Source organism: Amycolatopsis lurida (genome assembly GCF_900105055.1).
Taxonomy (GTDB): Bacteria; Actinomycetota; Actinomycetes; order Mycobacteriales; family Pseudonocardiaceae; genus Amycolatopsis; species Amycolatopsis lurida.
On record NZ_FNTA01000004.1, the window covers coordinates 1 to 228,425 of the forward strand.

Genomic DNA, 228,425 nt, shown 5'->3' on the forward strand with positions numbered 1-228,425 from the left:
GGAAGACCGGATGCGTCAGGTAGTCGCTGGTGCGGCGCAGATCCGGCGGGAAGCCGTCCGCGGTGTCCGCGTCGAGCGAGTCCACATCGGACACCGAGACCCCGAACGCCTTCCACACCAGGGAAAGGTGTTCACGGGTCGTCGTCTCGTCGCAGGCGACGGCGACGTGGTCCGCGTCCACGAGCCGCAGGTTGACCCCGAGTTCCCTCGCGGTGGCGACGACTCCCGTCGCGCGGCCGGGGACGGCGACCATGACGGTGTCGAAGAATTCGCAGTGCACGACGTCGACACCGCTCTCGGCGAGCCCCGCCGCGAGCACCGTGGCCATCCGGTGGGCGCGGTTGGCGATGGCGCGCAGGCCTTCGGGACCGTGGTAGACCGCGTACATCGACGCGATCACCGCCAGCAGCACCTGGGCGGTGCAGATGTTGCTCGTCGCCTTCTCGCGGCGGATGTGCTGCTCGCGGGTCTGGAGCGCGAGCCGGTACGCGGGCGCGCCGTCGGCGTCCTTCGACACCCCGACCAGCCTTCCGGGCAGCTGCCGTTCGAGCCCCTGCCGGACGGCGAGGTACGCCGCGTGCGGTCCGCCGAAGCCCATCGGAACGCCGAAGCGCTGTGTGGATCCGATCGCGACGTCGGCGCCGAGCTCACCGGGCGACCGCAGGAGGGTCAGCGCCAGCGGATCCGCGGCCATCACCACCGCCGCGTCCAGCGCCTTGGCCTCGGCGATGGTGTGGTCCCATTCTCGGACGACGCCCGATGCGCCGGGATACGACAACAGCACTCCGAAGAAGTCGCCGCCGAGCCCGAGCCCGGTGATGCCCTGGGACAGATCCGCGGTCACCAGCTCGATGCCGAGCGGTTCGGCGCGGGTGCGCAGGACCTCGATCGTCTGCGGAAGGGTGTCCTCGTCGACCACGAACCGGTTCGACTTCGCCTTGCCCGCCCGGCGGACCAGCATCATCGCCTCCGCCGCGGCGGTCGCCTCGTCCAGCATGGAGGCTCCTGCGATCGGCAGGCCGGTCAGGTCGGAGACCATGGTCTGGAAGTTCAGCAGCGCTTCGAGCCGGCCCTGCGAGATCTCCGGCTGATACGGCGTGTACGCGGTGTACCAGGCCGGGCTCTCCAGCACGTTCCGGCGGATCACCGGCGGGGTCACGGTGTCGTGGTAGCCGAGGCCGATCATCTGGACCATCGGGCGGTTGCGCGCGGCCAGCGCGCGGAGTTCGGCGAGCGCTCCGGTCTCGGTGGCGGGCGGCGGCAGATCGGGCGGTGCCGCGGACTCCCGCAGCGACGCGGGGACGGCCCGCTCGGCGAGTTCATCGAGGGAGGCGACACCGACGACGTCGAGGATGCGCGCGAGTTCTTCGGTGCCGGGACCGATGTGCCGGTCCGCGAAGGGGGCTCCGGATTCGAGAGCGGCCAGTGAAACGGGCTCCATCGGGGACCTCCCAAGACGCGGGGGTGGGGCCGGGACGATTGTCCTGGCCCTCCCCACTCTGTCCGTACCCCCGTGGGGGCGCCTGAGAGTTTCACCCGAGTGTTGAGCCGGGCTTGCACCGTCGGCGGGGCCGCCAGGCTGTGACCTGGCGAACCGCTTTCCAGAGGCGTCTCTTCCGCGCGGTCCAGGGTGCCTGAGAGGTTCCGGGGAGGACTTGCTCCTTCGGCGCCGAGCTCAACGGTTATCGGCTCGGTCTCTCCCGCGCGGATTCGTCGACCGCGGAAGTGAGCCTACCCTGCCGCCCGCGTGGCTTCATGATCAGCCGGTGCGACGTGCGTTACGGCGCTGCGTGAGCTCGTCCGGCGTGACCGTTTCGATCACGCCGCCGTCGGCCCGCTCGGCCGGGAACTCGTGGATGGTGCCGCTGATCTCCTGCATCGCGCCGCTGACCGCGATCCCGAAGACACCCTGCCCGCCCTGGAGTAAATCGACGATCTCTTCGGGCGAAGTGCACTCATAGACGGTGGTGCCGTCGGAGAACAGGGTGACCTTGGCGAGGTCGCGGACGCCGCGCAGGCGCAGGTGGTCGACGGCGACGCGGATGTTCTGCAGGGAGACGCCGGTGTCCAGCAGCCGCTTGACGACCTTCAGGACCAGGATGTCCTTGAACGAGTAGAGCCGCTGCGAACCGGAGCCGTGCGCCGTGCGGATACTCGGCGCGACCAGCTTCGTGCGGGCCCAGTAGTCGAGCTGCCGGTAGGTGATCCCGGCGATCTGGCAGGCGGCGGGGCCGCGGTAACCGACGAGTTCGTCCGGGAGGGAAGAGTCGGGGAACAGCTCGCCCTGCTCGCCGTCAGCGACCGGAACGAGCGGCTCTTGAGGGCTACCAGCCTCGACCACGCCATGCCTCCCCTCGCCCGGCCTGGCGGCCGGCGAACAAAGCCGCGCGGACCCACGTGAGCCCGCACCGGAGTTCCTCGTCAAGACGAATGCCCCAGACATCCGAATCACACCTTGGCGATTCACCTTCATTGACGGTAAGCGCGTCCGGCAAAGCGGTCAACGCGACGCGCGGTCGGCCTCAAGCTCTTCTTGAGGCTTGTCGAGCACAGTCCCCCATTCGGCGGCAAGGTTGCCACTTTTACTCAGCCGTGTTATTTTTTACTCATGCAAGTAAATGCCTCCACTCAGAGTGCCATGCAAGAGGTCCAGGCGGAGCTGGGGCTCTCGGTCACCGAGGCGGCCCGGCGGGCCCAGATCATCGGCGCCACGATCGCGACGATCTCCGACCTCGGCTACCACAAGACGTCGTTCGCGAAGATCAAGGAGCGGGCCGGGCTGTCCAGCACCCGGATCATCTCGTACCACTTCACCAACAAGGCGGGCCTGATGCAGGCCGTGGTCACCACCGCGACCGGGATGAAGGACAAGTTCCTCGAAGAGCGGATCCAGGGCACGACCGACCGGGCCGGGCTGCTGCGCGGTTACATCGAGTCGGAGATCGCGTTCCTCGGCTCGTACCCGGAACTGGTGCGGGTCATGGTCGAGATGGCTTCGAGCGGCTCGGACGCCGAAGGCTGGTTCATGTCGGCGCCGATCGTCGAGGAGTTCCGGACCGGCCGGCTCGAACGTCAGCTCCGGCAGGGACAGCAGGAAGGCGCCTTCGGTGGCTTCGCGCCGGACGTGATGGCGCTGTCGATCGCGCAGGCCATCGACGGCGTCGCGGCGAAGTTCGCGGCGGATCCGAAGCTGGACCTGGAGCGGTACGGGCGGGAGCTGGCGGACCTGTTCGTCAAGGCGACCGCGGCCTGAGACACGTTCAGAGGACTGAATACGCATGAAAGAAGGGGCGGCACCCTCCGGCGCCGCCCCTTCGGTCAAGTCTCAGGATCAGGTGTCCGCGCCGCGGAAGTCCTCCGGCGAGACCGAGTCGAGGAACTCGCGGAACTTCTCGACCTCGTCCTCCTGCTCGTCGGGGATGATGAGGCCCGCCTCCTCCAGCACCGCGTCCACGGCGTGGATGGGCACCCCCACCCGCAGCGCCAGCGCCACCGAATCGCTCGGCCGCGCCGAAACCCGGATGTTCCCGTCGAAGACCAGTTCCGCGAAGAACGTGCCTTCCTTCAGATCGGTGATGACGACCTGTTCCAGCTCACGACCCAACGCTCCGATGACCTCCTTGAGCAGGTCATGGGTGAGCGGGCGGGCCGGGCGGACTCCCTGCTGCTCCAAGGCGATGGCGGTGGCCTCGACCGAGCCGATCCAGATCGGCAGGTAACGCTCGCCTTCGGTTTCCCGCAGCAACAAGATCGGCTGATTCGCGGGTAGCTCCACCCGCACGCCGACGACGCGCATCTCGCTCATCGGGCTTCGCCTCCCTCTCGTGCGCACGGGCTGCAACGCTTGTCTCGACGACCAAGCGACGGTAGTCCCGACGCTACCCGTCTTCCGAGCGCTGTGCTCGCTGTCTCCGACATTCTCGGTTCGCCCGTGGCAAACCCGACTCTCACGGTACGGCATAGGGTGCCCAAGATTCAGGCATTGACAAGTGGCCGCACAACGGCTCCCGGCCGCCCGAACCCGTTCAACCGCCTGTGACAGCCCGTATTCCCGCCTTCACCAAGAGCGTGTGCAACGCCACGGTCAAGGCGGCCAGCTCCCGGACGACCTCGTCGCCCCTCGCCTGGGCGTCCTCGTCACGATGCCGATACACCGGGGTCACGATCTGCTCCAGCAGGCCGACCTCGCGATCCGCCGCGGCCCGGAAGGCACGCAGATGTCTCGGCTCGATACCGAATTCGGTCATCGCCTTCACGGTCTTCGCGACGAGGACCGCGTCCGGGTCGAAGAACCCCGCCGCGCCTGGGCGAACAAGACCGTATTGCCGCAGCTCAGCCAGGGTGGCGGCATCGATTCCGGCCTGGCGGAGGAGATCTTCCTCGGTCAGCCTGATCTCGCGGTCGGTCTCGAAGTCCCCCGGGGACGGCAGTCCGCCGTTCTCCCCGGGGGCGTCGAGTGACACGAGTTTCCGCGGCAGGCGGGGCATCGCCGCGCTGTGCTCAGCGGGCGCGGCGCCCTGATCCGCCGCGTCCAGCTGTTCCTTGATGACCTTCAGCGGAAGGTAGTGATCCCGCTGGGCGGACAGGACGAATCGCAACCGCTCCACGTCCGCCGGAGCGAACTGCCGGTACCCCGACGGGGTCCGGCCCGGCTGGACCAGACCCTCCGCCTCGAGGAACCGGATCTTGGAGATGGTGACATCGGGAAAGTCGCCGCGCAGCTGTGCCAGCACGGCCCCGATGCTCAACCCATCGCGCTGCGACGCATCCCGATCAGGCCGCCCGGCCGCCGTCACCGTGCCCCCTGGCCCCCGGATCCCGGGCCGGTCAGGAAGACCAGGCGGAACTTGCCGATCTGAACCTCGTCGCCACCGGCGAGGACGGCCTGGTCGACCGGCTCGCGGTTGACGTAGGTGCCGTTGAGGCTGCCGACGTCGATGACGACGAACTCGCCACCCTCACGGCGGAACTCGGCGTGCCGCCGGGAGACCGTGACGTCGTCGAGGAAGATGTCACTGTCCGGGTGCCGTCCCGCGCTGGTGGTGTCGCGGTCCAGCAGGAAGCGCGAACCCGCGTTCGGGCCCCGCTTGACGACCAGCAGCGCCGAACCCGCGGGCAGCGCGTCCACACCCTGGACGGGGGCCTCGGCAGCCGGAGGAGCCTCAGTGCCTTCGACGTCGGCCAGGAAGTCGGCCCGGAAGACAGAAGTCCGCTCCGGAGACTGCTCCGGGGGAACGCCGGGCCCGTCGTTCGTGCTCACCTGAGCTCTCCTAACGCATGTGTGTTGCCACTACTCAAGAACGTGTGGAGTCAAACGTACCGTGCCTGATCGAATCTCCGGCCCGCGGCTCCCCCTACTCTTCCCGAAGGGCCGCGGCCTGCGGCTATTCCTTGATCAGGGCCTGGTACGCCTCGGCCTCCAGCAGGGGTTCCACCGAGCTCGCGTCGTCGAGACGGAGTTCGATCAGCCAGCCCTCGCCGTAGGGGTCGCTGTTGATCAGCTCGGGTGACTCGGTCACCGCGTCGTTGACCGCGACCACCTCGCCGTCGAGCGGGGCGAACAGCTCCGAAACGCTCTTGGTCGACTCGACCTCGCCGAACGCGTCGCCCGAGCCGACCTGCTTGCCGACCTCGGGAAGTTCGACGAACACCACGTCACCGAGCTGATCCTGGGCGTACTCCGTGATGCCCACGCGCACGAGCCCGCCATCGCGCACGGAGACCCACTCGTGCTCCTCGGTGTACCGCAGTTCTTCTGGAGTGGACAACGCCGCTCCCCTTTCTCAGCCCTCACTCGAAACCGACGCGCGCAGTTTCCCATCCCGCCGGGTCACGCGCCCGCCGCCTCCCGCAACTCGCCGGGTCCGGCCGTTCGCAGCGCCCGCGCCGTCTGGACGACGTACAACACGCCTGAATAGACGTACAGGACCGCACCCCACGCCGTGAAGGCGTATCCGATCGGCCTGGCGATCGCGGCGATGTCGGATCCGCCCTGGGTGAGCAGCAAGAACGGGAAGGCGTACATCAGGACGAAGGTGGCGCCCTTGCCGATGTAGGTGACCTCCGGCGGGGCGAATCCGCGATGCCGCAGCAGCAGCACGCAGACCCCGAGAACGGCCTCGCGGACGACCAGCGGGACCACCAGCCACCACGGGATGATGTCGCGGATCAAGAAGGCGATGAGGGTCGCGAGGATGTAGAGCCGGTCGGCGGCGGGGTCGAGCAGCCGGCCTAGCCGGGACATCTGGTTGAGCCAGCGGGCGAGTTTGCCGTCGAGCCAGTCGGTGAGCGCGCTGAACACGAGCAGCGCGAGCGCCCAGCCGTCCTCCTTCGGACCGAGGAGCAGCCACAGGAAGACCGGCACCCCGGCGAGCCGGAGGATCGAAAGCATGTTGGGAACGTTCAGGGCCTGCCGCAGCAAGGAGGCTTCTTCGCTGGTCACGCTCGGTTCGGGGGGCGTACTCACCCGCTCAGCCTATCCAGCGGCGGCAGGTCCTCCCCCGTCAGCTGGCCCGGGTGTGGGTCCAGCCTCGGCGTTGCAGGTCCGCGCTGGTCAGCGCCACGGGCCTGCCCCGGTGGTCGGTGCCCACCCAGCGGTTGTGGCCGGCGGAGGTCTCGAGGACGTACGGGCGGCCGCCACACCAGACGACGGTGCACGGTGCCGTCGGCGGCAGCTCCGTGCTCGCCGGTGCGGTGGCCTGGGGTGACGCGGGGTCGGTCTGTTCGTCGGTCTTCATCACTCTCACGGTTTCGTGACGGGGACTGGGACACGCCGGAGCGCTACCTTTGTTTTCGGCAGAACGGGGCCTCGTGTTAACGGATCCGGCGCGGATTCGTCCGATCGGTTCGCAACGACAGCAGGGTGTTGTCGCGCTGTGAACGGCATGTTAATTGTCCACAATGGACAGTGATTCGGCGGTCCTCGCGGACCGCCCGCCCGTCGGCGCGATAGCCTCCCGCGAATCGAACGTGGCTCAATGCCACGGGTTCGGGCCCGGCCGGGTCAGAATGGGCCGGCCACGACCGGCCGACGAAAGGATCGCCTTGCCCGTCTCCACGACCACGGGAACGTGGCGGCGCCTGTTCGCGGCCTGCGCCGCCACCGGAACGCTCGCCGCCTGTTCGGGCGAAGACCCGCCACCGCCTGTCACCTCGATGTCGGTCTCTCCGTCGTCCACGCTCTCCTCGGCCGTGTCCAGCGCGCCGGTGCCGCCGATCCCCTCGCAAACCGCGCCGAGTCCGTCCACCGCCCCGAATCCCGCCCCCGAACCGAAACCCGCTGAACCGGTACAGGGATCGTGCGGAACGGTGACCGCGGCGAGCGGACTGACCCTGCAGGTGCTCAACGGCCCCGGGGTGTCCTGCGCGGACGCGACCGGGATCGTCGCCTCGTTCCACAAGACGATCGCCGGACGCCAGTCCGCGGGCTCGGACGAACCGGTCAGCGAGACCGTGGAGGGCTGGCTGTGCGTCTCCGGCGCTCCCGCCGCGCAAGGCGGCACCAGTTGCAGCAAGGGCGAACAGAACGTGTTCGCCGCCGTCGTCCCCGTCGAATGAACCATCCCCGAGAAGAAGGGCCCATGAAGAGCCTCGCCGTACTTCCCGCCGCGCTCGCCGTCGTCCTGCTGAGCGGTTGCGGCGCCGATCCCGCTCCCGCGACCGCGCCGCCGCCGTCTCCCGCCCCCACGGCCGACCAGGTCCTGGCCGGTACGCCCTGCGGCGAGGTCACCGGCTTCCAGGGTGCGAAGAACAAGGTCGTCGTGCGCGGGAAGGCCGAGTGCGCGGAAGCGACACAGGTGCTCACGGACTATTTCGCCAAGCTGACGCCCGCCGAGGCGGCGTCACCGCAGGGACCCGGTCCCGTGGTGGTCGGGGCCTGGACATGCGGGAGCGGGCCGAACGATCCGGTGACGAGCTGCTCGACCGAGGACGAGCGCCAGATCGAAGCGACCCGCTACTGAGCGACATGGGGGGGTCCGCGCTTTTTCCGGCACTGGGCCCCTTCAGTCGTTCACTGGAGCCTCAGCAGGACTTCGCGTTCGAGTTCGCCGACGAGAAGGTACTCGGGCCGATACCCGGGCGGGACCACGAAACAGACGAGACCCGTGGTGCCGTCGAAAGCGCCGGGTGCGCCCGCGCAATCCTTGACCCGCTCCGGCTCACCGTGTTCGTCGGCCGACAGCTCCAGTGCCGTGTCGCCGAGGCGGGACGCCTCGATCCGCAAAGTGAGGACGTGGAATCCGCTCAGCCAGGCCTCGGCTCCCTCCGGCGGCCCAGGCCTGCTGTCGAGCACACGCACCGCCGCCTCCCCGGACACGGCGGTCTGTCCACGGGCGAACACCGGCGGCGGCCCCCATAAGTCGCGACGGAGTTCCCAGAAATTCGGGACCGGGTCGGCCGCCTCACGGTAAGCCGTCCCGCCGAACCCGACCGGCGTCAGCACGACGAACGCGGCGAAGGCCAGCCCGGCCAGGAACGGCGGCGACTTCCGCGCGGCCCCCGGTCTCGCCACTTTGACCAGTACGACGGCCGCGAGCACCAGGAGCGCCAAGCCGAGGGACATCGCCGCGATCTTTTCCCACGGATGGTGGGCTTCCACGACCTTGTCCGCCCCTCGCACGGACAACACCCTGTCCGTCACCGACGAAAGCCGGGCGACCACCGGATCAGCGAGGCCGAACGCGTCTCGCGTCGGCACTTCGATCGCGCGGCCGTCTTCGGTGATCGCCAGGACGTCGTAGGTGGTATGCGGGCCGTCCTGTCCTTCAGTGGTCTTGGAGTTCCACTCCGAGACCACCGCGCGCACGTCGTAAGTGCCGGCCAGCCCTTCGACGGCCCATCGTCCGGCGAAGGCCGCGACAGCCCCCCAGACGACCCCGATCACGAACGCGAGGATCATCGCGTTCGTTCGCCGCTCGTCTTTCCGATCCAGTTCCGGGAAGACCACCAACACCCCCTGTCCGGCTCGGCCAGCTTATTGGCCGACGCCGCCGCACGGCACGGGATTTGTACCCACCCCCTTGCGATCCCCAGTAAGAGTCGTCTAGACTCAAACTATGCTCACCAGGGAAGACGCCGTGACGCTGATCGAGAACACGGTCGACGCGGCCGCTCTGTTCGCCCGCCATCGCTACCGCGAACTGGCGGCCGTGCTCCACCCCGACCGCAACCCCGGCGACGAGCGCGCCCACCGCGCCGCCGCGATCCTCAACCGCCTCCACGACGACTGGAAACGCGCCCGGCGCCAGACGGTCACCACGGCGACGTCCGCCTACACCCTCACCTCGCCGCACGCGGTGGGCAGCGTCGCGACGACCTACCTGACCACCGGGCCGTATCTGGTGAAACTCGTCCGCGAACCGGCGCTCAACCCGCTGATCCACGCGGAATGGGCGGCGCTGCGCACGCTCGACGGCTTCACCGAACGGCACCGGTGGCTGCGCCCCTACTACCCGCGACTGCTGGACACCTCGGGTCCGGTGGCCAGGGGTGACCGCGCGTTCAGCGTCCTCGATCCGCTCGTCGACGGGTTCGTCACCCTCGCCGATATCGGGAAGGCCTTTCCCGGCGGGCTCGACGGCCGCGACTACGCGTGGATGCACCGTCGCCTCCTGCGTGCCGTGGCGGGCGCGCATCGCGCGGGCGTCGTTCACGGGCACCTCACCGCGGACAACGTGCTCGTCCATCCGGAGCGGCACGGCATCGTCGTCGTCGGCTGGTCCTTCGCGGTCGAGGACGGTGTGCTCCCGCTGGCGGCGGACAAGTCCGTCCAGTACCCACCGGAAGTCCACAAAGGACTACCGGTGACCGCGGCGACCGACGTCCACATGCTTCACCGCATGATGCTGGAACTCCTGGCACCGGACGAAACCCGCCAACGTGAGTTCGCGACTTGGTGCACACAGGAGGCCCCGGCACAACGCCCCGACGCCGCCGATCTGCTCGACGAATACGACGCGCTGCTCGACGACCTCTACGGCCCCCGCACCTTCCGACCCTTCACCATCCCCGAGACAGGAGCCTGACCATGGGACACGGACACTGGGACGACAACGCCTACGCCGCCGCGAAGACCTTCCGGAAGGCCAAGGGCGAGGACGACTTCGGCTACACCGCCGATCTCCGCTCCAAGCCCGCCAAAGACTGGAAGGTCGCACCGGCGCTCGACCCGCTGAACGCGGTCCGGGAATGCCGGGATTCGGCCGACCACGCCGATTCGACGCCGATCGCGGTGCTGTTCGACGTCACCGGCTCGATGCGCCGGGTGCCGCGGGTCATGCAGGGCAAGCTCGGCAAACTGCACGGCCTGCTGAAGCGCCGGGGGTACCTGGCCGACCCGCAGGTGATGTTCGGCGCGATCGGCGACGCCGACAGCGACCGGGTTCCCTTGCAGGTCGGGCAGTTCGAATCGGACAACCGGATGGACGAGCAGCTGCGCACGATCTTCCTCGAAGGCGGTGGCGGCGGGCAGAAGAGCGAGTCCTACGAACTGGCCGCCTACTTCATGGCCCGGCACGTCGTGACCGACGCGTGGCAGAACCGGGGCCGCAAGGGCTACCTGTTCATCATCGGCGACGAGCTGAACAAACCCGCGCTGGAGGCACGCCACATCCGCCGCGTGATCGGGGACGACGTGCGCGAGGACATCGACCCGGCCTCGGTGTACCGGGAGCTGGCCCGCAAGTGGCACGTCTACTTCGTGCTGCCGAACCAGTCGTCGTACTACAACGACCCGGAGATCGGCGAACACTGGAGCGGTCTGCTGGGTCAGAACTTCCTGAAGCTCGACGATCCCGGCGCGGTGTGCGAACTGATCGCGGCCACCATCGGGCTGGAAGAGCGGGTCGTCGACGTCGACCGGGCGCTCGCCGATCTCGCGGACGTCGGCTCGGTCGCCGAAAGCAAGGCGGTCGGCAAGGCGCTGGCGAAGCTGGGTACCAAATCGGTCGTCACCTCGGCGGTGCCGGAGCCGGGCGGGCCGAGCGACGTGGTGTTGCGATGAATCTCCTGGACGGACACGTGGTGGTGGTCGGGCTCGGCTTCGGCGACGAAGGCAAGGGCGCGGTGGTCGACGCGCTCTGCGCCGCCCGGCCCACCACCGCCGTGGTCCGTTTCAACGGCGGCGCGCAGGCCGCGCACAACGTCGTCGTGGACGGGCGGCACCACACGTTCAGCCAGTTCGGGGCCGGCACGTTCGCCGGCGTGCCCACCCATCTGTCGCGATTCGTGCTGGTCGAGCCGTTCGCGCTGGCCGCCGAAGCTCGGCGGCTCGAAGCGGTCGGCGTCCGGAATCCGCTCGCGTTGCTGAGCGTGGACGGCCGGGCCCTGCTCACGACCCCGTTCCACATCCACGCCAACCGGGCACGGGAGGAAGCCCGGGGCGCGAACCGGCACGGCTCGTGCGGGAAGGGCATCGGCGAGACCGTCTGGTACTCGCTGTTGCCCGGGGCCGCGCCGGGTGACGTGGTGGAGAGCCAGGAGGTGATCGGGACGCCGGGGGAAGCGCCCACGGTCGCCGACTGTGCCCGGCCGTCGGTGTTGCGGCGCAAGCTGGACGCGCTCGCACGGTTCTACGCCCCCCTCGCCACGCCACCGCACAGTGTGGACGAACTGGTGGCGCTGTACCGCGATTTCGCGGACGCGGTGCGGATCACCGACGGGGACGAAACGGGGCGGCTGGCGGATTCCGGACGGCTGGTCTTCGAGGGAGCGCAGGGGGCTCTCCTCGACCAGCACCACGGATTCCATCCGCATACGACCTGGTCCACCACCACGCCGCACAACGCCCGCGCACTGCTGGGCGCGCGCCCGCACGCCGTCCTGGGTGTCACGCGGACGTATCTCACCCGGCATGGCGCGGGACCGCTGCCGACCGAGTCCGCCGCCGTGCTCGCCCGCTTTCCGGAGGCGCACAACGAAACCGGCGAATTCCAAGGCGCGTGGCGGGCGGGCCATCTCGACGCGGCCCTGCTGGAGTACGCGGTCGCGGCCTGCGACGGCGTGGACGCGCTCGCGGTGACCCATCTCGACGCGACCGGGCTGAAGGTCGTACCCGCGGACGGCTCCCCCGCCGTCGACCTGCCGGATCCGCTGGCGTGGTTCGGCGAGCGGCTGCCGGTGGCCGTCGCCGGGTACGGCCCGGACAGGGCCGGTTACCGGGTCACCGAGGCAAGGTCGACAATCAACGCGTGATCGAGTCGACGCCGGTGTCCGTTGACGTGCTCGTGGTGCGGTTCGCGCCCGGCACCAGGAAAGTGCTGCTGGGAATCGCGCCGCGAGCCGCCGAGCCCTTCGCGGGGGAACTCGCCTTGCCCGGGGTACTGCTCGGACTCGGGGAACGGCTGAGGGAGGCGGCGCACCGGGCGGTGGTCGGCAAACTCGGCCTGCCGTCAGACGCGCTTTCGGCGACGGGACAGCTCGCCACCTTCGACGAGCCGAACCGTGACCCCCGCGGTCCCACGCTCTCCATCGCCTTGTGGGCCACGGTGGATCCCGCCCTCGACGAGCCGGGGAACGTGGTGTGGGCTCCGCTGGACGAGGTCCCGCCGCTGGCGTTCGACCACGACCGGATCGTGGCGGACTGCCGTCCGATGCTGGCCGAACGGCTGTGGCGGGACGTCGCCTTCACCGCCGGGCTGCTGGGGCGGATCTTCACGACGGCACAGGCGCTGGACGTCACCGAAGCGCTGACCGGGGACCGCCCCTATCCGGCCAACCTCGGCCGGACCATGGAGCGGGTCCCCGGCTTGCGGCGCACCACCGAACACGCGGCCGCCCTCCCCAAGGGAGGACGGCCGCCGTCGTTGTGGCGCTGGGAGTGACGAGGTCAGATCCCGCAGGAGGACGCCGACCAGAACCGGGTGGACCGGTGCGCCACATGCGTGTGGTCGTTGTGTCCGGGGTAGCCCGGGCCGAGGATCTCACTGAACCCGTGGTTGCGGGCCTGCTTGGCCAGCCCGCAGAAGCCCTGCGAGCCCGCCCCGAGGTCGACCGCGTCGCCGTAGAGGTGACGGCTGTTGGTCGCCCCGCCGACGGCGTTGTTGCACGCGACGCTGCGGAAACCACCGTTGACGTCGATCGGCCGGTCGCCCATGGCGTGCCGCATCGCCTGCAGCTTCCACATCGAGACCAGTGCGTTGGCCTTCGCCGTCGCCGCTGAGACGTTGCCGCCCGACCAGTCGGAGTTGCACCGGTTCAGTTCGGCGTAGGTGAAGTTGATCGGCGTGCAGTCGTCGTCCTGCAACGCGTAGAGCTTCGTGAACGTCGCCGATCCGGCGATGCCGTCCGCGGCCAGGCCGTACGCCTGCTGGAAACGGGTGACCGCGGCCTTGGTGCCCGCGCCGAACTGGCCGTCGATGGCGAGCACACCCCCGTAACCGGGGTAGCCGGCGACCCGGATCTGCAGTTGCCGGACGTCCTCACCGGACGCGCCCTCGGACAACGTGCGTCCCCAGGAGTAACAGGCGTCGGCGACGGAGACTTCGCCCGCCGTCACCGGGCCTGGATCGGCGGCGGCCGGGGTGGCCACCGCGGTACCGAGCCCGGCCACCAGGGCGAGCATCGGCAGGAGGAAACGAATGCGCATGACAGGAACACCTTTCAAGGCAGGGAAGGTGAGACCCGTGACCCCCACGGGTTGTCAACGATTCACTGCACGGGATGCTAACGCGGTTCCTGCTACCGCGCTGTGGGTCGTTCGACCCACACAGTGAGCCTGCTTGGTCTCGTGAGTGGTAAGGACGGTTCTAACCGTCCTTACCACTCACGAGGCCACGCGCGGTCAACCCTTCAGCTGCGGGAAGTCCTCCTCGCGGAACTCCCCCGCCGGCCGCCCGTCGGCCTCGTTCTCGCGGCCGCGCAGTTCGACGCGCCGGATCTTGCCGGAGATCGTCTTCGGCAGGTCGGTGAACTCCAGCCGGCGGATTCGCTTGTACGGAGCCAGATGTTCACGGCAGAAAGCCAGGATGGACACCGCGGTGTCGGCCGTCGGTTCGTGGCCGTTCGTCAGGACGACATACGCCTTCGGCACCGCGAGCCGGATCGGGTCCGGCGCGGGGACGACGGCCGCTTCGGCGACCGCTTCGTGTTCCAGCAGGACACTTTCCAGCTCGAACGGCGAGATCCGGTAGTCCGAGGCCTTGAAGACGTCGTCCGTGCGGCCCACGTAGGTGATGTAGCCGCGTTCGTCGATCGATCCGACGTCCCCGGTGTGGTAGAAGCCGTTCGCGAAGGCCGCGGCGGAACGTTCCTCGTCGTCGGCGTACCCGGCCATCAGACCGACCGGTCGCTTTTCGAGGTCGAGGCAGATCTCGCCCTCCTGCGCCCGTTCGCCGGTGACCGGGTCCACGAGCGCCACGGTGAAGCCCGGCATCGGGCGGCCCATCGAGCCCGGCACGACGTCCTGCCCGGGCGTGTTGGCGATCTGGACACTGCTCTCCGTCTGCCCGAAACCGTCGCGAATCGTGACGCCCCAAGCCTTTTCGACCTGGTCGATCACTTCGGGGTTGAGCGGTTCGCCCGCGCCGACCACCTTGCGCGGCGGCGTCTTCAGCACGGTCAGATCCGCTTGGATGAGCATCCGCCACACCGTCGGCGGGGCGCAGAAGCTGGTGATACCGCACCGGTCCATCTGCGCCATCAAGGAAACCGCGTCGAACCGCGCATAGTTGTAGAGGAACACGGTCGCCTCGGCGTTCCACGGCGCGAAAACGTTGCTCCACGCGTGTTTCGCCCAGCCGGGCGACGAGATGTTGAGGTGGACGTCACCGGGCTCGAGGCCGATCCAGTACATGGTGGACAGATGGCCGACCGGGTACGAGACCTGGGTGTGCTGCACCAGTTTCGGCTTCGCGGTGGTTCCCGAGGTGAAGTACAGCAGGAGCGGGTCGCCCGCCGCCGTCGGGCCGTCGGGTGTGAAGGTGTCCGCTTCCTCGTAGGCGTCCACGAAGGACCGCCAGCCCTCGACGGGCTCACCGACGGCGATGCGCGTGTAGTCACCTTCGACGTTCTCGAACTTGTGCGCGTCGACGGAACGGATCACCACGTGCTTCGCCGCGCCCCGCTCGACCCGGTCGGTGAGGTCCGCCGGGCCGAGCAGGGTCGAGGCCGGGATGATGACGGCGCCCAGTTTGATCGCGGCGAGGATCGTCTGCCACAGCTCGCCCTGGTTGCCGAGCATCAGGATCAGCCGGTCGCCCCTCGCCACGCCGAGTGAGCGCAGCCAGTTCGCGACCTGGTCGGACCGGCGCGCCATCTCCGGATAGGTCCAGCGGTTCTCGATGCCGTCCTCTTCGACGATCCACAGCGCGTACCGGTCCTGATTGGCCGGATCGGCTGCGACGACGTCGAACCAGTCGAGCGCCCAGTTGAACTCGGCGGGCCGGGGCCAGGTGAAGTCGCGATAGGCGGTTTCGTAGTCCTCGCGATGAGCTAACAGGTAGTCCCGTGCCTCGCGGAACGTGCGGTATGCCTCCGAAGCGCTCACGATCGTCCTCCTGGTCCGCTGGTGGGCCGCCGGTTCTTTCTACTCTCCCTTGAACTCGGGCGCGCGGCGCTCGAGGAAGGCCTGCACGGCCTCGCCGAGGTCCTTGCTGGGCAGGAACGCCGCGTTCCAGGCCGAGACGTAGCGCAGGCCGTCCGCGACCTGGCGTTCGGTGTTGGCCGACAGGACGTTCTTGGTGCCCTGCACGACCAGCGGCGGGTTCGTGGCGATCTCGGCCGCCAGCTTGCGGGCTTCGGCCAGCAGGGTGTCCTGATCCGCGTGGACGTCGTTGACCAGGCCGATCTTCTCCGCGCGGGCGGCGTCGATGTCCTTGCCGGTCAGGGCCAGTTCGCGCAGGTGCCCCTCGCCGATGATCGGCGCGAGCCGCTGCAGGCTGCCGAGGTCGGCCACGATCGCGACCTTGACCTCACGCACGCTGAACTTCGCGTCGGCGCTCGCCAGGCGGATGTCCGCGGCCGCGATCACATCCACACCGCCGCCGATGCACCAGCCGGAAATGGCCGCGATGACCGGTTTGCGGCATTCCGCGATCGAGGACACACTCGCCTGGAGCGTCTTGACCTCGTCGAGGAACTTCGTCCGCGGGCCGGCCAGCGCGTCGCCGCCGAGCATTTCGCCCCAGCCGGGCATCATGGCGGGCAGGTCGAGCCCGTAAGAGAAGTGCTTGCCGCTCCCGGTCAGCACGACCGCCCTGACCTGCGGGTCCGCATCCAGCGCACGGAAGACGATCGGCAGCTCTCGCCAGAAATCGGGGCCCATCGCGTTGCCCTTGGACGGACCGAGCAGCGTCACTTCGGCGACGTGCCCGTCGATGTCCACCTTGAGCGAAACGAGATCGGGAAGACTGTCAGCTGTAGCGGTCATGAGGTCATCTTGACTCATGTGATTGACAGGCTGCCAACGGCCACTGTGCCGAGGTGGTCACGAGATGCTTTCCTGATACCGACGAGTACTACCGGTGAGTACCCGACGATCGACGAAGGACGGTGGGACCATGAGCCCGGCCAGCAGCGCCACCGCGGTCGCCGACCTGCCCGCTCCGAGCACCGCGCGCGGGCGCGAACGATCTTCCCGGCCGATCGAACTGTCGGGATCCTTCACCCATGAGGGTCACCGGCTCGCCTACACCGAGTTCGGCTCCGGTGACCGGGTGGTCGTCCTCACCCACGGCATCATGCTGACGAGGCGGATGCACGCCCCGCTCGCCCGCAGGCTGGCGCGCGCCGGTTTCCGGGTGGTGACCCTCGACCTGCTCGGGCACGGCGATTCGGACCGGCCGACCGAATCCTGGCTGTATTCGATGCCCGCGTTCGCCGAGCAGACCGTCGCGCTGCTCGACCACCTGGAGATCGACGCGGCCGTCGTCGGCGGGACGTCCCTGGGCGCCAACGTCGCGCTCGAAGTGGGCGTCGCCGCCCCCGAACGCGCGCTGGGCCTGGTCGTCGAGATGCCCGTGCTGGACAACGCGATCGTCGCGGGGCTGATCACGTTCGCGCCGCTGCTCATGGCCGCCCGGTTCCTGCCGGTGACCGTGCAGGGCGTGGCGCTGGCGGCAAAGCTCGTGCCGCACGGCAACCAGTGGGTCGACGTCGTCACCGACACGCTGTCCCAGGAGCCCGCGCCGATGGCCGCACTCCTGCACGGCGTGCTCTTCGGGCGGATCGCGCCGCCCAAGTCCATCCGGCGCAAGATCGAGACACCGGCGTTGGTCATCGGGCACGAGCGCGATCCGATCCACCCCTTCGGCGACGCCGACACGCTGGCCGCGGACATGCCGGCGGCGGAGTTCGTCCAGGCCCGCAGCCCGGTCGAGTTGCGCTTCGACCCGACCCGCCTGACCGAAGCCATCGCGGACTTCTCCGCGCGCTGTCATGACCGCTGACCCGGCGCCGGTCCGCGACGCGGAGGAACTGCGGACCGGGCGGCTGCTGCTGCGCCGCCCGGGCCCCGCAGACCTCGACGCGATCTTCGCGCTCCACACCGACCCCAAGGCCTGCGCGCACAACCCCTCGGACCTGGTGGAGACGCGTAAAGAGGCGGAGTTGCTACTGCTCCGCTGGTCGCACCAATGGAACCGGTACGGCTTCGGGTACTGGACGGTCCGGCGCCACGACTCGGCGGACCCGCTGGGATTCTGCGGGGTGAAGATCGTCGGCTTCCGGCGACGCCCGGTGCTGAACCTCTTCTATCGCTTCTTTCCCTCGTCCTGGGGCGCCGGATATGCCAGTGAGGCCGCCACCGCGGCGGTGGACTGGGCCCGCGTCCACCGGCCGGACGATCTCGTGATCGCCCGCGTCCGGCCGGAGAACGTCGCGTCGCAACGGGTCGCGCTGCGGGCAGGGCTGATCCGGGCGGAGCAGTTCGACTCCTCCGGAGACGACGGGACCGACTGGTTCTACGTCTCGGATCCCGGCTACGAGGGCTGAGCCAGCCCCGCCACCGGTCCGAACACGATCACCGCGGGCGGCCGGACCCCGGCCGTGGCGGCGTCTTCGACCACCTTGTCCAAAGTGGAGCGGAGCACCCGCTGCGTGCGCATGGTGCCATCCTCGACGATCGCCACCGGCGTGTCCCCCGGCCGCCCCGCCTGGAGCGCCTTGGCGAACAGCGGGAGCCGCTCGACGCCCATCATCAACACGATCGTGCCGCGCATCTTCGCCAGCAGATCCCAGTCCACCAGTGACTTCTCGTCGTCCGGTGCGACGTGCCCGGACACCACCACGACCTCGTGCGCGACGCCGCGATGGGTCACCGGGACGTCCGCCGCGGCGGGCACGGAGAACGCGCTCGTGATCCCGGGGACCATCGTCACCGGGATACCCGCTTCGGCGCAGGCCAGGACTTCTTCGAAGCCCCGGCCGAACAGGTACGGGTCACCGCCCTTGAGCCGCACGACGAACTTGCCGGCCTTGGCCCGCTCGATCAGGGTCGAGTTGATCACGTCCTGGCTGGCCGCGCGGCCGTACGGGATCTTCGCGGCGTCGACGATCTCGACGTGGGGCGCGAGTTCGTCGAGCAGTTCGCGCGGGGCCAGCCGGTCGGCGACGACGACGTCGGCCCTGGCGAGGAGACGGCGCCCGCGGACGGTGATCAGCTCCGGGTCGCCGGGGCCACCGCCCACGAGGGCGACACCCGGGAGGTCGCCGTGGGCCTCCGGGACGCGGCCGTCGGCGACGGTTCCGGCACGAAGCCCGTCGAGAATGCTGTCCCGGACGGTGGCCGACCGCAGCGGTTCACCGCCGGAGAGCACGCCGACCAGCAGTCCGCCGTGCCTGCCCGAGGCGGGGGTGACCGCGCTGCCGAGGTCGCCGTCGTCGGCGCGGACACAGAACACCCGCGCGCGTTCGGCTTCGGCGCAGACCGCGGCGTTGACCTCGGGATCGTTCGTGCACGCCAGCGCGTACCAGGCGTCGGTGAGGTCGCCTTCGGTGTAGCGGCGCTCGTGCCAGACGATCTCGCCTGCGTCGGCCATGGCGCTCACCGACGGCGTGGTGTGCGGCGAGACCAGTTCGACCCGCGCGCCGGCGCTGATCAACCGCGGCAGGCGGCGCTGGGCGACCGTCCCGCCACCGATCATCACGACACGACGGCCGGCCAGGTCGAGGCCGGAGAGGTAATGCGGGTCATCCATGCGGGGCAGTGTAAGGATTCAGCGCCCCGGACCGCGATCCGAGTGAGAACCGCCTCAGCTCTCCAGCAGCGCCAGCAGCTCGGTGTTGCCGAACATCCTGGCCGCGTCGAGCGCCGACGGCTCCCCCGCCGTCGCGTCCGCGCCGCCCTTCAGTAGCGCTTTCACGACCTCGGGCTCGTTCTTGAACACCGCGCCGGCCAGCGGGCTCTGTCCCCGATCGTTCTCGCGGTTCGGGTCGGCGCCGCGTTCGATCAGCGCGGCGACGGTCTCGGCGTGACCGTGGTAGGCGGCGAGCATGACCAGCGTGTCGCCCCGGTCGTTGGTCAGGTTCGCCGAAATGCCGGCGTCGACGTACGCGGCGATCTCGGCCGTCGCCCCCGAGCGGGCGAACCCGAACACCTTGGCCCACAACTCCAGCAGTTCGGGATCGAATTCCTCGGCCTGTCCGGGGTTCTCCGTCATGGGAGCGATTCTTCCACAGGCCGCGGGTCCGGGCGGCGTCTCGCACCGCCCGGACCCGCGGCGTCAGCGCCCCGCGTTGGGGTAGGGCAGCAACGCCATCTCGCGGGCGTTCTTGATCGCCGTGGCGACCTGCTTCTGCTGCTGGGGCGTCAGCCCGGTGACCCGGCGGGCGCGGATCTTGCCGCGGTCGGAGATGAACTTCCGCAGCAGGTCGGCGTCCTTCCAGTCGACCTCGGTGATCTTGTTGGCGTGCAAGATGTTCGTCTTGCGCTTGAAGGGACGGTCGCGGTTCGCCTTGCCCATCGCGCTCACCAGCTCGACTTCGTGACGCCGGGCAGTTCGCCGTTGTGCGCCATCTGCCGCATCCGGACCCGCGAAAGCCCGAACTTCCGCAGATAGCCACGCGGGCGGCCGTCGGCGGTGTCGCGGTTGCGGATCCGGGTCGCGCTGGCGTCGCGCGGCATCGCCTGCAGGGCCGACACGGCCGCGGCCTTCTCCTCGGGCGACGCGGAGGGCGACGCGATGGTGGCCTTCAGCTCACGCCGTCGTTCGACGTAGCGGGCGGCGATGACCTTGCGCTGCTCGTTCTTGGCGATCTTCGACTTCTTGGCCATCAGCGCTCCTCCTTGAACTCGACGTGCTTGCGCGCGATCGGGTCGTACTTGCGCAGCACCATCCGGTCCGGGTCGTTCCGCCGGTTCTTCTTGGTGACGTACGTATAGCCGGTGCCGGCGGTCGAGCGGAGCTTGATGATCGGCCGGATGTCGGTGCTCTTGGCCATCAGAGCTTCACCCCTTTCGCGCGAAGCTCGGCCACGACGGCCTCGATCCCCCGTTTGTCGATGGTCTTCATGCCCTTCACCGAGACCCGCAGCCGTACCCAGCGTCCTTCGCTCGGCACGAAGTACCGCTTGGCCTGCAGGTTCGGCTCCCAGCGCCGGGACGTGCGCCGATGCGAATGCGACACCTGCTTCCCGTAGCCCGGTTTGCGGCCCGTGACCTGGCACACGGCGGACATATACCCTCCCGAGTTGATATCGGTTGTCATTTTCATTTACTCTACACAGCCGAACCAGAACGCCCTCGACGCCCCGGAGCTTCAGTGACCGACAACCCCCGCGTGCCCCTCGTCCTGATCAGTGGCCTCGCACCGGGACCGAACGCCGACCTCGCCGAGCGGCTGCGCCTCGCCGAGGCGGGTACCGCCGTCGTGCACCACGACCTGAGGCAGATCCACTCCGGAGTGGTCAGGCGGCGGATCCGGCTCGGCGACCGCGACCAGCTGACCGTCCTGGAATTGGCGCACGGCTGCGTCTCGTGCACACTGCGAGAGGACCTGCTGCCGCTGCTGCGCAAGCTCTCGCAGATGCCGCAGGTGCGGCGCATCGTGGTGCGGCTCGACGAGGCGATGGAGCCTGAGCCGGTGAGCTGGGCGTTGCACAACGTCCTCGTCGGCGAGCGGCCGGTGATCGAGGACGTCGACCTGCGGGCCGTGCTGACGGTCGTCGACTGCGCGGGCTGGCTGGGCGACAGCACCGGTGACGACACCCTGGCCGAGCGGAACCTGCGGGCCAGCCCCGAGGACGAACGCACCGTCGCCCAGGTCGCGCTGTCCCAGGTCGAGTTCGCCGACCTGCTCGTCCTCGCCGGCGCGGCGACCGACGCCTGGTCCGCGGCGAAGGCTTCGGCCGTGCTCGACCGGGTCGCACCGTCGATCCCGCGCGTCGAGCTGTCCACTGTGGACGGAGAGACCGTGCTCGACGCCGTCCCGTCCGACGCCCGGCGTGGCGAGGTCACCGACATGCACGGGCCGCTGCTGCGCGGCCAGCCGCCGTTGCACACCGACTGCGGCATCGGGCTGCTCACCTTCACCTCGCAACGCCCGTTCCACCCGGAGCGCCTCCACGACGCGATCGACGTCCTGCTCGACGGCGTCGTCCGCACGAGGGGACGGCTCTGGGTGGCGAGCCAGCCCGACATGGCGCTGTGGATCGAGTCCGCGGGCGGCGGTCTCGGCGTCGGGCATGCCGGGCCGTGGCTCGCCGCCCCGGACGGTCCGGACTGGGCCGACGTCTCCCCCGAACGCCGCACCCTCGCCTCCCTGCGCTGGGACCCGCTGTTCGGCGACCGCGCGCAGGAACTGGTCGTCGTCACGGATCAGGCCACGCCGGACGAGATCGAAGCCGCACTGAACGGGGCGCTGCTGACCGAGGAGGAACTCGCCGCCGGCGAGCAGGAATGGCTCCGATACCCGGATCCGTTCGGCGAGTGGCACGAAGAACCGTGTGAGGACACGGAAACCGACCCTGAGAAGCACGACGTGAACGCGTCGAACCGAAAGGACGAAACGCAGTGAAACCGGGAATCCACCCCGACTACCACCCGGTGGTGTTCAAGGACCTCTCCACTGGGGACGCCTTCCTGACACGCTCCACCGCCACCTCGGAGCAGACCATCGAATGGAGCGACGGCAACACCTATCCGCTGGTGAACGTCGAGATCAGCTCGTGGTCGCACCCGTTCTGGACCGGCAACCAGCGGATCATGGACAGCGCGGGCCAGGTCGAGAAGTTCCACCGCCGCTACGGACGCCGCGGAGGGTCGAAGTAATGGCCGTCCCGAAGCGGAAGATGTCGCGCAGCAACACCCGGTCCCGGCGTTCGCAGTGGAAGGCGGCCGTACCGGATCTGGTGCCGATCAAGGTGAACGGCGAGACGAAACTCGTGCCACGCAAGCTGATGAAGCATTTTCACCAGGGTGGGGAATGACGACGCCCGTCACGGTGCTGTCCGGTTTCCTCGGGGCGGGTAAGACGACCGTGCTCAACCACGTCCTCGCCAACCGCGACGGGCTGCGCGTGGCGGTGATCGTGAACGACATGAGCGAGGTCAACATCGACGCCGCGCTGGTGCGGGACGGGAACAGCCTGTCCCGCACCGAGGAACGGCTCGTCGAGATGACCAACGGCTGTATCTGCTGCACCTTGCGCGACGATTTGCTGGAAGAGGTCTCGCGGCTGTGCGAGGACGGCCGGTTCGACTACCTGCTCATCGAATCGAGCGGGATCTCCGAACCGATGCCCGTGGCGGCGACGTTCTCGTTCCTGGACGCCGCACGGCTCGACACCATGGTGACCGTGGTCGACGCGGTGAACTTCGAGCGGGAACTGGCGGCCGGGGACGCGCTGACCGAACGCGGGCTCGACCAGTACGACGGGGACGAGCGGACGGTCAGCGACCTGCTGATGGACCAGATCGAGTTCGCGGACGTCCTCTTGCTCAACAAGGCGGACCTGGTCCCGGCCGTCTCCCTCGAACGGCTGACGGCGGTGCTGCGGCGGCTCAATCCGGCCGCCGACGTCGTCGTCTCGACGCACGGCCGGGTCCCGCTCGACCGGGTGCTCGGCACCGGGCGCTACGACGTCGAGCGGGCGCAGGAGGCACCCGGCTGGGTGGCGGAGCTCAACGGCGATCATGTTCCGGAGACGGAGGAGTACGGGATCTCCAGCGTGGTATTCCGTGCCTCGCTCGCTTTCGACGCCGAGCGGCTGTGGAACTTCATCGGGCGGCTCGATACCGGGGAGTTCGGGACGGTCCTGCGGTCGAAGGGGTTCTTCTCGCTGGCGTCGCGGCCCGGGGTGACCGGGCTGTGGTCTCAGGCGGGTTCGGTCGCCCGGTTCGAGCCGCAGGGTGTCGAGGAGGCGCCGCGGCAGGAGCTCGTGTTCATCGGCGTGGGGCTGGAGAAGGATGCTCTGCTGGACTCGCTGCGGTCCTGCCTCGCCGCCGGTCCGGCCGGAGCGGATCCGTTCCCGCAGTGGGAAGCGGTGCACGTCCACTGAGCAGTACTCCTCGTGGGTGGTAAGGACGGTTAGAGCCGAGGGTGTCTTAGGTACCTACTGGGCGTTGCCGTTGGTCGAGAGTCCGTGAAGGCCTCCTTCCCTCGGCTGAGCCGAGGAAACTCGACCTTCACACCTTCCCAACTACGTGAAGGCCCCCTTCACTGCGCTAGACGCAATGAAGGGGGCCTTCACGTACTTCAGGGACGTGCAAGGGCGGCGGTGGCCTGGTGGGTCAAGTCTCGTGAGTGGTAAGGACGGTTAGAACCGTCCTTACCACTCACGAGGACGAGGGTCAGTGGTCGTCGTAGTGGTCCCCGTGCGCGGCGTGGCGGTGGCCGTCGTGCAGGTAGTCGACGTGGTCTCCGTGCGGCACCGCGACATGACCGCAGCCCTCGCCGTGCGCGTGGTCGTGACCCTGGTGCGGGACGTGGCCGCTCGTTTCACACTCGTCGAAATGCCCGTCGTGAGCACGGTGCAGGTGCCCGTCGTGCACGTAGTCGACGTGGTCTCCGTGGGGTACGGCGACATGGCCGCATCCTTCGCCGTGAGCGTGCGTATGGCCGGCGTGTTCGGTGTGCGCGGCGGTCATGACCGGGTCCTTCCTGAGCGGAAATGCCTGATCAGGCGGACCGTAGCACCGGGATACCGGTCCAGCAGCGCTCTCACCCGACCGGGTGGCCGGTCAGGCGATGCGGCGGTCGTGCCCGGCCCAGAACGGCTCCCGGAGCGCCCGCTTGTCCACCTTGCCGATCGCCGTCAGCGGCAGCGCCTCGGCGAAGTCCACATCGGACGGTACGAAATGCTCACGCCCGAAGAACTCCCTGGCATGTGCCCGGACTTCTTCGGCCGACAGTGCCCCCGAGGCGACCACCACGGCGTGGACCCGCTCGCCCTCGCCATCCTCCCCCGGCACACCGAACACGGCCGCGGAACGGATCAGCGGATGCCGCGCGAGCGCGTTCTCGACCACGGTCGAGCACACCTTGGTGCCGTGCTCGCCGGTGATGATGACGTCGTTCGCCCGGTCCAGCAGGTAGAGGTACCCCTCGTGGTCGAACCGCCCGAGATCACCGGTCCGCAGCCAGCCGTCCCCGATCGGCGCCGACCCGTGGTACCCGACCATCATGGACAGTCCGCGCACCAGGACCTCCCCGTCGTCGATCCTGGCCTCCATACCCGGCACGATCCGGCCCACGGACTCGAGCCGCTCCGGCCTGCCGTCGAGTTCCGCCGCGGAGATGCTCGCGATCATCGGCGCCTCGGTGAGCCCGTAGCCCTGCCCGACCACGGGCCCGAACACCTCGAGCGCCTGAGCCAGCCGCCTCGGCGGTAGCGGAGCGGCACCCAGCGAAAGCTGCCGCACGCAGCTGACGTCGGTCGACGTCATGGCCGGATGGTCGAGCACTTCGGCCAGGCGCGCGGGCGTGAGGGACAACGCGGTGATCCGGTGTTCCGCGATCGCGTCCAGCACGGTGCCCGCGTCGAAACCCCGCAGCAGCACGACACTCTCCCGCCGCAGGATCGCTCCCAGCACGGTGGCGTTGCCGGTCATATGCGTCATCGGCGCGATCAGCAGCGTGCGGCCCGGGCCCGCCGGATCCGGCGCGAAGATATGCGCCATCCCGTCGTAGATCCCGCTGTGCCGGATGAGTTTCGGCGTCCCGGTGGTACCGCCGGTGGGGAAGATGACGGTGACCGACTCCGGCAGCCCGGCCGGGTCGGTCCCGTCGCGGACCGTCAGTTCGTCGAGCGTGATCACGCGCGCCGCGACGGCGGGCCAGTCCGACGGCCGCTCGGTCACCAGGGTCGTGACCCCGGCCGCCTCGACCGCGGCGACGCGATCCGGCGAACTCGCCGACGCGGCGATGAGCAGCACCGTCGAACCCCGCAGCTGTGCGGCGATCTGCAGGAGGACGGTCTCCGGCCGGTTGCCGGCGTCGATGGCGACCACCCCGCCCTCCGGCAGTCCCGCGTACAACCGGCGCACCAGGTCGAACGCCTGCGCGTAGGTGGTCTTCACGCCGTCCTGGACGAACAGCACCTGGTCGCCTCCGGAGCGCAGCGCGTCCAGCACCCGGGTCAAGAACAGACTCTCCACCGGCCGGACCCTAGCCCAGGGTCACGATCCCGAGCAGCACCCGCCGCCGGACGAAGGGGCACCCTCGTAGGCGTCGTGCCAGTCCCACCACTCGTACGGCGGTGTCTGCGGATAGCCCTCCGGCGAGTCCTCCCACTCCTCCTGCCGCCCCAGCGCGGTGATGTCGAGGTAGCTCCACGTGCTCCCCATCGCCTCGTCGCCGCGATCGTTGACGAAATAGGTCCGGAACACCTGGTCACCCTCGCGGATGAAGGCGTTCGTGCCGTGCCACTCGTCCACGCCGAAGTCGACGTCGAAGTCGCCGGCGATCGTGTACCACGGCATCGTCCAGCCCATCCGCGCCTTCATCCGCGCGATGTCCGATTGCCCGCCCCGGGACACGAAGGCCAGGGTGGTGTCACGGGCGTTCAGATGCGCGACGTGCGCGACCTGGTCGGCCACCAGTGAGCAGCCTTTGCAGGCGTGGTCGGGGAAACCTTCCACGCCGGGGTCGAAGAAGGCCCGGTAGACGATCAGCTGACGGCGTCCCTCGAACAGGTCGAGCAGGTTCACCCGGCCGGACGGCCCCTCGAACTCGTACGGCTTCTCGACGGCGAGCCACGGCATCCGGCGCCGCTCGGCGGCGAGCGCGTCGCGGGCTCGGGTCAGCTCCTTTTCCTTCACCAGCAACCGAAGGCGCGCTTCTTCCCATTCGGCCGCGGTCACCGTGTTCATCGCGCCAGCTCCGCGGGCAGGACGCTTCGCCGGTTCGGCTGTCCTTCGCCGGTGGTGATCAAATCGCGCAGACTGGTGCCGACGTAAAAGCTCCACGCCTTGTGACAGACGTCGAAGCATTCGTACTCCGGGACCAGCCCGTGATGGGTGAAGCGCGCTTCGGTCTTGCCGTCCTTCTCGGTGATCTCGAACGTGATCGTGGTGCCGACCCATTCGGTCTCGTCGCGGGTGAAGTCGAAGTGGTTTTCCAGCACCAGCCAGGAGACCTTGCGGCCGGGCACGGATTCGGTGATCCGGATCCGGCAGCGGTGCACCTCTTCGTAGTGGTACTCGAACTCGTCCCCGGTGAACTCGATCTCTTCCGACCACCACCGGCGGACGTCGGTGAAGGCGTCGAAGACCTGCTGCGGCGTCTGATCCACGGTGAAACTCGTCGTGAAGCTCATGATGAACCCTCCAGATGGTCTTTCAGAGCCGCGAGCGGCCCGTCCCAATCCCGGGCGAGCGCGGCGAGGAATTGCTGGGCGACCTGCATCGGGGCCGAGTGCAGCCGGTAGCGGACGCGGCGCCGCTCCCCCTGCTCCGGGATCACCAGCCCCGCGTCGGTGAGCAGCGCGAGGTGCTTGGCGATGGCCTGCCGCGTGATCGGCAGCCGGTCGGCCAGGTCGGTCGCCGTGGCCGGGCCGCCCGAGGCGAGGACGGCGAGAATGCTCCGCCTGCTCGGGTCGGCCAAGGCGACGAAGACCTGTTCGGCGATCGTTTCGTTGTCAGGCGGCATCGAGGTATTCGATCAGTTCGCCCAGCTCGGCCGCCCACCCCTTCGTGTTTCCTTCGAACGCGACCTGGTGTGCCTCGTCCGGCAGCTGGGAGAAGCCGGACTCGACGACGGTGAGCCGCGTACCTCCGTCGTTCGGCACCAGGGTGAATTCGACGTAGGTGCGACGGGGGTCCTCGTCGGGCAGACCGTAGATGTTCCAGGTGAAGCCGAAGATCTCCGGCTCTTCGACGCGCTCGACGCGCATGTTCGCCTTGTGCCCCTCGTCCCATTTCATCTCGGCCGTACCTCCAGGCCGCAGGTCGATATTCGCCTGGTTACCGAACCAGGTGCCCAGGCCTTCGGCCGTGGTCAGCGCGGCCCAGACCTTCGCGGGCGGGTGGGCGATTTCGACGGTGCGTTCGATCCGGTCGGGGAATCCCACGACAGCCTCCTCAAGTAGCAATCAATCGGTTGCTATAACTTTGTATAGCAACCGGCTGATTGCGTCAAGGGCGAGTCAGGAAGCCGTGTACAGCGCGCCGAGGAACTCCAGCAGCAGCCGCTCCCGCAACGGCCCGGGTGCCGTGGCCAGCAACGCGTTGATCTCCGCCATCCGGATGGGCAGCCCGGCCGCGCCGCCGAGTCCCGCGGCCGCCAGCAGCCCGGCGAACTGCTCCGGCGTCAACGTCGCCGGGTCCAGGGCGGCGACGAATTCGGCCACCTGTGGGTCGATGACGACCGGCCCCGCTTCACGGGCGGCCGCGACCGACGCGGCGAGATCGGCGAGGAACTCCTCCTCGCTCCCCCGGTTCGCGGCCGTCACGGTCAGATGCAGGTTCGCGGGCGACGACTCGTGGGCGAACTGCGGCTGGACGTACCAGCCGCGCTCGCGCATCTCGTCCGCGACGGTGAACAGGTCGAGCCCGGCGCCGTCCGCCACGGTGAACGCGAGCAGGGTCGACACCGGATCACCGAGGACACGCACTCCGTCCAGCGCCTCGATCCCGGCGCGGATCTCGACGGCCGCGTCCCGCGCCGCCGAAGCCAGCTTCGCGTAACCCTCGTCGCCGACGTGGCGCACGACCGCCCACGCCGCGGCGAGCGGGCCACCGGACCGCGTGCTCTGCAGCGTGGTGTTCAGCATCGTGTAGCCGGGCCAATCGGCGCTGGCGAAGTACTGCGGCCGGCGAAGGCCGGCGTTGGCGTGCAAGAGAACCGACACGCCTTTCGGGCAGTAGGCGTACTTGTGCAGATCGACCGAGACGCTGGTGACGCCGGGGACGTCGAAGCCGAACGGGCCGAGCCCCAAGTACGGCAGCACCCAGCCGCCGATGCAGGCGTCGACGTGGAACCGGACGCCGTCCAGCAGCGCGGCGATCTCGGGGATCGGGTCGAGGACGCCGTGGGCGTAGGACGGCGCGCTCGCGACGACGAGGACCGTGCTGTCGTCGACCGCGGCGGCCATCGCTTCGGGGACGGCGCGAAAGGTCACCGGATCGACCGGCACCGAAACCACGCGGACACCGAAGAAATGCGCCGCCTTGTGGAACGCCGCGTGCGCGGTCGTGGGCAGCACCATGTTCGGCGTGGCCACGTCGAGACGCGCGTCGCGGGCCGCCAGGACGGCGAGCATGCACGACTCCGTGCCGCCCGAGGTCACCGAACCGACCGTCTCCGCCGTACCGCCCAGCAGACGCGCGGCGGTACCGACGAGGTCGTTCTCCATCCGAAGCAGACTCGGGAACGCCGTCGGGTCGAGCCCGTTGGCCGACGACGCCAGCTTGTGCGCCGCCGCGCCGAGTTCGTCCACTTCGGACAGACCACTGTCGTAGACGTATGCGAGCGTCCGGCCTCCGTGCGTCGGCAAGTCCCCGGCGCGCAGCTCCCGCAATTCCCTCAGGACGTCCTCGGCGGTCACGCGCGGCGCTCCAGCACCGACCTGCGCAGCAACGGGATGCCCAGCACGATCAGCACGGCCGGGAGGATCGACGCGCCGAGCAGGATCGCCGTGAGCGCGCTGTCCGGCTGCGCGACCTTGGCGTCGAGGCTGGACTGATAGCCGCCGAACTGCAGCACCAGCCCCCAGAGACCCGGTCCGAGCGCGAGCCCCAGCGTCTCCGACGCCGTCCAGACGCCGGCCGCGACCCCGGCCCTGGTCTCGCCGGTCCGCTCCTCCTCGTCGCTGATCAGATCCGGCAGGATCGCCAGCGGAAACACCGAGATCCCCGCGTAGCCGACCCCGCAGAAGGCCACGAACACCATCGTGACGGCGAACGGGAACACCTCGGCGCCGAGAAGCCCCAGCAGGCCGACGCCGAACGCGGCGGTGGCGATCCGGAACCCGGCCAGCTTCCCGACGCTCGCCCCGAGGCGCGGCCACAGCGGCATGGTCAGCAGCGCCGGACCGACGAATCCGACGAACAGGACCGTCGAGTAGCCGGAGCTGCCGAGGATCCGCTCGGCGAAGAACGGGATCGCGGCCAGCACCGTGCCGATGCCGAGCGCCTGGATGAAGTAGACGCCGAGCAGCCAGCGGAACGGACGCCACTGCGCGAGTGTCCGGAGCAGTTCGCGCGGGCTGACCGTGTTCGGCCGCAGCGCGCCGACGGGAGCGCCCTTGAGCCCGAAGTACACGCCGAGCGTCGCGAGCAGGATGACCACCGCGATGAACAGACCCATGACCCGGTAGCCGGCGACACCGCCGATGAGGTCGGTGATCGCGGGCGCGCCACCGCCGGAGACCAGGATGGCGACCGCGAGGAAACCGATCCGGACGCTGGTCAGCTTCGTGCGCTCTTCGGCCGAGTCCGTCAGCTCGGCGGGCAGTGCGTTGAACGGCACCTGGAAGAACGCGTACGCGGTGGCGCACAACAGGAACACGACGACGACGTAGATCGCGTCGGGTACCGGGCCGCCGAAGCCGGGATGCGCGAACAGGGCCGCGAAGAGGATCGAAACGCCGATTCCGCCGTAGAGCAGGAATCGGCGGCGGCTGCCGGTGCGGACCATGTCCGCGTCCGACAGCCTTCCCGCGATCGGGTTGAACAGCACGTCCCACGCTTTGGGCACGAACACGATCAGGCCGGCCACGCCCGCCGCGACGCCCATCGTGTCGGTGAGGTACTTCAGGAGGAGCAGGCCGGGAACCGTGCCGAAGGCGCCGGTGACGAACGAGCCGAGCGAGTAGCGGTACCTCGTCCGTGCTGGCAGCGATGCCATGATCCTCCTCGAGGCGGTTCTCCCGATGAAGGCCTCAGTATTGGATCTTGGCCACCACCGGGTAGTGGTCGGAGGGAATCGTGCCACCGTCGTAATGCACGAGCTGTACCGGGCCGACAGCGGCGCGTGGACGCCCGCCCGCGTGCACGGCTCCGACGTAGTCCAGCGAGTCACGGTAGGTCGCCGGAACGGACTTCGCGGCGTTCGGGTTCGTGGCCGCGTCGAAGGTGTACGCGCCTTCGCCCGTCGTGCGCAGGATGCCACTGAGGAAGGCTTCGCCCTGCTGGACCTGGGTCCGGCCGAGGGAGTCCTTGCGCGTTTGCCCGGCCCAGTACTCGATGTTCAGGTCGCCCGCGATGACGACCGGCTCGCTCGCGGGGGCGTATTTCGTGACCAGGTCCCGGATCTCGCCGAGCTGCGCCATCCGGGTCTCGTGCGCCTTCGGCAGCGTCTCCGGCCCCTCGTCCGCCTGCATGTGCGTCCCCGCGATCCACACCGGCTTCCCGTTGACGACCAGCCGGGCGAGCGCGGCACCCTTGTTGGACAGGTAGTCCGCTGTGCCGGAGTAGGAATTGCGGAAGACCAGCTGGTGCTGCTCGGTCACCGGTGCCTTGCTGAGCACGGTGACCCCGCCATTGACCACGACGGGGGAATTCGAGCAGTTCCCGTTCACCGTGGTCCAGCCGGGCGAAGTGCCACAGTGCTGTCCGACGAGTGGGGTCTGATACGGCCAGACGTCCTTCAGCCGGGTCCGCAGTTCCTCCGCCTGGGCGCTGAAAGCCTCGTCCAGGACGACGACGTCGGCGTCGTTCGCGCGGATGACGTCCTCCGCCGCGCGAGCCCTGGCCTGTTTGTCCGAAGTGTTCGGGCTGGCGATCCAGGGCAGCTGCCAGATGTTGAAGGCCATGACCTTCACCGAGACCGCCGCCTGGGCGGGCGCGGCGGTTCCGGCGAACATCGCGGCGGCGATGGCGAGTACGGCGAGTTTCCGCACGAAAGCCCCTTCCGGTGTCAGGAGACGACGAACGTCCGCGAAGTCCCGCTGAACGCGGAGATCGCCCCGTTCCAGCCGTTCTTCCAGTTGCCGAAGTGGATCACGCGATATTTGCCGATCGGGGCGTTCGCGGGGATCTTCCAGTGGACGACGGCTTTCGATTCGGCGACGAACGTCCGTGCCCAGTGGTACTTCGTGTCCCAGTCGCCGTCGTCGGCGTGCCGGACCCACTTGCCGTCGACCAGCCGCTGGATCTCCAGGAAGGTACCGCCGCGCCGCAGGTCGTTCTTCGGATGTCCCGTCACGAACTCGACCGCGACCTGCTCACCGCGCGCGTAGGTGCTCTTCGCGTCGACAAGGACGTCACCGAAGTTCTTGAACGCGGGCGGGCTGTCGAAGACGACCCCGGGCTGGAAGTTGATCAGCTTGCCGCGCAGGTCCCGCGGCGTCGGCCCGTGCGGCACCGCCGTCCCCGCCTTCATCGCGGCCGCGAGTTTGGCGAACTCCTGCTGGTAGGCCGGAAGCGTGTACCGCCCGTACAGCGTCGACGCGCCTTCGTACTGCTGCGAGTCGTACTCCTCGGGCGTGGTGACGTACTGGCTGTACGCGTTGGCGTACCCCTGGACGAGCACGTTCTCCAGCGGGACACCGAGTTCGGCGGCGACGGTCCGGCGCAGGCGCAGCCCGGCGACGATGGTCAGCTCGGCGGGCACGGCCACGAGATGCAGCTGCCCGATCCGGACCAGCTGCAACGGCAGGACCTCCGGCGTCCACGGATACGGCTTCATCGCGCCGAACGGCACCGCGATCACCTTCGGCGCGTGCGCGTCCGCGAGTGCCTGCGGGATCGGCGCGTCGATGCCACCGAGCCAGTCGATGAACGGGTTCTTCACGCCTTCGGGGAGTGGCAGGCCGGGGCCGTCCTCGCGGCTGCCCGCCAGCATCGACACCCCGATAGCGGCCGTGCAGGTGCGCTGCGGCCGTCCGTTCGGGGTGTACTTCGCGTCGACGGCGACGTCGGACATGTCCACGTAGCACATCCGGTGGTCCACGCCGCCCGTCACAGCCTCCGCGGCGGCGTCGAAGGCGCTCTTCGCCGCGCGGAACTGGAGATCGCCGATGGTGCGGGTGTTCTCGAACTCGGTTTCGGGGGTGCCGGGTTCGAGGTTCAGGTTCGGGCTCATGTCGCCGGTGTTGGTCTGCGGGAAGGCGGCGACGAACCGCGGGTTCCCGTCGAGGTACCGCACGCCGGCGTGGTCGTGCTCCCACTCGTAGGCGGCGTAGCCCTTGTTGTCGCCGCTGATCAGGTGGTTGCCGTTGCTCATCGACGTCCCGTGCGTGGCGAACCAGCTGATCGCGCCGACGTCGACGCCGTTCTGGCTGAAGCGCAGGACCGTAACGGCCGGGTCGATGGCCTGCGGGAAGTGGTCCCTGTCCGCCTGCGGGTTCAGGTCGAAGGCCTTGCGTGAGCGGTTGACGCTGGCCTTGGTCAGTTCGGCGCGGCCGAGCCGGATGGAGCCGGGCGCGAGGTTCGCGTGTGCCCGGGCGATCGCCTCGAAGATCCCGTCGACGTGCGCGTCGTACACCTGCTGCTGGAAGCCCAGGATCGCCAGATCGTAGGCGGCGTAATGGGAATCCCCGCCGCACGCGGAGTGGGTGTGCGTGGCGTTGAGGAGGACGTTCTGCTCGGTGTAGAGGTCGCCGTACGCGGCCTGGAGCTTGCGCAGCACGCCCTGGTGGACGGACTGGAACAGCGCGCCGAGGTCGGCGGTGACGAAGGCGATCCGCTTGGCGCCGTCGTCGACCACGAAGGCGCGCGCCCGGGTGCGCAGGTGGATGCCGGCGGTCTGCTGCTGCGGCATCGAGTAGCCCATCATGCCGTTCTCGGCGGCCGGGCCGGTGACGTCGGAGAGCCCGGCGCCGACGCGGAACCCCCGTGCCGGACCCGCTTGCGCCTGCTGGGCGCCGAGCACGCCCGCCGCGACGGGCAACGCCGCCGCACCCGCGAGAACCCGCCTCCGGCTCACCGTCATGAGTCGCACCTCCCGGCCACGAACATGAACCGACTTCATGTTCGTGGCGGGGACGCTACGTGATGGGCCTCACTGCCGCAACCCACGAAAGGTGCGGGGGCTGAAGGGGCCTTTCCCCGCGTCTGATGCGGCGAAGGGCGCTTTCACCGCATGTGATGCAGGGAAAGCGTCCTTCAGCAGAAGGGGCGAGGACACTGACCTTCGCCGGCGGCGAGAGGGACCCGGCCACGACCGCGGCTTTCGCGGCATCACTTCCGACCGGATTCCTCGTGAGTGGCAAGGACGGTTCTAACCGTCCTTGCCACTCACGAGACCGGGGCGACTACGCGAGGGTTTCCGCGACCCTCGTGAGCGTCGCGGCATCGCCCCGCAAAAGCAGCGTGGTCACCACGGTCTCGTCCCACGCCGCGAGTTCGTCGCGGATCTTTTCCGCAGGTCCGATCAGCGAGGTGTCCTCGACCAGTGACGTCGGGATCGCGGCGGTCGCCTCGTCCTTGCGTCCGGCCAGATACAGCTCCTGCACCTTGTCGGCGACGTCCTCGTACCCCATCCGGGCGAAGACGTCGTGGTGGAAGTTGACCGATTTCGCGCCCATGCCGCCGATGTACAGCGCGAGCGACGGTTTGATCCAGCTCGCCGCCTCCTCGACGTCGTCGTGGACGAGCACGGGCACGGACGCGGCGACCTCGAAATCGTCGAAACCGTGCCGGGCCCCGGGACGAGAGAAGCCCTCCTGCAGCGCAGTCCGATAGAAGGCATCGCTCTTGGGCGAGAAGAACAACGGGAGCCAGCCGTCGCAGATCTCCGCCGACAGCGCGACGTTCTTCGGCCCCTCCGCGGCGAGGAAGATCGGGACCTCCTTGCGGAACGGGTGCACTGTGGACTTGAGCGGTTTGCCGAGCCCCGTTCCACCCTGCAGCGGCAGCTGGAAATGCTGCCCGTCGTGGGTCACCGGCGCCTCGCGCGCGATGACCTTCCGCACGATGTCGACGTACTCGCGCGTGCGGGCGAGCGGCTTCGGATACGGCTGCCCGTACCAGCCTTCGACCACCTGCGGCCCGGACGCGCCGAGCCCGAGCACGAACCGCCCACCGGACAGGTGATCCAGGGTCAGCGCGTGCATGGCCGTCGCGGTCGGGGTGCGCGCCGACATCTGGACGATGTTGGTGCCGAGTTTGATCCGGCTGGTCGACGCGCCCCACCAGGCGAGCGGCGTGAACGCGTCCGAGCCGTAGCCCTCGGCGGTCCACACGGAATCGAACCCGAGTTCTTCGGCCCGCAGCACCGCGTCCAGCGCGCCCTCCGGCGGACCGGACGACCAGTAACCGAGGTGGTAACCCAGCTTCATCGAGGCTCCTAGTCAGACGTTCGGTGAGTAGTGCTCGGGTTTGCCCCGCTCCGAAAGCGGCGGAAGGTTCCTCGCGGGAGTCTCGACCAACGGCGCGTCGGGGGCCAGTTCCCCACGCTCGCGGCGCCAGCCCGCCCTGGCCCGCGGGTGGTAGCGGCGGTCTCGCGGGACCAGCTTGAACGCCGCGTTGATCAGCTTGCCCACCCGGCGATGGCGTCGCTCGTCGCGGTCGGTCCAGGTGTAGCCGAGCCGCTCGCGGATCGGCGGGTCGTACAGGCCGACCGTCAGCCAGACGAAGTTCCGCGCCACGTGCCCGCGGACGAGGTTCCACGCGAAATCCGGCAGCCAGGGCAGGAAATGCGGTTTGGCGATGTCGTGGATTTCGAGGACGTCGCGCGTGGCCTTGTTGTCCTCCAGCACGTCCTCGCACATGCGCTTCCAGTAGAGCTGGAAGTCCTCCCACGATTCCGGCACCGGGCGCATGCTCATGCCGTACATCTCGTACCACTGGACGTGCTCGTCGAACAGCTTCCGCTTCTCGGCCTCGCCGATCCCGCCGCAGAAGTTGTCGGCAATGAGGATCGCGCTGACGAAGAACGTCGAATGCGCCCAGTAGAACGTGTCCGGGTTGAGCGCGTGATAGCGCCGCCCGTGCTTGTCGATGCCTTTGATCCGATCGTGGTAGCCGCGCACCTCCAGCGCGGTCTGCCGGGCGCGCGGACCGTCGTAGATCACTCCCCCGATCGGGTACAGCGAGCGGAACAACCGCTGCCAGCGCTCCTCGAAGAACCGCGAGTGTTCCTCGACGCCCGCGCCCAGCTCGGGGTGCATGTTCTGCATGGATCCGGCCCAGAGCGCGATGAGCAATCCGCGCCAGTCGCCGAAGTACTTCCAGGTCAGCGAATCCGGTCCCAGCGGCCGCGGCTGTGTCATCCCCGGTCTCCTCAATGAGCTGGTTAAATTGACCACAACTGTTGTCAGGTTAAGGTTGACAACGGCCGTAGTCAACAAGAGGAGCCGATCATGGCCGGCCGCAGCTGGGCAGGCACGACCCTGGACGACCGCAAGGCCGCGCGGCGGGGACAACTCGTCGACGCGGGCCTCGACCTGCTCGGGATCCAGGGCAGCGCCGGGGTGAGCGTCCGCGCGGTGTGCCGTCACGCCAAGCTCACGGAGCGGTATTTCTACGAGAGCTTCGCCGACCGCGAGGAACTCGTCGTCGCGGTCTACGAGCACATCGGCGAGCAGGCGCGGCAGGCTCTGGTCGACGCGGTCAGCGACACGGCCGAACCCGCCGAACGGGCGAAGGCCGCGGTCCGCGCCTTCGTCGAATTGATGCTCGACGATCCGCGCAAGGGCCGCGTGCTCCTGCTCGCGCCGATCACCGATCCCGCGCTGACCACGCGCGGGATCGCGCTCCTCCCTTCGTTCGCCGAGCTGGTCAGCGGGCAGTTGTCCCATGGTGACGCGGCCGAACGGCAGATGACCTCGATCGGACTGGTCGGCGCGCTGAGCAACGTGTTCATCGCCTACCTCGACGGCTCGCTCAAGGTGAGCCGCGAGCGCCTGATCGACCATTGCGTCCGCCTCGTACTCGGCGCCGACCGCGAACCTGTCGGCGGAGGTGACTTGCCTCCACGAAAGCGGTCCAACGCGTGAACCCGCCCCGGCCGGAGGCCCCGCCATCGCCGTGGCAGGGCGCCCTGCCGACGTCGATCGCGGTCGCGGGTTCACCTTCAGGCGCTCAGCCCTGACCGCGTTCGGCGACCAGCTGCAGGGCGATGTCGATGATCATGTCCTCCTGCCCGCCCACGTATTTCGCGGCGCCGACGCGATACAGGATTTCGTGCGCCGGGACGTCGTACCGCTCGGCGGCGCGCTCGGCGTGCAGGAGGAAACTCGAGTACACCCCGGCGAAGCCCTGCACGATCGACGACCGATCCATCACCGGCAGCCGGGTGATGTAGGGCTTCACGACGTTCTCGGCCGCGTCCATCAGCACGTCCTTGTCGACGCCGGTGCGGATCCCGAGCCGTTCGAACGTCGCCGCGAGGACCTCGGTCGGCGAGTTGCCCGCGCCCGCGCCGAGCGCCACGAGCGAACCGTCGATCTGCCGCGCGCCCGCCCGATAGGCGAGCACCGAGTTCGCGACGCCGAAGCTCAGGTTCTGGTGTCCGTGGTAGCCGACCTGCGCCTCGTCGCCGAATTCCGCCACCAGCGCGGCGACGCGTTCACCGGCGTCCTCCAGGATCAACGCCCCGGCGGAATCGACGACGTACACGCATTGGCAGCCGGCGTCGACCATGATCCGGCCCTGTTCCGCCAGCGCCTCGGGCGTGGACATATGGGACAGCATCAGGAAACCGACGGTCTCCAGCCCGAGTTCCCTCGCCGCGCCGAAATGCTGGACGGAGACGTCGGCCTCGGTGCAGTGGGTCGCGATCCGGACCGCGCCCGCGCCGAGGTCGGCCGCCACGCGCAGATCGCCGACCGTGCCGAGGCCGGGCAGCAGCAGTACCGCGATCTTCGCGTGCCGCGCCTCGTCGACCGCCGCCTCGATCAGCTTTCGTTCGTCCACAAGGGAAAAACCGTAGTTGAACGTCGAGCCGCCGAGCCCGTCGCCGTGGCTGACCTCGATCAACGAGACCCCGGCGTCGTCCAGCGCCCGGACGGTGTCGCGCACGTTCTTCTCGGTGAACTGATGCGCCATCGCGTGGCTGCCGTCGCGCAGGCTCGTGTCGACGAGCCGGACCTCCCGGCTCACGTCGTCCCAGCTCATGCCGCCACCTCCTGCGTGGCCAGCAGATCGCCGACGCGGGCGGCCGCGGCCGTCATGATGTCGAGGTTCCCGGCGTATTTCGGCAGGAAGTCCCCATTCCCGGCGACCTCCAGGAACACCGCGACCCGTGCTTGCCCGCTCCAGCCTGGCCGCGGTGGGTCGTATTGAGGGTCCGCCTTGAGCGTGTAACCCGGCACGTAACCCTGGACCGTTTCGACCATCCGGTGGATGGATTCGCTCACCGCGTCGAAGTCCGCGTCCGGGTCGATCGCGCAGAACACCGTGTCGCGCATGATCATCGGCGGTTCGACGGGATTGATGATGATGATCGCCTTGCCGCGGCTCGCTCCCCCGACGAGTTCGATCCCGCGCGCCGTCGTCGCGGTGAACTCGTCGATGTTCGCCCGGGTTCCCGGGCCGGCCGAGCGCGACGAGACGGACGCGACGATCTCCGCGTAGGGCACCGGCGTCACCCGGGACACCGCGTGCACGATCGGGATCGTGGCCTGGCCGCCGCAGGTGATGAGGTTGACGTTCGGCACGTCCAGCCGTTCGGGCAGACCCACGGCGGGGCAGGTGAACGGGCCGACCGCGGCCGGGGTCAGGTCGATCGCGCGGATCCCGGCGCTCGCGTACCGCGGCGCGTTCGCCAGATGCGCCTTCGCCGAGGTCGCTTCGAAGACCAGATCCGGCAGCTCGTCGCGCGACAGCAGCCAGTCGACGCCGCCGGCGGAGGTCTCCAGTCCCAATGCCGCGGCCTTGGCCAGCCCGTCCGAATCCGGGTCCACGCCGACCATGTACCGCACCTCGACGTGCTCGCTGCGCCTCAGCTTCGCGAGCAGGTCGGTGCCGATGTTCCCGGGACCGACGATCGCGGCCACCGCTTTCCGTTGCGCCATGCCAGGTGACGCTCCCCGCTCGGATAGGGCACACTCAACCCATGCGTGCCGCTGGGCGGAACGACGACCCGGAACGAACCGGAGCGGACGGCCTCGTCGCCGCCCGGATCTCCGCGCTGCTCTCGGCCTTCCGCCCCGGCGACGACGCGCTCGGTGTCTCCGAGCTGGCGCGGCGGACCGGCCTGGCGAAATCGACCGTCCACCGGCTCACCGGGCATCTGGTCGCGACCGGCCTGCTCGAACGCGAGGACGCGGCGGTGCGGCTCGGGCTGAAACTGTTCGAGATAGGCCAGCTGGCGGTCCGGCGCCGGGGACTCGTCGAGGCGGCGCGGCCGTATCTGGCCGATCTCCGCGAGGCGACCAGGAACACCGTGCACCTGGCGGTTCTGGAAGGCACCGAGGTCGTCTACCTCGACATCCTCCGGGGACCCGACGCGCCGTCGCTGCCGTCCCGGATCGGCGGCCGGTTCCCCGCACACGCCACCGGCGTCGGCAAGGCGATCCTCGCGTTCTCGCCGGAATCCGTGGTGACCCAAGTGATCGACGCCGGTCTGCCCCGCGTGAGCGTGCGGACGATCACCGCCGCGGGACTGCTGCGACGTCAACTCGCCAAGATCCACGGCGAGGGAATCGCGTTCGAACGGGAGGAATCCGGCGTCGGCGTCGTCTGCGCGGCGAGCCCGCTGCTCGACGCGCAAGGTGTCGCGGTGGCGGCGTTGTCGATCTCCGGCTGGGCGAATCGCATGCACACCAACCGGGTCGCGCCCGCGGTCCGGACAGCCGCTCTGGCGTTGTCGCGCACGCTCTGAGTTCTAGGCGACGAGCCCCCGCCGGATCAGTTCCGGGCGCACGCCCTCGCCGAACCAGTACGCCTCCTCCAGATGCGGGTATCCGGAGAGGACGAACTCCTCGATGCCGTGCGCGTGGTACTCCTCGATGAGATCGGCGACTTCGCCGTGACTGCCGACGAGGGCGGTGCCCGCGCCACCGCGCACGAGACCGATCCCGGCCCAGAGATTCGGGTACACCTCCAAGCCGCGGACGCCGCCGTCGGTCTTCCCGCCGTGCAGCGCGGCCATCCGCTGCTGGCCGACGGATTCGCTGGCGGACAACTGTTTCTGGGTGTGGGCGATCCGCTCCGGGTCGATCGCGTCGAGCAATTTGCCCGCCTCCGCCCAGGCTTCCGCCGACGTGTCCCGGGACAGGGTGTGCAGCCGGATGCCGAAGCGGAGCTTCCGTCCCTGCTCCTCCGCGAGTTCACGGACCTTGGTGATCTTCTCGGCGACCTGCGCGGGCGGCTCGCCCCACGTGAGGTAGACGTCGGCGTGCCTTGCCGCGATCGGGAGCGCGGCCGCGGACGAACCACCGAAATAGATCGGCGGAACCGGATCCGGCGCCGCGCGCGTGGTCGCGCCCTCGACCTTGAGGTGCTCACCGTCGAAGTCGAACGGCTTGCCGCTCCACACTCCGCGCACGATCTCGAGGAACTCGCCGGTGCGGGCGTAACGCTGATCGTGGTCGTGCCAATCGCCGAACCTGCGCTGCTCCACCGCGTCGCCGCCGGTGACGACGTTGAGCAGCACACGCCCCTGCGAGATCCGCTGGAACGTGCCTGCCATCTGCGCGGCCAGCGTCGGCGAGATCGTCCCTGGCCGGAACGCGACCAGGAATTTGAGGGTTCTCGTCTCGCGGATCAGGGCGGCCGTCGTCAGCCAGGCGTCCTCGCACCAGGTGCCGGTCGGGGTCAGCACGCCTTCGAAACCGTTGGCCTCGGCGGCGCGGGCGACCTGCGCGAGATAGTCGAGGCTCGGCTCGCGGGCGGCGGACGCCCCGGCGGCGCGGCTGGCGTGGAAGTGCTCCACGATCGTCCGGCCGTCACCGGTGGTGGGCAGGAACCAATGCAGCTTGAGCGTCACGGCACCGAGCTTCGGCTCCCGGGGCGAGCCGGGTCAATCCGCAGGCCTCGCGTCCCGCGATCTGGACGCCCTTCCACACATTTAGTCCTCTCGATGCGGAGAGGTCAGCCGCCGAACATCAGCCGCCATTCGTCCAGCGACTTCGGCCGGAACACGAAGTTCGTGTCCTTCACCCGCGACAGGTTCGCCGACGGCTCCGCCGAGTACTGGTGGCCCGGGTAGACGACCGGATCGCCGTCCAGCCCGGCCAGCCACTGCAGGCTCCGGTAGATCGCCTCCGCGTCACCGCCGGGAAAATCGGTCCGGCCACAGCCTTCCAGGAACAACGTGTCGCCGGAGACGAGCTTCCCGTCGACCAGGAAGCACTGGCTGCCCGGAGTGTGCCCGGGCGTGTGCAGCAGCCGGATCGGCACGGCGCCGACCTCGAGGACGTCGTCGTGTTCGTGCGACCGCAGATCGGTTCCGGAGACGCCGGTGATCCGGCGGACCCACTCGGCCTCCGCGCCGTTGACGTGGATCGGTACCTGGACGCGTTCGAGCAGTTCCGCGATCCCCGGCAGCGAGAAGCCCATCATCTCGCCGCCGACGTGGTCGGGGTGGTGGTGCGTGGCGAGGACGCCGGTCAGCCGCATGCCGTCGGCTTCGAGCAGGTCCAGCAGATCGCCGACGGCGTACGCCGGGTCGACGATGACGGCCTCGTTCGTCTCCCGGTCGCCGATCAGATAGGCGAAGTTGACCATCTGCGTCGCGACGGGATCCCCCACCGCGAAGTCACGGCCCGCGAGCAATTGCCGGAAGTACAGCCTGTCAGCCATGCGGACACCTTACGGCGCTACTCCCCCGTGGTTCCGTCGGCCAGCTCCCGCAGGATGTCCAGATGCCCGACGTGCCGGGCGGTCTCCTGGACGACGTGCGCGAGCACCCAGCGGACGGTGAACTTCCCCGACCTGCGCGCGCGATCGCCCGGCGAGACCCCGGCCAGCGCCGACTCCGACAGGGCCCACTCGGCGCGGTACGCCTCGACGACCGAACGCGGGTCGTCGTCCTCGGTCAGGTCCCAGCTCGGATCCGGTGAGCCTTCCCACAGCGAAGGCAGGTCCGCGCCGCCCGCCTCGATCGAGAGCCACCAGCGCTCCACCGCGGTCAGATGTTTGAGCAGCCCCAGCGCGCTCATCCTCGGGGAAGGCGGCAGCGGTGTCGCGGCCGCCTGCTCCCTGGTCAGCCCTGCGACCTTGTTCACCGCCGTCGCGCGGAGGAAACGCAGGAAGTCCCACTGGATCCCGGCTTCGTCCTCGGCGATCCCGTCCGGCCAGGCGCGTGCCACCGGCTCGGCCGCACTCGAACCCGTGTTCGACATGTCGGTCACCCTACACATACGGCGAACTCGCGTGATCGAAGGCGTAACTCGCGTGATTGGAGGCGTAACTCGTGAGTTACGCCTGCAATCACGCGAGTTACGTGCCCGATCACGCGAGATCTCCGGTGGTCACCGCAGGGCTAGGCTCACCGTTCATGTGGTGGGGTTTGATGTGCGCGTTCTTCGCGGCCTGTGCGTACGGCGTCGCTTCGGTGATGCAGGCGATCGCCGCGAAAGCGACCTCGGGCGCGGAAGATCGCGTCGATCCCCGTCTGCTCGTGCGGGTGCTGCGGCAGTGGAAGTTCGTCGCGGGTCTCGCGCTCGACGTCGTCGGGTTCGTCGCCCAGGTCGCCGCGCTGCGCGTACTACCACTGTTCGTGGTCCAGGCGGCGCTGGCGGGCAGCCTCGCCGTGACGGCGGTGGCCGCGCGGACGCTCGGAGTCCGGCTCGGCCGTCGCGAGTGGACGGCGGTCGCGGTCGTCTGCGCCGGGCTCGCGTTGCTCGGGATGTCGGCGGAGAGCGAAGGCTCGGCGTCGACCGGGCTGGGTTTCCGGCTCGTGCTGATCGGCGCGGTCGTGGTGCTCGGCACGGCCGGGATGTTCGCCGGGCGCGCGTCGCGCCGGATCCGGACACCGGCGCTCGGTTTGATCGCCGGCCTGTGCTTCGGCGTCGTCGCCCTCTCCGGGCGCGCGCTCACCAGCCTCGCCCCGCTGGATCTGCTGACCGACCCGGCCACGTACACGCTGTGTGTGGCGGGTGCGCTGGCGATGTTGTTCTACGCCACCGCGTTGCAGCGCGGCAGCGTCACGACCTCCACCGCGATGATGGTGATCGGCGAGACCGTGTTCCCCTCCCTGATCGGGGTGCTCGTGCTGGGCGACACCACGCGCCCGGGGTTCGCGGTCGTGGCGGCGGTCGGATTCGTGCTCGCGGTTTCGGCGGCGCTGGCGCTGGCCCGGTTCGGTGAGCCCGCGCCGATCGAGCCGGTCAGCGCGCAGCTCGGCTGACCCCGCGCCGCGACACCAGCAGCCAGGCCAGGTACAGCCCGCCGATCGCCCCGGTCACGAGGCCGACGGGCAGACCGGTCAAGAATTGCTGGGTGATCAGGTCACTGGTGACCAGCAGGAGCATGCCCATCAGCGCGGCCGCGGCGAGCCCTGGGCCTGAAGACCGCGTGAGCCGCTTGGCCAGCTGAGGCGCGGCGAGCGCCAGGAACGCGATCGGGCCGGCGGCCGCCGTCGCGATCGAACACAGCCCGACGCTGACCCCGAGGAGCACGACGCGGCTCCGCTGCACCGGCACGCCGAGCCCCTTGGCCGAGTCGTCCCCCATCTCCAGCAGGGAAAGCCTTCTGCCGTAGACGAGGGCGGGCGGCAGCAGGACGGCGATGGCGATGGCGACCGGGACGACGTGCTCCCAGCCGCGGCCGTTGAGCCCGCCGACCAGCCACGCCTGCGCCGCCAGGCCGTCCTGCCAGGAGGCCCTGGTGATCAGATACGAATTGAACGCGAGCAGCATCGCGTTCACCCCGATGCCGACGAGGACCAGCCGGAACGTGTGCACGCCGCCTTTCAGCGCGAGCAACGCGATCAAGCCCGCGGTCACGACACCGCCGACCAGCGCGCCCAAGGAAACCTGGAGCATGCCGCCGTGCACCACGATGATCGTCAGCAGGGCCCCGGCGGCCGCGCCTTCGGTGAAACCGATGAAGTCGGGGCTACCCAAGGGATTCCCGGACAGGCTCTGCAGGATCGCGCCACTGACCGCGAGCGCGCCGCCGACCAGCAGCGCGGTCAGCAGCCGGGGCAGCCGCAGGGTGGTCACGATGAACTCGGTGCTCCGGTCGCCGAAGCCGAACAGCGTCTGGATGACCTCACCGACGGACAACGGGTAGTCGCCGGTGGTCATGCTCACCGCGCCGAGGAAGAACACGGCTATGGCCAGCAACGCGACGACGATCGCGGCCCGCGGGGTGATACGAAGGGAAAGTCCGCCGCCCGGGGTGCGCAGGACGCGGGTGCTCATCCGTGGGTGCTCCTTGATCGCGGTCACAGCCGGGCCAGCTTCCTGCGTCGGCAGAGCGCGATGAACACCGGCGCGCCGAGGAACGCGACGACGATGCCCGCCTGCAGTTCCTCCGGCGGGTTCAGCACGCGGCCGACGACGTCGGCGCCGATCAGCGCGATCGGCGCGAGCAGCATCGAATACGGCAGGACCCAGCGCTGATCGGGGCCGACCAGCATCCGCGCGGCGTGCGGCACGGCGAGCCCGAGGAAGATGACCGGCCCGATGGCCGCGGTTCCCGCACCGCAGAGCAGGGTCACCACGATCGCGCCCAGCACCCGGGTGCGCCCGACGTGGGCGCCGAGCGCCTTGCCGGTCTGGTCGCCGAGCGCGAGGACGTTGAGCGGCCGGGCCAGCAGCAACGCGATGATCGCGCCGACCGCCACGAACGGCGAGATCTGCCAGAACACGTCCCATTTCCGGCCGCTGAGCGAACCGACGTTCCAGAAGCGGAACTGGTTGAACGTCTCGGGCATCAGCAGCAGGATCCCGACGATGTAGGCCTGGAGCACGGCCATGACGGCCGAACCGGCGAGCACGAGCCGGTCCGGCGTGGCACTGCGTCCCGCGGAGCCGAGGACGTAGACCACGACCGAAGCGATCGCCGCCCCGGCGAAGGCGAACCAGATGTAGCCGAGCACGCCGGTGACCCCGACGAACGCGATGCCGGAGACGACCGCGGCCGAGGCGCCGGTGTTGACCCCGAGCAGGCCGGGGTCGGCGAGCGGGTTCCGGGTGAGCGCCTGCATCACCGCGCCTGCCAGGCCGAGTGCCACGCCGACGACCACGCCCAGCAGGGTCCGCGGGATGCGGAGGTCGTGGATGATCACCGCCTCGGTCGAGCCGTCGTTATGCCACAGCACCGACCAGGTGGAGGTGAACGGGATGCTCTTCGACCCCACCCAGATGCTGAGCAGGAACACCAGCGCCAGCAGGGCGAGCCCGACCAACAGTCCGCCGGCGCGGAACGTCCGTGCCGCCGCGCTGGGCGAGGACGCCACAGCGGGCGGGCGTTCGGTGACGACCACGGAACCTCCTTCGAGTGAGGCGAGGCTAACCGAACGCCGGAGTTCACCTCAACGAGCTACCTACTTAGACTAGCCTTACCTTCCCCACCACGAACGGAGGCGCCGGTGACCGCAACGGCCACCACCAGCCGGAGTGTCCTGCGGCAGGCGATTTCCGGGCAACGACGGCGGGTCACGCTCGCCTCCGTGCTCGCCGCCGGGCACCAGGGCGGTGAAGCGCTCGTCCCGGTGATCATCGGCGTGGTGATCGATCAGGCGGTCGACGGCGGTTCGGTGGGCACGCTCGTGTTCTGGCTCGCCGTGCTCGGCGTGATCTTCGCGGGACTGTCCTACAGCTACCGGTTCGCCGCGCGCGCCGCGGAAGGCGCCTCGCTGCGGGCGGCGCACGACCTTCGCCTCGCGATCAGCCGACGGGTCCTGCATCCCGGTGGCGGCGCCGACAAGGGCAAGCTCGCGGGCGAACTGGTCAACATCGGCACCAGCGACGCGCAACGCGTCGGGGTGGTGAACGCGGCACTGCCGTTCGGGATCGCCGCGCTCGCCGGCGTACTGGTCAGCGCCATCGCGCTCCTGCGGATCTCACTTCCGCTGGGACTCCTCGTGCTCCTGGGCACACCGCCGCTGCTGTACCTCGCGCATCTCATCGGCAAACCGCTGGAGCGCCGCAGCGAAGCCGAACAGGAACGGTCCGCACACGCCTCGGGCGTCGCCACGGACCTGGTTTCCGGCCTGCGGGTACTCAAGGGCATCGGCGCCGAACCCGCCGCGGTCGCCCGCTACCGCGAAACGAGCCAGAACTCGCTCAAGGCGACCTTGCGCGCCGCACGGGCCAAGGCCTGGCACGACGGCGCGGTGCTCGCGCTGACCGGCGTCTTCATCGCGATCGTCGCCCTCGTCGGCGGGCATCTCGCGTCGTCGGGTTCGATCAGCGTCGGCGACCTCGTCGCCGCGGTGGGGCTCGCCCAGTTCCTGCTCACACCGTTCCTGATCTTCTCGTGGGTCAACGGCGAACTGGCACAGGGCCGCGCGTCGGCGGCCCGGGTCGCCGACCTGCTGACCACGCCGGTGGCGGTCGAACCGGGCGACGGCGAACTCCCGTCGCCCGCGACCGGGAACGTCCGGTTCACCGAGGTCACCTACGGCGCTCTCCGCGGCGTCGACCTCGACATCCCGGCCGGACAGCTGATCGGCGTCGTCGCCGCGGACCCGGCCGCCGCGACCGATCTGCTCGACTGTCTCGGCCGCGCGGGAGATCCGGCCGAGGGCACGGTCCACGTCGACGGCGTCGATCTGTCCACTGTGGACCCCGACCGGGTACGGGAGGTCGTCCTGGTCGCCGCGCACGACGCGGATCTGTTCGAAGGAACACTGGCGGAGAACGTCCACGCGGACGGCCGGTCCGCCGGCGAGGCGCTGGCCGCGTCGGCCGCGGACGAGGTCGCGGCGGCCCTGCCCGACGGCACCGCGACCGCGGTCACCGAACGCGGACGCTCCCTCTCCGGCGGCCAGCGGCAGCGGGTCGCGCTCGCCCGCGCGCTCGCCGCGGACGCGCCGGTGCTCGTCGTCCACGACCCCACGACGGCGGTCGACACGGTGACCGAGGCGAAGATCGCCACCGGGCTCGCCCGGCTACGACGAGGACGGACCACGATCTTGGTGACCACGAGCCCCGCCCTGCTCGCCGCGGCCGATCGCGTCGTCGTCCTCGACGGCGGGCGGATCACCGGCGAGGGCGGCCACGCCGAACTCGCCCGTGACCGCGCCGACTACCGCGCGGCGGTGCTGTCATGACCCGCGAACTCCTCCCCACCGCCGACGGCAAGCGGATCCGCGCGGTCCTCGGCGAACTGCTCCGCACCTCGAAGGCCCGGGCCGCCGGGGCGCTGGCGATGCTCGTCGGCGCGACCGCGATCGGGCTGCTCACCGCCCGGCTGCTCGGCCACATCGTCGACCTGGTCATCGAGAAACGGCCCGCGACCGAACTGACCACCCCCGTGGTGGCTCTGGTCCTGGTCGCCGTCGCACAGGCCATCGCGACGGCGCTGGGCGTCTCGCTCACCGCCAAGCTCGGCGAAACACTGCTCGCTGAACTCCGCGAACGGTTCGTCGACCGGGCGCTGGGACTCCCGCTGGAACAGGTCGAACGCGCGGGCTCCGGCGACCTGACCGCCCGCGTCACCAACGACGTCACGGTCGTCGCGAGGGCGGTCCGCGAAGCCCTGCCGGAACTGGGCCGCTCGGTGCTGACGATCGTGCTGACCCTCGGCGCGCTCGCCGTCCTCGACTGGCGGTTCCTCCTGGCGGCACTGCTCGCGACACCGATCCAGCTGCACACCGTGCGCTGGTATGTCCGCAACGCCGTGCCGTTGTACGCGAAGCAGCGGATCGCGACGGGTTCGCAGCAACAGCAACTGCTCGACACGATCGGCGGCGCGAAGACCGTCCGCGCGTTCCGGCTCGCCGACGCCCACGTGGAGCGCGTCCGGCAGCGGTCCGAGGGCGCGATGGACCTGATGCTGCGCGGCGTCCGGCTGATGACGAGGTTTTTCGCCCGGCTCAACCTGGCCGAGTTCGTCGGTCTCTCGGCGGTGCTCGCGGCCGGGTTCCTGTTGGTGGGAGCCGACGCCGTGACCGTCGGCGCGGCGACCGCGGCGGCGTTGTACTTCCACAGCCTCTTCGGTCCGATCAACAGCGCGCTGGCGCTCGTCGACGACGCGCAAGCCGCCGCGGCGAGCCTCGCCCGGCTGATCGGCGTCGCCGACCTGCCCGCGCCGCGCGAACCCGAGCGGCCGGCGAAACCCGTCGACGCCTCGGTGAAGGCGGCAGGGATCTCTCATTCCTATGTGGACGGTCATCCGGTGTTGCGAGACGTCGACCTCAGCCTCTCCCCCGGTGAGCGGGTGGCGCTGGTCGGCGCGAGCGGGGCGGGCAAGACGACGCTGGCCAAGCTGATCGCCGGGATCCACACCCCGGCCTCGGGGACCATTTCCGTGGGCGGGGTCCCGCTCGACGAACTCGGGCCGTCCGCCACGCGGCAGGCGGTCGCGCTGATCAGCCAGGAGGTGCACGTCTTCGCCGGTTCGCTGGCGGACGACCTCCGCCTCGCCCGTCCCGGTGCGACCGACGCGGAACTGTTGGCGGCACTGGAAAAGGTCGGCGCGCGCGGCTGGGCGGAGGCACTGAGCGACGGTCTCGCGACCGTGGTCGGCGAGGGCGGGCATCGGCTGACCGTCACCCAGTCCCAGCAGTTGGCGCTGGCGAGGCTGGTGCTCGCCGATCCGCCGATCGCGATCCTCGACGAGGCGACCGCCGAAGCCGGGAGCGCGGGCGCGAAGACCCTCGAAGCCGCAGCGGCCGCCGCACTGGAGGGCCGGACCGGTCTGGTCGTCGCGCACCGGCTGACGCAGGCGGCGGCGTCGGATCGCGTCGTCGTGCTCGACGCGGGCGTGATCGTCGAAAGCGGGACCCACGACGAACTCGTGGCTGCCGGCGGTCAGTACGCAACGCTTTGGGCGGCCTGGTCCGACAACCGTTCACAGACGTGACCCGGGACGCAGCGTCACTGGTTGCAATCGGGCGGTCGGCGTCTTAGGTTAGCCAAACCTGATCCTCGATTAATCCGGCATTACGCCGGACAGCCGATCACAAAGGACGGATGATGGCTCGAATCCCCACCCTCTCCGCTGCGCGCGGGCGCCTGAAGACCGCCGGCCTGCTGGCGTCCACCCTGGTGCTGGCCGCCTCGCTCACCGCGTGCGGAGGAGGCGGCGAGTCGGCCGCTCCGGCCGCGCAGAACTCCGCCGGCTCCGCGGTCGACGCGAACGCGTTCCCGACCACCATCGAGCACAAGTACGGCAGCACCACCATCACGCAGGAGCCCAAGCGCGTCGTCACGGTCGGCCTGACCGAGCAGGACGCGCTGCTCGCGCTCGGCGTGGTCCCGGTCGGCGTCACCGACTGGCTCGGCAAGTTCCCCGGCACCATCGGCCCGTGGGCGACCGACAAGCTCGGCGGCGCCGCGCTGCCCGAGGTCCTCAAGGACGTGGACGGGCCGCAGTACGAGAAGATCGCCGCGCTCAAGCCGGATCTGATCATCGCGCTGTACTCCGGGCTCACCAAGGAGCAGTACGACAAGCTGAGCCAGATCGGCGTCCCGGTCGTCGCGCAGCCGAAGGAGTACAACGACTACGGCATCCCGTGGAACGAGGCGACCAAGAAGGTCGGCCAGGCCGTCGGCCGCTCCACGAAGGCGAACGAGCTGGTCAAGGGCGTCGAGGACAAGTTCGCCCAGGCCCGCAAGGACCACCCCGAGTTCGCGGGCAAGTCGGCGCTGATGGCTTCGACCTACGAGGGCTACTTCGTCTACGGCAGCCAGGACGGGCGTTCACACATCCTCGAATCGCTCGGTTTCAAGCTGCCCGCGGACCTCGACGCCGCCATCGGTGACAAGTTCGGCAAGAGCCTCAGCGCCGAGCGGACCGACCTGCTCGACCGCGACGCCCTCGTGTGGCTCATCGACACCCCGGCCAAGGCGCAGGAGATCCTCGGCAAGGACGCGCTCTACAGCGGCCTGAAGGTGTCGAAGGAGAAGCGCGAGGTCTTCATCGAGAACGAAGGCACCTACGGCAGCGCGGTCTCCTTCGTGACCGTGCTGAGCCTGCCGTACGTGATCGACCGGATCGTCCCGCAGCTCGCCGCCGCGGTCGACGGTGACCCGAAGACCGAGGTCAAGCCGGCCAACTGAGCCCGCTTGCAGTGCGCGTGAAGGCCCCCTTCCCTCGGCTGAGCCGAGGGAAGGGGGCCTTCACGCATGGGCGGGCCAGTAGCCGTTCGGCCGGGAGTTCGCGAGCGGCGATTCGGGTCGTCGAGGGCAAGGCAGCGTGACGACGACTGTCCACAAGAGACCGAGGATCGGTCTCTTGTGGCCGGTTTGCACGCTTTGCGCGTTCTTACCCGGGGGTCGTGAGTGATAAAGAGGGTTAGAACGACCATTACCACTCACGACCCCCGCCCAAAGCGCCCAAATCGGACATGCGGAGCGGCCGCGCTGTCCTTCATGGACAAATGTGTCGTGATCGGCTTCGCGCCGCGAACTCCTACCTTGGCAGCCGACGGCTTACCCTCAAGAAACCCGACCCGCTGTACCGCCGTGCGCCTCAGTGCGGGAATCCCCAGGAGTTGTGCAGCGGAACGGTGATCTGCTTCAGCCACGTCTTGGTGGTGAAGTCCCGGGCCTTGATGACCACCGACCACGGTGACACCTCGACCTGCAGCCCCTGGTTGAACGCGCCGCCGAGGGACACTTCCCCGCCCTTGCCGTCATCCGTCCAGCCGGTCTGCACGGCGGCGGTGTTGACGACGGTGAACCCTTCGAGGTTGCCGGTACCCGGCACCACGCGGCGGACCACCCAGTCCGACAGGTTCAGATCCCAGTGCGTGTGCCCGGAGAAGAGGAACACGTCCCGGTGGCGGCCTAGGATCGACAACAGCCTGTCGGGCTGGAGGTAGTCGGACCGGTAGAGCTTGTTGTGCGTGCCGGAAACGGTGTTGGGCAACGGATGATGGGTCAGCACCATCACCGGGCTGCGCCGGTTCGACCAGTACCGGAGGCGTTGTTCGAGCCAGGTGAACTGACGGTCGCTCATCCAGACCTCGTCCCACAGCTTCGGGTCGTGGTACTTCGCGTACCGCTCGGTTCCCAGGCAGAGCACGGGAACACCGCCGAACGACGACTCGGAGTAGACGGTGTTGCGGCCCGCGAACCGGTAGAAGCTGCGGAAGAGGGAATCCTCGGTCGTCCCGTTGGGCCACGTCTCCTGCGCGAGGGTGTCGGGATCCCGCCACTTCGGGACGTAGAACTCGTGGTTGCCGATCGCCCACGCGACCTCGCGCGGATGCGGGTGCTTGTCGAAGGTCGCGCGAAGCTGGGCGTACTCGAAGTCGTAGCCGCGCGGGGTGAGGTCGCCCGCGATACCGAGCCCGGCGCTGCCCGGGTTGATCGCGTGCAGGTCGTCGAGCGCCTTGCCGAAGTCGGTGAGGTCGCCCTGGATGTCGCTGAGGACGTTGAACCGGACGACCGGCCCGTGCGGGCCCCACTTCCCTTGTGTCTGCGGTTGCGCCTCCGCCTGACCCGGCAGCATCGCTGCCCCTGCCGCCGCACCACCGGCGGTCACCATGAACGCTCTTCGATCCATAACCCGAACGCTACTCACGTTTTATGGCCGAATTCGGTCGCGCTTCTGAACAACGCAAGTCCGTGAAGGCCTCTCGAGGAGACCTTCACGGACTGGAACGCGTCAGGACTCCATGGCCTTGACGAGCGAAGCGGGCCGCAGGTCCGTCCAGTTGGTCTCGACGTACTCGAGGCACTCCGGACGCGAAGCGGGGCCGAACTTCGTGGTCCAGCCCGCCGGGACCTCGACGAACTCGGGCCACAGGCTGTGCTGACCCTCGTCGTTGACCAGCACCAGGTACGTGCCGTCGGGGTTCTCGAACGGGTTCGTCATTCCTTGTTCTCCTTCTTCGTGGCCGGTGAATCAGCCCGGCGGATGAGCGCGTCCAGTGCGAGGAACCAGCCTTCCGCGAGTTCCCGCACCGAGTCTTCGGTGAGCACGGCCTCCGGCCAGGACCAGTGTGCGCCCAGTTCGGGGCCGCCGGGGCGATCCTCGGCCAGGACGTTGACCGTCAGCGCGTGCGAGACCGGCATCCCGTCGTCGGGGCCGAGTTCGGCCGCTTCGGCCTCCTCGGCATACGACCAGTCGGTCGCCTCGGGGACACCGACCCTGCCCAGGTAGTTGAACTCGATCTGCGGCTTCGCCAACTTCGCGAGCTCAGGGCAGGTACGAGGGTCGAGATACCGGAGCAGACCGTGCCCGATGCCGCCGTCCGGCAGCCCGTCGAGATGGGCTCGGACCCGTTCGAGCGCCTCGACGGCGGCGGCTCCGCCGTCGAACGCGTCGTCCAGGTCGAGGTCGCCCAGGTCCAGGCACACCGGGACGACACTGGTGAACCAGCCGACCGTCCGCGACAAGTCCGCCCCACCAGCGAGTTCCTCCTCGCGGCCGTGTCCCTCGACGTCGACCAGCACCGCCTGTCCCCCGCCCCGGCGCCACCGGGCGACGGCCAGCGCGAGGCCGGTGAGCAGGACGTCGTTGATCGTCGCCCGGAACGCCGACGGAACCCGGGACAGCAGCGGGGCCGTCCGCTCGGCGGGCAACGTCAGCGACACCTTCTTCACGGTCGCCGCCACGTCCCGCGCGGGGTCGAGCGGCCGGTCCAGCGGGATCGGATCCCCGCCACCCAGTACTGATTTCCAGTGGTCCAGTTCGCCGGAACGATCCTGTGTGGACAGAGCGCGCGACCATCGCCGGAACGAAGTGTCCACAGGGGACAGTTCCGGCGCCCCGCCGAGCGCGACCGCGTCCCAAGCTGAAGCGAGGTCCGGCAACAGGATCCGCCACGAGACGCCGTCGACGGCGAGGTGATGGACCATCAGCAGTAACCGTCCGGGCGCCGAACGTCCCGCGTCGAACCATGTCGCGCTCAGCATCACGCCGGCGTCCGGGTCGAGCCGGGCACGGGTCGGTTCCGCGTGCCGCTCGATCAACGCGAACAGATCGCCACCCTCGGCATCGACGCGGTCGATGTGCACGTCGGCGGATTCGGCCACCCGAAGCGCCCAGCCGTCCACCGACCGGTCGAGCCGCGCGCGCAGCATGTCGTGCCGCGCGACGACCGCGCCGAGCACGGTCTTCAGCTGGTCACCGGTCATCCCGGACGGCGTCCGCAACAATGCCGCCTGGTGATAGCCGTCGATCGGCCCGCCGAGTTCGCGGAGCGCGTGCATGATCGGCGTGAGCGCGACCGTGTCGTCGTCCTCGATACTCTCGGCGACCTCGGCCAGCGCCTCGACCGTCCGGCGCGCGAACACGTCGTGCGGGGTGATCTTCAGTCCGGCCGCACGAGCCCGGCTGACCAGCCTCATCGCGACGATGCTGTCCCCGCCCAGGGCGAAGAAGTCGTCGTCGGCGCCGAGTTCCGGCACATCGAGCACTTCCGCGAAGAGCGCGCACAGCGCCTTCTCCCGCGCCGTCTCGGGTGCCCGCCCGCCAGCCAGCTCCGTGTAGTCCGGCGCGGGCAGCGCCTTGCGGTCCAGCTTGCCGTTGGACAGCACGGGAAGTGTGTCGAGCGAGACGAACGCCGCGGGCACCATGTAGTCCGGCAGCGCTTCGGCCGCGAACCGCCGCAGCTCCTCCCGGCCCGCAGTGGACACGACGTACGCCACCAGTTGCTTGACCCGTGGACGGTCTTCACGTACGAGAACGACCGCCTGCGTGACGTTCTCGTGCCGTTCGAGGACGGCCTCGACCTCGCCGGGTTCGACCCGGAACCCGCGGATCTTCGCCTGGTCGTCCGCGCGCCCGCCGAAGTCCAGCCGCCCGTCCGCGGTCCAGCGGGCGAGGTCGCCGGTCCGGTACATCCGGGCTCCCGCCGGGCCGAACGGATCCGCCACGAACCGCTCCGATGTCAGCGCCGCCCGCCCGAGGTATCCCCGGGCGAGCCCGGAACCGGCGAGGTACAGCTCACCGGTGATTCCGGGCGGCACCGGCCGCAGCATCGCGTCCAGCACGTAGGCGCGAGTGTTCGCGACCGGCCTGCCGACCAGCGGTTTCTCGCTGTCGCCGATCCTCGCGACGAGAGCGTCCACTGTGGACTCAGTGGGCCCGTACAGGTTGAAGGCCTCGGTCCCGTCCAAAGTGGCCAAACGGTGCCACAGGCTCTCGGGCACCGCCTCACCGCCGACACCGATCACGGCGAGCGGGCACCGGTCGCCGTCGAGCAGCCCCGCGTCCGCCATCTGCGCGAAGAACGACGGGGTGACCTCGATGAAGTCGAAGCCGTCCCGCTCGATCATCGCGGCCAGCAGTTCGGGGTCGCGCCGGGTCTCCTCGTCCACGATGTGCACGGCGTGCCCGTCGAGCAGCCACAGCTGCGGCTGCCAGGAGGCGTCGAAGGAGAACGACCACGCGTGCCCCACCCGCAGGTGCGGCTTCCCGGTGGCCTCGACCGCGGGCCGGTGCAGGGTGGCGCGGTGACTGTGGAACAGGTTCACCACGCCGCGATGCGGGACGACGACTCCCTTGGGTGTCCCGGTCGAGCCGGACGTGTAGATCACGTACGCCGGATGCTCCGGGTCGAGCGGCCGGACCCGGTCACGGTCGGTCAGGTCGTGCGCCTGCCGGTCCTCGGTGACGAGCGCGCACAGCGCCAGCGTCTCGATCTCGGTCCGGGGCAAAGACTCCAGCAGCTCGGGCTCGGTCAGGATCACCTTGGGCCGCGCGTCGGCGAGCATCGCGGCCAGGCGTTCGGCCGGGTAGTCCGGGTCGAGCGGCAGGTACGCCGCCCCCGCCTTGTGGACCGCGAGGATCGCCGGCAGCACGTCCGCCGAACGCGGCAACGCCAAGGCGACGAAGTCCTCGGGCCCCACACCGTGGGCGACCAAGGCCCTGGCGAGCCGGTTGGCGCGCTCGTTGAGTTCGGCGAAGGTCAGGGCGACCTCGCCCGACACCACCGCCGTCGCGTCGGGCGAACGCCGCACCTGCGCCTCGAACAGACTGGCCACAGTGGACGGTTCGACGGCGAGCGCCGTTCCGTTCCATTCCCGCACGATCAGGTCGAAATCGGCCTTCGCCAGAATGTCCACCCTGCCGACGGGAGCGTCCACATCGGACACCATCGCGGCGAGTACCCGTTCCATCGCGGGGAGAAGCCGTTCCGGCAGGCCGGCGTCGAACAGGTCGGCGCGGTACTCGGCGGTGAGCTTCAGCCGGGCGCCGGGTTCCACCGCCCAGGTGAGCGGATAGTGCGTGGAGTCCTCGTGGCGCACGATCTCCCCGCGCAACCCGGCACCGGTCTCGTCCTCGTCCGCGCCGGGATAGCTCTCGAACACCATCAGCGTGTCGAACAGCTCCCCCAGCCCGGCGACGCGCTGGATGTCGGCGAGCCCGAAGTGCTGGTGTGCCAGCAAACCGGACTGCTCGTCCTGGACCCGGTCGAGCAGATCGCCCAGCTTTTCGGCCGGGTCGAGCGCGATCCGCACCGGGATCGTGGTGATGAACAGGCCGATCATCCGCTCGACCCCGGCCAGTTCTGGCGGGCGCCCGGCGACCGTCGCGCCGAACACGACGTCCGACCGGCCGGTCAGCCTGCCGAGCACGATGCTCCACGCGGTCTGGACGAGCGTGTTCAGCGTCAGGCCGCGCGAGCGCGCCACCGCGGCCAAGGCCTCGGTTTCCCGCTCGGGCAGCTCCAGCGACAACCGCTCCGGCAGGGCCGGGACCCGCTGCGGGTCGTGGGGGACGAGATGCGTCGGCTCGGTCAGGCCGTCGAGCGCCTGCCGCCACGCGGCTTCGGCCGCCTCCCGATCCTGCTCCCCGAGCCAGCCGAGATGGTCGCGGAACTGACGGGCGGGCGCCGGCTCGGCCCCGGCGTACAGCTGGGACAGCTCGGCGAACAGCTGCGGCACCGACCAGCCGTCGAGCAGCACGTGCTGGTGGGTGAACACCAGCCGGTGCCGGCCGTCCGGCAAGGCCAGGAGCAGGAACCTCAGAAGCGGCGCGGCGGCCGGGTCGAAGCGGCGCCGGTCGTGGGCCAGCTCGGCCTCGGCGTCGTCGGCTGAGGCCATGAAACGCCACGGAACGGTGACCGAACGCGCCACCAGCGCCACAGGGCGGCCGGACGCGAGGTACCGGTACCCGGTGCGCAGGATGGCGTGCCGGTCCACGAGCGACTGCGCAGCGTCACGCAGTCGCGCCGGATCGAGCGGCCCTTCGAGATCGAACGACACCTGGACGGTGTAGACGTCGGGTCCGCCGCCGTCCATCGTCGCGTGGAAGAGCAGCCCGGCCTGCAACGGCGTCAGCGGCCACACCTCGGCCGTGTCCGGCGCGACGTCGAGGATCTCCTCGCGTTCACCCGCATCGAGCTCCACCAACGGCTTCCTGGTCGTCGGCGCGTCGAGCCGCACCGAGCTGACCTCGGCCAGTGCCGCGACGGTCCGGTGCCGGAAGACGTCACGCGGGCTCAGCAGCAGCCCGGCGCTCCGCACGCGGCCGACCAACTGCATCGCGACGATGCTGTCCCCGCCGAGGCGGAAGAAGTCGTCGTGGATACCCACCTTGTCCAGCCCGAGCACACCGGCGACGAGCGACGCGAGCAGTTCCTCGCGTGGGGTGCGCGGGGCATCGCCGGTCACCGCGTCGGCGAAGTCCGGCGCGGGCAGCGCCTTGCGGTCGAGTTTCCCGTTGGGCGTCAACGGGAACGCGTCCAGCACCACGAACGCGGACGGCACCATGTACTCCGGCAGAGTGGCCTCGGCCAGCCGCCGGACCTCTTCGACGTCCACCTCCCCCGCCAGGTAGGCGACGAGCCTGCCCTCCCGCAGGACCACCCGCGCGGAGAGCACGGACTCGATCTCGCCAAGCTCGATCCGGAAGCCGCGCAGCTTGACCTGGTCGTCTGCCCGGCCGAGGTAGTCGAGCGCGCCGTCGGCCCGCCACCGCGCGAGGTCGCCCGTGCGGTACATCCTCTCCCCGGCCGCGAACGGGTTCGCCACGAATCGCTCGGCGGTCAGCCCGGCCCGGCCGAGATAGCCGCGCGCGAGCTGCGCGCCCGCCAGGTACAGCTCCCCCGCCACGCCCGGCGGCACCGGCCGCAGCCGGGCGTCGAGCACGTGAACCTGAGTGTTCCAGACCGGACGTCCAATGGGGACGGTGTCATCGACGACCTCCCACGAGGTCACGTCCACCGAAGCCTCTGTCGGCCCGTAGAGGTTGTGCAGCGGGACGTCCACGCGAGCCGCCAGTTCCGGCGGCAGCGCCTCGCCACTGCACAGGACGCGGCGAACGCCATGCCACGACGGCTCTTCGGCGAGGAACGCCTCCAGCATCGACGGAACGAAGTGCAGCGTCGTGATCCGCTCGTCACGGATCAGCGCTTCGAGATACGCAGGATCGCGGTGGCCGTCCGGTTTGGCGACCACCAGGGTCGCACCGGTGATCAGCGGCCAGAAGAACTCCCACACCGACACGTCGAAACTCGACGGCGTCTTCTGCAACACGCGATCGTCGGCGGTGAGGCCGTACTCGTCCTGCATCCACAACAGGCGGTTCACGATGCCCTGGTGAGGCACCACGACGCCCTTGGGGCGACCGGTCGAACCCGACGTGTAGATCACGTACGCCGGAGATGACGGATCCCCGACTCGGCCCAGACTCTCACCGGAATATCCGTCCAGCGCAGGCAACTCGTCCAGGACGACCGCAGGCGCGGCGTCTTCGAGCATGAACGCCAGCCGGTCGGTCGGATAGTCCGTGTCGAGCGGAAGGTACGCCGCACCCGCCTTGTGCACGGCGTACAGGGCGATCACGAGGTCGAGCGACCTCGGTAGCGACACCGCCACCACCGACTCCGCACCCACACCCTGCTCGACCAGCCATCGTGCGAGCTGATTCGCCCGCGCGTCGAACTCCGCATACGACAGCTCGACGCCCTCGAACACCACAGCGGGAGCATCCGGCGTCCGCGCCACCTGCGCCTCGAACAACTCCGGCAGCGTGGTCGCCGGGACGTCATGCGCGGTGTCGTTCCAGCGCCCGAGCCGAGCGCGCTCGTCCTCGCCGAGGACGTCGATCTCGCCGACCGGGATCGCGGGATCGGCGGCGACCTGGTCCAGGACGGCGACCAGACGCCGAGCGAACGACTCGGCCGTGGCGTGGTCGAACAGATCGGCGCTGTACTCGATGGCTCCCGAGATCCCGCCAATGTCACTGCCGTTCTCCAGGAACCCGAACTCGAGGTCGAACTTGGCGACGCCCTGCGCGAACTCCTCCTGCTCCGCGCGGAGGCCGGGCAGCTTCAGCGAGCCCTCGGCTTCGGGCAGGTAGACCACCATCACCTGGAACAACGGGTGCCTGGCCAGCGAACGTTCCGGGTTGACCGCGTCGACCAGGCGCTCGAACGGCAGGTCCTGGTGTTCGAAGGCGGCGAGGTCGGTCGCGCGCACCCGGGAGAGCAGGTCGCCGAACGCCGGGTTCCCGGACAGGTCGGTGCGCAGCACGAGCGAGTTGACGAAGAAGCCGATCAGCGGCTCCAGCCGTTCGTCGACGCGGCCGGAACTCGGCGCGCCGAGCGGGATGTCTTCCCCGGCGCCGAGCCGGTGCAACAGTGCCGCGACGGTGGCCTGCGCCAGCATGAACATGCTGACGTCGTACTGCCGGGCGACGGCACGCAGCCGCTCGGTGAGCCCGCCGTCGATCGGGAAGGTGACGAGACCACCGCGGTGGCTCGACTCCGCCGGACGGGGACGGTCGGCGGGCAGGGCCAGCTCGTCCGGCAGGCCCGCCAGTGCTTCCCGCCAGTAGCCGAGATGCTGGGAAGCCGACGAGTCGAGCAGTTCGCGTTGCCACAGGGCGTAATCCGCGTACTGGACGGGCAGGTCGGTCCACTGTGGAGCGACGCCCGTCACACGAGCCTCGTACGCCGTGGCGAGGTCCGCCATCAGCGGTCCCTGTGACCACTCGTCCGTCGCCACGTGATGGATCACCAGCAGCAGGACGTGTTCCCGTGGCGAAACAGCGAAGACCGTAGCCCGGATCGGGAGTTCCTCGTCGAGGGCGAATCCGCGGCCGGCCTCGGCGGACAACTGCGCCGGAAGGTCTCCGGCTTCCTCGAAACGGACCTCCGGACGCACGTCGGCCAGGATCCGCTGCGCCGCGACGCCGTTCTCCTCGGCGAAAACGGTCCGGAGTGGTTCATGCCGCTCGACGAGGTCGCCGATCGCCGCGAGCAGCGCGTCCCTGTCCAGCTCGCCGTGCAGGCGCCAGGCGAGCGGGATGTTGTAGGTGGCCGTGGCCCCTTCGAGCCGGTACAGGAACCACAACCGTTGCTGCGCGGGCGAAAGCGGCAGCACGTCCGGCCGGTTCCCCGCGCTCAGGACCGGTTGTGCGGACGGGTCCGAGAGTCGTTCGGCCAGCGCGGCGACGGTGGGGGCATCGAAGACGTCACGGACCGACACCGTGGCGTCCAGGCTCGCCGAGATCCGGCTGACCAGGCGCATCACCAGCAGCGAGTGCCCGCCGAGGGCGAAGAACCCGTCATCGATCCCGACCTGTTCCACACCGAGGACGTCGGCGAACAGCGCGCACAGGGCCTCTTCCCGCGCGTTCCGCGGCTCGCGGCCGTCCGCGGTCGCGAACTCCGGCGCGGGCAGTGCCTTGCGGTCGAGTTTGCCGTTCGGGGTCAGCGGGATCTCGTCGAGCACGACGAACGCCGACGGCACCATGTGCTCCGGCAGTTTCGCCGCCAACGACTCCCGCAGGCCGTCGGCGGACCCGACGACATAGGCGACCAACCGGTCTTCGCGAGCGACGACCACAGCGCGCGTGACGGACTCGAACGCGGTCAGGGCGGCTTCGACCTCACCGAGTTCGACCCGGAAGCCGCGGATCTTGACCTGGTCGTCGACACGGCCCAAGAACTCCAGCACACCGTCATCCGACCAGCGCGCGAGGTCGCCCGTGCGGTACATACGCTCACCCGGGCCGTCGAACGGATCGGCGACGAACCGCTCGGCGGTCAGGCCCGGCCTGGCCAGATACCCGCGCGCGAGCTGCACGCCGGCGAGGTAGAGCTCACCCGGGACACCCGGCGGGACCGGGTTCAGGCGAGCGTCCAGCACGTACGTCCGCGTGTTCCACACCGGACGTCCGATCGGGACCGACGGCGTCGTCTCGGCACCGGCCTGCCAGGCCGTCACGTCGACGGACGCCTCGGTCGGGCCGTAGAGGTTGTACAGCGGGACGTCCACGCGGGCCGCCAGCTCCGACGGCAACGCTTCGCCACTGCAGATGACGCGCCGCAGACCCGCGCAGGTCGCGGTCTCCAGGAACAGCGCGAGCATCGACGGGACGAAGTGGACGGTGGTGATCCCGGCGGTGCGGATCAGCTCGGCGAGGTACGCCGGGTCCTTATGCCCCTCGGGTTTGGCGACCACCAGCGTCGCACCGGTGATCAGCGGCCAGAAGAACTCCCACACCGACACATCGAAACTCGACGGCGTCTTCTGCAACACCCGATCATCGGCCGTCAGACCGTACTCGTCCTGCATCCACAACAGGCGGTTCACGATGCCCTGGTGGGGCACCACGACGCCCTTGGGGCGACCGGTCGAACCCGACGTGTAGATCACGTACGCCGGAGACGACGGATCCCCGACTCGGCCCAGACTCTCACCGGAATACCCGTCCAAAACAGGCAACTCGTCGAGAACGACCGCAGGCGCGGCGTCTTCGAGCATGAACGCGATGCGATCGGCCGGATAGTCGCGGTCGACCGGGAGGTAAGCGCCACCGGCCTTGTGCACCGCGTAGAGAGCGACGACCAGGTCGAGCGACCGCGGCAGCGACACCGCCACCACCGACTCCGCACTTACACCCTGCTCGACCAGCCACCGCGCCAGCCGATTCGCCCGCGCGTCGAACTCCGCATACGACAGCTCGGCGCCTTCGAACACCACAGCGGTAGCGTCCGGCGTCCGCGCCACCTGGGCCTCGAACAACTCCGGCAACGTCGCGGCCGGGACTTCGCGAGCCGTGCGGTTCCACTCGGTCACCCGCGCGAGTTCGTCGCCGACGAGGATGTCGAGCGCCGCGACGGGCCGCTCCGGCTCGGCCGTGACCTGCTGCAGCAGCGACGTCAGCCGGGCCAGCAGACGATCGGCCGTCGTCGCGTCGGCGAGATCCTCGGCGTACTCCAGCATCAGCGTGGCGGTGGTGCCGTCGTCGACCATCGTGAAGTGCAGGTCGAACTTCGCCATGCCGGTGTCCATCTCGAACCACTCGGCGGGCAGCCCGAGCACGTCGTGCGCGTCGCTCTGCCGGTGGTAGCCCACCATCACCTGGAAGAGCGGGTTGCGCCCCGGTACCCGCGGCGGGTTCAGCTCCTCGACCACGCGCTCGAACGGCAGATCGCCGTGCGAGAACGCGGCGAGGTCGGCCTCACGCACCCGGTCGAGCAGGGCGGCGAACGTCGGCTCACCGGACAAATCGGTCCGCAGCACCAGCGTGTTCACGAAGAACCCGACGAGGTCGTCGAGTGCCGCGTCGGTCCGTCCGGCGATCGGCGCGCCCAGCGGGATGTCGTCCCCGGCGCCGGTCCGGTGCAGCAAGGCGGCCACCGCCGCCTGAAGCACCATGAACGGGCTGGCACCCGCCTTCGCCGCCAGGTCGCGCACAGCGGCCGACAGGTCCTGGGACAGCGGGGACTTGACCTTCCCACCCTTGCCCGTCGGCTGGAGCGGACGCGGGCGGTCCAGGGGCAAAGGCAGCTCGTCCGGCGCCCCGCGCAAGGACTCGGCCCAGTAGGCGACCTGAGCTGCTCCGCGCTGCTCGAGGAAGTCCTTCTGCCACAAAGCGAAGTCGGCGTACTGCACGGGGAGGTCCGTCCACACGGGAGCTTCACCCGCCTGCCGGGCTCGATAGGCCGAGGTCAGGTCGTCCAGGAACGGCCGGTCCGACCATTCGTCGGTCGCGCTGTGGTGCAGGACCAGCGAGATCACCTGGTCACCGTCGCCGAGGCGCAGCACCCTCAGCCGGACCGGGATCTCCGTCGCCAGGTCGAACGGCGTCCGCGAGAGTTCGGCGATCCGCGCGGTCAGGCGGTCCTCGTCGCACTCTTCGACGGCGAACGGGATCTCCGGCGCGTCAAGAACGCGCTGATAGGGCTCCCCGTCATGCTCGGCGAGGATGGTCCGCAGGACCTCGTGCCTGCCGAGCACATCGCCGAGCGCCGCCCGCAGCGCTTCGACGTCCAGGTCGCCGCGCAGCCGGAAGCTCAGCGGGAAGTTGTACGCGACCGCGTTCGCTTCCATCCGGTCCACGAGCCACAGGCTGCGCTGGGCCGCCGAAAGCGGGATCCGTTCGGAGCGTTCGGCACGGACCACCGCGGGCCGCGCCGGTTCGCCGCCGCCGGCGCGAGCGGCCAGCTCGGCCACCGTCGGCGCCTCGAACAGGTCACGGATGGCCAGTTCGGCGCCGAGTTCGGTCCTGGCCCGGCTGATGAGCCGGGTGGCGAGCAGGGAATGGCCGCCGAGATCGAAGAAGTTGTCCTCGACGCCGACCCCCTCCACACCAAGGACCTCTCCGAAGAGCGCGCACAGCGTCTCCTCCTCGGCGGTCTCGGCCGGGCGGCTTTCGGCGAGCCGCACCGTCTGTTCGGCGTCCGGGAGCGCCCGGGTGTTGAGCTTGCCGTTGTCGGTCAGGGGCAGGGCGCCCAGCGTGACGAAGGCGGCAGGGACCATGTAATCCGGCAGTTCCGTCTTGAGCCTGTCCCGCAGACGCTGCACCAGTTCACCGCCGCCGCGGGCCGCCGTCGGGCTCGTGGCGTACTTGGTCAGGTTCGTGCCGAGCGAGACCGGCTGATGCACCCCGGTGACCAGCGCTTCTGTCTGTCCCTTGTGGACGAACACGGTCTCGAACGCGCCCTCGGCCGACCAGGTGCAGTACACCCGGAACCCGAGCCGGTCGCCGAGTTCGTGCACGTCCTCGGGCTCCACACCACGGGAAGCGCGGAACAACGCGAGGACGTCGATCAGCGGCACACCGGCGTCCAGCGCACGCGTCGCCTCGACCTCCGGAGCCTGCCGCGCGTCCGGGATCCGGCTCACCCGCAGCGTTTCCACGCCGGTGAGGCGCTCCTCCAGCGTGGCGAGCGAACCGACCTCGTCCCAAGACAGTCGTGGCGCCTGCGCGACCGACACCGTGTCGGCAGGTTCCTTCACGAGGACCGCGTCGTAGCGGTACCGGCTCAGCTCGTTGTGCAGCCGGGCCCGTTTGATCCGGACCTGCGCGGCGACGTCCGGCAGCCGCCGCGCAAGCGCGGTGAAGTAGTCCGGGTCGATCAGCAGTTCCTTCTCCAGCGCGGCGCCGCGTTCGATCGCGCGCCGCACTTGGGCGACGTCGGACGTCGCGTCGGCGCGGGTGAGCTGGATCGCGGTGTGGAAGGCGCGGGCGAGCCGGAGGTTGCGGACGTCGCCGACGAACAGCGCGCCGCCGGGAGCGAGCAGCCCGATCGCCTTCGTGATCACGTCGGTCAGGTAGTCGACGCTCGGGAAGTACTGGATGACGGAGTTGATCACGATGGTGTCGAACCGGCCGGCGGGCAGGCCGTCGAACACGTGCGCCGGCTGGGCCCGCAGATTCACCTTGGCCGCCAGCGCGGGATCCTGTTCCAGCTCGCGGTTCAGCTTCGCGATCACCGGCGCGGCGAGGTCGGTGCCCCAGTACTCCTGGACCAGTGGCGCGATCTGCCCCATGAGCAGACCGGTGCCGACGCCGATCTCCAGCACCCGTTCCGGCTTCAGCTCGGCGATGCGGTCGACGGTCGCCCGCCGCCATTCCCGCATGTGCTCCAGCGGGATCGGTTCGCCGTCGTAGCTGGAGTCCCAGCCCGCGAAGTCCTCGGTGAACAACGCCGTCGGGATCTCGGTGTACTCGTCGGAGTAGATCTGCTGCCATTCCCCGACCTGGTCGGCTTCGGCCTCCGCGCGCGCGTCCCCGCTCAGCTCGGCCGGGACGACGTACCCGATGAGCCGTTGCAGACCGGGCGCCGACGGGTCCGGCCGCGCGATGACGGCGGCCTGCGCGACCTCCGGGTACCGGCTCAGCGCGGTCTCGATCTCGCCGAGTTCGACGCGGTAGCCCCGGATCTTGACCTGGTCGTCGGTACGGCCGAGGAAGTCGATGTTCCCGTCGGCGCGGCGGCGCACCAGGTCGCCGGTGCGGTACATCCGCCCGCCACCGGGCACGAACGGGTCGGCGACGAACCGTTCGGCGGTCAGCCCAGGGCGACCGAGGTAGCCGCGGGCCAAGCCCTCGCCCGCGATGTAGAGCTCACCCGCGACGCCGTCGCGGACCGGCCGGAGCCAGGCGTCGACGATGTAGGCGCGCGTGTTCCAGATCGGCTTGCCGACGGTCGGGGTGTCGCTGTCGGTCGTTCCGCCGCCGAGCGTGTTGATCGTGTACTCGGTGGGGCCGTACAGGTTGTAGCCGTAGGTCCCGTCGGTGTCCCGCAGCCGGTTCCACACCGACTCGGACACCGCTTCGCCGCCGAGCAGGACGAGCGCCGGCCGGTGTCCCTCCAGCAGTCCTTCCTCGATGAGCAGGTGCGCGTACGTCGGCGTCACGTTGACGACGTCGACCTCGTGCTGGTCGCAGTACGCCACGAGCGCCCGCGCGTCCCGCCGCAGTTCCTCGTCGCAGACGTGGACTTCGTGCCCTTCCACGAGCCACAGCAGTTCTTCCCACGACATGTCGAAGGCGAACGACACGGTGTGCGCGATCCGCAGCCGCCGTCCGCCCGCCGACGCGATCGCCGGGGCGAAAATGGCGCCCTGGTGGTTGAGCTGCATGTTCGTCAGGCCGCGGTACGGCGTGACGACACCCTTGGGTTTTCCGGTCGAGCCCGACGTGTAGATGACGTAAGCCGGGTGCTCCATGCGGTCCGCGCGGCCGCGCTCGAACAGCGGCCGTTCGGCGTCGGAGATCGGGCCGTCGCCGAACGCCCTGTCTTCGTGGTCGTCGACGAGCACACGAGGGACGTCATCAGGCAGTGTCGCCGAGACGTCCTTTGTGGACACCAGGCACAGCGGCCGGGCGTCCTCCAGCATCACCGTGAGCCGGTCGACCGGGTAGTCGAGTTCCAGCGGCAGGTACGCCGCGCCGGTCCGGAGCACGGCGAACAGCGCGACGACCATGTCGATCGACCGCGGCAGCCCGAGCGCGATCACCTGTTCCGGCGCCGCCCCCTTCGCCAGCAGCAGCCGGGCCATCCGGTTGATACGCGCGTCGAGCTCGGCGTAGGTCAGTTCTTCCGAACCGAACACCAGGGCCGTCGCGTCCGGAGTCCGCTCGGCCTGGACGGCCAGCAGGTCCGCGATCGTGTCCTCGACGACGGGATGCTCGGCCTCGGCCCAGCCCGCCTCCAGCGCGGCACGATCCTCGGCGGACACCGTCGCCAGCGCGGCGACCGGCTTCACCGGGTCGTCGACGATCTGGGCGACCAGTGACGTGAACCGGTCCAGCACCGACGCGGCCTCGGCGGCGTCGAACACGTCGTCCCGATAGGACACCGTGATCCGGATCTCCTCGCCCGGCGTGACCACCAGCGTCAGCGGATAGTGCGTGGCGTCGATGTTCAGCAGGCCGGTGATGCCGTGCCGGTGACGCAGGCCGTCGCGTCGTTCGTCGCCGTCGGCGTTGCGCAGCACGAAAAGCGTGTCGAAAAGGACTCGGTGCCCGGCCTCCCGCTGCAAGACGCCGAGGCTCATGAACTCGTACGGCGTCAGGTCCATGCGCTCCGACTGCAAGCGCCGCACCAGGTCCAGGACGGATTCGTTCGCGTCGAGCCGCACCCTGGTTGGCACGGTGTTGAGGAACAGGCCGATGGTGTTCTCGATCTCGGGCACGGCCGCGGGCCTGCCCGCTACCGCGGCGCCGAAGACGACGTCGGTCCGCCCGGTCATGGTCGACAGGACCAGCCCCCAGGCGGCGTTGAGCACGGAGTTGACGGTCAGGCCGTGCCTTCTGGCCTGCTCACGCAACGCGCGGCCCAGTTCGGGCGGGAGCACCGCGTCCAGGTTGACCGGGGTCGCCGGAACCAGGTCCCGGCCTTCCGGTCCGATGACCGTCGGCTCCGCGAGACCGGACAGCGCCTCACGCCACGCGTTCGTGGCCGCCTCGATGTCCTGCCGGTCCAGCCAACGCAGGAAGTCCACATAGGACCCGGCGGCGGGCAGAGCGCGGTCGTCGCCGCCGAGGTCGTACAGCGCGAACAACTGCTCGATGAACAGCCAGGCGGACCAGCCGTCCCAGAGCAGCAGGTGCCGGTTCAGCACCACACGGTCGCGTCCGTCGCCGAGCCGCACCAGCTTCAGCCGGAACAACGGCGGGGCACCGAGGTCGAACCGGGTCGCGCGGTCCTCGGCCATCAAAGCGTCGAGGCGTTCCTGCTGTTCGTCTTCGGGCAGCGCCGAAAGGTCCACTTCGGACACCGGGGGTTCGATCTCGGCCGCCACGAACTGCACCGGCCCGCGCAGCCCCTCGCTGGTGAACCCGGCGCCGAGACTCGGGATCCGCCGGAGCAACGCGGAGACCGCCGCCCGCAGCCGGTCGGCGTCCAGGCGGTGATCGAAGTCGATCGCCTCCTGGATCGTGTAGATGTCGACCCGGTCGGAGTTGTAGCTGGAGTGGAAGAACAGGCCTTCCTGCAGCGGCGACAGCGGCCAGACGTCGGCGACCGGCACCGGGCTGACCCGCTCGACGCGGGCGATCTCCTCTTGCGTCAGCGACACGAGTTCGAGGTCGGACGGCGTGAGGCCCACCGGTGCGCGCGTGTCCACGGCCGCGAGCTCGCGCAGGGCCGCGAGCCAGCGGTCGGCGAGCGCCGCGCCCGCACCCGCGAACGTCGCCGTCAGCCTCGGTCCGTCCGTGGTCTCCTCACAGACGACCCCGATGCGGAGGTCGTGGTCCCCGGACGGTGGCACGGCCGTGTGCCCGGCGACCTGCCACTCCCCCGGCCCGGCCGGGATCCGGCCGTCGTACCGCAGGGCGATCCGCGGCTTCGCGAGCCCGGCGAGCAACGGGCCGGCCTGGACGTTGAGGTACCGCAGCGGGCCATAGCCCTCGGGCGTCTTGCGGACGGTCTCCTTGACGGCTTTGAGCATCGCGAGCGGTTCACCGGTGGCGGTGATGCGCACCGGGCGGACCGACGTCAGTGCGCCGACCGTGTCCGAGGTGTCCACCCTGCCATGCAGGTCGACGAGGAGGTCGCCGTCCACGGCGGCTTTCAGCGCCGTCAGGAGGACGTCGGTCACGTCGCCGTGCACAGCCGACGGGAGCGCGCCGATGAGCGTCCGCGTGTCCTCAATGGACAGAGTGATGGGACGCTCGGCGATGTCGCCGCGAATCTCGGCGGAGCCGGGCGCCAAGATCTCGGCCCAGTGCTCGATCTCGCCGAGCAGCGCGGGATCCCGCGCTTCGTCGGTGATCCGTCGGGCGATCGTCCGCACCGACGTCCGCACCGGGGTGAACACCGGCGGGCGGCCGTCGGTCACGGCATGCCAGGCGATCGCGAGATCGGCCGCCAGCGTCGCCCAGCTCCGTGCGTCCAGCAGGACCGGATGGGCGATCAAGAGGAGCCTGCCCGGTTCGTCGAACCAGACGGCCTGCAGCAGGTTGTCCGTCAATCGGTCGGCGGCGTCCCGGTATTCGTCCTCCAGGGAGCCGGTCGCGTGACGAAGCAGGTCCGCCGCCTGAACCGTCCCTTGTGGACGGACTTCGAGCGACCACAGAACCGAAGCGACCCGCGACAGTTCGAGCCGCAGGCCGTCGTGGTGGTCGAGCACGAGTTGCAGGGCGGCGGCGAGCGTCTCGACGTCGGCGCTGTCGGGTGCGGTCAGCAGCACGGACTCCGGCTGGATCGCGTCGCCGAGCTCGCGAAGCCTGAGCACTTCGGGAAGGAGAGGCACGGTACCGACACCGTCGGCGACGACCACCGGCTCGGCAGGCACGGCGGAAGCGGCGAGCGCGGCCGGGGTCCGGAGCTCGAAGACGTCCTTGGGGCTCAGCTCGAACCCGGCCCGGCGGGCACGGCTCGACACGGCGATCGACGAGATGCTGTCGCCGCCGAGCAGGAAGAAGTCCCCGTCGGCGCCGACGGAGTCCAGGCCGAGGACGTCCGCGAAGATCCGTGCGAGGGTGCGTTCCTGATCACTCTCCGGGGCGGTGGCGGCTTTTCCGACCTCGGGCGCGGGCAGGGCGCGGACGTCGAGCTTTCCGCTGGGGGTCAAGGGGAATTCGTCGAGGATGACGAACGCCTGCGGGACCATCGGCGCCGGCAGCGCCTCGCTGACGGCGGCACGCAGCCGCTCCGGGTCCGCGTCGCCGACGACGTAACCGACGAGCGCGCCGTCCTTCGCGACGACCGTGGCGGCCGTGACCTCCGGCCGCGCGACGAGGACTGCCTCGATCTCGCCGAGTTCGATCCGGTTGCCGCGGATCTTCACCTGCCGGTCGGTGCGGCCGAGGTACTCGATCTCGCCGTCGGCGCGGCGCCGCACGAGGTCACCGGTCCGGTACAGGCGCTGTCCCGGCTCGCCGAACGGGTCGGCGACGAAGCGTTCGGCGGTCAGGCCGGGCCGTCCGTGGTAACCGCGAGCCAGCTGGACACCGGCGAGATACAGCTCGCCCGCCACCCCGTCGGGCACCGGGCGAAGGCAGCCGTCGAGGACGTGCACCCGCGTGTTCCACACCGGACGCCCGATGGGCACGGTGGCGCCCTCGGCCCCTGTGCTCGCGAAGAAGGTGACGTCCACGGCCGCCTCGGTGGGGCCGTAGAGGTTGTGCAGCGGGACACCGGTCAGCGAACGCCAGCGGGCGGCGATCTCGCCGGTCAGCGCCTCGCCGCTGGAGAACACCCTGCGCAACGACCCGAGCTCACCGGTGACCTCGTCGCTGCCGAGGAACGCGGCGAGCATGGACGGGACGAAGTGCAGGGTGGTGATCTGCCGTTCCCGGATCACCCGCGCGAGATACGCGGGGTCGCGGTGGCCGTCCGGCTCCGCCAGGACCACCGCGGCGCCCTCGCACAGCGCCCAGAAGAACTCCCACACCGACACGTCGAAACTCGACGGGGTCTTCTGCAGCACGCGATCCGAGGCCGTGAGCCGGTACTCGTGCTGCATCCACGCGAGTCGGTTGACGATCGCGCGATGCGTGACGGCCACGCCCTTCGGCCGCCCGGTCGATCCGGAGGTGTAGATCAGGTAGGCGGTGGTGTCCGGCCCGGCGGCCGCTCCTGGGACGTCGTCGACGGGTTCGCCGGTGACGGGGACCTGCGTGAGCCCGTCGAGGACCGGGATCCGCGCGGCCGTCCCGGATTCGGAGAGTACGAGACGCGCACCGGAATCGGCGAGCATGTATTCGAGCCGGTCCGCCGGGTAGTCGAGGTCGATCGGCAGGTAGGCGGCCCCGGCCTTGAGGACACCCAGCAAGGCGACCATCAGCTCGGCCGACCTCGGCACGGCGACGGCGACGACCTCTTCGGGACCGGCGCCCAGGGCACGCAGCCTGCGGGCCAGGTTCTCGGCGCGGGCGTCGAGGTCCGCATAGGACAGTTCGGTGTCCCTGAAGATCACCGCCGTCGCGGACGGCGTCCTCGCGACCTGCTCCGCGAAGGCCTCGGCCAGCGTTCGCTCGGGGACCGGATGCGAGGTGGCGTTGAGTTCGGCGAGACGGCCACGTTCGGCGGGCGACAGCAGGTCGAGGGCGGCGACCGGCAATTCGGGGTTCGCGGTCAACGTCTCCAGCAGGCGGGCGAACCGCTCGGCGAGCTGCCCGGCCGCGACCGCGTCGATCCGCGCGGCATCGAACTTGAGGCTGAACTCCAGGTCTTCACCCGGTGTCACGATCACCGCGACCGGGAAGTGCACCGCGTCGGTGACCTCGACACCGGTGAGGCGGACGGTTCCGGACGCGCGTTCGCCGTCACGCGGGAAATTCTCGACGACCACGAGGGTGTCGAACAGTTCTTCCTGCCCCGCACCGGCGATACGCTGCAGTTCGCCGAGGCCGAGATGCTGGTGGTCCAGCAACGCCGCCTGCTCGTCCCCCAGCCGCCGCAGCACGGCGGCGACGGTCTCGGCTCCCGACCAGCGCAGGCGCACCGGAACCGTGTTGATGTAGAGGCCGACCGCCGACTCGATACCGGCGGCACCGCTGTCACGGCCGGAGACCGTGCTGCCGAACAGCACGTCGTCCCGGCCGGTGAGCCCGCCGAGCAGGAGACCCCACGCGCCGTGCAGCACGGTGCCGAGGGTGAGCCCGTGCGCGCGAGCCAGGGCCGACAACGACTTCGTCGCCTGCTCACCGAGGTTCAGGTGCAGCCGCGACGGCTGTCTCGCCGCACCGGCCCGTCCATCGACCAGGCGGGTGGGTTCGTCCACTCCGGACAGTGCCGCGCGCCAGGCTTCACGCGAAGCCTCGTGATCACGTGACGCGAGCCGCCGCAGGTGGTCGGCGCGGGTGTCCTCCTCCGGGAGCGGGTTTTCCGGATTTCCGTATCCCGCCAGCAGTTCGCGAAGCAGCACCACGACCGACCAGCCGTCGGCGATGATGTGGTGGAACGTCAGCGCCAGCTTGGCGTGACGCTCGTCGAGCCGGGTGAAGGTGGCCCGCAGCAGCGGCGGCCGGGCGAAGTCGAACCGGCGCGCGCGATCGGCCTCGAAGGCTTCCGCTGCGTCTTCGGCGGCCACCTCGCGCCACGGCAGTTCGGCGTGCCGGGTCACCGTCTGGACGACCCGGCCGCCGTCGAGCTGCCGGAAACCCGATCGCAGCGACGAATATCGGTCGAGCAGCGCCTGTGCCGACCGGCGCAGGCGGTCAGCGTCGACGTCGCCTTCGAGGTCTAGCACCTCCTGGACCGTATAGATGTCCGCAGCCTGGCCGCCTTCGAACTCCGCGTGGAAGAAAAACCCTTCCTGCAACGGCGTCACGGGCAGGACGTCGGCGTACTCGGCGAGCGATGCGCGCTCCGCGCCGGTCAGCTCCAGCAACGGCCGCTCGTCCACAGTGGACTCGGAGGTCACCACGCCGGCACAGGAGGCCAGCGCTTCCGGCGTCCGGTGCTGGAACACCTGACGCGGGGTGATGGCGAGACCGTGTTCCGCAGCGCCCAGCACCAGCCGGATGGACAGGATGCTGTCGCCGCCGAGCGAGAAGAAGTCGTCGTCGGCACCGAACGAAGCCAGGCCGAGGGCTCGCGCGGCGACGTCGCACAAGACCCGCTCGCGTTCGGTGCGCGGCGCGCGTCCGGTGGCGGCCGCGCCGAAGTCCGGGAGGGGCAGCGCGGTGCGGTCGAGTTTGCCGTTCGGCATGATCGGCAGCCGGTCGAGGTCCACGAACGCGGACGGCACCATGTAGTGCGGCAGCGCCGATTCGGCGTGGGCGCGCAGGTCCTTGAGCAGCGTCGGCGATCCGTCCGCGGCCGGGACGACGTACGCCACCAGCCGCCGGTCGCCCGGCTTGACCTCGCGGGGCACGACGGCGATCCGCTCGACCCCGGTGAACGCGGCGAGCGCGGACTCGATCTCCCCGGGCTCGATCCGGAACCCGCGGATCTTGACCTGGTGGTCGGTGCGGCCGAGGAAGTCCAGGTTTCCGTCGGCGCGCCAGCGGACCCGGTCGCCGGTGCGGTACATCCGCGCGCCGCCACCGGCGAACGGGTCGGCGACGAAGCGTTCCGCCGACAGCCCCGGACGTCCCGCGTAGCCCCGCGCGAGACCGCGTCCGCCGACGTACAACTCGCCCTCGACACCGACCGGGACCGGCCGCAGCGCGGTGTCGAGGACATAGCAGCGGGTGTTCGGATCCGGGACGCCGATCGGGATCGGCCCGGTCCAACCGGGCTCGGCGGCCCACAGCGTCGAGTTCACCGTCGCCTCGGTCAGCCCGTACGCGGCGACGACCCGCAGGTCTTCGGCCCAGCGCGCGATCAGTTCCGGCGGGACCGTCTCGGTCCCGACGATCAGCACCGCGCCCTTCGGCAGTTCACAGTCCGAGGGCAGCGCCGCGACCAGCGACGGCGGCAGGATCATGTGCGTCGCAGCGTTGTCCGCGATGTAGCCGGTCAGTTCGACACCCGCGACGCGGCGATGCGACGGGACCACGATCAGCGTGCCGCCGACGCACAGCGACATGACCAGATCCCAGACCGTCACGTCGAAACCGGTGGACGCGAACTGCACAACCCGGCTGTCCTCGCCGATGCCGATCCGTTCGGTCGCCGTGCTGATCAGGCTGCCGATCCCGTCGTGGGACAGGACCACGCCCTTCGGCTTGCCCGTCGAACCCGAGGTGTAGATGACGTACGCGGCCTGGCTCAGCGCGATCCCGCTCACGTCCACAGTGGACGGATCGAGTGCAGCGAGTTCCGCGGTGGTCTCCGGATCGCCGAGAAGGATCCGCTCGGCGTCCACACCGGACGGCAGCTGCGCGGTTTCCTCCACAGTGGACACCACGAATCGCGCACCCGCGTGAGAGAGCATGTAGGCGAGGCGTTCTTCGGGGTGGTCGAGGTCGAGCGGGAGGTATGCGGCCCCGGCCTTCATCACGCCGAGCAACACGACGACGAGATCGGCCGAACGCGGCATCGCCACGCCGACGACGTCCTCGTCACCGACACCGCGCTGCCGCAGCAGCCGGGCGAGCCGGTTGGCTGCGGCGTCGACCTCGGCGTAGGTCATCCGGACGTCCTCGCAGACGACGGCCTCCGCGTCCGGCTTCCGCGCCACGACCCGGGCGAACGCCTCGGGCCAGGACACCTCCGGTGACGCCGCGACCGCCGTGCCGAGCGCCAGGACCCGGTCCCGTTCCTCGGCGGAGAGCAGATCGATCGCGGCCAGCGGTAAGTCCGGTCCCGCCACGAGGGCGTCCAGCACCGCGGCGAACCGGCGGCGATGGTCGGCGAGTTCGTCGTCGGAGGACACGGCCTGGTCGGCGTCGAAGTCGAACCGGAGCCCGCGGCCCTCGCCGGCGTCGTACACGGCGATGGCGACGTCGCTGATCGGCCCGAGTTCGAGGTTGTGCACCGTCGCACTCGCGTCGCCGAACGCGAGTTCGCCGTCCACGGCCATGTAGTTGACGCTCAGCCCGACGAGTTCGTGCACCCCGCCGCTCGCGCCGAGCTCGCGCGCGAGGTCCTCCCCGCGGTACCGGCTGTGCTCCAGCAGCGCGGAGACCTTCTCCGCGACCTGGGCGACGAGCTGCGCCGGCGTCGTCTCCGGGCGCACCGTGAGCCGCAACGGCAGGACGTTGGAGACCATGCCCGGCTGCTCACGCAGGGCGCGGGTGGTCCTCGCGGTGACCGGCAGGCCGAGGACGAGGTCTTCGGCGCCGGTCACCCGGTGGGCGTACGCCGCCACCGCGGCGATCGCGACACGGGACAGCTTCGTGCCCGCATCGAGCGCGAACTTCCGCAGGCGACCGGTCTTCGCCGCGGGCAGCTCCCACGAATGCCGCCGGAGCCGGACCCGGCCGGAGGACGCGCGGTCGAGCAGCCGCACCGGGTTGGGCCTGCCCGCGAGGTCGCCGAGCCAGTGGTCGCGATCGGCTTTCGCGTCGTAGTCCGCCTCGGCCAGCCCGGAGAGCGGCCACGAGACCTCCTCGGCGGTGCCCGAATAGTGGGCCGCCGCGCGTCGGGTGAGGACGGCCTGGCCGTGCGCGTCCATCACCAGATGGTGGTAGCGCTGGAACCAGCGGACCCGGTCCGCGGCCAGGACGAGCAGCGTGTGCGCGGTGAGCGGCCCTCGGGCAGGGTCGGTCACCACGGCGAGCTCGGCTCGCGCCCACTCGTCCGCGGCCAGCTCCGGATCCGGCTCACCGGTGAAGTCGAGGACCGTGACCTCACCGGGGCTGGCCGGACGCTGGACCGGAGTGTCGCCGTCCAGCTCGACCGTGACGTGAAGGCATTCCGCCTCCGCGACCGCCCGCCGGACGGCTTCACCCAGCCGGGCGATGTCGACGTCGCCGCGAAGCTCGGCGACCCAGCCGATCGTGTAGACCGGGTCGGCCGGGTCGAGCTGCTGCGCGAGCCAGATCCCCTGCTGTGCCGGGGTCAGGGGAAAGCCGCGGTTCATCGGGTCGCCTCCACCGTTCAGTGCTTTCGGGATCGTCCGTGCCTCAGGCGGGCCCGGTCCCGCTCACCGCGTACTCGGGCCGGGACACGCCCGCGGCCCGGCGATCCACAATGGACTGCAGGATCTCGCCGACCCGGACGGCGGTGTTGGACAGCAGCGACGACGTGATGCCGTGCGTGTGCTCGGTACCGCCCTGCAGGTAGATCCCGCCGTCCAGCGGCGGCTCGGTGACGATCCGGTAGTCGCGTTCGACGCGGAGCCTGCCCTCGTCGTCACGCGCGCAGGCCGACGCCAGCTCACCGAGCAACGGCGTCGGATCCGCCGGGCTGTACCCGGTGGCGTACACGACGAAGTCGGCGTCGAGCCGGGTCCGCTCCCCGGTCTCCAGCGCTTCGACGGTGACCCGCACTTCGGTGCCGGTGTCGGTGACCTCGGTGGGGCGGGAGACGTTGATGAGCTTCAGCCGCTCGATCCCCTGCACCTTCTCGCGGTAGACACGCCGGTACAGCTCGTCGATGAGTTCGATGTCCACGGCCGAATAGTTGGTCGCGCCGTGGTAGCGCATCAGCCGATCCTTGACCGCTTCCGGCGCATCGTAGAACCGTCCGACCGCCTCGGGGTCGAAGATCCGGTTCGCGAACGCGCTGTCGTCGGCCGGGCTGTAGCCGTACCGCGCGAACACCGCGCACACCTCGGCCCGGGGGAAGCGGTCGTGCAGTAGCGCGCTCACTTCGGCCGCACTCTGGCCGGCGCCGACGACGACGAACCGGCGTGGCTCCTCGGCGGCCATCCCCTCCAGCCGGTGCAGGAGTTCGCTGTTGTGCCAGATCCGTGTGCCCGGCGTCACACCCTCGGGGAGGTTCGGCCGCAGACCGGTGCCCATCACCAGATTGCGGGCGCGCAGGTTCACCAGTTCGCCGTCGGTGCGGGCGTGCACGTCGAAGAACACGATCTCGTCGCCATCGAACACCGGCGTGACGGAGAGCACTTCGGTGCCGTAGGAAACCAGGTCGTCGACCTTTTCCGCCGCCCATTCGAAGTAGTCGTGGAACTCGATCCGCAACGGGAACAGGTTCTTGTGGTTGATGAAATCGACCAATCGGTCCTTGCTGTGCAAATACGACAGGAAGCTGAAGGAACTCGTCGGGTTCCGCATCGTCGCCAGGTCCTTGAGGAAGGAGACCTGCATGGTCGCGTTGTCGATCAACATCCCGCGGTGCCAGCCGAAACGCGCTTGACGCTCGAGAAAGTGGGCCGTGACGGTCTCGGCCCCCGGCGCGGCGTTGTGCTCGGTGACGGCGATGGCGAGCGCGAGGTTCGAGGGACCGAACCCGACCCCGACCACGTCGTAGACCGGAACCCGTTCACCGACCACTGCTCGTGCCATCTTGAACCCCTAGCGCGGCTCAGCCGCATCTCGGTACTTCGTTACAAAGACCAGGGAACCCTAACCTAAGTTAGGTGAGGCTCAACTAGTACTTTTAGTGGTGATGTTCATCCCTCGACCAGGAGGAGGCCGGTCCCATGCGGGTCGCCATGTTCGGATACCAGACCTGGGGACACCGCACCCTGCGGGCGTTGATCGACGCGGGGCACGACGTCGCCCTCGTCGTCACCCACCCGAAGAGTGACCACGCCTACGAGAAGATCTGGTCCGATTCCGTCGCGGACCTCGCCGAGGCCAACGGGATCCGCGCGCTGCTTCGGCAGCGTCCCGACGACGCGGAACTCCTGGCGGAGCTGAAGGAAGCCGATCTCGACCTGATCGTCGCCAACAACTGGCGCACCTGGCTGCCGCCCGAGATCTTCGAGATGCCGCGGTACGGCACGCTGAACGTCCACGACTCGCTGCTGCCCGCCTACGCCGGCTTCTCGCCCCTGATCTGGGCGCTCATCAACGGCGAGAAGGAAGTGGGCCTCACCGCCCACATGATGGACGCCGACCTCGACGCGGGCGACATCGTGCTCCAGCGCTCCGTGCCGGTCGGCCCGAAGGACACGACGACCGATCTGTTCCACCGGACGGTCGATCTCATCGCGCCGATCACGACCGAGGCCATCGAGCTGATCGCGAGCGGGGACTACACGCCGGTCAAGCAGGATCGGTCGAAGGCGAGTTTCTTCCACAAGCGCGCTCTCGAAGACAGCCTCATCGACTGGTCCTGGCCCGCCGAGGAGATCGAGCGGCTGGTGCGCGCCCAGTCCGACCCGTACCCCAACGCCTTCACCTACCACCGCGGGAAGCAGCTGCGCGTGATTCGTTCGTCGGTTTCGGTGGGCCGCTACGGCGGCACCCCCGGCCGGATCTTCATCCGTGAGGGTGAAGGCGTCGTGATCGTCGCCGGACCGGAGTCGCGCCGGGGCCGGTCGCACGGGCTCGTCATCGAGCGGGTGCGGACCGAGGACGGCACCGAATTGGCCGCGAACGAGTACTTCCGGACCATGGGCGGTTATCTGACCTCGCGTCCCTAGGGTGTGCTCACGGTTCGACAGCCACCCTGGAGGGACAGTCATGCCGGAGAAGATGACCGACGAGCAGCGCCGCGCCTTCCTCGCCGAAGGCACCCGCACCGCCGTCTTCGCGACGGTCCGCCCGGACGGCAGGCCGCACGCGGTCCCGATCTGGTTCGCCCTCGACGGGGACGACATCCTGGTCAACCTCGGCGAGGACTCCGTCAACGGCAAGGCGCTCAAGGAGAATCCGCGCGTCTCGGTGGTCGCCGACGACCCGGTTCCGCCTTATTCGTTCGTGAGCGTGGAAGGGGTGGCGGAGATGGTTTCGGACCCGGACGGCATCCGCGCGGGTTCGGAGTCGATCGCGCGGCGGTACCTCGGCGAAGCGGGGCAGGAGGCCATCGACGGCTGGCTCCCCTACGCGACTTCGCCGGGGAAGGTGATCGTGCGGGTGCGGCCTGAGCGTTTCGTGGCGATCGCGAAGGTCGGCGGCTGAGGTCGCTTCGGTCTCGGCACCGCCCTTGCCTGGCCGAGTCCGTGAAGGCCCCTTCCCTACCCTGAAAGTAGGCAAAGTCGGCCTTCACGGACGGTGATCACCATGTGCGCCCCACAGGTACCAGCAGTCACAGCGACAGCGCGTGAAGGACCCCTTCCCTCGGCTCAGCCGAAGAAACTCGCCCTTCACACTTCGCCCAGTACATGAAGGCCCCCTTCCTTTCGCCTATGTACAGGAAGGGGGCCTTCATATACTCCGGCGGACTCGTGATCGGACGGCCCACTCGCGGACTGATGTACCGCCGAGCGGGAGCCCCCTGGCCGCCGCCACCATCCGGCGCCAGGATGACCTCGTGGCCGAGATCGTTTTCGACGAGAACACCCGTTCCTGGCTCATGAACACGTCAGCCACGAGCTACGCGCTCAGGCTGGCCGAGGACGACACACCCTCCCATGTCTACTGGGGACCGGCGCTCACCGCCGACCAGCTCGCCGACTTGCTCCCCCGGACCAAAGAGCGCTGGGACGCCTTCAACGATCCCAACGAGGGACTCGACGAACTCGCCGCCGACGGCGGCACCCGTTACTGGACACCCGCCCTCCAGGTCCGGTTCGCCGACGGGACCCGGGCGCTCGAATGGCGGTACGTCGGCCACGAGATCGACGGCGGGCAGTTGCGCGTCCGCTTCCGCGATCGCCACTACCCCCTCCGGATCACGCTCGGCTACCGTGTCCCGGAGGGCACCGACGTCATCGAGCGCTGGACCGAACTCGGCCACGACGGCACGGACGGCCCGATCGAGATCATCCGGGCCGATTCGGCGACCTGGGTCGTGCCGGACCGGCCGGACTACCGGATCAGTCACGTCACCGGCCGCTGGGCGGCCGAAAGCCAACTGCTCCGCGAGCCCGTTCCCCACGGCGAAACGACGTTCGGCAGCAGGCGCGGCATCACGAGTCATCACGCCAATCCCTGGGTGATGCTCGACGACGGCGAGACGACCGAGCGCCACGGCGAGGTCTACAGCGCCGTGCTCGCATGGAGCGGTTCGTGGCGGATCACCACCACCCGCTCGTCCACCGGCCGCCTCACGGTGACCGGCGGGTTCGGCCAGGACGGCGTCGTCCCCCGGCTCGCCCCCGGCGGCACGCTCACCACACCGGTTTTCGCCGGGTTGTACACCGACGGCGGATTCGGCGCCGCGAGCCGCGCCTGGCACGCGTACGCGATCGGTCATGTCCTCCCGCATCCAGGCGAGCTCCGGCCGGTGCTCTACAACTCCTGGGAGGCAACGGGTTTCGACGTCACGGAGGCCGGGCAACGCGCGCTGGCACACAAGGCGGCGGCGCTCGGCGCGGAACTGTTCGTGGTGGACGACGGCTGGTTCGGCGCCCGGAACGGTGACCATGCCGGCCTCGGCGACTGGCACGTCAACCGGGACAAGTTCCCCGGCGGTCTCGAACCTCTCGTCCGGGAAGTGCACGAGCTCGGCATGAAGTTCGGGCTCTGGGTCGAACCCGAAATGGTCAATCCGGACAGCGATCTCCACCGCACCCACCCCGACTGGGTCCTCCACCATCCACATCGGACACGGTCGGAACTCCGGCGGCAGCTGGTGCTCAACTTCGCCCGCCCGGACGTCGCCGAGTGGGCGTTCGGCACGCTGGACACCCTCGTCGGCACGCACGGGATCGACTTCCTGAAATGGGACATGAACCGCCCGTTCAGCGAGGCGGGCTGGCCCGCCGACAGCGATCCGGACAGGCTGTGGGTGGACCACACTCGCTCCGTCTACGCGATCATGGACCGCCTGCGCGCCCGCCATCCCGAGCTGCGGATCGAGGCGTGCAGTGGCGGTGGCGGCCGGATCGATTTCGGGATCATCGCCAGGACGGACCAGGTCTGGACTTCCGACAACACCGACGCGCTCGACCGGCTCGTCATCCAGCACGGCTACGGCCAGATGTACCCGGCGCGCGCGATGTCGGCGTGGGTCACCGACGATCCCAACTTCGTCACCCGGCGATCCACGCCGCTGCGCTTCCGGTTCCACGTCGCGATGACGGGTGTACTCGGCATCGGCGGCGACATCGTGAAGTGGTCCGAGGAGGATCTGGACCACGCGCGCGAACAGATCGCGCTGTACAAGGAGATCCGGCCGATCGTCCAGCACGGCAGGCTCCACCGTCTCGTACCGCCTGCCACCGACGGCGTCTCCGCGCTGCAGTACGTGGCGGCCGACGGCGGACGCGCGGTGGTCTTCGTGTTCCGGCAAGCGGCACATTTCCACACTCACGAACGACCGGTCCGGCTCGACGGTCTCGACCCCTCCGCCCGCTACCGCGAAGAGGACACCGGAAAGGTGTGGCACGGTGCCTCGCTCCTGGCACACGGCCTGTTCCCCGGTTTGCCGGAGGGAGATTTCGCCAGCGCGGTAGTCCGTTTGACCAAGGTCTGAGCGCGGCGATAGATCAGATGTATCGGCCATTTTTCGCGCTCTCGGCCCGCAAACGCCGCTTGACATCCCCCTAGACATCCGATCGAATGCCGTCGTATATGAGACCGCGAGAAGGGTGACTGGGGCATGAGAAGGTCCTTCGCGTTGGGAGCCGCGCTACTCCTCGCCGCGAGCCTCACCGGATGCACGGTCGGCGGCGGGACGAGCGCATCCGGCAACGAGATCACCTTCCTCACGTTCGAGACGCCGAACCTCCCACCGTCCTATTGGGACTCCGCGATCCAACGCGTCACCGACCGCAATCCCGGCCTGAGCGTGAAGAAACTGGTCGCCCCGTCGACCGACCGCACCGGCTACGCCAAGCAATTGTTGCAGTCCGGCCAGTTCCCGGACGTCGCGATCGCCGTCGACTCGGCCGGTTTCGCCGAATCGGGCAACCTCTACGCGTGGACGCCCGAGGAGCTCAACGACTTCCAGTTCCCCGCGGCCAACCCGATCAAGGGCGGGCACCACCAGCTGCCCGCCAACACCCAGACCATCCCGCCGATCTACTACAACAAGAAGCTCTTCGCCGACGCCGGGATCACGTCGGCACCGAAGACGTGGAACGAACTCCTGGCCGCGTCGGAGAAACTGAAGGCGAAGGGCATCACTCCGTTCACCATCGGCGGTGGCAAGGAGGGGTTCCCGTCCGCGATGCTGCTGGACGGCCTGGTCAGCGTCGACGTCTACGGCACGACACCGGACTGGCTTTCCCAGCGGCGAGCCGACAAGGTCAAGTTCACCGATCCGGCGTTCCAGCGGGCGTTCGGCAAGTTCGCCGACCTGGTGGCCAAGGGCTACCTCGACAAGACCCAGGTCTCGCGGGACTACTCGGCGACCGAGGCGGCCTTCCTCGACGGCGAGGGCGCGATGTACCCGATGGGCAACTGGTTCGCCGCCAGTGCCGACGCCAAGAAGCCGCCGTTCGAGATCGGCGTCTTCAACTTCCCTTCCGAGGACGGAAAACTCGTCGTTCCCGCTTACACCGGTGGCGGCATCGTCGTCAACGCGAAGTCGCGGCACCTCGACGCGGCAAGGAAGTTCGCGCTCGCGTTCCAGCTCGACAAGGAGCAGATCGACGCCTCGGTCAAGGCCGACGGCCTGTTCCCCGCGGTCAAGGGCTACACGCCGCCCTCCGAGGTCGGCCCGGTCTTCAAGGCGGGCTACGACTTGTATCAGGAAGCCGTCGCGAAGAACGCGGTGGTGAACGCCTTCAGCTGGGAAACCGCGGACGACGGTCTCCTGCCGGGGATGAAGGACAAGGTCTACCAGGCCGCGCAGGACGTCATCACCGGCCGCAAAACGGTGGCCGACGCGTGCGCGTTCCTGGACACCGAATGGGCGAAGGCGCGCTGACACCACGATGGGGAGAAAACCGATCCTGCCGCGGGTGTGGCATTTCGCCTCGTTCGGCGCGCCCGGTGTCGTCATCTACCTCTGCTTCGTCATGGCGCCGATCCTCATCAGTTTCGGCTACAGCCTGACGAACCACAATCCGTTCGACCCGCCCGCGGAATTCGTGGGGCTCGAGAACTACCGGCTGCTGTTCCAGGACGAACAATTCCTGACCGCGCTCCGGGTCACGACGATCCTGACCGTGATCGTCGTGGTCGTCCCGAACGTGCTCGGGCTCGGCGTCGCGGTGCTGCTCGACCGGAAAGGCCGGCTGTACAACGTTTTGCGCAGCGTGTTCTTCACGCCCGTGATCCTCAGCTCGGTCGTGGTCAGCATCATCTGGACGAAGCTGCTCGACGATCGGGGCCCGGTCAACGACGCGCTCCGCGCCCTCGGCGTCGAGCATCCGCCGGGCTGGCTTTCGGATCCGGACCTCGCGCTGTACTCGGTCGCGTCGATCGTGTGCTGGCAGATGCTGGGGTTCTGCGTGGTCGTGTACCTCGCGGGCCTGCAGGGTGTCCCGGCCGAACTGCTGGAGGCCGCGGAGATCGACGGCGCCGGACCGGTCCGGCGGTTCCGCGCGGTGACCTGGCCACTGCTCGCGCCGTCACTGACGATCAACACCGTCGTCCTGCTGATCTCGGCGTTCAAGACCTACGACTACGTCAAGGTGGTCACCAACGGCGGGCCCGGTTCCGGGACCACGGCCACCATCGCGTTCGCTGTCCTCGCCACCGGCCTCGACGCGAACCATGTCGGCTACGCGTCCGCGATGGCCGTGGTGATGCTGGTGATCGTGGCGACGCTGACCACGATCGTGCTGCGGTTCCTGCGGCGACGGGAGGTGGACCTGTGACCACGAAACTCCGGCCCGCCGCGGCGATCCTGGCGAGCGCGCTCTTCGCCGTGCCGCTGTACTACGTGCTCGTCAACGTCTTCAAACCCGGCGATCGGATCGCCCAGGAGCCGGCGTCGGTCCCGCTGCCACCGACGCTGTCCAACATCCACGCCGTCCTCACGCGGCCCGACGGCCTGTTCTGGGTGAGCCTGGCGAACAGCGTGCTCGTCACCCTGCTGTCGATCATCGTGCTGACGGTGCTGTCGGCCATGCTCGGGCATTACCTCGCGCGTTCCGGCAAGCGTTGGACCAAGGTGCTCACGCTGATTCTGCTGGCGGGTCTGATGATCCCGCCCCAGGTGATCCTGATCCCGGTCACCGAGGTGCTGCGGCTGACCGGGCTGATGGCGACGATCCAGGGCTTGGTGCTGTTCAACGTCGGCTACTACGTGCCGTTCGGTGTCTTCGTGTTCACCGGGTTCATCCGCGGGGTGCCGGTGGAACTCGAGGAGGCCGCCCTGCTCGACGGCGCGAGCAGGACACAGGTGTTCTGGCGGATCGTGTTCCCGCTGCTGCGCCCGGCCACGGCGAGTGTGCTGATCTTCCTCGGGGTGTGGATCTGGAACGATTTCATCGATCCGCTGATCATCCTCGGCCCCAGCCAGGGCACGACGATCACCACCGGGATCTACCGCTCGATCGGGCAGTACCAGGCGGATCTCGGCAGCGTGTTCGCGCTGATGTTCCTGGCGACCCTTCCGGTGCTGATCTTCTACCTGGCGTTGCAGAAGCAGTTCGTGAAAGGGCTCACCGGCGGCGCCACCAAGGGCTGACCCGCGTTTGGTCCTCTGAAATGCTCAGAGCTCCGTGACCTTGCCGTCGGCGACTTCCAGCCGCCGCGTCGTCGCCACCGCGTCCAGCATCCGGCGGTCGTGCGTCACCAGCAGCAACGTCCCCGGATACTCCGCCAGCGCCGACTCCAGTTGCTCTATCGCGGGCAGGTCGAGGTGGTTCGTCGGTTCGTCGAGCACGAGCAGGTTCACCCCGCGCGCCTGCAGCAGCGCCAGCGCGGACCGGGTCCGCTCCCCCGGCGACAACGTGGCCGCGGACCGGAGCACGTGCGCGGCCTTGAGCCCATACTTCGCCAGCAGCGTCCGCACATCGGCGTCGGCCAGTTCCGGGACCTCCCGGGCGAACGCCTCGACCAGCGGAAGGTCACCAAGGAACAGCTTCCGCGCCTGGTCGACCTCACCGACCACCACACCGGAACCGAGTGACGCGGCGCCTTCGTCGACCTGGACGCGTCCGAGCAGCGCGGCGAGCAGCGTCGACTTCCCGGCGCCGTTGGCCCCGGTGATCGCGACCTTGTCCGCCCAGTCGATCTGCAGGTCCACCGGGCCGAGGGTGAACTCGCCCCGCCGCACCACCGCGCCACGCAGGGTCGCCACGACCGCGCCCGCCCTGGGCGCGGCGGCGATCTCCATCCGCAGTTCCCATTCCTTGCGCGGTTCCTCGACGACTTCGAGCCGCTCGATCATGCGATCGGTCTGCCGGGCCTTCGACGCCTGCTTCTCCGTCGCCTCGCTCCGGAACTTGCGGCCCACCTTGTCGTTGTCGGTGGCCTTGCGCCGGGCGTTCTTGACGCCCTTCTCCATCCACGACCGCTGCATGGCGCCACGGGCTTCGAGCGAGGCCTTGGTGTTCGCGAACTCCTCGTACTCCTCGCGGGCGTGCCGCCGCGCGACGGCGCGTTCCTCCAGGTACGAGTCGTAACCGCCGCCGTAGGTCCGCACCTGCTGCTGCGCGTAGTCGAGTTCGACGACGCGATCCACGGTGCGGGCGAGGAATTCGCGGTCGTGGCTGACCAGCACGGTCCCGGCACGCAACCCGGTCACGAACCGCTCGAGCCGTTCCAGCCCGTCGAGGTCGAGGTCGTTGGTCGGCTCGTCGAGCAGGAAGATGTCGTACCGGCTCAGCAGCAGGGAAGCCATTCCCGCGCGGGCCGCCTGCCCGCCCGACAACGACAGCATCGGTTGGTCGAGGTTCACGGTGAGCCCGAGATCCGCGACGACCTCGCCCGCCCTGTCGTCCAGGTCGGCCCCGCCGAGCGCGAGCCAGCGGTCGAGCGCGAGACCGTACGCGTCGTCCGCGCCGGGTTCGCCCGCGGTGAGCGCTTCGGTGGCGGCGTCGAGCGCGGCCTGTGCGGCGGTGACGCCGGTGCGCCTGGAGAGGAACGCGCGGACGGACTCACCCTCACGGCGTTCCGGCTCCTGCGGGAGGTGACCGACGGTGGCCGTCGGCGGGTTCAGCCGTACGCTGCCCTCTTCCGGCGGGACCAGGCCACCGAGGGTCTTCAGCAGGGTCGACTTGCCCGCACCGTTGACCCCGACGAGACCGATCACTTCGCCGGGCGCGACGACCAGGTCGAGACCGGAGAACAGGACACGGTCGCCGTGGCCGGCGGCGAGATTCTTGGCAACGAGTGTGGCGCTCATGAGATCGGTAAGTCTACGGGGGCCGATTGAACAGCTCGTGGTCCCTCGGAAGAGTGGCAAGTATCCAAGCGATCACGGAACGTGGGTAACCTGGTTGTTCTTCTGGACCCGAACGAATCCCCGAGCATTGAGGTCGGTGACAGCAAATGGCGGACTCCGCCACCCCGGTCCCCGTCGTCCACCAGCAGAAAGGCGGTACCCGTAGGCCGACGTTGAGCAGGCGGCGGGAAGTCGGTCATGCCAGCGCGCGGTCGCTGCTGATGACGATCCTCGGCGAGTACGTCCTGCCCCGTGATCAATCGATCTGGACGTCGACGCTGGTCGAAGCGCTGCGCGTGCTGGACATCGAGGAGAAGTCCGCACGGCAGGCGCTGGCCCGCTCCTCCGCCGAGGGCTGGGTCGTGTCCGAACGCGTCGGGCGAAGAGTGCGCTGGTCGCTCACGCCACCCGGCAGACGGCTGCTGACCGAAGGCGCGGAACGGATCTACGCGTTCGGCAACGAGGAGAAGGCCTGGGACGATCGCTGGCTGATGCTGATCGTGTCGGTCCCCGAGGCGAAGCGGGATCTCCGGCACAGGCTGCGCACCCGCCTGACGTGGGCCGGGTTCGGCTCGCCGGTGGCCGGCGTCTGGGTCAGCCCGGATCTCAGCCGCCAGCGGGAAGCCCAGCAGATCGTGCAGGAACTCGGCCTCGACGCGCAGGCGATGTCGTTCACCGCCGCTTACGGTGACGTCGGCGATCAGGAGACGATGGTCGCGCGGTCCTGGGACCTCAGTGACCTCAAGGACCGCTACGAGGACTTCATCGACCGGTTCACCGGTCTGCACCCTTCCGGGGAGCGCGGCGTCCTGCGCGCGCAGACCGAACTCGTCCACGAATGGCGCAGCTTCCCCTTCCTGGATCCGCGCCTTCCGCTAAAACTCCTCCCCGACGGTTGGAGCGGCGTGCGCGCGGCGGACCTGTTCCACCGCAAGCACGTCGAATGGCGACCAGAAGCACAGGCGCAATGGGACGAACTCGTGGCGGCGTCGGACTAGGGTCACGGAAAACAACCCATCGGAGGGAACCGCCTTGGCCGCCTCGATCCGCCTCGACCGTGAAGACGACCTCGCCGTCCTGACCATCGCTTCACCGCCACTGAACCTCTACACGGCGGAACTGCAGGCCGAACTGGGCGAGGCGATCGGCGAACTGGAGACCACGCCGCCGCGCGCGGCGCTGATCCGCGCCGAGGGGAAGATCGTCAGCGGCGGCGTGGACGTCTCCCTGTTCGACGCCCAGGCGAGCGCGGCCGAGGCCAAGGTGCTCTTCGACGAGATGCTGGCGATCCCCGACCGGATCGCCGCGCTCCCGTTCCCCACCGTGTTCGCCGCCCACGGTCTGTGCCTGACGTGGGCGTTCGAGGTCGCGGTCGCCTGCGACATCATCCTCGCGAGCGAGAAGGCCAAATTCGGCCTGGTCGAACGCGTCGTCGGCCTGACCCCGACCATGGGCGGCACCCAGCGGCTCGCCGCCCGCGCCGGCGTCGGCCGCGCCAAGGAGTTCGTGATGACGGGCGCGACCTATGACGCCGCGACCCTCGAACGCTGGAACGTGGTGAACCGGGTGTTTCCGATCGACGGCTTCGACGAGGCCGTACGCGCCTTCACGACCGACCTCGCGCAGGGGCCGACGAAGGCGCACGCCGCCACCAAGAAGGTTCTCGAACACTACGAGCACGGCGGCGTCGCCGAGGCGAACGAGCACATCACGACGATCGCCGCCGGGCTCTTCGACACCGAGGATCTGCGCGGCGCGGTGAAGTCGTTCCTCGCCGACGGCCCCGGCAAGGCGACCTTCACCGGCCGCTGAGCCGCTAGGGCCGCTGACCGACCCCGTCCACCACGCCGGACGCGGTCACCGCGGTCGAATTCGTGCCCAGATACAGGAACGTGTCGGCGGCGAAGACGATCACCACCGGTTTCGCCACCTTGGCGTCGTCCCTCGGCCCCAGCGGCCAGGTGATGCCCACCCCCGGCCTGCCCGCCGCGTCCTGGGTGTGGTCGATGGCGCGCAGCCCTGGGACCTTCGCCGCCGCGCCGAACAGGGCCGCCCGGGTCGCGGGCGAAAGATAACTCTCGTTCGCCAGCGCGAGGACGTCCTTGCCCATCGCGTTGAAGTCGCCGTCGTGACCGCTGTGGTTGGCGTTGAGGTAGGCGAACATCGCGTCCGCGTCGGTGGGGAGATCCGCCCGATAACCGGGCGACGGCGTGCACGGCTCCATGACCCCGTCGAGCGGCTCGTCATCCCGGTACACTTGCGCCCGCCCGTTCCGGCAGCCCGGAAGCGGGAAGGAACTTCCGTTCGCGAGCTTGATCAGCCCGTCGTGGGTGCCATCGGCCGAAAGCCACGATTCGCGCTCGCCGTTGGGCTCTTTGGTCTTGGTGTAGAGGAATTGATCGGGCCTCGGCGGTGCGGCGGGAGACTTCAGCGCGGCCGCGGCGGCGTTCCGGAGCACTGTCACGGGATCCGCGGCAGCCGTGGGAGGTTGGAGACCGGCCTGTTCGACCGGGGCGAGCGCCACGACGGCGGTGACCGCCGCGGCGAGACCGACCGCACCGGCACCGACCCAGACTCCGCGTCGCCTTTTCCGCAGCGGCACCACGTTTTCCGTCTCGGCGGCCGCGATCTCGGCCATCAATCGCGCGCGGGCCGCGCCGAGCGCGCCGGATTCCGCGAGCGGTACCGATCCCGTCCGATCGGCGATCAGCTGCAGCTCATCCATGGGTGGAGATCTCCTTCGCGGTCGTGGTGTCCGGGCGCCCGAGCGCCTCGCGGACCTTTCGGCGGGCACGGTTGAGCCGAGAGCGGACGGTGCCGAGCGGGATTCCCAGCGCGGTGGCTATCTCCTCGTAGGAGAGGCCTTCTCCGGCGAACAGCGTGAGCGTGTCCCGGTCGCCGTCGGCCAGTTCCGCCAGCGCGGAGTCCAGCAGCTTCCCCATCGCCTCGGCGGTCACCTGATCGGCGACACGTTCGGCGTGTCCTTCTTCGTCGGGTGGCGGGCCGAGGGCCTTGCGGAGTTTCAACTCCCTGACTTCGTCACGGCGCCGCTGCGCCACCAGGTTGGTCGCGATGCCGTAGAGCCACGGCCGGGCGTCGCGGCGTTCGGTGTCGTATCCGTCGCGTTTGCGGAAGGCGATCAGGAACGCCTCACCCAGCATGTCCTCCGCGGCCGAGGGCCCGATCCGCCTGGTCAGGTAGCGGTGGATGTGCGCGGCATGCCGGTCGAAGATGACCGAGAACCAGTCCGGCCTGGTCACCGACCTCGCGATCAACTCCGCGTCTTCGAGATCGCCCGGATCCGCCCTTGATGAGCTCATGAACCGCCCTTCGCCGTTCGTCAGTGTCACCTGCTATCCGCGGCCAGGGCCGAACGGGTTCACGACCGACGAATCGGTCTAGACCTTTTATGCGCTCCGCGCTACATTCAAGTGTGGTCTAGACCACACGCGCCATCTTTCGAGCAGGTCAGTCTCGCCGCCTCTTTTGGAGAGAACCGCCATGAGACGCACCAGAAGAAGACTACTCAGCGCACTCACCGTGACACTCCTCGCCGCCGGGCTCCTCGTGGCCGCGGGTACTCCCGCGCTGGCGGCAGGCCGCCTCCGCGCAGCTTTCACCTTGACCGGGACCACCGGCGAGTACACCGTCACCAACCCCAGCAGCGAAACCGTCGCCGACTGGTCCATCACCTTCACCGTCCCCGCCGGCGTGACCGCCACCAGCGGCTCCAACGGCACGGTTTCCCAGACGGGCAACCAAGTCACCTTCACCCCGGCGTACTACATCAAGTCCCTCGCGCCGGGCCGTTCGACCTACCCCTACAGCCCGTCGTTCCGGCTCAGCTCCGCGGTCAACCCGACCACCTGCCGGATCGACGACGCCAACTGCGACGGCTCCGGCGACACCCCGCCGTCGACCCCGGCCAACCTGCGACTCGTGGCGAAGACGACCACGACCGCCGCGCTGGCCTGGAACGCCGCCGCCCCGGGTTCCCTGCCCGTCGTCGGCTACGACGTCTACCAGGGCACCACGCTGGCGGCATCGGTCACCGGCACCGAAGCGAGGATCACCGGCCTGACGCCGAACACGGCGTACAGCTTCACCGTCGTCGCCAAGGACCGGAAGGACGCCAAGTCGCCGCCCACCCCGGCACTGGCGGTGACCACCAACAATCCGAGCGACGACACCCAGGCACCGACCGTGCCGTCGAACCTCCGCTCGACAGCGGTCACCTCGGGCTCGATCTCCCTGGCGTGGAACGCGTCCACGGACAACACCGGCGTCGTCTCGTACGACGTCTACCGCGGCACGACGCTGGCCACCACGGTGACCGGAACGACCGCGACGGTGACCGGGCTTTCACCGTCCACTTCGTACTCTTTCACGGTCAAAGCCCGTGACGGGTACGACAACGTCTCCGCGGCGAGCGCCGCCGTCAGCGCTCGCACCGGCGACATCGTGAACGGGTACGCCCGGGTCGGCTATTTCGTCCAGTGGGGCATCTACGGCCGCCAGTTCTTCGTCAAGAACATGGTGACCAACGGATCCGCCGCCAAGCTGACCCATCTGCTGTACGCCTTCGGGAACATCGACCCGGTCAACCACACCTGCCTTTCGGGCGTCACGAAGGGCACGACGCCGAATCCCCAGGACCCGAACCAGGGTGACGGCGCCGGCGACGCGGAAGCCGACTACTCGCGGCCGATGTCCGCCGCCCAGTCCGTCGACGGCGTCGGCGACACCGGCTGGGAGACGCTGCGGGGCAACTTCAACCAGCTGAAGAAGCTCAAGGCCAAGTACCCCAACTTGAAGATCCTCATCTCCCTGGGCGGCTGGACCTACTCGAAGTACTTCTCCGATGTCGCGGCCACGCCCGCTTCACGGCAGAAGTTCGTCGCGTCGTGTATCGACACGTACCTCAAGGGGAACGTGAAGCCGTACGGCGGCGCCGGCGGCCCGGGAACGGCCGCGGGCATCTTCGACGGCATCGACATCGACTGGGAGTGGCCGGGCAGCCCCGACGGGCACCCAGGTAACCACTGGAGCGCCAACGACAAGACGAACCTGACCGCCCTGCTGGCCGAGTTCCGCACGCAGATGGACGCCTATGGCGCGACCACCGGCAAACGGTACGAACTGCAGGCGTTCACCCCCGCCGACCCGGCGAAGGTGAAGGGCGGCTGGGAGATCCCGAAGATCTTCGACTACCTCGACGTCGCGAACGTGCAGGGCTACGACTTCCACGGCTCCGGCAGCGACAACTCGTGGGAGCCGAACCGCACCGGCCACCAAGGAAACCTGTACGCCGACGCGGACGATCCGTACAACTTCAAGTTCAGTGTCGAATCGGCGATCAACGCCTACACCGAGGCCGGGGCCAATCCACGGAAACTCACCCTCGGGCTCGCCTTCTACGGGAGAGGCTGGCAAGGAGTCGCCGACGGCGGAAAGAAGGGCGAATGGCAGAGCGCGACCGGAGCCGCGCCGGGCCAGTTCGCCGAGGAAGCAGGTACTCGTGGCTACGCGAATCTCCTGGCCAGTGTCCCCAACTGTGCCGTCCAGCACGACACCGCGGCCGTGGCCACGTCGTGCTACACGGGCAACGGCGGGCAATGGTGGACCTTCGACGACGCCTGGTCCATCCAGCAAAAGGTCGCCTGGCTCAAGACCAGAGGACTGCTCGGGGTCATGGCCTGGGAGATGTCCGGTGACACCGGATCCCTCATGACCACAGTGGACAACTCGCTGAAGTGACGGTTCCCTCGCGCGTGGTGCGCCACGCGCGAGGGGCTTCACCTCCACCCCGGCTTGCTGCACAGTGTGCTTCGTGACTTCTGCGAACGATGACCGGACTCTGCTCATCGCCGGCTCCTACACGGCGGCGAGCGGCGGCAGCGGTGAGGGCATCGGCACGTTCTGGCGCGACGCGCGGACCGGGGAGCTGACCCCGGCGGGTTCGCTCGCGCTGGACTCGCCGAGCTGGCTGACCCCGCATCCCGCGCTCCCCGTGCTCTACGCCGTGAACGAAACGGCCGAAGGCGCGATCACCGCGGTGGCCGTCGGCGAAGACGGCACACTGTCGGCGCTGAACTCCCTGCCGACCGGCGGCGCGGATCCGTGCCATCTGGCGATCACTCCCGATGGCCGGTACCTGTTCTGCGCCAACTACAGCGGCGGCAGCCTGGCCGCTTTCGCGCTGGACCAGGACGGAGTGCCCACCGTGCGGACGGCGCTCGTCCAGCACCGAGGCAGCGGCCCGAAAACCGAACGGCAGGAATCGGCGCACGTCCACATGGCCGTCGTCGACGACACCGGGACGCTCGTCAGCGCGGTCGACCTCGGCACGGACGAGATCCGCAGCTACCGCCTCGGCGAAGAGGGCGAGCTGATCCCCCTGTCGGTCTCGGCGCTGCCCTCCGGGACCGGTCCACGGCAGCTGATCCGGCGCCCGGGCACGAGCCACGCGTACATCGTCGGCGAACTGGCCGCCTCACTGGTGACAGTGCGGGAAGAGCCGCCTGGCACGTTCACCGTCGAGAGTTCCGTTCCCGCGACGCTCGAACCCGGCGGCGAGAACCTCCCGGCACAACTCACGGTGCACGAGGACCGGCTGTTCCTGTCGAACCGGGGCCCCGAGCGGCTCACGGAGTTCACCTTCAATGCCGCGCTTCCCCAGGCCGTCGCCGACCACCGAACCGGCGCGTGGCCCCGGCACTTCTCCTTTGTCGGCGAGCATTGTTATGTCGCGGCACAGAACGCGGACGCCATCCAGGCCTACGAACGCGCGAACTGGCGCCTGATCGGCAGTTATCCGATCGGCAGCCCGGCCTTCGTCTGCCCATGGCCGCACTGATGCGTTCAGCCCGCTGAACACGGGGCTTTCTTTCTTTTCGAGATGAACAAAGGTCTTGACGCAACTGGTTCAGACCATGACACTGAATCGCGCGCCGCCGGTGACCTGGCTCACGCCCACTCGAGGAGACCCATGTCCCTACCGAGGAAACTGCTCGCGCTGACCACGCTCGTTCCGTTGGCATTAGGCCTTTTCAACGTCCCGGCGCAGGCCGCGCCCGCCGCCTTCAGCCATCCCGGCGTGCTGGTCAGCCGCCCGCAACTGGATTTCGTCCGCGCCAAGGTGCAGGCCGGCGCGCAGCCGTGGAAACAGGCTTACGACGCGATGCTGTCGAGTTCGTACGCTTCCTTGTCCCGGTCACCGAAACCCCGCGCCGTCGTCGAATGCGGTTCCTATTCGAATCCGAACATCGGCTGTACCGATGAACGGCAAGACGCGATCGCCGCGTATTCCCTCTCGCTGGCCTGGTACATCACGCGCGACGCGAAATACGCGACCAAGGCGATCGAGATCATGGACGCCTGGTCCGCGGTACTGAAGGATCACACGAACAGCAACGCTCCCCTGCAGTCGGCGTGGTCGGCCTCCTCGTGGCCGCGCGCCGCGGAGATCATCAAGCACACTTACCCGAGCTGGCCGAACGCCGGCCGCTTCGGCACCATGCTCCGGAACGTGTACCTGCCCGAGGTCGTCAACGGCAGTCACAGCAACGGCAACTGGGAACTCAGCATGACCGAGGCCGCGATCGGCATCGCCGTGTTCCTCGACGACAAGGCGGCCTACGACAAGGCCGTCGCGAAGTTCCGCACCCGCGTGCCCGCCTACCTCTACCTGACCAGCGACGGCGCACTCCCGAAAACCGCTCCCGGCAGCGGCCTGGACACCCGCGACAAGGTCGTCAAGTACTGGCAAGGCCAGACGACGTTCGTCAACGGCCTCTCACAGGAGACCTGCCGGGACTTCACCCACACCGGCTACGGACTCGCCGCCATCGCGAACTTCGCCGAGACCACCCGCATCCAGGGCCAGGACCTCTACCCCGAGATCGCCGACCGTCTCCGCGAAGGCCTTGGCTTCCACGCGAAGTACCAGATGGGCGCGGCCGTCCCGTCGTGGCTGTGTGGCGGCAGCCTGAAACTCGGCCTCGGCCCGATCACCGAGGTCGGCTACAACCACCTCCACACGCGCCTCGGGCACACCATGAGCAACACCGAGGCGCTCACCCTCCGCCAGCGCCCGGCGGGCACCAACAACCTGTTCGTCGCCTGGCAGACCCTCACCCACGCCGGCAACCCCCAGTGACCCCGTGGGGGCCGTCCGAATGCGGCAGGACGGCCCTCACGGACTGTTTTCCCAGCTCAGACACACAGTGACCCCTGGTTGCAAGCCCCCGTCCGGGACCCGCTAAAGTACTCACATCGCACTCCACGGAGCGCGGGTCCGGGCTGTGGCGCAGTTTGGTAGCGCACTTGACTGGGGGTCAAGGGGTCGCAGGTTCGAATCCTGTCAGCCCGACCGGAAGACGAAAGGCCCGTGAGCAGCATAACTGCCGCTCACGGGCCTTCTTCGTGCATCGGCATTGCCAAACGGGTAGATCCCCTCGGGGACCGTCCGGCGACGTGCCTGGCCAACTGCCTGACTACGGTTCCCGGACCCGGCCGCCGACGATGTCGTCCATCGCCGTCGCGGCCTCCACCATCACCGGCCGAATCTGGTGCCGGTAGACCCGTTCGGTGACCGCGATCCCGCTGTGCCCGCACAGGCGCGCGATGTCCTCGATCGGCACCTTCGCGTCCGAGAGCAGCGGCACGAAGCTGTGTCGCATCTCCCGCGGCGTCCAGTCCCCCGGCTCCAACCCTGCCGCCTTGACTACCCGCCGAAACATGCGCAGCACGTTATGGCGATCCAGCTGCGTACCCGTCTCGGACGCGAACACGAGACCGAGGTCGGCCCATCCATTCCCCTTCCCCGCTCGCTGCCTCACCTCAGCTCGCGTCCTCACACTGCGCTGACGTATGCGATGCAGTCGCAGCGCGACGACGCACCGAAGTGGCATCGCCAGGGTTCGCCGCGACTTTCTCGTCTTCGTGTCGCCGCCCGCTCGCACCGAACGCCACACGCTGATCGAACGAAGCTCAGGAGGTGTCGCGGCGGCATTGCCATTGAGGTCGACGTGGTCCCACGTCAGCGCCCGCAGCTCTTCTGTTCTCGCACCAATCAGCAGTGACAGCACGATATAGGCGTGGAGGGAGGAATTCTCGGCCGCCTTCAGTACCGCTTCTGCTTGCTCCAGCGTCAGCGACTTCGACGGCCGGCCTTCCTGCCCAGCCGGAATCTCGCACAGCATCACCACATTGCGTTTCACCTTGTCTCGCGCTTGAGCGCGCTTCACCGATCGATTTAGCACCGAATGCAGTAGACGCGCGTACTCACCTTCGTTGCGAGATCGGCCAGCCACTCGTCAACGTCTTCGGCCGACAGCTCCCGAAGCTTGCGCTTGCCGAGGTTCGGAATGATATGGATAGCGGCGAGATTCCTGTAGTTCTTCACCGTCTCGGGATCTCGGCCCGCCAAGCCGAAGGCCAGCCAGTTGGTAACGGCCTCTCCGACCGTGTACTTCGCAGCCCCTGTCGGCAGGCCGTCGTCCAGGTCGCGAATCTGTTCCTTGAGCTTGTCCTTGGCGTCAGTGTTGGACTTTGCGCTGGCAGTCTTCACGAGGCGTTTCCCGGCTGGACTGTAACCGGTCGTTACTTCGGCGATCCAGCGCTGTCCTTTTTCCAACCATCGAAGCCCGCCATCGCCCCGGCTACGCCGCTTGGTCATCCATTACCTCCGCTTCTTTTTCGAGGAGCGCCACATAATCACGAATGGCGGAAACAGGAATCAGCCTCGCCCGACCTTGCTTGACCGATCGCAGGCGGTTGGAACGAATCTGCTCGTAAATGACGGATCGTCCCATAGCGAGCAGGTGCATTGCCTCGGGGATCCTGTAGAGCTGCTTCGCGGGGTCCAGCTCGCCCAAATTCACGTTCATCAGTAGAATCCCTTCTTTGAAGAGATCTCGGGGATGCCAGTACCACACTGCGGACGAGCCGGAAGTTGCGCTGCGTAGCATCGAGGGACGGTGGGCTGGATCGTCAGGCCGAGGGTGAGCGCGGGGCGGGCGACGTATTCGGAGCGGTCGACGGGTGGAAGGGACGTGCCGGTGCCGTGTCACCGGCGGACCAGGGTTTTCGCTCAGGCGGCGAACGGTTCACCGTCCTCGTCTAGAAGCGCGGTCTGTTCTGGCACGCGGCGGGCGAGCTTTGCTGCCAGCGCCGCGCGCCACGAGAGCAGGTAGTGCAGGTGGTTGGCGCAGCTTTTGACGTGCGGCCGGGGGCAGTCACGTGTGGGATGCCCAAGGCGCCGGGCATCGTCTGACCACGCGAGAGAGTCGGCCGAGTCGATATAGGCGTGGTGCTTGATCAGGCCGAGCGTTTTGAACCCGAACCCGTGGATCCGCGGTACGCCGTAACGGCGAACCGCACGCGGGATCTGGCCGGCCAGCGCGGTGCTTTGCCGGTGGTTGTCGCGGCAGTGGACGTGTCCCGTTGTGAGCGTGTCGCGTTGCGACCAGCCTGTGAAGCCCATCGGAGCCGGAGGATCTCTTCGTGCTGCGCGGCGAGTTGTGACAACGCGCGCTCCTTGAACTCGGTGAGCTCGGTGATCCGTGCATCGCGTTCCTGGACGCGTTCACGGAGCTTGGCGTTCTCGTCTTTCAGCCGGGTGATCTGGAGTTCGCGCGGGTCTGAGACGGTGCCCGCCTCGCGGAGATCGGCCAGCCGACGCTGAAACTCCTCGGCCAGGTGCTGATGGGGCCCTGGCCGCTGGTTGCCCTGCGGGTCGGTGCGTGCGTAGAAGCCCGTTCTGGCGACGCCGGCTTCTCGTGCAAGAGTCTTGAGGTCGCAACCGCCGCGGGGTGGAAGCTGCCCCAGCAGTAGGCGGTCCATCGCAGCACGGATGCTGGCCTCGTTGCGACGGCGCTGTTCGGTCGTCAGCGGCATGATGTGCACTCCTGCATTGCGGTCTGCGGAAACGCGGCGGAGGTCTGGGCCAGTTGGCGGGCCAATGATCGGTCCCTCTGCGTCGGCCGTCCACGACGTCGTGATCATGGAATATCGTGCCGGTCATGACCACGGATGACTGGCTGGCCGACACCCGCACCTCTTATGACACGGTCGCGGTCAGCTATGCCGACCAAGTGCGAGGTGCCCTCGCCGGACACCAGTACCTTCGCGCAGCTCTGGCGTTGCTCGCCGACAGCGTGCGGACCGCTGGCGGCGGACCGGTCGCGGACGTCGGCTGCGGCCCCGGTGAAGTCACCGCCCACCTGCATGAGCTCGGTGTCGACGCCTTCGGTGTCGACCTCTCCCCGGCGATGATCGACGTGGCCCGGCGCGACCACCCCGGCCTGCGGTTCGAGGTGGGCTCGATGACGGAACTGGACCTCCCCGTCGCTTCGGTGGCCGGCCTGCTCGCCTGGCAGTCGTTGATCCACATCCCCGACGACGAGGTACCGACAGTCTTCGCGCACTTTCGCCGAGTATTGCGTCCCGGCGGACCGCTGCAGCTCCTGTTTCACGTCGGCGACGAGTCGCAGTTGAAGACGGAGGGTTACGGCGGTCACCCAATGAAGGTCCATGTCCACCGCCGTCAGCCGGACCAGGTGGCATCCTGGCTGCGCGATGCCGGATTCGTGGTCGAGGCCCAGATGCTGCTCGACCCGGATGCGAAAGCTCAGCAAGCGATTCTTTTCGCACGCAGTAAGTCCTAACTTCTGCATATGTCGGGCTCGCCACTCGGAACCGGAGGACATGCGGGTGTGCTCCCAGCGGTGCTGATGGTCTCCTCGAGGCTGTCGAGCACTCGTTGGACACGGTCGTGCTCGCGCCGGAGCCGGGTCTTCTCCCCCGTGGGGACTCTGGGGTTGCCGAGGAACACTTGGAAGGTGGCCGCCTGCTCGGCCCAGATCGGCCGGTGGCAGGCGTGGTGGGTGGCCTGCGGGCATCGGGCGGAGTCGCAGAGCCCGATCAGCGGCCGTGTCGCCTGTGTGGTCCCGGCCGATCGCAGGCAGAGCGCTCGGGTCGGGTCGCGGAACCAGCAGTAGTTGGCCGGGCCGACGTGCAGGCTCGCGGCCTGCGCGCGCAGCAGGTTCTCGATGCGGCGGTCGGTGTCCAGCACCGACGGCTCGGCTGGTGTGCTGTCCCGCAGCGCGTCGTCACAAGATTGACAATGATCTATGGGCCTTGCCTGGCGGCGGACACGATGCAGGGGAACGCATTACCGATACCGCAGTACGCGAGGTCAAGGAGGAGACGGGCGTTGACGTCGAGATCCTCCGACTGGTTGGCACATACACCGGCCCCAGGCACGTTATGGCTTATGACGACGGCGAAGTTCGACAACAGTTTTCGTTATGTTTTGAAGGGCGCTGGCTTGGAGGAACACCGCGCGAAGATGGTACGGAAACGAAGGCGGCACGCTGGATAGCGCTGGACGAATTGGCACATCTCAACATTCATCCGTCCATGGCCCGCGCCTTGCCGCGAGATCAAGTCCACGATGACGGCGGTAACCGTGGCACCGTAGCGGCGGGATCACTGGGAGCACCAGTGATCCCGCCGCCGTTCTTCGGGCCGAGGTCGGCGCGAAGGTTCTTCGACAGGTGCGTCACGAACGCCTTCGAAGCGACGTAGACGCCGAAGGACGGGAAGATCGCCTGCGCGCCGGTGGACGACGTGTTCACCAGGTCCGCGACGCCCTTTCGGCCGCCGAAGCGACCAGATGCGGCATGAACGCACCGATCGCGTTCATCAGGCCCGTCATGTTGACGTCGATCATGCGCTGCCAGTCGTCGGTCGCGAGTTCGTCGATCGGCGCGGCCGGCATGACGCCGGCGTTGTTGAACAGCAGGTCCGCCCGGCCCAGTTCCGCCTCGACCTCGGCCGCCGCGGCGCGCATCACCCCGGCGTGGGGTGCCGCACCGACGTGTTCGTCATTTCGTCTCTCCTCCGTGGACTGCCGTTCCGAAGTCCAGGTAACCGGCTCACACGGAGAGATGGCACGGCCTTGTTCGACCTGGGTCCGGCAGTACCAGTCAGGCCTCGAACGCGCCGAGGACGAGACCGGCGTGCTTGCGCCAGACGTCGTCGCCCTGGGCGGCGGTCAACTCCACGATCCGGCCGAGCGCGAGGATCTGCAGGCCGATGTCCGAGGAGGTGATGTCGTCCCGCAGACGCCCTTGCCGCCGCGCACGTTCGACCAAGCCGTCGAGACTCTCGGCGAGATGCGCGCGACAGGCTTCGAGAGCGCCTTCGGTGACTGTGAGCCCGTCAAGGAACGCCCGGTGGCGGGCCATCATGGCCAGCGTCCGCTCGACAATGAGGCTGATCCCCTCCCAAGCGTCCTCAGCGGCCTTCCCACTCTCGGAGACGGCCTCCCACTCGGCGACGTCGTCTTCCAAGACAGCCTTGACCAGGTCTTCCTTCGTCGGGAAATGCCGGTAGACGGTGGCGACGCCGACACCGGCTCGCCGGGCGACCTCGCGGACGTCGGTCGCGAGCCCGCGTTCGGCGAAGGACTCCCGAGCGGCCTCCAAAACTTGGCCGCGGTTCCGCGCCGCGTCCCAGCGTTGACGTCGCGAAGTGGTCATGCCGGGATCCTACCTTTTCCGGAACACACGTTTCGGATACGGTGATGTTCCGGAACACGTGTTCCGGAACTGGAGGAAATCATGTCCACGATCGTGATCACCGGGGGAACCGACGGCCTTGGCCGCGCGCTGGCCGCCGACAGACTGCGCGAAGGCCACACCGTCGTCGTGGTCGGCCGGAGCGAGGCGAAGTTCCGCTCGTTGACGGGCGACGCGCATTTCATCAAGGCCGACCTGCGCGAAGTCTCGGAGAACTACCGCGCCACCAAGGAGATCGCAGAGCGCTTTCCCGTGGTCGACACGCTGGTCCTGGGGGCGGCGTACGTGCACCGAGACAGGCAGTTGACCAGCGAAGGCTTCGAGCACACCTTCGCGCTGTACTACCTGAGCCGCCACATCTTCGCTTCGGAACTCCAAGGCGTACTCGGCGCCGCGGAGCGGCCGCTGATCCTCGACACCACCGTCCCCGGCGCCCCGCGGGACGCCATCCGTTGGGACGACTTCCAGCTGTCACAAGGCTTCACCTGGAAGGCGGCGAACCAGCAGAGCCGCCGGATGGGGCTGCTTTCCGCAGCCCGGCTCGCTTCGGACCACGTCCGGTACGTCCTCTACAACCCGGGCTTCGTCCGCACCAGCCACCAAGGCGCCCTCGGCAAGACCTCACGAAAGATGGTCGGCGTGCTCGCGAAGCTCCTGGGCACACCGCCGGAAAAGGCGATCCGGCCGATGCTCGACCTCATCGCGAACCGGCCGGAGGCGCCCCTGAGCGCTTACCAGCGCGGCAAGCGGCTCACGGTCGACGCCGACAGCGAAGAGGCAGAACGGCTGCACACCGCGACAAAACGGCTGCTGAAGTCCGTCTGACCTACAGGGATGTGCGCGGGAGAAGAGTTCGCGGCCACTGTCGAATCGGCGGGACGCCTTCGTATAGGGAGTGACAAGCCGCTTCGACCTCAGGAGGACGCCATTACCCAGTACCTGTGGCGACGAAGGCAACCTCCCGCAGAAGCGCGCTGTGCACGCGGATGGATGAGCACCTCGGCGGTGACGCGGGCGAATCAGGGTTGCCTGCCGGAGTTGGAGATGAGGTGCGGGCTCACGGCCACCCGGCGAGCAGCGGCCTCGAGTGCCTCGCGCTCCTTCCGGCGACGCTGCCCTCCTGCCGAAGTTGGCTATGTAGGTCAAACCGCTGAAGATCGGCGCACCAACGCCACTACCCAGCCGAGCCAGGCCGGGACGTCGCCTGGACCAGGGCGCTCCAGTTCATGGATCTGATTCTCCAGCGGCGGCGCTTCGGACCCATGCCGCGGGTCCGGTCATGGTCAGCGATAGCCGAGTGGGCTCGGCTAGGAGGTCGAGCTGTGCCGGCGTGGGTCGTAACCGTCCACGAGATCGGCGGTCAGGCCGGTGTCCAGGGCGTCGAGGCACGCGGCGACGCGTCGCGCCAGGTGTGGGCTGAGCAGTGCTGCGGTTTCGTCGGGTGCTCCCCTGTCCCGCCAGGCAACCTATCCGCAACTCCGGATTACAGGTCGAATTCCCCCGGCGCGAGGCTGCGTGCCAGGCAGAACTCGTTTCCTTCCGGGTCGGCCAGTACCACCCACGACCGGCCGTCTCCCTGCCCCACATCCGTCTTGGACGCGCCGAGCGCGAGCAACCGCTCCAGTTCGGTTTGCTGGTCACTGTCGATCGGAGAGATCTCGAAGTGCAGCCGGTTCTTGGCGGGGGTCTTGGCCTTGGGAACACGGACGAAGACCATATTCGGCACAGCTGGCCCGCCACGCAACGCGGCCAGCCGCTGTTCGTCCGATTCCTCCGGATCGGGCCCGATCCCGACCGCGGAGCCGTTCTTGTCCTCATAGACGACGTAACCCAGAACGCCGCACCAGAAATCCGCCAGCCGCCGCGGATCCACGCTGTCGATGGTCGCCCATTCGAACCGACTCGTCATGCACAACGCCTTTCCCTTTCGGATATCCGGTTCACTCTATTCCAGGTCGCCGGCGACGTGGAGGCGCTGCGGAACGCGGTGGCACCGTCCGAGCCTTCGCAGGCTCTTGTCGGGCCATCGCAAGCCCCGCCCGTCGCGTGGGCGGAGCCCGTCCGCGAATTTCCCTTTTGACGGAATAGCCGGACGCGGCGTGGGCATGGCCATACAGGGAACCGCGAACGCTTCCCGCGAGTCCCAGTTGAAAACCGGACGTACGACCACTACAAGGGGATGAATGAAGACCCTGCTCAAGAAGGCGACGACCGCTGCCGCGGCGAGCGTGCTGATGCTCGGCCTCACCACGGTGGGCACCGCCTCCGCCGAGGCGGCGGCGATCACCTGCGACACGAAGTCCAGCGGTAGGGACGGCCCCTTCTACCACGGGGAATCGGCCTCTTACGCCTACGACAACCGGTTCAGCAAGAGCCACCCCATCCCCGCGCTGGCGACCAACATCCCCCAGGGCACGGCGACCTGGTCGAACTGGGACGGATCGAACGACCTGATCCTCGTCACCTCGTACGAGTCGGGGCACCGGAGCGCGATCATCATCGGGATCGACGCCAAGACCGGCAAACAGGTCGGCCAGGCGCTGCTCGCTTACTCGCACGTCGGCGGGATCGCCGTATTCGAGAAACAGGGCTGGGCCTTCGTGTCGGGCAAGGGTGACACGGTCCGGAAGTACTCGCTGGCGAAGCTGAAGAACGCGATAAAGAACTCGCTGCCCGTCGAGCAGGAGGGGACGGCACAGACCGTCTACGCCTCCTCTTTCCTGACCAGCCACGGCCCGAGCGACACGCTGTGGGCGGGCAAGTTCGAAGACGCCAAGCGCGGATTGATGCACTCGTACACCGTCGGCGCCGACGGCAAGCTGGGCTACCGGCCGGGATCGTGGGAGGTGCCGACGAAGACGCAGGGCCTCATCGTCACCAAGGACCTGTTCGTCTACAGCACTTCGCACGGCAGGAACAACCGCAGCAACATCTACGTGGTCCGGCGCGGCGCCGGCGAGAAAGACCTGGACACGGCCAAGAAGCACTGCTTCCGCGCGCCGAGCATGTCCGAAGGGCTGACGGTGTACGGCAGCAACGTGTACCTGGCGTACGAGTCCGGCGCGCACTACTACAGCAAGGCCGCGGACAAGCCGAGGAACATCATCTCGAACCTGCACAAGGCGTCGCTGTCGTCCTTGGAGGCCCTCGCGCCCCGGTGAAGCGCCGGCTGCGGGCGAGGAAGAGTCTCGCCCGCAGCCGGAGTGCCGGTACGTCAGCGGTGTCCGTGGATGGTGCGGTGGATCCAGCCCTGGTAAGCGGGCACGCTGGTGTACAGGCCGGGTCCGTTGGCGCAGGGGACGTCGTCGTCGCCGGGCCCCGAGGTGACGCCGATCAGCTCCCACCGGCCCCACTTCCCGCGCTGGACCTGCGGTCCGCCCGAATCGCCCATGCACGCCATCGCACCGGGCTTGCGGCTGATCGTGCAGAGCCGGGTCGAGTCCGCGTAACCGGGCGAACATTCGGACACCGCCCCACGGCGGGTGTCGAGCTGCTGGAGTCGTTCGGGGAAGACCGCTTCGGTGATGTCGGCGGTGTCGACCGTGGTGCCAAAGCCCATCAAGCGGGTCGGCGTGCCGGGACGGCCGGGACGGTCGGCGATGCGGATCGGCTGTTCGGAGACAGGGCGGTCCAGGCGCACCAGCGCGATGTCGTTCTTGTTCGGCGAACCCGGCTGATAACCGGGGTGGCGCACCCAGCGGTCGATCGTGCGCACGGTGCCACCGGAGGTCCGCCGCTCGCTGCCGATGCGCACCGTCCCCTCCGGCCGAGCCGGGTTGTTCGCCGGGTCGACGCAGTGCGCCGCGGTCACCACCCACTGCGGGTGGACCAGCACCGCCCCGCAGACACCTTTGGCGTTGTTCAGCTCGGGCACGATCTCCGGGATCGAGGCCATGAACTCGTACCGCTCGGTGGAGTTCTTCCCGTTCACCACGGCACCGGCGCTGCCGGGCACCGCGAGCGCGCAGGCGGCACCTGCCAGCACGACCGCGGCGGCACGAACCAGGTTGCGGCGCTTGGAACCCACTCTCGACATACATTTCCTTCGTTCGGGTACTTCGGATCGATGGGATCCAGCATCGCGGTTCGCGGCGTCCCGGACCATCGGGGCAGCTTGCGGATTCGCCGTCGCGGCTGCTCTACGCCCTGAGGTAGGGCTGGCCCTACCTCCGCGTCCGGCCGAGGACCAGGTGGTTTCGGCCGGCCCGGGACCGGCTATCCGATACCGCGATCCGCGAGTGAGGAGGTTCGTCATGCCAGGACGGGAAGACCTGCCCAGCACGCTCTTGCGTTCGCCGCGCGAGGCACAGGACACGTGGGTGGCCGCGCATGATTCGGCGCTCGAAACCTACGGTCCCGGCCGCCGCGCCGCCCAGACCGCGTTCGCCGCCGTGAAGCACTCTTTCGTGAAGGTCGGCGATCATTGGGAGCCGAAGGAGCGCCGCGGGCCGTCCGACGAGCAGGCCGCGGGCGGCGCCGGGCAGCGCACCAAGAGCACCCACGGCGGCGTCGACGCGCGAGCCGGAAAGGAACATCTGTCCCAGCGGGCCCGCGAACTCGGGATTCGCGGGCGTTCACGCATGTCGAAGCGCCAATTGGTCACGGCGCTCGAGAAGGCCAGCCGCCGGGAGACCGCTCGCGCCCGGCAGAGCCGGTAGCGAGCAGGCCGTCGGTCACTCCCGCCCGAGGACGATCGTCGGTTCGAGTTCGAGCACCGTGTCCTCCAGGGCATCGGCCTCGCCGCGTGGTTCGGGCACCGTCACCCGTTCGGTCGACGACTGAGGATTTTCGATCGCGTGTGTCATGGTTCTCAACTCCGTTCGCGTCGGGGCCGGCTGGTGGAAGCCGGCAGGAGGCGATTACCCGGTGCTCCGGAGATCAATCATGCGGGGGCGTTCAGGAGGGGTCTCCGTGACAACTCCGCCACGGAGACCCCTTGGTCACCAGGTCACGCTGAACTCAGCCGTGGCCCCGCTTCCCGTTTTCGCCAGCTTCCCGATCCGGCTCCGCCGTTCAGGCGAAGGATCCTCATGCGGAAGCAAGCTCGCGTCGGTGATGTAGTTCCACGAAGCCCACCATGAACCATCAGGCGCCTGGAACGCGTTGAACGCACCGGGTCCGCGCTTGTTGCCCGGCAGGTTCTTCTTGCGGTACTTGTCCGGCAGACCCGGCCGGAACCGCGGCTCGCCGTCCGGGTCCGGCTGGTAGGAGAAATACGCGCGCTGCTCGGCCATCGGGGTGCACCGGTTGTCGGTCAACAAGCTTCCGCAGTACGCGACGCCGGTCGAGTAGCGGTTCGCGTACCAGTTGTTCCCCGAATAGAAGAGGTACCAGTCACCGTCGATGCGGACGGCGTTGGGATTCTCGATCGTGAGGACGTCGTCGGCCGGGCTGTTGTGGTGCGTCCACTCGAGATTCGCGTTGTCGATGAGCTTCTTCGCGTCGGCTTCGGCTATCCGCCGCACATGGCGGGGCCGATCGAACTCCAGCTTCGCCGCCCCCAGTGCGGTGACGCGGTCCTGCGTCCACGCGCCGTTGCGCAGGGTCAGCCACACCTCGCCCTGCCCCCTGCTCACGTCGGCGTCGATCGCCCACCCGCGCTCCGGGCAGAACAGCGGATCGGCGTTGGCGACGAAGCCTCCCGTGGCCCGCAGCGAGGTGGCGTAGCCGATGCAGTGCTTCGCCTGGCCGGCGGGCTCGGGGCCCGGAAGCGCCGCGCTGTAGAAGACGTAGTAGACGACCCGGCCGTCCTCCTGATGCGCGATCAGCGCAGGTGTCCACAGTGGAGAGTCGGGTCTCGCCCAATAGCCCGCGGGGAAGGTGACGCCGTCCCACGCGTCGCCGTCGACGGCGCCTCGGCGCTGGAACGATCCGCCACTGAACTCGACCTTGGTGTACGGAAGCTTCTTGCCCGGGATGCTCGCACCGACGGCGACGTAGGTGTTCGTCTCCGGCACCCGCATCAGATCCGCCGCGGGGAACCGGAAGTCCAGCGACTCGTCGCGCGGCCCGGTTTCGGCCGTCGCGGCAGGCACGCCGGCCATCAGGCTGACGCCGCAGACCAGGGCGATCAGGACACGCCGCGTCATCGGGTCACCGTCACGCGAGCGCGTACCGGACGGTGGTCGCTTCCGTAGCCACCGAGGGCGGCCACCTCGGACCCGGTCGAGTCGTTCTCGGCCCACACATGGTCGATGGACCTGGTGCCGTGGCTCGGAGCACTGTAGGAGTCGGCCACCCGCCGCAGCCCCGCCATCAGGTCCGAACCCGGCTCGGCGTTGAAGTCGCCCATGACGACGGGCTCGGCCACCCGCGAGGAGAACCAGTCCGCGGTGGCGCGGACCTGCAGATTGTGCAGTTCACGGTTGAGGGCGAACCGCTGCGCGGACGGCGTCAGGTGCACGACGCCCACGACCCACTCGAAGCCCGTGCCTCCCACCCGTACCCAGTTGACGTACTTCGGCGGCACCCAGCAGCCACAGTCGCCGGGTTCCGCGGGGCCGGTACCTGGCGTGGACGGGTCCACTTTGGACGCGGGTGAGATCTCCTGCGCGCCGTGACCGGTGACGGTCAGGTTGCCGCGCACGAGGATGGCGTTGTGCCTGACAGCGCGACGATCCGACTCGTAGATCGCGACGTATCCCGTGGCGGCCGCGGCCTCCTTCACCACCTCCTCGCGGTCGGCGACCTCCTGCAGCCCGATGACGGCGGGGCGTTCGGTCTCGATGAGACGGACGAGGTCGGCCTTGAGACCGCCCGCGTCGCCCACGTTGTAGGTGACGACCTTGATCGTGCGTTCGGTCGCCGCCTCGGCGGCGGGCACCGTGAGGAGTGTGGCGAACGGCACCAGCAGTGCCAGCGCGAGGGTCCTGCGCCTCGAATGCTTCATGGGATTCCCTCCAGTGTCGATGACGGAGGGAATCGGACCATCGGCGGCCCGCCACGGGCAACGCTCCGCGCGATCCCGTCATCTCCCGGAAAGAATTACTCCGGCGAAGGGTTCTCCCAGACGAAGGTGACCTTGTTGCCCGCCGGATCCACGATCTCCGTCAGCTTGACGAAGCCGAAGTCCTGGATCGGTCCGCATTCCACCCCTTGCTCCGCGAGGTCGCCGACGGTCTCCTCGATGTCCTCGACGACGAGGACCACGGTGCTCTTACCCGCGGTTTCCGGATCGTGGGCCACCTGGATACCCGCGTTCCCGGTGATGCGCCATTCCGCGACGCCTTCCATGGGTTCGGTGTCGGGCCGCCGCCCGAGCCACTGCTCGTACCAGGCGACGGCGGCGGCGTGGTCGGAGACCGGCAGAACCGCGTAGACATCCTTGAAGCTCGGCAAGGGGTTGTCCTTCCACTCGGATCGCCGACCACTGTAGGCCGGTTTGTCCGAGTTCGCCCCGGCTTTACAAGGTCACCTCTACCCTGCACCGCGTGACCGGCGGACGAACAATGAGGCTGACAGCGCGGCTTTTCGCCGTGTTGGCCGTGCTCACCGCTGTCGCCCTCTTGCAGGGCGCGCTGTGCAGTGACGGCGCCGCAGCGGCCGGCTCGCCCTGCGCTCCCCTGTTCGCCGCCGAAGCCACCCACAGCACGAACCCGGCCGACGAATGCCCGACGGCCCTGCTGAGCCCGGCGGACCAGCCTCTTCCGGCCAACCACCTCGACGATCTCGCCGGCATCGGCGCGGCGCTGCTGGCCACGCTCGTCCTGCTCGTCCGGCACCGTCGCCCCGGCGGGACGAGAGTACCGCCGTCCTTCCCGGCAAGGCGTTCGACGACCACCCCACCGCTCGTCCAGCTCTGCGTTTCCCGTACCTGATCCGGCCCGCCCATGCCGCTTTCAGTTGCCGGAACCGAGCCAAGGACACAACAGAATGACCAAGAACACCAAGGTTTCCCTGACGGTCGTGGCCGTCGTCGTCGCGGTCGTGGCCGCGTTGCTCGTCGTCACCGATCTGGGTGAGGACGCCCCAGCGGCGCAGGTGGACGCACCCCCGGTAGTACCCGCGTCGATCCTCGTCCGGCCGGACAGCCATCGGCTCTCCGATCCGGCGGGCAGCAAGGTGACCGTCGTGGAGTTCCTCGACCTCGAATGCGAGGCGTGCGGCGCCGCGTATCCCGGCGTCGAACGCCTCCGCGCCGAGTACGGGGACCGCGTCACGTTCGTGCTGCGCTACTTCCCCATCCCGAGTCACCAGAACGCCGAACTCGCCGCGCGGGCCGTCGAAGCGGCGGGTAAGCAGGGCAAGCTCGAACCGATGTACCGCCTGATGTTCGAGAAGCAGCCGGAGTGGGGCGATCAGCAGGTCTCCCACCGCGAGACCTTCCTCGGGTTCGCCCGTGAACTGGGCCTCGACCTGCCTGCCTTCGAAACGGCGCTCGATGACCCGGTCACGCTCGGCCGGGTGCTGGCCGACCGCACCGACGGCGCGAACGTCGGCGTCGAGGGCACGCCGACGTTCTTCGTCAACGGCGTCAAGTTCACGGGGTCACCGTCCTATCAGGGTCTCAAGGCCGTCATCGACCGGGAGCTCGCGAGATGACCCCGTTCGCCGTCCGGGCGACGCCGTGGGTGCTGCTGGTCGGTGGCGCGCTCGGGCTGCTGGCTTCGTTCGTGCTCACGGTCGAGAAGATCGCGCTGCTCAAGGATTTCTCGTACATCCCGACCTGCAGCGTCAACCCGGTGCTCAGCTGTGGGTCGATCATGAAGACGCCGCAGGCCGAACTGTTCGGGTTCCCCAATCCGTTGCTGGGGATCGCCGGGTTCGGCGTGGTCGTGACGACCGGGGTCGTGTTGCTCGGCGGCGCACGGCTCCCCCGCTGGTATTGGCTGGGCCTCCAGATCGGCTCGGCGTTCGGTGTCGTCTTCGTGCACTGGCTGATGGTGCAGAGCCTGTACGTCATCGGCGCGCTGTGCCCGTACTGCATGATCGTCTGGGCGGTCACCATCGCCGTCTTCTGGTACACGACACTGCACAACCTCCACAAAGGACCGGAGGTGAAGGCGGTGATCCGGTACCACAGCGTGGTCCTCGTGGTCTGGTACGCCGCCGTCACCGTCGCGGTCCTGCAGGCATTCTGGAGTTACTGGACGACGCTCATCTGAAGGCGGCTCCGGTCGAGACCACGCAATCCCCAGGCACAGGCTGCGCCGATCACCGTCAGGGCGAGCCACGGGAATTCCGGGAAGCCCGCTCGGCGCGCGACGTCGAAGACGGTGCCGGTGAAGAGGTTGCCGAGGAGGATGCCCACGCCGACGACCGTGTTGTAGAAGCCGTAGTGCGTGGCCACCAGGCGATCGCCCGAAAGCCGCACTACGGTGTCCATTTCGAACGGGAAGACGACGACCGTGCCGACGGCCAGCAACGCTGCGGAGAGCAGCAGTCCGACGCCGGCCGCGGCCGGTCCCGCCCGGGCCACCGTCAGCGGTGCGACGAAGGCCACGGCCATGAACACCATCCCCACGGCCAAGCAGGTGCCGGGCGGCCACCGGTCCTTGAACCAGGCCGTGATCTTGAGCTGTCCGGCGATCGCGAGGCCGCCCGAGATCACGAACAGCCCCGCGATGAGCACGGTCGCCGACGTCTCCGAACCGGTGATCCGGCGAGCCTCCATCGGAAGGGCGAGGTAGGTCTGGAACGACAGCACGTACGAGCCGATCATGACCAGCGCGAAGAGCAGGAAGGACCGGTTAGCCGCGACGATCCGCCAATCCGACCAGATCGACGAGGCGCCCCCTTCGCTTTCGTGCGCGGGCAGCACGCGTATCTGCACCACGGTCAGGACTCCGAAGACCGCGGCGGCGGCCAGGCAGGTCAGCCGGAAGTCGACGGCCGTCAGTGCCAGCCCGACCACCGGTCCGGCGAGGATCCCGCCCTGGTAGAACACGTTGAACACGGAGAAGGCCTCCAGCCGCCGCTCCCCCGCGTCCGCCGCGAGATAGGCGCGGACCGCCGGGTTGAACAGCGCCCCGGCGAAGCCGGTCGCCGCGGACGCGACGATGAGCGACGGCAACGACGAAGTCACGCTCAACAGCGCGAATCCCGCCGTCCGCAGCACACATCCGGCGACGATGAGCGGTTTGTAGCCGAACCGGTCGGCCAGCGTGCCGCCGACGAGGAACATGCCCTGCTGCGAGAAGTTGCGGATCCCCAGCACCAGGCCGACCGCCCAGCCCGCCAGCCCCAGCGGACCCGAAAGGTAGCCGGCGAGATACGGCATCAGCATGTAGAAGCCGACGTTGATGGTGAACTGGTTGACCATTAACACCTTGCTGGGCCGGTCGAAGGAGCGGAACCGCTCGGCGAACCCGGTCACAGCGCGGGGTCCACGACCGTGCGGCACCGGGTCCAGCGTTCCACCACGCGCTCCCCGGGATGCGCGATAACGTCCGGCTCCCGTGCCGGGACGACGTCGAGCAGGCCGTGTCCCGCGCAGTACTCGTCGTTGTAGACGGTGTCGAAATAGCGCTGGGGGCCGTCCGGGAAGATCGCCGCGATCCGGACGTCCGGATCGTGTGTGCGGGCTAGCCAGGCGGCCACGAGGGCGACCGCGCCGACACTCCAGCCCCCTGTCGCGTACTGGGCGGCGGCGAGACGGCGGCAGGTCCACACCGCTTCGGCGGGCGCGACCCAGTGGACCTCCTCGAACGCGTCGTAGTCGACGTTACGCGGATGGATACTCGACCCGAGCCCGCGCATCAGCCGAGAGGTGGCGGGTTGCCCGAAGATCGTCGACCCGACGGTGTCCACGCCCACCAGGCGCAGCTGCGGGAAGTACCGCCGCAACGCGCGGAAGGTCCCGGCCGAATGCCCGCCGGTGCCGACCGAGCACACCAGTACGTCGATCCGGCCCAGTTGCGCGGCCAGTTCGTCGGCCAAGGTCGCGTACGCGGCCACGTTGTCCGGGTTGTGGTACTGGTCGGGGCACCAGGAGCCGGGCTGCTCCGCCAGCACGCGCTGGACCCTGTCCCGGCGCGCCTGCTGCCAGCCGCCCACCGGATGCGGCTCGGTGACGAGGTCGACGCGGGTGCCGTGCGCGGTGAGCATCCGCCGGACGATGGGCTCCATGCCGGGATCGGTGACCAGGGTGACCGGATGTCCGTGGACGATCCCGGCCAGCGCGAGGCCGAGCCCGAGCGTCCCGCTGGTCGACTCGACGATCAGCGCACCGTCGGCAAGGTCGCCGCGGGCCTTGGCCGCTCCCACCATGTGCAGCGCGGGGCGGTCCTTCATACCGCCGGGATTGAAGCCCTCCAGTTTGGCCCAGAAACCCTTACCGGACCCGGTGAGTCGTTCGTCGATCCAGAGCACGGGCGTGTTGCCGACGGCCGGCGCCGTGTACCGGGGCAGGACTGCGTTCATCGAGGATTCGTCTTTCTGTGCTGTGCGGACGAGGACGGGACGGCGCGAGGCCGGTCACGTCCGCGAAACGCACAGCTCGACGAGTATCCGGGGCCCGCTCCGGATGACTGGGAGCAGCCGGGTGTCCTCGTGCACCACAGGCGAAAAGCCGGGTTCCGAGTGAGGCGGGACAGCTGGGACGGGCGGAGATTCCTCGCTTCGGACCGCGACGGCGGCGAGCGGACGGGCGTGTACGTGGCCCTCCCGCGGCGGGCACGACGAGTCGTGAGAGGCCGAGGCCACGGTGAGGGCACCGCCGCGGCCGTCGTCCAGACAGCCGGCAGCCCCGGAACCCGCCACGACCAGCAACACCAAGGCCACCACGAGTCGACGAAGAGTAGCCGGGAAGACACTCACAGTTCCCACCGTAGCAAAGATCGGCTTCGTCTCCCATGTGGCCTAGTACTAGTGGTCTTAGTAGCACTTCACCGGGCACTCACAATCGGCCCCGTACTACTAAGCGCGATAGTTGACCTTGTAAGACAGGAGATTCGGCACCCGTGACCCCACACCGGCGCTCACCGCGGCACCCCCTCGTCGCCACCGCCGCCCTCATGATCTTCGGCTTCGGCACGCTCCCCGCGAGCGCACAACCCGCGCCGGACAGCCAGGATCCGATGCGGCGTTACCAGGAACTCGGCGCCCAAGCGGCCAAGGCCGACGAGGATCTGCAGGAATCCCAGGACCGGCTGAAGACCCGCGAGAGCGAACGCGACCAGGCCACCGCCGACGTCGGCCGCGCCGACGGCGAGCTCACGCGGGCGCGGTCCGCGATCGATCGCTTCCGGCCACAGGTCGAGGCGATCGCGCGGTCGGCGATGAGCGGCGAGCGACTCGGCAACGCCGTCCTGCTGCTCGACAGCGGCAGCAGGCAGGAGTTCCTCGACCGCTCCTCCGCGCTGTCGGTCCTGGCGGACGAGAAGGCCAAGGCGCTGACCGGCCTGCGCGACGCGCTCGCGAAAGCACAGACCGCGCGCACGACCGCGGAGGACGCGCGGGAAACGGCCCAGCTCGCCGCGAACGACGCGACCTTGGCGCTGGACCAGGTCCGCACCCGGAAGGCGGACCTCGACGACCAGATCGCCAAGGTGCGGCAGGCACTCGGGCGACTGCCCGCCGCCGACAAGGCGAAACTCGGCAAGGTCCAGGACAAGGGTTCCTACCTCGGCCCTCCCGGTGCCGCGAACGACGCGCTGCAGGCGGCACTGTCCAAACGCGGCTCACAGTACGAATGGGGCGCCACCGGGCCGAGCGAATTCGACTGCTCGGGCCTCACGTCATGGGCGTACAGGCAGGCGGGGATCTCGCTTCCCCGCACCAGCCGCCAGCAGTACACCGTGGGGAAGGCCGTCCCGCTGGACGGGCTTGTCCCCGGCGACCTCGTCTTCTATGACGACGGCACCGGCAACCCGGGAGCCATCCACCACGTCGGCATGTACGTCGGCGGCGGCAAGATGGTCGACGCGCCCACCGAAGGCCAGCTGGTCGACGTCCGCTCGGTGAAGGGCGACGGGCATCTGATGGGCGCGCGGCGCATCGTCGGCTGAGCGGGAGCGGCACAGTATCCTTCCCCGCGGAGGTGCCATGCAACGGCTGGGCGAGCTCGAAGCGTCGGTGATGGACGTGCTCTGGGACGCGGCGGAACCCTTGCGGGTGCGCCAGGTGCTCGAGGCGATCAACCGGGATCGCGACCTCGCCTACACCACCGTGATGACGGTGCTGGACAACCTGCACCGCAAGGAATGGGTCGAGCGCGAAATGGAGAATCGCGCGTACCGCTATCGCGCTGTGGCGACTCGTGAGGAAGCCACCGCGCAAAGCCTGCGCGAACTTCTCGACGCCTCGGAGGACCGGGAATCGGTGCTGTTGCATTTCGCGCGGTCGGTCACCGAAGAGGAGTCGGACATCCTGCGGCGGGCCCTGCGACGGAAGCCCGGCAAGCGATGATCCTGGCGGCGGTGCTCCTGTTCGGCGTGCTGGTGGTCGGCTGGTGCTCACCCCGGCTGCTCGGCAGGCTGACCGTCGGCGGGATCAGTCCCGGTACGGCGCTCGCGTGGTGGCTGCTGACCGCGCTCGGCGTCCTCGGCGGCACCCTCGGCGCCGTCCTGCTCCTCGTCCTGCCGGACCACGGGCCCGCCAGGGCCATCACCCGGCTGCTTCACGAGTGCTGGGCGGCCGTCGGCCACAGCGGTCTGCCCGGCCTCGACCCGCTCGCCGGCACCTTCGCCGGCACCGCCGTCGCGATCGCGGCGGCCCGGCTCGCCGTGTCGACCGCCCGGCGCCGGAAACGCAGCACGCTGTTGCACCGGCGCCATCTCGACGTGCTCCGATTGTCGGGCGCCCGGCCGGGGCCAACGCTGTGGCTGCCCGACGAGCGTCCGATCGCCTACAGTCTCGGCGGCCGCGACGGCCTGATCGTCGCGAGCCACGGCCTGGCGGGCAGGCTCTCTCCCCTCGAACTCGACGCGGTGCTGGCCCACGAACGCGCTCATCTGCGCGGAAGGCACCACCTTCTGGCCGGATGTGCCGAAACCCTCGGCCGCGTGCTGCGGTTCGTCCCGCTCATGCGCGAACTCCCCGGCGCGGTCCGGCTGCTCGTCGAACTGGCCGCCGACCGGGCGGCCGCGACCGGACACGGGCCGGAGACCGTGCGCTCGGCGCTGCTGTCGATCCACGCGGCAGGCGGCGATGACACCGCGCTCCGGTTGCGCTGGCTTTCCCGGCATACGAGCGGCCCGGCGCGATTCCCGGAACGGGTGCGCGCCGTCGCGGGCGGAGCACTGGCGCTGTTCGCCGCACCCGTGCTCACCGTCGGCCTGATGTTCACGGCGGGCCTCGTTTCCTGCTGGTGAAAGAAACGCGTTCGTCACCGATGCGAGCGAACGGGTTCAGCGCGGACACCATCAGGTGATCTGCTGTTTCCGACAAGGCAAGCCCCATTCCCGAACGGGCGTATGAACGTCGCTAAGCGTCGTTCGCCGGTCGGCGGAACGGGGACGGCAAATCGTGCAATCCCCACTCACACGAGTGAGGAGCCGACATTCCGCTGAGCCGGAAAGGCGAATTCCCGGCGCTACTCAAATGGCGGCATTCGGCGGGCGGCCCCCTGTCGTAACGTCGATCAACGTACTCACCTCGCAGCGAATTCCGTGAACCCCATGGAGGTTTTCGTGATCCGACGTCCTCTGCGCACCCTGACCGTCCTGATCGGCGCCGCGACAGCCGTCACCGGCTTCGCGGCACCGGCTTCGGCGGCGCCATCGGTGCTCACCGAAGCGGCGAGCCCGGCCACAGTGGCCGCCGCCCAGCAGGAACTCGGCACCTCGCTCGGCGCCGCGTTCGCCGGCTCCTGGCTGGACACCACGACCGGCGAGCTGATCGTCGGCACCACCGACGCGGGCCGGTCATCCCGGATCCGCGCGGCGGGCGCGATCCCGAAAGTACTCCGGCACAGCGCCTCCGAACTGAAGCAGATCCAGTCCACATTGGACAACAGAACCGAAGGCCTGCCCGGTTCGGTCGCCGGCTGGTACGTGGACGTGCCGTCGAACGACGTCGTGGTCAGCGTGGTGGGCGGCGATCCCGCCGGTCTGGCGTGGGCCACTTCCGCCGGGGTCCCGGTCCGGGTGGAACACGTGAAGAGCGCGCCGCGGCCCTTGTGGAGTGTGATCGGCGGGCAAGGCCTGTACTTCAGCGGTGGTGCCTGTTCGGTCGGCTTCAACGCCTATGACGACGACGATCATTACGTGATCACCGCCGGCCACTGCACCGAACTCGGCGGCACCGTGCGCGGTGCCGGCGGCACGATCGGCAAGGTCGCGAGGTCTTCCTTCCCCGGCAACGACTACGGGACGGTCAAGGTGACGCACTCCGACGTCTCGACCCCGCCCCGGGTCGACCGGTACGAGGACGGGTCCGACGTGCGGATCGAGGGTGCCGACGTGGTCGGTGTCGGCGGCCGGGTCTGCCGGTCCGGGATCACCACCCACTGGCACTGCGGGCGGGTCGAAGCGCTGGACCAGACGGTGAACTACGGCAACGGGAACATCGTGCGAGGCCTCACCCAGACCGACGCCTGCGCCGAACCCGGCGACTCCGGCGGCTCGTTCGTCAGCCGGCCCTCGTCGGGCTCCGACACGAAACTCGTGCAGGCGCAAGGCATGACCTCGGGCGGTTCCGGTGACTGCGACGAAGGCGGCACCACGTTCTTCCAGCCCGTCAAGGAGGTGCTCGACCGCTACGACCTGACGCTCGAAAAGGACTGATCTCCCGCGGTTAGGGGCGGCCGGCCCACCGGCCGCCCCTTGATCAGGACGGCGAGTTCGCCCGCCTCGGCGGCCAGGGTCTCGATCTCGGCCCAACGGCGGCGGACCCGCTCGTGATCGGGTACCAGTGTGCCGGAAACCATGCCCAGCAACAGATTCGCGTCCGTCCCGACCTCCGCCAGCCGAAGGAAGGGACGACGGTCTTCCTCGGTGCCCGCGCCGTGCTCCGCCGCCCATTCACGGGCTCGCAACCCGGCGTCGTGGCAGGTGTCGACAAGGAGGCTCCGGATCTCCTCCGGCCGGTTCTCCGGACGGGCGGGAGGTTTCCCCATCAGCGGAAAGATGTTCCAGGCCACCGACAGCAGGCAGTCGGCCACTTCGTCCATCGTCTCCACGTCCACCGGCCGAGTGTTCCGGCACAGGCGCCCTGCCAGGCGCAATGACGCGCGGGACGGGCAGGGTCGACCCGATCGGGTGGCGCTCCCAGGCCAGGCCTCGTGAGTGGAAAGGACGGTTCTAACCGTCCTTTCCACTCACGAGGCTCGGTTCGGCCAGGTCGTCGAGTTCGCGCACGTCGGCCATCCGCAGCCCGGCGATCAGGCCGGACAGTCCCTGGTGACCTTCGGGCCGGAAGGCGAGGATCCCGCTGGCGAAGAACAACAGGTTCGCCAGCGGCTCGAACCCGCTGTTGGCCACCGATGCCAGAGTGAGCAGCGTGAAGTACCCACCGGAGCCGGCCAGGAACCGCACGGCCATCCGCCACAGGGCCGGCTTCCCGCCATCCGGGCCGACGGGGCGCAGCAACACGACCCGCTGGCCGAAGCTGGCGCCGTTGCCCGCGACGGGGACGACGAACAACAGGAGCAGCGCCGGCAGGAAAGTGCCGATCAGCGCGGTCACCACGGTGTTCGGTTCGCCGGCGAGCAGGGTCGTCACGATGCCGACGGTGGTGCCGAGGAGGACGACCGACACGACGTCGACGGCCATCCCGAGCAGGCGGCGGCGCGCGGTGACCGGCCGCGGCGTTCCCGGCGGCGCGGACGGCTCGTTCCCCGGCAGCAGCCGCAACAACGGGGCAAGGCCGAAACCGACGGCGGCGCCGAGGGTGTTGGCCAGCAGGTCGTCGACGTCGGCCAGGCGGTACGGGCACTCGAACAGGAACCAGACCCCGGTCAGCTGCGTGCACTCGATGAACAGCGAGACCGCGAATCCGATCGCGACGGTGGCCGCGAAACCGCGCCGGAAGAGGTGCCGCACGAACATCCCCAGCGGCACGAACAGGGCGACGTTGAACACCGCCTGCTGGACGGCGGGATTGCGCAGGAACGCCCGCAGGCCGTCCCCGGCCCGTTCGCGGCGGATGTCGGCGACGAACTGGAACGGGCGCAGCTGCAGGTGACCGGCGGCGTGTTCGGCGCACGTGGTCGTCTCCGGGATGGGAAGCAACGTGTACGTCCACAGGGACATGGCGTAGACCAAGAACCCGAACACCAGCAGGACCCGCCAGAGCCCGAGCTCCCCGCGGCGCCGGTAACTCGCGGCGATGTACGGGACGGCCAGGAGGCCCGCGAGCACGCAACCCGCGAACACCGCGATGGCCGCGGAGATGGCCGGATCAGTCACTCGCGGAAGTTAACAACGCGCGCTCCGGCGCACCCGTCACGCCACCTGGCCGGGTGACGGCGAGGGCTCGCTGATGCGCGAGCGCGGCGATGGCGAAGGTCAGATGGACGACGACCCAGTTGCGGTCTTCGCGGTGGACCCGCTGCAGCAGGTCGAGAGTGGCGTCGCCGGGACTGCGGCCCTGACGGCAGGCGTCGATGAACGCCTGGGTCAGGTCGTCGACGTTCCTTCGGAACTCAGCGAAGGCGTCGACGGGTTGAGAACTGGGGCAAAGATCCACGGTCACGTCACAGAGCGTTTCATAGCGCGACACAAAGTCACGAATCGGCACAGCGCGAATCACTCACGTGAGGTAGAACTCGCGCGAATTTGTGCTCTGCGTCACGCCGACGCCAGCCTGGAGGGCATCGGGCGTTCCCGTTCGGCCGCCTTCGCCCGGCGGGTGGCCGGGAAGCGCTGATCGAGTTCGACCAGCAGCGGGGTCGCCGCCATCAATGCCAGAAGGGCGAGCCCGGCGTATGCGCCCAGAGTCGCGATGATCGTCATTTCGGCCTCCTCGGTCCCCTGCCGCCTGTTCCGGCGGCCTGGAACCAGGATCGCCTCCGGGCGGGGGCCGGCGGATCGGTCACCCGGCCGAGACGCCTCGACCGGTCGGCCTTTTCGGCACTGTCCGATCGGCCGACCCCGGGCGGCGGTGCAGCAGGTCGAACCGCGACCACATGGCCTCGGCCGCCTCGATGGACTCGCCGGTGCGGACGGGATCAACGGCGGCGAGTTGCGCGACGATCGCCTGCACCAGGCTCATCCCCGCGGTCAGCGACGGGAAGAAGGTCACGCCCTCGGCGGGCACCATCAGCACCTGTTCGACCGCGCCAGCCAGCGCGGGACTGGCCGCGTCGGTGATGGCGAAGGCACGCGCTCCCCTGGCCTTGGCCTCGTTCGCGGTGAGCACCGTGCTTTCGTACAGCCGCCAGAAACTGATCGCGATGAGCACGTCTTCGGACGTCAGTTTCGCCGTGGCGTTGGCGAGTTCGGCGTCGCCCGCCGTGATCGCGTGGACGTCGTACCCGGCGAGCCGGGCGTTGTGCGCGAACGCGATCCCGACCGCGGCGTAGCTGCCGTCGGCGATCACGACCGTGCGTCGCGCCCCGGCGACGGCCTCCGCGACGTTGCGGATCTCGTCCTCGGCCACGCGCCGGTTGAGCAGAGCGAGGCTGTCGAGGTCGCGGCGCAGCGACGCCGAACCCGGCGAGTCGACGTCCCGATGTTCCTCGGCCACCTGCGGCGCGCTCAGCGACGACATGTACCGCGCCCGCAACTCCTGTTGCAGCGCCGGCCATCCGGCGAAACCCAGCGCCTGCGCCGTCCGGGTGACCGTGGCGACGTTGACCCCGGCGAGCTGGGCGAGTTCGGCCGTCGAGCCGAACGACGCGCGGCGCGGTTGCGAGACCAGCACTTCGAGCACGGCGGCCGCCTTCGGCCGCAGACCGCGCTCCGGCGTGCGATCCCGAAGCCACGCCTCGAAACCGTCGTCGGTTCCCGTCTCTGTCACCGCATCCTCCCTCGACGGCGTCACGGTAACGCATCGTGCGCGGCGGACCACTTGCAACAACCATTGCAGTTTTGCCGAAACGCAGTATACGTTGTCCAAACTCTCGTGACTCCTCGTCGCCCGAACCACGGAAGGCGTTCCCCATGACGCTTCTGGCACGACTGGACCGGCTCCCGCTGAGCCGTCCCCATTACAAACTCCTGCTGATCGGCGGGCTCGGCTACACCTTCGACGGGATGGACTCCGCCGTCGTCGCGTTCCTGCTGCCGAGCGCGAAAGCCGCCTGGGGCCTGGACAACGGCCAGCTCGGGCTGATCGGTTCGGCGACGCCGTTCGGCTTCCTCTTCGGCGCGATCGCCGCCGGGCTGCTGGGCGACCGCATCGGCCGCAAGAAGGTCATGATGTACGCGCTGGCCTTCTACGCGGTGTTCTCGGTGGTCGCCGCCTTCTCCCCCAACTACGAGGTCTTCCTGGGCGCCCGGGTGCTGGCCGGAGCCGGCGCGGGGGCCGAAAGCGCCATCATCGCGCCGTTCCTGTCGGAGTTCGTCCCCGCCAAACGCCGCGGCTGGTTCGTCGGCGCGCTGGCCGGGTTCTTCTCCTTCGGGTTCGTCATGGCCGCGCTGATCGGCCGGTTCGTCGTCCCGACGGTGCCGGAGGGCTGGCGGGTCGCGCAGCTGATCACCGCGCTTCCGATCGTCATGCTGCTGTGGTGGCGCCGCTCGCTGCCGGAATCACCGAGGTTCCTGGTCGCGAACGGACGTGACGCCGAGGCGGAGAGGATCGTCGCGAAGCTCGAGCGGGACGTCGAAAAGGCGACGGGGCGACCACTTCCCGCCGTCGCGGAGGCCGAGGCCCAACCCGCGACGGAGACCCCCAAGGTCACTCTCCTCAGCGCGCTCAAGTTCTTGTGGAGCCCGGCGATGGCGCGCCGCACCGCGGTGATCTGGACCGTGTGGTTCGTGATCACGTTCTCCTACTACGGCTTCTTCTCCTGGATCCCGACGCTGCTCGTCGAGCGCGGCATCACGGTGACCAAGAGCTTCGAGTTCTCGATCATCATCTACCTGGCGCAGATCCCCGGATACTTCTCCGCGGCGTGGCTGTCGGAACGGCTCGACCGCAAGCACACCATCGCGTTGTACCTCGCGGGCTCCGCGGTGAGCGCGTTCTGGCTGAGCCAGATGGACGCCCCGTGGTCGATCACCCTCGCCGGGGCGGTGCTGTCGTTCTTCCTCAACGGCACTTACGCCGGCGTGTACTCCTACACCCCCGAGGTGTTCCCGACCTGGATCCGCGCCAGCGGGACCGGACTGTCCAGCGCGTTCGGCCGGGTGGGCAGCATCCTCGCCCCGACGATCATCGGCCTGTCCGCGGCGAGCCTCGGCTTCGCCGGCGTCTTCGGCATGACCACCGCCGTCCTGGTGGCCGGGGTGGTGGTCGTGGTCGTGTTCGGCCTGTCCACCGCCGGCCGGTCCCTGGAAGAACTGACCGAACACGGCGCGCCCGTGAAAACCGCGAAGGAGATGACGAAGTGACCGTGTCGCTGTCCACTGTGGAGGACAAGACCCGAGCCACGATCGGCGTACGGCTGTTCACCGTCCTGGCCTGGGTGCCCGAACGGCGGGCGCTTCGGCGCGTGTACAGCAGTCACCCCGTCGAGTACCCGGTCGGCGGTGAGAAGACCGTCGAGGTGGCCGCCGGATGGCTGGAGCGCTGCATTGCGGGCCAGGAGCCCTACTTCGGGCCGGACAGCGCGGCGGTGCGGGAGATCTTCGCCGACCACGAACTCATCGACCGGCTCGGCTGCGGCGCGGTGATCAACGTGCCGGTGGTGGACGACGGCCGCACGCTCGGCGTCCTCAACCTTCTCGATGCCGAAGGCAGCTACGACGACGATTCCGTCGCGGCGGCCCGTTCTCTGGCACCGTTGGCGGTCCCGGCCCTGCGCGAACTCCTGGAGGAGACCCGATGACCGGATCGCTGCTGCTGCGCAACGCCCGTCTGCTCGACCCGATCGCGGGTGAGTACACCGAGGGAGACCTCCGCTGCGCCGACGGCCGGATCGTCGAGATCGGCGATGGCCTCACCGCGGATGACGCGCGGACCGAGGACCTGCGCGGCGCGTTCGTGCTGCCCGGACTGATCGACGCCCACGTGCACGTCACCGCGTCGACCGCGGATCTCGGGTCGTTGCCCGCGTCGTCTCCTTCCTACGTCGCCGCGCACAGTGCCCGCACCATGAGCCGCATGCTGGACCGGGGCTTCACGACGGTCCGTGACGCCTCCGGGGCCGACTACGGCCTCGCCGACGCGCAGGCCGAAGGATTGTTCCGCGGTCCGCGGCTGCTGTTCTGCGGGCGCGCGCTGAGCCAGACCGGCGGGCACGGCGACAGCCGGACACGCGGCGCCAACGCCAGCGACGATCACCCGTGCTGCGCCGGTCTCGGCCGGGTCGCCGACGGCGTCGACGCGGTCCGCGCCGCGGCGCGCGACGAACTGCGCAAGGGAGCGCACCACATCAAGGTGATGGCCTCCGGCGGCGTCGCCTCCCCCACCGACCGGATCGACTCGACGCAGTACTCCGCCGAGGAGTTGCGCGCCATCGTCGAGGAGGCGGAGTCGGCCAACCGTTACGTCGCCGCGCACGCCTACACCGCCCGCGCCGTGAACCGCGCGCTCGAACTGGGCGTGCGGTCGATCGAGCACGGCAACCTGATCGACGACCTCAGTGTCGAACTGTTCCTCCGGCACGACGCGTATCTCGTGCCCACCCTGGTCACGTACTGGGCGCTGAAGGAGGAAGGGCGCGAGCACGGACTGCCGGAATCCAGCTGGCGCAAGGTCGACGAGGTGCTCGGCGCGGGCATGGCCGCCCTCGAGAAGGCCGCCAGGGGCGGCGTGAAGATCGTGTACGGCAGCGATCTGCTCGGCGGGATGCACCGGCACCAGAACCACGAGTTCCGGTTGCGCGGCGAGGTCCAGTCCGCGCTGGAGGTGGTCCGTTCCGCGACGTCGACGGCGGCCGACCTGCTGAACCTGACCGGTGAGATCGGCACGCTGGCGCCGGGCGCGCACGCGGACCTGCTCGTCGTCGACCGGGATCCGCTGGAGGACATCGGCGTCCTGGCCGAGCCCGAGAAGTTCCGGCACATCGTGCAGGGCGGGACCGTGGTCTCCCCCTGACGCGATTCGTCACCTACTTGCGGCGCCTTCCTCTCGCAAGTAGGTGACGAATTGCGGGTCAGGAGACGCGCTGCGGGACGTCCCAAGGGTTGTCGTCCCGCAGCGGTTCCGGCAGCAGGTGCGACGGCCAGTCCTGATAGGACACCGGCCGCAGGAAACGTTCCACCGCCGCGGTCCCGACCGAGGTCGACGCCGGTGACGTCGTCGCCGGAAACGGTCCGCCGTGCTGCATCGCGGCGGTCACCGCGACCCCGGTCGGCCAGCCACCCCACAGGATCCGCCCGCTGCGGTCGGCCAGTACCGGGCGCAGCGCCTCGACGTCGGGGGCCTCTTCGGGGAGCGCGTGCACAGTCGTCGTGAGCTGGCCGGGCAGGGCCGCCAGCACCGGCAGGACGTCGGAAAGGCACGAGTACCGCACCACCACGCCCAGCGGGCCGAAGCACTCTTCAGCCGCTTCCGGCACGAAGTCCTCCAGGGCGACTTCGAGCAACTGGGCGCCGGGCCCACGGACGACCTCGCGCATGCCGGGGATCGCGACCAGCCGCTCGGCACCGGTGTGGAAGCCGGACGCGACGCGGTCGTTCAAGAACGGCGCGGCCGGCACCTCGCGCAGCCGTTCGGCGACGAGACCCACGAACGGGCTGTCCGACGGCACGAACACCAGGCCGGGATTCGTGCAGAACTGACCGTTTCCCAGCGTCAGCGAACCGGCGTAGCCCGCCGCCAGTTCCTCCGCCCGCGAGCGTGCCGCGCCGGGCAGGACGATCACCGGGTTGACGCTGCCGAGCTCGCCGTGGAACGGGATCGGGACCGGCCGCTCGGCCGCGATCCGCGCCAGCGCGAGCCCGCCCGCCACGGACCCGGTGAACGCGGCGGCCGCGATCGCCGGATGACGCAGCGCTTCCACGCCCGCGGCTTCCCCTTCGACGAGGCCCAGGAGCGCGCCCCAGCGGCCGAGGGCCTCCACCACGACCGAAGCCGTCCTGCGGGACAACTCCGGGTGTCCGGGATGGGCCTTGACCACCACCGGGCATCCGGCCACCCACGCCGACGCGGTGTCCCCGCCCGCCACGCTGAACGCGAACGGGAAGTTGCTCGCGGCGAACACCAGGACCGGACCGACCGCGGTGCGGTACCGGCGCAGCTCCGGCCGGGGACCGGGCGGCCACGACGGATCGGGCCGGTCGATCCGGACGTCGTGGTACGAGCCGCTTTCGGCCGCGAGCAGCCTCAGCTGGAACGTCGTGCGGGCCAGTTCGCCGGTCAGCCGCTTCGTCCCCAGCCGGGTCTCGGCGTCGGCGAGCTCGATCAGGGACGGACCGGCCGCGTCCAGCGCGTCGGCGACGCCGGTGAGCACCGCCGTGCGCGTCTTCGGGTCGGTCGCGGCCCATTCGCCGGAGATCTCCGCCGCACTCTCGATCTGCTTCATGCTTCCTTCCTTTCCGGGTTCCGGAATCCGGACAGCGCGTACACCATCAGGCCGAGCGCCATCCAGGCCGCCGGACCGCGCTGAGCGCTTCGGGTGTCGCGAACCCGGTCAGAGGACGAAGCCCGCGGGGAACGGGTCGTCCGGATCGAGCAGGTAGGTGGCGTTGCCGGTGATCCAGGCCCGTCCGGAGAACTCCGGCACCACGGCGGGAACGCCGCCGACGGTGGTCTCGGCGACGAGTTCGCCGGTGAAGGTGGTGCCGATGAACGAGCTGTTCTCGAACGGCGTGTGCAACGGCAGCTCGCCGCGGGCGTGGAGCTGGGCCATCCGGGCCGAAGTGCCGGTGCCGCAGGGCGACCGGTCGAACCAGCCCGGGTGGATCGCCATCGCGTTCCGCGAAGCACGGGCATCCGACCCCGGAGCGAGGAACTGGACGTGTTTGCAGCCGCCGATCAGCGGATCGGCGGGATGCTTCGGCGGGCGCTGGTCGTTGATCGCCGCCATGATGTCCAGCCCCGCGGCGAGGATCCGGTCCTTCTCCGCCCGATCGAACGGGATGTCCACTTGGGACAGTTCGAGGATGGCGTAGAAGTTTCCACCGTAGGCCAGGTCGTAACGCACCTCACCGAAGCCGCGCACCTCGACGACGGCGTCTCGCTCGGCGAGGAAGGACGCGACGTTGCGAAGTTTGACGCGGACCGCGCGGCCGTCCAGGACCTCGACTTCGGCGTGTACGAGCCCGGCGGGGGTGTCCAGGCGCACGACGGTCGTCGGTTCGGTCACCTCGACCATGCCGGTCTCCACCAGCACGGTCGCCACGCCGATCGTGCCGTGCCCGCACATCGGCAGGCAGCCGGACACCTCGATGTACACCACGCCCCAGTCGGCGTCCGGCCGGGCGGGCGGCTGCAGGATCGCGCCGCTCATCGCCGAATGGCCGCGCGGCTCGTTCATCAGGAACTGCCGCAGGTGGTCCAGGTGCTCCATGAAGTACCGGCGGCGTTCGGCCATCGTGTCGCCGGGGATGACGCCGATCCCACCGGTCACCACCCGGGTCGGCATACCCTCCGTATGCGAATCGACGGCGGTGATCGACCGGATAGACCGCACCTACGCCACCCCCAGCGAGGCGAGCGCGCGGCGCATGTCGGCGGTGACCTGCTCGCGGTGTTCCTCGGTCAGCGGCCCCCGCGGCGGACGGCACGGCCCGCCGTAGCGGCCGACGAGGTCCATCCCGAGTTTGATCGCCTGGACGAACTCGGTGCGCGAGTCCCAGCGGAAAGCGGCCACCAGCGGCTCGTAGAGCGCCCTGGCCTCTTCGAGTTTTCCGGACCGGGCCAGGTCGAACAGGCGCACCGATTCGGCGGGGAACACGTTGGGGAAGCCGGCGAACCAGCCTATCGCACCCATCAGCAGGCTTTCCAGCACGACGTCGTCGGCGCCGCTGATCACGTCCAGCCCCGGCGCCTGTTCGCGGATCTCCAGTACCCGCCGGACGTCCCCGGAGAACTCCTTGACCGCGACCACGTTGTCGATCCGCGCGATCTCGGCGAGCAGGGCGGGCGTGAGGTCGACCTTGGTGTCGATGGGGTTGTTGTAGACCATCACCGGCAACCCGACCGACGCCACCGCTTCGAAATGGGCGAGCACCTCGCCGTGGTTCGCCCGGTACATCGTGGGTGGCAGGCACAGCAGGCCATCCGCGCCGTCCTCGGCGGCGACCTCGGCCCAGTACTTGGCCTGGTGCGATCCGGGGCCGTGCACGCCGACGACGACGATCCCGTCCTCACCGACGGTTTCGATCGCGGTGCGGGCGACGCGACGGCGTTCCTCGTCGGTCAGCGACGAGTATTCGCCGAGCGAGCCGTTCGGGCCGACGCCCCGGCAGCCGTTGTCGACCAGCCATCGGCAGTGCGCGGCGTAGGCGTCGTAGTCCACGGCCAGCCCGGCGGGGGCCGAAGCGTCCGCCCGGTACGGGAGGGCGGTCGCGACGACGACGCCACCGAGGTCGGGGGTGCTCATTCAGGGTCTCCTTCGGTTCGGGCGGCGAGTTCGCCCAGCCGGATCGGCTGGACGATCGGGCGGTGGTGCCGTTCGGTGCCACCGCAAAGTTCGGACACGGTCGGCCCGCAGACGCGGCCCTGGCACGGGCCGAGGCCGGCCCGGGTGCCGAGTTTCACTGCGTGCGAGCCGGGACGGGCCGGGTCCTCGGCCGCACGCGTCAAGGCGCCGTACGTGGTTTCCTCGCAGCGGCAAATGATGGTGTCTTCGCGCAGCCAGCTTCGCCAGGCCGCGCCGATCGGGTGGGCCGTGGCGAGGCGTCCGGCGAAGGTGAGGGCACGGTCTCGGGCGCGGATCAGCTCGGGTGACGGCTCACCCCCGGCGGCGACGCATCCGGCCACCGCGCCCTCGGCCGCGGCGGTGACCGCGCCACCGATCCCGGTGATCTCTCCCGCGGCGAAGACACCGTCCACTGTGGTCCGTTGCGCGGCGTCGACCCGTACGAACCCCTCGTCCAGGACGCAGCCCGCGGCGACCGCGAGTTCCGGCTGCGGGACGAAACCGTGGCCGACGCAGACCGCGTCCACCTCGTAGGTCCACTCGGTGCGGGGGACGATCGACCAGTCGGCGCGGACCTGCGCGGTCACGACCTCGCGGACGCGGTCCGCGCCGCGCGCCTCGATCACCGCCCTGCCCATCCGGTACGGGACCCGATGCCGGGCCAGCGTCGCGGCGTATCGAGCCAGCTCACCGGCCTTCCCCGCGTGGGCGGCCAGGCGCCACGGCCGGGACGACCATCCTTTTCGGACGGTCGAGAACGGGTTCGCCTCCAGGACCGCGACCACCTCGGCCCCGACGCCCAGCAACGATTCCGCGACCGGCAGCAGGAACGGCCCGGCCCCGGCGACGAGGACCCGCTCGCCGATCGCGACCCGCTCTCCCTTCGCCAGCGCCTGCGCCGCGCCCGCGGTGTACACGCCGGGCAGTTCCCAGCCGGGGAACGGCAAGGTGCGGTCGTGCGCGCCGGTCGCCAGGATCAGCGCGTCCGGGGCGAGGGTCAGCCGCCGGCGTCCCTTTCCGTCCGACTGCCCGCGCAGGACGTGCACCGTCTTCTCCGCGCGGTCGAACGCCCAGACGGTGGATCCGGGCCACCACCGGCATCGCGGATGCGAGAGCGCCCGGCGCCGCCGGTCGAACTCCGCCCATCCGTGCCGGCCCCGCTCCGGACGCCGCGCCGCGTACGCCTCGGGGAGCATCCGGTGGTACTGGCCGCCGGGGGTCTCCGCCTGGTCCAGCACCGTGACCTGGGCACCGGCCCGCAGCGCGTGTTCGGCCGCCGCGAGCCCGGCGGGCCCGGCACCGACGATCACCACGTTCACGCCGTCTCCTCCCGGGACTGGGTGCGGATTTCGTCCCCGTCAGCGGCCGGGCGGCGGCACGCGCGGACGTCGGGCACGTCGTTCACCGTGAGCAGGCAGTCGAAGCACGCGCCGATACCGCAGAACACGCCACGCGGTGCGCCGGAACGCGTGGTGCGCCAGGAGACCCGGCCCGCGGCGAGCAGGATTCCCGCCACGCTCTGCCCGGCGATCCCGGTCAGGGTCTCGCCGTCGACGGTGATCCGGATCGGCCGGTCGGTGCGGCCCACCGGATCGCGATCACGCGGCAGCAGCCGTCCGCTCATGCGGCCACCTCCGCCAGAACCGCCGGACGGTCCACAGTGAACTCTTCGACCGGCATCGCGGGCTCCGTCCCGGTGAGCAGTTCGCGCAGCAACCGAGCGGTGCCGACGCTCAGCCCGATGCCGGCGCCCTCGTGCCCGGTGGCGTGCCAGAGATTCCCCAGCCGCGGATCCTCGCCGAGTACCGGGAGGTGATCATCGACGTAGGGCCGGAAACCGCCGTACGCGCGCATGATCGCGGCGTCGGCGAGCGCCGGGAACAGGCGCAGTGCCTTGGCCGCGATGGCGCTCAGCACGTCCGGGCGGATCGCGTCGTCGAAATCCACCCGGCGGCGTGACGAGCCGATCAGCACGGTGCCGCCCCAGGTCGACTCGACGACGGCGGAGGTCTGCAACGCACCCGAATCGGCGCCGACCGCGCCGACGTAATCGGCGTCGTAGACCTTATGCCGCACGACACCGGGCATCGGGGTGGTCACGAGTACCTCGCCCCGGCGGGGCCGGACCGCGATCGGGGCGCCGAGACGCGCCGACACCTGACCGGCCCAGGGGCCCGCGGCGTTCACGACGACGTCGGCCTCGATGACCTCACCGGGCACACGGACGCCGGTGATCCGTCCGCTGTGGACGGTCGCGCCGACGACCTCGGTGTCCGAGCGCAGCCGCGCGCCGTGCCGTAGAGCGGAGCCCAGCAGGGCCAACGCCGCGCCGGCGGGCTGGACCTGCGCGTCCTCCGGGTAGTGGAACGCCGCGGTCACCTCGCGGGTCAGCGCGGGCTCCGCTTCGGCGACTTCCTTGAGGGACAACGGTTCCGCGCGAACACCGGTCTGCGACGCGGCGAACGCGGCGAGAGCGCGCGCTCCGTCGGCCGTGGTGGCGACGACGATGCCGCCCTTGGGGTCGTATTCGATCGCCGATGCGGCGCGCGCGTCTTCGTCGGCGAGGTCGGCGACCATCTGGGGCCACAACGCCGTCGAAAGCTTCGCGAGTTCGAGTTCCGCGCCGGGTCCCTTGTCGGAGACGAGGATGTTGCCCTCGCCGTGCGACGTGGTTCCCCCGGCGGGACGGCCGCGATCCACGACCACGACGTCGAAGCCGGCCCGGCTCAGCTCACGGGCGCACGCGGCGCCGACGATGCCCGCACCGAGAACGACCACGCGCGTTCGGTTCATCGACCCTCCAGCGTTCGGTAAAGCGAACGATCGGAGGGTAGGTTCCACCCCGGAGCGGTGTCAATACCTCGGGCGCGGTCAGCCCTTCAGCACCGGATGCGGCCTGCCGTCGAGCCGCTCGTCGGCGCGGTACTGCAACAGGAGAACCGAGTGCACCGGCCCCTCCGACGCGGTGTAGCAGTGCGGCTCACGGGCGTCGAAGGCGACGTAATCCCCCGGGCCGACCTCGACACTGCGGCCCGCCACCTCGACCAGCAGCGATCCGGACTGCACGATGGTGTGCTCGACCCCGACATGCCCTTGCGAACGCTGTGGCGCGTCCCCGCGCACCACCTGGTCGTACACCTCGAAGACGCCGTCGCCGGTCTCGATCCGCCGCAGCGGCCGGAGATCCACTCCCTCGCCACTGAGCACCTCGACGTCGGCGCCGCGCACCACGGTGAGCGCACCGCCCGCCCGGTGGTCGAGCAGGTCCGAGATCGCCACCTCCAGCACCCTGGACAGGCTGAACACGGTCTCGATGGTCGGATTGCCGCCGCCGGACTCCAGTTGCGACAGCGTCGCCTTGCCGATGCCCGACCGTCGCGAAAGCTCCGACAGCGAGATACCCCTCGCCGTCCTGGCCGCGCGCAGGTTGACCGCCAGCATGTCCCGGATCGAGGGCGTCTCGTCCTCCACCGCTTCTCCCCTGTCGTTCGTCAAACCGTACGACCTCGTTCGCTTTGCCGATCGAGTTCGCGGACATCATGACACGCCCAGCGACGGGGAGGGCATAGCCGCGGCCGATGGGGCGGCGCGATGGTGGGCCGCGCGGAGCGCGATGAAACTCCATCACCAACCGGTGTGTCACCGTCGACACAGGGTCACGGGCGCACCGTCGTTTCCTTCCAGCGAGGAGATTCCCGTGCAGCTGATCCGCAGATCCGCGAGCCGACGACTTCGGGCGTTCGGCGCGGTGCTCATCACGACCCTCGGGCTGACCGCGGCCGCCACCACACCGGCGACGGCGGCCGCGAACGCCTGTCTCGCCGGCACACTCGCCTTCGACCACTACGACGCCGAAGCCGGGACGAGCAAACCCCTGCGCACGCAGGTGGCCCGGAACGCGAACTGGGAACTGTGGGGCCGCACCGGTTCCGGCACGACGACCCGGCTCGCGGCGGGTATCACCGGCGCGTCCGACGGCCGGTTCACCGCCTGCCACACCGCGTCGCTCGCCGAGGCGTACGTCCGGTTCCGGTCGAGCAGCACCTCGATGTGGCGGGTCGTCAAGGCCGCGAACAACACCACCGACTACACGTTCGACTCGGTACGCCGCACCAACGTCTCCGGCACGCTCGACCTCGGCACGGTAAAGGTGCCGTCGACGCTGCAGCGGGCGTGGAAGGTCGTGGACACGCTCAACGTCCTCTACTGGAAACGCGCCAACCCGGCTTCGTCCTGCTGGACGGCCAGGCAGTCCGACGGGCGCTGCGACCAGATCACCTTCGTCTGGGATCCGAAGGTCGCCGATGGTGGCTACTGGGACTATCCGAACACGAACTACGTCTTCCTCGGCGCGACGATGCCCGACTCGAAGCACCTTGTCCTCCACGAGGCAGGACACTGGCTTCAGTGGCAGCTCTACGGCCGCGGCTTCCCCGTGGTCGACAGCTGCAACCCGCACTACATCGAGAAACACAGCTCGAAATCGTGCGCGTGGACCGAAGGCTTCGCGGACGCCGTCGCCGCCTACGCCCTCGGCGACTACCGCTACGTCTACGACAACGGCAGCTCGTACAGTTTCGAGAACGACGCTTCGACGCCCGGCTGGGACACCGGCGACACCGTTCAGGGGCGGGTCGGCTCGTCGCTGCTGGACCTGTGGGCGCCGGACGGCCCGGACGGCGGGAACTGGAACCGCACGATCGCGCTGATGACCCGCCACTTCAGCCAGGACTTCCGCGAGTACTTCACCGTGGACCGGCCCGCCGTGGGCCTGTCCACGACCGGTGCCGCCGAGCGGATCCTCACCGGGCACACCATCCGGTACTGACGGGGGCTGAAGGGGACTTTCCGCGCATACCATGCGAGGAAAGTCCCCTTCACCACGTGAGACGCGGGGAAAGCGTCCTTCAGCCCCTGGCCGCCTGGACCCAGGCGGTGATCTCGTCGGCGGTCGAGGGAAAACCGCCGGAGAGCAGGTCGTAGCCCGATCCGGTGACCACGACGTCGTCCTCGATCCGGACGCCGAGACCGCGCAGCTCCGGCGGCACGGTGCGATCGCCGGCGTGGAAGTACAGGCCGGGCTCCACGGCCAGCGCCATCCCCTCGGCAAGCGTGCCCTCGCGGTACGTGGACGGGTGGGCGGCGGCGCAGTCGTGGACGTCCAGCCCGAGGAAATGGCCGGTACCGCAGACGATGTACCGCCGATGCTGCTGCCCGTCCGGCGACAGCGCTTCGTCCACCGACACCGGGAGCAGGCCCCAATCGTGCAACCCCTCCGCGAGCACGCGCAGAGCCGTCGCCTGGAACGCGCCGTAGTCCTGGCCGGGACGGACCTCGCCCAGCGCCGCGACGTGCGCCTTGTGCACGAGGTCGTAGACGTCGCGCTGCGCCACGGTGAACTCTCCGCCGACCGGGAAGGTCCGCGTGATGTCGGCCGTGTACAGGGAGTCCACCTCGACGCCGGCGTCCAGCAGCAGGAGGCTGTCCTCGGTCACCTGCCCGTCGCAGCGCGTCCAGTGCAGGATCGGCGCGTGCGGCCCGGCCGCCACGATGGAGGTGTAGCCGGGTCCGGTTCCCTCGGTGCGGGCACGGCGGTCGAAGGTGCCCTGAAGCCAGCGTTCCCCGCCACCGCGGACCGCCTCCGGAAGCGCGGCCAGCACGTCGGCGAACCCGAGGGCGGTGGCGTCGACGGCGTCACGCAACTGGCCGATCTCCCAGTCGTCCTTGATCCGGCGAAGCTCCGCGAGGACGGTCCGGAGCCGTTCGCTGTGGCCGAAGCCGTACGCGTCGAGCGCCGGATCGGCCCCGGCGCCGACCATGAAGCTCGGATTCCGTCCGCGCAAGCCGTGCGGGAGATCCTCCAGCGGACGGCACTCGATGCCGAGCGTGCGCTCGTACGCGGCCGGCCCGGCGGCGGAGCCGACCCACAGCGGGCTGGTGTCGGCGTCGCCCACGAAGTCGGGCTCGTGCGCCTCGGCCGGTCGCGGGACGTACAGCGTGGCGTGGTGGCTGTCCCCCGCCGGGGTCATCACGAGGATCGCGCCCTCACGCTGGCATCCGGTGAGCCACACGAAGTCGCTGTCGGCGCGGAAGCCGTGGAAGGTGTCGTTCGACCGCACCACCGCACGGCCCGCCGCGAGCGCGATCCGCTGACCGGGCAGTTCCGCCGAGAGTCGGCCGCGATGGGCGGCCGCCGCCTCGGCGGTGCCCGGCGGCACGTCGATGGTGTCGTCGGCGGGCTCCCAGCCGTCGCTGATCCAGTTCCGGAACCCGTTGGCGGCCAGCAGCGCGCGCAGATCCGGCCGGGTTCGGTCGCCGGTCATCGGCTCCCCTTTCAGGTAGTCACGGTTCTGGCCGCACCTTCGCACCGCGAACGGCCGGGCCGTAATGACCGGCGGCGATAGACTCCGCCTATGGCCCTGGAGATCCGGCACCTGCGGGCGATCTGCGCCATCGCCGAAGCGGGCAGCCTCTCGCAGGCGGCCGCCGCGCTCGGCATGTCCCAGCCGTCGCTGACCTCGCTGCTCCAGCGGCTCGAACGGCAGATCGGTGCACCGCTGTTCGTCCGCAGCCACACCGGCGTGACCCCGACCCCGGTCGGCGAGCAGACGCTGCGCCGGGCGCTGACCCTGCTCGTGGAGTTCGACCGATTCGAAAGCGATCTCCTCGGCGCGCTCGGCTACGGCCCGATCCGGCTCGGATCGTCCCAAATGGACTGTCTGCCCACCTTCGTCGAACGGCTGGACGACGCGCTGCCGGGGCTGGACGTGACCGTCCACGTGGAACCCTCCAGCGCGGTGCTCGCGCAGGCGCTGGCCCGTGCGACCCTCGACATCGCCGTCATCGCCATGTCGGACGACCAGGAAGTGCCGCTGGCGAAGCATCTCGGGCACCGAGTGCTGTTCTCGTGGGTGCCCGTGTTCATCGGCCTCCCCGCCGAGCACCGGCTCGCCGACGGGTTCGAGGTCGATCTCGCCGATCTCGCCGACGAAGCGTGGATCGGGCCGCCCGGCCCCGAGGACGGCTCGCTGACGTCTCTGCGCGCGGCGACGCACCGCGCCGGGTTCTCGCCGCGGATCCGGTTCGAATGCCCCAACGGCGGCGGACGGCACCTGATCGCCGCCGGGCAGGCGGTGCAGCTCGTCGAACCCACCGCCCCCGAACTGCCCGGTATGGTCGTCCGGCCGCTGAAGGGCGACCCCATGCGGATGCGGCTCGTGCTGGCCTGGCGCAAGGAACGGCTGACGTGGGACCAGGCGGAAAACGTGTACCGGGCGGTGATGACGTCCTACACGCGGCACGCGATGGCGTCGACCCCGTTCCGGACGTGGTGGGAGCGGCGGCGGAGTTCGCGGTCGTGGGACGGGCTGGTGGACTTCTTCCGCGTGGACGGTCCATGAACGCGTTGCTGTAACCCGATCCCGCCTCGCCGCGATTGACCCCGTACCGAGCGAACGGAGACGGGGGATGATGCCGCAACGGCTGTGGCTGGGTCTGGCGGTCGTCTATACGTGCACGGCCGTGGTCCAGCTCTATCTTCTCGCCAGCACCGGCGCCGTCTGGGCCGGGACACTCACCGCGGCCGGCTTCGCGGCGGCACTCCTGTGCCTTCTCGCAGCTTGGCGGTCCTCGAAGCGAGAACGGGGCGACACAAGGGAAATCGACTCACGCCGACCCTAACGGCCGGGGTACGGGACGGCCCACGGCTCCTCTTCGAGAGCGGCACCGTTCGCGACGGTGGCGATCGTCCGGTACCAGCCCGCCAGCACGAGGAACTCCACGAGTTCCGGCGCCGGAAAATGCTCGGCGAGCGCGGCCCACGTCTCGCCGGAGACCGTTGCGGTGTCGTGGAGTTCGTCGACTGCGCGGATAAGCGCGCCGTGCCGCTCCGACCAGACGGGATGCCGCGAGTCGCCGGACACGGTCGCTTCGAGCTGTTCCGGTGTCAGGCCGACCACCGGTGCGAAAACCGCTGCGTGGACACCCCATTCGTAGCGGCATCCGCAGCGAGCGGTTACCCGCGCGATCACGATTTCCCGGTCCAGCGCGGGCAATTCGCCGTGTGCGAGCAGGCCGGCGCCCAGTACGCGCATCCGCGAAGCCAGCTCAGGATGAAGCTGCAGCAAACGGAACAACGCCAGCGGCTCATGCGCCACACCCGGCGGCATCCATTTGCGAAGGGCCCTTTCGACGTCGGCCTCGTACGGCGGGGCGAGCGGCGCGATCCGTGCCATGACCATCTCCCAGTGTGCTTCGATTTCAGAACCACTATGCTGCTTCGAAAGTCGAAGCACAAGGGGGGTGGCATGCCCGGCGAACCGATCCCGAGGCCCGGACAGCCGGTCCGCGGCTCCGAAACCGGCCGTCCGCTCATGGCCGCGCTCGATCTGCTGGGCCGCCGGTGGACCCTGCGGGTGATCTGGGAACTGCGCCAGGGCGACGTCGGCTTCCGCGAACTGCGGCGCCGCTGCGAACACATGTCTTCGAGCGTGCTGGCCACCCGCCTCGGCGAGCTCACCGAAGCCCGCATCGTCGAGACCGGCGGGGAAGGTTACCGTCTGACACCTTTGGGCGAACGACTCCTCGACGCGTTGCACCCGCTCGAAAAATGGGGCCTCGCCTGGGAAAAGGCACTTCGCGAGTGACCATGGATCCCCTCCTTTCCCACCGCTGCTCTTGCCAGGCGCGGTGAGCGGCGTACGGTGAGGAGTACGTGAGGTTGAGTCCACCAGCCCGCGCGAACGACCCGCATGTCCGCGGCCCAGTACCTTCTCAGGGCGACGCGGCGGCGAGTTGACTTGCGCAGCCGTTGTGCAGGCTTACCCGTTGTCCGTCTCGTCCCGGCTATCCGGGAGACAGCATCATGATCGAAGGCGTTCCTCACACGCTCGGCAGTCGCGACGGCCCTGCCGTTCCGTTTCCGCGTTCCACGGCCGAGAACCTCTTGCGAGTGAAGCGGATCCGATGGAACGAAGACCTGCTCGTCGTCGCGGCGACCGGAGAGATCGATCTCGCCACCGCGGGACGGCTGGAGCGCGCGCTTCGAGGCAGACTCCCGGCCGCGACGGTGCTCGACCTCACCGAGGTCGGTTTCCTCGGCGTCGCCGGGCTACGGGTCATCGAATCCGCCGCGGCCCGCGCCCGCTCAGAACGCCGCACGACCGGGGTGGTCACGGACGCCCGGCCGGTACTGCGCCTGCTGCGCCTGTTCGGCGTCGACAGCCATATCCCCGTGTACCGGCATCTCGACCACGCGATCCTCGAAGTGTCGAACCGCTGAGCCGCCCGCCGCTCAGGATCCGGCGAGCGGCAGGAGCGTGGAGAGTCCCGTCTTCAAGGCCAGCCGCCGGATCGTGGGTGACGGCAGGAAACTCAGGTCGACCCCCTGGGTGCCGCACCGGTCGTTGATCCTGACCAGGGTCGCCAAGCCGGTGGAATCGCAGAACTCCACGCCTTCGAGGTCGACGACGAGCCTGTCCGGCACGGGATCCAGCACATCCTCGAAGGTCTCCTTGAGATCTTCGGAGGTCGTCAGATCGATCTCCCCCGCCACCGCGATGACGACTTTGGCGCCACCAGGCCTGGCGACGGTCACCGAGAACGGAACTTCCCGGATTTCGCCGTCTCCGCTCGTCACCGTCATCCACCCCTCACGATCGGTTCCCGACTGCTTTGAACATATCGGATGACGGCGCCCGCTCGCCCGCCACGCGTGCCCCCGATCCCCGCGGTGCCTTAACCTTGTCGATGGATCCGGCGGTCGTCGACCGCGGCGGACGACGAGGAGACACTTCGTGATGCCGATCGACGAGCCTGTACGCAACGGCACCGACGAGCTGGTCCTCGAGGTCGCCGCCGTCGCCGCCCAAGCGGCCGCCTTGCGGGACGTCCTGGCGAAATGGGCCCTCGAACGGGGTCTTCCTCGTGAACTGGCCGAGGATCTCAAGCTCACCGCCTACGAAGCGATGACGAACGTCGTCAAGCACGCTTACCCGGACGGCACCGACGACAACGTCATGAAGGTGACCGCCGCCCACGACGACGGCCACGTCCGGATCAGCGTCGCCGACGAGGGCCGCTGGCGCGACGGACCCCGCCCGGACGGCGGACGCGGCTTGCCGATCATCCGGGCCTTCGCCCCGGAGGCGACGGTGACCAGCACGCTCACCGGGACCATCGTCCGGCTCGCCTGGCCCTGCCCTTCCGCCTGAAACGCGTTTTCAGCCGGCGGCGGTGCCCCTCGCGCCCTGGACCTCGACCCCGGAGAGCTCCACCGCCGGTCCGTCGAGGTTCGGCTGCACGAAGACGGGCTTGTTCACGCGCTTCACGATCGCAGGACGCGTGCCGGGGGTCCGATCATCGGATGACGTCGTAGACCAGCTTCTGGATCCCGTTGCCGTAGGCCTCGCTCTCGACGAGCTTGAGGTTCTGCTTGTCCTTGTCCGTGTCGCCGAACAGCTTCTTGCCCGCGCCGAGCAGGACCGGGAACAGCAGCAGGTGGTAGCGGTCGATCAGGCCGGCGTCGGCGAGGTTCCGGTTCAGTTCCGCGCTGCCGTGGACGATGATCGGCCCGCCCTCGGTCTCCTTGAGCTTCGCGACGTCGTCGAGCGAACGCAGGATCGTGGTCTCGCCCCAGTTGTCGACGAGGTCCTCTTCCCGCAGCGTGGTCGAGACGACGTACTTCGGCATCGCGTTGTACCCGGCGAATTCCTCGGTCATACCGGGCCACACCGGCGAGAACGCCTGGTAGCTGACCCGGCCCATCATCATCGCGGTCGCCTCGCCCTGTTCACGCCCCTTGAGCTCGTAGGCCGCTTCGTCGAACTCGATGCCGTCGAAGGTCCAGCCGGAGTTGCGGTAGCCGGGCTCCCCGCCGGGCCCTTCGACGACGCCGTCGAGCGAGACGAACGCGGTGGCGATCAGGGTGCGCATCTGGTTTCTCCTTGGTCGTTCGAACTGCTTTCGACATTGCGTCGAGCGGGGGAAGACGGATTCGACACCGCGCCGGAAAAAAGTTTCAGCCTTCGGCGTCGCGGACGAGCAGGGCGATCTGCACCCGGTTCTCGACACCGAGTTTCGCGAGCATGCTGCTCGTGTGCGCCTTCACCGTCGCGACGGTGATTTCCAGCCTCCGCGCGACGTCGGTGTTGGACAGGCCCTCGGCGATGGCGTGCGCGGTCTCGCGTTCACGGTCGGTCAGGGTGGCCAGCAACCCGCGGGCGTTGTCCCGGGACGCCCGGCGCGCGTCGGACGAGTGCGGCCCGGTGGCCGCGGCGATCAGCCGGGACGTCGCGGCGGGCGAGAGCGCGGGTTCGCCGGTCGCGACCGTCCGGATGGCCGCGAGCATCCGGGGCGGCGGCGTGTCCTTGAGGAGGAATCCCAGCGCGCCGACGCGCAGCGCGCCCAGCACCATCTCGTCGGAGTCGAACGTCGTGAGCACCAGGACGCCGGGCGGTTCCGGGAGCCGGAGGATCTCCTCGGTCGCGCTGAGTCCGTCGCGCCCGGGCATCCGGACGTCCATCAGGACGACGTCGGGCCGCTGCTCCCCCACCACGGTCACCGCCGCGTCGCCGTCGGCAGCCTCGCCGACCACGACGAGGTCGGGTTCGCCGTCGACGATGAGCCGCAGCGCCATCCTCACCAGGTGCTCGTCGTCGACGAGGACGACCCGCACAGTGCCCATTCACTCGCTCCCTTCGCGGACCGGCCACGGCAACCGCGCGGCGAGGACGAACCCGCCGCCCGGTTCCGCGTGGTGGTCCAGCTCGCCGCCTGCCAGTCCGACCCGCTCGGAGAGGCCGAGCAGCCCGAAACCCGAGGCGGGCGGCCCCTCGACCGTTCGCGCCGCACCGGAATCCCGGATCGTCGCCCACACGCCGTCCCCCGCTTCCCCCTCGACGGTGACGGCCACGCTCGCACCCGGGGCGTGCTTGCCCGCGTTGGTCAGGCCTTCCTGGACGACCCGGTAGACGGTCCTCGCGATCGCGTCGGGCGGCTCGCCCGGGATCGTGGTCGTCAAGGTGACGTCCAGTCCCAGCGCCCGCGCGTCCGCGACCAGCGCGGGAAGATCGGCGAGCGAAGGCTGTGGGGGTTCCAGCCCCTCCGGGCCCGCCCGGAGGACGCCGAGGACGTCCCGTAGTTCCTCCAGCGCCTGATGGGAGCCGTCAGCGATCCCCCGGGCCAGTTCCGCGACCTGGTCGGCGGGCAGATCCGGACGATGCCCGAGTACCCCGGCCTGCATCGCGACCAGCGAGACCCGGTGCGCGAGGACGTCGTGCATCTCGCGGGCGATCCGGTGCCGTTCCATGATCCGCGCCTCGGCGGCCCGCGCAGCCTGCTCCCGTTCCGCGCTTTCGACCCGCTCGCGCAGGGAGCGGACCTCTTCCCGGCGCGCTCCGATGGCGGCGCCCACGGCCACCACGATGCCCACCATCAGGGTGGGGAGGCTGATCAGCAGCCACAACGGTCCAGGCGTCTCGCGCTGCGGGTAGAGATCGGCGATCAGCACCGCCGTGACCACCGACAACACCGCCGCGACCACCGTTTCGGCCGGTCGCCGCCTGGTGGCCAGCGAACAGAGCGCCAGCAACGAGGCACCGGCCGCCAGTACCGAGGCCGTCGAGGCGAGGATCACCGCGATCGTGATCACGACCGGGAAACGGCGGCGCCACAGCAGTGCGATCAGGCAGGCGAGCGCGAGCAGCGGATCCCCGGTGGTCAGCCAGTCGACCCTCGGGCCCGCCGCGCCCACCGGCAGTTGCGCCGCCGTGATGAGCCAGAGCAGCACGCCCATTCCGGCCGCGGCGAGCAGGCGCCAGGCCTCTCCCCACGCGCGAAGGGGCGGCCGCGCGGCGGCGTCGGTGATCACCGGCCCATCATGGTCGACCCGCTCGCGGCGGCGCAGCCGGACACAGGACGAGCCGGGGCTCGACTTTGGTCGGAGGCGACGCGCGACGCGCTGCCGATGTGCTCCCCGATCACGCGGGCGAAGCTGGGACAGACCGAGGACCAGGAGGTAGGAAGCATGACCAAGGGCGGCTATCTGGGGCTGCAGATCGTCGGGATGGTGGCCATCGCCGTCTTCGCGCAGGCCGCCATCCGCAGCCTTTTCGATCATTCCGCGACCCAATTGTGGGGCGCGTTCGACTGGGTACCCGGTGACTGGGGCGGCAGGTTGCTCGTGTTCCTGCTGCTCGTGGCCGCGGGAACGGTGCTGGCGGGCTGGGCGCATGATCGCGGCAAGCGAGCGCCCCGCTAGGAGGACGCCGGTCCGCTAGTATCCGCAGCCGGGCGTTTTCCGTCTACATCGGACGGAACGCGGGGTCTGGTCGACGGCGGGAGAACGCATGGCGGACGGAGTTGGCTCGCTTGCGGGGTGGTCCGCCGATCCCACCGAAGTGACCAGCTACGTGGGCCGCGACGCCGAGACCGGTGAAGCGCGGCGCCTGCTGAACGCGTCGTCGCTGGTCACGCTGACCGGGCCGGGCGGTGTGGGCAAGACTCGGCTGGCGTGGCGGGTCGCCGCGGCGCATCACGAGGCGACCGGCGACGAGGTCGCGTTCGTGTCGCTGGCCGAGCTGCGGGAACCGGCGTTGCTCGTGCCGACCGTGGCGAACGTCCTCGGCTTCGGCGACCGCTCGGCGAAACCGGCCATCGAGGTGGTCGTCGAGGCGCTTCAGGCGAGCCGGTTGCTGCTGGTGCTGGACAACTGCGAGCATCTGGTCGACAGCTGCGCCTGGTTCGCCGACACCGTCGTCCGGGCCTGTCCGCAGGTGACCGTGCTGGCCACGAGCAGGCAGTCGCTCGGGGTGGCGGGCGAACGGGTCCTGCCGGTGCCGCCGCTGGCGATCCCGGAACAGGGCGACTCGTTCGAACGCGTGACGAACGACGAGTCCGTGCGGCTGTTCGTGGACCGCGCGACCGCGGTCGCGCCGTCGTTCCGGCTCACCGAGTCCGACACCGAACCGCTGATCCGGCTGTGCCGCAGGCTGGACGGGCTGCCGTTGGCCATCGAGCTCGCGGCCGTGCGCGCGCGGGCGTTGTCCCTGCGCCAGCTGGCCGACCGCCTCGACCGGCAGTTCTCCGTGCTCACGAAGGACCGGCGGGGACGGCCGGAACGGCACGAGACCATGCGGGCCCTCATCGACTGGAGCCACGACCTGTGCACGGGGCCTGAACGGCTGCTGTGGGCGCGCGCGTCGGTGTTCTCCGGCAGTTTCGACCTCGACGCCGCCGAACAGGTCTGTTCCGGCGGCGAACTGCCGCGCGAACTGGTCCTCGAAGTCGTCGACGGGCTGCTCGACAAGTCCATCCTGCTGCGCGAGGAGTACCCCGGCGGCGTGCGGTACCGCATGCTGGAGTCGGTGCGCGAGTACGGCGTCGACAGGCTCTCCGAGACGGGCGGGACGGCGGAGTTCCGGAAACGGCATCGGGACTGGTTCGCCGAACTCGCCGGCCGGTACGCCACCGAATGGCTGGAGACCGATCAGCTCGCCTGGATCGGAAGGCTGCGACGCGAACACGCGAACCTCCGGGTCGCCCTCGACTACTGCACCGGCGCTCCCGAGGACGCGATCATCGGGCTGCGAATGCTGCGCGACGTCAAGGAGTTCTGGATCTTCCGCGGGCTGAACACCGAGGGCCGGATGTGGGTCCGCCGTCTCGACGAGGCCGCGCCGCCGGGTGTGCCCGAACGGGCACACGTGCTGTGGCTCTCCGGTTTTCTGGCCCTGGTGCAAGGAGACCTGCCCGCCCACCGCTCCATGCTGGAGAGGGCGACCGCCGAAGCCGAGACCAGCGGCGACGAACTCGCCGCCGCGTACGTGCTCCACGTCCGCGCCTACGCCGCGCTGATCGGCAACGACATGGCCGAGGCGTCGCGCCTGTTCGGCACGGCCATCGACCTGTTCCGCACCCACGGCGACGAAGGCGCGGACCTCTGGGCGAGCTACAACCACGGGCTGGCCATCTGGCTGGACGGCGACATCGACCACGGCCGGGCGGTACTCGCGGAAGCCGTCGAGCGCTGCGAGCGGCGGGGTGAGGTCTTCTGGCGGGGCTGGGCACTGTGGTCACGCGCGGCCGCCGAGTACCTCCAAGGTGATCTCGCGGTGGCGAGCCGCTGCTGCGAGCAGGTCCTCCGCCTGCACGCCCGGGTGGACGACCGGGTCGTCGTCGGGTTCACGCTCACCGTGCTGGCGGGCTGCGCCGCCCGCACCGGACGGCCCAACCGGGCCGCGATCCTGCAGGGCGCCTCGATGAACGTCTGGCGCACGGTGGGCGCCTGGCCGACGCGGTACGAGGCCTTCACCGAACCGCTGCTCGCCGACACCGAGGTCGTGACCACCGCGCTGGGCTGGGAGGTCGCGGTCAAGGAGTTCACCGACGGCGCCGCGATGCCCACCCGGGACGCCATCGCGTACGCCCTCGAAGAACGGTCACCCGAACCGCGGAACCAGGCCGCGCAGGTGCTCACCAAACGCGAGACCGAGATCGCGCACGTGGTCGCCGAGGGGCTGACGAACCAGGAGATCGCCGACCGGCTCGGCATCGCCCGGCGGACGGTGGACACCCATATCGACCACATCCTCACCAAACTCGGCTACTCCAACCGCGTCCAGGTCGCCACGTGGGTGACCCGGGCCGCGGAATCCGCCTGACGCCTCACGCCACCTTCATCGGGGTCGCCTGCCGTCCCGGTTCGGGCGTGAGCAGCTCCGCGCGCAAGGCGATCCTCAGGTCCAGCCGCGCCTCCGGGTCGTCGAGCCGGGCGCCGAACAGGACCCGGAGACGGCGCAGGCGGTTGCGGACCGTCTGCGGGTGGACGCCGAGGTTGTCCGCGATCTCGGGTGCCCCGCCGCGGGCGGAAAGCATGGCGTCGAGGGTTTCGGCGAGTTTGGCACGCTCGTTCGCGGGCAGGCCGTCGATCGGGGCCAGGCTGCGCGTGACGAGGGCCGTGGTCAGCACCTCGTCGGCGAAAAGCCAGTGCGTCGTCAGGTGGTCCGACCAGCGCACGAGCGGGCCGTCCTCGATCACCTCGCGCCGGACCAGCTCGAGGGTCCGGCGTGCCCAGCGCAAGGAGACCGCGGCTTCGGCGGGCGCCACCGCGGGCCCGACCGCCGCCCGCGTCCCCGCCAGGACGCCACCGATCTCGACGTCGTCCGGCACGAGCAAGTGCGGGTACTCGCCGGTGAGGTCGGCCAGCACCTCCGGCCCGAACGAAGCGCGGACCGCGCCGGGCTCCGCGGCGACGGCCACCAGCCGGGCGGGCGGCACCCAGCCCGCCTCCGCCGCGAGGCCTGCCCATTTCGACGGCGGGCGGCCGCTCAAGATCTCCTTCAGCAGGTCTTGCCGCACTTCGGCGATCGAAGGCGTGCGGGCCGCGCGGTAGGCGGCGGTGGACAGCCGGATCAGGACGTCCGCGCAGCGGAGCAGGGCCTCCACCCCGGTGTCCATCAGAGCCGACCCGGCGCCGGGCTGCCGCGACAGCGAGGCCAGCGCGGGCAGGGCACATCGGCCGGCCGAGTGGTAGGCGCGGGAGAGCCGCTCCAGGTCCTTGCCCGCCGCGTACTCGGCGACGCCGACCTGCCGGAAGGCGTCCGCACCGGCCGCGATGCCCAGGTTCATCCCGTCGCGTTCCAGTACCGAGGCGACGAACTCCGTGGCGCGCGCGTCGAACAGCGGCGCGTGCTCGGGCAGCGAGTGCCGGATCCCGTCGACGACCACGCGGGCGATCACGAGGGCGGCGGTGCGGGCTGGGGCGTGGGACGCGGTCAGGGTCATCATCGACCTCCGGAGCAGCGGGAATCGTCGGGCCGCCGAGTCTGCTACTCCGGAGTAGCGGGCACATCGGGTGAATTACGTACTCGCGCCTCTCCGGCCTACGCATCACCCGTTCGTGGTGGCTGAAGGGGACTTTCACCGCATGCGATGCGACGAAGGGGCCCTTCACCGCGTTGCATGCGGTGAAGGGCCCCTTCAGCCCCCGGGCAGGTGCTGGCACTACTCGCAAACGGCGCCGTGCGCGGCGCTGCGGACCACCTTGGCGTACTTGCCGAGCACTCCTCGCGTGTACGCCGGCGGTTTGGGGGTCCAGCCCTCTTTGCGCGCCTCGATGTTGTCGATCTCGACTTCGAGGGTCCGGTTCGCGACGTCGAGGGTGATCGGGTCGCCGTCCCGCACGAACGCGATCGGCCCGGCGTCGACGGCTTCCGGGGCGATATGCCCGACGCACAGCCCGGTCGTGCCGCCGCTGAACCGGCCGTCGGTGATGAGCAGGACGTCCTTCCCGAGCCCGGCACCCTTGATCGCCCCGGTGATGGCGAGCATCTCCCGCATCCCCGGCCCGCCCTTGGGCCCTTCGTACCGGATGACGACGACATCCCCGGCGACGATCCGGCCTTCCGCGAGCGCGTCGAGGGCGGCTCGCTCGCCGTCGAACACTCGCGCGGTGCCGGTGAACGTCGATTCGTCGAAGCCCGCCGACTTGACGACCGCGCCTTCGGGTGCCAGCGATCCCTTGAGAATGGTCAGCCCGCCGGTCTTGTGGATCGGGCGGTCGAGCGGGCGGATGATCTCGCCGTCGACCCCGGCGGGGGCGATGCCTTCGAGGTTCTCGGCCATGGTCTTGCCGGTCACGGTGAGCACGTCGCCGTGCATGAGCCCGGCGTCGAGCAGCGCCTTCATCACCACGGGGATGCCGCCGACCTTGTCGACGTCGTTCATCACGTACTTCCCGAACGGCTTGAGGTCGCCGAGATGCGGGACCTTGTCCCCGATCCGGTTGAAGTCGTCGATGCGCAGGTCGACCTCCGCCTCGCGCGCGATCGCGAGCAGGTGGAGGACGGCGTTGGTCGAACCGCCCAGCGCCATCACGACGGCGATCGCGTTCTCGAACGCTTCCATGGTCATGATCTGGCGCGCGGTGATGCCCTGGCGCAGCATCCCGACGACGGCCTCCCCCGACCGGTGGGCGAACCCGTCACGACGCCGGTCGACGGCGGGCGGAGCGGCCGACCCGGGCAGCGACATACCGAGTGCCTCGGCGACCGACGCCATCGTGTTGGCGGTGTACATCCCGCCGCAGGCACCTTCGCCGGGGCAGATCGCGCGTTCGATCCTGTCCACTTCGGCGCGGCTGATCTTCCCCGCCAGGCAAGCGCCGACAGCCTCGAACGCGTCGATGATCGTGACGTCCCGGCCGTCCACCTGACCGGGCATGATCGAGCCCGCGTAGAGGAAGACGGAAGCGAGATCGAGCCGCGCCGCCGCCATCAGCATGCCCGGCAGGGATTTGTCGCAGCCCGCCAGCAGCACGGAGCCGTCCAGCCGTTCGGCCATCATCACCGTCTCGACCGAATCGGCGATCACCTCGCGGGACACCAGCGAGAAGTGCATGCCCTCGTGGCCCATGGAGATGCCGTCGGACACCGAGATCGTGCCGAACTCCAGCGGGTAGCCGCCACCCGCGTGCACGCCGTTCTTGACCGCCTTGGCCAGCCGGTCGAGCGACAGGTTGCACGGCGTGATCTCGTTCCACGAGGACGCCACCCCGATCTGCGGTTTGGCGAAGTCGTCGTCGCCCATCCCGACCGCGCGGAGCATGCCGCGGGCCGCCGCACGCTCCAGGCCGTCGGTCACGTCGCGTGAACGAGGTTTCAAATCCGGCTGGTCTTGCGGCATCGGAACACCTTTCTTCGTGGCGGGACACCGGGCACGCTGCCAACCCGGCGCGCCCGGCGCAACTCACCGCTCCGCGTTCGGTCCACGGTGCAGCGCCACCCGCGTGATCGCGTGATGGTCCACACCGAGTACTTCGGCGGTCCAGCCGGACACCGTCACCCGGTCTCCCGGCTTTTCCGGGATCCGGCCGAGGAGCACGAGGATCAGTCCCGCGATCGTCGCGTACTCCCCCGGTGGGGCGTCGCGCAGTTCGACCCCGACGTCGACGAGGTCGTGCACCGGGAAGGTGCCGGGCAGGACCAGCGCGCCGTCCGTACCGTCGCGGACGGCCAGCACGTCGCGGTCGGTCTCGTCGTAGATCTCGCCGACGATCTCCTCCAGCAGGTCCTCCAATGTGACCATGCCCGCGACGGCGCCGTGTTCGTCGACGACGAGCGCCATCTGCTCCCGCTCGGCCTTGAAACTCCGCAGCGCGTCCGACACCCGCAGCGAATCGGGGAACACGACCGCCGGCCGGACGGCCTCGGCCAGGTCTTCGTGGTCGCCGAGCAGGTCACGCAGCTGCACCACACCGACGACGTCGTCCAGATGGCCGCCGCGGGCGACCGGCGCCCGGGAATGGCCGGACTCGGCCAGCCGCCGCCGCGCCGACTCGATGTCCTGCTCGGCCGCGAGCGTCAGCACCGCCCGGCGAGGGACGAGCACCTCCCGCAGCCGTCGCTCGTGGATCTCCAAGGCGCCGTTGATGATCATGCGCTGCTCGGCGTTCAGTCCGCGTTGCGCCGAGACCAGTTCCCGCAGTTCCTCGGGCGACATCTGATCCGGATCGGCTTCCGCCCGGCCGCCCAGCACCCGTACGACGAAGTTCGTCGACACGCTCAGCGCCCACACCACGGGCCTCGAGATCGCCGACAACAGATTCAGCGGACGCGCCACCAGCAACGCCCACCGCACCGCGTTCTGCATGGCGAGCCGTTTCGGCGCGAGTTCCCCGAGCACCAGGGTCAGGAAGGTGAGGACCACCGTCACCAGCGCGACGGCCACCGCCCCGGCCGCGTCGCCGAGGAAATCCAGCAACGGCACCAGGGGTTGCGCGAGCGACACCGCCGCCGTCGCCGAAGCGAGGAAACCGGCGAGCGTGATCCCGATCTGGATCGTCGCGAGGAACCGATTGGGGTCGCGCGCCAGCCGTACCAGCGTGCGGGCGGCCGCGCGACCGTCGCGCTCCAACGCCCGCAACTGCCCCTCACGCAACGAGATCAGCGCCATCTCACTGCCCGCGAACACCGCGTTGAGCACCACCAGCACCGCGACCAGCGCGATGTCGAACCCGTAGCCGCCCACAAGCACTCCCCGGCCCGCCCGAAGTGCAGAACATTACCGAGCGGGCAGCGCGTCCGCAGAAATCGGAGTCGCTGGCTACTGACACGTCGTTCCGATACCTTCGAAGGGGAACCCGCACGGACGGAGTCCTGATGTTCGCACTCAAGACCGCTCCCGCACGGACCTTCCGGCACAAGGCGGAGGCGATCGCCAAACCGGTCACCCGCTGGAGCATCGGCCACGCCCTCCCCCGCGTCGCCCTCCGGGCCGCGGCACGCCGGGGCGACCTCCAGGGAAGGCTGTCCGTCGAGGCGAGCGGCGGGGCGGATCTGAGCGGGCTGTTCGACGAGATCCGCGCGCACGGCGCCATCGCCACCACCCGGGTCGGGCATGTCAGCACCCGGCATTCGGCGTGCAAGGAGGTGCTGACCAGCGACGCGTTCAAGACCGTGCGGTTCGTCCCGGACAACCCGCTGCTCAACAAGCTGGTCGTGTGGTCCGCGTCCGGCCTCATCCATCCGATCGAACCACCGTCGCTGCTCGCCAGCGAACCGCCCGACCACACGCGCTATCGGAAGCTGGTCACCCGCGTCTTCACCGCCCGCGCGGTCGAGCAGCTGCGCGAGCGCACGCAGGCGATCACCGACGAACTGCTCGACGGCCTCGACCCGTCGAACCCCGTCGACCTCATCGAGCACTACTGCGGTCTCTTGCCGGTCACCGTGATCAGCCAGATCCTCGGCGTCCCGCAGGAGGAACGGGACAAGGTGCTCGCGCTGGGCGGCGCGGCGGCCCCGAGCCTCGACCTCGGCCTGCCGTGGCGGACCTTCCGCACGGTGGAGGCGACGCTGGCCGAATTCGACTCGTGGCTCACGCTGCATCTGGAGAAACTGCGGGAGAATCCCGGCGACAACCTGCTCAGCAAGCTGATCGCCGCCCGCGAAGACGGGGTCGGCCTGACCGAGCGGGAACTCAAGGCCACTGCCGGGCTGGTACTGGCGGCCGGCTTCGAAACGACCGTCAATCTCCTCGGCAACGGCATCGCCCTGCTCACCCGGCACCCGGGCGAACTCGCGAAGCTGCGGGCGAATCCGGACCTGTGGAGCAACGCCGTCGACGAGATCCTCCGCTACGACCCGCCGGTCCTGCTCACTGGCAGGCTGTCCGCGCGGGACACCGAGATCGGCGGTGCCCGCATCGCGCGCGGCGCGATCGTCACCACCGTGCTCGCGGGCGCCAACCGGGACCCGGAGATCTTCGACGACCCCGCCACCTTCGACGTCGAGCGGGCGAACGCGCGGGATCACGTGTCGTTCGGCGCGGGGCGGCACTACTGTCTCGGCGCCTCGCTGGCGCGGATGGAAGGCGAGATCGGGCTGCGGTCTATCTTCGAGCGCTTCCCGGATCTCCGGCTGCTCGACGGCGCACGACGCCGCGAGACCCGGATCCTGCGCGGGTTCGAAACGCTCCCCGCCGCGCTCATCTGACCCACCTTCGCGGGGCGCCGAACCCGGCACAGCCGGATTCGGCGCCCCGCGTCGGTCACCTCACGCGTTGGAGTTGTAGTACGCGTTGCAGGTGTCGTTCCTGGAACCGATCACTTCGGCCTTGGCCCACTGCCCGCGACTCGCGATCTTCTTGTCTTGCCTGGAGCCCAGAATGGCGGTCGCGCTGTGGCGCCTGGTGGGGTGCAGGTAGTGCGAGTAGCACTTCTTCTGGCCGCTGCCCGCCGATTCGGTCCCGTAGCACCACGTGCCGCCGCTGATGTTCTGGCAAGCGAGCGGCACCGAGCCGCTCAGCACCACGCCCTTGGTGCCCGGGGACGCCAGCACCACGGAAACGCCCTCCGCCGGGCCGGCGGAGGCCATCGGCGTCGCCGCGAACAGACCCGCCACCATCAAACTCGATCCCAGTACCGCTCCCATCAGAATTTTCATGATGATCCTTCACAATAGACATTGATTATCTTAGGCGAGATAGCCGGTAAGGCGATTCACCCCCACTAACGAATTCGACGCCAATACTATGACGGCCCAACAGCAGGGGACAGTGTCTTCATCGTGCCGAAAACATGCTGATGAGCGACCGATTCCTGAAGTATCAGGCGCCGCCGGGCCGAACCGCGGCTCCCCCGCGACATGATCGATCACCGGCAGTTTTCGGGCGACCGCGGTGGCAACGATCATGTTTTTCGCAGTAGCGTCGTAGGCGGGGGAGGAAGAGGGAATGCTGCGGATCCATTTCACACTCGCGGACTTGGCCGGTATCCGGATAGCGCGACGCCCGGATCCGTTGTGGGAGGTCCTGATGAGTGTGTATTCATTGCGCAAAACCCGGACCGAGATCGTGCTGGGCGGCTGGAGAAGCCAGACCAGGCAGCGGCTGACGCCGTCCACGCGGCCGTTGCTGGATCTGGTTCCCGCGTCGGGCTCCTCGCCCGACTTCCTGACCCCGCCCGGCGGGGGCACCCTGCCCGAGCGCATCGACGCGCTGCTGAGCACGCCACGTTCCCGGTTGACGGCCGACTTCGCACACCTGGCGCGGGAACGGCCGCTCCCTTCCTGGACCGTCGATCTCGCGGAAGGGCGACCACCCGCGTTGCGCATGGTCGCCCACGCCCTGTGGGAATACTTCCACGCCTGCCTCGAGCCGCACTGGGACGCGATCGCCACCGCCGTGCGACACGATCACACCCGCCGCGCCCAGCTCATGGCCGACCAAGGCATCGACGCCGTCCTGAGCACCCTGAGCCCCGCGGCGACGTGGCGCTTTCCCGTGCTGAGCATCGACTATCTCTTCGACCAAGACGTCCGCCTCGACGGAAGAGGCCTGCTGCTGCAGCCGGTGGTCTTCGGCCGCGGCCCCAACCCCACCACCCTCATCGACCCGGCGCTTCCGCCCGTCCTGGCCTATTCGGTGCCGCTCGCCCCTGGCGTCATCACCCCGGCGGAACCGGCCCGCCGACGCGCCGCCGATCCGATCGTCGCCCTGCTCGGGACCACCCGCACCCGTATCCTGCGCGCTCTCGACACCACCGAGGCCACCACCACCGAACTGGCCCGCCGGGCAGCCACGCCGCTGCCCACCGCCAGCCGCCATGCCACCGCGCTCCGCGACGCCAACCTGATCACCAGTCACCGCCACAAGAACATGATGATCCACGCGATCACCCCACTCGGCACCGCGTTACTCCGCGGACGACAGCCGCGCCTGAACTGACGAACTCCGGTCACCGAGTCGGACCTTTCACCTCACTCGCCGACAGGCTCACGGCATGGTCGAACAGGTCGGCCGGCTCGGAGTACACAAAGGACCTCGCACAGTACCGGTGATGGTGCTGGAGTTCGATCTCGACATGGCGTCGTACGGCTTGGTGAAAACCTTGCGCGAACGACACGGCGACGAGAATTCGCCGTACCGGTTCGAGCGCGAGCTGTCCTTCGAGGCGCTCGCCCGGCACAACGGCGGGCAAGCGGGCATTTTTACCGGACCACCGGCGGAAACCGGTCAGTAACGTCACGCCCGTGACGACGGACCGCGAAGGCAAGGAAGCTCCGGAATTGCCCGCCTTCACCGTCATCGGGTGCGTGCTGGGCTTTTTCATGATCGTGCTGATCCTGATCGGCCCGGCACTGCTCTGGATCAGCACCTGCTTCGAACCCGGCGACGACGACCGCCTGGTGGTCATCGCCATGGGCGCCGTGTTCACGATCGGTGGCCTCGGCACCGTCGGCTCGCACCTCCGGCAGAACGCCAAGGCGCGCGAGGCCCACCGCGGACTCGACCGGAAAGGTGTCCGCGCGAACGCCGAAGTCGTTTCCCGCAAGCGGATCTGGGTCGGCGAGGTGAGCACGCCCGCGGACGACGTCGATCTCGTCGTCACCGGGCCGGGGGTGACTCCGTTCAGTGCGCGTGTCCTCACCGAGGACGTCGGCCGTTACGAAACGGGCACGGTGGTTCCCGTCGACGTGGACCCGAGGACCCTCCTGTTCCGTCTCGCCGACTGACCTCGCCGCGATCATTGCCCGGCAGCATCGTATCGCTTATCGTATATGAAATTCACCCCCGATGCTGCGAGGTGACCCCCGTGACCACCGCCACCGCCGACCCGACCACCACCACGGTCGCGCGAGATTTCACCGATTTCCGCACGGTGGTGTCGCAATCCTTCGTGCCACTGCACGTGACGAGCGAGCACCGGGACCACTTCCGCGGCCGCATCCGCTCGTGCGGCGCGGACGACGTCCAGCTGACCGAGGTGACCGCGTCCGCCCACGTGGTCGAGCGGACGCCCGAGCTCATCGCCAGGGCGGACCGGCATTACTACAAGCTGAGCCTGATCCTGTCCGGGACCGGGTTGTTGGTGCAGGACAACCGCGAGGCGATGCTGCGCCCCGGAGACGTGGCGTTGTACGACACGCACCGGCCGTACACGCTGGCGTTCGAGGAGGACTTCCGCACGCTCGTGGTGATGTTCCCGCAGCGGCTCATCGATCTCCCGCGCGATCTGGTCGGCCAGCTGACCGCGGTGCCCATGTCGGGCAAGCGTGGCATGGGCAACGTGGTGGTGCCCTTCCTCGCGCAGCTCGGCAGCAACCTCGACCAGCTCGGCGGGCCGGCGGGCGTCCGGCTCGCGCATACGGCGGTCGATCTGCTCGCCACGCTGTTCGCCAGCGAACTGGACCTCGCCCGCGCGACCGCCGGGCCGCACCACGAGCTGATGCGCCGCGTGCTCGCCTACATCGACTCGAACCTCTCCTCCACCGACCTCGGCCCGGCGCAGATCGCCGCCGAGCACTACATCTCCACCCGGCATCTGCACGGCCTCTTCCACGAACAGGGCACGACCGTCTCGGGCTGGATCCGCACCCGGCGGCTCGAACACTGCCGCCGCGAATTGCTCGACCCCGTGCACCATTCGCGGCCCGTCGCGGCCATCGCGGCGAAGTGGGGTTTCGTCGACGCGCCGCATTTCAGCCGGGTGTTCAAGACGGAATTCGGCTGCTCGCCGAGCGAACTGCGCCGCGGCTTGACCGTGAGCGACCGGTTGTTGCCGCCCAGCGCGTGACAGCTTCCCCTTCGCGGGCGGTCGCCTCGACGATGACCGCATGCCCGAAGCACCCGAGGAACAGTGGCGCACCTATGACGAGTTCGCCGCCGGAATAGCCACCTACCGCCTGCCGAACGCGGACCTGTCGGGACGCGAGCTCACCGTCACCCTCGACGACGGAAAGACGCTCGCGCTGCGGTTCGAAGACGCTGAAACCGTCTCCTGCAACGGCATCAAGGACCCGTACGACGCGGTCGCCGTCCGGGAAGACGTTTTCTTCGTCAATCTCCCCCACACCAGCGTCGAGGGTGAAGCGCTCACCGTCGTCTTCTCCACGACGACGCATCGCGCGCTCGCCGTGCGCTCGGTGATCGGCGCCGAGGACGTCGAAGGTGTTCCCCGTGTCTCCCAGACGTTCTGGTCCGGCACGACCGACGCGGGTGCGCCGACCGGCGAGGTACCGGGCCCGTCGCGCGACTTGATCGGGAAGCGCAACATCTACCGCTACAGCCCCGAACACCTTTACGAGCACGTGTACGTGTCCTCGCAACGCTATGCCTGGCAATGCCTCGAAGGTGTGCAGCGCGGTCACGGGGACATGGACCTGTCGACGGTGTGGAAGTTCCAGGACGGGCTCTACCTGTTCTGTTTCCGCGAATTCCGCATCGCCGTGGCCAGTGTGTGGCTGCACGACCTCGGCTACGCGTTGAAGACCACCGGCGTCTTCCTCGGCCTGACCGGCGACGGCCGGTCGGAACACTCCCGCGCGGGCGGGCACATCTACCCACTCGGCGCCGTCGCCTATCCCGACGCGCAACCGGTTTAAGGAGCCTCAGTGTCCAATGCAGACATCATCGCCGCGCACTACGCCGCGAGCGACGGGGGCGATCTGGCGGGCATGCTGGCCCCGCTCGGTCCCGAGACCACTTGGACGGAGGCGGCCGGTTTCCCTTACGCCGGAACCTACACCGGCCCCGAAGAAGTCCGGGACAACGTCTTCGGCGCCATCGCGAAGGACTGGGACGGCTACACCTTCACCCTCGGCGACCTTCTCGACGCAGGTGACACGGTGATCGGCCTCGGTACCTATCGCGGCAAGCACCGCGAGACCGGTCGCTCGTTCACCGCCCGCGTCGCGCACGTGTGGAAGTTCGACGGCGGCAAGGTCGCTTCGTTCGAACAGATCGTCGACTCGGTCCCCGTGGTCGACGCCATGGGGAACCGGTGAAACCGGCGCGGCGCCTCGTCGCACTCGCCGCCGCCGTTCTGCTCGCCACAGCGGGCTGCGCCGGCTCCGAAAGCGGTTCGAGCGGGCCGATCGTGGTCGGTTCGGTCAACGCGCTGAGCGGCGCGGCCACGTTCCCCGAGGCCTCGCAGGCGGCCAAGGCGGTCTTCGACGCGGCGAACGCGAGCGGCGGCGTGAACGGCAGGCAGATCCAGTACAAGGCCCTCGACGACAAGGGCGACCCGGCGGCCGCGGCCGCGGCGGCCCGCGAGGTCGTCGGCCGTGACGAGGCGGTGGCGCTCGTCGGCTCGTCCAGCCTCATCGAGTGCGAGATCAACAACAAGTACTACGAACAGCAAAAGATCCTGTCCATGCAGGGTATCGGCGTGGACCCGGCCTGTTTCTCCAGTCCGAACATCGCCCCGGTCAACGTCGGCCCGTACCACGACATGACGCTGACCCTGCTCTACGGCTCGGAAACGCTGAAGCTGAACGACATCTGCGCGCTGCTGGAGATCGCGGGCAACACGCTGCCGTCGTATCAGGCGGCGATCGACGAATGGTCGGCCATCACCGGCAAGAAGCTCAAGTACCTCGACGCGACCGTGCCCTACGGCGGTTCGGACTACACCTCCTACATCGTCAAAGCCCGCAACGCCGGGTGCAAGGCGATCACGGTGAACCCGGTCGAGCCGGATTCCATCGGGCAGCTCAAGGCCGCCGCGGCACAGGGCTGGAACGACGTCACCTGGCTGCTGCTCACCAGCGTCTACAGCGAGAACTACGCCAAGGCCATCACCAACGCCGGCGCCGGGGTGTACGTGCCCGCCGAGTTCTACCCGTTCACCGACGCGACCAGCCCGCAGAACAAGGACTGGCGCGAGCTGATGACCAAGAACAACATCCCGCTGACCTCGTTCAGCCAGGGCGGCTACCTGGCGGCGAAGTACTTCCTCGACGTCATCCGCGGGATCCAAGGGGACATCACCCGCGAATCGGTGACCAAGGCACTGCGCGAGATGAAGCCGATCACCGACCCGATGGTCGGTACGCCGTACGTCTTCGGACCCGGCCAGACGCACCACGACAACACCGCGGGCTGGCCGATCAAGCTCGCCTCCGGCACCAACAAATGGGAGCTCGTCGCCGACGACTGGTTGCGGATCCCCAAAAAGTAAGGAGAGGCGAGGTCCGTGGTGGGTCACGACAAGGCTGACCCACCACGCATCTCGCCCCTTCCCCCACTCAGGAGGAAATGATGCTGCAGGGAGCGCTGGCAGGCTTGGCCGCCGGCGGACTGTACGCGGTGTTGGCGGTGTGCCTGACGCTGATGTCGCGCCTGGTGCGGGTGGTGAACTTCGCCCAGTCGGCCACCGGGATGTTCGGCTGCTACGTGGCGGTGTTCCTGTCCGTCGATCTGGGACTGCCGATGTGGCTCGCCACCGTCGCCGGGATCCTGCTCGGCGGGCTGCTCAGCGCCTTGCTCGGCTGGATCGTGTCCACCTGGCTCGCCGAGGCGGACACCGGCACCCGCTCCGCGGTCACCGTGGCGGTGCTGCTCCTGCTGATCTCGTTGTCGTTCATCCTGTTCGGCAACAAACCACAGCCGTTCCACCCGATCCTGGACGGACCGGCGGTCACCGTCGGCGGCGTGGTGATCAGCCAGGTCACCGTGGTCACGGTCGCGCTGGCCGTCCTCGTGGCGGTGGCCAGCCGGATCGTGCTGAGCCGGACCCCGGCGGGCGTCCAGCTCAGGGCGCTGTCGGAACGCCCGACGACGGCGGAGCTGCTCGGCATTCCGGCGAAACGGCTCAGCGTCGCGGTCTGGGCGGTCACCGGGGTGATCAGCACCCTGGTGATCTCGATCGTCGCGCCGTCGCAGTCCAACGACGCGACGTCGCTGGCGATGCTGGTGGTCCCCGCGGCCGCTGCCGCCCTCCTCGGCGGGTTCCGCCGTCTCGACCTCGCGGTCGCGGGCGGACTGGGTCTCGGCCTGATCCAAGGCGCGGCCGCGCAGGTCGACGGCCTTTCCGTCGTGCGGTACTTCCTGCCGTTCGCGGTCATCGTCGCGCTGCTGCTCTGGTCGCAGCGCAAGGAGGTGTGGGATGCGGCTCGCTGAACGCGGGATTCCGTTCGCGGTCGCCATCGTGGCGATCGCCGTGGGGTACGGACTGAGCGTCGGGCTCGACGGGTACTTCGTCTACCTCGGCATGAGCGCCGTCGTCGCCGGGATCTCCCTGCTCGGGCTCGGCGTGGTCACCGGCAGCGCGGGCATGATCTCCCTGTGCCAGCTGACCTTCGGCGCCGTCGGCGCCTGGACGGTGTCGGCACTGAACGAGGCACAGGCGCCCGGCGGGTTCCTCACCTGGCTGGTGCTCGGCGGTGTCGCCGCCGGGGTGGTCGGAGTGCTCGTCGGGCTGCCGGCGCTGCGGCTGCGCGGGATCAACCTCGCCGTCGTCACGCTGGGGCTCGCCGCGGCGGCCGACCTCGCGCTGGTCCAGCTCCAGTTCCCCGGCGTCTCGGGCGGGATCTCGGTCGAACGGCCCGACGCCTTCTCCGACGACCGGGCCTACTTCCAGCTCGCCGTCGTGGTGCTGGTGCTCTGCTGCCTCGCCGTGTACTTCCTGCGCCGCGGGCGCTGGGGCAGCGCCTGGCAGGCAGTGGCGTTCTCCGAACGCGGCACGGCGGCCGCGGGCACGAGCGTGCGGACGTCGAAGCTGACCGCGTTCGCGGTGAGCGCCACCCTCGGCGGTATCAGCGGCGGCCTGCTCACCGGGCAGGTCGGGCTCGCCTTCCCGGCCAGTTTCACCGCGATCCAGTCGCTGGCGCTGTACGTGCTGGCGATCATGTCGGGCGCGCATCTGATCGACATGGCCGTATTCGGCGCGGTGCTGTGGGTCGGGGTGCCGGAACTGCTCAAACGCTGGGGGATCCCGCAGGACTGGGGTTTCGTGGTGTTCGGCGTGCTCGGGGTCCAGGCGCTGGCCAGTGGCGGAAACCTGGGCACCACGGTGCGCCAGGTGTGGTACCGGCGCGCCAAGAAGGAACCGGCGAAACTCGACCTCGCCGCCGGCGCGAGCACGGTCGAACCGGTCTCGCCGGGTCCACCTGTGCTCACCGTACGCGGGCTGAGCGTGAACTTCGGCCACGTGGCCGCACTGTCCTCAGTGGACATATCGGTCCCGGAACACGGGGTGCTCGGCGTCATCGGGCCGAACGGCGCGGGCAAGTCGACGCTGGTGGACGCGATCAGCGGCTTCCTGCCCAACGCCGAGGGCCGGGTGGAACTCGGCGGCAGCCCGCTGACCGGGTCGCCGTCGAACCGGGCCCGCGCCGGATTGCGCCGGACGTTCCAGCAGGACCGCGTCCCGCCGGGACTCACGGTCGGGGCGTACCTCAAGTTCCTCGCCAGGCGGCGGCTCACCGCCGAAGAGATCGGCGACGCCCTGGACTTCTTCGGCTGTCCCGCCGCCCGCACTCCGCTGTCGCGAGTGGACGTCGGGGCGCGCAGGCTGGTCGAGGTCGTCGGACATCTGCTGGCGCGGCCGCGTGTCCTGCTGCTCGACGAGCCGGCCGCCGGACTTCCGCACGAAGAACACGTGGCGTTCGGGGAGCGGCTGCGGCAGGTCCCCGCGCGGTTCGGGGTGTCGGTGCTGCTCATCGAGCACGACCTCGACCTGGTGCGGTCGGTCTGCGACACGATCACCGTCCTCGATTTCGGCCGCGTGCTGGCCTCCGGTCCGCAGGCCGAAGTACTCGCCGACCCCGCCGTGCTCAAGGCCTACATGGGTGAAACGGAGCTGTTGTGAACGCTTTGCGGATAGCGGGGCTGACGGTCACCCGCGGGGCCGGGCCGGTGATCTCCGGCGTCGACCTGTGCCTGGAACCGGGCCGGATCACCGCGCTCGTCGGCCCGAACGGTGCCGGGAAGACCAGCCTGCTGGAGGCCGTCTCCGGCGTGGTGCCCGCCTCGGCCGGGACCGTCCACATCGGATCCGACGAGATCACGAAGCAGTCGCGGGTCTCCCGCGCGCGGCGGGGTCTGGCGCATATCGAGCAAGGGCGTGCGGTGTTCGGCGGCTTGACCGTGCTGGAGAACCTGATGCTGACCGCGCGCACCCGCACGCGGGCCGACGAACTGTTCGAGTTGTTCCCGGAACTGGAGAAACGCCGCGACTCGCCGGCCGCACTGCTCAGCGGCGGCGAACAGCAGATGGTGGTGCTGGCCCGCGCGTTCGCCGCGCGGCCGTCGTTCCTGCTGATCGACGAGATGTCGCTGGGCCTCGCGCCCGTGGTGTTCACGCGGCTGCTGCCGATGGTCACCCGGTTCGCCGAGGAGGGCGCGGCGATCCTGCTGGTCGAGCAGTTCACGCACCTCGCCCTCGGCGTGGCGAGCGACGCGCTGGTGGTCTCGTCGGGCCGGGTCACGTATGCGGGTTCGGCGCAGGGGCTGCTGGACTCCCCCGGCACCCTGCACGCGGCCTACCTCGGCGAATCCTGACGGTTCCCCAGTCCGTGAAGGCCTCCTTGAGGGATTCTGGGTCCCTCAAGGAGGCCTTCACGGACTGGTGTGACGCCCCGGACCGCTAAGAACCCATCCCCGCCCGTTCGAAGGCCAGCGTCGGCAGATCGACGGTGTGCGCGCCGCCGTCCGCCACGATCACCGCACCGGTGATGTACGACGACTCCGAAGACCCCAGGAACCGCACGATCGACGCGATCTCCTCCGGTTCGGCGGGACGGCGCAGCGGGACCTCTGCGGTGACGCGCCGGTAGCCCTCGTCGTGGCCGCCCTCGAAGCCCGCGGCCTCGGCGAACTGGTCCATTTCACCGTCCGCCATCGGCGTGCGCACCCAGCCCGGGCAGACCGCGTTCGCGCGGACGCCCTTCGGCCCGTAGTCGCGGGCGATCGAACGCGTCAGCCCGATCAGCGCGTGCTTCGCGACGGTGTAACCGGCGACGTTCGGCCCGGCGAACAGCCCGGCCAGCGACGACACGATGACGACCTGACCGCCGGTTTCGATCAGCGAAGGCAGCGTGGCCCGGCAGAACACGAAGGCACTCGACAGGTTCGAGCGCAGCGCCAGTTCCCATTCCTCGTCACCGGTGTCGACCACCGAGGACAATCCGTGCCCGCCGGCGTTGGCCACCACGACGTCCAGCCTGCCGAACTTGCCGACGATCTCCGCCACGGCGTTCTCGGCGGCTTCGCGGTCGCTGGCGTCGCACGCGATGACGTGCGCACCGGTCTCGGCGGCCACCTTCTCCAGCGGCTCGCGCCGTCGTCCGAGCACCACCACCTGCGCGCCTTCGTCGGCGTACCGGCGGGCCACCGCGGCGCCGATACCGGTACCGCCACCCGTGATCGCGACAACCTTCTTCACTTGCGGAGTCCTTTCTAAGCGGGAAAACCGGACCGGACCGAGACGCCGAAGTCGGCGAGCACGGCCTGGCCGTTGACCGCCCGCGAACGCGCGGACGCGAGGTGAAGCACCTGCCAGGCGACCTCTTCGGGAGCCTGCACCGGGAAAGCGGGATCGTCGAGCACGTCGCCGAGATCGCCGCGCGCCATCGGGGTGTCGACCACCGAGGGACAGACGCAGTTCACCCGGACACCGGGAAGATCGACGGCGAGCGCCCTGGTCATCGCGACCACGGCGCCCTTCGAAGCGCAGTACGGGACCATGCCGGGCGCGCTGGTGAAGGCCGAGTCGCTGGCCAGCAGCACGACCGAGCCACCCGATGCGGTGAGCCACGGCGCCGCGTGTTTGACCAGCAGGAACTGTCCGGTGACATTGACGGCCATGAGCGCGGTGAAGTCCGCCGCCGAGGTTTCGGTGATCGGCGTCCCCACCGGGCCGGAGATCCCGGCACAGCCGACCACGACGTCGAGCCCGCCGAAGCGGCTCGCGACGGCGTCGACCGCGTCGGCCACCGACCCCTCGTCGGTCACGTCGGCGCGGACGGCCAGCAGGCCGTCGGCCGGCGTGGGCACGGGAGCCCGGTCGAGGGCGCCGACCCGTGCGCCCTCGGCGAGGAAGGCCTGGACGCAGGCAAGGCCGATACCGGACGCCGCGCCGGTCACCAGTACGGCCTTGCCCGCGAGATCCAGTCCCATGGCGTCATCCTCCGGTCCGGACCTTTCACGGAGGTTGGCCGTCAGTGCACCCTTCTTGTCGGCAGCCGCATGACGGCCTTTTCACCCGGGGGTGGACCGGCAAGACTGCGAACCATGACCAGGCCGCATCCACTCGACCCGCTGACCGCCGACGAACTCACCGCAGGCCGCGAGATCCTGGCCGCCGAAGGCCTGCTCACCGCGACCACGCGGTTCCCTGCCGTCTTGCCGGTCGAGCCCGAGAAAGGCGACGCCGCCCCCGATCGCCGTGTCCGGTACACGCTGCTCGACACGGCGACCGGCGAGGCGCGCGACGTGGTCGTCTCGCTGGCGAAGCGCGAAGTGGTCTCCAACGAGAACTGCGGCCCAGGCCAGCCCGCGTACCTGTTCGAGGAGTACGACCTCGCCGCGTCGATCACCAAGGCGTCACCGGAATGGCAGGCCGCGATGGCGCGCCGCGGGCTCGGCGACCGGATCGAGCACGCCTTCTGCGCTCCCCTGGCTCCCGGCTTCTTCGGCAGGCCCGACGAAACCGGCCGGGTCATCCGCTCGCTGACGTTCCTGCGCGACGACGCGTCGGACAGCCCGTGGGCGCATCCGGTCGAAGGCCTGATCGTGCACATCGACCTGACCGGGCAGCGCGTCATCCGGGTGGAGGACGAGGGCGACGTGCCCGTGCCACCGGAGCACGGCCGCTACGGTGACGTCCCGGCCCGCACCACCCTCAAGCCGATCGAGATCACCCAGCCGGAAGGCCCGAGCTTCGCCGTCGACGGTAACGAGGTCACCTGGGAGGGCTGGAAACTCCGGATCGGTTTCAACGCCCGCGAGGGTCTGACACTGCACCAGGTCGGTTTCCAGGACCGGTCGGTGCTGCACCGCGCGTCGGTACCGGAGATGGTGGTGCCCTACGGCGACACCGCGCCCGGCCGGTTCTGGATCAGCTACTTCGACGCGGGCGAGTACCTGCTCGGCAAGAACGGCAACGACCTGCGGCTGGGCTGCGACTGCCTGGGCGTCATCCACTACTTCCCCGCGTTCGTCGCCGACGACCACGGCCACCCGGTCGAGATCCCGCGCGCGATCTGCATGCACGAGGAGGACTACGGGATCCTCTGGAAGCACACGGATCTCGACGGCCGGGCGGAGGTCCGCCGGTCGCGGCGGCTGGTGATCTCGTCGATCTCCACCATCGGCAACTACGACTACGGCTTCTTCTGGTACCTCTACCTCGACGGCACCGTCGAACTGGAGGCGAAGGCCACCGGCATCGTGTTCGCCGGCGCCGCGCACCCGGGCACGGACCACCCGCACGCCAACGAGATCGCGCCCGGCCTGTTCGCGCCGGTGCACCAGCACCTGTTCTGCGCCCGGCTGGACGTGGCGATCGACGGCGAACGCAACTCGCTCGTCGAGGTCGACGTCGAACGGATCCCCATGGGTGAACAGAACCCGTACGGGAACGCCTTCACCTGGAAGGAGACCCCGCTGCGCACCGAGCGGGAGGCTCAGCGGTTCGCCGATCCGGCCAAGGCGCGGGTCTGGGAGATCCGCAGTGCCGAGCGGACGAACCGGCTCGGCAAGCCCACGGCGTACCAGCTCGTGCCGCGGCCGTCCGCGACCCTGATGGCACAACCGGAATCGACCGTCCACCAGCGGGCGACGTTCGCCACCCGTCACCTGTGGGCGACGCCGTACCGCGCGGACGAACGTTTCCCGGCGGGTGACCGGCCGAACGCGCATCCGGGCGGCGCGGGTCTCCCCTCCTGGACGGCCGCCGACCGCGACCTCACCGACACCGATCTCGTGCTGTGGCACGTGTTCGGCCCGACCCACGTCCCCCGTCCGGAGGACTGGCCGGTCATGCCGGTCGACTACTCCGGCTTCTCCTTGCGTCCCTACGGCTTCCTGGACCGAAACCCGGCCCTCGATCTGCCCTCCGGCGCCACCGATGAGCACTGTTCCGCCCACGAGCACTAGGACTTCTTCGATGCCCGAACTGACCCTGTCCGACACGTCCACCTGGCTGCCGCTCGACGGTCTGGCCCCTGGTTTCGACGCGAACAAGGCGCCCACGGTCGGCGATTTGCACGGCCGCACCTTCGAACTCGCCTGTGAAGACGGCACCACGTTCGCCGCGGCCTTCTCCGGCACCCGGATCGAGTGGACTTACCACGGCACGGGCACCGACCGCTGCGAGACGTTCCTGGTCGACGACGACCTCTACTACGTCCAGTTCCACCCGCAGGCCCGGCAGGACGAGGCGTTCACCCTGCTACTGGACCTGCGCCGCGGCCGCGCCCTCATGGTGCTGAGCAAGATCGGCGACACCTCGCCCCGCGTCACACAGTCGTTCGTGGCCGCCACGATCGGCGGTATCGAGCCGACCGGGGAATCGCTCGCCCCGACCACGTCGCTGGTCGGGCGCCGGGTGCTGTGGGTGTACAGCACCGAGCACGCCTACGAGCACGTGTACCTCAGCCCGCACTGGTACACGTGGCAGTGCCTTGCCGGTCCGGAGCGAGGTCTCGCGGACACCGACGAGAACTCGGTCTACGAGCTGCGGCCGGGGATCTACGTCTTCGCCTGGCGGGAGAAGGTGATCCCGTGCGCGTCGGTGACCGTCGCCGACCACCGTGACGCGAAGCGGCTGCGTTCGCACGGCGTCCTTTTCGGACTGGACGCCACCGGCAGCACTCCCACCCACTTCACCTTCGGCGCGCACGGCAAGCTGCTCAGCACCACCGTGCACCCCGAGGCCTACGACCCCGCCGGGAGCTGAGCCTTGACCGCCGACATCGTCCTCACCAACGCCACCGTGTACACAGTGGACGGTGCCAGGCCATGGGCATCGTCGCTGGCGATCAAGGACGGCAAGGTGCTGTCCTTGGAGGACATCGAACGCGGGCCGAACACCGAGGTCGTCGACCTCGAAGGCGCGTTCGTGATGCCCGGCTTGGTCGACGTGCACAACCACCACGCCCTCGCCGGGCGCTCGGCCCTGTTCGAGCTGAACTTCGGCCTCGACGCGGGGCTGGACGACATCCTCGCGGCGGTCCGCTCCCGGGCCGCCGGCCTGGGGCCGGACGAGTGGGTGATCGGCGGCGCCTGGGCGTCCACTTTGGTCAGCACCCTCTCGCGGACGTCGGCCCGGCACGCGCTCGACGAGGCCGCCGTCGGACGGCCCGTCATGCTTTCGGACGACAGCAGGCACAACCGCTGGGTGAGCAGCCGGGCACTGGAACTCGCGGGGGTCACCGCCTCGACACCTGATCCGGCGGGCGGGGAGATCGTCCGCGACCCCGCCACGGGCGAACCCGTCGGCGTCCTGCTCGAAGCGGCGGGCGTCGCGGTCGAGCGGGCGCTCAGTGAGACACGGACGCTCACGGTGGACCAGCACGTGGCGGCGTCGCGGCACGGGATCGGCACGCTGCACTCGTACGGCGTCACCGCGTTCCAGGACGCCGGTGTCTCCGCCGACATCCTGCGGGCACTGAAGTCGCTCGACGACGCGGGCGAACTGCACGCCTGGGTCGTTTCGTCGCTGCTGATCAACGACCCGATCTTCGGTTTCGACCCGATCGGGGCACCGTTGCTGGAGGTCGCCGGGCAGTACCGGAGCGAGCATCACCGGCCGGACTTCGTGAAGATCTTCCTCGACGGTGTCCCGCCGACCCGGACCGCCGCCTTCCTGGAGCCGTACCTGCCGGATGCCGCGCACGGCGCCTGCCATCATGGCGCCACCACCATGCCGGGTGAAGAACTCGCCGGCTGGTTGCGCACGGCGGCCGCGGCGGGGCTCTCGGCCAAGGTCCACTGCACCGGGGACGCGTCGGTGCGCGCGACGCTGGACGCCGTCGAGAAGGTGCGTGCCGAGGGCTTCACCGAAGCGCGGTTCCAGGTCGCGCACGGCCAGTTCGTCCATCCCGACGACCTCCCCCGCTTCGCCGCGCTGGGCGTCGCCGCGGACATCTCGCCGTTCCTGTGGGTCCCCGGTGTCATCCCGGCGGCCATCGCCGAAGTCCTGCCCGGCGAGCGGGCCGGGCGGATGCAGCCCAACCGGTCGCTGCTCGACGAGGGCGCGCTGGTCGCGGGCGGTTCGGACTGGCCGGTCAGCGAGTCCCCGAACGCGTGGGAAGGCATCCACGGCCTCGTCACCCGCCAGGATCCGACCGGCACGTTCCCCGGCGCGCTGTGGCCTGAGCAGGCGATCACCCTGGACGAGGCGATCGAGGTCTTCACGCTGGCCGCCGCCCGCGCGATGGGGCTGGGCGACATCACCGGCTCGCTGGTCCCCGGGAAGTCGGCGGATTTCGTCGTACTGGACCGCGATCCGTTCCGAACCGATCCATCCGCGCTCGTCAAGACGAAGGTGACGCAAACGTGGTTCGCCGGGCACCGCGTGTATCACCGCGTCTGATCTCCTACACTGGTAGAAGAACCAGTGCGGGAGGTCTGCCGATGCCGAAGATCATCGACCACGACGAGCGGCGTAGCCATATCGTCGACGTCACCTGGGATTTGATCACCCAGGGCGGGATCGAGGCCGCCACCATGCGCGAGATCGCGGCGGCCGCCGGCTTCGCCAACGGTGCGCTCAAGCTGTACTTCCCCAGCAAGGAAGACATCATCCAGGCCACCTACGAACGCGCCCTCGGCATGATGCGCGAGTACGTGGAGCTGGACGAGTTGCGCGGGCTGACCGCGCTCCGCGAGCTGTGCGTCTCGTCGATGCCGATCGACGAAGACCGCATCGCCGCGGGGCGCGTCCTGCTGACCTTCTGGCAGCTTTCGCTGACCAACCCGAAACTGCAGGACAAGTACCTCGAGCACATCCGCTCGTGGCGGGGCCTGCTGCACCGGTATCTCACCGAGGGCAGGGAGGACGGCGACATCGTCACCGAAACGCCCGACGAGCAGCTCGTCGACGAGGTCGTGCTGATCAACGCCGGGGCCAACGTGATGAGCCTGGTCGCCGGCGAGTTCTCGACGATCGCCTTGCAGCGGCAGCACCTCGAATCCTTCTTCGAGCGCCTCACCCGCCCCTGACACTCGTGAGCGGTGAGGACGGTTCGAGCCAAAGGTTGCGTACCCGGCAGCTGATGCGGGGATAGGCCCTTCGCGTCTTGCCGGTGGCGCCGTGTTCCCCTCATACCCCGGAACCGGCGAGTTGAGTGCACCCACTGTGGCATGGGAGATGGTGAGCGTCCCCAATGCCACATTGGGCGCATCGGGGCAGCGAAGGGCCGCCGAGCACGAAGCCACCTTTGCCTAACGGGTCAGTAGAAGCAGATCTTGGGGCTCGGTCGAGTCCGTGAAGGCCTCCTTGAGGGACCCAGAGTCCCTCAAGGAGGCCTTCACAGACCGAGCTTGGGATCAACCCAAGACACGATCAGGCCTGCCGCCTCCAGAGGACTGAACGCGGCGGTCGAAGACCCGGGTGAGGAAGCTCGCCACGTGCCGGTGCGAGCGCGGTGAAGCGGGAAGATCCGTGTACAGGCCGTAGAATCCGTGGATCTGCCCCGAGTACCGCGTCATTTCGACGTGGGTCCCGGCGTCGGTCAGCCGCCGCGCGAACTCCTCCCCTTCGTCGCGCAGGACGTCGTACTCGGCCGTGAGCACCAGCGCCGGCGGAAGCCCGGTCAGGTCGTCGGCGCGTAGCGGCAGCAGGTACGGATCGTTCAGCTGCGCCGGATCCGACACGTACTGCTCGAAGAAGAACCGCATGGCCCCGGCGGTCATGCCGAAGCCTTCGGCGAAGTCCGCATAGGACCGGAACCCGTCGTCCGGATGGCCGTACACCGGGCAGATCAGCACCTGCGCGGCCAACGGCGGGCCACCACGGTCACGGGACATCATCGAGACCACCGTCGACAGGTTGCCGCCCGCGCTTTCCCCGCCGATGGCGATCCGTGTCCCGTCGACCGCTGGGCCGGCGCCTCCCGTGGCGAGCCAGTCGACGACGGCGTAGCAGTCGTCCGGGGCCGCCGGGTACGGATGCTCGGGCGCGAGCCGGTAGTCGACCGCGACGACGGCGACCTTCGCCGCGTTGCACACCGCCCGCGACGCGACCTCGTTCTCGTCGATCGAGCCGATCGTCCACCCGCCGCCGTGGATCCAGGCGAACGCGGGTACCGGCTCCGCGGCCTCGGGCAGATAGATCCGCACCCGCACCCCGGACGGCAGGACATGGTCGGTCACCGAGGCAACCTCCTCGACCGACTCGGGGCGTCGCCACGAAGCGGCGAAAGCGGCTCGCAGCTCGGGGGCCGTCAGAGGTCCGGCCGGAGCCTCGGAGGGAACGCTGCGGGCCAGGAGTTCCTTGACCGCCGGATCGAGCGTCACGGTCACACCGCTTCCGCGACCAGGACCCGTGGGCTGCCCGGCAACGCGAGCCGGTCGGTGACCCGCCAGCCCGCCGCGCTCAGCCAATCCCGGACCTCCGCCTCCGGATAGACGACCGTCCCGTCGATCACCAGGTATTCCCCCGCGTGCAACGCGTCGATCGGACGCTGGACCTCGTCGTCGTCGAGGAAGAAGTCGAGCAGCAGCAGTGTCCCTCCCGGCGCGGCGGCCGCGCGGGCGTTACGCAGGATCTCCGCGTTCTGCTTCGCGTCGAAACGGTGGACGACGTGGTTGACCATCACCAGGTCGAACTCGCCTTCGGGTCGCGCGGTGGGTGTCTCGGCGCCCACGACGGTCGCGCGATCCGCCAGGCCCGCCTCGGCCACGGCGGTGGTGACCGACCCGGTGAAGCCCGGGTCGAAGACGAACGTGGTGCGCAGTTCGTCGTTGGCCTTCATGGCTTCGACGGCGAACGCGCTGGAGAGCCCGCCGAGGTCCAGGGCCTTTCGATGCGAACCGAAATCGTAAGCGCCGGCCAGCATCTTCGCGTGCAGGGCGTTATACGTCATGACTCCCGCCATGAACGTGCTCCACCGCGCGTCGTCCATCTCCAGTTTGCCCGGCTCACCACTGTCGGCCGTGTGGCCGAACTGAAGCCAGTGCGGGTAGCTGATCGAGTCGAGGAACGTCAGGAACGGCGCCAGATCGAGGTCGCCACCGCCGAGATATTCGGCCGCGTCGGCGGCAAGCTCATACCGTCCGTCCACACGGGACAGCAAACCGAGTGATGACATGGCGTCACCGAGGATGCGGGTGATCTTCTCCGGTTTGCCGGTCTTTTCCGCCAGCTCCGCGGCCGTCAGCGGCCCGTCGGCGAGTGCGGTGAACAGGCCGATCCGGCTCGCCGCGAAGAGTTGCTTGGCCGCCATGTAGCCCACGGCGATGTCCACGATCCGCTCGGGACCGGCAGTCTTGGTCGACCCGCTCACGGGTGCCCTCCTTAGCTCGTTTCCGCCGAGAGTCTACAGACGTAGACAAAAGAATCCAGTGCAAGTTTTCGCCCGCTGCCAGGGAAAACCTGCCGGATATCAACTTCCTACATTCGTAGAATATACCCATTGACAGCGCACTCCCCCAGTGTCAACATGCGTAGAACTACCCCCGCCGGAGGCCCGTTCCCCGGCAGTGCGGCCCGCTTTGGGCGGGCTCGGGAAAGGGGATTCATGACCCTGCTCGAATTACGAGAACTCACCGTCGGTGTCATCGCCGACGAAACCGAACGCGAACTGGTGCGCGAACTCTCGTTCGACCTCGACCAAGGCCGGACACTCTGCGTGGTCGGTGAATCCGGCAGCGGTAAAACGGTGACGGCCTTGTCGATCATCCGGTTGCTGGAATTCGTCGCGCCGGTGTTCACCCGCGGTGAGATCGCCGTCGACGGCGTGGACGTCACGCGACTCTCCGCCGACGAGATGCGCGCGTACCGCGGCCCGCGGATCGGCATGATCTTCCAAGAGGCCTTGGATTCACTCAACCCGAGCCAACGGGTCGGCAAGCAGCTGATCGAGGCCTACCGGAAGCCCGGCTCCCTTCCGCGCCAAGCCGCGCGCAAGGGCACGCCACTGCATCGCGAGGCCGAGGCAAAGGCTCGCGGGCTGCTGAAGGAGGTGGGCCTCACCGACACCGAGCGGGTGCTTTCCCTTTACCCGCACCAGATGTCCGGCGGGATGCAGCAACGTGTGATGATCGCGCTGGCGCTGATGGCCGATCCGAGCCTGCTGATCGCCGACGAGCCGACCACGGCCTTGGATGTGACCACGCAGGCGGAGATCCTCACCCTGTTCGACCGGGTCCGCCGCGACCACGGCACGGCGTGCGTCTTCATCACGCACGACATGGGCGTGGCCGCGCAGGTCGCCGACCGGATCGCGGTGATGTACCGCGGCGAACTGGTCGAGCTCGGGTCCACAGAGGACATTCTGTACGCACCGAAGCATCCCTACACCAGGGCGTTGCTCGACTGCGTCCCGCAACTCGGGGTCAGCAGACGCGACGGATTCCCCACCATCTCCGAGAGGCTGCTCGAAGCAGCCATGAACGGCGAATCGGCGGTCGCGACCGAAACGAGGTCGTTGAGCCGCGCGAAATCCGGAGACAGCGGCGACGGCACCACGCTCGTCATCGACTCCGTGTCCAAAGTATACGGACGACGCGGCAGGTTCGCCCTGAGCCGCGAACCCGAGGTGCACGCGGTCAAGGAGGTCTCGCTGGAGATCGCGCCCGGCGAGTTCTTCGGCCTGGTGGGGGAATCCGGTTCGGGCAAGACCACGCTCGGCCGTCTGGTGAGCGCGCTGGAGCCGCCCACCTCGGGCACCATCTCCTTCGGTGAGCACCGGTGCACGCCGTCCGGACTCGACGGCGACGAGCGCGCGTTCCGCCGCCGCGCGCAGCTCATCTTCCAGGACCCGCAGAGCTCGCTCGATCCCCGGCACACCGCCGCCCGGATCATCGCCGAACCGCTGCGGGAACTCACCGGCCTCCGCGGCGCCGAACTCGACCGCCGCGTCACCGAATTGATCGACGAGGTCGGCCTCCCCTCCGACACCGCGAAGAAGCTGCCCTCACAGCTTTCCGGCGGGCAGCGGCAGCGCGTCTCGATCGCCCGCGCGATCGCGGCCGAACCCGACCTCATCGTCGCCGACGAACCCACCTCCGCACTCGACGTCTCGGTGCAGGGCCAGGTGATGAACCTGCTGCTGGAACTGCGGCGCACCCGCGCGCTCAGCTTCCTGTTCATCACGCACAACCTCAGCCTGGTGCTCTCCGTCGCCGATCGTGTCGGCGTGATGTACCGGGGCGAACTCATCGAAATCGGCGAGCCGGACGAGATCCGGCTCCACGCCCGGCACGCGTACACCCGCCGTCTCCTCGCGGCGAACCCCGAAATTGGAGTGCGGAACCCATGAGACGAACCCTGACCAAGGCCGCGCTCGGCCTGGCGACCGTCCTGCTGATCAGCTCGTGCATGGGAGGACAGGCCGGCGGCGGGGCCGCCGACGGGCCGCCGAAGCCCGGCGGCAACCTGAACGTCGCCGTGCCCACCGATCCCCAGTCCCTCGACATGGTCGCGAACCCCGGCCAGGTGACCGCGCATATCGGCAACATGATGTACGAGAAGCTGTTCGAGGTGGACAAGGGCTTCACCGCCCGGCCCATGCTGGTCGAGGACTACACCACCAGCCCCGACCGGCTCACCTACATCTTCAAGCTCCGCCAGGGCGTCACCTTCCACGACGGTAGTCCGCTGACTTCCGAGGACGTCGTGGCGAGCCTGAAGCGGTGGCAGCAGGTGCACCGCACCGGCCAGCTGGTCACGCCGGACATCGAAGCGATCACGCCGTCCGATCCGGCGACGGTGACCATCAAGCTCAAGCAACCCCGCTATCCGCTGATCAACGAACTCGCCGGCGCGGGCACGGAGATCTACGAGGCGAAGAACCTCACCGGTGTCGCACCGACCGGGTTCGCCAAGGACAAGGCGATCGGGACCGGGCCGTACAAGCTCAAGAGCTGGGACATCGGCCGCGAACTGGTGCTGGAGCGGTACGCCGGTTACAAGTCCCGGTCCGAAGAGGACTGGGGCGGGCAGGCGGGCGCCAAGCACGCGTACCTGGACACCGTGACCTACAAGGTGGTTTCCGACCAGGACGCGCTGATCAACGGCCTCCAGACCGGCCAGTGGGACCACATCATGCCCACGAACGACCAGTACGAGCCGCTGCGCAACAACCCGGCCGTGGTCGTGCGCAATCTGCCGGGCGGTAACGACAACGTGGTGATCCCGAACTTCAACACCGGTTCGAAGTTCGCCGACCCCCGCGCCCGCGAGGCGCTGAACCTGCTGCTGGACAAGGCCGCGATCAACGCGGCCACCGGCGGCAGCAAGGACCTCACCATCGAGACCGGCGCCTTCGCCTCGCCGGACAACAAGCAGTTCTATTCGACCGCGGGCGAAGAGGTCTACAAGGCGCACGATCCGGAGAAGGCCAAGCGGCTGCTGGCCGAAGCCGGGATCACGGCGGGCGCCACGATCCGGATCGTCACCACGAACTCGTATCCGGAGTTCGGCAAGTGGGCGGTGCTGATCCAGGACAGCCTGTCGAAGATCGGCATCAACACCAAGATCGACACCTTCGACTTCGCCACCATGCTCGGCACGCTGACCAAGGAACCGGGCGGCTGGGACATCACCACGCTGTTCTTCGACTCGGCGCTGACCTCGCCCGCGCAGATGCCCGCGCTCACCCTGGGCACCCTGAACGGTTCGTCCTCGCCCGAACTGGACGGCCTCATGGCCGAGTTCAACGCCTCGACGACACCCGAGCAGGCGAAAGCGGTGGTGGACAAGCTTCAGGCGTTCACCTGGAAGCAGCTCTCGGTGATCACCCTGAGCCAGTCGAAGCTGTACGCGGCCTACTCCCCCAAGCTCAAGGGCTACGGCGACTTCTACCGCGTCTTCTGGAACACCTGGCTGGCGTCATGACCGGTCTGCTGCTGCGCAGGCTGCGCGATCTCGTGATCATCCTGGTGATCGTCGGGACGATGATGTTCTTCGTCATCCGGCTGATCCCCGGCGACCCGGCGCAGGCCATCCTCGGCCCCACCGCGCGACCGTCCGATGTGGACGCCTTGCGGCAGAGCATGGGACTGAACGGGACGCTCTGGGAGCAGTACTTCAGCTGGGCCGGGAACGTGCTGCAGGGCGACTTCGGCACGTCGATCACCTATCACGCGCCGGTGCTCGGCGTGGTCGCCGACCACATCCTGCCGACGCTGACCCTGGCCGTGCTGTCGACGGTGATCAGCTTCTTCCTCTCGGTCGCGATCACCTCGTGGCAGGCGGTGTCGCCGCGCAATCCGGTGGCGCGGGCCCTGGACAGGCTCTCCGCGCTCGGCATGGCGATGCCGGACTTCTGGATCTCGCTGATGCTCGTGCTCGTGTTCTCGGTGACGCTGCGCTGGTTCCCGTCCAGCGGCTACGAGAACCTGTTCACCGATCCGGCGACGGCGGTGCCCGCGCTGGTGCTGCCGCTGACCGTGCTGGTCGTCGGGCAGACCGCGTTGTTCGTGCTCACCCTGCGCGAAAGCCTGCTCGGTGAGCTGCCGCTGGCGTATCTGCGCACCGCGCGGGTCAAGGGCCTGTCCGAGCGGCAGGTGATGACCAAGCACGTCCTGCCGAACGCGCTGATGCCGCTGATCACCCAGCTGGGCAGCAACTTCGCCATGCTCGTCGGCGGGATCGTGATCATCGAGTCCATCTTCGTCGTGCCGGGGCTGGGCCATCTGCTGATGGGCGCGGTGTCGACCCGCGACTTCCCGCTGATCCAGGGTGTGACGCTGTTCGTCGCGGTGCTGTTCGTGCTGGTCAACCTGCTGGTGGACCTCTCGTACGCGCTGCTCGACCCCAAGGTGCGTGTCTCGTGAGCGTGGCTCTCGTGGAAAAGACGTCTCCGGTGCGCGAAAAACCGTCGTCCGGCCGTGCGGCCAGGGTGTTCAGGCGGAACCGGATGCTGGTGATCACCACGGCCGTGCTGGCGGTGATCGTCCTGACCGTGATCGTGCTGCCGTTCTTCCTGCCGAGCGTCAGCGCGACCGACCCGGTCAACCGGCTACTGCCGCCGTCGGCCGCGCATCCGCTCGGCACGGACTCGTTCGGCCGGGACGTGCTCGCCCGGCTGGTCTCCGGCGGCCGCGCGTCGCTGGGGCTGTCCGCCCTGATCACCCTGTGCGCCGCCTTCACCGGTCTGGTGATCGGGCTGATCAGCGGGTTCTTCCGGGCCGCCGACGCGGTGCTGATGCGGGTGATGGACGCCTGGATGTCGTTCCCGGCGATCATCCTCGCGATGGCGCTGGCGATCTCGCTCGGCGCGAGCATCTGGACCGAGCTCATCGCGCTGACCGTGATCTTCACCCCGTTCACCGCCCGGGTCATCCGCAGCCGGGTGCTCGGCATCGCCGGTCGTGCCTACATCGGTGCCGCCCGCGTTTCGGGGATGAGCCGGTGGAAGATCCTCGTCGTGCACGTGTTCCCGAACGTGCTGCCGCTCGCGCTGGTGCAGGTGGTGATCCTGTCCGCGGCGGCGATGCTCGTGGACGGGGCGATGAGCTTCCTCGGCCTTGGTATCGCTCCCCCGACCCCGACCTGGGGCAACATGATCGCCGAAGGCCGGTCGTACCTCGTGCAGGCGCCCTGGCTGGTGATCGCGCCCGGCGTGACGATCATGGTGTGCGTGTTCCTGCTGAACCTCATCGGCTCGTCGCTGCGGATCGCCGTCGACGCCCGCGCGCGGACGCTGAGCGAGATGCAGCGCCTGCGCACCCGCCGCCCCTCCGGCAGCTGAGAAAGGATCCCGTTGTCTGCCACTACTTCCCTGGCCGTGCGCCGCTTCGCTCCCGAGACCGTCTTGAGACCGCCTGTGCTGCTGGTGCACGGCTTCGCCTCCGACGGGCACACCGACTGGATCACCACCGGGTGGCCAGCCGCGCTCACCGCCACGGGCCGCGAGGTCCTCATACCCGACCTTCCCGCGCACGGCTCCAGCCCGGCCCCCTCGGGATCGCTCGGTGCGGCCGCGATCACTTCCGAATTGACCCGGCTGGTCTCGGACCTGTCCGAAGTGGACGTTGTCGGGTACTCGCTGGGCGCGCGGCTGGCCTGGGAGCTGCCCGCGCAGGCTCCGGTCCGGCGGCTCGTGCTCGCCGGCGTGAGCCCTTTCGAACCTTTCGCCGCCGTTGACGTCACGGCCGCGCTGGCTTTCGCCGGTGGCGGCAAGGCACCGTCGGATCCGCTGACCGGGATGATCGCGCAGATGATCACCGCGCCAGGGCGGAATCCCGCCGCGCTCGCGCGGTGCATCGAAGACCTGCGGGCGGAGCCCTTCGCGCCGGTGGCCAATGCGGTCTCCGTGCCTACCCGCTTCGTGGCGGGCGTGGAGGATCCGGTGAGCCAGGGCATCGAGACGCTGGTGGAGCTGGTGCCGGGATCCTCGCTGGTGCGGGTGCCCGGGGACCACGGTGGGGCGCTGAGGAGTCCGGAGTTCAAAGCGGCCGTGCTGGAATTCCTCCAGTAGGCCTCGTGAGTGGTAAGGACGGTTAGAACCGTCCTTACCACTCACGAGCCCAACGTCAGAAGGTCCCGTCCGCGGCCACGTCCCGGTCCAGCCAGAGGTTTTCCAGAGCCGCCCGCACCTCCGCGCCACGAGACGCGGCAAGCGCGACGGCACCCAAGTTGTCCTCCAGTTGCGCAAGACGACTCACGCCGAACAGCACGTTCGCCACCGGCGCGTGAGCGAGGCAGAACGCTAGTGCCAACTGCGAAGGACTCACCCCGAAGTCCCCGGCCACGGCGGCGACCCGCGCAGCGGCGGCACGGATCGACTCCCGGATCCCGCCCGGATCGGCGCCGATCTTCCGCGACGGGGTCTTGCCGAGCAGCACGCCACCCTCGAACACGTCGGACGCCTGCAACGTCAACCGTCCCGCCTCAAAATGCGCGCCGTAGAAAGGACCTTCCGCCATCGAGCGTCGCGCGACGCTGTACTTCAGCTGCGCGAATCGCGGTGCCGGAAGCCCTTCGCGGGAAGCGAACTCCAGTGCCCGGTCCAGATCCGCGGCCTGCCAGTTGTTGACCCCCCAGACTTCGAAGCGGCCGAGGTGGATCTGTTCGGCCACTTCGGTGACGATCCGCGGGATGTCCGGGCGCTCGAAGTAATCGCCGACCACGACGGCTTCCGCGCGCTCGACGCCGACGCGGTCGAACGACGTCGTCAGCTGCTCGGCGAAACCGGTGCTCGGGTAGTCCCAGAGCCAGAGTTTCCCGCACAGCTGGTACTCGTCCCGCTTGATCCCGGCGGCGCGGACCGCCTCGCCGAAGAGCAGGTCCGTGCGCGATTGCTCGGCATGCGGCCCCATGTTGTAGTGAGCCACGTCGAAGAGCGTGATCCCGGAGTCGATCGCGTACCGGAGCAGGCGCACCGCATCGTCGAAGTCCATGCGGTCCCAGGTGTTCCAGGATCCCAGGCTCAGCGCCGAAGTGGCGAAGCCCAGCCCGTTCTGCTTCTCGTCCACGAGATTTCCTTTCGCTGACAACGGGAACAAGTTTTAGTCTACGATCGTAGAATGAACAAGAGACTTGTCGTGGTGACCGGCGGTGCCAGTGGCATCGGCCGCGGAGTCGCCGAAGCCTTCCAGTCCGCGGGTGACCGCGTGGTCATCGCCGACGTCGACGTCCGCGCGGCACACGACCTGGCCCGCGAACTCGGCGCCGAGCACGTCGAACTCGACATCTCCGACCCCGGATCGGTCGACGCGGCGCTGGCGCTGGTCACCGATCGGTTCGGTCCGGTGGAGGTCCTGGTCAACAACGCCGGCCTGGCCGGGGGCGGCGGACCGTTGGTGGGCTTGGACATCGGCGTCTTCGACCTGTGCATGCGGGTGAACTTCCGCGGCACCTTCCTGATGACGCGCGCGGTCGGCGCACACATGCTGACGGCGGGCACCCGAGGCTCCATCGTGAACATCACCTCCATCGGCGCCCGGCAACCGACTCCGGGACTCGGCCACTACGAGGCCACCAAGGCCGCGGTCGAGGCGCTCACGCGCTCGGCCGCGCTCGAACTGGCGCCGCACGGCATCCGCGTCAACGCCGTCGCGCCGGGGCCGGTGCTCACCCCGATGACCGCCGGTTTCGCCTCGGACACCGCCGCCCGCGCGGCGTGGGAAGCGAGGATCCCGTTGGGAACCATCGCTTCCGTCGCCGACGTGGTGCCGTCAGTCCTGTTCCTCGCCTCCGCCGACGCCGGCCATCTCACCGGGGTGAGCCTCCAGGTCGACGGCGGGCAACTGCTCACCTGAGTACACGACGCGGCCGCCGGACACGGTGAGTTCGACACCGACGTCCGGCAGGTCCGCGAACCCGACTTCCAGTGGGTTCGCGGCCAGCACGCAGAAATCCGCGACGCGACCCACGGTCAGCGAGCCCTTCCAGTCCGCCGCGCCGTCCTGCTCGGCGGCCGCGACCGTGTAGCAGCGCAGCAACCGGGCCATCAGCTCGGCGTCCACTTCGGACGCTTCCAGCATCCGGGCGGCCGCCGCGATGTGCACCCGCCAATCGGGGGTCACCACCGGCGCGTCACTGCTCAAGGTCAGCGGAACACCCGAAGCCAGCATTTCCGCCAGCGGCCACGCATGGGCACCGGCCTCGGCACCGAGCGCGTCCGCCAGCATTCCCCGCATCGCCACCGCGATCGCGGGCTGCGTGGTCAGGCCGACGCCCGACGAAGCCATTCGCGCCAGCTGATCCGCCGTCACCAGATCGCCGTGCACCAGGTGGTCACCACCGCGAAGAGAGCCGAGCGCCGCCTCGATACTGCGATCCCCCGTGGCGTGCACCGCCACCGTCATCCCGGCGTCGTGGGCGAGCCGGATCATCGCGGCCAGGTTGCCCGCACGGCTCGGATCGTCGTCGCCATCGACGAGCAGTGCCCCGTGCGAACCGTCGGCGTAGCAGTGGTGCGTCCACGCGGAGCGCATCGGAGGGATGCCGTCGGCGAAGATCTTCACCCCGGGCACGGTGAGCCATAACCGATTAGCGGGCGGCGTAGGAGTCGCCAGCCCACGCCGGAAGTCCTCAAGCGAACTCGCGCCGTCCAGCAGACCGAACAGCCGCAGCGCGGTCACCCTTGCTCGCAGAAGGCCTTCCGAGGCCAGCACCGCGTACTCCTCCAGCACCTCGGCGCTGAAACACCCGGTTTCACCAGGCCCCAGACCGGGTTCGGTGTAGCTCGTGATGCCCAGCGACGCGCACAGGTCGCCCGCGCGCAAGATGGCGGCCCGCCGTTCGGCCGCGGTGCGCACCGTTTTTTCTTCTCCCCCGGTGAAGCCGGCACCGCCGATGAGCATGTCCGGCCACCGCGCGCCGAGCCAGGTCGCGTGGAGATGAGAATCGTTGATGCCGGGGAGAACGGTTCTCCCCGACAGGTCGATCACCTCGGTCTCCGGGCCGATGTGGTCCAGCGCGACATCGCCGAGGGCGACGATCCGGTCGTCACGCACCGCCATCGCCCGCACGACGGTGCCCGCCGGGTCGAAGGTGAGTACAGGACCGCCGCGAACCACGAGTGAAGCAGGGCGAATACGTTGCGACGGCATGGTTTCCTCCAGGATCTGGACTTTTTCTCCTACGACTGTAGACTAAAAAGATGGTCAACAGAACCGAAGCGGCGGTGCTCACCGAACACGGCTCCGCGCTCACCTTGCGGGAACTACCGCTGCCCGAGGAGCCGGAACCGGGCGCCGCGCTGGTCCGGATCACCTGCACCACCCTGTGCGGCACCGACGTGCATCTCTGGTCCGGCCAGATGACCTTCCCCGGCATGCTCCCGATGGTGCTGGGCCACGAAATGGTCGGCGAGGTGCTGGCCGTCGGGCCGGGTACCACCGACACGCTCGGCCGCGAGATCGCCGAGGGCGACCGTATCGGCTGGTCCGAATCGACCTGTGGAAAGTGTCACGGCTGCACGATCTTGCGCGAACCTGTCGCCTGTGAGAATCGCGGATACGGGTTCCTCCAGCGTTCCGACGTCTTCCCCTACGCCACCGGCGGACTCGTGCGGTACTGCTATGTGACTCCTGGCGCGGCGAAACTTCTTCTGCCCGACGACGTCAAGGACACTTGGGCCTCGATGTCGGGCTGCGCGGGCAAAACCGTGCTGCGGGCCGTCTCGCGTTCGGGCGGGATCCGTCCCGGGGCGACCGTCGTGGTCCAGGGCGCGGGCGCGCTGGGCGTGTTCGCCACCGCGGTCGCGCGGATCTCCGGCGCGGGCGACGTGATCACCATCGGCGGACCCGCTGACCGGCTGAAGATCGCCGAGCGTTTCGGGGCCACCGCGACGATCCCGGTCGACGGCACCGTCGAAGACCGCGTAGAAAGGGTCAAGGAACTCACCGGCGGCCGGGGCGCCGACCACGTCTTCGACTTCGCCGGCGGGCCGACCATCGGCGAAGAGGCCGTCGCCTTCGCCGCCCAGCGCGGGACGATCGCGATCGTCGGTTCCACCGGCCCCACGCCCTCCCCCGTGGCACTGGGCACCGTGATGGGCAAGGAACTCACGGTCGTCGGCTCGCTCAACGGCGACATCGCCGACTACCACCGTTCGGTGGACTTCTTCCGCACGTTCGCCGACCGGCTGCCGTGGGACGAACTCTTCAGCGCGCCCGTCGGTCTTTCCCAAGCTTCGCGGAGCGTCGAGTCGATGGCCCGGCTCGGCGAACTCAAAGCAGTCATCGATCCCCGCCTCCCCTAGGAGAGTCCATGATCATCCCCCAGCGCCGGATCGGCCGCGACGGGCCGCTCACCGGCGTGCTTTCGCTCGGCTCGTGGCACACCTACGACCGGATGGACTTCCGTGAGGCGGTGGACCTCGTCCGCACGGCGGTCGATTCCGGTATCACGCTCTTCGACGTCGGTGTCTACGGTTTCCCCGGCGCCGCACCGGTCTTCACCGACGTGCTGTTCTCCGCGATGGTCCGCGCGGCCGGGCTGCGTCGCGAGGACTACCTGTTCTCGGCCAAGCTCTGGCTGGAGGGGTATCCGGAGCACGATCTCCGCGGCCAGCTGGACAACGCGCTCTTCCGCGCGGGCGTCGACCACGCCGATCTTGTGGTGCTCGGCGATCTCCGGAACGACGACACCGACCTGCACCGGCTGGTGCTCGATCTGAACGAACTCCGCGAGGCTGGGCTCATCCGGCAGTGGGGCGTCAACAATTGGTCCGCCGGCACGATCCGGGCCCTGCACGATTTCGCCGCGGCCGAGAACGTGCCCGGGCCCGCGATCGCGCAGCTGAAGTACAGCGTCGCGCGACGGTCCATTCCGGACGGTGCGCCCTTCGAGAAGGTCTTCGGCGAACTCGGGGTGACACTCCAGTCGTCGGACATCTTCGAGGGCGGGATCCTGCTCGGCAAGAACAGCGGCGCGCGCCAGGTCGGCCGCGACCCCGGCGACATCCGCGAACGCATCGCCGCCTCCGCCCCGGAACTGGCGAAGATCGCGGCCGGATTGGACGCGACACCCGCTCAGCTGTGCCTCGCGTTCACCCTCACGCACCCGGCCAACACGACCACGCTCTTCGGTGCGACGAGCACACGGCAGCTCGAGGACAACCTGGGCGCCGTCGACCTCGTCGAGCGCGTGGGCGCGGAACAGCTCCGCGAACTCGTCGAGCCGTACTGGGCCGACCAGGGCGTCGTCGATCCGGAGGGACCGTGACCGCTTTCGACCCCGAACTCGCCGAAGCCCTGACCGGGCTGCCCTCCGGGCCGCCACTGGGCGCCGAATCGCTGGCGGAGATCCGGCGGGCGATGGCCGACGGGAACCCGAGTTGCGCCGAGGCGATCGGCGACCGGGATCTCGTCTGGGAGGACCGGCGGGTCTCCGGCACCGACGTGGTCGTCACGGTCGTCAAGCCCAGGGAGGCCAGGGACGCGCCGGGGTTCTACAACATCCACGGCGGCGGGATGGTGCTGGACGACCGGTTCGCCGATCTGCCCAGAATGGTCGCCCTCGTCGAGGAGTTCGGCTTCGTCGCGGTGACGGTGGACTACCGGCTCGCCCCCGAACATCCGCATCCGGCGCCGATCGAAGACTGCTACGCGGGCTTGACCTGGATGGTCGAGCACGCGAACGAACTCGGCTTCGACCCTGGCCGGTTGATCGTCGGCGGCGGCAGCGCCGGAGGCGGGCTCAGCGCGGGCATCGCCCTGCTGGCCAGGGATCGCGGCGGACCGGCGCTGGCCGGTCAGCTCCTGCTGTGCCCGATGATCGACAGCCGCAACGACTCCGCGTCCACGGTGGAATTCGCCGAACGCGGGGTATGGGGCCGGGCCGCCAACGAGTTCGGCTGGCGATCCCTCCTCAATGGACAGACCTCGCCGTACGCCGTTCCGGCGACCGCGACCGATCTCGCCGGACTCCCGCCCGCCTTCATCGAGGTCGGCGCGGCCGAGATCTTCCGCGACGAGGACGTCGAGTACGCGCGGCGGCTCTGGCAGGCGGGTGTGCCGACCGAACTGCACGTCTGGGCGGGCGCGTACCACGGCTTCGACCGGATCGCCCCGGACAGCGAGGTGACCCGGGCCGCGCTCGCCGCCCGGGCCTCCTGGTTGCGCCGCACTATCGGCCGAGCATGAACCGGGCGGCCTGCTCGCCGACCAGCACCGCCGGCGCGTTGGTGTTGCCCGTGGTCACCTGCGGCAGCACCGACGCGTCGGCGATCCGGAGACCCCTGATCCCGTGCACGGCGAGCTCTGGATCGACCACGGAGTCCGCGTCGGTGCCCATCCGGCAGGTCCCGACCTGGTGGTGGTAGGTGATCGCGGTCCGCCGGACGTACTCGCGGACATCGGCCTCCGGCCCCGGATACAGCTCACGGGCACCCCAGTCGTCGGCCAGCGCGGACGCGCGGCCGATCTCCCGGCACTGTTCGACCGACGCGACCAGGCTCTCGAAGTCGGCCGGATGTTCCAGCGCGGCGAGGTCGATCAGCGGTTCGTCGAGCGGGCTCGGCCCCGAAAGGCGGAGGCTGCCCCGGCTGCGCGGCGTGACCATGCCCGCCATCAGCGAGAACCCGGTCTCCGGGCCGGTCATCCACGACTCGTACATCGGCACGCTGAAGTGGATCGGCTGGGTGTCGGGCACTTCCAGACCGGGGCGGCTGCGCCAGAACAGGTGGGTCTGCGTGACCGAGCGGCCGGGCGCGGGCGGATCGACCTGACGGCGATCGGTCGCGAAGATGACCGGCGACAGCAGGTGATCGTGCAGGTTCTTCCCGACGCCCGGCAGCTCCGCGACGACGTCGATACCGTGCACCTCCAGCTCGTCGACCGGGCCGACCCCACTGCGCAGCAGGATCGCGGGGGACGCCAGCGCGCCGGCGGCGAGCACGACCTCGTCGGCGAAGACCTTGCGCAGTTCGCCGTCGACCTCGGCCAGCACGCCGGTCACCTTGTCCCCCTCGAAGAGCAACCGGTGGACGAGCGCTCCCGTGTGGACGGTCATCCGTTCCGTCGCGGGTTGCCCATAGGCGAGCCAGGTGTTGAGGCGTTTGCCGTCGCGTGTGGTGACGCGCTGCACCGACACACCGTCGAGCTCGCCGCCGTTGTAGTCCGGATTGAACGGCAGGCCGATCTGCCCAGCGGCGTCCACAATGGACTGCTGGATCGGGTGCAGCGGCTCGTTCGGCACGACGTCGAGCAGATCCTTTTCGATCCGTTCGTACACCGGGCGCACGTCGTCCCACCGCCAGCCGGGCAGGTCCCAGCCGTCGTAATCGCCAGGCGCGCCGCGCACCCAGATCATCGCGTTGAGCGAATGCGACCCGCCGAGGACCTTGCCGCGTGGCAGGTGCAGGCGCCGGTTCGCCGCGTGCGGCTGCGGCACGGTGTAGTAGTCCCAGTCCTCCGGGCCGTGCCACAGCTCTCCGGCCCGTGAAGGGTCGTGAATGGCCGGGTTGGTGTCCGGCCCGCCCGCTTCGAGCAGGGTGACCCAGGCCCCGGAATCGGCCAGTCTCCTGGCGACCACCGAACCGGCCGAACCCGCTCCCACCACGATGACGTCCATGTCCCCCACCCTCGCAAGGCACGACGGCGTCCGGCGGATTCGGTTCGCTGGCCGACAATCGGCGTGCCCTGGCGGGCAAGACCGGAGACCTCGTGGCGCTCGATACTCGATCACACACCGGTCGAGGGGAGCCAGCCATGGCCACACGCCTGTTCATCGACGGACAGTGGACCGCCGCGGGAGGCGGGTCGCTGCCGACGTACGATCCGGCCACCGGCCAGGTGCTCGAGGAGGTCGGCACCGCGTCGGCCGCCGACGTCGACGCCGCCGTCGGTGCCGCACGGAAGGCACTGAACGACCCCGCCTGGGCCGGGCTGCTGCCGGTCCAGCGGGCCGCGCTCCTGTTCAAGCTGGCGTCGCTGGTCGACGAGCACCACGAGGAGCTGGCCGCGCTCGAGACGCGCGACCAGGGCCAGCCGATCGGCATCTCGCGCCAGGTCAGCGTCACCGGCGCGGCGGAGCACCTGCGGTACTTCGCGGGCTGGGTGACCAAGATCCAGGGCACCACCAACCCGGTGTCCTTCCCGGACACGCTGCACTACACCCGCCGCGAGCCGGTCGGGGTGAACGCGCTGATCACGCCGTGGAACTTCCCGCTGATGATCCTGGTGTGGAAGCTCGCGCCCGCACTGGCCACCGGCAACACCGTGGTGGTCAAGCCCAGCGAGGTCACCCCGCTGACCAGCATCCGGCTGGTGGAGCTCGTGCACGAGGCCGGGTTCCCGCCGGGGGTGGTCAACCTGGTCACCGGTGACGGTGCCGTGGGCGCGCTCCTGAGCAGGCACGACGACGTCGACCACCTGTCCTACACCGGATCGACCGCGGTCGGGAAACTGATCACGGCGGCGAGCGCGGAGTCGAACCTCAAACGCCTCACCCTCGAACTCGGCGGCAAGGCACCCAGCATCATTTCCGGCGACGCGGACATCGACGCCGCCGTCGCGGGCAACCTCGCGGGCGCGACGCTGAACAGCGGTCAGGTCTGTGCCGCGTACACCCGGTTCTTCGTGGACCGCAAACGCGAACAGGAGTTCGTCGCGAAGCTGGCCGCCGGGCTCGAAGGTCTCAAGATCGGGCCGGGGCTGGACGAGTCCACTCAGCTCGGCCCCCTCGTGTCCGCGAAGCACCGCGAGCACGTGGACTTCCTCGTCTCGACCGGGAACGAGCAGGGTGCGGAGCTGGTCACCGGCGGCAAGCCCGTCGACCGCGACGGCTATTTCTACTCCCCGACGTTGTTCGCCGGTGTCGCCGACGACATGACGATCATGCGCGAGGAGATCTTCGGCCCGGTCCTCGCCGTCACCGCCTACGACGATCCGGACGAACTGCTCGCCCGGGCGAACGACACCGAATACGGGCTCGCGGCCACCGTGTGGACTCGCGATCTGGGCGTCGCGCAGCGGTTCGCCAACGGCATCCGGGCGGGCGCGGTGTTCGTCAACATGCCGCCGATCCCCGACATGGCGGCGCCTTGGGGCGGCTACAAGGCGTCCGGCTGGGGCCGCGAGATGGGGCCGTGGGCGATCGACGCGTACACCGAGATCAAATCCGTCTGGCTGCACTACTCGTGACCGCGGGCGACGCGGTCAACGGGACCGCGAAGAGCAAGTCGCAGATCGCCTACCACTGGATCAAGGCGAGGATCGACGACGGCACCTTCTCCCCCGGCTACCGCCTCGTGTTCGGGCAGATCGCCCAGGAACTCGGCGTCAGCACCGTACCCGTGCGCGAGGCGGTCCGGCGGCTGGAGGCCGAGGGACTGGTGACCTACGAGCACAACATCGGCGCGCAGGTCGCGATGGCCGACGAGAGCGACTACCAGCACACCATGCAGACGCTCGCGCTGGTCGAGGGCTACGCCGCCGCGCTGGCGGCGCCGTCCCTGCCTGGCGAGGCGCTTGACCAGGCCAAGGGACTGAACGCGGAACTGACCGCCTGCCTGGACAACTTCGAGCCGTCGCGGTTCACCGCGCTGAACCGCGACTTCCACCGCGTCCTGTTCGGCACCTGCCCCAACCCGCAGGTACTCGATCTGGTCCACCGCGGCTGGAACCGGCTGGCCGGGCTGCGCACGTCGACGTTCAGTTTCGTCCCCGGCCGCGCGCACGAATCCGTGCAGGAGCACCAGAAGATCCTCGACCTGTTCGACCGGAACGCGCCGGCCGGGGAGATCGAACTGGCGGTACGCGAACACCGGTTGACCACTTTGGAGACGTTCCTGGCCTGGCGGCACCCTTAGGCGTTTCACCCTCGAGGCAGCGACGGATGCCTCCTGGCGGGCCCCACAACTGTCCACAAGGGACATTGCCCGGCGGCCCAGTGGCCGATATGTACGGTTTCGCAGGAGGTCGTGAGTGCTAGGGAGCGTTAGAACGACACTTAACGCTCACGACCTCCGCCCCTGCCACCCACTCCGACGAAACACCTTCGGCTTACCCCTCATCGCGGAACCAGGCAAACCGCTCAAGCCGGACACTTACCCTTCACCAAGGTGTCCCTTGTGGACCCAGAGGCGCGGCCTGGCTTCCGCTCGCCGGTCCGGACCCGTGCCGGGGCGGCGGGAAGGCGTAGAAGCGCACGGAAAGTTCTTTTTCACCCTCCACCGGACGACGACGGCCCCGGCAGTACCGCGTGATCAGCTCGTGGTACTCCGCGTCCAGCTCACGGAACTCCTCCTCGGTCAGCCTCGTCGAAGTCCGCTGGGCCGTCGCCCACGGGCCGAACTCGTCGCGGTGCGCAGCCGCCCAGGACAGCAAGGTCACCTCGTCCGCGTACTTCGCGTCGAGGAACGCCGCGACCCGTTCCCGATCCGCGCCGTCGTAGTCCTCAGGCCTCGGCTCACGCAGGTCCTGCGGGATCGCGATCCAGTTCCCTTTCCGGTCACGGCGGACAAAACCGTTGTCCCGCAGAGTGTTCAGGCATTCGGCGACTTCGGCACGCTCCAGTCCCGCCCGGCGCGCGACCCCCTCCGTGTCGCCAGGAAGCCCTCGCGTCACCCAGTGATACCGCGGATCCTCCCGCATCTCGATATCCCGCAAGGTGACCGATCGCCGCGGCAGCGCGTCGCTCAACAGCGTCCGCGCGGCGAAAGCCAGCACCACGGCGACCGGGATCTCGACGAAGACGGCCAGAGCGACGCTGGTCCACCGTTCGGCCGACGTCCAGCCGAGCATGACGTCGAACCACGCGTCGCAGCACAACAGCGCGGCCGTGGCCGACAGCAGCGGCACGGCCGCCCGGCGACGACGCATCCCCAGCCACGCACCGGCCGCGAAGCAGAGCAGAAGAGCGACGTCGAATCCGACCCACGCCGCACGCCACTGCCCGGTGTCGTACCGGTCGGGCAAGGTGTGCGCGAGGTAGACGGTCCAGGGCACGAGCAGGACCGCCGCGCCGGCGAGCACCGCCAGGAGTATCCGTCGGATCATGATCACGACGCTAGAAGCGGGCGGCCGCCGAGGCATCCGGGATTCTCCCGGGTCCGGCCTCAGGGTCCACCAATCGGGCCGGTTTCTCGCCAGATGAGCGGGCCGAGGCGACCGAGTCGCGAAAACCTCTTTCGCGACACACCATCCCCCTGTCCCCGACCCAGCCCCGAAACCACTCACGAAGACTTGAGTCTCCACCCACTGGAGCCTTTACCGTCGTTCCCATGACGATCACCGTTCTCGACTCCTACCCCGCGATGCGAGCGATCCTCCGCGCGCCGCGGGCGGACCGCGCCGCGATGCTCAGGGCGATGGTCGAACCCGCCGCCGGCATGTACCGCTACTTCCCCGGCGAGGTGGACCTTGTAGCGATGCACGCGATGAGTTCCGGATTCCCGCTCGACCGCGACGAGGAACGTTGCCTGGAAGCGCTCGAAGCCCTCCACGAAGCGGACGCCTGGAACCGGATCCAGCGGGCTCTCGACGATGCCGTCGCCACACAGCTCGCCGCGACACCCGGGCTGACCGTCCCGGACATCACCGTCCTCACCGTGCTGGGCGATCCCGGCGACGAGCATTTCCTGGGCCCGAACCTGGGGATGACGGCGAACGGGAGCGTGTCCGGCTACATCCTCCTCAACTTCTGGCCGTATCCGGAGAATCTGGCGCGGCTGGAGGCCACCGCGGTCCACGAGCTGAACCACAACCTGCGCTACAGCCCCGGCGGGGTGATCTGGGACCCGGCGACGGTCACCGTCGGCGAGCAGATCGTGTCCGAGGGCCTGGCCGACGCGTTCGCCCGCCAGTTGTACGGCGACGAACTAGGCTACGCCCGCATCGGTGTGCCGCATCTGCACGACGACGCCGTGTTCGCGAAGGTCGTGTCCGGGCTGGAGATCACCGGCATGCGGAACTTCACGGCGTGGGTGCACGGCGACGAGACCGCCACCCGCTACGGCGCCACTCCCGTCGGCCTGCCGACCGGTGCCGGGTACGCGGTCGGCAACCGGCTCGTCGACGCGTACCTGGCCGCGACGGGCCGGACCGCCGCGGAGGCCCTGCTGGCGGACCGCCGCGACGTCATCGACACCGCGCTCGCTTAGGCGGTGTCCTGCAAGTCCTGGTGGCGGTCTCCGCACCCCCGACTGCACGACGGCTAACTGTCCACAAAGGGCCTCCCAGTGAGGGCGTCTAGGACTCGCGGCGCCTCGACCGGATCGTGAGCGCCACCAGCGCGCCACCGGCGAGCAGCAGGAACAGGCCTGCGACGAGCAACCCCCGGACGTCGCTGCCGGTCGAGGCCAGCGGACCGCTGTCGGACGGCCCGCCACCCGGCGCGGTCCCGCCCGGCTGCCCGGGCGTGGTGGTCGCCGTGACCCCAGGTCCCGGGGTCGTGGTCGTGGTCGAAGTCCTGGTGGTGGTGGCGGTCGGCGCGGTGCTGCTAGAGCTCGACGACGGCGGGGAGCTGCTGCTCGTCCGGCTCGATGACGTCGCGCTGCTGGAGGAACTGCTCGATGTCGAGCTGGTGCTCGGCTGACTCGACGACGTGGTCGTGGTCGAGGTGGGCGCCGTCGACGTCGATGTGACCGACGTGGAAGTGGCCGAAGTCGGGCTGGTCGTGGTCGAGCTGCTGCTCGTCGTAGTGGAGCTCGACGACGAGGCCGAAGACGAAGAGCTGCTCGGCGTCGTGGTCGGCGCGCTGCCGCATTCAGGCAGGTCACCGTTGAACGGGTAGGCGTGGAACTCCTGCCCGCCCCCGCCGGACGCCTCGGAGGTGTGCACCAGCGAGCCCGTGGTGAAGAAACGGCCGTTCATCCCCGAGGCGGTGACGGTCGCGGTGCTCCCCGGCTCACCGATCAGCACACTCCCCTGGAACTGGGCGCCTCCGGCGATCTTCACCGCGGTGGCGTCCGGAAAGTTCCACAGCAGCCGCTCGCGCAGCTTGTTCAGCGGATCCCGGTCGTCGAGGTCGCCGGTGTAGGTGTTGATCGTCCGGGCGGCTCCCACCATGTTGACCAGGACCGTCGCCCCAGCCGGGATGCCTTCGAATTCGATCCCCTGCATGCCGCCGGTGGCACCGGTCAGGTCGAAGTCCACGGTGAACACCTGCAGCGCGGATTTCCCGTCCCCGGTGAACAGGGTGCGGTATCCCTGGTTGACCGCCGTGCCCGTGGCCGGACGCGGCGTGGTGCCTTCCCGTGCGTAGCACTTGCTCGCCACTCGAAGATCCTCGCGCAGGCCCACATAGGGTTTCGCCGCGTCGGGGTCCTTTTCGAGCTTGCCGATCACCGTCCCGGTGACGGTTCCCGCGTGCCGGACGACACCGCCGTCGGCGAGCAGCCGCTGCGCCGCCGCGACACTGACGTTCCCGCCGGTGGTCAGGAAGTCGGCGCCGTCCGGTGGCGGGACCCGCGATCCGACACCGGCGATGCCCACGTTGTAGATGGAGGACGCGCCCGCTCGTTTCGCCATGTCGAAATCACCGAGGACGACGACGCGCCCTTCGGCTTCCGCGGCGGCTTCCCGTACCTGGAATTCGCCGCCGACATAGACGTTGATGCCGTTGTCCCGGCCCGCGTAGTCCTTGTTGTTCACCGGTGGGTACACATCGGGACAGGCCGGTCCGACGCACGGTCCCAGGCCGCCCGGCAACGGGGCGGCGACCGCGCCGTCGGCGACCACGAGCGCCGCCACGCACACCGCGGCGGCGGCACCGGCAGAAAGAGAGGCGAACCGCCTTGCACGCATGCGGCGATTCTTGTGCCCATCGGCCGTCCGAACACAATCGGAATGCGGAAATACCCCCGACCGGGCGAGGCGGGTAACCCACACCCATTCGTGGCCGTCCAGCGTTGTCCAGACAACGGAATTCCAGGTGGAACACGGAATCCTTGGAGTCTGGCCGGACGATGGGAGGTTCGCCACATGACGGGCACCGGAGTGGGCAGGCACACCGGTTCGGTGGAAGTGCTCGCGGGCCTTCTCGTTCTCGTTCTGCTGCTCCGAGGTCCGCTCGACGATGTCCTCGGCACCCCGATGGTGCAGACCTGGACGACGGTCTTCGTTTCGATCGTGCTCCAGGCCGTTCCTTTCCTCATCTTCGGCGTGATCCTTTCCGCCGCGATCGCGGTCTTCGTGCCGCGGGAATTCTTCGCGAAAGCCCTCCCGAAACATCCGGCCCTCGCGGTTCCGGCGGCCGCGGCGACCGGAATGGTGCTGCCGGGTTGCGAATGCGGTTCGGTCCCGGTCGCCGGCGCGTAGGTGCGCAAGGGATCACCCCGGCGGCGGCGCTGCGTGGCGAGGACTCGGTGACGCTCACCGGCAGCCGCGCGGGCGCGTTCGTCGACGACGACCGCGGCGTGCTCGTCCTCCACGACACCGCTACCGGCAGGCCGGCCGACCTGGCGGCGGAGTTCGGCACCGTACTGGCGCGAGGGCCGTTCGTCTGGTGGTCGGAGGGCGGGAACGACTCCCTGACCTGGCGGGTACTGGGCCTGCGCACGCTCGAGGCGTCTGCTTGACTGCTGCCGTGCCGTCCGATCGTGAGACCTCCGTCGAAGCGGAGTTCTCACGGGTGGTCGGCCGGTTCGCCGGCCCGGCCAGGGGCGCCGGACTGCTGGTGATCAGTGTTTTCGGGGTGCTCGCCACGCCGTCCGGGGCGCTCCCGCTCGCCTTCGGTCTGCTCGCGCTGGCCGTGGTCACCGCCGTGGCCGAGCAGCTCGTGGGGAAGACGGGCCGGGGCAGACCGGTGGCGTTCGCGCTGACGCTGCTGCGCGCGGCGGCGATCTGCGGCACCCAGTTCCTGACCGCGCCCGAAGCGGCCGAGCTGAACCAGTGGGCGCTCAACGTCCTCACCATCACCGCGATCACCCTCCAATGGGAATGGCCGCCGAAGGTCACCGTGCCCGCCATCGCCTGCCTGCTGGCGATCGAGGTGGTGCCTCTCGGCGCCGAGGACGGTTTGTCGGTGGTGGCGCGGGTGCTGATCGAGGCCACCCTCGCCAGGGTCGCCTTCCTCCTGCTGTCGCGGACGACGCGCCGGATCGACGATCTGCGCGAGCGCCGTGCCCGGCTGACCCGGGAGGAATCCCTTGCCGTGCAACGACGACTGCAGGAACGTGAGTATCTGGCCGTCCTGCACGACACGGCCGCGGCCACCTTTCTCACGGTGGCCCAGCGCGGCGAAACGACGGAGCCGTCCGAGGTCGCCGGATACGCCCGCCGCGATCTCGCGATCCTCACCGGCGAATCCGGGCCCGGCAGTGTCGTCGACCTCGAGACCTCGTTGCGCGGCGTGCTCGCGCAGAGTCCGGTGAAGGTCGAGACGCGCTGGTCTCCGGTCGCGCCGATCCCGGCGTCGGCGGCGCTCGCGATGGTCCGCGCCGTGCGCGAGGCGCTGATGAACGTCGACCGCCACTCGGGTGTCGGCGAAGCCCGCCTGACGGTGGAAGACGGGGTGCGCGTGACCATCCGGGACGAAGGCCGCGGTTTCGATCCGGCGAAGACCCCGGCCCAGCGGCGAGGTGTCCGTGGCTCGCTCGTCGAACGCATGGCCGCGGCGGGCGGCCGGGCAGAGGTGACCTCCGCGCCGGGTGCGGGGACCACGGTGGAACTGGTGTGGCCGCATGAATGAGACCGCGGACCGGGTGCTCGGCGGCTGCCGGATCGCGGTACTGCTCGCGACGGCGGCGATCCAGCTCGGGCTCAGCCTGACCCGGCTGGACGACACCCCCGGCCGGATCGCGTTCGCCGCGCTCGCCGTCGTGCTCGTCGTCGCGGCGTGGTGGGTGCTGCGCTGGAAGCCGGTCCCCTGGCCGGTCGCGCTCGCGGGCGCGACCGTGGTCCTCGCCGCCTCCGCGGTCGCCATCTGGACCCTGCCTCCGGACCGGCTCCTCGGCGACGAGGACTGGGCGTCCGGCCTCGCGGGCTGGCATCTGCTGGTGCTGCTCCTGGACCGCCCCGCGGTCGCGATGGCCGCGCTCGTCCTCCAGATGGCGCTCACCTTCGTCCGGCAGATCGGCGCCGCGCCCACCGATCGCGGGGAGATCGGCAGTGTGGTGATCGCCGGGCTCAGCGTGCTCGCCTTCCAGGGCGCGACGCTGGCGCTGATCAGGGTCGTCAACCGGCGGGCGGGCGAAGCCGCGGAAGCTTCGGCCGAACGCGACCGGCAGGCCCACCGCAAAGCGCTCGCGGAGGAACGGGAGGCCGACCAGCGGAGCCGGTTCGCCGGGCAGCTCGGCGCCACCCTGCCGCTGCTGGCCGGACTTGCCGACCGGACGCTGGACCCGCGTGACGACGTGGTCCGGCAGCGGTGCGCGCTCGCCGCCACGCAACTGCGGCGGCTGTTCGCGGAGAACGACGACGTCCCCGACCCGCTGCTGCACGAGGTCTCGGCCTGCGTCGATCTCGCCGAGCGGCGAGGCTTGACCGTGACGCTGGCGGTCAGCGGTGAAGCGGCGTCCGTCCCCACCTCCGTCCGCCGCGAACTGACCGGTCCGCTGATGACCGCGCTGGCCGCCGCCCGGACGCACGCCAGGGTCAGCGTCCTGCGCGCCGGCGACGAGATCCGCGTCGCGGCGATCACGGACGGTGAACCCGGGCAGACGGCGAACGGATCGGGCGTCGTCGACGTCGAATGGCACGCACTGGGAGAACGATCGTGGATGGAGGCGAAATGGCGTTCGCGACCGAACTGACCGCGGTGGTCGTCGACGATCATCCGGCCGTACGGGCCGGGGTCGTGCACTGGCTGTCGTCGGGCACACCGCCGGTGACCGTCGTGGCCGAGGGCGAGGACGTGCGGGCCGCGTGGATCGGCGAGGGCGCAGAGGCCGACGTCGTCATCCTCGACCTGCACTTGAACAGCACCACCCCGGCGATGGGCGATCTGCGGCGGCTCACCGAGGCGGGCCGTCGCGTCGTCGTCTACTCGATGCGGGCCGACGACGAGACGGTCCTGCAGTGTCTCGAACTCGGCGCGCTCAGCTACATCACCAAGTCCGAAGGCGCGGAACACATCCTGGAAGCGGTGCGCGCGGCGGCGGCCGACCGGTCGTACACGCCGCCGTCCTTGGCGGGCGCGATGGCCGGGGATCGCTCCGAGCGGCGTCCCGCCCTGTCCGCGCGCGAGACGGAAGTGCTCATCGAGTGGTTCCAGTCCGAGTCGAAGGACTTCGTCGCCCATCGGCTGGGGATCTCGCCGAACACGGTCAACTCGCATCTCGAGCGGATCAGGGTCAAGTACGCCCAGATCGGCAGGGAGGCCCCGACCAAGGCCGCGCTCGTCGCGCGGGCGATCCAAGACGGGCTGATCGGCGTAAGCGATTTGTGATCGGGCGTGGTGCGAACGGCCCACAGCCGCCACGCCCGGTTGCGGCTACGGTGCGTGACGAGCACGCCGGTACCGATTCGGCGGGAGTCCGAGGAGATCCATGAAATCCGCCCTGATCGCTACCGGCTGCGCCGCCGCCCTGCTGCTTTCCGGCTGTGGCGAGGAGGGTGGGAAGACCGTCAGAGCCGACGGCACCATGGCTCCCGGCAGCGAACTCAAGGTCGGCGAACGCGCCGTCGTCCCGTTCAGCGACGCGGGCAAGTCGGGCACGATCGCGATCACCGTGAAGTCGGTCGAGATCGGCCCCAAAGAGGATCTGGCCAAGTTCAAGGACAAGGGCGAGGGATCGCTTCCGGTCTACGTCCGGATGGTGATCGAGAACGTCAGCGGCACGGACCTCGCCGACACTTCGGTGTCCGTGCGAGCGGTGGACCCGAACGGCAAGGGCACCAAGGTGATCATGGCCGGCGGCACCCCGGCCTGTAAGGGAGAGACGGCGCCGGCGACGTTCACCACGCCGGGCGCGACCTACGAGACCTGCGACACCGAAGGCGTCAAGGACGGCAGTGAGGTCGGCGGCGTTTCGTTCGTCGAGGGCGACGGTTACAAAGACGACCCCGTCACCTGGAAGAAGTGAACACCTCCCCATTGGGCCGAACAGCGTAACCGTTTCGTGACCATTCGTGGTGCGAATGGCCCACACTGTCTTACTCCCTCTTCGACTACGGTGCGTGGCGAGAACGCCGGAGCAGGATTCGGCGGGGAGTCCGAGGAGATCCATGAAGTTCGACCGCATCGCCCTGTCCGCCACCGGCTGCGCCGCCGTGCTGCTGCTTTCCGCCTGCGGCGGCAAGGAAGAGAAGGGCAGCCCCGCTCCCGTACCGTCCCCCGCGCCGACGTCGGCCGCGGCGTCCTCGCCCGCGACCAGCGGCACGGTGCCGGTCTCGAACGCGGACGCCACCGCGCCCGGCACCGAACTGAAGGTCGGCGAGCGCGCCGTCGTCCCGTTCAAGTACGGCAACGACAAGTCCGGCACCATCGCGATCACCGTCAAGGCGATCGAGCTCGGCCCGAAGGAAGACCTCGCCTCCTACGGCGAGAAGGCCAAGGGCATGACGCCGGTGTACATCCGGATGACGGTGGAGAACGTCGGCGGCACGGACCTCACCTACAGCACGGTCCGGATGCGCGCGGTCGGCCCCAACAACAAGAGCACCGGCGTGATCATCACCGGCGAGACCCCGAGCTGCCAGTCCGAGTCGGCGAAGAAGGACTTCAAGACCGCCGGCGCGACCTACGAGACCTGTGAGCTCCAGGCCATCCGGGATGGCGGCGAGGTCGGCGGCGCGGAGTTCAACGACGGCGACGGGTACAAGGACGACCCGATCATCTGGAAGAAGTAAGCCCGTCAGCGTGTGAAGGCCCCTCCCTCGGGACGGGGCCTTCTCGGGTCCGCTATCGGTCCGGTGTCCCCAATGTCGCGTTGGGACGCTCAGTGTCACTGATGCGACATTGGGAACACGGACCGCGACGATCTGACGATCTCCGAAGAAGACGGCACGACGACCGTCGGCTACCACGCCACCATCGAGTTCCACGGCCTGGCGAAACTCGCGGCAGTTCGAGAAGACGGGCGACGAGCTGGTGCCGGCGATGAAGGCGACTCTCGAAGCGCTTTCGGCCCGTGAGTGGCGATTCGGGTCAGAGCCGCGATCGGCCGTGAAGACCTCCTTGCCTAAGCGAAGGGGCCTTCACGTACTTCAGACGGGCACAGCGGGCCGGCATCTAGCCATCCTCACCACTTACGAAGCGATGCGCCGCACCGCATTCGCACAGGCGAGGGACTCCAGCAGCGGAACGGTCCGCTCCCAGCCGAGGCAGGCGTCCGTGATGCTCAGGTCGGGCCGGGGCGGCGCGGAACCGACCTCCTGCCTGCCGTCGGAGAGGTACGACTCGATCATCACCCCGGCCAGCGCGTCGTTGCCCGCCGAGATCTGGTCGGCCAGGTCGGCGACGACCACGGGCTGCCGGTTGTGGTCCTTGCCGCTGTTGCCGTGCGAGGCGTCGACGACGAGCCGGTGCGGCAGCCCCGCGGCGGTCAGCGCGTCGAGGGCGTCCGCGACGGCGTGCGCGTGATGGTTGGGTTTCGGGCCACCGCGCAGGACGAGGTGCGCGTCCGGATTCCCGGCGCTGCGCTGGATCCGCGGGCGCCCGTCGGCGGCGGCGCCGGGGAACACGTGGGGCAGCGCGGCCGCCCGGACCGCGGCGACGGCCGTGTCCAGCCGTCCCGACACGCAGTTCTTCATGCCGATCGGCATCGGCAGCCAGGACGCCAGGTGCCGGTGCGGCTGGCTGGCCACGGTCCGCGCGCCGATCGCGCCCCAGCTGATGGCGTCCGCGAAATAAGGCGCGAGGAACGGGTCGACGAACTCGTACGCGAGCGGGAGCCCGATCGCGGCGGCGTCGTCGAGGAACCGCCGTCCGATCCGGACGCCGGACGCGAGATCGCCCTTGCCGTCCAAGGTGGGGTCGGGCACCAACCCGGTCCAGCCCGCGATCGTCCGCGGTTTCTCCAGGTAGGCGCGCAGGACCACGACGAGGTCGTCGGCGAACCGGCGGGACGCCTCGGCGAGCCGGTGCGCGTACTCGAGCGCGCCGTCGGTGTCGTGCACGGAACACGGTCCCACGACGACGAGCAGCCGCGAGTCGCGTCGGGCGAGGACGTTCGCGACGGTTTCGCGATGCCGGACGATCTCGTCCGGCATGACGCCGCTCGTGGCCACTTCGGCCGGGCTGGGCAGCGTGTCCTGGTCAAGCATCCGCATGACCTCTCTTCTTGTCGGGGGCGGCCGCCCCGGCCCGGGGCAGCCGCGTCGCACCGGCCACCGCCACGACGGCGAGGCCGAGAACACACCAGAAGGCGTCGGCGAAAGCCGCGGCGACGTCCGGGCCGCGGGCGGCCAGCCGCGCCTGCAGCACCACGGCCAGCACCGCGGTGCCGATCGAGCCGCCGAGCGTGTTGAGCAGGTTCAGCGCCCCGGCGGCGCGGGGCAGCCGGGCGGGTTCGACCCGGCGGTAGACGATCGTCATCACCGGCGCGCCGATCATCGCCGCACCGAAACCACGCAGCAGCAAGGAAAGCACGATGACCCAGTCCGGAAGGCCCGGGCCGAGCTGGGTGAAGGGCGCGGTGCCGAGAGCGACCAGCCCGATCCCGCTCAGCACCAGTGTGCGCGGCGAGATCCGGTCGACCAGGCGGTTCACCAGTACGGAACCGGCCGCCGCGCCGATGCCCTGGGGCACCAGCAGCAGTCCGGTGTCCCAAGTGGACAGTCCGGGGCCGCGCTGGAGGTAGAGCGGGAGCAGGAACATCGTGCCGAACACCGACGCGCCGAGCAGGACCAGCGCCAGCGCGGCGACCCCGAACGGCGGCCGCGTGAACAAGCGTGGATCCAGCAGGGGCGCTTCGGCGCGCAGACCGTGCCGCACGAACGCAGCGAGCATCACGACACCCACGGCGACCGCGATCCCGGCGACCACCGGCGTCCCCCGCTCGAACCAGGTGAGCCCGAAGACCAGGACGGCGAGCCCCGGCGAAAGCAGCAGCGCGCCCCGGAAATCGAAGCGGTCGCCCTTGCCGCCGGGTTCACTCGCCGGAACCCAGCGCCGGGCCAGGATCACCGCCACCACACCGACCGGAAGGTTGACGTAGAACAGCCACGGCCAGTCCGCGACCGCGAGAATCGTGCCGCTCGCCATCGGGCCGAGTACCGGCGACAGCAGCGGTACGAGGCCGACGACGCTGATCACGCGCCCGATCCGGTCCGGTCCCGCCGCTCGTGCCAGGAGCGCCTGGCCGGTCGGCGGCAGCAGGCCGCCCGCGAGCCCTTGCAAGACCCTGAAGGCGATGAGCGCGGGCAAGGTCGGCGCCAGCGCGCACAGCAGCGACGCCAGCAGGAACACGACGACGGCGGTGAGCCAGACACGCCGTCCGCCGAAGCGGTCGGCGAGCCAGCCCGACGCCGGCACCGCCGTGACCACGGCCAGCAGGTACGCCGTCGTCACCCATTGGACGCCGGTGACCGGCGCGCCGAACTCGTCGGCGAGGGTGTCGACACCGACCGAGACGATCGTGCTGTCCAACGTCGCCATGAACGTGCCAAGGACCAGCACGGCGGCCGTGCGCCACAGCGCGGAGTCGATCGGGCGCGCGGTCACCGCTCCCCCACGAACCCGGCGACGTCGCCGTCGAGCCACGACGGCAGCTTTCGCAGGAACCCGGCCAGGTCGTCGGCGAGCGACCGGGCGTCGGTCTCCCTCGCGTACAGAACGCCTTCCCAGCCATGCTCGCCGGGGACGACGGTGACGCTCACCGGGTGGTGCGTGCGTTCCCGGAACCTCGTCCCGGTGACGGTCAGGCCGGGCGCGGGTTCACGCAGCTTCGCCGGGTCCACCGGGTAGTTCTCGAACACGAGCAGGCTGTCGAACAGCCGCTCGCGGCCGGCCAGCGACGCGAGCTCCGGCAGGCCGATCCGGTGATGCCCGGCCATCGCCTGCTGCCGTGCCTGCAGGTCGGCGAGCGTCTCGGCGACCGTCCCGGTGAACCGGGCGCGGACCGGGACGCTGTTCGCCAGCAGGCCGATGATGTCCTCGACACCGTCCACATCGGACGTCCGGTTCGAGGTCATCACCCCGAAGCTGACGTCGTGGCGTCCGGCGTGGCTCGCGAGCACGGCCGCCCACGCACCCTGCAGCAGGGTGTTGACGGTCAGCCCGCGTGCCGCACCCAGCCTGGTCAGTTCCGCGACCAGTGCACTGTCCACAGTGAACAGTGCGGGTTCGGCCGAGCCGCCGGTACGCGGCAGGTGGTCGCCTTCGGGCAGGCCGGCGAGTTCCGCCCGCCAGGCCCGGACGTCGGCCGAGTGATCGGCCGCGGCGAGCAGGCGGGTGTACCGGGTCGGCGGCACCGGCTCCGGCAGCGGCTTTCCCGCGTACAGCGCGAACAGCTCGCCGAGGATACGCGGCGCGGACCAACCGTCGGACAGCAGATGGTGACTGGTCAGCGCGAGAGTCTGACGGCCGGGCCCGTGGCGCAGCACGGTGACCCGCCACAACGGGCCATGGGCCAGGTCGAACGGCTCCGCCAGCTCCTCGTCCAACGCGGTGTCCACATCGGACACTTCGCGGACCCGGAAGCCGGCCAGCGGCTCCGCGGGGATCACCTGGACCTCGTGCGACGCCGGGAACACCGCGCCCAGGTTCGGTTGCCGCCGCACCAGCGCGTCCGCCGCCGACCGCAGCGCCTCGACGTCGAGGTCACCGGACAGCGTGAAGGCGGCCTGCACCGGATACGGATCTTCGTCCGCCGCCCGGGACTCGCGCAGGATCACCTCCTGCAACGGAGTCAGCGGCATGATCTCGCCGGGCCCCGGCACGTCGGCGGCGAGTGCGTCCAGCTCGCGGCGGAAATGCTCGCCAAGCACGACGATCTCGTCTTCGGTGAACAACGCTGACGGCCACGTGAAGCGGACACCGAGCGTGCCGCCGTCAGGAACCATCGCGTTCACCGTCAGCGCGTACGGCAGCGGCATCTCCGCGCCGCCGCCCGAGCCGAGGGGGTCGGCGTCCGGCGGGCGCTGCCACAGGGCCTCCTCGACCGGCGCCTCGGGGAATCGGCCGAGATAGTTCCAGGCGATCTCGGGCCGCGGGCCGTCGACACCGAGGATTCCGTGCCCGAGGCCATCGCCGGCCGCGCGCAGATGGTCGCGCACCGCGCGCAGCGCGTCCGGCAGTGGCCCCGACGGCGGGGTGATCCGTGCCGGATGCACGGCGGTGAACCAGCCGGCGGTCTGCGCCAGATCGACCGTGCCCGTGAAGTCCGGGGTGTGTCCCGGCCTTCCGTGGCTTTCGACGGCGACGACCAGATCGGCGGCGGTCCCGCGCCAGGCGGCGACGGCGCGGGAGAGCGCGGTCAGCAGCACGGTGTCCGGGCCGGTGCGATAGGCGGTGGGCAGCGCGGTCAGCACGGCGCGGGTCGTGTCTTCGCCCACGTCGAGCCGGTGGTGCCGCGCGGTCGCCACGGTGTCCCGCGCCGGATCGAGCCGAGTGCGGCCGAGCGTGGTCTCCGGTGCGGCGGCGATCCCCCGCCAGTACGGCAATTCGTCCTCTCGATGCGGGGCGGCCGCGTGCAGCGACCGCGCCCAGCCCAGGAACGACTGTCCGCGCCGGCGCAGGGCCTTGCCGTGGAAGGCCTGTTCGACGTCGTCGAGAAGGACACGCCAGGTCACCGCGTCGGCGACTAGGTGGTGCGCCACCAGCAGCAAGCGTCCGGAACGGTCGCCAACGTCGGCCAGCACCGCCCGCACCAGCGGGCCGGTACGCGGGTCCATCCGTGCCACGATTTGTTCGACCTGTGCGTCCAGCGCCGCACGCGGATCGCCGGACACGCGGACGGCGGTGAGCACGTCGGCACCGGTCACGGCGCCGACGTCCGGAACGCGGAGCGCGTCCTCGACGAGATGTGCGCGCAGGACGTCGTGACGGGCGAGAACGGCGTCGAGCACCGAGTGCCAGCGAGGAACGTCGTGCGCCGAAGGCACGCAGACCTCGACCCACTGGCAGAACCCGTCGGCCGCCTTTCCCGCGCGCTGCAGCAGATCACGCATGATCGGCGTGAGCGGCGCGTCGCCCACGGCGTGGGCTTCCTCAGCTTGTTCGGGTTCGCCGCAGCGCGCGGCGATCCCGGCGACCGTGCCGCCTTCGAGCACGTCGCGCGCGGTCAGGTGCAGTCCTTCGCGCCGAGCGCGGGAGACGACCCGTAGCGACGCGATGCTGTCGCCGCCCGCGTCCAGAAACCCGTCGTCCAGTGCGACGCCGGGTCCGAGCAGCTCGCGGACTACCCGCAGCAGCACGGCTTCCGCCGGGGTGGCGGGTTCCCGGCCGCCGCCCGAGCGGGCTTCCGGCGCGGGCAGCGCGGCACGGTCCAGCTTGCCGCTCGGTCCGAGCGGAAGCCGTTCCAGCGCGACGAACGCGGTCGGCACCATGTACGCGGGCAGCTCCGCGGTGAGGTACTCGCGCAGCGCGGCCGGGTCCGGTTCGGCGCCGTCGACGGGGACGACGTAGGCGACAAGCCGGTCCTCGCGGACGATCACGGCGGCGGCGCGCACGTCGTCGTGCGCGGTCAGCGCGGTCTCGATCTCGCCTAGTTCGATCCGGAACCCGCGCAGCTTGACCTGGTGGTCGGCGCGGCCGAGGAACACGATCTGCCCGTCCGGCCGCCACCGGACCAGGTCGCCGGTGCGGTACATCCGCTCCCCCGGCGGACCGAACGGGTCGGCGACGAACCGTTCGGCGGTCAGCGCCGCCCGGCCGACATAGCCCTGCGCGAGCTTCGGCCCGGCCAGGTACAGCTCACCGGTGACGTTCGTCCCGACCGGCAACAGCCCGCCGTCGAGCACGTACGCGCGGACCTCCGGATCCGGGCGGCCGATCGGGAGCGGGCCGGGGTCGGCCGGGTCGTAGTGCCAGGTGACCGAGTTGATGGTGACCTCGGTCGGGCCGTACGCGTTGAACAGCGCTCGCCGGTTCCCCCAGCGCCGGGCCAGCTCCGGATCGAGCCGTTCGGCACCGACGACGAAGAACACGTCCGGGTCGACGGTCGCGTCGTCGGGCATCGCGGAGAGGAACGAGGGCAGCAGGTTGAGCCCGGTGACGCGGTGTCCGGCGGCGTAGGCCAGCAGATCGTCGCCGGAGGTCCGCACCTCCTCCGGCGCGATCACCGACGTGCCACCGGACAGCAGCGGCAGCATGAACTGCCAGAAGGCGACGTCGAAACTCGTCGAGGCGAAATGCAGGTACCGCTCGGCGGTCCCGATGCCGACGACGTCCTCCTGCAGCGCGATCAGGCTCGGGACGCCGCGATGCGGCACCGCCACACCCTTCGGTTTCCCGGTGGTGCCGGAGGTGTAGATGACATAGGCGATCGCGTCCGCACACGACGGCACGGCCGGGTCCGTATCCACAGTGGACAGTTTCGCCGGGTCGATCACCGGAAGGCCGTCGACGTCCGAAGTGGACACCACGGCGGCGGGCTCGATGTCACCGAGCATGTACGCCAGCCGGTCGGCCGGATAGTCCGGGTCCATCGGGACGTGCACCGCGCCCGCCTTGATCACGCCGAACAACGCGACCACGAGGTCGACGTCGCGGCGCAACAGGACCGCGACCGGGTCCTGGGGCTTCACTCCGGCGTCGATCAGGGTGTTCGCGAGCCGGTTGGCGCGGCGGTCCAGTTCGGCGTAGGTCAGGCTCCGGTCCCGGCACACGACGGCTTCGGCATCCGGAGTCGTTCGGACCCAGCGGCCGAACTCCTCCAGCATGCCGCCGCGTTCGCGCTTCGGTTCCGGTCCTTCGCCGAGACGCAGCATCGCGCGTTCTTCCTCGGCGTCGAGCGCGCGCAGCCGGGAGACCGGGCGGGCGGGATCGGTCACGATCTCGTGCAGCACGGCGCGCAGCCAGCGGCCGTAGGACACGGCCTCCTCGCGGGTGAAGGCCTGGGGCTGGTAGCCGAGGCCGACGGTGAACTCGTCGCCGGGCAGCACGATCACCGTGAGCGGGTAGTGCGTGGCGTCGGTGATGTCGACGCCGACGAGGTCGAGGCCGGGGGCCAACGTGGTGCGGACGCGGCTGGAGAGCGGGAAGTTCTCCATCACCAGCATCGTGTCGAACAGGTCGCCCACGCCCGCCGCGCGCTGGATATCCGGCAGCCCGGCGTGGTGGTGATCGGTGAGCCGGACGCTTTCGGTGTGCACCCGCTCCAGGACGGTGACCGCGGTGTCGGCGGCGTCGAAGCGCACCCGCACCGGGATCGTGCTGCCGAGCTGGCCGATCATGCGCTCGACGCCGGGGACGTCGGCCGGGCGGCCGGAGACCGGGCAGCCGAAGACCACGTCGCGGCGGCCGGTCAGCCTGGCGAGCAGCACTCCCCACGCGGTTTGGAACACCGTCGTCGGGGTGATCCCGCGTTCGCGGGCGAAGGCGCGCAGCCGGTCGCTGAACTCCCCGCCCAGCTCCACGGTGACGCGTTCCGGACGCTCCACAGTGGACTCGACGCTCGCCGGGGCGAGCCGCGTTCCTTCGTCGAGTCCGGCGAGCGCCTTGCGCCACGCCTCCAGCGCCACGTCCGGGTCACGCTCGGCGAGCACGCGGTGGTACTCCGCAAGTGGGGGCGCGACCGGGGCCGCCGGGCCGCCGCCGAGTTCGGCGTAGGTGGCCAGCAGCGTGCGGCCGACCAGCGGCATCGACCAGCCGTCGAGCAGCGCGTGGTGATTCGTGAGCACCAGGCGGTGCTCGTCCGGGCCGAGGGTCAGCAGCAGGAACCGGATCAGCGGTGGGGTCGCCGGATCGAAGGGACGGGCGAGTTCGGCGCGGCACTCCTCCGCGACCTGCTCCGGTGACACGCTTGCCTGCCGCCAGTCCAGTGTGACCGCGGCGGGCACCACCTGGACGACCTCGCCCGCGTCGGTGGTGTGCAGGTGGACCCGCAACGCGGGATGCCGCCGCAGCACCTCCGCCGCGGCCTCCCGCATGCGGTCGGCGTTCAGCGCGCCGCTGAGCAGAGTGACGGCCTGTACCACGTAGACGTCGGTGTCCTCGGTGCCGCGCGCCAGGGTGTGGAACGAAAGCCCGGTCTGCAACGGGGTCGCGGGCAGCACGTCCTCGACCCGGCCCCGGCGTTCGAGCGCGTCGATGTCGGCCTGGCCGAGGCCGACCAACGGCAGGTCCGACGGCGTGAGCCCGCCTCCGTCCGGCCCGATCCGTGCCGCGTGCGCGGCCAGGGCGTCCAGCGCCCGGGACCACGATTCCTGGAGTGCCGCAACGGTTTCCTCAGGCAGTACCTTGCCTGCCGCGGTCCATTCCACGGCGAGCCGGGGACGGCCGTCCTCACGGACGAAGCAGTTCAGCGCCAGCACTTGGTCCAGCGACTTGCCCGCCGGTTCGGTGACCGCGAACGGATCCTCTTCGGGCAACCGCCAGCCGGTGCCGGGCAGAGCGGCGAAGCGGCCGAGGTAGTTCAGGACGACGTCCGGCGGTGGGACGACGGCGAGTCCGTCCCGGGTCAGCGGGTCGAGATACCGCAGGACGCCGAAGCCGACGCCATGGTCCGGAACGGCGCGTTTGGCCTCCTTGGCGGCCCGCAGCAGCTTTCCCGCCGCCTCTCCGCCGGTGAGCGCGCTGTCGAAGTCCGCGGTCGCCGCCACCGCGGTGGCGGGCACCCGCAACGGATGTTCGGCGGTGAACCAGCCGACGGTGCGCGAAAGGTCCAGGCCGTCTTGATCCCGGCCGTGTCCTTCGACGGACACGGTTTCGGCCTCGACCGGGGCGTCCCGCCATGACCGCAGGGCGAGCACGAGCGCGGCGAGCAGGACGTCGTCGGGTCCGGCGCGGTAGGCGGCAGGCAAGCCGTTGAGCACCGCGTCGGTCTGCTCGGGGGTGGCGAGGGTGACCGACCGCCGTGCGGTCGCGACCGTGTCGGCGGACCGGTCGAGCGGCCGGTGACCAAGACGCGGACCGTCGAGCGCGTCCCGCCAATGGTCGAGCTCGCCGCGCCGAACCCCGGATGTTCCTTGCTCGGCAAGGAGAAGCGCGTGCCGCCGCCAGGAGGTCCCGACCGGTTCGAGCTGCTCACCGGCGCACGCGGCGCGCAGATCCGGCAGGAGAACCCGCCAGGAGACACCGTCGATCGCCAGATGATGGAGCACGACGACGAGGTGGTCGGGCAGCAGCGCGACCTTGAGCACCCCGGCCCGGAGATCCAGGGACTCCGCGAGTTCCGCCGCGACCTCGGCGGGTTCCCCGGTCGTCTCGACGATCACGTCGGACGCCCTCACCGCGCCGCGTTCCCGGACCCGCAATTCGTCATCTACTTGCAGACGGAGGACGTCGTGATGGTCCAGGAGCGTTTGGACGCCTTCGGTCAGCAGGGCGGGAGGAAGGTCCTCGTCGAGCCGGAGCGCGGTCCATTGCATGTACCCGGCGACCGTCGCGACGTCCGGATGCGGGTCGAGCAGGGCGCGGACAATCGGCGGGGCGGGTACCTCTCCGATGGGCTCGTCCGGCGGTGCGGCCGGGCCGCCGATCTCCGCGCTCGCCGCGGCCAGCGCCTCGAAGCTGCGGCGGGCGAGCAGGTCACGCGGCCGCAGGTCGAGGCCGTGCGCGCGCAGTCTGCTGCTGACGCTGATCGCGGTGATGCTGTCGCCGCCCAGTGCGAAGAAGTCGTCGTCGACGGCGACCTCCTCGACGCCGATCACCTCGGCGATGGTCGCGCACAGCAGCCGTTCGCGTTCGGTGGCGGCGGTCCGACCGGCCGCCGCGCGCGGTGCGGGCAAGGCGGCCCGGTCGATCTTTCCGTTGGAGGTCAGCGGAAGCGTGTCGAGGACGACGACCACGGCCGGCACGAGATGCTCGGGCACCCGGCCGGCGAGTTCCGTGCGGACCTCATCCGGGACGGCCTCGCCGACGACGTAGCCGACGAGCCGGGGCCCGCGCACCGCGGCGGCGGCCGCCCGCACTCCGGGAACGGCGGCCAAGGCGGCCTCGACCTCGCCGAGTTCGACACGGTGGCCACGCACCTTCACCTGACCGTCGCGGCGGCCCAGGTACTCCAGGCCGCGGCCGGGCACCCAGCGGGCCAGGTCGCCGGTGCGGTACATCCGGTCACCGGGCGCGCCGAACGGGTCGGCGACGAACCGTTCGGCGGTCGCGCCGGGGCGTCCCAGATAGCCGCGCGCCAGATGCGGCCCCGCGAGATACAGCTCACCCGGCGTTCCCGCGGGCGCCGGACGCAACGCGGCGTCGAGCACCCGGACCGCGGTACCCGGCACCGCGGCGCCGATGGTCGGTTCCCCGTCGTCCAGCCAGGATCCGGCACCGTCCACAGTGGCCTCGGTCGGGCCGTACATGTTGCGCGCGCGGACACCCGACTCCGCGACCTTGCGCCACAGCGCGGGCGGAGTCGCCTCGCCGCCGAGGACGAGCAGCGCGGGTGGGTGCGGGCCGTCGAGCAGTCCGGCGTCGACGAGCGGCGCGGCCATCGACGGCGTGGTGTCGACGACGTCGATCCGGTCGCGGGCGAACGCGGCGAGCAGTTCGTCGGCGTCCCGCGCGACGTCGGTGCCGTAGACATGGAGTTCGTGCCCGAACAGCAGCCACATCAGCTGGTCGAGCGCGGAGTCGAAGGCGAACGAGTAGGTGTGTGCCACCCGCAGCCGCCTGCCCGCGGCACGTTCGATCTCGGCGACCGTCGTCGCGCGGTGGTGGCGCAGCAGCGTCGCCAGTCCGCCGACCCGGCCCAGCACGCCCTTGGGGCGGCCGGTCGAACCGGAGGTGAAGATGACGTACGCGAGATCTTCCGGATGGCGGCGAATGTCCAGAGGCGAGGAGTCCTGTGTGGACAGATCTGTCTCGCCGAGCATCAACTGGCGCCCCGGCACGAGTTCCGGGTCGTGGGTCACAGTGAGCACCGCGCCGGCTTCGGCGGCGAGTTCCCGCAGCCGTTCGACGGGATGGGTGAGATCCAGCGGCAGGAAGGCGGCCCCGGCGTCGAGCACCGCCAGCAGGGCGACGACGAGATCCGCGGATCGCGGCAGGGCCAGCGCGACGACGTCGTCGGTCCCGACACCACGGGAACGCAAGACCCGGGCGAGGCGGTGCACCCGCGTGACGAGTTCGCCCGCGGTCAGCCGTTGGTCACCGAAGACCAGGGCGGTCTGCTCGGGATCCAGGCGGTCGAGAAGTTCAGGTACGCCAAGGAGTTCGGCGTCAGGCGCGGGCGTCGTCCACGCTTCGAGGAGCGTGTCTCGCTCCCCCGGCGGCACCAGGTCGGCACCGGCGACCGCCGGGCCGTCGGGTTCGGTCAGCGCGGTGATCAGGCAGCGCAACGCGGTCAGCTTGGCGTCGACGGCGGCCTGGTCGTGGGTGCGCGCGTCGACCTCGAAACCGAGCAGCAGCCCGCCGTCCGAGGTCGGGAGCACGGACAGGCCCATGTCCTCCGGCGGTCCACCGGCGACGTTGCGCATCGTGCCGTGCGAGCCCGCGAAGTCGAGCTTCAGGTCGAACGCCTTGAGGTTGATGCCGCGGCCGTGCAGCAGCGCCCCGGCGCCCGGGACCGCGAGCTCCTGCGGCAGGTCCTCGCCCCGGTAGCGCTGATGCGTGCGCATCTCCTTCAGCGCGCCCGCGACCCGTGCGGTCAGCTCGGCTCCCGTGTCCTGCGGCAGCACGTCGACCCGCAGCGGCAGCACGTTGACCGCCATCGCCGGGGTCCGCAACGCGGCTCCTTCGCGGCACATCAACGGCATCGCGAACACGACATCGGTCCAGCCCAGCACACGGTGCAAGAAGGCGGCGTAGCAGGCGATCAGCGCGTCGCCCCAGGTCGTTCCGGCACGTTTGCCCAGCTCACGCAACCGGGCCACGTCCGTAGCGGGCAGGACCGCTCGCGCGGTCACGGTGTGCTCGGGCGGACCGGACGCGCTGCCGCCGTCGTCGAGGTCCGGCAACGGCGTGAACCGCTCGCGCCAGTACTCGCGGTCTTGGGCGAACCGTTCGCTCTCCCGGTAACCCTGGTCGGCCTCGACGAGATCAGCGAAGCGAGCGAAGGTCGAGGGCGGAACCTCCTTGCCCTGGACCGAAGCGGTGTAGCGAGCGGCCGTCCGGCGGGCGAGCATCGCCGCGGTGTAGCCGTCGAACACGAGGTGGTGCCCGAGCTGGGTGAACCACACGTGCGAGTCGGAAAGCCGCAGCACGAGATGGGCGAACAGGGGCCGGTCCACCATGCCGCGGCAAGCCTCGGCGACGCGGCGGCGTTCGGCGTCCACCCGCGTGTGCGCGGCGGCCATCGGATCGGCCTCACCGCGCAGATCCACGATCTCCGGCAGCGGCATCTCGTCGTCCGACACCACTTGGCGCGGCCCGTCCGGCGTCTCGAAGACGCGCAACCGCAGGCTGTCGGCCTCTTCGGCGGTCGCACGGATCGCCTCGGTCAGCGCGGCGACGTCGACCGGCTCTTCGCCGACGATCTCGATCACGTCGCCGACGACGTAGTACGGCGAGTCGGGCTCGAGGCGCTGCGCGGTCCAGATGCCCAGCTGGGCTCCGGTGAGACTCAACATGAGGGCACCACCATCGGGGTTCCGGTCACCGGGTCGGGCACGACGACGCTGGGGAGATCGAAGACCTCCTTCATCAGCTCGGCGTCGACGATGTCCGCCGGCGCGCCTTCGGCCACGATCCGGCCGTCGCGCAAGGCGACGAGATGGTCGGCGTAACGGCAGGCCTGGTTGATGTCGTGCAGGACGGCGATCACCGTGCGGCCTTCGTCGCGCAGGCGCGCCAGCAACCCCAGCAGCTGGTACTGGTGCGCGATGTCGAGGAACGACGTCGGCTCGTCGAGCAGCAGGTACGGCGTCTTCTGCGCCAGCACCAGCGCCACCCACACGCGCTGCCGCTGGCCGCCCGAGAGTTCCTGCACCGGCCGGTCGGCCAGCCCCGCCACCCCGGCCGCGGTCATCGCTTCGATCACCGCGCGTTCGTCCTCTTCGGACCATGACGCGAACAGCGACTGGTGCGGGAACCGGCCGCGCGCGATCAGCTGCCGGACACGGACGTCCTCCGGCGCCACCGGGTCCTGTGGCAGGAACCCGAGTTCCCGCGCCAAACCCTTGCCGGGGAAGGAACCGACGTCCTTGCCGTCGAGCAGGACCTCGCCGTCCGCCGGACGCAGCAGCCGGACGAACGCGCGCAGCAACGTCGACTTGCCACACGCGTTCGGTCCGACGACGGCGGTGAACGCGCGGTCGGGCACATCGAGGCTCAGCCGGGTCGACACGACCCGGTCGCCGTAGCGCAGGGTCAGATCCCGCGCGGTCAAACGGGCACTCATGTGCGCCGAACCTCCTTGGTGAGCAGCCAGATCAGATAGCCGCCGCCGATCACGGTGCTGATCACACCGACCGGCAGCGCTTCCGGCGCGAGCAGCATCTGGGCGGCCAGGTCGGCGCTGGTCAGCAGCACGGCGCCGGTGAGGGCGGCGGGCAGCAGGGAAATACCGGGCGTGCGGGCCAGCCGCCGCCCGATCTGCGGCGCCGCGAGCGCGATGAACGCGATCGGCCCGGCGACGGCGGTGACCGTGGCCGTGCAGCCGACCCCGATCAGCACCAGCACCAGGCGCAGCCGGTCCCAGCGGATACCGGTGGTGACCGCCAGCGCGCCGCCGAGCGCGGCCTGGTGCATCGCCGGCGCCTTGGTGAACAGCACGATGAACAGCACCGCGAGCACCCCGAACGGGATGGCGACATCGTCCCAGCCGACTCCATTGAGCGAACCGGCGTTCCAGCCGACGGCCGCGATCGCGATCTCGAGTTCGGCACGCAGCACGATCCACGAGTTGAGCGCGGTCAGCATCGCGTTGATCGCGATGCCGATGACGATCAGCCGCAGCCCGGACAGCCCGCCGCCGAGCGACAGCGCGTAGACGATGGCCGCCGTGATCACGCCGCCGAGCACCGAACCGATCGTCAGCTGCGTCGAGGTCCCCGACAGCACGGTGATCGCGAACAGCGCGCCGGTGTAGGCGCCGGCGTCGAGGCCGATCACGTCCGGGCTGCCGAGCGGATTGCGGGTGATGCTCTGGAAGATCGCGCCCGCCAGCCCGAGCGCGGCACCGAACACCAGCCCGGCCAGCACCCGCGGCAGCCGCCATTCCCGGATGACCACGCCGGGGCCGCCGCCGGAACCGGTGAGCGCGGCGAAGACGCGGGCGGGACTCGCCCACGCCGCGCCGTAGCAGAGCCCGAGCAGCGTCAGCCCGGCGATGACCACGAGCATCGCGACGAGGAAGTAGAGGGTGCGGCGTTCGATCCGGGCGGAGAACCGCCCGCGCCGCAGGACGAGTGTGGTCACAGCGGCGCCGCCCCGTATTTGCGGACGGCCCAGATCAGCACCGGGCCGCCGAGGAACGCGGTCACGATCGCGACCGGGACCTCGCCGGTCGGCAGCAGGACCCGCGAGCCGACGTCCGCGGCCAACATCAGGACCGGGCCGAGCAGCGCGGCGAACGCGATCAACCACGGGATCGACGCTCCCGCCACCCGCCGGGCCAGATGCGGCACGATCAGCCCGACGAACAGGATCGGCCCGGCCAGCGCGGTCGCCGCGCCCGCCATCAGCGTGATCAGCAGCAGCGTGATCGTCCGGACCCTGGCGACGTTCGCGCCGAGCGTGTGCGCGACCGTCTCGCCGAGCGCGATCGCGTTCAGCTGACGGCTCACCGCGAACGCGCCCAGCAGGGACAGGCCGATGATGATCAGCGGGACCGTCGTCGGCGCCTGTTCACGGCCCGCCAGGGAACCCACCGACCAGAACCGGTAGACGTCGAAGGTGTCGGGGAACAGCAGCCGCAGGCCGAGGGTGAGCCCCAGCAGCACGGCGCTCAACGCGGTCCCGGCGAGCACCAGCCGCAGGGGCGACTTGCTGCCGACCGCGTACACCAGCGCCGAAGCGCCGAGCGCGCCCAGCACCGCCAGGCCCAGTTCGGCGGGCGCCGACGCGGCGAGGCCGAACGACGAACCGACCGCGATGGCGAACCCGGCCCCGGCGGTCACGCCGAGTACACCGGGTTCGGCCAAGGCGTTGCGGGACAAGGCCTGCACGAGCACACCGCCGACGGCGAGGGCCGCGCCGACCCCGATCGCCAGCACCGCCCTCGGCATCCGGATGTCCAGGACCACGGCCCGGTCACTCGGATTCCCTTCGCCCAGCAGGGCGCGCACGACCTCGCCGGGGGCGATGGCGTGCGCGCCGATGCCGACGCTCAGCACGGCGACCACGACGAGCCCGAGCAGTGCGGCGCCGAGCAGCGCGGACCGCCCGGTGGTGGTCACTGCTTGAGCAGCGGCGCGAACGCCTGGTCGACGGCGTCCAAAGTGGACGTCGCGGCGCGGTAGGTTGCTGCCTCGGTGTAGCGGAACGGGTAGACCTTGCCCGCCTTCACCGCGGGGAGTTCCTTCCACAGCGGCGAGTCGAGGACGTACTTGACCGGCGCGGGCACGGAACCGTCGGCGGCGACCGAGTAGGTGATGGCGTCGGCCTGCGCGAACGCGGTCGACAGCTCTTCGATCGACGGGTACTCGCTGACGTCCTTGGAGCCGCCGCCCTTGACCTTGACCTGGCCGTAGTAGGTGGCGCCGACGTCCTGCGCGATGTTGGTGCCCCAGGAACCGTTGAACTCACGCTGGAAGTTGCCCTTGGCGACCTCGCCGTAGGCACCGACGTGGCCCAGTTTCAGCTGCGGCAGCACGGCCTTGTACTTGTCGGCCAGCCCCTTGGCCTTGGTGTCGTACGCGGTCTTGAGCGCGTCGAACCCGGCTGTGGCGCCGGCGGCGTCGGCCTGCTTGCGGGACAACTCACGCCACATCGACGGCACCGACGGGCCGATGGCCACGACCGGCGCGATCGCTTCGAGCCGCTTGATGTCGATGTCGGCGAGCACCGGCTTCGGCACGCCGATGACGATCAGGTCCGGATCCGCCTGCGCGATCGCCTCGTAGTTCGTCTCCGCCGCCGACTCGCCCGCGACCTTCGCCAGCTCGTCGTACTTCTTGCGCTCCTGCTCGTTGAACAGCGGGATGCCGCGCTTCCAGCTGGAGACCCCGACCAGCGGCGCGCCCGCTTCGAGCAGGGCGGGCACGGCGTAACCGGTGGCGATGACCCGCTTCGGCGAGACCGGGATGGTGATCTGGCCGTTGTCGGCGGCGAACACCCGGGTCTGACCGCCGTCGGCGGCCTTGCCGTCTTCGCCGGAACCGCAGGCGGTGGCCGCGGTCGCGACCGTCAGCGCGAGCGCGATCGCTCCGGCGAGGCGGCGGGTTCTGGTGGTGCGCATGGGTTTTCCTCGGTTTTCTTGGTGGGGATCAGTGGTCGTGGTCGTCGTCGAAGTCCGCGACGCCGCGTTTCCAGTAGCCGGTCACGTCGTGGTCGTCCTTGCCGAGCCCGAGGTCGTTCTTGAGCCAGCGGCGCAACGGTTTGATCTGCCCGGCTTCACCGGCGACCCAGGCATAGAGCCGTTCACCGGCGGGGACCTCGATCGTCATGACCGCGCGGGCGAGCATGTCCGAGGCACCCGGCGCGACGTCGCCTCGGTGCAGCCAATGCACCTCGACGTCTTCGGGCGCGGACAGCTCGATCTCCTCGCTCGCGTCGGTGACCTCGATGAACGCCCAGCCCGCGGCGGTGCGCGGCAGTTCTTCGAGCCAGCGCGCGATCGCGGGCAGCGCGGTGAGATCACCGGCGAGCAGGTAGCGGTCGTAGGTATGCGGCACGATCAGCCCACCGGGCGGACCGGCGACGTGCACCGGCGTGCCGGGAGCGACCTTCTCGGCCCAGCCGGAACCGAGCCCGCCCTCGTGCAGCGCGACGTCGAGGTCGAGTTCCCCGGAAGCCGGGTCGTACCGGCGGACCGTGTACTCGCGCGACGTCGGCGACGGCTTGGGCCAGCGCAGCATGTCGCCGTCCTGGACCGGCAGCTTCGGCTCGGGATCCAGCTCGGGGAACAGGACCTTCACGTGCTCATCGGGCGAATGCGCCTCGAAACCCGCGGTTCCCGGCCCGCCGAGGGTGACGCGCAGCAGTCCGGAGCCGATCATCGTGGTGCGCACAACTTCGGCTTGCCGGATCCGGATCGGGTACGGGACCTTCTCCGCGTGCGCTCCCCCGCGCACCTCGGCGATGCGTTCGAGGTGCCGGTGGCGATGGTCGGCGCGGCTCACGCGGTACTCCCGGTGAGGACCTGCGTCCAGTGACCGAGGGTCGGCTGCTCGGCGAGGTCGGCGAACTCCAGGGTGTCGGCGCCCTCGGTGCGCCACTGCTCGACGAGACCCATGATCCGCATCGAGTCGAGACCGAGATCGGTGAGGTCGGTCTCCGGCTTCAGCTCGGCCGGATCGCAGCCGAGCAGCTCGGCGACGTCGGCGTGGATCTTCTCGACACTGAGGCTCATCCCTGTGCTCCGGCGTGGATCGGGGCCAGCGCGGCGAGGGCGGCGGCCGTGGTGGTCAATGCGCCGCAGCGCTGGGCGACGTACTCGCAGGCCTGGTCGTGGCGCTCGCGGGAGAAGTCCGCGACCGCGTCGCCGACGAGGAACGGCTGGATGTCGCGCATGAACGCCTCGACGGCGGTGGCCTGGCAGCCGATATGCGCGTAGACGCCGGTGATCAGCAGCTGGTCCCGGCCCGCTTCGGCGAGCTGCTCGGTGAAGGTGCTGCGTTGGAACGCGCTGTAGCGCCACTTCGTCAGCACCGTGTCACCCGGCTTCGGGGCGAGTTCGGGCACCACGTCGGCGGCGGCGGGGTCTTCGTCGATGACCGCGCCGATCCCGTCACCCCAGAACTCGGTGAGCAGTCCGCGGTCCTCGGCGGCCTGGTGACCGGGCTGCGCGGTGTAGAACACCGGGACCCCCGCGGCGCGGGCGGCGTCGGTCAGCGCGGCGATGTTCGCGACCATCTCCGGGATCGGGGCTCCCTCGTACGGCGCGAGGAAGTACCGCTGCGCGTCGTGCACCAGCAGCGCGGCACGGCCGGGGTCGGGTTTCCAGCCGACCCGCCCGGCGGGCAGCTCGGCCTCAGTCGGCAGGGCGTAAGGCTGGATCTTGGGCAGTGACACTCTCACTTCTCCTTCGCCAAGGCGGCCAGCGCCGCCCGCAGCTCGCGTTTGCTGGTCTTGCCGACCCCGGTCACCGGGAACTCCGGCACCACCTGGACCAGATCGGGCACCTTGAACGCCGCCACGCCGCGTTCGCGCACGAACCGGCGCAGTTCCGCCGCGGCGGGCTCGGCACCGGCAGCGGGGACGACGTAGGCGCAGGTGCGCTCGCCCAGATACGGGTCCGGCACCGCGACGACGGCGGCGTCGAGCACACCGGGGTGGGCCATCAGGTGGTTCTCGACCTCTTCAGCGGCCACCTTCTCGCCGCCGCGGTTGATCTGTTCCTTGGCCCTGCCGACGACTTCGAGGTGTCCCGACGGGTGCTGCCGCACGAGATCGCCGGTGCGGTAGAAGCCGTCCTCGGTGAACGCGGTCTTGTTGTGCTCGGTCGCGCGGTAGTAACCGCGGATCGTGTACGGGCCACGGGTCAGCAGCGCGCCGACCTCGCCCGGTGCGACCACATCGTCCGAAGTGGACAGAGGATCGTCCGGATTCACGACGCGGACCTCGTCGTCGGGCGAGATCGGCCTTCCCTGCGTGGCAAGGACGTACTCGTCCGGATCGTCGAGCCGGGTGTAGCAGACCAGTCCCTCGGCCATGCCGAACACCTGCTGCAGACGGCAACCCAGCGCGGGCCCGATCTTCTCGGCCAGCTCGCGCGCGCATTTGGCGCCGCCGACCAGCAGGACGTCCAAAGAGGACAGGTCGCGGGTGGTCCGCGCGGCCGCCTGCGCCCACGCGGCGGCCAGCGGCGGCACGAGCCCGGTGATCGTCACGCCTTCGGCCTCGATCAGCCGGAACGCGGTGTCGGCGTCGGGACGCGGCGCGAACACCGTGGCCGCGCCCGCGTGCAGCGCCCCGAGCAGACCGGGCGAGCTGAGCGGGAAGTTGTGCGCCACCGGCAACGCGGCCAGATACACGCTTTCCGGACGCAGGCCGCAGATCCGGGCGCTCTCCCGGACGCTGTAGAGGTAGTCGTCGTGCGTGCGCGGGATCAGCTTGGGCAGTCCGGTGCTTCCGCCGGACAACTGGAGGAACGCGACCCCGGCGGGGTCCGGATCCGGCAGGGCGCGCGGAGTCGCCGCTTCGAGCACGGCGAATTCCTCCGTGCCGACAACGAAGACGTTGCGCACCGAAGGGATTTCGGCGGCGACCGCGTGCGCCATGGCCGCGTGGCCGAACCGCTCGTGCTCGCCGACGGTCAGGATCGCCGCGGCCTCGCTCTGCTCGGCGAAGTGCCGCAGCTCGCTCGCCCGGTGCGCGGGCAGCGCGAACACCGGCAGCGCGCCCGCCCGCCACAGTCCGAACACGACGGACGCGAACTCCGGCACGTTCGGCAGTTGCACCACGACCCGGTCGCCCGCCCGGATCCCGGCACCGGCGAACCCGGCGGCGAGCCGGTGCGCCCGCTCGTCGAGTTCGGCGAAGGTCCAGCGGGCGTTCTCGCCGATCACGGCGGGACGCTCGGCATACGCCTCTGCGAGGCTGGTCAGCAGCTTGCCGAAGGTCTGACCGCGCCAGTATCCCGAAGCCCGGTAGCGCGCGGCGGTTTCGGGCGGCCAGGGCACGTGGTCGGTGTTCACGCCACGCCCTCCAGCCCGAGTGCCCGCAGCATGGTGCCGAACTTCGCGCCGGTCTCGGCGAGTTCCGCCGCCGGGTCGGAACCCGCCACCACGCCCGCTCCGGCGAACAACCGCACGGTGCGGTCGCGGACCTCGGCGCAGCGGATGGTGACGACCCATTCGCCGTCCCCGTCCTGGTCGGTCCAGCCGACGAGACCCGCGTAATAGCCGCGATCCTCGGGTTCGAGCGCGGCGATGGTGTCGCGGGCGAGCGCGGTCGGGACGCCGCAGACGGCGGGTGTCGGATGCAGTGCTTCCGCCAGCCCGAGCGCGGACGAACCGGCGTCGCCCGGGTCGGCGAGCCGTCCACTGATCCTGGTCGACAGGTGCCACATCGTGGGGGTGCCGATCACCTCGGGCTCGGCGGGGACGTCGAGGTCGTCGCAGAACCGGCCCAGCACCTCGGCCACCTGGGCGGCGACGTGGGCGTGTTCGGCACGGTCCTTTTCGGACGCCAGCAGATCGTCGATCCGGCGGGCGTTTTCGGCCTCGTCGGCCACCCGCGGCCGTGATCCGGCCAGCGGGTTCGCCGTCACCACCCGGCCGCGGCGGGAGACCAGCAGTTCCGGGCTCGCACCGACCAGGGTGCGTGGCGCGGGGTCTCCCGGCGCGCTGACGTCGACCGCGAACGCGTGGGCCGCCGGGTCCGCGTGGACGAGACGGGCCAGCAGCCGCGGCACGGCGATGGGGTCGCCACCGGTGACGTCGAGGCAGCGGGCCAGCACGATCTTGCGCAGGTCACCGTCGCGGATCTCGTCCAGCGCCTTGGCGACCGCGGTGGTGTAGACCTCCGGCGCGGGTCGCGGCGACACCGACCAGGTCGCACCGCCGAGCGGGGCGACCGGACCACTCGCCTTCGGTGGTCCTGCCCGGCGCACCACGGCGGGTACCACCAGGCTGCTCGGCGCGTCGGGCCGGAAGCCGATGGCCCCGGCCACCACGGGTTCGGTCACTCCCGCCACAAGTGCGGCGTCGAGGACTTCGGCGGCGGCACGGGCACGTTTGCCCGGCACCGCGTGGACCGGGGAATACACCCCGTCGGCGAGAAGCGATCCTCGAGCGGACGAGTAGTAGAACGATCCGGGCAGGTACGCCGCCAGCAGATCGGCCGCCTGGTGGACCGGCCTTGGTCGGGCCGGTGCAGGTGAGGACACGACTGGATTCCCTTTCGCGAATACTACTGACCAGGTCGGCACCTCGTGGTGCTGCGGTGCCCTATGCGACGCGGAACGCCATCCCCCGAGGCGCCTTTCGGTTAGCCTAACCTAATCATACGGACCCGAAAAGTCTTCATCGGGTCATCGAGATCACGCGCGGAGCGTGGCCCCGCCGTCGACGTACAGGTTCTGCATCGTGATATGCCGCGCGCGGTCGGAAGCCAAGAACAGGACGGCGTCGGCGATATCGGCCGGTTCGGCCATCCGGCCCAGTGGTATGCCGACACGGTATTGCTCCGGATTTCCCGCGATGACACGGTCCGCGCCGTTCTCGTCCGTCCACAGTAGACGTTGCATCTCGGTGTCGGTCGAGCCGGGGGAGACGATGTTGCAGCGGATGCCGGAGCCGGCGAGTTCGAGTCCGAGGCAGCGGGTCAGCATCGTCGCGGCCGCCTTCGACGCGGCGTACGCGGCCATCCCGCTGCGCGGGACTCCGGCCGCGTTCGACCCGACGGTCACCAGCACCCCGTTCCGGCGAGGCACCATCCGGCGTGAGATCTCGCGAAGCACGGTGAAGACACCCGTGGAGTTGACCGCGAAGGTCGCCGCCCAGTCTTCGTCGCTCGTGTCGCAGACGGACCCCGGCTTCAGCACACCCGCGACGGACGCCCCGATCCCGATCGGCCCGAGTTCGCGTTCGACCTCGTCGACGACCCGCGCGACGGCGGCGGGATCCCCGACGTCCGCGACGAACGGCGTCACTCCGTCCCGGGGAGCGCTTTCCGCCAGATCCACCGCCGCCACGACCGCGCCCGCCCCGGCGAGCGCGTCCACGACGGCCGCCCCGATCCCGCGCGCGCCTCCGGTGACGAGCGCGACCCTGCCCTCGATCCCCTCCACGCCACAACCCCCTGTTCCATTGCTTAGCCTTGCCTAAGCTAGCGGGCGAATCCGGGCAAAGCGAGGGACCAACACCGGTGATTCGGGACACTTCCGCCTGGACGGGCCGGGGTAAAAATGCCGTGGTGCGTCCCGTCCGCGTGTGCTTCCCCGGTCCGGTCAAGCGAGATCGCCTACCCGGGCAAGGGACAAGACAGCGGTCCGCGGACGGATCCTTCGCCCCGCAAGGTGATCTGCGCGCTCCCGCCGAGAGAGTCCCTGGCCGTGCACACGATCTGGTCGACCGCTCGCGCCGACAACCCGGCGACGCCGACCGACAGGGTCACCGTGACCCCGTTCGGCGCGGGCGTCTGGTCCAGAACCGCGGTGCCGGGCGGGACTTCGGTGGTGTAGTCCCGTTCCCGCTCGCTCTCGTCCGGCCCGGCGGCGAGCAGGTCGACGGGACTCGCCGGAGGCAGTTCCTGGGCCAGCGGGCGTAACACGCGGACCGGCTGTCCGCCGGACAGGAAGTAGAGCACCGCGCCGTTCGCGGGACCCGCCGGCGCGGGTGCTCCGGAGATCACGGCACTGGGGCGGACGCCGCAGCCCGCGACCACCGAAACGATCAGGAGTGCCGAAAGCCAGTTCTTCCTCATGCCGTCTCTCCCAGCCGGGGCAGGCGCAGCGTGAACACCGCGCCGCCGTCGACGCCGTTGGCCGCGCTCAAGGTGCCGCCGTGCAGCCGGGCGTTCTCCCAGGCGATCGCCAGCCCGAGCCCGCTGCCGCCGGATCTCGCCCTGGCCGAATCCGCCTTGTAGAACCGGTCGAACACGTGCGGGAGCACCTCGGGCGCCAGCCCGGGACCGTGATCCGAGACCTCCAGCGTGATCCGCTCCCCTGCTTCGGAAAGCCGGAGTGAGACCGGCTTTTCGCCGTGCCGCAACGCGTTCCCGACCAGATTCGCCACGATGACGTCCACCCGCCTCGGATCCCACTCGGCGAAGATCCCGGACGGCAGGTGCCCCGCCACCTCTCCCGTCCACCCCCGGATGCGCAGACTCGCCGCGACCACCTCGGCGACGTCGACTTCCTCCCGTGCCAGCGCGGCGGCCCCGGCGTCGAAGCGGGAGACCTCGATGAGGTCGTTCACCAGCCGCGTCAGGTTGTGCGTCTCCTCGATGCTCATCTTCGCCGCGCGACCGGCGTCCCCGGGCAGCTTCGACGCCTCCTGCTCCAGCACGTCCGCGACCGCGGTCATCGCGGCGAGCGGAGTGCGCAGTTCGTGAGAGACATCGGCGACGAACCGCCGCGCGTCGGCCTCCATCCGTTCCAGCTCGCCGACGTGCCGCTCCAACGCTTCGGCCGTTTCGTTGAAGGTGCGCGCCACCCCGGCCAGCTCGTCCGAGCCGCGGACGCTGATCCGCGCCCGCAGATCCCCCTTTCCCAGCCGCCGCGCCGCGTCGCCCAGCTCCCGCACCGGCCGCAGGACACCGCGGGCGGCCAGCAACGCCAGCCCGATCGCGAAGACGAGCGCCACCCCGCCGATCAGCCAGGCCCGGGTGGCGAGTTCGTCGATGCTCTTCGCCTCCGGCGCCATGCTGCGCGCGACGTAGGCCTCGATGCCCGAATCCCGTTGCTGCGCACCGGGAAGCAGAACGGTGAACCTGGTGCCCACCACCAGCATCGGCGTACCGCGGGCGTCGACTCGTTGCCAGGCGACGTTCCCCGACCGGACCCGCTGGCGAAGCTCGGGTGAGATCAGCGCCCGCATCTGCTCGTTCCCGCTCGACTTGTCCTCGTACAGGACCAGGGAGCTCAGGTCACGGTCGGACAGCTCACCGCTGATGCGGCTCAGCGTCCCGTCCCCCGGCGGCAGCGGGCCGAGCGGGAACAGCGCGGTGGCCTTGTCGACCAGGACGCGGGCGGTGGCGTCCTGCGCCTGCTGGAGGATCACGGTGCGGGACTGGACGTAGGCGCCGCCGGCGACGGTCGCCGCGGTGATCACGACCAGCAGGCTGAACGCCAGGAGCAGCCGGGTGCGCAGGCCACCGAGCTTCACAGTGGCCCGAAACGATAGCCGAATCCGCGAACCGTCTGCACGTAGACCGGCGCGGACGAGTCGTCCTCGATCTTCGCGCGCAGCCGCTGCACACAGGCGTCGACGACCCGGGAGTCGCCGAAGTAGCCGTGCTCCCACACGCTTTCCAACAGGTACTGCCTGCTGAGCACCCGGCCGGGCACCTGGGAGAGTTCGAGCAGGAGCCGCAGTTCGGTCGGGGCGAGGGCGACGGGCTTGTCCCCCTTGGTCACGGTCAGCGCGGCACGGTCGATGCCGAGGTCGCCGTGCCGCTCGATCTCGGCCGGCGTGGGCACCGCCGCCGCGGGCTGCCCGCTGCGGCGCAGCACCGCGCGGATCCGTGCCTCCAGCACCTGTGCCCTGGCGGGTTTGACCACGTAGTCGTCCGCGCCGGCGGCGAGCCCGGCCACCACGTCGATGTCCTCGTTGCGCGCGGTGAGCATGATGATCGGCAGATCCCCCGCCGCCCGGATCCGGCGGCAGACCTCGAAACCGTCCAGTCCGGGCAGCATCAGGTCCAGTACGACGATGTCCGGCGGCCGGGACGCGAGCCGGGCGAGGCCTTCCTCGCCGGTGGCCACCGCGTCGACCGCGTGGCCACGGCCGCCCAGCGCCATGCTGAGCCCGTCACGCACGGCTTGATCGTCCTCGATGAGCAGCACCCTGGGCATGCCGACGACTATCGCAGCGCCGGACGGAATCCGCTCGTCCATGACACGCCATGGTGCCCGTCCCGTTTCCGCGGAACGTCCACGGAATGTCATCGTTGCGTCACGGCGTGCTCCGTGCGGAACGGTGACCTTTTCGTCGGCGTCCGCGCACGTCGCCGCGATCGGGTTCGCACAGGCGTCGGCGAGGGTCGACGGCATGAAAGAACTCGTGCTCGCGGCGATCACCCGCGTCCTCGCGGTACTGCTGCTGATCCCGGCGTGGCTGCGATCCCCCGGCCACGCACGGCGGCTCGCCTGCGGTTGGGCGCTGTCACTGCGGTTCCCCGCCGAAGACCTCGCCGGGCTGACCGCCGGAACGCTCGCCGCGTTCACCGCCGCCCGGACCGAGGCGTTCTGGCGGCACCGCACGCTCCTCGGCGTCACCTCGGGACACCGGGACGCCGCCGAGCAGCATCGGCTGTACCTCGCGGAGGCCGGGCGGAAGCGTGTCCTGCCGCCGCAGGATTCCGCGCACGTCAGCGGTACCGCGCTGGACGTCCGGCCGCGCGAAGGCGCGCAGTGGCTGGAGGACCACGGCGCCCGCTTCGCGCTCTACCGGATCTACGACAACGAGTGGTGGCATTTCGAGTACCGGCCCGGCGAGGCTCCGCCCGCGCGGCTACCGCATCCTGGCTGGCGGGAAGGTGTCACCCGGTGACGGTGATCCGCGGCGCCAGCGCCGCCAGGAAGTCGGCCGCGTCGAAGACCTCGCCCGCGGAGACGACCCCGGTCGCCTTCGTCCGGCCGTCGAGCACGCGCTGGACGGCCTCCACCACCAGCGGGGCCGTGATGGCGTAGATGTCCTGTCCCCGCGCGACGATCCGCCGTTCTTCGCCGCCGGCCCGCACCACGACGTCGACCACGAACTCCTGCGAGGAAGGGCCGTCGGCGGGAGGCGCGGGCGTCTCGGGCGTCACGACCTCGCGGGCCGCGTTCACGGTCATGTACGTGGTCACTTCGGGAATGGTGAGGTGACTCGGGACGGTGACGACGTCGGCCATCGTGAACTCCCCGAGCACGGCGCGGGTCCCGAGCGGTGCGGGGAAGTCCCAGTCCAGCTCCGGCAGCGCGTCGTCACGGCGTTCGATCCGGCCGCCGGAGAAGCGGATCCGCTTTCCGTCCCGCCGTTCCCGCGAGACCCTGCCCGCCGCGCGAGTCCCCTCCGTCGGATGCCAGCTGCTCAGCCCGTACGCGACGTGGGCTTCGTCGGCGGACGTCCAGTCGCCCATAGCGGCGGTGACCATCAGGTCGCCGAGGCCACCGAAGAACGCCATCGCCGGGATCACCGTCGCCCCTGCGGCCCGGTCGCCGAACCGCGCGAAGGTGTCGATGTTCGCTTCGAGCTCCGCGGCCACGTCCAGGTACGGGATGCCCGCCCGCAGCGCCGCTTCGATCACCGGAGCGGCGGTGTCGGCGAAGGGCCCGGCGGCGTTGATCACCGCGTCCGCGCCGGTGAACGCGCGGTCGAGCGAAGCCGGGTCGTCGACCGACGCCTGCCGGACGTCGAGATCGGGCCAAGGCAGGCCGCGCAGCTTCGCCTCGTCGCGTCCTACGGCCAGCACACCGAATCCGCGTTCGCGCAGCTCCGCCACCACGAACCGCCCGGTGTGCCCGTAAGCCCCGAACACCGCGACGTCGTTGGTCCCCATGGTCTCTCCTGTCCTCGGCCGATCCACTGTGGACCATCCTGTCGGCGGACCGCGGCGATCGACAGTGTCCGGAACGCCATCATGCGTACACTTTCGGACATGAATACGGTCGCTCTCGCCGCCACGGACGGGATGCTGCAGTTCGAGCTGTCCATCGCCCACGAGGTCTTCGACACGGGCCTGTACGAGTTCGGCGTCTACGGCGCGAAGCCGGTGAAGGTCGGCCGGTTCCTGCTCGAACCTGAGCACGGGCTCGACGAGCTGAAGTACGCCGGCACCGTCCTCGTGCCCGGCTGGGCCGACACCGACGTCGATCCGCCGTCGGAGCTGGTCGAGGCCGTGCGCGCCGCCCACGAAGCCGGTGCGCGGGTGGCTTCCCTGTGTACGGGCGCGTTCGTGCTGGCGGCCGCCGGTCTGCTCGACGGCCACCGGGCGACGACGCACTGGGCGCACACCGACGCCCTCGCCGCCCGGTTTCCCTTGGTGGAGGTCGATCCGGACGTCCTCTACGTGGACAACGGCAGCGTGCTCACCTCGGCGGGCAAGGCCGCCGCGATGGACCTCTGCCTGCATCTGGTCCGGTCCGACCACGGTTCGGCGGTCGCGAACACCATCGCCCGCCGCCTCGTCGTCCCGCCGCACCGCGCGGGCGGGCAGGCCCAGTTCGTCACCGCCCCGGTGCCCGACCAGGACGACCATCCGCTGGGCGGTCTGCTCCCCTGGGTCACCGAACGGCTCGACCGGCCGCTGACCGTCGAGGACCTCGCCCGGCACGCGAACATGAGTTCACGCAACCTTGCCCGGCACTTCCGGTCGGCGACCGGGACCACCCCGTTGCGCTGGCTGCTGACCCAGCGCATCCGCCGCGCGCAGGAACTCCTGGAACGCACCGACGACAGCGTCGACCTGATCGCCGAGGCCACCGGGATGGGTACCGCCGCCACGCTGCGGCGGCACTTCAACCGCACGGTCGGAGTGCCGCCGGACAGCTACCGCCGTACTTTCCGCACTAACGCAGCCGTGCCGTGATCAGGTCCGCGACGGCCGCCATCCCGGCCTCGTTCGGGTGGTAAGGCACGCGTCCCGGCGCAGCCGCGTACCGCTCCATCCACGGAACGGCGGCACAGGCGTCGTGGTCCGCGCTGACCGCGGCCGCCGGGATCAGGGTGGCCCGTTCGGCACGGGCCGCCCGGCGGGTCGCCGCCGCGAGCCGGTCCGCGACCTCACGTTCGAAGGCCAGCTGCTCCGGGGTGAGCGGAACGCCGTCGCAGGCGGGCGCGGTGCGCGGCACGATCGTCAGATAGTCGGCCACCAGCACCCGCGCCCGCGGCGCGCGCTGATGGACCGCCGCGATGACGGCGCCGATCTTCTCGTGCACCGTGGTCAGCGCCGCACGGACGGCGTCCTGGTCGACCTGTCCGCAGTTCGCGCCGCCGGTGTTCTGGCAGCCGTAGGTGAACAGGCTCCCGACGTAGCCGACGTCGTTACCGCCGATGGTGATGGTCACCAGCCGGGTTTCCCGGGTGACGGCCTCGATCTGCGGCGGCTGCCCGGCCTGGCCGGTGGTGAGGATGTTCGCCGTCGTCGCTCCGCTGCACGTGACATCCGTGAGGGCGAATCCGCGCTCCCCGGCCACGAGACTCGCGTAATTCTTCGTCGAACGTCCGCACGCCGCCGGGGTTCCGGGCTGCTGCGGCGGAATTCCCGGCCCTGCGGCGAAGGAACTGCCCATGGCGACGTAGCGGGCGGCACCGGCGGCTTGGCCGGGCGGCGTGACCAGGAGACCGAGCGTGACCGCCGCGAGCACCGCGACGGACATCCGTTTGACCATGTCGAACCCCTTATCTCAGGAAGGTGACCGGTTCCGGTCCCGCGATGCCGTCGATGACACCGAGGGCGAGCAGATCTTCGGGCCGTGGCTTCAGCGCGTCGGCGAGCGCGGGGATCTCTTCAGGGTCCCGTTTGAGGATCCCGGCCGCCAGTTCCGGGGCGATGACGGAGAAGCAGGCGTCCGGGGTGAGCCAGATCCGGTCCGCCGAGCAGAGGGCGAGCGCGCCACCCGACCCTCCTTCCCCGATCACCAGGGTCGTGATCGGCACCTCCGCCGCCGCGATCGTGCCGAACAGTTCGGCGATCGCGTTCCCGGCCCCGGCCGTCTCCGCGGCCGGACCGGCGTCCGCGCCCGGGGTGTCGACGAGGGTCAGCACCGGCAGCCCCAGCCGGTCGGCGAGGCGGAGCAGCCGGGTCGCCGACCGGAAACCGCCGGGCGTGGTCGCGGTCCCGGTTTGCGCCGCGAAGGCGATCGGCCGCCCTCCCCTGCTTCCGAGTCCACAGAGGACACCGTCGTCGGCGCCGCCCCGGAGGGTGACGCGGGTGTCGAAGTAGTCGTCGAGGTAGGCGCCCGCGCGAGGCCGGTCCGCCGACCGGGCACGGAGAACGGCCTGCCAGCCGTCCGGCGCGGGATCGAGGGCGCCGAGCGCGCGGGGCAGATCCGCCGGGCGGTTCTGGGAAGCACCGGTCAGGAGACTTAGCCAGACCTCCAGCCGGTCGGCGATCGCCTCCTCGGCCACGAGTTCGTCGACATATCCGGCCGCGTACTGGTTTTCCGCCGTGTACGCGGGGTCGTCGGCGTATCGCTCCGGCCGCACCCGGCGTCCGGCGAACCCCACTTGAGCGCCTGGGACGGCGAGTACGACATCGGCGTCGGCGCCGAGTGAAGCCCACACTCCGCCGGTGGTGGGGTGCCGCGCGACGGTGATGTGCGGCAGCCGCTCTTGCCGCAGCAGCACCAGGCCGCGCGCGATCCGCTGCAGTTGCCGCAGCGCGGGAACGCCTTCCTGCATCCGGGTGCCGCCCGTGGACAGCAGCGAGACGACGGGCAGGCGGTGCGAGCGTGCCTCGTCGAGCGCCTGCTCGATGAGCGCGCCGGTCCTGGTCCCGACCGAGCCGCCGAGGAAGCCGAATTCGAAGCGGATCACCACGGTCTCGTGGTCGCCGATCTTCGCGCGCTCCCAGACCACCGACTCGTCTGTGCCCGTGCGTTCCCTGGCGCGGGCAAAGGAAGCGGCGTAGCCCGCCCAGCGCAACGGGTCAGTCATGGAGAGCCCGCTTGAGGACCTTGCCCATCTCGTTGCGGGGCAACGCTTCCAGGTACCGCACCACCCGCGGCCGCTTGTGCGGGGAGAGCAGCTCGGAGACGTGGTCGGCGAGTTCGTCCGCCGTCGGTTCGGCCCCGGCCGGGACGATCCAGGCCACGATGCGCTCGCCGAGGTCGTCGTCCGGCTCCCCGGTGACAGCCGCCTCCGCGACCCCGGGATGCTCCAGGAGCGCGTTCTCGATCTCGCCCGCGCCGATCTTGTAGCCGCCGCTCTTGATCAGATCGGTGGCGCGGCGGCCCACGATCCGCACGTAGCCGTCCGGATCGCGCACCGCCATGTCGCCCGTCTTGAACCAGCCGTCCCGCATCGCGGCTTCCGTGGCGTCCGGCCGGTTCAGGTAACCGAGGAACAGGTTCGGGCCGCGAACCTCGATCTCTCCGACGGACTCGCCGGAGAGCGGTTCTCCGGCGTCGTCGACCAGCCGCAGTTCGACACCGGGCACCGGCGGGCCGACCGCACCGGGCCGCCGGTCCCCGGTGGCGCGGACACCGCAGTTCATCAGCGTTTCGGTCATGCCATAGCGTTCGACGACCCGCTGCCCGGTCGCGGCGGTGATCCGTTCGTGGTCGGTCGCGGGCAGGGCCGCCGAACCCGAAACCAGCAGCCGCGCCGCGCCCACTCCGGCGGCCAGCGCGGCATCGGCCTCGCAGTCGGCCGCGAGCCGGTGGTACATCGTCGGGACACCGAAGAGCATCGTGCCCGCACCGGCGAGTTCCTTCGCGGCCGCTTCGGTCGAGAACCGGCCGAGGTGGTGCAGCGAACCGCCGCGTCGCAGCGGGCCGACCACGCCCAGGATCAGGCCGTGCACGTGGAACAGCGGAAGGGCGTGCACGAGGACGTCGACATCGGTCCAGTCCCAGATTTCGGCGAGCGCGTCGAGATTCGACGTCACCGCACGGCGCGGGAGGAGGACACCCTTCGGCGGTCCGGTGGTGCCCGAGGTGTAGATGACGAACGCCGGGCTCTCCGGATCCGGTTCCTCGCCTTGCCAGGGTGTGCCCGACGTGTCCAGCTCGACCGGAACCCTCGGCAGGACATCGAGTTCCGGCGGCAGCTCCGCGTCCGGTGCGGCCAGCACCAGGTCCGGCACGCTGTCGGCGATGATATGCGCCAGTTCGCGGGAACCGGCCTTCGGATTGATCGGCACCACCGGGACTCCGGCGGTCAGCGCGGCGACGATCGCGACACAGGTCCGCAGCGACGGCGTCGCCCACACCGCGACCCGCGTGCGGCCGGCCAGCGTGGCGGCGAGCGGGCCCGCGACGGACGCGAGTTCGCCGTAGGTCAGGGATTCGGCCCCGAACCGCAGGGCGACCCGGTCACTCTTCCCGGCGACCAGCATGGATCTCCTCCTCAGCCCCAGTCGGGCACGACGAACACGAGCCAGGCGATCAGCGGCACGATGGCCACCACGAGCGCCCCGTAGACCAGAAGTTGTTTGAAGAATTTGTCGCGATCGACGTCCTTCGCGTTGGCGAGGACGAGCGCGCCGTTGGTGGAGAAGGGACTGACGTCCACCATCGTCGCCGAGACCGCCAGGGCGGCGATCATGCCGACCGGCCCGATCGTGCCCTGCGCCAGGAACGGCACGGCGAGCGGGATGAGCGCGCCCATCAGCCCGACCGACGACGCGAAGGCGGAGACGAGACCGCCGATGTAGCAGAGCAGCAGTGCGGCGAGCAGCGGGATCCCGACGGTGGTCACCGCGTTGCCCACGTAGTCGATGGTGCCGATCTCCTTCAGCACCGCCACGTAGGTCAGCACACCGCAGATCAGCAGCACGGTCGGCCAGGTGATCTCGGAGACGGCGGACCGGCTGGTCTTGGGCCACGCGATGCTCAGCATGACGGCGACGGTGATCGCGGTCAGGCCCGGGTCGAGATCGAAAACGAGGGTGCCCACCACGAGCGCGACCAGACCGGTCAGCGTCACGATCTTGGGGCCGTCCAAGGGAATGCGCTGTTCGTGCGGCAGCGGTTCTTCGTCGGTCTCCACTTCCCCGGCGCCCACCGCCACGAGCCGGCGTCGCCGGAGTTTGGTCCCGCCGAGGGCAACGAAAAGGACACCCGCGATGGCGAGATTCATGCCGAGGCTCGCGAAGAACAACACCACGGGGCTGCCCGCGATGTGGTCGCGCTCGACGATCCCGTTGACGATCGAGCCGTAGACGCTGATCGGCGAGAACCCGCCGCCCTGCGCGCCGTGCACCACCATCGCGCCCATGAGCAGCGGGCTGATCTTGTAGCGGGCGGCGAAACCGAGCGCGATCGGCGCGACGATCGCGCAAGCCGCCGGGCTCACCGCGCCGATCGCGGTCAGCGCTCCGGTGACCACGAACATCACCCACGGGATGAGCGCGATCCGGCCGCCGACCAGCCGAACGGCCGCGGCGACCAGCCAGTCCGTGGTGCCGTTGGCCCTGGCGATGGCGAACAGATAGGTGACGCCCACCAGCACCACGAAGATGTCGCCGGGGAAGCCGGCGAAGATGCCGTCAGTGTCCAGGCCACCGGCGAGGGTGCCGACGAGGAACGCGCCGGCGAAGGCGAGCGCCCCCATGTTGATCGAGCGGGTCGTGGCGAGGACGAAGATCACCACGAGAACGAGGATCGAGATCAGCTGGGCGGACATGACCGTCCTCCTTGACGGCGGGAGCCCCTTGGCGCGTGGCCCAGTGGACTAGTGGCTGAGCCACTTTCCCTGTGACGACGACCACCTGTCAACCCATGAGTGGTAAATTGGCTGAGCCACTTGCCCAGTCGAGGGAGGGACCGTGCCGGAGGCGTTGAGCCGGTTGAACCGGGCGAAGCTCTACGAGCAGGTCGTCGAGCGGATCAAGGCGCACGTCGAGGAGTCCGGCCTGCACGCGGGCGACAAACTCCCCAGCGAACGCGACCTCGCCGAGCGGCTCGGCGTCAGCCGCGCGTCGATCAAGCAGGCGATCGTCGTGCTCGAGGTGCAAGGCTTGCTCGAGTCCCGGCACGGCGGGGGCACCTACCTGCGGAACGATCACCTCGACGTCGAACCGGTCGACGAACTCGTCGCCCGCCACCGCAGGCTTCCGGAAGTGCTCGAAGCCCGCGAGGCGATGGAGACCAAGCTCGCGGAACTGGCCGCGTCGCGACGATCCGACGCGGATCTCGCCGCCATCGACGCGGCACTGGAGTACATGAAGACCGAGATCGAGGACGGCGGGCACGGCGCCGAAGGCGATCGCCGATTCCACGAAGCGATCACCGCCGCCGCGAACAACGCGCTCCTCGCGGAGTTCATGCGCTCGATCGACACGCAGATCGCGGAAAGCCGCAACGAGTCCTTGCGGCAGCCCGGCAGGCCGTGGCGCTCACTGAGCCAGCATCACAACATCGCCGAGGCCATCCGGAACGGCGACCCGAAGGCGGCCGCGAACGCGATGCGGCGACATGTCCAGACCGTCAGCAAGGTCCGGCTGCTGACCTGGGACCCGCAGGCCTAGCGTTTCAGCCAGCCGTTCGCGGCGATCTCGGTCGCCGCGGCGAGTAAGGCACGCAGCTGCTTTTCGTCGCGGCGCAAGGCCGTGATCCCCGAATGGGCGCGGCGGCTTGCTGGAGAAGTACCGCGCCGGCCGAGGTGGTCGTGAGTGACAAGTGTCGTTCTAACGCTCCTTATCACTCAAGACCCCCGCCACAAACTGTCCTAGGTGAGCGTCAGGACGCGGCGCGCCCACGCCAGTCCAGCACGCCGCCGCGAAGGCCTCCCTTGCCTTACCCCTCAAGAGAAGCCGGATCGCCACTCACGACCGACCCGACAGGGCTTTGCCCAGCCTCCGCAGCCCTTCGGCGATCGTCTCCGGCGTGTGCGTGGCGAACGACAGCCGCAACGCCGACCGATCCGGCTCACCCACCTGGAACGCCGAGCCGGGCACGAAAGCGACGTCCTGCCGCAGCGCCTCGGGAAGCAGCCGGTCCGTATCCGCGCCGCGGGGAAGGACGACCCAGACGAACATCCCGCCGTCCGGGTCCGTCCACGTCGTACCGGGCGGGGTGATCGCGGGCAGTTCGGCCAGCATCGCGTCACGGCGCACGCGGTACGTCGCGCACAGCTTCCGCACGTGCGCGTCGAGATCCGCGACGGCCAGGTACTCGGCCGCGGCCGCCTGGTCGACGGTCGAGCTGTGCAGATCCGTCGCCTGTTTGAGGATCGTGACGCGGCGCAGCAGTTCCCTCGGCGCCCGCAACCAGCCCAGCCGCATGCCCGGCGCGATCACCTTCGAAAAGGAGCCGAGATAGATCGTGCGCCCGGCGAGCTCGGGACGGGCCGACAGCGGTTCCTCGCGTTCGCCGCGATACCGAAGCTCGTGGTACGGATCGTCCTCGACGAGCCAGAACCCGTGACGAGCGATCACTTCCGCGAGCGCGCGGCGCCGCTCCGGGCCGATCGTGCGCCCGGAGGGATTCGAGAACGTCGGGACGAGATACAGCAAGGCCGGCCGTTCCCTGGTCGCGATCTCGTCCAGCGCGGCAGGGTCGATCCCTTCCATGTCACCGGGAACGGGCACGACGCGTGCATCGGCGAGCTGGAAGCATTGCAGCGCGGACAGGTACACCGGTTCTTCCACCAGCACGGTGGCGCCGGGGTCGAGCAACGCTGTGCTCAGCAGTTGCAGGCCCTGCTGCGAACCCGTGGTGATCAGCAGATCGTCCACAGTGGTCGTGACCCCGCGACCGGACAGCCGCCGCGCGAGCAGCTCGCGCAGCCGTGGATTCCCTTCGGTGGGCGAATACTGCAACGCGGACCTGTCAGCGAGTGCCCGGTCGAAGGCGGCGCGGAGGCCATCCACATCGAACAGTTCCGGCGCGGGCATCCCACCGGCGAACGAGATCACGCCGGGGCGGGCGGTGAGCGCGAGCAGGTCGCGCACGGGAGAACTGGTGACGCCGTCCATACGACGGGCCAGGGGAAGAGACATGAAGGCTCCTCGGGAGAAACGTGCGGCTCCAGTGCAGCAGCCGGGGGTCTCCCGCGCGAGCAAGCAACTGCCGCCACGATAGCAGTTTCGCCTGCCCTAGGCTTGTCCTCGTGCCTCTCGTGGAAATCACCTACGCGCCCCACCTTCCCGAAGCCAAGCTGCGCGAACTCGGCTCGGTTCTGCCGCATCTCGTGTCCGTCGCGGTGGAATGCCCCGAGGAGCCCTACGACGGCGACCTCCAGCCAGGCGACGTGGAACTGCGTTTCCGGACACCGGGACCGTTCGACCGCTTCGGACTCGACCTCCTGGTGGAGGTCCGGTCGAAGTGGTTCCCGAGCCGGGCGGACAACCGCCAGGAGCGAGTGGACCTGCTGCGCACGAGCATCGAATCCGCGACCGGGATCGACGACGTCGGCGTGTACCTCTCGCTGCCCGTCGCGGCTTGGTCGCAGTCGGACTAGCTCTCCCTTAGCACGTGCCGCCGGACGAACGGGTTCCGGAACTTGCCGCCCGGGTCCAGGCCGTCGGCGAGCGCCCGGAAATCGGGCAGCTTCGGGTAGTCCGCCGCGCGGTGGAAGAGCTTCCCCCAGTGCGGCCGGACGTCGAACGGTGCCAGCCGCTCCTCCATGACGGGCAGCAGCTCGCGGACTGCCTTCTCGTCCGGCAGCCACGTGAAGTGCAGCGCCAGCCGGTCGCCGCCCTGGAACGGGCTGAGCCACAGCTCGTCCCCCGCGACCGTGCGGATCTCAGACGTGAGCAGGACGGGCGCCAGCCGGTGCCCGAGTTCGCGCATCGCCTCCATCGCCTCGACGGCGTGCCGGATGGGCACGAAGTACTCGGTCTGGAGTTCGTTCCCGATGCTGGGCGTGAAGTCCAGGCGGAAATGCGGGATCCGTTCGTGCCACGGCCCGGTGACGCCGAGCTGTCGCGTGCAGTTGTCCGCCGGGATGCCCGCCGCGTGAGCCGGATGCCGCGGCCCGTCCGCCGCCGTCGCGCCGAAGAAGTCAGCGCCCGGCTGTCCCGGCCCTTTGACCCAGACCTGGTCGACCTCGTCGCGGGCCCAGTTCGTGAACAGGCTGACGCTGTGACCGGCGTCCTGGATCTCGTCGAAGTGCTCGTACACCGATTCCCATGCCAGGCCGTCGAAGACGTCCTGGCGGAGGTCGAACGACGGCACGAGGTCCAGGGTCAGCCGGGTCACCACACCCAGCGCGCCGAGGCCGACGACCACGCCGTCGTGCCGGGAGAACGTCTTCAGCTCACCGTCGGCGGCCACCAGCTCCAAACCGGACACCACCGACGCCAGGCTCTGGTTACGCCGCCCGGAGCCGTGGGTCGCCGTCGCGACGGTGCCCGCCACCGTGCAATGCGGCAGCGAAGCGAGGTTGGCCAGCGCGAACCCGGCCGCGTGTACCTGGACGGCGATGTCGCCGTAGCGGGCCGCCGCGGGCACCGAGACCGTCGATGACTCCGCGTCGAGGACGACGTCCATGTCGAGCGCGGACAGATCGAGCTGGACACCACCCGGGCAGTCCGCGATGTCGTTGAAACAGTGCCCACTGCCGAGCGGCTTGACCGCGGGCGCTCCGGCCACGGCGTCCTGGATCTGCTCGACGGTGCGAGGGCGGAAGATCCGTTCCGCGGTGAAGGTCTGATTTCCCGCCCAGTTCGTCTCGCGCACCAGGCCCAGACTACCCACGCTAGATTGCCGAGGTCGGCTTCACGCGGAGGAGGGTTCGCACTGACGGGCATTACGGGCGAAATGGTGTCCATCGCGCTTTTGCTGGTGGTCCTGGCCTTCGCGGTGATCCGGCCACGCGGTCTTCCGGAAGCGGTCGCCGCCGTCCCCGCCGCGGTGATCGTCCTGGCGGCCGGAGCGATCTCGTTCTCCGACGCTCTCGACGAGGTGGCCAGGCTCGCCCCGGTCGTCGGCTTTCTCGCCGCCGTACTCGTCCTGGCCAAAATGTGCGACGACGAAGGACTGTTCCAGGCGGCGGGGACGCTCATGGCGCGGTTCAGCCGGGGACGGCCGCAACGGCTGCTGCCGGCGGTGTTCGTCGTCGCCGCGGCGGTCACCGTGGTGCTCAGCCTCGACGCCACCGTCGTCCTCCTGACCCCGGTCGTGTTCGCCACCGCCGCGCGGATGGGCGCGCGGGCCAAACCGCACGCCTACGCCTGCACGCATCTGGCGAACTCGGCCTCGTTGCTGCTGCCGGTGTCCAATCTGACCAATCTGCTCGCCGTCGCCGCGACCGGGATCTCGTTCCTGCGGTTCACCGCGCTGATGACCTTGCCCTGGCTCGCGGCGGTGCTCACCGAATACGTGGTGTTCCGCCGGTTCTTCGCCACCGACCTGGCGGCCCGGCCACGAGGCGGGAATGCGGTCCCGGACGGCAAGGTCCCGGCGTTCGTCCTCGTCGTGCTGGTCCTGACGCTGGCCGGGTTCGTGGTCACGTCGCTGCTGGACATCAGCCCCGCGTGGGCCGCGTTCGCCGGGGCCGCCGTCCTGGCGTGCCGCGCCCTCGTGCGGAGGCGGACCTCGCCCGCCGCGATCGTGCGGTCGGCGAGCATCCCCTTCGTCGCTTTCGTGCTCGCGCTGGCGATCGTGGTCCGCGCCGTCGTCGACAACGGACTGGACGAGGCGCTCAGTCACCTGGTGCCGACTTCCACCTCGTTCCTCGCCTTGCTCGGCGCCGCCGCGGTGGCGGCCGTACTCGCCAACCTGATCAACAACCTGCCCGCCGTGCTCGTGCTGCTGCCGCTCGCCGCCGCCGGCGGCGGGACACCGGTGGTGCTGGCCGTGCTGATCGGGGTCAACCTCGGGCCGAACCTGACCTACGTCGGTTCGCTGGCGACGCTGTTGTGGCGGCGGATCCTGCACCGGCACGACACTCGCGCCGAGCTGGGCGAGTTCACCCGGCTGGGGCTGCTCACCGTCCCGGCGTCCATCGTGCTCGCCGTCGGCGGGCTGTGGCTCGGGCTGGTCCTGACTTCCACTCAGTGAGAGCATGGGCGCATGCCCGGGAACCTGTCGGCACCCGGCGCCAGCGTCACGTCGCGGGCGTTCGCGCTGCTCGGCGCCTTCGACATCGATCATCGCGAGCTGTCGCTGACCGAACTCGCGCATCGAGCAGGCCTGCCCCTGCCCACCGCGCACCGGCTCGCGCGCGAACTCGTGGGCCTGGGCGCGCTGGAGCGGCGCGAAGACCGGTACGCCGTCGGCAGGCGCCTGTGGGACCTCGGGCTGCTCGCGCCCGTCCAGTTCGGACTGCGGCAGGTCGCCGCCCCCTTCCTCCAGGATCTCTACGGCGCGACCGGTGCCACCGTGCACCTCGGCGAACGTGACGGTGACCAGGTGCTCTACCTCGACCGGCTGTCCGGGAACGCGTCCGTGCCGGTGGTCAGCCGGATCGGCGGACGGCTGCCGCTGCACGCCACCGGGATCGGGAAGGTCCTGCTGGCCTGGGCACCTGAGGACGTTCAGCGGCAAGTGCTCGCCTCGCTGACCCGCGTCACGCCGTACACCATCACGCAGCCCGGCCGCCTGCGGGAACAATTGCGCCGGGTCCGGCGGGAGGGTCACGCGCAGACCGTCGAGGAGATGAGCCGGGGCGCGTGCTCGGTCGCCGTGCCGATCAGGCCGTCGGGTGGCGACGTCGTCGCAGCGCTCGGACTGGTCGTCCCTGATCTGAGCCGCGGCCGGGCCCGGCTGATCTCCGCGCTCCAGGTCGCGGCCGCCGGAATCGGCCGAAGCCTGCGAGTTTCACTGAGTGGAAGCGACCGCTAGCGGTTCCACGGCCGCGCGATCAGACTCCGGTCATGCGTACCCCAGTCGCCATCGTCGGCGCCGGCCCGGCCGGACTGCTCCTGTCGCATCTGCTCGATCTGGCAGGGGTCGAATCGGTGCTCGTCGAGACCCGCTCGCGCGAGTACGTCGAGGCGCGGATCCGAGCGGGCATTCTCGAACAATCCACAGTGGACCTTCTTCGGGAGACAGGACTCGGCGAGCGGCTGGACCGCGAAGGAGACGAGCACCGCGGCATCTACCTGCAATGGCCCGAGGAGCGGCACCACATCGACTTCGTGGACCTGGTGGGCCGAAGCGTCACTGTGTACGGCCAGACCGAGGTGACGAAGGACCTCGGCAGGGCACGTGCGGCGGCAGGGCAGCAGATCCACTACGAAGTCACCGACACCGCCGTACACGACATCGAGACCGAGCGGCCGTACGTCACCTTCACCGACGCGGACGGCGCACAGCAGCGGCTGGACGCCGACGTCGTCGTCGGCTGCGACGGCTCCTTCGGTCCCTGCCGCACCGCGATCCCCGACGCCGTGAAGCAGACTTGGGAACGCACCTACCCGTACTCATGGCTCGGCGTGCTCGCCGACGTCGCCCCGTCGACCGACGAGCTCATCTACGCCTGGCATCCCGACGGTTTCGCCATGCATTCGATGCGCTCGGCCACCGTCAGCAGGCTCTACCTGCAAGTGCCCAACGGCACCGACATCGGCGCCTGGTCCGACGACCGGATCTGGGAAGCGCTCGCGACCAGGCTCGGCCACGGCCAGCACGGCTGGACACTCACGCCGGGGCCGATCACCGACAAGAGTGTGCTGCCCATGCGCAGTTTCGTGCAGCAGCCCCTGCGGCACGGCCGCCTGTTCCTCGCCGGTGACGCCGCCCATATCGTGCCGCCCACTGGCGCGAAAGGCCTCAACCTCGCCGTCGCCGACGTCGCCCTCCTCGCCCCCGCACTGGCCGCTTTGGTGCGGGACAAGGATTTCGCGCTCGCCGACGCCTACTCCGACACCGCGCTGCGCCGGGTCTGGCGGTGTACGCACTTCTCGTGGTGGATGACGACGATGCTGCACCGATCCGGCGACCCGTTCGACCGGCAGTTGCAGCTTTCGCAGTTGCAGTGGCTGGCGCGGAGCGAGGCAGGACGGGCGGGGTTGGCGGAGAACTACGCGGGCTTGCCCATCGGGTTCTGATCCCCGCTCGGGCACTGCCGCGGCCCCGGCCGGAAACGAGCTTCACCGCGCCAGACTGAGCCGCCGTTCCCGATGCGCGGTCATGTACACCGGCGTGTTCACCACCCCGTACCCGCGATACCCGCCGATCCGTTGGACGACCTCGAAGAACACGCGCGATCCGACCAGTTCGGTGCAGAAGTGCAGGAACTCGCCGGACGGGTCCCGGTCGTACAGCACCGAATTCTCCCGCAGCGCGGCCGAAAACGGCAGATCGAATCGCGCGTCGAGGTCGTCGTAGTAGTTCCCGGGGATCGAAAGCAGGGGCGCGCCCGCCTCCCTCATGGCCCCCGCGACAGCGATCGCGTCGTCGCAACCGAGAGCGATGTGTTGCGGCGAAGGCACTCCCGGCGCCCACTCCCCTCGCCGCACCAGGGCACTGTCCAAGGTGAGGCGGACGTCCCGGTTCCCGACCGCCCGGCTGCGCACGAGCCCGAACGGCGCCGCGAATTCGGCCACCGGCTCGGGCCGCAGGCCGAGCACCGAACGGTAGAACAGCGTCGCCTCGTCGAAGTGGTCGAAAGGCTGGGTCAGGGCGACGTGGTCGATGCCGGTGATCCCCATCCCGGCCGGGGCCGCTCCGGTGGGAACGAAGTCGCGAAGCCATTCTTCGTCGCCACAGAAGAAGATCTCGGTCCCGTCCGGGGCGGCGACGGCGGACAGGTCCGCCTCGTCCGGGCCGTGTTCACGCGGCAGCACGGGTGCGAGCAGAGCCTCGGCGCGCCGTGCCGATCCGGCCGGGTTCGCGCTGGTCAGGCCGAGCGCACCGATCGTGCCCTCCGCGGCGGCTTCGTTCACCAACAGCCGCGCCGATCCCTGCTGCCACAGGTGAACCGGCTTCGAGCGATGGGTGCCTACGTGTACGAAGCCGAGATCCGCGAGCACGGTGCCCGGAACGGCGAGCTCCGCGAAGGCGTGCCCATCCAGCCGAGGTGCCTCGGGAACCGCAAGGGCGCCAACGGATTCGCGCAGAGCCACCAGCGATCGCATGGCGTCGACGGCCGCGGGCCACGGATCCGCCTGCCGGAAGACGTCGTTGAACACCTCCAGCGAAAGCGGTCCTCGGTAACCCGCCGCCAGGACGTGCCCGGTGAACGTGGCCAGGTCGAACGCGCCCTGTCCGGGGAAGAGCCGGTGGTGCCTGCTCCAGTGCAGCACGTCCATGTCCAGCAGCGGCGCGTCGGCGAGTTGCAGGAAGAAGATCTTCTCGCCGGGGATCGTCCGGATCGCGCGGGGATCGCTGCGGCGCGACAGGATGTGGAAGCTGTCGAGGCAGACTCCCAGCGCCGGATGGTCGGCTCGCCGCACGATGCGCCACGCGTGCTCGTAGGTGTTCACGAACCGGCCCCACGCGAGCGCTTCGTAGGCGACACGGATTCCGCGCGACGCGGCCAGCGAAGCCAGTTCGTGCAGCTGTTCGGCGGCGAGATCGTCGTCGTCGACGGCGTCGGGCGAGACCGACGAACAGACCAGGACGGTGTCGGCCCCGAGTTCGGCCATGAGGTCGAACTTCCGCCGCGCCCGGCGGAGGTTCGCGCGGAGCACGTCCGGTGGCAC

At 69.7% G+C, this 228,425-nt stretch carries 208 protein-coding genes, 1 tRNA gene, 2 pseudogenes and 1 riboswitch (1 of these 212 running past the window's edge); of the genes and pseudogenes, 94 read left to right on the plus strand and 117 right to left on the minus strand.

The window, feature by feature from the left end:
- Positions 1 to 1,441, minus strand: a pseudogene (locus BLW75_RS05345) (glycine dehydrogenase); the annotation flags it as partial.
- A 170-nt stretch (positions 1,442 to 1,611) separates the two neighbouring features.
- Positions 1,612 to 1,713: riboswitch (glycine riboswitch) on the minus strand.
- Positions 1,714 to 1,759: 46 nt separating this feature from the next.
- A complete protein-coding gene (locus BLW75_RS05350; protein WP_005150040.1) occupies positions 1,760 to 2,341 on the minus strand; it encodes a MerR family transcriptional regulator in 582 nt (193 codons plus the stop codon).
- Between the two features lie 297 nt (positions 2,342 to 2,638).
- On the opposite strand from BLW75_RS05350, the gene BLW75_RS05355 reads away from it, so the two are divergent.
- Positions 2,639 to 3,253: a TetR/AcrR family transcriptional regulator gene (locus tag BLW75_RS05355; RefSeq protein ID WP_034306462.1), complete on the plus strand. Its 615-nt coding sequence runs from the start codon at positions 2,639 to 2,641 to the stop codon at positions 3,251 to 3,253.
- Positions 3,254 to 3,331: 78 nt separating this feature from the next.
- Here the strand turns inward: BLW75_RS05355 and BLW75_RS05360 are convergent, their stop codons facing one another.
- From BLW75_RS05360 to BLW75_RS43390, 7 genes are all read right to left on the minus strand, one after another.
- Positions 3,332 to 3,805: a bifunctional nuclease family protein gene (locus BLW75_RS05360; protein WP_034306459.1), complete on the minus strand. Its 474-nt coding sequence runs from the start codon at positions 3,803 to 3,805 to the stop codon at positions 3,332 to 3,334.
- A 220-nt stretch (positions 3,806 to 4,025) separates the two neighbouring features.
- On the minus strand, positions 4,026 to 4,796 hold the full coding sequence (gene ftsR / locus BLW75_RS05365) for a transcriptional regulator FtsR (RefSeq protein WP_034306456.1): 771 nt from the start codon (positions 4,794 to 4,796) through the stop codon (positions 4,026 to 4,028).
- Positions 4,793 to 5,260 carry a glycogen accumulation regulator GarA gene (gene garA, locus BLW75_RS05370; RefSeq protein WP_016334077.1) on the minus strand — a complete coding sequence of 156 codons (468 nt, stop codon included), beginning with the start codon at positions 5,258 to 5,260 and terminating at the stop codon, positions 4,793 to 4,795. The genes ftsR and garA overlap by 4 nt, the downstream gene beginning before the upstream one ends.
- Positions 5,261 to 5,384: 124 nt before the next feature.
- On the minus strand, positions 5,385 to 5,768 hold the full coding sequence (gene gcvH / locus BLW75_RS05375; protein WP_034306454.1) for a glycine cleavage system protein GcvH: 384 nt from the start codon (positions 5,766 to 5,768) through the stop codon (positions 5,385 to 5,387).
- Between the two features lie 62 nt (positions 5,769 to 5,830).
- The gene (clsA, locus tag BLW75_RS05380) at positions 5,831 to 6,466 is read right to left on the minus strand and encodes a cardiolipin synthase ClsA (RefSeq protein WP_091596918.1); all 636 of its coding nucleotides are present in this window, start codon (positions 6,464 to 6,466) and stop codon (positions 5,831 to 5,833) included.
- A 37-nt stretch (positions 6,467 to 6,503) separates the two neighbouring features.
- Positions 6,504 to 6,737 (minus strand): hypothetical protein, encoded by a 234-nt coding sequence (locus BLW75_RS05385; protein WP_034306450.1) that lies wholly within the window; start codon positions 6,735 to 6,737, stop codon positions 6,504 to 6,506.
- Between the two features lie 237 nt (positions 6,738 to 6,974).
- Complete coding sequence (locus tag BLW75_RS43390) at positions 6,975 to 7,247, minus strand: hypothetical protein (RefSeq protein ID WP_241783299.1); 273 nt, start codon at positions 7,245 to 7,247, stop codon at positions 6,975 to 6,977.
- Between the two features lie 61 nt (positions 7,248 to 7,308).
- Between BLW75_RS43390 and BLW75_RS05395 the strand changes: the two genes are divergently transcribed.
- Together BLW75_RS05395 and BLW75_RS05400 are read left to right on the plus strand one after the other, a co-directional pair.
- Positions 7,309 to 7,557 (plus strand): hypothetical protein, encoded by a 249-nt coding sequence (locus tag BLW75_RS05395; RefSeq protein ID WP_034306445.1) that lies wholly within the window; start codon positions 7,309 to 7,311, stop codon positions 7,555 to 7,557.
- A 23-nt stretch (positions 7,558 to 7,580) separates the two neighbouring features.
- Positions 7,581 to 7,961 (plus strand): hypothetical protein, encoded by a 381-nt coding sequence (locus tag BLW75_RS05400; protein WP_034306443.1) that lies wholly within the window; start codon positions 7,581 to 7,583, stop codon positions 7,959 to 7,961.
- Between the two features lie 50 nt (positions 7,962 to 8,011).
- On the opposite strand, the gene BLW75_RS05405 is transcribed toward BLW75_RS05400, so the two are convergent.
- A complete protein-coding gene (locus tag BLW75_RS05405; protein ID WP_146053561.1) occupies positions 8,012 to 8,899 on the minus strand; it encodes a hypothetical protein in 888 nt (295 codons plus the stop codon).
- Between the two features lie 157 nt (positions 8,900 to 9,056).
- Here BLW75_RS05405 and BLW75_RS05410 point away from each other — a divergent pair, with 157 nt between their 5' ends.
- From BLW75_RS05410 to BLW75_RS05425, 4 genes are read left to right on the plus strand one after another with little or no spacing between them, the layout of a single operon-like run.
- Positions 9,057 to 10,025 (plus strand): adenylate cyclase, encoded by a 969-nt coding sequence (locus BLW75_RS05410; RefSeq protein WP_034306438.1) that lies wholly within the window; start codon positions 9,057 to 9,059, stop codon positions 10,023 to 10,025.
- A 2-nt stretch (positions 10,026 to 10,027) separates the two neighbouring features.
- A complete protein-coding gene (locus tag BLW75_RS05415) occupies positions 10,028 to 11,002 on the plus strand; it encodes a hypothetical protein (protein WP_034306437.1) in 975 nt (324 codons plus the stop codon).
- Positions 10,999 to 12,192, plus strand: a complete 1,194-nt coding sequence (locus BLW75_RS05420) for an adenylosuccinate synthetase (RefSeq protein WP_034306434.1) — start codon at positions 10,999 to 11,001, stop codon at positions 12,190 to 12,192. The genes BLW75_RS05415 and BLW75_RS05420 overlap by 4 nt, the downstream gene beginning before the upstream one ends.
- Positions 12,189 to 12,821: an NUDIX hydrolase gene (locus BLW75_RS05425; RefSeq protein ID WP_034306432.1), complete on the plus strand. Its 633-nt coding sequence runs from the start codon at positions 12,189 to 12,191 to the stop codon at positions 12,819 to 12,821. Before BLW75_RS05420 ends, BLW75_RS05425 begins: the two co-directional genes overlap by 4 nt.
- A 5-nt stretch (positions 12,822 to 12,826) precedes the next feature.
- On the opposite strand, the gene BLW75_RS05430 is transcribed toward BLW75_RS05425, so the two are convergent.
- From BLW75_RS05430 to BLW75_RS05440, 3 genes are all read right to left on the minus strand, one after another.
- Positions 12,827 to 13,585, minus strand: a complete 759-nt coding sequence (locus BLW75_RS05430) for a D-Ala-D-Ala carboxypeptidase family metallohydrolase (RefSeq protein ID WP_034306429.1) — start codon at positions 13,583 to 13,585, stop codon at positions 12,827 to 12,829.
- Positions 13,586 to 13,780: 195 nt separating this feature from the next.
- Positions 13,781 to 15,484, minus strand: coding sequence for an AMP-binding protein (locus BLW75_RS05435; RefSeq protein ID WP_034306428.1), 1,704 nt, complete (start codon positions 15,482 to 15,484; stop codon positions 13,781 to 13,783).
- Between the two features lie 39 nt (positions 15,485 to 15,523).
- The gene (locus BLW75_RS05440) at positions 15,524 to 16,366 is read right to left on the minus strand and encodes a crotonase/enoyl-CoA hydratase family protein (protein ID WP_034306425.1); all 843 of its coding nucleotides are present in this window, start codon (positions 16,364 to 16,366) and stop codon (positions 15,524 to 15,526) included.
- Between the two features lie 130 nt (positions 16,367 to 16,496).
- Between BLW75_RS05440 and BLW75_RS05445 the strand changes: the two genes are divergently transcribed.
- Entirely contained in the window at positions 16,497 to 17,384 is an 888-nt protein-coding gene (locus BLW75_RS05445) for an alpha/beta fold hydrolase (protein ID WP_034306424.1), read from the plus strand.
- A complete protein-coding gene (locus tag BLW75_RS05450) occupies positions 17,374 to 17,928 on the plus strand; it encodes a GNAT family N-acetyltransferase (RefSeq protein WP_034306421.1) in 555 nt (184 codons plus the stop codon). The genes BLW75_RS05445 and BLW75_RS05450 overlap by 11 nt, the downstream gene beginning before the upstream one ends.
- Here BLW75_RS05450 and cobA read toward each other — a convergent pair.
- From cobA to rpmB, 6 genes are all read right to left on the minus strand, one after another.
- Positions 17,916 to 19,133 carry a uroporphyrinogen-III C-methyltransferase gene (gene cobA / locus BLW75_RS05455; protein WP_034306418.1) on the minus strand — a complete coding sequence of 406 codons (1,218 nt, stop codon included), beginning with the start codon at positions 19,131 to 19,133 and terminating at the stop codon, positions 17,916 to 17,918. The genes BLW75_RS05450 and cobA overlap by 13 nt on opposite strands.
- A gap of 54 nt (positions 19,134 to 19,187) precedes the next feature.
- Entirely contained in the window at positions 19,188 to 19,595 is a 408-nt protein-coding gene (locus tag BLW75_RS05460) for an ankyrin repeat domain-containing protein (RefSeq protein ID WP_034306415.1), read from the minus strand.
- A 63-nt stretch (positions 19,596 to 19,658) separates the two neighbouring features.
- Complete coding sequence (gene rpsR, locus BLW75_RS05465; RefSeq protein WP_034306413.1) at positions 19,659 to 19,907, minus strand: 30S ribosomal protein S18; 249 nt, start codon at positions 19,905 to 19,907, stop codon at positions 19,659 to 19,661.
- The gene (gene rpsN / locus BLW75_RS05470; RefSeq protein WP_034306410.1) at positions 19,904 to 20,209 is read right to left on the minus strand and encodes a 30S ribosomal protein S14; all 306 of its coding nucleotides are present in this window, start codon (positions 20,207 to 20,209) and stop codon (positions 19,904 to 19,906) included. The genes rpsR and rpsN overlap by 4 nt, the downstream gene beginning before the upstream one ends.
- Positions 20,209 to 20,376, minus strand: coding sequence for a 50S ribosomal protein L33 (gene rpmG / locus BLW75_RS05475; RefSeq protein ID WP_016334057.1), 168 nt, complete (start codon positions 20,374 to 20,376; stop codon positions 20,209 to 20,211). Before rpmG ends, rpsN begins: the two co-directional genes overlap by 1 nt.
- Positions 20,376 to 20,612, minus strand: coding sequence for a 50S ribosomal protein L28 (rpmB, locus tag BLW75_RS05480; protein ID WP_005149951.1), 237 nt, complete (start codon positions 20,610 to 20,612; stop codon positions 20,376 to 20,378). The genes rpmG and rpmB overlap by 1 nt, the downstream gene beginning before the upstream one ends.
- 84 nt (positions 20,613 to 20,696) lie before the next feature.
- Here rpmB and mrf point away from each other — a divergent pair, with 84 nt between their 5' ends.
- The 4 genes from mrf to BLW75_RS05500 are packed head-to-tail and all read left to right on the plus strand — an operon-like array spanning position 20,697 to position 23,432.
- The gene (gene mrf, locus BLW75_RS05485; protein WP_034306406.1) at positions 20,697 to 21,950 is read left to right on the plus strand and encodes a ribosome hibernation factor-recruiting GTPase MRF; all 1,254 of its coding nucleotides are present in this window, start codon (positions 20,697 to 20,699) and stop codon (positions 21,948 to 21,950) included.
- Positions 21,947 to 22,204: a type B 50S ribosomal protein L31 gene (locus BLW75_RS05490; protein ID WP_034306403.1), complete on the plus strand. Its 258-nt coding sequence runs from the start codon at positions 21,947 to 21,949 to the stop codon at positions 22,202 to 22,204. Before mrf ends, BLW75_RS05490 begins: the two co-directional genes overlap by 4 nt.
- Entirely contained in the window at positions 22,204 to 22,362 is a 159-nt protein-coding gene (gene rpmF / locus BLW75_RS05495) for a 50S ribosomal protein L32 (RefSeq protein ID WP_005149940.1), read from the plus strand. The genes BLW75_RS05490 and rpmF overlap by 1 nt, the downstream gene beginning before the upstream one ends.
- A complete protein-coding gene (locus BLW75_RS05500; RefSeq protein ID WP_034306398.1) occupies positions 22,359 to 23,432 on the plus strand; it encodes a GTP-binding protein in 1,074 nt (357 codons plus the stop codon). The genes rpmF and BLW75_RS05500 overlap by 4 nt, the downstream gene beginning before the upstream one ends.
- Positions 23,433 to 23,724: 292 nt before the next feature.
- Here BLW75_RS05500 and BLW75_RS05505 read toward each other — a convergent pair whose 3' ends face one another.
- The 12 genes from BLW75_RS05505 to BLW75_RS05560 form a co-directional block, all read right to left on the minus strand.
- Positions 23,725 to 24,021 (minus strand): hypothetical protein, encoded by a 297-nt coding sequence (locus BLW75_RS05505; RefSeq protein ID WP_034306395.1) that lies wholly within the window; start codon positions 24,019 to 24,021, stop codon positions 23,725 to 23,727.
- A 93-nt stretch (positions 24,022 to 24,114) separates the two neighbouring features.
- Complete coding sequence (locus tag BLW75_RS05510; RefSeq protein ID WP_034306392.1) at positions 24,115 to 25,530, minus strand: class I adenylate-forming enzyme family protein; 1,416 nt, start codon at positions 25,528 to 25,530, stop codon at positions 24,115 to 24,117.
- A 21-nt stretch (positions 25,531 to 25,551) separates the two neighbouring features.
- A complete protein-coding gene (locus tag BLW75_RS05515; protein ID WP_034306391.1) occupies positions 25,552 to 26,244 on the minus strand; it encodes a DUF899 domain-containing protein in 693 nt (230 codons plus the stop codon).
- Positions 26,241 to 26,690 (minus strand): SRPBCC family protein, encoded by a 450-nt coding sequence (locus BLW75_RS05520; RefSeq protein ID WP_034306388.1) that lies wholly within the window; start codon positions 26,688 to 26,690, stop codon positions 26,241 to 26,243. The genes BLW75_RS05515 and BLW75_RS05520 overlap by 4 nt, the downstream gene beginning before the upstream one ends.
- A complete protein-coding gene (locus BLW75_RS05525) occupies positions 26,687 to 27,022 on the minus strand; it encodes an ArsR/SmtB family transcription factor (RefSeq protein ID WP_034306386.1) in 336 nt (111 codons plus the stop codon). The genes BLW75_RS05520 and BLW75_RS05525 overlap by 4 nt, the downstream gene beginning before the upstream one ends.
- Positions 27,012 to 27,443, minus strand: a complete 432-nt coding sequence (locus tag BLW75_RS05530; protein WP_034306383.1) for an SRPBCC domain-containing protein — start codon at positions 27,441 to 27,443, stop codon at positions 27,012 to 27,014. The genes BLW75_RS05525 and BLW75_RS05530 overlap by 11 nt, the downstream gene beginning before the upstream one ends.
- A 75-nt stretch (positions 27,444 to 27,518) precedes the next feature.
- The gene (locus BLW75_RS05535; RefSeq protein ID WP_034306381.1) at positions 27,519 to 28,919 is read right to left on the minus strand and encodes a pyridoxal phosphate-dependent decarboxylase family protein; all 1,401 of its coding nucleotides are present in this window, start codon (positions 28,917 to 28,919) and stop codon (positions 27,519 to 27,521) included.
- Positions 28,916 to 30,220, minus strand: coding sequence for an MFS transporter (locus tag BLW75_RS05540; protein WP_034306379.1), 1,305 nt, complete (start codon positions 30,218 to 30,220; stop codon positions 28,916 to 28,918). Before BLW75_RS05540 ends, BLW75_RS05535 begins: the two co-directional genes overlap by 4 nt.
- 34 nt (positions 30,221 to 30,254) lie before the next feature.
- Positions 30,255 to 31,214: a sphingomyelin phosphodiesterase gene (locus tag BLW75_RS05545; protein WP_034306377.1), complete on the minus strand. Its 960-nt coding sequence runs from the start codon at positions 31,212 to 31,214 to the stop codon at positions 30,255 to 30,257.
- Between the two features lie 17 nt (positions 31,215 to 31,231).
- Positions 31,232 to 33,247, minus strand: a complete 2,016-nt coding sequence (locus BLW75_RS05550) for a neutral/alkaline ceramidase (protein WP_034306374.1) — start codon at positions 33,245 to 33,247, stop codon at positions 31,232 to 31,234.
- A 322-nt stretch (positions 33,248 to 33,569) separates the two neighbouring features.
- Positions 33,570 to 34,595 (minus strand): LLM class F420-dependent oxidoreductase, encoded by a 1,026-nt coding sequence (locus BLW75_RS05555; RefSeq protein ID WP_034306372.1) that lies wholly within the window; start codon positions 34,593 to 34,595, stop codon positions 33,570 to 33,572.
- 12 nt (positions 34,596 to 34,607) lie between these two features.
- Positions 34,608 to 35,528, minus strand: coding sequence for an oxygenase MpaB family protein (locus BLW75_RS05560; protein WP_034306368.1), 921 nt, complete (start codon positions 35,526 to 35,528; stop codon positions 34,608 to 34,610).
- Between the two features lie 90 nt (positions 35,529 to 35,618).
- On the opposite strand from BLW75_RS05560, the gene BLW75_RS05565 reads away from it, so the two are divergent.
- Positions 35,619 to 36,254 carry a TetR/AcrR family transcriptional regulator gene (locus BLW75_RS05565; protein ID WP_091596922.1) on the plus strand — a complete coding sequence of 212 codons (636 nt, stop codon included), beginning with the start codon at positions 35,619 to 35,621 and terminating at the stop codon, positions 36,252 to 36,254.
- 85 nt (positions 36,255 to 36,339) lie between these two features.
- Here the strand turns inward: BLW75_RS05565 and dmpG are convergent, their stop codons facing one another.
- Entirely contained in the window at positions 36,340 to 37,374 is a 1,035-nt protein-coding gene (dmpG, locus tag BLW75_RS05570) for a 4-hydroxy-2-oxovalerate aldolase (RefSeq protein WP_034306365.1), read from the minus strand.
- On the minus strand, positions 37,371 to 38,273 hold the full coding sequence (locus tag BLW75_RS05575) for an acetaldehyde dehydrogenase (acetylating) (RefSeq protein ID WP_034306361.1): 903 nt from the start codon (positions 38,271 to 38,273) through the stop codon (positions 37,371 to 37,373). Before BLW75_RS05575 ends, dmpG begins: the two co-directional genes overlap by 4 nt.
- A 41-nt stretch (positions 38,274 to 38,314) precedes the next feature.
- On the opposite strand from BLW75_RS05575, the gene BLW75_RS05580 reads away from it, so the two are divergent.
- The gene (locus BLW75_RS05580) at positions 38,315 to 39,082 is read left to right on the plus strand and encodes an IclR family transcriptional regulator (protein WP_034306359.1); all 768 of its coding nucleotides are present in this window, start codon (positions 38,315 to 38,317) and stop codon (positions 39,080 to 39,082) included.
- A gap of 3 nt (positions 39,083 to 39,085) precedes the next feature.
- Here the strand turns inward: BLW75_RS05580 and BLW75_RS05585 are convergent, their stop codons facing one another.
- From BLW75_RS05585 to BLW75_RS05595, 3 genes are all read right to left on the minus strand, one after another.
- On the minus strand, positions 39,086 to 40,189 hold the full coding sequence (locus BLW75_RS05585; RefSeq protein WP_034306356.1) for an LLM class flavin-dependent oxidoreductase: 1,104 nt from the start codon (positions 40,187 to 40,189) through the stop codon (positions 39,086 to 39,088).
- A 104-nt stretch (positions 40,190 to 40,293) separates the two neighbouring features.
- Positions 40,294 to 41,004 carry an MBL fold metallo-hydrolase gene (locus BLW75_RS05590; RefSeq protein ID WP_034306353.1) on the minus strand — a complete coding sequence of 237 codons (711 nt, stop codon included), beginning with the start codon at positions 41,002 to 41,004 and terminating at the stop codon, positions 40,294 to 40,296.
- A 17-nt stretch (positions 41,005 to 41,021) separates the two neighbouring features.
- Positions 41,022 to 41,546: a DinB family protein gene (locus tag BLW75_RS05595; protein ID WP_034306350.1), complete on the minus strand. Its 525-nt coding sequence runs from the start codon at positions 41,544 to 41,546 to the stop codon at positions 41,022 to 41,024.
- 155 nt (positions 41,547 to 41,701) lie between these two features.
- Between BLW75_RS05595 and BLW75_RS05600 the strand changes: the two genes are divergently transcribed.
- Complete coding sequence (locus BLW75_RS05600; RefSeq protein WP_034306348.1) at positions 41,702 to 42,553, plus strand: DMT family transporter; 852 nt, start codon at positions 41,702 to 41,704, stop codon at positions 42,551 to 42,553.
- Here the strand turns inward: BLW75_RS05600 and BLW75_RS05605 are convergent.
- Entirely contained in the window at positions 42,534 to 43,571 is a 1,038-nt protein-coding gene (locus BLW75_RS05605) for a FecCD family ABC transporter permease (protein ID WP_091599554.1), read from the minus strand. The genes BLW75_RS05600 and BLW75_RS05605 overlap by 20 nt on opposite strands.
- A 23-nt stretch (positions 43,572 to 43,594) precedes the next feature.
- On the minus strand, positions 43,595 to 44,638 hold the full coding sequence (locus BLW75_RS05610; protein ID WP_034306343.1) for a FecCD family ABC transporter permease: 1,044 nt from the start codon (positions 44,636 to 44,638) through the stop codon (positions 43,595 to 43,597).
- Positions 44,639 to 44,743: 105 nt separating this feature from the next.
- Here BLW75_RS05610 and BLW75_RS05615 point away from each other — a divergent pair, with 105 nt between their 5' ends.
- From BLW75_RS05615 to BLW75_RS05625, 3 genes are all read left to right on the plus strand, one after another.
- Complete coding sequence (locus BLW75_RS05615; protein ID WP_034306340.1) at positions 44,744 to 46,429, plus strand: ABC transporter ATP-binding protein; 1,686 nt, start codon at positions 44,744 to 44,746, stop codon at positions 46,427 to 46,429.
- Complete coding sequence (locus BLW75_RS05620) at positions 46,426 to 48,183, plus strand: ABC transporter ATP-binding protein (protein ID WP_034306338.1); 1,758 nt, start codon at positions 46,426 to 46,428, stop codon at positions 48,181 to 48,183. The genes BLW75_RS05615 and BLW75_RS05620 overlap by 4 nt, the downstream gene beginning before the upstream one ends.
- Positions 48,184 to 48,296: 113 nt before the next feature.
- Positions 48,297 to 49,382, plus strand: coding sequence for an iron-siderophore ABC transporter substrate-binding protein (locus BLW75_RS05625; RefSeq protein WP_034306336.1), 1,086 nt, complete (start codon positions 48,297 to 48,299; stop codon positions 49,380 to 49,382).
- 412 nt (positions 49,383 to 49,794) lie between these two features.
- Here the strand turns inward: BLW75_RS05625 and BLW75_RS05630 are convergent, their stop codons facing one another.
- From BLW75_RS05630 to BLW75_RS05645, 4 genes are all read right to left on the minus strand, one after another.
- Complete coding sequence (locus BLW75_RS05630; protein ID WP_034306332.1) at positions 49,795 to 50,832, minus strand: metallophosphoesterase family protein; 1,038 nt, start codon at positions 50,830 to 50,832, stop codon at positions 49,795 to 49,797.
- A 102-nt stretch (positions 50,833 to 50,934) separates the two neighbouring features.
- Positions 50,935 to 51,144: an MbtH family protein gene (locus BLW75_RS05635; RefSeq protein ID WP_007029404.1), complete on the minus strand. Its 210-nt coding sequence runs from the start codon at positions 51,142 to 51,144 to the stop codon at positions 50,935 to 50,937.
- The gene (locus BLW75_RS05640; protein WP_034306329.1) at positions 51,141 to 73,385 is read right to left on the minus strand and encodes a non-ribosomal peptide synthetase; all 22,245 of its coding nucleotides are present in this window, start codon (positions 73,383 to 73,385) and stop codon (positions 51,141 to 51,143) included. Before BLW75_RS05640 ends, BLW75_RS05635 begins: the two co-directional genes overlap by 4 nt.
- A 43-nt stretch (positions 73,386 to 73,428) precedes the next feature.
- Positions 73,429 to 74,772, minus strand: a complete 1,344-nt coding sequence (locus BLW75_RS05645; protein WP_034306327.1) for a lysine N(6)-hydroxylase/L-ornithine N(5)-oxygenase family protein — start codon at positions 74,770 to 74,772, stop codon at positions 73,429 to 73,431.
- 137 nt (positions 74,773 to 74,909) lie between these two features.
- Between BLW75_RS05645 and BLW75_RS05650 the strand changes: the two genes are divergently transcribed.
- The 6 genes from BLW75_RS05650 to BLW75_RS05675 all read left to right on the plus strand — a co-directional run bounded on the left by BLW75_RS05650 (position 74,910) and on the right by BLW75_RS05675 (position 81,901).
- Positions 74,910 to 75,857 carry a methionyl-tRNA formyltransferase gene (locus BLW75_RS05650; protein WP_034306325.1) on the plus strand — a complete coding sequence of 316 codons (948 nt, stop codon included), beginning with the start codon at positions 74,910 to 74,912 and terminating at the stop codon, positions 75,855 to 75,857.
- Positions 75,858 to 75,897: 40 nt separating this feature from the next.
- Complete coding sequence (locus BLW75_RS05655; RefSeq protein ID WP_034306324.1) at positions 75,898 to 76,335, plus strand: PPOX class F420-dependent oxidoreductase; 438 nt, start codon at positions 75,898 to 75,900, stop codon at positions 76,333 to 76,335.
- Positions 76,336 to 76,687: 352 nt separating this feature from the next.
- A complete protein-coding gene (locus BLW75_RS05660) occupies positions 76,688 to 78,793 on the plus strand; it encodes an alpha-galactosidase (protein ID WP_034306322.1) in 2,106 nt (701 codons plus the stop codon).
- Positions 78,794 to 78,919: 126 nt separating this feature from the next.
- On the plus strand, positions 78,920 to 80,191 hold the full coding sequence (locus BLW75_RS05665; protein WP_034306320.1) for an extracellular solute-binding protein: 1,272 nt from the start codon (positions 78,920 to 78,922) through the stop codon (positions 80,189 to 80,191).
- Positions 80,192 to 80,198: 7 nt separating this feature from the next.
- Positions 80,199 to 81,086: a carbohydrate ABC transporter permease gene (locus BLW75_RS05670; RefSeq protein ID WP_241783297.1), complete on the plus strand. Its 888-nt coding sequence runs from the start codon at positions 80,199 to 80,201 to the stop codon at positions 81,084 to 81,086.
- A complete protein-coding gene (locus BLW75_RS05675) occupies positions 81,083 to 81,901 on the plus strand; it encodes a carbohydrate ABC transporter permease (RefSeq protein WP_034306318.1) in 819 nt (272 codons plus the stop codon). The genes BLW75_RS05670 and BLW75_RS05675 overlap by 4 nt, the downstream gene beginning before the upstream one ends.
- A gap of 24 nt (positions 81,902 to 81,925) precedes the next feature.
- Here BLW75_RS05675 and BLW75_RS05680 read toward each other — a convergent pair whose 3' ends face one another.
- Positions 81,926 to 83,563, minus strand: coding sequence for an ABC-F family ATP-binding cassette domain-containing protein (locus BLW75_RS05680; protein ID WP_034306316.1), 1,638 nt, complete (start codon positions 83,561 to 83,563; stop codon positions 81,926 to 81,928).
- A 146-nt stretch (positions 83,564 to 83,709) separates the two neighbouring features.
- Here BLW75_RS05680 and BLW75_RS05685 point away from each other — a divergent pair, with 146 nt between their 5' ends.
- Both BLW75_RS05685 and BLW75_RS05690 read left to right on the plus strand, forming a co-directional pair.
- Positions 83,710 to 84,600 carry a PaaX family transcriptional regulator gene (locus BLW75_RS05685; RefSeq protein ID WP_091596929.1) on the plus strand — a complete coding sequence of 297 codons (891 nt, stop codon included), beginning with the start codon at positions 83,710 to 83,712 and terminating at the stop codon, positions 84,598 to 84,600.
- Between the two features lie 34 nt (positions 84,601 to 84,634).
- On the plus strand, positions 84,635 to 85,414 hold the full coding sequence (locus BLW75_RS05690; protein WP_034306313.1) for an enoyl-CoA hydratase/isomerase family protein: 780 nt from the start codon (positions 84,635 to 84,637) through the stop codon (positions 85,412 to 85,414).
- Positions 85,415 to 85,418: 4 nt separating this feature from the next.
- Here BLW75_RS05690 and BLW75_RS05695 read toward each other — a convergent pair whose 3' ends face one another.
- Together BLW75_RS05695 and BLW75_RS05700 are read right to left on the minus strand one after the other, a co-directional pair.
- The gene (locus BLW75_RS05695; RefSeq protein ID WP_034306311.1) at positions 85,419 to 86,327 is read right to left on the minus strand and encodes a CU044_5270 family protein; all 909 of its coding nucleotides are present in this window, start codon (positions 86,325 to 86,327) and stop codon (positions 85,419 to 85,421) included.
- Positions 86,320 to 86,922 carry an RNA polymerase sigma factor gene (locus BLW75_RS05700; RefSeq protein ID WP_034306860.1) on the minus strand — a complete coding sequence of 201 codons (603 nt, stop codon included), beginning with the start codon at positions 86,920 to 86,922 and terminating at the stop codon, positions 86,320 to 86,322. The genes BLW75_RS05695 and BLW75_RS05700 overlap by 8 nt, the downstream gene beginning before the upstream one ends.
- A 220-nt stretch (positions 86,923 to 87,142) precedes the next feature.
- On the opposite strand from BLW75_RS05700, the gene BLW75_RS05705 reads away from it, so the two are divergent.
- From BLW75_RS05705 to BLW75_RS05720, 4 genes are all read left to right on the plus strand, one after another.
- Positions 87,143 to 89,359, plus strand: a complete 2,217-nt coding sequence (locus BLW75_RS05705) for a glycosyl hydrolase family 18 protein (RefSeq protein ID WP_034306309.1) — start codon at positions 87,143 to 87,145, stop codon at positions 89,357 to 89,359.
- A 73-nt stretch (positions 89,360 to 89,432) separates the two neighbouring features.
- Positions 89,433 to 90,458, plus strand: a complete 1,026-nt coding sequence (locus BLW75_RS05710; RefSeq protein WP_091599557.1) for a lactonase family protein — start codon at positions 89,433 to 89,435, stop codon at positions 90,456 to 90,458.
- Positions 90,459 to 90,590: 132 nt separating this feature from the next.
- A complete protein-coding gene (locus tag BLW75_RS05715) occupies positions 90,591 to 91,760 on the plus strand; it encodes an alginate lyase family protein (protein ID WP_034306306.1) in 1,170 nt (389 codons plus the stop codon).
- Between the two features lie 139 nt (positions 91,761 to 91,899).
- A tRNA-Pro gene (locus tag BLW75_RS05720) sits at positions 91,900 to 91,973 on the plus strand.
- 124 nt (positions 91,974 to 92,097) lie between these two features.
- Here the strand turns inward: BLW75_RS05720 and BLW75_RS43140 are convergent.
- The 5 genes from BLW75_RS43140 to BLW75_RS05735 form a co-directional block, all read right to left on the minus strand.
- Complete coding sequence (locus BLW75_RS43140; protein WP_241783295.1) at positions 92,098 to 92,823, minus strand: site-specific integrase; 726 nt, start codon at positions 92,821 to 92,823, stop codon at positions 92,098 to 92,100.
- A gap of 35 nt (positions 92,824 to 92,858) precedes the next feature.
- Positions 92,859 to 93,281 carry a tyrosine-type recombinase/integrase gene (locus BLW75_RS43145; protein WP_198935661.1) on the minus strand — a complete coding sequence of 141 codons (423 nt, stop codon included), beginning with the start codon at positions 93,279 to 93,281 and terminating at the stop codon, positions 92,859 to 92,861.
- A complete protein-coding gene (locus BLW75_RS05730) occupies positions 93,265 to 93,492 on the minus strand; it encodes a helix-turn-helix domain-containing protein (protein WP_034306301.1) in 228 nt (75 codons plus the stop codon). Before BLW75_RS05730 ends, BLW75_RS43145 begins: the two co-directional genes overlap by 17 nt.
- Positions 93,493 to 93,695: 203 nt before the next feature.
- A complete protein-coding gene (locus BLW75_RS44150; RefSeq protein ID WP_425266432.1) occupies positions 93,696 to 94,004 on the minus strand; it encodes a deazapurine DNA modification protein DpdA family protein in 309 nt (102 codons plus the stop codon).
- Entirely contained in the window at positions 93,923 to 94,501 is a 579-nt protein-coding gene (locus BLW75_RS05735; RefSeq protein WP_198935660.1) for a hypothetical protein, read from the minus strand. Before BLW75_RS05735 ends, BLW75_RS44150 begins: the two co-directional genes overlap by 82 nt.
- A 125-nt stretch (positions 94,502 to 94,626) precedes the next feature.
- Here BLW75_RS05735 and BLW75_RS05740 point away from each other — a divergent pair, with 125 nt between their 5' ends.
- The gene (locus tag BLW75_RS05740; RefSeq protein WP_034306849.1) at positions 94,627 to 95,271 is read left to right on the plus strand and encodes a class I SAM-dependent methyltransferase; all 645 of its coding nucleotides are present in this window, start codon (positions 94,627 to 94,629) and stop codon (positions 95,269 to 95,271) included.
- Here BLW75_RS05740 and BLW75_RS42720 read toward each other — a convergent pair.
- On the minus strand, positions 95,268 to 95,678 hold the full coding sequence (locus tag BLW75_RS42720; protein ID WP_034306297.1) for a hypothetical protein: 411 nt from the start codon (positions 95,676 to 95,678) through the stop codon (positions 95,268 to 95,270). The genes BLW75_RS05740 and BLW75_RS42720 overlap by 4 nt on opposite strands.
- A 14-nt stretch (positions 95,679 to 95,692) precedes the next feature.
- On the opposite strand from BLW75_RS42720, the pseudogene BLW75_RS43395 reads away from it, so the two are divergent.
- Positions 95,693 to 96,031, plus strand: a pseudogene (locus BLW75_RS43395) (NUDIX hydrolase); the annotation flags it as partial.
- Between the two features lie 17 nt (positions 96,032 to 96,048).
- On the opposite strand, the gene BLW75_RS43400 reads toward BLW75_RS43395, so the two are convergent.
- The 3 genes from BLW75_RS43400 to BLW75_RS05755 all read right to left on the minus strand — a co-directional run bounded on the left by BLW75_RS43400 (position 96,049) and on the right by BLW75_RS05755 (position 97,149).
- The gene (locus BLW75_RS43400; RefSeq protein WP_244175775.1) at positions 96,049 to 96,243 is read right to left on the minus strand and encodes a hypothetical protein; all 195 of its coding nucleotides are present in this window, start codon (positions 96,241 to 96,243) and stop codon (positions 96,049 to 96,051) included.
- Positions 96,240 to 96,458: an SDR family NAD(P)-dependent oxidoreductase gene (locus BLW75_RS05750; RefSeq protein ID WP_244175776.1), complete on the minus strand. Its 219-nt coding sequence runs from the start codon at positions 96,456 to 96,458 to the stop codon at positions 96,240 to 96,242. Before BLW75_RS05750 ends, BLW75_RS43400 begins: the two co-directional genes overlap by 4 nt.
- A 136-nt stretch (positions 96,459 to 96,594) precedes the next feature.
- Complete coding sequence (locus BLW75_RS05755) at positions 96,595 to 97,149, minus strand: TetR/AcrR family transcriptional regulator (RefSeq protein WP_034306846.1); 555 nt, start codon at positions 97,147 to 97,149, stop codon at positions 96,595 to 96,597.
- Between the two features lie 81 nt (positions 97,150 to 97,230).
- Here BLW75_RS05755 and BLW75_RS05760 point away from each other — a divergent pair, with 81 nt between their 5' ends.
- Positions 97,231 to 98,013, plus strand: coding sequence for an SDR family NAD(P)-dependent oxidoreductase (locus BLW75_RS05760; RefSeq protein WP_034306294.1), 783 nt, complete (start codon positions 97,231 to 97,233; stop codon positions 98,011 to 98,013).
- Between the two features lie 658 nt (positions 98,014 to 98,671).
- On the opposite strand, the gene BLW75_RS05765 is transcribed toward BLW75_RS05760, so the two are convergent.
- Complete coding sequence (locus tag BLW75_RS05765) at positions 98,672 to 99,097, minus strand: VOC family protein (RefSeq protein ID WP_034306292.1); 426 nt, start codon at positions 99,095 to 99,097, stop codon at positions 98,672 to 98,674.
- 274 nt (positions 99,098 to 99,371) lie between these two features.
- Here BLW75_RS05765 and BLW75_RS05770 point away from each other — a divergent pair, with 274 nt between their 5' ends.
- Entirely contained in the window at positions 99,372 to 100,349 is a 978-nt protein-coding gene (locus tag BLW75_RS05770) for a hypothetical protein (RefSeq protein ID WP_034306290.1), read from the plus strand.
- Positions 100,350 to 100,402: 53 nt separating this feature from the next.
- Here BLW75_RS05770 and BLW75_RS05775 read toward each other — a convergent pair whose 3' ends face one another.
- Positions 100,403 to 101,224, minus strand: a complete 822-nt coding sequence (locus tag BLW75_RS05775) for a S1 family peptidase (RefSeq protein WP_034306287.1) — start codon at positions 101,222 to 101,224, stop codon at positions 100,403 to 100,405.
- Positions 101,225 to 101,441: 217 nt separating this feature from the next.
- Between BLW75_RS05775 and BLW75_RS05780 the strand changes: the two genes are divergently transcribed.
- Positions 101,442 to 101,846: a ChaB family protein gene (locus BLW75_RS05780; protein WP_034306283.1), complete on the plus strand. Its 405-nt coding sequence runs from the start codon at positions 101,442 to 101,444 to the stop codon at positions 101,844 to 101,846.
- Positions 101,847 to 101,861: 15 nt separating this feature from the next.
- Here the strand turns inward: BLW75_RS05780 and BLW75_RS43900 are convergent, their stop codons facing one another.
- The 4 genes from BLW75_RS43900 to BLW75_RS05795 all read right to left on the minus strand — a co-directional run bounded on the left by BLW75_RS43900 (position 101,862) and on the right by BLW75_RS05795 (position 104,526).
- A complete protein-coding gene (locus BLW75_RS43900; protein ID WP_277814936.1) occupies positions 101,862 to 101,993 on the minus strand; it encodes a hypothetical protein in 132 nt (43 codons plus the stop codon).
- Between the two features lie 135 nt (positions 101,994 to 102,128).
- Positions 102,129 to 103,277 (minus strand): family 43 glycosylhydrolase, encoded by a 1,149-nt coding sequence (locus BLW75_RS05785; RefSeq protein ID WP_034306282.1) that lies wholly within the window; start codon positions 103,275 to 103,277, stop codon positions 102,129 to 102,131.
- A complete protein-coding gene (locus tag BLW75_RS05790) occupies positions 103,274 to 104,077 on the minus strand; it encodes an endonuclease/exonuclease/phosphatase family protein (protein ID WP_034306280.1) in 804 nt (267 codons plus the stop codon). The genes BLW75_RS05785 and BLW75_RS05790 overlap by 4 nt, the downstream gene beginning before the upstream one ends.
- 95 nt (positions 104,078 to 104,172) lie before the next feature.
- The gene (locus BLW75_RS05795; protein WP_034306278.1) at positions 104,173 to 104,526 is read right to left on the minus strand and encodes a VOC family protein; all 354 of its coding nucleotides are present in this window, start codon (positions 104,524 to 104,526) and stop codon (positions 104,173 to 104,175) included.
- Positions 104,527 to 104,636: 110 nt separating this feature from the next.
- Here BLW75_RS05795 and BLW75_RS05800 point away from each other — a divergent pair, with 110 nt between their 5' ends.
- The 3 genes from BLW75_RS05800 to BLW75_RS05810 are packed head-to-tail and all read left to right on the plus strand — an operon-like array spanning position 104,637 to position 106,292.
- Positions 104,637 to 105,005, plus strand: a complete 369-nt coding sequence (locus BLW75_RS05800) for a hypothetical protein (protein ID WP_034306275.1) — start codon at positions 104,637 to 104,639, stop codon at positions 105,003 to 105,005.
- A 55-nt stretch (positions 105,006 to 105,060) separates the two neighbouring features.
- A complete protein-coding gene (locus BLW75_RS05805) occupies positions 105,061 to 105,729 on the plus strand; it encodes a DsbA family protein (RefSeq protein ID WP_034306272.1) in 669 nt (222 codons plus the stop codon).
- Positions 105,726 to 106,292, plus strand: a complete 567-nt coding sequence (locus BLW75_RS05810; RefSeq protein ID WP_034306269.1) for a vitamin K epoxide reductase family protein — start codon at positions 105,726 to 105,728, stop codon at positions 106,290 to 106,292. Before BLW75_RS05805 ends, BLW75_RS05810 begins: the two co-directional genes overlap by 4 nt.
- On the opposite strand, the gene BLW75_RS05815 is transcribed toward BLW75_RS05810, so the two are convergent.
- Complete coding sequence (locus tag BLW75_RS05815) at positions 106,271 to 107,503, minus strand: MFS transporter (protein WP_034306268.1); 1,233 nt, start codon at positions 107,501 to 107,503, stop codon at positions 106,271 to 106,273. The genes BLW75_RS05810 and BLW75_RS05815 overlap by 22 nt on opposite strands.
- On the minus strand, positions 107,500 to 108,549 hold the full coding sequence (locus BLW75_RS05820) for a PLP-dependent cysteine synthase family protein (RefSeq protein WP_091596935.1): 1,050 nt from the start codon (positions 108,547 to 108,549) through the stop codon (positions 107,500 to 107,502). Before BLW75_RS05820 ends, BLW75_RS05815 begins: the two co-directional genes overlap by 4 nt.
- A gap of 539 nt (positions 108,550 to 109,088) precedes the next feature.
- On the opposite strand from BLW75_RS05820, the gene BLW75_RS05830 reads away from it, so the two are divergent.
- The 4 genes from BLW75_RS05830 to BLW75_RS05845 all read left to right on the plus strand — a co-directional run bounded on the left by BLW75_RS05830 (position 109,089) and on the right by BLW75_RS05845 (position 112,853).
- Positions 109,089 to 110,135, plus strand: a complete 1,047-nt coding sequence (locus tag BLW75_RS05830) for a C40 family peptidase (protein ID WP_034306265.1) — start codon at positions 109,089 to 109,091, stop codon at positions 110,133 to 110,135.
- 37 nt (positions 110,136 to 110,172) lie between these two features.
- Complete coding sequence (locus tag BLW75_RS05835) at positions 110,173 to 110,535, plus strand: BlaI/MecI/CopY family transcriptional regulator (RefSeq protein ID WP_034306262.1); 363 nt, start codon at positions 110,173 to 110,175, stop codon at positions 110,533 to 110,535.
- On the plus strand, positions 110,532 to 111,440 hold the full coding sequence (locus BLW75_RS05840; protein ID WP_034306260.1) for a M56 family metallopeptidase: 909 nt from the start codon (positions 110,532 to 110,534) through the stop codon (positions 111,438 to 111,440). The genes BLW75_RS05835 and BLW75_RS05840 overlap by 4 nt, the downstream gene beginning before the upstream one ends.
- A gap of 318 nt (positions 111,441 to 111,758) precedes the next feature.
- Positions 111,759 to 112,853: a S1 family peptidase gene (locus tag BLW75_RS05845; RefSeq protein ID WP_034306841.1), complete on the plus strand. Its 1,095-nt coding sequence runs from the start codon at positions 111,759 to 111,761 to the stop codon at positions 112,851 to 112,853.
- Here the strand turns inward: BLW75_RS05845 and BLW75_RS05850 are convergent.
- The 5 genes from BLW75_RS05850 to BLW75_RS05865 all read right to left on the minus strand — a co-directional run bounded on the left by BLW75_RS05850 (position 112,826) and on the right by BLW75_RS05865 (position 116,028).
- A complete protein-coding gene (locus BLW75_RS05850; RefSeq protein WP_091596938.1) occupies positions 112,826 to 113,254 on the minus strand; it encodes a hypothetical protein in 429 nt (142 codons plus the stop codon). The genes BLW75_RS05845 and BLW75_RS05850 overlap by 28 nt on opposite strands.
- Positions 113,255 to 113,369: 115 nt before the next feature.
- Positions 113,370 to 114,476: a VanZ family protein gene (locus BLW75_RS05855; RefSeq protein WP_034306257.1), complete on the minus strand. Its 1,107-nt coding sequence runs from the start codon at positions 114,474 to 114,476 to the stop codon at positions 113,370 to 113,372.
- The gene (locus BLW75_RS05860; protein WP_034306255.1) at positions 114,469 to 114,762 is read right to left on the minus strand and encodes a hypothetical protein; all 294 of its coding nucleotides are present in this window, start codon (positions 114,760 to 114,762) and stop codon (positions 114,469 to 114,471) included. Before BLW75_RS05860 ends, BLW75_RS05855 begins: the two co-directional genes overlap by 8 nt.
- 95 nt (positions 114,763 to 114,857) lie before the next feature.
- A complete protein-coding gene (locus BLW75_RS42725) occupies positions 114,858 to 115,022 on the minus strand; it encodes a hypothetical protein (RefSeq protein WP_158005350.1) in 165 nt (54 codons plus the stop codon).
- A gap of 79 nt (positions 115,023 to 115,101) precedes the next feature.
- Complete coding sequence (locus BLW75_RS05865; protein WP_034306253.1) at positions 115,102 to 116,028, minus strand: MurR/RpiR family transcriptional regulator; 927 nt, start codon at positions 116,026 to 116,028, stop codon at positions 115,102 to 115,104.
- A 143-nt stretch (positions 116,029 to 116,171) separates the two neighbouring features.
- Between BLW75_RS05865 and BLW75_RS05870 the strand changes: the two genes are divergently transcribed.
- The 3 genes from BLW75_RS05870 to BLW75_RS05880 are packed head-to-tail and all read left to right on the plus strand — an operon-like array spanning position 116,172 to position 119,211.
- Positions 116,172 to 117,563, plus strand: coding sequence for an MFS transporter (locus BLW75_RS05870; protein ID WP_034306250.1), 1,392 nt, complete (start codon positions 116,172 to 116,174; stop codon positions 117,561 to 117,563).
- Positions 117,560 to 118,000 carry a GAF domain-containing protein gene (locus BLW75_RS05875; RefSeq protein ID WP_034306248.1) on the plus strand — a complete coding sequence of 147 codons (441 nt, stop codon included), beginning with the start codon at positions 117,560 to 117,562 and terminating at the stop codon, positions 117,998 to 118,000. Before BLW75_RS05870 ends, BLW75_RS05875 begins: the two co-directional genes overlap by 4 nt.
- A complete protein-coding gene (locus BLW75_RS05880) occupies positions 117,997 to 119,211 on the plus strand; it encodes a metal-dependent hydrolase family protein (RefSeq protein WP_034306246.1) in 1,215 nt (404 codons plus the stop codon). The genes BLW75_RS05875 and BLW75_RS05880 overlap by 4 nt, the downstream gene beginning before the upstream one ends.
- A 58-nt stretch (positions 119,212 to 119,269) precedes the next feature.
- On the opposite strand, the gene BLW75_RS05885 is transcribed toward BLW75_RS05880, so the two are convergent.
- The 7 genes from BLW75_RS05885 to BLW75_RS05915 form a co-directional block, all read right to left on the minus strand.
- Complete coding sequence (locus BLW75_RS05885) at positions 119,270 to 120,667, minus strand: aldehyde dehydrogenase (NADP(+)) (RefSeq protein WP_277814937.1); 1,398 nt, start codon at positions 120,665 to 120,667, stop codon at positions 119,270 to 119,272.
- 81 nt (positions 120,668 to 120,748) lie between these two features.
- Positions 120,749 to 121,750: a proline racemase family protein gene (locus tag BLW75_RS05890; RefSeq protein ID WP_034306242.1), complete on the minus strand. Its 1,002-nt coding sequence runs from the start codon at positions 121,748 to 121,750 to the stop codon at positions 120,749 to 120,751.
- Positions 121,751 to 122,662: a dihydrodipicolinate synthase family protein gene (locus tag BLW75_RS05895; RefSeq protein WP_034306239.1), complete on the minus strand. Its 912-nt coding sequence runs from the start codon at positions 122,660 to 122,662 to the stop codon at positions 121,751 to 121,753.
- Positions 122,659 to 124,020: an FAD/NAD(P)-dependent oxidoreductase gene (locus BLW75_RS05900; protein WP_034306237.1), complete on the minus strand. Its 1,362-nt coding sequence runs from the start codon at positions 124,018 to 124,020 to the stop codon at positions 122,659 to 122,661. Before BLW75_RS05900 ends, BLW75_RS05895 begins: the two co-directional genes overlap by 4 nt.
- A complete protein-coding gene (locus BLW75_RS05905; RefSeq protein ID WP_091596941.1) occupies positions 124,017 to 124,325 on the minus strand; it encodes a (2Fe-2S)-binding protein in 309 nt (102 codons plus the stop codon). The genes BLW75_RS05900 and BLW75_RS05905 overlap by 4 nt, the downstream gene beginning before the upstream one ends.
- Entirely contained in the window at positions 124,322 to 125,494 is a 1,173-nt protein-coding gene (locus tag BLW75_RS05910) for an NAD(P)/FAD-dependent oxidoreductase (RefSeq protein ID WP_034306234.1), read from the minus strand. Before BLW75_RS05910 ends, BLW75_RS05905 begins: the two co-directional genes overlap by 4 nt.
- Before the next feature lie 78 nt (positions 125,495 to 125,572).
- Positions 125,573 to 126,172, minus strand: coding sequence for an XRE family transcriptional regulator (locus BLW75_RS05915; protein ID WP_034306231.1), 600 nt, complete (start codon positions 126,170 to 126,172; stop codon positions 125,573 to 125,575).
- Positions 126,173 to 126,398: 226 nt separating this feature from the next.
- On the opposite strand from BLW75_RS05915, the gene BLW75_RS05920 reads away from it, so the two are divergent.
- Positions 126,399 to 127,529 carry a hypothetical protein gene (locus BLW75_RS05920; RefSeq protein ID WP_034306229.1) on the plus strand — a complete coding sequence of 377 codons (1,131 nt, stop codon included), beginning with the start codon at positions 126,399 to 126,401 and terminating at the stop codon, positions 127,527 to 127,529.
- A 79-nt stretch (positions 127,530 to 127,608) separates the two neighbouring features.
- On the opposite strand, the gene BLW75_RS05925 is transcribed toward BLW75_RS05920, so the two are convergent.
- Positions 127,609 to 129,024, minus strand: a complete 1,416-nt coding sequence (locus tag BLW75_RS05925) for an aminopeptidase P family protein (protein WP_034306225.1) — start codon at positions 129,022 to 129,024, stop codon at positions 127,609 to 127,611.
- 90 nt (positions 129,025 to 129,114) lie between these two features.
- On the opposite strand from BLW75_RS05925, the gene BLW75_RS05930 reads away from it, so the two are divergent.
- The gene (locus tag BLW75_RS05930; protein WP_034306222.1) at positions 129,115 to 130,101 is read left to right on the plus strand and encodes a LysR family transcriptional regulator; all 987 of its coding nucleotides are present in this window, start codon (positions 129,115 to 129,117) and stop codon (positions 130,099 to 130,101) included.
- Between the two features lie 276 nt (positions 130,102 to 130,377).
- On the opposite strand, the gene BLW75_RS05940 is transcribed toward BLW75_RS05930, so the two are convergent.
- Positions 130,378 to 130,935 (minus strand): carboxymuconolactone decarboxylase family protein, encoded by a 558-nt coding sequence (locus BLW75_RS05940; RefSeq protein ID WP_034306832.1) that lies wholly within the window; start codon positions 130,933 to 130,935, stop codon positions 130,378 to 130,380.
- 72 nt (positions 130,936 to 131,007) lie between these two features.
- Between BLW75_RS05940 and BLW75_RS05945 the strand changes: the two genes are divergently transcribed.
- Together BLW75_RS05945 and BLW75_RS05950 are read left to right on the plus strand one after the other, a co-directional pair.
- The gene (locus BLW75_RS05945) at positions 131,008 to 131,346 is read left to right on the plus strand and encodes a winged helix-turn-helix transcriptional regulator (protein WP_034306218.1); all 339 of its coding nucleotides are present in this window, start codon (positions 131,008 to 131,010) and stop codon (positions 131,344 to 131,346) included.
- A gap of 305 nt (positions 131,347 to 131,651) precedes the next feature.
- The gene (locus tag BLW75_RS05950) at positions 131,652 to 131,981 is read left to right on the plus strand and encodes an STAS domain-containing protein (RefSeq protein ID WP_241783293.1); all 330 of its coding nucleotides are present in this window, start codon (positions 131,652 to 131,654) and stop codon (positions 131,979 to 131,981) included.
- Between the two features lie 12 nt (positions 131,982 to 131,993).
- Here the strand turns inward: BLW75_RS05950 and BLW75_RS05955 are convergent, their stop codons facing one another.
- Positions 131,994 to 132,344: an STAS domain-containing protein gene (locus BLW75_RS05955; RefSeq protein ID WP_034306213.1), complete on the minus strand. Its 351-nt coding sequence runs from the start codon at positions 132,342 to 132,344 to the stop codon at positions 131,994 to 131,996.
- Positions 132,345 to 132,498: 154 nt separating this feature from the next.
- Here BLW75_RS05955 and BLW75_RS05960 point away from each other — a divergent pair, with 154 nt between their 5' ends.
- The gene (locus BLW75_RS05960) at positions 132,499 to 132,912 is read left to right on the plus strand and encodes an ATP-binding protein (protein ID WP_034306210.1); all 414 of its coding nucleotides are present in this window, start codon (positions 132,499 to 132,501) and stop codon (positions 132,910 to 132,912) included.
- A 145-nt stretch (positions 132,913 to 133,057) separates the two neighbouring features.
- Here BLW75_RS05960 and BLW75_RS05965 read toward each other — a convergent pair whose 3' ends face one another.
- From BLW75_RS05965 to BLW75_RS05975, 3 genes are all read right to left on the minus strand, one after another.
- Entirely contained in the window at positions 133,058 to 133,633 is a 576-nt protein-coding gene (locus BLW75_RS05965; RefSeq protein ID WP_034306208.1) for a dihydrofolate reductase family protein, read from the minus strand.
- An 85-nt stretch (positions 133,634 to 133,718) separates the two neighbouring features.
- Complete coding sequence (locus BLW75_RS05970; protein WP_034306206.1) at positions 133,719 to 134,384, minus strand: response regulator; 666 nt, start codon at positions 134,382 to 134,384, stop codon at positions 133,719 to 133,721.
- Positions 134,385 to 135,569 carry a sensor histidine kinase gene (locus BLW75_RS05975; RefSeq protein WP_034306204.1) on the minus strand — a complete coding sequence of 395 codons (1,185 nt, stop codon included), beginning with the start codon at positions 135,567 to 135,569 and terminating at the stop codon, positions 134,385 to 134,387. It abuts the gene before it with no gap.
- Between the two features lie 9 nt (positions 135,570 to 135,578).
- Here BLW75_RS05975 and BLW75_RS43405 point away from each other — a divergent pair, with 9 nt between their 5' ends.
- Complete coding sequence (locus tag BLW75_RS43405) at positions 135,579 to 135,959, plus strand: hypothetical protein (protein ID WP_241783292.1); 381 nt, start codon at positions 135,579 to 135,581, stop codon at positions 135,957 to 135,959.
- Between the two features lie 88 nt (positions 135,960 to 136,047).
- Positions 136,048 to 138,360 (plus strand): ATP-binding protein, encoded by a 2,313-nt coding sequence (locus BLW75_RS05985; RefSeq protein WP_034306201.1) that lies wholly within the window; start codon positions 136,048 to 136,050, stop codon positions 138,358 to 138,360.
- A 4-nt stretch (positions 138,361 to 138,364) separates the two neighbouring features.
- On the opposite strand, the gene BLW75_RS05990 is transcribed toward BLW75_RS05985, so the two are convergent.
- From BLW75_RS05990 to BLW75_RS06000, 3 genes are all read right to left on the minus strand, one after another.
- A complete protein-coding gene (locus BLW75_RS05990; RefSeq protein WP_244175777.1) occupies positions 138,365 to 139,486 on the minus strand; it encodes a helix-turn-helix domain-containing protein in 1,122 nt (373 codons plus the stop codon).
- A 216-nt stretch (positions 139,487 to 139,702) separates the two neighbouring features.
- Positions 139,703 to 141,382: a dihydroxy-acid dehydratase gene (gene ilvD, locus BLW75_RS05995; protein WP_034306199.1), complete on the minus strand. Its 1,680-nt coding sequence runs from the start codon at positions 141,380 to 141,382 to the stop codon at positions 139,703 to 139,705.
- A 63-nt stretch (positions 141,383 to 141,445) separates the two neighbouring features.
- Complete coding sequence (locus tag BLW75_RS06000) at positions 141,446 to 142,726, minus strand: hemolysin family protein (protein ID WP_034306196.1); 1,281 nt, start codon at positions 142,724 to 142,726, stop codon at positions 141,446 to 141,448.
- 131 nt (positions 142,727 to 142,857) lie between these two features.
- Between BLW75_RS06000 and BLW75_RS06005 the strand changes: the two genes are divergently transcribed.
- Positions 142,858 to 144,192, plus strand: a complete 1,335-nt coding sequence (locus BLW75_RS06005; RefSeq protein WP_091596945.1) for a cytochrome P450 — start codon at positions 142,858 to 142,860, stop codon at positions 144,190 to 144,192.
- A gap of 60 nt (positions 144,193 to 144,252) precedes the next feature.
- Here the strand turns inward: BLW75_RS06005 and BLW75_RS06010 are convergent, their stop codons facing one another.
- Entirely contained in the window at positions 144,253 to 144,642 is a 390-nt protein-coding gene (locus BLW75_RS06010; protein ID WP_198935659.1) for a lactococcin 972 family bacteriocin, read from the minus strand.
- Between the two features lie 370 nt (positions 144,643 to 145,012).
- Here BLW75_RS06010 and BLW75_RS06015 point away from each other — a divergent pair, with 370 nt between their 5' ends.
- From BLW75_RS06015 to BLW75_RS06060, 10 genes are all read left to right on the plus strand, one after another.
- The gene (locus BLW75_RS06015; protein WP_158005349.1) at positions 145,013 to 145,924 is read left to right on the plus strand and encodes a helix-turn-helix domain-containing protein; all 912 of its coding nucleotides are present in this window, start codon (positions 145,013 to 145,015) and stop codon (positions 145,922 to 145,924) included.
- A 112-nt stretch (positions 145,925 to 146,036) separates the two neighbouring features.
- Entirely contained in the window at positions 146,037 to 146,219 is a 183-nt protein-coding gene (locus BLW75_RS06020; RefSeq protein WP_034306192.1) for a hypothetical protein, read from the plus strand.
- A 10-nt stretch (positions 146,220 to 146,229) separates the two neighbouring features.
- On the plus strand, positions 146,230 to 146,712 hold the full coding sequence (locus BLW75_RS06025; protein WP_034306190.1) for a hypothetical protein: 483 nt from the start codon (positions 146,230 to 146,232) through the stop codon (positions 146,710 to 146,712).
- 80 nt (positions 146,713 to 146,792) lie between these two features.
- Entirely contained in the window at positions 146,793 to 147,773 is a 981-nt protein-coding gene (locus BLW75_RS06030; protein ID WP_034306187.1) for an AraC-like ligand-binding domain-containing protein, read from the plus strand.
- Between the two features lie 40 nt (positions 147,774 to 147,813).
- Positions 147,814 to 148,581 (plus strand): MoaF C-terminal domain-containing protein, encoded by a 768-nt coding sequence (locus BLW75_RS06035; protein ID WP_034306184.1) that lies wholly within the window; start codon positions 147,814 to 147,816, stop codon positions 148,579 to 148,581.
- Positions 148,582 to 148,590: 9 nt separating this feature from the next.
- The gene (locus tag BLW75_RS06040) at positions 148,591 to 148,983 is read left to right on the plus strand and encodes a nuclear transport factor 2 family protein (RefSeq protein ID WP_034306181.1); all 393 of its coding nucleotides are present in this window, start codon (positions 148,591 to 148,593) and stop codon (positions 148,981 to 148,983) included.
- Positions 148,980 to 150,158 (plus strand): ABC transporter substrate-binding protein, encoded by a 1,179-nt coding sequence (locus tag BLW75_RS06045; protein ID WP_034306178.1) that lies wholly within the window; start codon positions 148,980 to 148,982, stop codon positions 150,156 to 150,158. Before BLW75_RS06040 ends, BLW75_RS06045 begins: the two co-directional genes overlap by 4 nt.
- A gap of 80 nt (positions 150,159 to 150,238) precedes the next feature.
- Complete coding sequence (locus BLW75_RS06050; protein ID WP_034306822.1) at positions 150,239 to 151,099, plus strand: ABC transporter permease subunit; 861 nt, start codon at positions 150,239 to 150,241, stop codon at positions 151,097 to 151,099.
- Positions 151,086 to 152,789 (plus strand): branched-chain amino acid ABC transporter ATP-binding protein/permease, encoded by a 1,704-nt coding sequence (locus tag BLW75_RS06055; protein WP_034306176.1) that lies wholly within the window; start codon positions 151,086 to 151,088, stop codon positions 152,787 to 152,789. Before BLW75_RS06050 ends, BLW75_RS06055 begins: the two co-directional genes overlap by 14 nt.
- A complete protein-coding gene (locus BLW75_RS06060; protein ID WP_034306174.1) occupies positions 152,786 to 153,481 on the plus strand; it encodes an ABC transporter ATP-binding protein in 696 nt (231 codons plus the stop codon). Before BLW75_RS06055 ends, BLW75_RS06060 begins: the two co-directional genes overlap by 4 nt.
- Positions 153,482 to 153,566: 85 nt before the next feature.
- On the opposite strand, the gene BLW75_RS06065 is transcribed toward BLW75_RS06060, so the two are convergent.
- Both BLW75_RS06065 and BLW75_RS06070 read right to left on the minus strand, forming a co-directional pair.
- Positions 153,567 to 154,364, minus strand: coding sequence for an SDR family NAD(P)-dependent oxidoreductase (locus BLW75_RS06065; protein ID WP_034306172.1), 798 nt, complete (start codon positions 154,362 to 154,364; stop codon positions 153,567 to 153,569).
- Between the two features lie 14 nt (positions 154,365 to 154,378).
- Positions 154,379 to 155,098 carry an SDR family NAD(P)-dependent oxidoreductase gene (locus BLW75_RS06070; RefSeq protein WP_034306169.1) on the minus strand — a complete coding sequence of 240 codons (720 nt, stop codon included), beginning with the start codon at positions 155,096 to 155,098 and terminating at the stop codon, positions 154,379 to 154,381.
- A 114-nt stretch (positions 155,099 to 155,212) separates the two neighbouring features.
- On the opposite strand from BLW75_RS06070, the gene BLW75_RS06075 reads away from it, so the two are divergent.
- From BLW75_RS06075 to BLW75_RS06090, 4 genes are read left to right on the plus strand one after another with little or no spacing between them, the layout of a single operon-like run.
- Positions 155,213 to 157,078 carry a primary-amine oxidase gene (locus tag BLW75_RS06075; RefSeq protein WP_034306167.1) on the plus strand — a complete coding sequence of 622 codons (1,866 nt, stop codon included), beginning with the start codon at positions 155,213 to 155,215 and terminating at the stop codon, positions 157,076 to 157,078.
- Between the two features lie 10 nt (positions 157,079 to 157,088).
- Positions 157,089 to 157,880: a molybdenum cofactor biosynthesis F family protein gene (locus tag BLW75_RS06080; RefSeq protein WP_034306165.1), complete on the plus strand. Its 792-nt coding sequence runs from the start codon at positions 157,089 to 157,091 to the stop codon at positions 157,878 to 157,880.
- Between the two features lie 3 nt (positions 157,881 to 157,883).
- On the plus strand, positions 157,884 to 159,518 hold the full coding sequence (locus BLW75_RS06085; protein WP_034306163.1) for an amidohydrolase: 1,635 nt from the start codon (positions 157,884 to 157,886) through the stop codon (positions 159,516 to 159,518).
- Positions 159,519 to 159,559: 41 nt separating this feature from the next.
- The gene (locus BLW75_RS06090) at positions 159,560 to 160,147 is read left to right on the plus strand and encodes a TetR/AcrR family transcriptional regulator (RefSeq protein WP_034306161.1); all 588 of its coding nucleotides are present in this window, start codon (positions 159,560 to 159,562) and stop codon (positions 160,145 to 160,147) included.
- A 327-nt stretch (positions 160,148 to 160,474) separates the two neighbouring features.
- Here BLW75_RS06090 and BLW75_RS06095 read toward each other — a convergent pair whose 3' ends face one another.
- Together BLW75_RS06095 and BLW75_RS06100 are read right to left on the minus strand one after the other, a co-directional pair.
- Positions 160,475 to 161,449, minus strand: a complete 975-nt coding sequence (locus BLW75_RS06095; RefSeq protein WP_091596948.1) for an alpha/beta hydrolase — start codon at positions 161,447 to 161,449, stop codon at positions 160,475 to 160,477.
- A complete protein-coding gene (locus BLW75_RS06100; protein ID WP_034306159.1) occupies positions 161,446 to 162,432 on the minus strand; it encodes a methyltransferase in 987 nt (328 codons plus the stop codon). Before BLW75_RS06100 ends, BLW75_RS06095 begins: the two co-directional genes overlap by 4 nt.
- Before the next feature lie 234 nt (positions 162,433 to 162,666).
- On the opposite strand from BLW75_RS06100, the gene BLW75_RS06105 reads away from it, so the two are divergent.
- From BLW75_RS06105 to BLW75_RS06125, 5 genes are all read left to right on the plus strand, one after another.
- Positions 162,667 to 164,409 carry a dipeptide ABC transporter ATP-binding protein gene (locus BLW75_RS06105; RefSeq protein WP_034306156.1) on the plus strand — a complete coding sequence of 581 codons (1,743 nt, stop codon included), beginning with the start codon at positions 162,667 to 162,669 and terminating at the stop codon, positions 164,407 to 164,409.
- Entirely contained in the window at positions 164,406 to 165,986 is a 1,581-nt protein-coding gene (locus BLW75_RS06110; RefSeq protein WP_034306153.1) for an ABC transporter substrate-binding protein, read from the plus strand. Before BLW75_RS06105 ends, BLW75_RS06110 begins: the two co-directional genes overlap by 4 nt.
- Positions 165,983 to 166,927: an ABC transporter permease gene (locus BLW75_RS06115; protein ID WP_034306151.1), complete on the plus strand. Its 945-nt coding sequence runs from the start codon at positions 165,983 to 165,985 to the stop codon at positions 166,925 to 166,927. The genes BLW75_RS06110 and BLW75_RS06115 overlap by 4 nt, the downstream gene beginning before the upstream one ends.
- Positions 166,924 to 167,844, plus strand: a complete 921-nt coding sequence (locus tag BLW75_RS06120) for an ABC transporter permease (protein ID WP_034306149.1) — start codon at positions 166,924 to 166,926, stop codon at positions 167,842 to 167,844. The genes BLW75_RS06115 and BLW75_RS06120 overlap by 4 nt, the downstream gene beginning before the upstream one ends.
- 75 nt (positions 167,845 to 167,919) lie before the next feature.
- Positions 167,920 to 168,573, plus strand: coding sequence for an alpha/beta fold hydrolase (locus tag BLW75_RS06125; protein WP_091596951.1), 654 nt, complete (start codon positions 167,920 to 167,922; stop codon positions 168,571 to 168,573).
- Positions 168,574 to 168,628: 55 nt separating this feature from the next.
- Here the strand turns inward: BLW75_RS06125 and BLW75_RS06130 are convergent, their stop codons facing one another.
- Positions 168,629 to 169,570, minus strand: a complete 942-nt coding sequence (locus BLW75_RS06130) for an aldo/keto reductase (protein ID WP_034306146.1) — start codon at positions 169,568 to 169,570, stop codon at positions 168,629 to 168,631.
- 69 nt (positions 169,571 to 169,639) lie between these two features.
- On the opposite strand from BLW75_RS06130, the gene BLW75_RS06135 reads away from it, so the two are divergent.
- On the plus strand, positions 169,640 to 170,356 hold the full coding sequence (locus tag BLW75_RS06135) for an SDR family NAD(P)-dependent oxidoreductase (protein ID WP_143055437.1): 717 nt from the start codon (positions 169,640 to 169,642) through the stop codon (positions 170,354 to 170,356).
- Here BLW75_RS06135 and BLW75_RS06140 read toward each other — a convergent pair.
- Positions 170,273 to 171,652: an amidohydrolase gene (locus tag BLW75_RS06140; protein ID WP_091596954.1), complete on the minus strand. Its 1,380-nt coding sequence runs from the start codon at positions 171,650 to 171,652 to the stop codon at positions 170,273 to 170,275. The genes BLW75_RS06135 and BLW75_RS06140 overlap by 84 nt on opposite strands.
- Positions 171,653 to 171,702: 50 nt before the next feature.
- Here BLW75_RS06140 and BLW75_RS06145 point away from each other — a divergent pair, with 50 nt between their 5' ends.
- The 3 genes from BLW75_RS06145 to BLW75_RS06155 are packed head-to-tail and all read left to right on the plus strand — an operon-like array spanning position 171,703 to position 174,691.
- Positions 171,703 to 172,806 (plus strand): zinc-binding dehydrogenase, encoded by a 1,104-nt coding sequence (locus tag BLW75_RS06145; protein WP_034306140.1) that lies wholly within the window; start codon positions 171,703 to 171,705, stop codon positions 172,804 to 172,806.
- Positions 172,807 to 172,814: 8 nt separating this feature from the next.
- Complete coding sequence (locus tag BLW75_RS06150; protein WP_034306138.1) at positions 172,815 to 173,771, plus strand: aldo/keto reductase; 957 nt, start codon at positions 172,815 to 172,817, stop codon at positions 173,769 to 173,771.
- On the plus strand, positions 173,768 to 174,691 hold the full coding sequence (locus BLW75_RS06155; RefSeq protein ID WP_034306135.1) for an alpha/beta hydrolase: 924 nt from the start codon (positions 173,768 to 173,770) through the stop codon (positions 174,689 to 174,691). Before BLW75_RS06150 ends, BLW75_RS06155 begins: the two co-directional genes overlap by 4 nt.
- On the opposite strand, the gene BLW75_RS06160 is transcribed toward BLW75_RS06155, so the two are convergent.
- A complete protein-coding gene (locus BLW75_RS06160; protein WP_034306133.1) occupies positions 174,675 to 176,120 on the minus strand; it encodes a GMC family oxidoreductase in 1,446 nt (481 codons plus the stop codon). The two genes, BLW75_RS06155 and BLW75_RS06160, sit on opposite strands and share 17 nt — an antisense overlap.
- 137 nt (positions 176,121 to 176,257) lie before the next feature.
- On the opposite strand from BLW75_RS06160, the gene BLW75_RS06165 reads away from it, so the two are divergent.
- On the plus strand, positions 176,258 to 177,691 hold the full coding sequence (locus tag BLW75_RS06165; protein ID WP_034306131.1) for an aldehyde dehydrogenase family protein: 1,434 nt from the start codon (positions 176,258 to 176,260) through the stop codon (positions 177,689 to 177,691).
- Positions 177,688 to 178,359 carry a GntR family transcriptional regulator gene (locus BLW75_RS06170; protein WP_034306128.1) on the plus strand — a complete coding sequence of 224 codons (672 nt, stop codon included), beginning with the start codon at positions 177,688 to 177,690 and terminating at the stop codon, positions 178,357 to 178,359. The genes BLW75_RS06165 and BLW75_RS06170 overlap by 4 nt, the downstream gene beginning before the upstream one ends.
- A 244-nt stretch (positions 178,360 to 178,603) precedes the next feature.
- Here the strand turns inward: BLW75_RS06170 and BLW75_RS06175 are convergent, their stop codons facing one another.
- Entirely contained in the window at positions 178,604 to 179,548 is a 945-nt protein-coding gene (locus BLW75_RS06175) for a hypothetical protein (RefSeq protein ID WP_241783286.1), read from the minus strand.
- Between the two features lie 224 nt (positions 179,549 to 179,772).
- On the opposite strand from BLW75_RS06175, the gene BLW75_RS06180 reads away from it, so the two are divergent.
- Positions 179,773 to 180,651 carry a DUF2268 domain-containing putative Zn-dependent protease gene (locus tag BLW75_RS06180; RefSeq protein WP_034306126.1) on the plus strand — a complete coding sequence of 293 codons (879 nt, stop codon included), beginning with the start codon at positions 179,773 to 179,775 and terminating at the stop codon, positions 180,649 to 180,651.
- 88 nt (positions 180,652 to 180,739) lie between these two features.
- Here the strand turns inward: BLW75_RS06180 and BLW75_RS06185 are convergent, their stop codons facing one another.
- On the minus strand, positions 180,740 to 182,296 hold the full coding sequence (locus BLW75_RS06185) for a choice-of-anchor A family protein (RefSeq protein WP_091596957.1): 1,557 nt from the start codon (positions 182,294 to 182,296) through the stop codon (positions 180,740 to 180,742).
- 177 nt (positions 182,297 to 182,473) lie between these two features.
- Between BLW75_RS06185 and BLW75_RS06190 the strand changes: the two genes are divergently transcribed.
- The 7 genes from BLW75_RS06190 to BLW75_RS06220 all read left to right on the plus strand — a co-directional run bounded on the left by BLW75_RS06190 (position 182,474) and on the right by BLW75_RS06220 (position 187,282).
- The gene (locus BLW75_RS06190) at positions 182,474 to 182,809 is read left to right on the plus strand and encodes a permease (protein WP_241783284.1); all 336 of its coding nucleotides are present in this window, start codon (positions 182,474 to 182,476) and stop codon (positions 182,807 to 182,809) included.
- Between the two features lie 47 nt (positions 182,810 to 182,856).
- Positions 182,857 to 183,069: a hypothetical protein gene (locus BLW75_RS06195; protein WP_244175778.1), complete on the plus strand. Its 213-nt coding sequence runs from the start codon at positions 182,857 to 182,859 to the stop codon at positions 183,067 to 183,069.
- A gap of 8 nt (positions 183,070 to 183,077) precedes the next feature.
- On the plus strand, positions 183,078 to 184,181 hold the full coding sequence (locus BLW75_RS06200) for a sensor histidine kinase (protein WP_034306124.1): 1,104 nt from the start codon (positions 183,078 to 183,080) through the stop codon (positions 184,179 to 184,181).
- Positions 184,174 to 185,244, plus strand: coding sequence for a hypothetical protein (locus BLW75_RS06205; protein WP_034306122.1), 1,071 nt, complete (start codon positions 184,174 to 184,176; stop codon positions 185,242 to 185,244). Before BLW75_RS06200 ends, BLW75_RS06205 begins: the two co-directional genes overlap by 8 nt.
- Complete coding sequence (locus BLW75_RS06210) at positions 185,223 to 185,879, plus strand: response regulator transcription factor (protein ID WP_034306119.1); 657 nt, start codon at positions 185,223 to 185,225, stop codon at positions 185,877 to 185,879. Before BLW75_RS06205 ends, BLW75_RS06210 begins: the two co-directional genes overlap by 22 nt.
- 100 nt (positions 185,880 to 185,979) lie before the next feature.
- Complete coding sequence (locus BLW75_RS06215) at positions 185,980 to 186,516, plus strand: hypothetical protein (RefSeq protein ID WP_034306117.1); 537 nt, start codon at positions 185,980 to 185,982, stop codon at positions 186,514 to 186,516.
- A gap of 142 nt (positions 186,517 to 186,658) precedes the next feature.
- On the plus strand, positions 186,659 to 187,282 hold the full coding sequence (locus BLW75_RS06220; RefSeq protein WP_034306115.1) for a hypothetical protein: 624 nt from the start codon (positions 186,659 to 186,661) through the stop codon (positions 187,280 to 187,282).
- Positions 187,283 to 187,681: 399 nt separating this feature from the next.
- On the opposite strand, the gene BLW75_RS06230 is transcribed toward BLW75_RS06220, so the two are convergent.
- From BLW75_RS06230 to BLW75_RS06305, 16 genes are all read right to left on the minus strand, one after another.
- Positions 187,682 to 188,704, minus strand: a complete 1,023-nt coding sequence (locus tag BLW75_RS06230) for a 3-deoxy-7-phosphoheptulonate synthase (protein WP_034306113.1) — start codon at positions 188,702 to 188,704, stop codon at positions 187,682 to 187,684.
- Positions 188,691 to 190,097 (minus strand): DHA2 family efflux MFS transporter permease subunit, encoded by a 1,407-nt coding sequence (locus BLW75_RS06235; protein WP_034306110.1) that lies wholly within the window; start codon positions 190,095 to 190,097, stop codon positions 188,691 to 188,693. The genes BLW75_RS06230 and BLW75_RS06235 overlap by 14 nt, the downstream gene beginning before the upstream one ends.
- Positions 190,094 to 200,047 carry a non-ribosomal peptide synthetase gene (locus BLW75_RS06240; protein WP_034306108.1) on the minus strand — a complete coding sequence of 3,318 codons (9,954 nt, stop codon included), beginning with the start codon at positions 200,045 to 200,047 and terminating at the stop codon, positions 190,094 to 190,096. The genes BLW75_RS06235 and BLW75_RS06240 overlap by 4 nt, the downstream gene beginning before the upstream one ends.
- Positions 200,041 to 200,817: an ABC transporter ATP-binding protein gene (locus BLW75_RS06245; protein WP_034306106.1), complete on the minus strand. Its 777-nt coding sequence runs from the start codon at positions 200,815 to 200,817 to the stop codon at positions 200,041 to 200,043. Before BLW75_RS06245 ends, BLW75_RS06240 begins: the two co-directional genes overlap by 7 nt.
- Complete coding sequence (locus tag BLW75_RS06250) at positions 200,814 to 201,836, minus strand: FecCD family ABC transporter permease (protein WP_198935658.1); 1,023 nt, start codon at positions 201,834 to 201,836, stop codon at positions 200,814 to 200,816. The genes BLW75_RS06245 and BLW75_RS06250 overlap by 4 nt, the downstream gene beginning before the upstream one ends.
- Complete coding sequence (locus BLW75_RS06255; protein WP_034306103.1) at positions 201,833 to 202,816, minus strand: FecCD family ABC transporter permease; 984 nt, start codon at positions 202,814 to 202,816, stop codon at positions 201,833 to 201,835. Before BLW75_RS06255 ends, BLW75_RS06250 begins: the two co-directional genes overlap by 4 nt.
- Positions 202,813 to 203,817: an ABC transporter substrate-binding protein gene (locus BLW75_RS06260; protein WP_034306100.1), complete on the minus strand. Its 1,005-nt coding sequence runs from the start codon at positions 203,815 to 203,817 to the stop codon at positions 202,813 to 202,815. Before BLW75_RS06260 ends, BLW75_RS06255 begins: the two co-directional genes overlap by 4 nt.
- A gap of 28 nt (positions 203,818 to 203,845) precedes the next feature.
- Positions 203,846 to 204,700, minus strand: a complete 855-nt coding sequence (locus BLW75_RS06265) for a siderophore-interacting protein (protein WP_034306097.1) — start codon at positions 204,698 to 204,700, stop codon at positions 203,846 to 203,848.
- Entirely contained in the window at positions 204,697 to 204,930 is a 234-nt protein-coding gene (locus BLW75_RS06270; RefSeq protein WP_034306095.1) for a phosphopantetheine-binding protein, read from the minus strand. Before BLW75_RS06270 ends, BLW75_RS06265 begins: the two co-directional genes overlap by 4 nt.
- On the minus strand, positions 204,927 to 205,598 hold the full coding sequence (locus tag BLW75_RS06275) for an isochorismatase family protein (RefSeq protein ID WP_034306093.1): 672 nt from the start codon (positions 205,596 to 205,598) through the stop codon (positions 204,927 to 204,929). Before BLW75_RS06275 ends, BLW75_RS06270 begins: the two co-directional genes overlap by 4 nt.
- Complete coding sequence (locus BLW75_RS06280) at positions 205,595 to 207,217, minus strand: (2,3-dihydroxybenzoyl)adenylate synthase (protein WP_034306091.1); 1,623 nt, start codon at positions 207,215 to 207,217, stop codon at positions 205,595 to 205,597. The genes BLW75_RS06275 and BLW75_RS06280 overlap by 4 nt, the downstream gene beginning before the upstream one ends.
- Positions 207,214 to 208,410, minus strand: a complete 1,197-nt coding sequence (locus BLW75_RS06285) for an isochorismate synthase (protein WP_034306089.1) — start codon at positions 208,408 to 208,410, stop codon at positions 207,214 to 207,216. The genes BLW75_RS06280 and BLW75_RS06285 overlap by 4 nt, the downstream gene beginning before the upstream one ends.
- A gap of 153 nt (positions 208,411 to 208,563) precedes the next feature.
- A complete protein-coding gene (locus BLW75_RS06290; RefSeq protein ID WP_034306086.1) occupies positions 208,564 to 209,313 on the minus strand; it encodes a 2,3-dihydro-2,3-dihydroxybenzoate dehydrogenase in 750 nt (249 codons plus the stop codon).
- Between the two features lie 173 nt (positions 209,314 to 209,486).
- Positions 209,487 to 209,948, minus strand: a complete 462-nt coding sequence (locus tag BLW75_RS06295) for a GerMN domain-containing protein (RefSeq protein ID WP_034306083.1) — start codon at positions 209,946 to 209,948, stop codon at positions 209,487 to 209,489.
- Positions 209,945 to 211,351, minus strand: coding sequence for an ATP-binding protein (locus BLW75_RS06300; RefSeq protein WP_034306081.1), 1,407 nt, complete (start codon positions 211,349 to 211,351; stop codon positions 209,945 to 209,947). Before BLW75_RS06300 ends, BLW75_RS06295 begins: the two co-directional genes overlap by 4 nt.
- A complete protein-coding gene (locus BLW75_RS06305) occupies positions 211,348 to 212,082 on the minus strand; it encodes a response regulator transcription factor (RefSeq protein WP_034306079.1) in 735 nt (244 codons plus the stop codon). Before BLW75_RS06305 ends, BLW75_RS06300 begins: the two co-directional genes overlap by 4 nt.
- Positions 212,083 to 212,236: 154 nt before the next feature.
- Between BLW75_RS06305 and BLW75_RS06310 the strand changes: the two genes are divergently transcribed.
- Positions 212,237 to 212,737 (plus strand): M15 family metallopeptidase domain-containing protein, encoded by a 501-nt coding sequence (locus tag BLW75_RS06310; RefSeq protein ID WP_034306807.1) that lies wholly within the window; start codon positions 212,237 to 212,239, stop codon positions 212,735 to 212,737.
- Here the strand turns inward: BLW75_RS06310 and BLW75_RS06315 are convergent.
- The gene (locus BLW75_RS06315; RefSeq protein ID WP_034306077.1) at positions 212,727 to 213,728 is read right to left on the minus strand and encodes a saccharopine dehydrogenase family protein; all 1,002 of its coding nucleotides are present in this window, start codon (positions 213,726 to 213,728) and stop codon (positions 212,727 to 212,729) included. The genes BLW75_RS06310 and BLW75_RS06315 overlap by 11 nt on opposite strands.
- A gap of 99 nt (positions 213,729 to 213,827) precedes the next feature.
- Here BLW75_RS06315 and BLW75_RS06320 point away from each other — a divergent pair, with 99 nt between their 5' ends.
- Positions 213,828 to 214,757 (plus strand): helix-turn-helix domain-containing protein, encoded by a 930-nt coding sequence (locus tag BLW75_RS06320; protein WP_034306805.1) that lies wholly within the window; start codon positions 213,828 to 213,830, stop codon positions 214,755 to 214,757.
- Here the strand turns inward: BLW75_RS06320 and BLW75_RS06325 are convergent.
- Genes BLW75_RS06325 through BLW75_RS06340 form a run of 4 tightly spaced genes read right to left on the minus strand, consistent with a single transcriptional unit; the run spans position 214,738 to position 219,517 of the window.
- A complete protein-coding gene (locus BLW75_RS06325) occupies positions 214,738 to 215,559 on the minus strand; it encodes an SGNH/GDSL hydrolase family protein (protein ID WP_034306074.1) in 822 nt (273 codons plus the stop codon). The genes BLW75_RS06320 and BLW75_RS06325 overlap by 20 nt on opposite strands.
- A gap of 10 nt (positions 215,560 to 215,569) precedes the next feature.
- Positions 215,570 to 216,826, minus strand: a complete 1,257-nt coding sequence (locus tag BLW75_RS06330) for a carboxyl transferase domain-containing protein (protein ID WP_034306072.1) — start codon at positions 216,824 to 216,826, stop codon at positions 215,570 to 215,572.
- Entirely contained in the window at positions 216,819 to 218,228 is a 1,410-nt protein-coding gene (locus BLW75_RS06335; RefSeq protein WP_034306070.1) for an acyl-CoA synthetase, read from the minus strand. The genes BLW75_RS06330 and BLW75_RS06335 overlap by 8 nt, the downstream gene beginning before the upstream one ends.
- A gap of 11 nt (positions 218,229 to 218,239) precedes the next feature.
- A complete protein-coding gene (locus BLW75_RS06340; protein ID WP_091596960.1) occupies positions 218,240 to 219,517 on the minus strand; it encodes an SLC13 family permease in 1,278 nt (425 codons plus the stop codon).
- Between the two features lie 142 nt (positions 219,518 to 219,659).
- Here BLW75_RS06340 and BLW75_RS06345 point away from each other — a divergent pair, with 142 nt between their 5' ends.
- Positions 219,660 to 220,361 (plus strand): FadR/GntR family transcriptional regulator, encoded by a 702-nt coding sequence (locus BLW75_RS06345; protein WP_034316450.1) that lies wholly within the window; start codon positions 219,660 to 219,662, stop codon positions 220,359 to 220,361.
- Between the two features lie 297 nt (positions 220,362 to 220,658).
- Here BLW75_RS06345 and BLW75_RS06350 read toward each other — a convergent pair whose 3' ends face one another.
- Positions 220,659 to 221,834, minus strand: coding sequence for an aminotransferase-like domain-containing protein (locus tag BLW75_RS06350; protein WP_034316451.1), 1,176 nt, complete (start codon positions 221,832 to 221,834; stop codon positions 220,659 to 220,661).
- Positions 221,835 to 221,944: 110 nt separating this feature from the next.
- Between BLW75_RS06350 and BLW75_RS06355 the strand changes: the two genes are divergently transcribed.
- Positions 221,945 to 222,295: a hypothetical protein gene (locus BLW75_RS06355; RefSeq protein WP_034316452.1), complete on the plus strand. Its 351-nt coding sequence runs from the start codon at positions 221,945 to 221,947 to the stop codon at positions 222,293 to 222,295.
- Here the strand turns inward: BLW75_RS06355 and BLW75_RS06360 are convergent.
- Positions 222,292 to 223,515: an FAD-binding protein gene (locus tag BLW75_RS06360; protein ID WP_034316453.1), complete on the minus strand. Its 1,224-nt coding sequence runs from the start codon at positions 223,513 to 223,515 to the stop codon at positions 222,292 to 222,294. The genes BLW75_RS06355 and BLW75_RS06360 overlap by 4 nt on opposite strands.
- Positions 223,516 to 223,596: 81 nt before the next feature.
- On the opposite strand from BLW75_RS06360, the gene BLW75_RS06365 reads away from it, so the two are divergent.
- The 3 genes from BLW75_RS06365 to BLW75_RS06375 are packed head-to-tail and all read left to right on the plus strand — an operon-like array spanning position 223,597 to position 226,829.
- Positions 223,597 to 224,838, plus strand: coding sequence for an ArsB/NhaD family transporter (locus BLW75_RS06365; protein WP_034316454.1), 1,242 nt, complete (start codon positions 223,597 to 223,599; stop codon positions 224,836 to 224,838).
- Positions 224,839 to 224,850: 12 nt separating this feature from the next.
- The gene (locus BLW75_RS06370; RefSeq protein ID WP_034316455.1) at positions 224,851 to 225,621 is read left to right on the plus strand and encodes an IclR family transcriptional regulator; all 771 of its coding nucleotides are present in this window, start codon (positions 224,851 to 224,853) and stop codon (positions 225,619 to 225,621) included.
- A gap of 32 nt (positions 225,622 to 225,653) precedes the next feature.
- The gene (locus tag BLW75_RS06375) at positions 225,654 to 226,829 is read left to right on the plus strand and encodes a 4-hydroxybenzoate 3-monooxygenase (protein WP_034316456.1); all 1,176 of its coding nucleotides are present in this window, start codon (positions 225,654 to 225,656) and stop codon (positions 226,827 to 226,829) included.
- Positions 226,830 to 226,871: 42 nt separating this feature from the next.
- On the opposite strand, the gene BLW75_RS06380 is transcribed toward BLW75_RS06375, so the two are convergent.
- On the minus strand, positions 226,872 to 228,425 hold the 3' portion of the coding sequence (locus BLW75_RS06380) for a bifunctional sugar phosphate isomerase/epimerase/4-hydroxyphenylpyruvate dioxygenase family protein (RefSeq protein WP_034316457.1). It continues 210 nt past the right edge of the window; 1,554 of the gene's 1,764 nt are visible here — the last part of the coding sequence; its start codon lies off the right edge, out of view; it ends in the stop codon at positions 226,872 to 226,874.

Excerpts from the sequence above, each read along its gene's own strand:
- BLW75_RS05730 (WP_034306301.1), bottom strand. The coding sequence starts at position 93,492 with ATGAACGTGAATTTGGGCGAGCTGGACCCCGCGAAGCAGCTCTACAGG.
- BLW75_RS05360 (WP_034306459.1), bottom strand. The coding sequence starts at position 3,805 with ATGAGCGAGATGCGCGTCGTCGGCGTGCGGGTGGAGCTACCCGCGAAT.
- BLW75_RS05870 (WP_034306250.1), top strand. The coding sequence starts at position 116,172 with ATGACGCTTCTGGCACGACTGGACCGGCTCCCGCTGAGCCGTCCCCAT.
- BLW75_RS06320 (WP_034306805.1), top strand. The coding sequence starts at position 213,828 with ATGAATACGGTCGCTCTCGCCGCCACGGACGGGATGCTGCAGTTCGAG.
- BLW75_RS05410 (WP_034306438.1), top strand. The coding sequence starts at position 9,057 with ATGCTCACCAGGGAAGACGCCGTGACGCTGATCGAGAACACGGTCGAC.
- BLW75_RS43900 (WP_277814936.1), bottom strand. The coding sequence starts at position 101,993 with ATGACACACGCGATCGAAAATCCTCAGTCGTCGACCGAACGGGTGACG.
- BLW75_RS05895 (WP_034306239.1), bottom strand. The coding sequence starts at position 122,662 with ATGAGCACCCCCGACCTCGGTGGCGTCGTCGTCGCGACCGCCCTCCCG.
- BLW75_RS05965 (WP_034306208.1), bottom strand. The coding sequence starts at position 133,633 with ATGCGCACCCTGATCGCCACCGCGTTCGTCTCGCTCGACGGCGTCGTC.
- BLW75_RS05655 (WP_034306324.1), top strand. The coding sequence starts at position 75,898 with ATGCCGGAGAAGATGACCGACGAGCAGCGCCGCGCCTTCCTCGCCGAA.
- BLW75_RS05635 (WP_007029404.1), bottom strand. The coding sequence starts at position 51,144 with ATGACGAACCCGTTCGAGAACCCCGACGGCACGTACCTGGTGCTGGTC.
- BLW75_RS06210 (WP_034306119.1), top strand. The coding sequence starts at position 185,223 with ATGGCGTTCGCGACCGAACTGACCGCGGTGGTCGTCGACGATCATCCG.
- BLW75_RS05735 (WP_198935660.1), bottom strand. The coding sequence starts at position 94,501 with ATGCCGCTGACGACCGAACAGCGCCGTCGCAACGAGGCCAGCATCCGT.
- BLW75_RS06190 (WP_241783284.1), top strand. The coding sequence starts at position 182,474 with ATGACGGGCACCGGAGTGGGCAGGCACACCGGTTCGGTGGAAGTGCTC.
- BLW75_RS06070 (WP_034306169.1), bottom strand. The coding sequence starts at position 155,098 with ATGGGACTGGATCTCGCGGGCAAGGCCGTACTGGTGACCGGCGCGGCG.
- BLW75_RS05525 (WP_034306386.1), bottom strand. The coding sequence starts at position 27,022 with ATGCCGCCTGACAACGAAACGATCGCCGAACAGGTCTTCGTCGCCTTG.
- BLW75_RS06370 (WP_034316455.1), top strand. The coding sequence starts at position 224,851 with ATGCCCGGGAACCTGTCGGCACCCGGCGCCAGCGTCACGTCGCGGGCG.
- BLW75_RS05770 (WP_034306290.1), top strand. The coding sequence starts at position 99,372 with ATGAAGACCCTGCTCAAGAAGGCGACGACCGCTGCCGCGGCGAGCGTG.
- BLW75_RS05515 (WP_034306391.1), bottom strand. The coding sequence starts at position 26,244 with ATGAACACGGTGACCGCGGCCGAATGGGAAGAAGCGCGCCTTCGGTTG.
- BLW75_RS05665 (WP_034306320.1), top strand. The coding sequence starts at position 78,920 with ATGAGAAGGTCCTTCGCGTTGGGAGCCGCGCTACTCCTCGCCGCGAGC.
- BLW75_RS05810 (WP_034306269.1), top strand. The coding sequence starts at position 105,726 with ATGACCCCGTTCGCCGTCCGGGCGACGCCGTGGGTGCTGCTGGTCGGT.
- BLW75_RS05600 (WP_034306348.1), top strand. The coding sequence starts at position 41,702 with ATGTGGTGGGGTTTGATGTGCGCGTTCTTCGCGGCCTGTGCGTACGGC.
- BLW75_RS05985 (WP_034306201.1), top strand. The coding sequence starts at position 136,048 with ATGGCGGACGGAGTTGGCTCGCTTGCGGGGTGGTCCGCCGATCCCACC.
- BLW75_RS06090 (WP_034306161.1), top strand. The coding sequence starts at position 159,560 with ATGCCGAAGATCATCGACCACGACGAGCGGCGTAGCCATATCGTCGAC.
- rpmG (WP_016334057.1), bottom strand. The coding sequence starts at position 20,376 with ATGGCCAAGAGCACCGACATCCGGCCGATCATCAAGCTCCGCTCGACC.
- cobA (WP_034306418.1), bottom strand. The coding sequence starts at position 19,133 with ATGGATGACCCGCATTACCTCTCCGGCCTCGACCTGGCCGGCCGTCGT.
- BLW75_RS05880 (WP_034306246.1), top strand. The coding sequence starts at position 117,997 with ATGACCGGATCGCTGCTGCTGCGCAACGCCCGTCTGCTCGACCCGATC.
- BLW75_RS05580 (WP_034306359.1), top strand. The coding sequence starts at position 38,315 with ATGCGTGCCGCTGGGCGGAACGACGACCCGGAACGAACCGGAGCGGAC.
- BLW75_RS05500 (WP_034306398.1), top strand. The coding sequence starts at position 22,359 with ATGACGACGCCCGTCACGGTGCTGTCCGGTTTCCTCGGGGCGGGTAAG.
- BLW75_RS05505 (WP_034306395.1), bottom strand. The coding sequence starts at position 24,021 with ATGACCGCCGCGCACACCGAACACGCCGGCCATACGCACGCTCACGGC.
- BLW75_RS05715 (WP_034306306.1), top strand. The coding sequence starts at position 90,591 with ATGTCCCTACCGAGGAAACTGCTCGCGCTGACCACGCTCGTTCCGTTG.
- BLW75_RS06295 (WP_034306083.1), bottom strand. The coding sequence starts at position 209,948 with ATGAGGAAGAACTGGCTTTCGGCACTCCTGATCGTTTCGGTGGTCGCG.
- rpmB (WP_005149951.1), bottom strand. The coding sequence starts at position 20,612 with ATGTCCGCCGTGTGCCAGGTCACGGGCCGCAAACCGGGCTACGGGAAG.
- BLW75_RS43405 (WP_241783292.1), top strand. The coding sequence starts at position 135,579 with ATGGTCGACCCGCTCGCGGCGGCGCAGCCGGACACAGGACGAGCCGGG.
- BLW75_RS06050 (WP_034306822.1), top strand. The coding sequence starts at position 150,239 with ATGCTGCAGGGAGCGCTGGCAGGCTTGGCCGCCGGCGGACTGTACGCG.
- BLW75_RS06335 (WP_034306070.1), bottom strand. The coding sequence starts at position 218,228 with ATGCTGGTCGCCGGGAAGAGTGACCGGGTCGCCCTGCGGTTCGGGGCC.
- BLW75_RS05930 (WP_034306222.1), top strand. The coding sequence starts at position 129,115 with ATGGCCCTGGAGATCCGGCACCTGCGGGCGATCTGCGCCATCGCCGAA.
- BLW75_RS06310 (WP_034306807.1), top strand. The coding sequence starts at position 212,237 with ATGAAAGAACTCGTGCTCGCGGCGATCACCCGCGTCCTCGCGGTACTG.
- BLW75_RS05680 (WP_034306316.1), bottom strand. The coding sequence starts at position 83,563 with ATGAGCGCCACACTCGTTGCCAAGAATCTCGCCGCCGGCCACGGCGAC.
- rpmF (WP_005149940.1), top strand. The coding sequence starts at position 22,204 with ATGGCCGTCCCGAAGCGGAAGATGTCGCGCAGCAACACCCGGTCCCGG.
- BLW75_RS05645 (WP_034306327.1), bottom strand. The coding sequence starts at position 74,772 with ATGGCACGAGCAGTGGTCGGTGAACGGGTTCCGGTCTACGACGTGGTC.
- BLW75_RS05650 (WP_034306325.1), top strand. The coding sequence starts at position 74,910 with ATGCGGGTCGCCATGTTCGGATACCAGACCTGGGGACACCGCACCCTG.
- BLW75_RS05760 (WP_034306294.1), top strand. The coding sequence starts at position 97,231 with ATGTCCACGATCGTGATCACCGGGGGAACCGACGGCCTTGGCCGCGCG.
- BLW75_RS05420 (WP_034306434.1), top strand. The coding sequence starts at position 10,999 with ATGAATCTCCTGGACGGACACGTGGTGGTGGTCGGGCTCGGCTTCGGC.
- BLW75_RS06165 (WP_034306131.1), top strand. The coding sequence starts at position 176,258 with ATGGCCACACGCCTGTTCATCGACGGACAGTGGACCGCCGCGGGAGGC.
- BLW75_RS05445 (WP_034306424.1), top strand. The coding sequence starts at position 16,497 with ATGAGCCCGGCCAGCAGCGCCACCGCGGTCGCCGACCTGCCCGCTCCG.
- BLW75_RS06055 (WP_034306176.1), top strand. The coding sequence starts at position 151,086 with ATGCGGCTCGCTGAACGCGGGATTCCGTTCGCGGTCGCCATCGTGGCG.
- BLW75_RS42725 (WP_158005350.1), bottom strand. The coding sequence starts at position 115,022 with ATGACGATCATCGCGACTCTGGGCGCATACGCCGGGCTCGCCCTTCTG.
- BLW75_RS05905 (WP_091596941.1), bottom strand. The coding sequence starts at position 124,325 with ATGAGCGGACGGCTGCTGCCGCGTGATCGCGATCCGGTGGGCCGCACC.
- ilvD (WP_034306199.1), bottom strand. The coding sequence starts at position 141,382 with ATGCCGCAAGACCAGCCGGATTTGAAACCTCGTTCACGCGACGTGACC.
- BLW75_RS05910 (WP_034306234.1), bottom strand. The coding sequence starts at position 125,494 with ATGAACCGAACGCGCGTGGTCGTTCTCGGTGCGGGCATCGTCGGCGCC.
- BLW75_RS05575 (WP_034306361.1), bottom strand. The coding sequence starts at position 38,273 with ATGGCGCAACGGAAAGCGGTGGCCGCGATCGTCGGTCCCGGGAACATC.
- BLW75_RS05400 (WP_034306443.1), top strand. The coding sequence starts at position 7,581 with ATGAAGAGCCTCGCCGTACTTCCCGCCGCGCTCGCCGTCGTCCTGCTG.
- BLW75_RS05640 (WP_034306329.1), bottom strand. The coding sequence starts at position 73,385 with ATGAACCGCGGCTTTCCCCTGACCCCGGCACAGCAGGGGATCTGGCTC.
- BLW75_RS06245 (WP_034306106.1), bottom strand. The coding sequence starts at position 200,817 with ATGAGTGCCCGTTTGACCGCGCGGGATCTGACCCTGCGCTACGGCGAC.
- BLW75_RS06110 (WP_034306153.1), top strand. The coding sequence starts at position 164,406 with ATGAGACGAACCCTGACCAAGGCCGCGCTCGGCCTGGCGACCGTCCTG.
- BLW75_RS05775 (WP_034306287.1), bottom strand. The coding sequence starts at position 101,224 with ATGTCGAGAGTGGGTTCCAAGCGCCGCAACCTGGTTCGTGCCGCCGCG.
- BLW75_RS06075 (WP_034306167.1), top strand. The coding sequence starts at position 155,213 with ATGACCAGGCCGCATCCACTCGACCCGCTGACCGCCGACGAACTCACC.
- BLW75_RS05755 (WP_034306846.1), bottom strand. The coding sequence starts at position 97,149 with ATGACCACTTCGCGACGTCAACGCTGGGACGCGGCGCGGAACCGCGGC.
- BLW75_RS05385 (WP_034306450.1), bottom strand. The coding sequence starts at position 6,737 with ATGAAGACCGACGAACAGACCGACCCCGCGTCACCCCAGGCCACCGCA.
- BLW75_RS06015 (WP_158005349.1), top strand. The coding sequence starts at position 145,013 with ATGAGTGTGTATTCATTGCGCAAAACCCGGACCGAGATCGTGCTGGGC.
- BLW75_RS05605 (WP_091599554.1), bottom strand. The coding sequence starts at position 43,571 with ATGAGCACCCGCGTCCTGCGCACCCCGGGCGGCGGACTTTCCCTTCGT.
- BLW75_RS05590 (WP_034306353.1), bottom strand. The coding sequence starts at position 41,004 with ATGGCTGACAGGCTGTACTTCCGGCAATTGCTCGCGGGCCGTGACTTC.
- BLW75_RS06215 (WP_034306117.1), top strand. The coding sequence starts at position 185,980 with ATGAAATCCGCCCTGATCGCTACCGGCTGCGCCGCCGCCCTGCTGCTT.
- BLW75_RS05960 (WP_034306210.1), top strand. The coding sequence starts at position 132,499 with ATGCCGATCGACGAGCCTGTACGCAACGGCACCGACGAGCTGGTCCTC.
- BLW75_RS05785 (WP_034306282.1), bottom strand. The coding sequence starts at position 103,277 with ATGACGCGGCGTGTCCTGATCGCCCTGGTCTGCGGCGTCAGCCTGATG.
- BLW75_RS05800 (WP_034306275.1), top strand. The coding sequence starts at position 104,637 with ATGAGGCTGACAGCGCGGCTTTTCGCCGTGTTGGCCGTGCTCACCGCT.
- BLW75_RS06185 (WP_091596957.1), bottom strand. The coding sequence starts at position 182,296 with ATGCGTGCAAGGCGGTTCGCCTCTCTTTCTGCCGGTGCCGCCGCCGCG.
- BLW75_RS05940 (WP_034306832.1), bottom strand. The coding sequence starts at position 130,935 with ATGGCACGGATCGCGCCGCTCGCCCCGCCGTACGAGGCCGACGTCGAA.
- rpsN (WP_034306410.1), bottom strand. The coding sequence starts at position 20,209 with ATGGCCAAGAAGTCGAAGATCGCCAAGAACGAGCAGCGCAAGGTCATC.
- BLW75_RS05695 (WP_034306311.1), bottom strand. The coding sequence starts at position 86,327 with ATGGATGAGCTGCAGCTGATCGCCGATCGGACGGGATCGGTACCGCTC.
- BLW75_RS06205 (WP_034306122.1), top strand. The coding sequence starts at position 184,174 with ATGAATGAGACCGCGGACCGGGTGCTCGGCGGCTGCCGGATCGCGGTA.
- BLW75_RS05565 (WP_091596922.1), top strand. The coding sequence starts at position 35,619 with ATGGCCGGCCGCAGCTGGGCAGGCACGACCCTGGACGACCGCAAGGCC.
- BLW75_RS05520 (WP_034306388.1), bottom strand. The coding sequence starts at position 26,690 with ATGAGCTTCACGACGAGTTTCACCGTGGATCAGACGCCGCAGCAGGTC.
- BLW75_RS06375 (WP_034316456.1), top strand. The coding sequence starts at position 225,654 with ATGCGTACCCCAGTCGCCATCGTCGGCGCCGGCCCGGCCGGACTGCTC.
- BLW75_RS05955 (WP_034306213.1), bottom strand. The coding sequence starts at position 132,344 with ATGACGGTGACGAGCGGAGACGGCGAAATCCGGGAAGTTCCGTTCTCG.
- BLW75_RS05740 (WP_034306849.1), top strand. The coding sequence starts at position 94,627 with ATGACCACGGATGACTGGCTGGCCGACACCCGCACCTCTTATGACACG.
- BLW75_RS06160 (WP_034306133.1), bottom strand. The coding sequence starts at position 176,120 with ATGGACGTCATCGTGGTGGGAGCGGGTTCGGCCGGTTCGGTGGTCGCC.
- BLW75_RS05925 (WP_034306225.1), bottom strand. The coding sequence starts at position 129,024 with ATGACCGGCGACCGAACCCGGCCGGATCTGCGCGCGCTGCTGGCCGCC.
- BLW75_RS06035 (WP_034306184.1), top strand. The coding sequence starts at position 147,814 with ATGCCCGAAGCACCCGAGGAACAGTGGCGCACCTATGACGAGTTCGCC.
- BLW75_RS05450 (WP_034306421.1), top strand. The coding sequence starts at position 17,374 with ATGACCGCTGACCCGGCGCCGGTCCGCGACGCGGAGGAACTGCGGACC.
- BLW75_RS05670 (WP_241783297.1), top strand. The coding sequence starts at position 80,199 with ATGGGGAGAAAACCGATCCTGCCGCGGGTGTGGCATTTCGCCTCGTTC.
- BLW75_RS06080 (WP_034306165.1), top strand. The coding sequence starts at position 157,089 with ATGCCCGAACTGACCCTGTCCGACACGTCCACCTGGCTGCCGCTCGAC.
- BLW75_RS05460 (WP_034306415.1), bottom strand. The coding sequence starts at position 19,595 with ATGACGGAGAACCCCGGACAGGCCGAGGAATTCGATCCCGAACTGCTG.
- BLW75_RS05945 (WP_034306218.1), top strand. The coding sequence starts at position 131,008 with ATGCCCGGCGAACCGATCCCGAGGCCCGGACAGCCGGTCCGCGGCTCC.
- BLW75_RS06305 (WP_034306079.1), bottom strand. The coding sequence starts at position 212,082 with ATGGACGAGCGGATTCCGTCCGGCGCTGCGATAGTCGTCGGCATGCCC.
- BLW75_RS06340 (WP_091596960.1), bottom strand. The coding sequence starts at position 219,517 with ATGTCCGCCCAGCTGATCTCGATCCTCGTTCTCGTGGTGATCTTCGTC.
- BLW75_RS05550 (WP_034306374.1), bottom strand. The coding sequence starts at position 33,247 with ATGACGGTGAGCCGGAGGCGGGTTCTCGCGGGTGCGGCGGCGTTGCCC.
- BLW75_RS05405 (WP_146053561.1), bottom strand. The coding sequence starts at position 8,899 with ATGATCCTCGCGTTCGTGATCGGGGTCGTCTGGGGGGCTGTCGCGGCC.
- BLW75_RS06005 (WP_091596945.1), top strand. The coding sequence starts at position 142,858 with ATGTTCGCACTCAAGACCGCTCCCGCACGGACCTTCCGGCACAAGGCG.
- BLW75_RS05765 (WP_034306292.1), bottom strand. The coding sequence starts at position 99,097 with ATGACGAGTCGGTTCGAATGGGCGACCATCGACAGCGTGGATCCGCGG.
- BLW75_RS05835 (WP_034306262.1), top strand. The coding sequence starts at position 110,173 with ATGCAACGGCTGGGCGAGCTCGAAGCGTCGGTGATGGACGTGCTCTGG.
- BLW75_RS43145 (WP_198935661.1), bottom strand. The coding sequence starts at position 93,281 with ATGACCAAGCGGCGTAGCCGGGGCGATGGCGGGCTTCGATGGTTGGAA.
- BLW75_RS05630 (WP_034306332.1), bottom strand. The coding sequence starts at position 50,832 with ATGGATCGAAGAGCGTTCATGGTGACCGCCGGTGGTGCGGCGGCAGGG.
- BLW75_RS05700 (WP_034306860.1), bottom strand. The coding sequence starts at position 86,922 with ATGAGCTCATCAAGGGCGGATCCGGGCGATCTCGAAGACGCGGAGTTG.
- BLW75_RS05440 (WP_034306425.1), bottom strand. The coding sequence starts at position 16,366 with ATGACCGCTACAGCTGACAGTCTTCCCGATCTCGTTTCGCTCAAGGTG.
- BLW75_RS05430 (WP_034306429.1), bottom strand. The coding sequence starts at position 13,585 with ATGCGCATTCGTTTCCTCCTGCCGATGCTCGCCCTGGTGGCCGGGCTC.
- BLW75_RS05355 (WP_034306462.1), top strand. The coding sequence starts at position 2,639 with ATGCAAGAGGTCCAGGCGGAGCTGGGGCTCTCGGTCACCGAGGCGGCC.
- BLW75_RS05970 (WP_034306206.1), bottom strand. The coding sequence starts at position 134,384 with ATGGGCACTGTGCGGGTCGTCCTCGTCGACGACGAGCACCTGGTGAGG.
- BLW75_RS06020 (WP_034306192.1), top strand. The coding sequence starts at position 146,037 with ATGGTGCTGGAGTTCGATCTCGACATGGCGTCGTACGGCTTGGTGAAA.
- BLW75_RS06105 (WP_034306156.1), top strand. The coding sequence starts at position 162,667 with ATGACCCTGCTCGAATTACGAGAACTCACCGTCGGTGTCATCGCCGAC.
- BLW75_RS06270 (WP_034306095.1), bottom strand. The coding sequence starts at position 204,930 with ATGAGCCTCAGTGTCGAGAAGATCCACGCCGACGTCGCCGAGCTGCTC.
- BLW75_RS06365 (WP_034316454.1), top strand. The coding sequence starts at position 223,597 with ATGGTGTCCATCGCGCTTTTGCTGGTGGTCCTGGCCTTCGCGGTGATC.
- BLW75_RS05750 (WP_244175776.1), bottom strand. The coding sequence starts at position 96,458 with ATGCGCGCCGCGGCGGCCGAGGTCGAGGCGGAACTGGGCCGGGCGGAC.
- BLW75_RS05620 (WP_034306338.1), top strand. The coding sequence starts at position 46,426 with ATGACCCGCGAACTCCTCCCCACCGCCGACGGCAAGCGGATCCGCGCG.
- BLW75_RS06220 (WP_034306115.1), top strand. The coding sequence starts at position 186,659 with ATGAAGTTCGACCGCATCGCCCTGTCCGCCACCGGCTGCGCCGCCGTG.
- BLW75_RS05805 (WP_034306272.1), top strand. The coding sequence starts at position 105,061 with ATGACCAAGAACACCAAGGTTTCCCTGACGGTCGTGGCCGTCGTCGTC.
- BLW75_RS05540 (WP_034306379.1), bottom strand. The coding sequence starts at position 30,220 with ATGGCATCGCTGCCAGCACGGACGAGGTACCGCTACTCGCTCGGCTCG.
- BLW75_RS05990 (WP_244175777.1), bottom strand. The coding sequence starts at position 139,486 with ATGATGACCCTGACCGCGTCCCACGCCCCAGCCCGCACCGCCGCCCTC.
- BLW75_RS05415 (WP_034306437.1), top strand. The coding sequence starts at position 10,028 with ATGGGACACGGACACTGGGACGACAACGCCTACGCCGCCGCGAAGACC.
- BLW75_RS05790 (WP_034306280.1), bottom strand. The coding sequence starts at position 104,077 with ATGAAGCATTCGAGGCGCAGGACCCTCGCGCTGGCACTGCTGGTGCCG.
- BLW75_RS05625 (WP_034306336.1), top strand. The coding sequence starts at position 48,297 with ATGGCTCGAATCCCCACCCTCTCCGCTGCGCGCGGGCGCCTGAAGACC.
- BLW75_RS06115 (WP_034306151.1), top strand. The coding sequence starts at position 165,983 with ATGACCGGTCTGCTGCTGCGCAGGCTGCGCGATCTCGTGATCATCCTG.
- BLW75_RS05560 (WP_034306368.1), bottom strand. The coding sequence starts at position 35,528 with ATGACACAGCCGCGGCCGCTGGGACCGGATTCGCTGACCTGGAAGTAC.
- BLW75_RS06330 (WP_034306072.1), bottom strand. The coding sequence starts at position 216,826 with ATGACTGACCCGTTGCGCTGGGCGGGCTACGCCGCTTCCTTTGCCCGC.
- BLW75_RS06240 (WP_034306108.1), bottom strand. The coding sequence starts at position 200,047 with ATGTTGAGTCTCACCGGAGCCCAGCTGGGCATCTGGACCGCGCAGCGC.
- BLW75_RS05595 (WP_034306350.1), bottom strand. The coding sequence starts at position 41,546 with ATGTCGAACACGGGTTCGAGTGCGGCCGAGCCGGTGGCACGCGCCTGG.
- BLW75_RS06150 (WP_034306138.1), top strand. The coding sequence starts at position 172,815 with ATGATCATCCCCCAGCGCCGGATCGGCCGCGACGGGCCGCTCACCGGC.
- BLW75_RS06010 (WP_198935659.1), bottom strand. The coding sequence starts at position 144,642 with ATGAAAATTCTGATGGGAGCGGTACTGGGATCGAGTTTGATGGTGGCG.
- BLW75_RS06315 (WP_034306077.1), bottom strand. The coding sequence starts at position 213,728 with ATGGGGACCAACGACGTCGCGGTGTTCGGGGCTTACGGGCACACCGGG.
- BLW75_RS06325 (WP_034306074.1), bottom strand. The coding sequence starts at position 215,559 with ATGGTCAAACGGATGTCCGTCGCGGTGCTCGCGGCGGTCACGCTCGGT.
- BLW75_RS05780 (WP_034306283.1), top strand. The coding sequence starts at position 101,442 with ATGCCAGGACGGGAAGACCTGCCCAGCACGCTCTTGCGTTCGCCGCGC.
- BLW75_RS06260 (WP_034306100.1), bottom strand. The coding sequence starts at position 203,817 with ATGCGCACCACCAGAACCCGCCGCCTCGCCGGAGCGATCGCGCTCGCG.
- BLW75_RS05555 (WP_034306372.1), bottom strand. The coding sequence starts at position 34,595 with ATGAAGCTGGGTTACCACCTCGGTTACTGGTCGTCCGGTCCGCCGGAG.
- BLW75_RS06350 (WP_034316451.1), bottom strand. The coding sequence starts at position 221,834 with ATGTCTCTTCCCCTGGCCCGTCGTATGGACGGCGTCACCAGTTCTCCC.
- BLW75_RS06145 (WP_034306140.1), top strand. The coding sequence starts at position 171,703 with ATGGTCAACAGAACCGAAGCGGCGGTGCTCACCGAACACGGCTCCGCG.
- BLW75_RS05685 (WP_091596929.1), top strand. The coding sequence starts at position 83,710 with ATGGCGGACTCCGCCACCCCGGTCCCCGTCGTCCACCAGCAGAAAGGC.
- BLW75_RS06140 (WP_091596954.1), bottom strand. The coding sequence starts at position 171,652 with ATGCCGTCGCAACGTATTCGCCCTGCTTCACTCGTGGTTCGCGGCGGT.
- BLW75_RS06180 (WP_034306126.1), top strand. The coding sequence starts at position 179,773 with ATGACGATCACCGTTCTCGACTCCTACCCCGCGATGCGAGCGATCCTC.
- BLW75_RS05840 (WP_034306260.1), top strand. The coding sequence starts at position 110,532 with ATGATCCTGGCGGCGGTGCTCCTGTTCGGCGTGCTGGTGGTCGGCTGG.
- BLW75_RS06175 (WP_241783286.1), bottom strand. The coding sequence starts at position 179,548 with ATGATCCGACGGATACTCCTGGCGGTGCTCGCCGGCGCGGCGGTCCTG.
- BLW75_RS06230 (WP_034306113.1), bottom strand. The coding sequence starts at position 188,704 with ATGCGGATGCTTGACCAGGACACGCTGCCCAGCCCGGCCGAAGTGGCC.
- BLW75_RS05820 (WP_091596935.1), bottom strand. The coding sequence starts at position 108,549 with ATGAACGCAGTCCTGCCCCGGTACACGGCGCCGGCCGTCGGCAACACG.
- dmpG (WP_034306365.1), bottom strand. The coding sequence starts at position 37,374 with ATGAGCTGGGACGACGTGAGCCGGGAGGTCCGGCTCGTCGACACGAGC.